238 protein-coding genes, 2 tRNA genes, 2 pseudogenes and 1 riboswitch (2 of these 243 only partly in view) are annotated in these 224575 nt (G+C 69.1%); of the genes and pseudogenes, 150 read left to right on the top strand and 92 right to left on the bottom strand.

What is annotated here, in order from left to right:
- The 6 genes and pseudogenes from FKO37_RS12200 to FKO37_RS47735 all read right to left on the bottom strand — a co-directional run.
- Positions 1 to 156, bottom strand: the 5' portion of a protein-coding gene (locus tag FKO37_RS12200) for a hypothetical protein (protein WP_101438003.1). It extends 63 nt beyond the left edge of the window; only the first 156 of its 219 coding nucleotides appear in the window; its start codon is at positions 154 to 156; the stop codon falls past the left edge of the window.
- Between the two features lie 62 nt (positions 157 to 218).
- Positions 219 to 2258 carry a proton-conducting transporter membrane subunit gene (locus FKO37_RS12205; protein ID WP_101438004.1) on the bottom strand — a complete coding sequence of 680 codons (2040 nt, stop codon included), beginning with the start codon at positions 2256 to 2258 and terminating at the stop codon, positions 219 to 221.
- Positions 2255 to 3028, bottom strand: coding sequence for a ferredoxin (locus tag FKO37_RS12210; RefSeq protein WP_101438005.1), 774 nt, complete (start codon positions 3026 to 3028; stop codon positions 2255 to 2257). The genes FKO37_RS12205 and FKO37_RS12210 overlap by 4 nt, the downstream gene beginning before the upstream one ends.
- Entirely contained in the window at positions 3029 to 4489 is a 1461-nt protein-coding gene (locus tag FKO37_RS12215) for an NADH-quinone oxidoreductase subunit C (protein WP_183124310.1), read from the bottom strand.
- Positions 4486 to 5124: a proton-conducting transporter membrane subunit gene (locus tag FKO37_RS47120; RefSeq protein WP_275291606.1), complete on the bottom strand. Its 639-nt coding sequence runs from the start codon at positions 5122 to 5124 to the stop codon at positions 4486 to 4488. Before FKO37_RS47120 ends, FKO37_RS12215 begins: the two co-directional genes overlap by 4 nt.
- Positions 5125 to 5221: 97 nt before the next feature.
- Positions 5222 to 5542: pseudogene (locus tag FKO37_RS47735) on the bottom strand (proton-conducting transporter membrane subunit); the annotation flags it as partial.
- On the opposite strand from FKO37_RS47735, the gene FKO37_RS12225 reads away from it, so the two are divergent.
- Positions 5451 to 5654: a hypothetical protein gene (locus FKO37_RS12225; RefSeq protein ID WP_238608422.1), complete on the top strand. Its 204-nt coding sequence runs from the start codon at positions 5451 to 5453 to the stop codon at positions 5652 to 5654. The pseudogene FKO37_RS47735 and the gene FKO37_RS12225 sit on opposite strands and share 92 nt — an antisense overlap.
- 297 nt (positions 5655 to 5951) lie before the next feature.
- Here the strand turns inward: FKO37_RS12225 and FKO37_RS12230 are convergent, their stop codons facing one another.
- Both FKO37_RS12230 and FKO37_RS12235 read right to left on the bottom strand, forming a co-directional pair.
- The gene (locus tag FKO37_RS12230) at positions 5952 to 6644 is read right to left on the bottom strand and encodes a hydrogenase (RefSeq protein ID WP_183124309.1); all 693 of its coding nucleotides are present in this window, start codon (positions 6642 to 6644) and stop codon (positions 5952 to 5954) included.
- Positions 6644 to 7606 (bottom strand): respiratory chain complex I subunit 1 family protein, encoded by a 963-nt coding sequence (locus FKO37_RS12235; protein WP_037359881.1) that lies wholly within the window; start codon positions 7604 to 7606, stop codon positions 6644 to 6646. The genes FKO37_RS12230 and FKO37_RS12235 overlap by 1 nt, the downstream gene beginning before the upstream one ends.
- A gap of 111 nt (positions 7607 to 7717) precedes the next feature.
- A riboswitch (Fluoride riboswitch) is annotated at positions 7718 to 7780 on the bottom strand.
- A 197-nt stretch (positions 7781 to 7977) separates the two neighbouring features.
- Between FKO37_RS12235 and FKO37_RS12240 the strand changes: the two genes are divergently transcribed.
- The 4 genes from FKO37_RS12240 to crcB (FKO37_RS12255) all read left to right on the top strand — a co-directional run bounded on the left by FKO37_RS12240 (position 7978) and on the right by crcB (FKO37_RS12255) (position 9719).
- Positions 7978 to 8343 carry a DUF190 domain-containing protein gene (locus tag FKO37_RS12240; RefSeq protein WP_037359883.1) on the top strand — a complete coding sequence of 122 codons (366 nt, stop codon included), beginning with the start codon at positions 7978 to 7980 and terminating at the stop codon, positions 8341 to 8343.
- A gap of 172 nt (positions 8344 to 8515) precedes the next feature.
- Positions 8516 to 9010 (top strand): fluoride efflux transporter CrcB, encoded by a 495-nt coding sequence (crcB, locus tag FKO37_RS12245; RefSeq protein ID WP_308196523.1) that lies wholly within the window; start codon positions 8516 to 8518, stop codon positions 9008 to 9010.
- A 2-nt stretch (positions 9011 to 9012) separates the two neighbouring features.
- The gene (locus FKO37_RS12250) at positions 9013 to 9354 is read left to right on the top strand and encodes a DUF190 domain-containing protein (RefSeq protein WP_037359885.1); all 342 of its coding nucleotides are present in this window, start codon (positions 9013 to 9015) and stop codon (positions 9352 to 9354) included.
- Positions 9351 to 9719 (top strand): fluoride efflux transporter CrcB, encoded by a 369-nt coding sequence (gene crcB, locus FKO37_RS12255; protein ID WP_037359887.1) that lies wholly within the window; start codon positions 9351 to 9353, stop codon positions 9717 to 9719. The genes FKO37_RS12250 and crcB (FKO37_RS12255) overlap by 4 nt, the downstream gene beginning before the upstream one ends.
- A 72-nt stretch (positions 9720 to 9791) precedes the next feature.
- Here crcB (FKO37_RS12255) and FKO37_RS12260 read toward each other — a convergent pair whose 3' ends face one another.
- Positions 9792 to 10136: a HEAT repeat domain-containing protein gene (locus FKO37_RS12260; protein ID WP_101438011.1), complete on the bottom strand. Its 345-nt coding sequence runs from the start codon at positions 10134 to 10136 to the stop codon at positions 9792 to 9794.
- A 1252-nt stretch (positions 10137 to 11388) separates the two neighbouring features.
- Entirely contained in the window at positions 11389 to 12612 is a 1224-nt protein-coding gene (locus FKO37_RS12265) for an MFS transporter (RefSeq protein WP_051165938.1), read from the bottom strand.
- A 94-nt stretch (positions 12613 to 12706) separates the two neighbouring features.
- Here FKO37_RS12265 and FKO37_RS12270 point away from each other — a divergent pair, with 94 nt between their 5' ends.
- Together FKO37_RS12270 and FKO37_RS12275 are read left to right on the top strand one after the other, a co-directional pair.
- Positions 12707 to 13261: a Chromate resistance protein ChrB gene (locus FKO37_RS12270; protein ID WP_037359894.1), complete on the top strand. Its 555-nt coding sequence runs from the start codon at positions 12707 to 12709 to the stop codon at positions 13259 to 13261.
- Between the two features lie 17 nt (positions 13262 to 13278).
- Positions 13279 to 13530 carry a hypothetical protein gene (locus FKO37_RS12275; protein ID WP_143271432.1) on the top strand — a complete coding sequence of 84 codons (252 nt, stop codon included), beginning with the start codon at positions 13279 to 13281 and terminating at the stop codon, positions 13528 to 13530.
- A 26-nt stretch (positions 13531 to 13556) separates the two neighbouring features.
- On the opposite strand, the gene FKO37_RS12280 is transcribed toward FKO37_RS12275, so the two are convergent.
- A complete protein-coding gene (locus tag FKO37_RS12280; RefSeq protein WP_063695767.1) occupies positions 13557 to 13967 on the bottom strand; it encodes a helix-turn-helix transcriptional regulator in 411 nt (136 codons plus the stop codon).
- 112 nt (positions 13968 to 14079) lie between these two features.
- Here FKO37_RS12280 and FKO37_RS12285 point away from each other — a divergent pair, with 112 nt between their 5' ends.
- Genes FKO37_RS12285 through FKO37_RS12305 form a run of 5 tightly spaced genes read left to right on the top strand, consistent with a single transcriptional unit; the run spans position 14080 to position 17330 of the window.
- On the top strand, positions 14080 to 14721 hold the full coding sequence (locus FKO37_RS12285; RefSeq protein WP_051165952.1) for an arsenate reductase ArsC: 642 nt from the start codon (positions 14080 to 14082) through the stop codon (positions 14719 to 14721).
- A gap of 28 nt (positions 14722 to 14749) precedes the next feature.
- Positions 14750 to 15154: an arsenate reductase ArsC gene (locus FKO37_RS12290; RefSeq protein ID WP_037359896.1), complete on the top strand. Its 405-nt coding sequence runs from the start codon at positions 14750 to 14752 to the stop codon at positions 15152 to 15154.
- 33 nt (positions 15155 to 15187) lie between these two features.
- A complete protein-coding gene (gene arsB / locus FKO37_RS12295) occupies positions 15188 to 16276 on the top strand; it encodes an ACR3 family arsenite efflux transporter (protein WP_037359899.1) in 1089 nt (362 codons plus the stop codon).
- Positions 16273 to 16410 carry an FAD-dependent oxidoreductase gene (locus tag FKO37_RS47535; protein WP_235079086.1) on the top strand — a complete coding sequence of 46 codons (138 nt, stop codon included), beginning with the start codon at positions 16273 to 16275 and terminating at the stop codon, positions 16408 to 16410. Before arsB ends, FKO37_RS47535 begins: the two co-directional genes overlap by 4 nt.
- A 29-nt stretch (positions 16411 to 16439) precedes the next feature.
- Positions 16440 to 17330 carry an NAD(P)-binding domain-containing protein gene (locus tag FKO37_RS12305; protein WP_235079104.1) on the top strand — a complete coding sequence of 297 codons (891 nt, stop codon included), beginning with the start codon at positions 16440 to 16442 and terminating at the stop codon, positions 17328 to 17330.
- Between the two features lie 57 nt (positions 17331 to 17387).
- On the opposite strand, the gene FKO37_RS12310 is transcribed toward FKO37_RS12305, so the two are convergent.
- Positions 17388 to 17777: a helix-turn-helix domain-containing protein gene (locus tag FKO37_RS12310; protein ID WP_037359901.1), complete on the bottom strand. Its 390-nt coding sequence runs from the start codon at positions 17775 to 17777 to the stop codon at positions 17388 to 17390.
- 186 nt (positions 17778 to 17963) lie between these two features.
- On the opposite strand from FKO37_RS12310, the gene FKO37_RS12315 reads away from it, so the two are divergent.
- Positions 17964 to 18305, top strand: coding sequence for a metalloregulator ArsR/SmtB family transcription factor (locus FKO37_RS12315; RefSeq protein ID WP_037359903.1), 342 nt, complete (start codon positions 17964 to 17966; stop codon positions 18303 to 18305).
- Between the two features lie 126 nt (positions 18306 to 18431).
- Here the strand turns inward: FKO37_RS12315 and FKO37_RS12320 are convergent, their stop codons facing one another.
- The 4 genes from FKO37_RS12320 to FKO37_RS12335 all read right to left on the bottom strand — a co-directional run bounded on the left by FKO37_RS12320 (position 18432) and on the right by FKO37_RS12335 (position 23120).
- Complete coding sequence (locus tag FKO37_RS12320) at positions 18432 to 19196, bottom strand: DUF4238 domain-containing protein (RefSeq protein WP_037359904.1); 765 nt, start codon at positions 19194 to 19196, stop codon at positions 18432 to 18434.
- Positions 19197 to 19479: 283 nt separating this feature from the next.
- On the bottom strand, positions 19480 to 20562 hold the full coding sequence (locus tag FKO37_RS12325; RefSeq protein WP_101438012.1) for an NAD(P)/FAD-dependent oxidoreductase: 1083 nt from the start codon (positions 20560 to 20562) through the stop codon (positions 19480 to 19482).
- Entirely contained in the window at positions 20559 to 21773 is a 1215-nt protein-coding gene (locus tag FKO37_RS12330) for an MFS transporter (RefSeq protein WP_183124308.1), read from the bottom strand. Before FKO37_RS12330 ends, FKO37_RS12325 begins: the two co-directional genes overlap by 4 nt.
- 6 nt (positions 21774 to 21779) lie before the next feature.
- Entirely contained in the window at positions 21780 to 23120 is a 1341-nt protein-coding gene (locus FKO37_RS12335) for an FAD-dependent oxidoreductase (protein WP_101438013.1), read from the bottom strand.
- A gap of 101 nt (positions 23121 to 23221) precedes the next feature.
- Between FKO37_RS12335 and FKO37_RS12340 the strand changes: the two genes are divergently transcribed.
- From FKO37_RS12340 to FKO37_RS12350, 3 genes are all read left to right on the top strand, one after another.
- Positions 23222 to 24061, top strand: a complete 840-nt coding sequence (locus FKO37_RS12340; protein ID WP_101438014.1) for a GNAT family N-acetyltransferase — start codon at positions 23222 to 23224, stop codon at positions 24059 to 24061.
- Positions 24062 to 24101: 40 nt separating this feature from the next.
- Positions 24102 to 24626, top strand: a complete 525-nt coding sequence (locus FKO37_RS12345) for a DinB family protein (RefSeq protein ID WP_183124307.1) — start codon at positions 24102 to 24104, stop codon at positions 24624 to 24626.
- A gap of 731 nt (positions 24627 to 25357) precedes the next feature.
- The gene (locus tag FKO37_RS12350; protein WP_037359915.1) at positions 25358 to 25657 is read left to right on the top strand and encodes a hypothetical protein; all 300 of its coding nucleotides are present in this window, start codon (positions 25358 to 25360) and stop codon (positions 25655 to 25657) included.
- 249 nt (positions 25658 to 25906) lie between these two features.
- Here FKO37_RS12350 and FKO37_RS12355 read toward each other — a convergent pair whose 3' ends face one another.
- From FKO37_RS12355 to FKO37_RS12370, 4 genes are all read right to left on the bottom strand, one after another.
- Positions 25907 to 27115 carry an NAD(P)/FAD-dependent oxidoreductase gene (locus FKO37_RS12355; protein ID WP_037359917.1) on the bottom strand — a complete coding sequence of 403 codons (1209 nt, stop codon included), beginning with the start codon at positions 27113 to 27115 and terminating at the stop codon, positions 25907 to 25909.
- Entirely contained in the window at positions 27112 to 28248 is a 1137-nt protein-coding gene (locus FKO37_RS12360) for an MAB_1171c family putative transporter (RefSeq protein ID WP_183124306.1), read from the bottom strand. The genes FKO37_RS12355 and FKO37_RS12360 overlap by 4 nt, the downstream gene beginning before the upstream one ends.
- Complete coding sequence (locus tag FKO37_RS12365) at positions 28245 to 28799, bottom strand: hypothetical protein (RefSeq protein WP_037359919.1); 555 nt, start codon at positions 28797 to 28799, stop codon at positions 28245 to 28247. Before FKO37_RS12365 ends, FKO37_RS12360 begins: the two co-directional genes overlap by 4 nt.
- Before the next feature lie 78 nt (positions 28800 to 28877).
- A complete protein-coding gene (locus FKO37_RS12370; protein WP_235079090.1) occupies positions 28878 to 29366 on the bottom strand; it encodes a helix-turn-helix domain-containing protein in 489 nt (162 codons plus the stop codon).
- Positions 29367 to 29552: 186 nt separating this feature from the next.
- On the opposite strand from FKO37_RS12370, the gene FKO37_RS12375 reads away from it, so the two are divergent.
- Together FKO37_RS12375 and FKO37_RS12380 are read left to right on the top strand one after the other, a co-directional pair.
- Positions 29553 to 30173, top strand: a complete 621-nt coding sequence (locus FKO37_RS12375; protein ID WP_081655057.1) for a GGDEF domain-containing protein — start codon at positions 29553 to 29555, stop codon at positions 30171 to 30173.
- A gap of 164 nt (positions 30174 to 30337) precedes the next feature.
- The gene (locus FKO37_RS12380; protein WP_081655058.1) at positions 30338 to 30880 is read left to right on the top strand and encodes a helix-turn-helix domain-containing protein; all 543 of its coding nucleotides are present in this window, start codon (positions 30338 to 30340) and stop codon (positions 30878 to 30880) included.
- A gap of 50 nt (positions 30881 to 30930) precedes the next feature.
- Here FKO37_RS12380 and FKO37_RS47540 read toward each other — a convergent pair whose 3' ends face one another.
- From FKO37_RS47540 to FKO37_RS12455, 16 genes are all read right to left on the bottom strand, one after another.
- Positions 30931 to 31575, bottom strand: a complete 645-nt coding sequence (locus FKO37_RS47540; RefSeq protein WP_106964894.1) for a helix-turn-helix transcriptional regulator — start codon at positions 31573 to 31575, stop codon at positions 30931 to 30933.
- Positions 31572 to 32483: a Scr1 family TA system antitoxin-like transcriptional regulator gene (locus FKO37_RS12390; protein WP_037359923.1), complete on the bottom strand. Its 912-nt coding sequence runs from the start codon at positions 32481 to 32483 to the stop codon at positions 31572 to 31574. Before FKO37_RS12390 ends, FKO37_RS47540 begins: the two co-directional genes overlap by 4 nt.
- A gap of 20 nt (positions 32484 to 32503) precedes the next feature.
- The gene (locus FKO37_RS47740; RefSeq protein WP_374204456.1) at positions 32504 to 32959 is read right to left on the bottom strand and encodes a helix-turn-helix domain-containing protein; all 456 of its coding nucleotides are present in this window, start codon (positions 32957 to 32959) and stop codon (positions 32504 to 32506) included.
- The gene (locus FKO37_RS12395; protein ID WP_158684460.1) at positions 32949 to 33938 is read right to left on the bottom strand and encodes a hypothetical protein; all 990 of its coding nucleotides are present in this window, start codon (positions 33936 to 33938) and stop codon (positions 32949 to 32951) included. Before FKO37_RS12395 ends, FKO37_RS47740 begins: the two co-directional genes overlap by 11 nt.
- Complete coding sequence (locus tag FKO37_RS12400; protein ID WP_037359927.1) at positions 33905 to 34228, bottom strand: hypothetical protein; 324 nt, start codon at positions 34226 to 34228, stop codon at positions 33905 to 33907. Before FKO37_RS12400 ends, FKO37_RS12395 begins: the two co-directional genes overlap by 34 nt.
- A 251-nt stretch (positions 34229 to 34479) precedes the next feature.
- Positions 34480 to 35349, bottom strand: coding sequence for a hypothetical protein (locus FKO37_RS12405; protein ID WP_158684461.1), 870 nt, complete (start codon positions 35347 to 35349; stop codon positions 34480 to 34482).
- Entirely contained in the window at positions 35337 to 35777 is a 441-nt protein-coding gene (locus FKO37_RS12410) for an NUDIX domain-containing protein (protein WP_037359931.1), read from the bottom strand. Before FKO37_RS12410 ends, FKO37_RS12405 begins: the two co-directional genes overlap by 13 nt.
- Positions 35774 to 35980, bottom strand: coding sequence for a helix-turn-helix domain-containing protein (locus FKO37_RS12415; RefSeq protein ID WP_081655060.1), 207 nt, complete (start codon positions 35978 to 35980; stop codon positions 35774 to 35776). The genes FKO37_RS12410 and FKO37_RS12415 overlap by 4 nt, the downstream gene beginning before the upstream one ends.
- Before the next feature lie 616 nt (positions 35981 to 36596).
- Positions 36597 to 36941, bottom strand: coding sequence for a hypothetical protein (locus tag FKO37_RS12420; protein WP_037359935.1), 345 nt, complete (start codon positions 36939 to 36941; stop codon positions 36597 to 36599).
- 760 nt (positions 36942 to 37701) lie between these two features.
- Positions 37702 to 38346, bottom strand: coding sequence for a dTMP kinase (gene tmk / locus FKO37_RS12425; protein WP_037359936.1), 645 nt, complete (start codon positions 38344 to 38346; stop codon positions 37702 to 37704).
- Complete coding sequence (locus tag FKO37_RS12430; protein WP_037359938.1) at positions 38327 to 38902, bottom strand: PolC-type DNA polymerase III; 576 nt, start codon at positions 38900 to 38902, stop codon at positions 38327 to 38329. The genes tmk and FKO37_RS12430 overlap by 20 nt, the downstream gene beginning before the upstream one ends.
- Positions 38899 to 40050, bottom strand: coding sequence for a radical SAM protein (locus FKO37_RS12435; RefSeq protein ID WP_037359940.1), 1152 nt, complete (start codon positions 40048 to 40050; stop codon positions 38899 to 38901). The genes FKO37_RS12430 and FKO37_RS12435 overlap by 4 nt, the downstream gene beginning before the upstream one ends.
- A gap of 128 nt (positions 40051 to 40178) precedes the next feature.
- Entirely contained in the window at positions 40179 to 41006 is an 828-nt protein-coding gene (locus FKO37_RS12440; RefSeq protein ID WP_235079091.1) for a helix-turn-helix transcriptional regulator, read from the bottom strand.
- A 25-nt stretch (positions 41007 to 41031) separates the two neighbouring features.
- A complete protein-coding gene (locus FKO37_RS12445; protein WP_037359944.1) occupies positions 41032 to 41559 on the bottom strand; it encodes a DUF6879 family protein in 528 nt (175 codons plus the stop codon).
- Positions 41552 to 41860: a hypothetical protein gene (locus tag FKO37_RS12450; RefSeq protein ID WP_374204457.1), complete on the bottom strand. Its 309-nt coding sequence runs from the start codon at positions 41858 to 41860 to the stop codon at positions 41552 to 41554. Before FKO37_RS12450 ends, FKO37_RS12445 begins: the two co-directional genes overlap by 8 nt.
- A 103-nt stretch (positions 41861 to 41963) precedes the next feature.
- Positions 41964 to 42614, bottom strand: coding sequence for a hypothetical protein (locus FKO37_RS12455; protein WP_051165943.1), 651 nt, complete (start codon positions 42612 to 42614; stop codon positions 41964 to 41966).
- A 479-nt stretch (positions 42615 to 43093) separates the two neighbouring features.
- Between FKO37_RS12455 and FKO37_RS12460 the strand changes: the two genes are divergently transcribed.
- The 3 genes from FKO37_RS12460 (at position 43094) to FKO37_RS12470 (ending at position 45384) form a co-directional block, all read left to right on the top strand.
- Positions 43094 to 43486, top strand: coding sequence for a hypothetical protein (locus tag FKO37_RS12460; protein ID WP_235079095.1), 393 nt, complete (start codon positions 43094 to 43096; stop codon positions 43484 to 43486).
- Positions 43487 to 43878: 392 nt separating this feature from the next.
- Entirely contained in the window at positions 43879 to 44535 is a 657-nt protein-coding gene (locus FKO37_RS12465; RefSeq protein ID WP_235079097.1) for a hypothetical protein, read from the top strand.
- A 120-nt stretch (positions 44536 to 44655) separates the two neighbouring features.
- Positions 44656 to 45384, top strand: coding sequence for an SAF domain-containing protein (locus FKO37_RS12470; protein WP_081655062.1), 729 nt, complete (start codon positions 44656 to 44658; stop codon positions 45382 to 45384).
- A gap of 389 nt (positions 45385 to 45773) precedes the next feature.
- On the opposite strand, the gene FKO37_RS12475 is transcribed toward FKO37_RS12470, so the two are convergent.
- On the bottom strand, positions 45774 to 45980 hold the full coding sequence (locus FKO37_RS12475) for a hypothetical protein (RefSeq protein ID WP_143271435.1): 207 nt from the start codon (positions 45978 to 45980) through the stop codon (positions 45774 to 45776).
- 236 nt (positions 45981 to 46216) lie between these two features.
- Here FKO37_RS12475 and FKO37_RS12480 point away from each other — a divergent pair, with 236 nt between their 5' ends.
- From FKO37_RS12480 to FKO37_RS12550, 15 genes are all read left to right on the top strand, one after another.
- On the top strand, positions 46217 to 47662 hold the full coding sequence (locus FKO37_RS12480) for a CpaF family protein (protein WP_037359949.1): 1446 nt from the start codon (positions 46217 to 46219) through the stop codon (positions 47660 to 47662).
- On the top strand, positions 47659 to 48564 hold the full coding sequence (locus FKO37_RS12485; protein WP_238604462.1) for a type II secretion system F family protein: 906 nt from the start codon (positions 47659 to 47661) through the stop codon (positions 48562 to 48564). Before FKO37_RS12480 ends, FKO37_RS12485 begins: the two co-directional genes overlap by 4 nt.
- Positions 48561 to 49454: a type II secretion system F family protein gene (locus tag FKO37_RS12490; RefSeq protein ID WP_037359951.1), complete on the top strand. Its 894-nt coding sequence runs from the start codon at positions 48561 to 48563 to the stop codon at positions 49452 to 49454. Before FKO37_RS12485 ends, FKO37_RS12490 begins: the two co-directional genes overlap by 4 nt.
- A 39-nt stretch (positions 49455 to 49493) precedes the next feature.
- Complete coding sequence (locus FKO37_RS12495) at positions 49494 to 49679, top strand: hypothetical protein (protein WP_037359953.1); 186 nt, start codon at positions 49494 to 49496, stop codon at positions 49677 to 49679.
- Positions 49676 to 50152 carry a TadE/TadG family type IV pilus assembly protein gene (locus tag FKO37_RS12500; protein WP_235079100.1) on the top strand — a complete coding sequence of 159 codons (477 nt, stop codon included), beginning with the start codon at positions 49676 to 49678 and terminating at the stop codon, positions 50150 to 50152. The genes FKO37_RS12495 and FKO37_RS12500 overlap by 4 nt, the downstream gene beginning before the upstream one ends.
- A complete protein-coding gene (locus FKO37_RS12505) occupies positions 50149 to 50619 on the top strand; it encodes a TadE/TadG family type IV pilus assembly protein (RefSeq protein WP_268745720.1) in 471 nt (156 codons plus the stop codon). Before FKO37_RS12500 ends, FKO37_RS12505 begins: the two co-directional genes overlap by 4 nt.
- On the top strand, positions 50619 to 51182 hold the full coding sequence (locus tag FKO37_RS12510; protein WP_308196524.1) for a TadE/TadG family type IV pilus assembly protein: 564 nt from the start codon (positions 50619 to 50621) through the stop codon (positions 51180 to 51182). Before FKO37_RS12505 ends, FKO37_RS12510 begins: the two co-directional genes overlap by 1 nt.
- A 41-nt stretch (positions 51183 to 51223) precedes the next feature.
- On the top strand, positions 51224 to 52078 hold the full coding sequence (locus FKO37_RS12515) for a hypothetical protein (protein ID WP_143271436.1): 855 nt from the start codon (positions 51224 to 51226) through the stop codon (positions 52076 to 52078).
- Between the two features lie 117 nt (positions 52079 to 52195).
- On the top strand, positions 52196 to 52633 hold the full coding sequence (locus FKO37_RS12520; protein ID WP_143271437.1) for a hypothetical protein: 438 nt from the start codon (positions 52196 to 52198) through the stop codon (positions 52631 to 52633).
- 158 nt (positions 52634 to 52791) lie between these two features.
- Positions 52792 to 55812 (top strand): BTAD domain-containing putative transcriptional regulator, encoded by a 3021-nt coding sequence (locus FKO37_RS12525; protein WP_238604463.1) that lies wholly within the window; start codon positions 52792 to 52794, stop codon positions 55810 to 55812.
- A 2132-nt stretch (positions 55813 to 57944) separates the two neighbouring features.
- On the top strand, positions 57945 to 58103 hold the full coding sequence (locus tag FKO37_RS12530) for a hypothetical protein (protein WP_158242509.1): 159 nt from the start codon (positions 57945 to 57947) through the stop codon (positions 58101 to 58103).
- Positions 58104 to 58138: 35 nt separating this feature from the next.
- The gene (locus FKO37_RS12535; protein WP_143271439.1) at positions 58139 to 58924 is read left to right on the top strand and encodes a hypothetical protein; all 786 of its coding nucleotides are present in this window, start codon (positions 58139 to 58141) and stop codon (positions 58922 to 58924) included.
- A 133-nt stretch (positions 58925 to 59057) separates the two neighbouring features.
- On the top strand, positions 59058 to 60062 hold the full coding sequence (locus FKO37_RS12540) for a DUF932 domain-containing protein (protein ID WP_037364546.1): 1005 nt from the start codon (positions 59058 to 59060) through the stop codon (positions 60060 to 60062).
- Positions 60063 to 60220: 158 nt separating this feature from the next.
- The gene (locus FKO37_RS12545; protein ID WP_238604464.1) at positions 60221 to 60796 is read left to right on the top strand and encodes a hypothetical protein; all 576 of its coding nucleotides are present in this window, start codon (positions 60221 to 60223) and stop codon (positions 60794 to 60796) included.
- Positions 60797 to 60890: 94 nt separating this feature from the next.
- The gene (locus FKO37_RS12550; protein ID WP_081655199.1) at positions 60891 to 61943 is read left to right on the top strand and encodes a DUF3560 domain-containing protein; all 1053 of its coding nucleotides are present in this window, start codon (positions 60891 to 60893) and stop codon (positions 61941 to 61943) included.
- A 9-nt stretch (positions 61944 to 61952) separates the two neighbouring features.
- On the opposite strand, the gene FKO37_RS12555 is transcribed toward FKO37_RS12550, so the two are convergent.
- Positions 61953 to 63197 (bottom strand): hypothetical protein, encoded by a 1245-nt coding sequence (locus FKO37_RS12555; protein WP_143271440.1) that lies wholly within the window; start codon positions 63195 to 63197, stop codon positions 61953 to 61955.
- A 368-nt stretch (positions 63198 to 63565) separates the two neighbouring features.
- Between FKO37_RS12555 and FKO37_RS12560 the strand changes: the two genes are divergently transcribed.
- Complete coding sequence (locus FKO37_RS12560; RefSeq protein WP_037364558.1) at positions 63566 to 63841, top strand: hypothetical protein; 276 nt, start codon at positions 63566 to 63568, stop codon at positions 63839 to 63841.
- Between the two features lie 102 nt (positions 63842 to 63943).
- On the opposite strand, the gene FKO37_RS12565 is transcribed toward FKO37_RS12560, so the two are convergent.
- From FKO37_RS12565 to FKO37_RS47135, 4 genes are all read right to left on the bottom strand, one after another.
- Positions 63944 to 64897, bottom strand: coding sequence for a M23 family metallopeptidase (locus tag FKO37_RS12565; protein ID WP_037364560.1), 954 nt, complete (start codon positions 64895 to 64897; stop codon positions 63944 to 63946).
- Between the two features lie 6 nt (positions 64898 to 64903).
- Positions 64904 to 65938, bottom strand: a complete 1035-nt coding sequence (locus FKO37_RS12570) for a replication-relaxation family protein (protein ID WP_037364563.1) — start codon at positions 65936 to 65938, stop codon at positions 64904 to 64906.
- Between the two features lie 68 nt (positions 65939 to 66006).
- Positions 66007 to 68508, bottom strand: a complete 2502-nt coding sequence (locus FKO37_RS12575; RefSeq protein WP_101438028.1) for a type IV secretory system conjugative DNA transfer family protein — start codon at positions 68506 to 68508, stop codon at positions 66007 to 66009.
- 225 nt (positions 68509 to 68733) lie between these two features.
- Positions 68734 to 68865, bottom strand: coding sequence for a hypothetical protein (locus FKO37_RS47135; protein ID WP_255806977.1), 132 nt, complete (start codon positions 68863 to 68865; stop codon positions 68734 to 68736).
- Between the two features lie 197 nt (positions 68866 to 69062).
- On the opposite strand from FKO37_RS47135, the gene FKO37_RS12580 reads away from it, so the two are divergent.
- Genes FKO37_RS12580 through FKO37_RS12590 form a run of 3 tightly spaced genes read left to right on the top strand, consistent with a single transcriptional unit; the run spans position 69063 to position 72236 of the window.
- Entirely contained in the window at positions 69063 to 70148 is a 1086-nt protein-coding gene (locus tag FKO37_RS12580) for a tyrosine-type recombinase/integrase (protein WP_101434546.1), read from the top strand.
- A 4-nt stretch (positions 70149 to 70152) separates the two neighbouring features.
- Positions 70153 to 70464 (top strand): helix-turn-helix transcriptional regulator, encoded by a 312-nt coding sequence (locus FKO37_RS12585; protein WP_101434545.1) that lies wholly within the window; start codon positions 70153 to 70155, stop codon positions 70462 to 70464.
- Positions 70461 to 72236, top strand: coding sequence for a hypothetical protein (locus tag FKO37_RS12590; protein WP_101434544.1), 1776 nt, complete (start codon positions 70461 to 70463; stop codon positions 72234 to 72236). Before FKO37_RS12585 ends, FKO37_RS12590 begins: the two co-directional genes overlap by 4 nt.
- A 28-nt stretch (positions 72237 to 72264) precedes the next feature.
- On the opposite strand, the gene FKO37_RS12595 is transcribed toward FKO37_RS12590, so the two are convergent.
- The 5 genes from FKO37_RS12595 to FKO37_RS12615 form a co-directional block, all read right to left on the bottom strand.
- Positions 72265 to 74109 carry a VirB4 family type IV secretion system protein gene (locus FKO37_RS12595; protein WP_238604465.1) on the bottom strand — a complete coding sequence of 615 codons (1845 nt, stop codon included), beginning with the start codon at positions 74107 to 74109 and terminating at the stop codon, positions 72265 to 72267.
- Complete coding sequence (locus FKO37_RS12600; protein WP_101438030.1) at positions 74106 to 75257, bottom strand: PrgI family protein; 1152 nt, start codon at positions 75255 to 75257, stop codon at positions 74106 to 74108. The genes FKO37_RS12595 and FKO37_RS12600 overlap by 4 nt, the downstream gene beginning before the upstream one ends.
- A complete protein-coding gene (locus tag FKO37_RS12605) occupies positions 75254 to 77386 on the bottom strand; it encodes a hypothetical protein (RefSeq protein WP_101438031.1) in 2133 nt (710 codons plus the stop codon). The genes FKO37_RS12600 and FKO37_RS12605 overlap by 4 nt, the downstream gene beginning before the upstream one ends.
- Before the next feature lie 4 nt (positions 77387 to 77390).
- Positions 77391 to 77720 carry a pilin gene (locus tag FKO37_RS12610; protein ID WP_238604466.1) on the bottom strand — a complete coding sequence of 110 codons (330 nt, stop codon included), beginning with the start codon at positions 77718 to 77720 and terminating at the stop codon, positions 77391 to 77393.
- Positions 77721 to 77881: 161 nt separating this feature from the next.
- On the bottom strand, positions 77882 to 78904 hold the full coding sequence (locus FKO37_RS12615; protein WP_037364578.1) for a hypothetical protein: 1023 nt from the start codon (positions 78902 to 78904) through the stop codon (positions 77882 to 77884).
- A gap of 532 nt (positions 78905 to 79436) precedes the next feature.
- Between FKO37_RS12615 and FKO37_RS12620 the strand changes: the two genes are divergently transcribed.
- The 7 genes and pseudogenes from FKO37_RS12620 to FKO37_RS47745 all read left to right on the top strand — a co-directional run.
- Positions 79437 to 80420 (top strand): hypothetical protein, encoded by a 984-nt coding sequence (locus FKO37_RS12620; RefSeq protein ID WP_143271441.1) that lies wholly within the window; start codon positions 79437 to 79439, stop codon positions 80418 to 80420.
- Positions 80413 to 81330, top strand: a complete 918-nt coding sequence (locus FKO37_RS12625; protein WP_037364584.1) for a DNA methyltransferase — start codon at positions 80413 to 80415, stop codon at positions 81328 to 81330. Before FKO37_RS12620 ends, FKO37_RS12625 begins: the two co-directional genes overlap by 8 nt.
- A gap of 111 nt (positions 81331 to 81441) precedes the next feature.
- The gene (locus FKO37_RS12630) at positions 81442 to 82677 is read left to right on the top strand and encodes a site-specific DNA-methyltransferase (RefSeq protein WP_051166187.1); all 1236 of its coding nucleotides are present in this window, start codon (positions 81442 to 81444) and stop codon (positions 82675 to 82677) included.
- Complete coding sequence (locus FKO37_RS12635) at positions 82674 to 83717, top strand: site-specific DNA-methyltransferase (protein WP_051166188.1); 1044 nt, start codon at positions 82674 to 82676, stop codon at positions 83715 to 83717. The genes FKO37_RS12630 and FKO37_RS12635 overlap by 4 nt, the downstream gene beginning before the upstream one ends.
- Positions 83714 to 85081, top strand: a complete 1368-nt coding sequence (locus FKO37_RS12640) for a site-specific DNA-methyltransferase (protein WP_037364587.1) — start codon at positions 83714 to 83716, stop codon at positions 85079 to 85081. The genes FKO37_RS12635 and FKO37_RS12640 overlap by 4 nt, the downstream gene beginning before the upstream one ends.
- A 186-nt stretch (positions 85082 to 85267) precedes the next feature.
- The gene (locus FKO37_RS12645; protein WP_037364589.1) at positions 85268 to 85855 is read left to right on the top strand and encodes a hypothetical protein; all 588 of its coding nucleotides are present in this window, start codon (positions 85268 to 85270) and stop codon (positions 85853 to 85855) included.
- Positions 85856 to 86551: 696 nt separating this feature from the next.
- Positions 86552 to 87166: pseudogene (locus FKO37_RS47745) on the top strand (recombinase family protein); the annotation flags it as partial.
- 703 nt (positions 87167 to 87869) lie between these two features.
- On the opposite strand, the gene FKO37_RS12655 reads toward FKO37_RS47745, so the two are convergent.
- A tRNA-Arg gene (locus FKO37_RS12655) sits at positions 87870 to 87945 on the bottom strand.
- A gap of 105 nt (positions 87946 to 88050) precedes the next feature.
- Between FKO37_RS12655 and FKO37_RS12660 the strand changes: the two genes are divergently transcribed.
- From FKO37_RS12660 to FKO37_RS12670, 3 genes are all read left to right on the top strand, one after another.
- Entirely contained in the window at positions 88051 to 89172 is a 1122-nt protein-coding gene (locus tag FKO37_RS12660; RefSeq protein WP_238604468.1) for an epoxide hydrolase family protein, read from the top strand.
- Between the two features lie 134 nt (positions 89173 to 89306).
- The gene (locus FKO37_RS12665; protein ID WP_037817392.1) at positions 89307 to 90227 is read left to right on the top strand and encodes a cation diffusion facilitator family transporter; all 921 of its coding nucleotides are present in this window, start codon (positions 89307 to 89309) and stop codon (positions 90225 to 90227) included.
- Between the two features lie 10 nt (positions 90228 to 90237).
- Positions 90238 to 90834: a flavin reductase family protein gene (locus FKO37_RS12670; RefSeq protein WP_037817393.1), complete on the top strand. Its 597-nt coding sequence runs from the start codon at positions 90238 to 90240 to the stop codon at positions 90832 to 90834.
- A 45-nt stretch (positions 90835 to 90879) separates the two neighbouring features.
- Here FKO37_RS12670 and FKO37_RS12675 read toward each other — a convergent pair whose 3' ends face one another.
- Both FKO37_RS12675 and FKO37_RS12680 read right to left on the bottom strand, forming a co-directional pair.
- Positions 90880 to 91530, bottom strand: a complete 651-nt coding sequence (locus tag FKO37_RS12675) for a DUF305 domain-containing protein (RefSeq protein ID WP_238608256.1) — start codon at positions 91528 to 91530, stop codon at positions 90880 to 90882.
- 128 nt (positions 91531 to 91658) lie between these two features.
- Complete coding sequence (locus FKO37_RS12680) at positions 91659 to 92498, bottom strand: DUF3105 domain-containing protein (protein WP_037817394.1); 840 nt, start codon at positions 92496 to 92498, stop codon at positions 91659 to 91661.
- 203 nt (positions 92499 to 92701) lie between these two features.
- Here FKO37_RS12680 and argS point away from each other — a divergent pair, with 203 nt between their 5' ends.
- The 6 genes from argS (at position 92702) to rho (ending at position 101576) form a co-directional block, all read left to right on the top strand.
- Positions 92702 to 94366: an arginine--tRNA ligase gene (argS, locus tag FKO37_RS12685; RefSeq protein ID WP_043832076.1), complete on the top strand. Its 1665-nt coding sequence runs from the start codon at positions 92702 to 92704 to the stop codon at positions 94364 to 94366.
- A 3-nt stretch (positions 94367 to 94369) separates the two neighbouring features.
- Entirely contained in the window at positions 94370 to 95800 is a 1431-nt protein-coding gene (gene lysA / locus FKO37_RS12690; protein WP_134667318.1) for a diaminopimelate decarboxylase, read from the top strand.
- A gap of 12 nt (positions 95801 to 95812) precedes the next feature.
- Entirely contained in the window at positions 95813 to 97138 is a 1326-nt protein-coding gene (locus FKO37_RS12695; RefSeq protein WP_275293018.1) for a homoserine dehydrogenase, read from the top strand.
- Positions 97139 to 97220: 82 nt separating this feature from the next.
- Complete coding sequence (gene thrC / locus FKO37_RS12700; RefSeq protein ID WP_238604469.1) at positions 97221 to 98276, top strand: threonine synthase; 1056 nt, start codon at positions 97221 to 97223, stop codon at positions 98274 to 98276.
- Positions 98273 to 99163: a homoserine kinase gene (thrB, locus tag FKO37_RS12705; protein ID WP_167754044.1), complete on the top strand. Its 891-nt coding sequence runs from the start codon at positions 98273 to 98275 to the stop codon at positions 99161 to 99163. Before thrC ends, thrB begins: the two co-directional genes overlap by 4 nt.
- Before the next feature lie 406 nt (positions 99164 to 99569).
- Positions 99570 to 101576 carry a transcription termination factor Rho gene (gene rho / locus FKO37_RS12710; RefSeq protein ID WP_238604470.1) on the top strand — a complete coding sequence of 669 codons (2007 nt, stop codon included), beginning with the start codon at positions 99570 to 99572 and terminating at the stop codon, positions 101574 to 101576.
- Positions 101577 to 101684: 108 nt separating this feature from the next.
- Here rho and FKO37_RS12715 read toward each other — a convergent pair whose 3' ends face one another.
- On the bottom strand, positions 101685 to 102209 hold the full coding sequence (locus FKO37_RS12715) for a hypothetical protein (RefSeq protein WP_037817404.1): 525 nt from the start codon (positions 102207 to 102209) through the stop codon (positions 101685 to 101687).
- Positions 102210 to 102442: 233 nt separating this feature from the next.
- Here FKO37_RS12715 and rpmE point away from each other — a divergent pair, with 233 nt between their 5' ends.
- Positions 102443 to 102670 (top strand): 50S ribosomal protein L31, encoded by a 228-nt coding sequence (rpmE, locus tag FKO37_RS12720; protein WP_037817406.1) that lies wholly within the window; start codon positions 102443 to 102445, stop codon positions 102668 to 102670.
- Between the two features lie 81 nt (positions 102671 to 102751).
- Positions 102752 to 103822, top strand: coding sequence for a peptide chain release factor 1 (gene prfA / locus FKO37_RS12725; RefSeq protein ID WP_037817408.1), 1071 nt, complete (start codon positions 102752 to 102754; stop codon positions 103820 to 103822).
- A 95-nt stretch (positions 103823 to 103917) separates the two neighbouring features.
- On the opposite strand, the gene FKO37_RS12730 is transcribed toward prfA, so the two are convergent.
- Entirely contained in the window at positions 103918 to 104691 is a 774-nt protein-coding gene (locus FKO37_RS12730) for a TIGR03619 family F420-dependent LLM class oxidoreductase (protein ID WP_037817409.1), read from the bottom strand.
- Entirely contained in the window at positions 104691 to 105425 is a 735-nt protein-coding gene (locus FKO37_RS12735) for an alpha/beta fold hydrolase (protein WP_037815388.1), read from the bottom strand. The genes FKO37_RS12730 and FKO37_RS12735 overlap by 1 nt, the downstream gene beginning before the upstream one ends.
- Positions 105426 to 105481: 56 nt before the next feature.
- Here FKO37_RS12735 and FKO37_RS12740 point away from each other — a divergent pair, with 56 nt between their 5' ends.
- From FKO37_RS12740 to FKO37_RS12820, 17 genes are all read left to right on the top strand, one after another.
- Positions 105482 to 105826: a MerR family transcriptional regulator gene (locus tag FKO37_RS12740; protein ID WP_037815386.1), complete on the top strand. Its 345-nt coding sequence runs from the start codon at positions 105482 to 105484 to the stop codon at positions 105824 to 105826.
- A gap of 75 nt (positions 105827 to 105901) precedes the next feature.
- The gene (gene prmC / locus FKO37_RS12745; protein ID WP_037815384.1) at positions 105902 to 106768 is read left to right on the top strand and encodes a peptide chain release factor N(5)-glutamine methyltransferase; all 867 of its coding nucleotides are present in this window, start codon (positions 105902 to 105904) and stop codon (positions 106766 to 106768) included.
- 449 nt (positions 106769 to 107217) lie between these two features.
- Positions 107218 to 109230: a M6 family metalloprotease domain-containing protein gene (locus FKO37_RS12750; RefSeq protein WP_238604471.1), complete on the top strand. Its 2013-nt coding sequence runs from the start codon at positions 107218 to 107220 to the stop codon at positions 109228 to 109230.
- Between the two features lie 115 nt (positions 109231 to 109345).
- A complete protein-coding gene (locus FKO37_RS12755; RefSeq protein ID WP_238604472.1) occupies positions 109346 to 110542 on the top strand; it encodes a hypothetical protein in 1197 nt (398 codons plus the stop codon).
- A gap of 108 nt (positions 110543 to 110650) precedes the next feature.
- The gene (locus FKO37_RS12760) at positions 110651 to 111301 is read left to right on the top strand and encodes an L-threonylcarbamoyladenylate synthase (protein WP_037815380.1); all 651 of its coding nucleotides are present in this window, start codon (positions 110651 to 110653) and stop codon (positions 111299 to 111301) included.
- A 91-nt stretch (positions 111302 to 111392) separates the two neighbouring features.
- Positions 111393 to 112550 (top strand): glycosyltransferase family 4 protein, encoded by a 1158-nt coding sequence (locus tag FKO37_RS12765; protein ID WP_037815379.1) that lies wholly within the window; start codon positions 111393 to 111395, stop codon positions 112548 to 112550.
- A 51-nt stretch (positions 112551 to 112601) separates the two neighbouring features.
- A complete protein-coding gene (locus FKO37_RS12770; protein WP_037815377.1) occupies positions 112602 to 113102 on the top strand; it encodes a hypothetical protein in 501 nt (166 codons plus the stop codon).
- 384 nt (positions 113103 to 113486) lie between these two features.
- On the top strand, positions 113487 to 114272 hold the full coding sequence (gene atpB, locus FKO37_RS12775; protein ID WP_037815375.1) for a F0F1 ATP synthase subunit A: 786 nt from the start codon (positions 113487 to 113489) through the stop codon (positions 114270 to 114272).
- 58 nt (positions 114273 to 114330) lie between these two features.
- Positions 114331 to 114585 (top strand): ATP F0F1 synthase subunit C, encoded by a 255-nt coding sequence (locus FKO37_RS12780; protein WP_037815373.1) that lies wholly within the window; start codon positions 114331 to 114333, stop codon positions 114583 to 114585.
- Positions 114586 to 114613: 28 nt separating this feature from the next.
- Complete coding sequence (locus FKO37_RS12785) at positions 114614 to 115168, top strand: F0F1 ATP synthase subunit B (RefSeq protein WP_037815370.1); 555 nt, start codon at positions 114614 to 114616, stop codon at positions 115166 to 115168.
- Positions 115169 to 115174: 6 nt separating this feature from the next.
- Positions 115175 to 115999: a F0F1 ATP synthase subunit delta gene (locus tag FKO37_RS12790; RefSeq protein WP_037815368.1), complete on the top strand. Its 825-nt coding sequence runs from the start codon at positions 115175 to 115177 to the stop codon at positions 115997 to 115999.
- A 54-nt stretch (positions 116000 to 116053) separates the two neighbouring features.
- Positions 116054 to 117691 carry a F0F1 ATP synthase subunit alpha gene (gene atpA / locus FKO37_RS12795; protein ID WP_043832102.1) on the top strand — a complete coding sequence of 546 codons (1638 nt, stop codon included), beginning with the start codon at positions 116054 to 116056 and terminating at the stop codon, positions 117689 to 117691.
- Positions 117692 to 117702: 11 nt separating this feature from the next.
- Positions 117703 to 118641 carry a F0F1 ATP synthase subunit gamma gene (locus FKO37_RS12800; RefSeq protein ID WP_037815364.1) on the top strand — a complete coding sequence of 313 codons (939 nt, stop codon included), beginning with the start codon at positions 117703 to 117705 and terminating at the stop codon, positions 118639 to 118641.
- Positions 118641 to 120068, top strand: coding sequence for a F0F1 ATP synthase subunit beta (gene atpD, locus FKO37_RS12805; protein ID WP_037715400.1), 1428 nt, complete (start codon positions 118641 to 118643; stop codon positions 120066 to 120068). Before FKO37_RS12800 ends, atpD begins: the two co-directional genes overlap by 1 nt.
- 114 nt (positions 120069 to 120182) lie before the next feature.
- Entirely contained in the window at positions 120183 to 120548 is a 366-nt protein-coding gene (locus FKO37_RS12810) for a F0F1 ATP synthase subunit epsilon (protein WP_037815362.1), read from the top strand.
- Positions 120549 to 120575: 27 nt separating this feature from the next.
- Entirely contained in the window at positions 120576 to 121010 is a 435-nt protein-coding gene (locus FKO37_RS12815; protein WP_037815359.1) for a DUF2550 domain-containing protein, read from the top strand.
- 83 nt (positions 121011 to 121093) lie between these two features.
- On the top strand, positions 121094 to 121264 hold the full coding sequence (locus FKO37_RS12820; RefSeq protein WP_238604473.1) for a hypothetical protein: 171 nt from the start codon (positions 121094 to 121096) through the stop codon (positions 121262 to 121264).
- Between the two features lie 242 nt (positions 121265 to 121506).
- Here the strand turns inward: FKO37_RS12820 and FKO37_RS12825 are convergent, their stop codons facing one another.
- Together FKO37_RS12825 and FKO37_RS12830 are read right to left on the bottom strand one after the other, a co-directional pair.
- Positions 121507 to 122547 carry an alpha/beta fold hydrolase gene (locus FKO37_RS12825; protein WP_238604474.1) on the bottom strand — a complete coding sequence of 347 codons (1041 nt, stop codon included), beginning with the start codon at positions 122545 to 122547 and terminating at the stop codon, positions 121507 to 121509.
- Entirely contained in the window at positions 122529 to 123095 is a 567-nt protein-coding gene (locus FKO37_RS12830; RefSeq protein WP_238604475.1) for a cob(I)yrinic acid a,c-diamide adenosyltransferase, read from the bottom strand. Before FKO37_RS12830 ends, FKO37_RS12825 begins: the two co-directional genes overlap by 19 nt.
- A gap of 61 nt (positions 123096 to 123156) precedes the next feature.
- Here FKO37_RS12830 and murA point away from each other — a divergent pair, with 61 nt between their 5' ends.
- Together murA and FKO37_RS12840 are read left to right on the top strand one after the other, a co-directional pair.
- Positions 123157 to 124431: a UDP-N-acetylglucosamine 1-carboxyvinyltransferase gene (murA, locus tag FKO37_RS12835; protein ID WP_134733901.1), complete on the top strand. Its 1275-nt coding sequence runs from the start codon at positions 123157 to 123159 to the stop codon at positions 124429 to 124431.
- A complete protein-coding gene (locus FKO37_RS12840) occupies positions 124428 to 124973 on the top strand; it encodes a Uma2 family endonuclease (RefSeq protein WP_238604476.1) in 546 nt (181 codons plus the stop codon). The genes murA and FKO37_RS12840 overlap by 4 nt, the downstream gene beginning before the upstream one ends.
- Before the next feature lie 6 nt (positions 124974 to 124979).
- Here the strand turns inward: FKO37_RS12840 and FKO37_RS12845 are convergent, their stop codons facing one another.
- Positions 124980 to 125570, bottom strand: a complete 591-nt coding sequence (locus FKO37_RS12845; RefSeq protein WP_037815429.1) for a TetR/AcrR family transcriptional regulator — start codon at positions 125568 to 125570, stop codon at positions 124980 to 124982.
- Positions 125571 to 125664: 94 nt separating this feature from the next.
- Between FKO37_RS12845 and FKO37_RS12850 the strand changes: the two genes are divergently transcribed.
- From FKO37_RS12850 to FKO37_RS12860, 3 genes are read left to right on the top strand one after another with little or no spacing between them, the layout of a single operon-like run.
- Positions 125665 to 126060 carry a nuclear transport factor 2 family protein gene (locus FKO37_RS12850; RefSeq protein WP_037815350.1) on the top strand — a complete coding sequence of 132 codons (396 nt, stop codon included), beginning with the start codon at positions 125665 to 125667 and terminating at the stop codon, positions 126058 to 126060.
- Entirely contained in the window at positions 126053 to 126859 is an 807-nt protein-coding gene (locus tag FKO37_RS12855; RefSeq protein ID WP_238604477.1) for an NmrA family NAD(P)-binding protein, read from the top strand. The genes FKO37_RS12850 and FKO37_RS12855 overlap by 8 nt, the downstream gene beginning before the upstream one ends.
- Positions 126856 to 128046, top strand: a complete 1191-nt coding sequence (locus FKO37_RS12860) for a S9 family peptidase (RefSeq protein WP_238604478.1) — start codon at positions 126856 to 126858, stop codon at positions 128044 to 128046. The genes FKO37_RS12855 and FKO37_RS12860 overlap by 4 nt, the downstream gene beginning before the upstream one ends.
- A gap of 105 nt (positions 128047 to 128151) precedes the next feature.
- On the opposite strand, the gene FKO37_RS12865 is transcribed toward FKO37_RS12860, so the two are convergent.
- A complete protein-coding gene (locus FKO37_RS12865; RefSeq protein ID WP_238604479.1) occupies positions 128152 to 128781 on the bottom strand; it encodes a LysE family translocator in 630 nt (209 codons plus the stop codon).
- 113 nt (positions 128782 to 128894) lie between these two features.
- On the opposite strand from FKO37_RS12865, the gene FKO37_RS12870 reads away from it, so the two are divergent.
- The 9 genes from FKO37_RS12870 to ehuA all read left to right on the top strand — a co-directional run bounded on the left by FKO37_RS12870 (position 128895) and on the right by ehuA (position 135791).
- The gene (locus FKO37_RS12870; protein WP_238604480.1) at positions 128895 to 129452 is read left to right on the top strand and encodes a hypothetical protein; all 558 of its coding nucleotides are present in this window, start codon (positions 128895 to 128897) and stop codon (positions 129450 to 129452) included.
- Positions 129453 to 129518: 66 nt separating this feature from the next.
- A complete protein-coding gene (locus tag FKO37_RS12875; protein ID WP_238604481.1) occupies positions 129519 to 129656 on the top strand; it encodes a hypothetical protein in 138 nt (45 codons plus the stop codon).
- A complete protein-coding gene (locus FKO37_RS12880) occupies positions 129650 to 129982 on the top strand; it encodes a hypothetical protein (RefSeq protein WP_238604482.1) in 333 nt (110 codons plus the stop codon). The genes FKO37_RS12875 and FKO37_RS12880 overlap by 7 nt, the downstream gene beginning before the upstream one ends.
- A gap of 3 nt (positions 129983 to 129985) precedes the next feature.
- Positions 129986 to 130303 (top strand): DUF6191 domain-containing protein, encoded by a 318-nt coding sequence (locus FKO37_RS12885; RefSeq protein WP_308196525.1) that lies wholly within the window; start codon positions 129986 to 129988, stop codon positions 130301 to 130303.
- Positions 130304 to 130353: 50 nt separating this feature from the next.
- The gene (locus FKO37_RS12890) at positions 130354 to 132378 is read left to right on the top strand and encodes a protein meaA (protein ID WP_308196526.1); all 2025 of its coding nucleotides are present in this window, start codon (positions 130354 to 130356) and stop codon (positions 132376 to 132378) included.
- A 364-nt stretch (positions 132379 to 132742) separates the two neighbouring features.
- Positions 132743 to 133648, top strand: coding sequence for an ectoine/hydroxyectoine ABC transporter substrate-binding protein EhuB (gene ehuB / locus FKO37_RS12895; RefSeq protein WP_051172122.1), 906 nt, complete (start codon positions 132743 to 132745; stop codon positions 133646 to 133648).
- A gap of 16 nt (positions 133649 to 133664) precedes the next feature.
- Complete coding sequence (gene ehuC / locus FKO37_RS12900; RefSeq protein WP_238604483.1) at positions 133665 to 134369, top strand: ectoine/hydroxyectoine ABC transporter permease subunit EhuC; 705 nt, start codon at positions 133665 to 133667, stop codon at positions 134367 to 134369.
- Positions 134366 to 135022, top strand: a complete 657-nt coding sequence (gene ehuD / locus FKO37_RS12905; protein ID WP_037815337.1) for an ectoine/hydroxyectoine ABC transporter permease subunit EhuD — start codon at positions 134366 to 134368, stop codon at positions 135020 to 135022. Before ehuC ends, ehuD begins: the two co-directional genes overlap by 4 nt.
- Positions 135023 to 135026: 4 nt before the next feature.
- Entirely contained in the window at positions 135027 to 135791 is a 765-nt protein-coding gene (gene ehuA, locus FKO37_RS12910) for an ectoine/hydroxyectoine ABC transporter ATP-binding protein EhuA (protein ID WP_037815335.1), read from the top strand.
- Here ehuA and FKO37_RS12915 read toward each other — a convergent pair.
- Positions 135775 to 136332 carry a cysteine hydrolase family protein gene (locus FKO37_RS12915; RefSeq protein WP_238604484.1) on the bottom strand — a complete coding sequence of 186 codons (558 nt, stop codon included), beginning with the start codon at positions 136330 to 136332 and terminating at the stop codon, positions 135775 to 135777. The two genes, ehuA and FKO37_RS12915, sit on opposite strands and share 17 nt — an antisense overlap.
- Before the next feature lie 71 nt (positions 136333 to 136403).
- On the opposite strand from FKO37_RS12915, the gene FKO37_RS12920 reads away from it, so the two are divergent.
- Both FKO37_RS12920 and FKO37_RS12925 read left to right on the top strand, forming a co-directional pair.
- Complete coding sequence (locus FKO37_RS12920; RefSeq protein ID WP_238604485.1) at positions 136404 to 137402, top strand: GlxA family transcriptional regulator; 999 nt, start codon at positions 136404 to 136406, stop codon at positions 137400 to 137402.
- Entirely contained in the window at positions 137375 to 138148 is a 774-nt protein-coding gene (locus tag FKO37_RS12925; RefSeq protein ID WP_134667337.1) for an enoyl-CoA hydratase-related protein, read from the top strand. The genes FKO37_RS12920 and FKO37_RS12925 overlap by 28 nt, the downstream gene beginning before the upstream one ends.
- 79 nt (positions 138149 to 138227) lie before the next feature.
- Here the strand turns inward: FKO37_RS12925 and FKO37_RS12930 are convergent, their stop codons facing one another.
- Positions 138228 to 138716: an NUDIX hydrolase gene (locus FKO37_RS12930; RefSeq protein ID WP_240014838.1), complete on the bottom strand. Its 489-nt coding sequence runs from the start codon at positions 138714 to 138716 to the stop codon at positions 138228 to 138230.
- A 144-nt stretch (positions 138717 to 138860) separates the two neighbouring features.
- On the opposite strand from FKO37_RS12930, the gene nucS reads away from it, so the two are divergent.
- On the top strand, positions 138861 to 139520 hold the full coding sequence (nucS, locus tag FKO37_RS12935) for an endonuclease NucS (protein ID WP_037815327.1): 660 nt from the start codon (positions 138861 to 138863) through the stop codon (positions 139518 to 139520).
- 13 nt (positions 139521 to 139533) lie between these two features.
- Here nucS and FKO37_RS12940 read toward each other — a convergent pair whose 3' ends face one another.
- Positions 139534 to 140118 (bottom strand): flavodoxin family protein, encoded by a 585-nt coding sequence (locus FKO37_RS12940; RefSeq protein ID WP_134667339.1) that lies wholly within the window; start codon positions 140116 to 140118, stop codon positions 139534 to 139536.
- Positions 140119 to 140207: 89 nt separating this feature from the next.
- Between FKO37_RS12940 and FKO37_RS12945 the strand changes: the two genes are divergently transcribed.
- Positions 140208 to 140921, top strand: a complete 714-nt coding sequence (locus FKO37_RS12945) for a TetR/AcrR family transcriptional regulator (protein WP_238604487.1) — start codon at positions 140208 to 140210, stop codon at positions 140919 to 140921.
- Positions 140922 to 140937: 16 nt separating this feature from the next.
- Here FKO37_RS12945 and FKO37_RS12950 read toward each other — a convergent pair whose 3' ends face one another.
- A complete protein-coding gene (locus tag FKO37_RS12950) occupies positions 140938 to 141363 on the bottom strand; it encodes a hypothetical protein (RefSeq protein WP_238604488.1) in 426 nt (141 codons plus the stop codon).
- Positions 141364 to 141617: 254 nt separating this feature from the next.
- On the opposite strand from FKO37_RS12950, the gene FKO37_RS12955 reads away from it, so the two are divergent.
- From FKO37_RS12955 to FKO37_RS12985, 7 genes are all read left to right on the top strand, one after another.
- Positions 141618 to 143315, top strand: coding sequence for a sodium:solute symporter family protein (locus FKO37_RS12955; RefSeq protein WP_043832136.1), 1698 nt, complete (start codon positions 141618 to 141620; stop codon positions 143313 to 143315).
- 10 nt (positions 143316 to 143325) lie between these two features.
- On the top strand, positions 143326 to 143601 hold the full coding sequence (locus FKO37_RS12960) for a hypothetical protein (protein WP_037815322.1): 276 nt from the start codon (positions 143326 to 143328) through the stop codon (positions 143599 to 143601).
- Between the two features lie 47 nt (positions 143602 to 143648).
- The gene (locus tag FKO37_RS12965) at positions 143649 to 144644 is read left to right on the top strand and encodes a DUF3558 domain-containing protein (RefSeq protein WP_238604489.1); all 996 of its coding nucleotides are present in this window, start codon (positions 143649 to 143651) and stop codon (positions 144642 to 144644) included.
- 78 nt (positions 144645 to 144722) lie between these two features.
- Positions 144723 to 145724 carry a dihydroxyacetone kinase subunit DhaK gene (dhaK, locus tag FKO37_RS12970; protein WP_043832143.1) on the top strand — a complete coding sequence of 334 codons (1002 nt, stop codon included), beginning with the start codon at positions 144723 to 144725 and terminating at the stop codon, positions 145722 to 145724.
- Positions 145724 to 146347, top strand: a complete 624-nt coding sequence (gene dhaL / locus FKO37_RS12975) for a dihydroxyacetone kinase subunit DhaL (protein ID WP_238604490.1) — start codon at positions 145724 to 145726, stop codon at positions 146345 to 146347. The genes dhaK and dhaL overlap by 1 nt, the downstream gene beginning before the upstream one ends.
- On the top strand, positions 146344 to 147030 hold the full coding sequence (gene dhaM, locus FKO37_RS12980; RefSeq protein WP_043832144.1) for a dihydroxyacetone kinase phosphoryl donor subunit DhaM: 687 nt from the start codon (positions 146344 to 146346) through the stop codon (positions 147028 to 147030). The genes dhaL and dhaM overlap by 4 nt, the downstream gene beginning before the upstream one ends.
- A gap of 114 nt (positions 147031 to 147144) precedes the next feature.
- On the top strand, positions 147145 to 148911 hold the full coding sequence (locus FKO37_RS12985) for a 3-hydroxyacyl-CoA dehydrogenase family protein (protein WP_238604491.1): 1767 nt from the start codon (positions 147145 to 147147) through the stop codon (positions 148909 to 148911).
- 27 nt (positions 148912 to 148938) lie between these two features.
- Here FKO37_RS12985 and FKO37_RS12990 read toward each other — a convergent pair whose 3' ends face one another.
- The gene (locus tag FKO37_RS12990) at positions 148939 to 149454 is read right to left on the bottom strand and encodes an Lrp/AsnC family transcriptional regulator (RefSeq protein ID WP_238604492.1); all 516 of its coding nucleotides are present in this window, start codon (positions 149452 to 149454) and stop codon (positions 148939 to 148941) included.
- 59 nt (positions 149455 to 149513) lie between these two features.
- Between FKO37_RS12990 and FKO37_RS12995 the strand changes: the two genes are divergently transcribed.
- A complete protein-coding gene (locus FKO37_RS12995; RefSeq protein WP_238604493.1) occupies positions 149514 to 150626 on the top strand; it encodes a PLP-dependent aspartate aminotransferase family protein in 1113 nt (370 codons plus the stop codon).
- Positions 150627 to 150841: 215 nt separating this feature from the next.
- On the opposite strand, the gene FKO37_RS13000 is transcribed toward FKO37_RS12995, so the two are convergent.
- Positions 150842 to 151045 (bottom strand): zinc ribbon domain-containing protein, encoded by a 204-nt coding sequence (locus FKO37_RS13000; protein WP_078870550.1) that lies wholly within the window; start codon positions 151043 to 151045, stop codon positions 150842 to 150844.
- 45 nt (positions 151046 to 151090) lie between these two features.
- Between FKO37_RS13000 and FKO37_RS13005 the strand changes: the two genes are divergently transcribed.
- The 4 genes from FKO37_RS13005 to FKO37_RS13020 all read left to right on the top strand — a co-directional run bounded on the left by FKO37_RS13005 (position 151091) and on the right by FKO37_RS13020 (position 155022).
- Complete coding sequence (locus FKO37_RS13005) at positions 151091 to 152215, top strand: alkaline phosphatase family protein (protein WP_238604494.1); 1125 nt, start codon at positions 151091 to 151093, stop codon at positions 152213 to 152215.
- Positions 152216 to 152308: 93 nt separating this feature from the next.
- Positions 152309 to 152614, top strand: coding sequence for a hypothetical protein (locus FKO37_RS13010; protein ID WP_238604495.1), 306 nt, complete (start codon positions 152309 to 152311; stop codon positions 152612 to 152614).
- A gap of 46 nt (positions 152615 to 152660) precedes the next feature.
- Positions 152661 to 153668: an AraC family transcriptional regulator gene (locus FKO37_RS47545; RefSeq protein WP_238604496.1), complete on the top strand. Its 1008-nt coding sequence runs from the start codon at positions 152661 to 152663 to the stop codon at positions 153666 to 153668.
- A gap of 121 nt (positions 153669 to 153789) precedes the next feature.
- Entirely contained in the window at positions 153790 to 155022 is a 1233-nt protein-coding gene (locus FKO37_RS13020; protein WP_238604497.1) for a multidrug effflux MFS transporter, read from the top strand.
- A gap of 879 nt (positions 155023 to 155901) precedes the next feature.
- On the opposite strand, the gene FKO37_RS47550 is transcribed toward FKO37_RS13020, so the two are convergent.
- Positions 155902 to 156435, bottom strand: coding sequence for a CGNR zinc finger domain-containing protein (locus FKO37_RS47550; RefSeq protein WP_308196527.1), 534 nt, complete (start codon positions 156433 to 156435; stop codon positions 155902 to 155904).
- Positions 156436 to 156460: 25 nt separating this feature from the next.
- Between FKO37_RS47550 and FKO37_RS13030 the strand changes: the two genes are divergently transcribed.
- Entirely contained in the window at positions 156461 to 157930 is a 1470-nt protein-coding gene (locus FKO37_RS13030; RefSeq protein ID WP_238604498.1) for an MFS transporter, read from the top strand.
- Between the two features lie 122 nt (positions 157931 to 158052).
- Here the strand turns inward: FKO37_RS13030 and FKO37_RS13035 are convergent, their stop codons facing one another.
- Complete coding sequence (locus FKO37_RS13035) at positions 158053 to 158577, bottom strand: GNAT family N-acetyltransferase (RefSeq protein ID WP_037815293.1); 525 nt, start codon at positions 158575 to 158577, stop codon at positions 158053 to 158055.
- A gap of 51 nt (positions 158578 to 158628) precedes the next feature.
- Here FKO37_RS13035 and FKO37_RS13040 point away from each other — a divergent pair, with 51 nt between their 5' ends.
- Positions 158629 to 159366, top strand: a complete 738-nt coding sequence (locus FKO37_RS13040; RefSeq protein WP_238604499.1) for an alpha/beta fold hydrolase — start codon at positions 158629 to 158631, stop codon at positions 159364 to 159366.
- On the opposite strand, the gene FKO37_RS13045 is transcribed toward FKO37_RS13040, so the two are convergent.
- The gene (locus FKO37_RS13045; RefSeq protein ID WP_238604500.1) at positions 159359 to 160189 is read right to left on the bottom strand and encodes an aminoglycoside phosphotransferase family protein; all 831 of its coding nucleotides are present in this window, start codon (positions 160187 to 160189) and stop codon (positions 159359 to 159361) included. The two genes, FKO37_RS13040 and FKO37_RS13045, sit on opposite strands and share 8 nt — an antisense overlap.
- A gap of 135 nt (positions 160190 to 160324) precedes the next feature.
- Between FKO37_RS13045 and ctaD the strand changes: the two genes are divergently transcribed.
- From ctaD to FKO37_RS13065, 4 genes are all read left to right on the top strand, one after another.
- Positions 160325 to 162097, top strand: a complete 1773-nt coding sequence (gene ctaD / locus FKO37_RS13050) for a cytochrome c oxidase subunit I (protein ID WP_037815289.1) — start codon at positions 160325 to 160327, stop codon at positions 162095 to 162097.
- A gap of 466 nt (positions 162098 to 162563) precedes the next feature.
- Positions 162564 to 163793: a phosphoserine phosphatase SerB gene (gene serB / locus FKO37_RS13055; RefSeq protein ID WP_037815286.1), complete on the top strand. Its 1230-nt coding sequence runs from the start codon at positions 162564 to 162566 to the stop codon at positions 163791 to 163793.
- Positions 163790 to 164563 (top strand): peptidyl-tRNA hydrolase, encoded by a 774-nt coding sequence (locus FKO37_RS13060; RefSeq protein WP_238604501.1) that lies wholly within the window; start codon positions 163790 to 163792, stop codon positions 164561 to 164563. Before serB ends, FKO37_RS13060 begins: the two co-directional genes overlap by 4 nt.
- 51 nt (positions 164564 to 164614) lie before the next feature.
- Complete coding sequence (locus FKO37_RS13065) at positions 164615 to 165019, top strand: OsmC family protein (protein ID WP_134667353.1); 405 nt, start codon at positions 164615 to 164617, stop codon at positions 165017 to 165019.
- A gap of 267 nt (positions 165020 to 165286) precedes the next feature.
- Here the strand turns inward: FKO37_RS13065 and FKO37_RS13070 are convergent, their stop codons facing one another.
- The 3 genes from FKO37_RS13070 to FKO37_RS13080 all read right to left on the bottom strand — a co-directional run bounded on the left by FKO37_RS13070 (position 165287) and on the right by FKO37_RS13080 (position 168410).
- Complete coding sequence (locus FKO37_RS13070; RefSeq protein ID WP_037815281.1) at positions 165287 to 165619, bottom strand: hypothetical protein; 333 nt, start codon at positions 165617 to 165619, stop codon at positions 165287 to 165289.
- A 57-nt stretch (positions 165620 to 165676) separates the two neighbouring features.
- Positions 165677 to 167728, bottom strand: coding sequence for an ATP-dependent DNA helicase (locus tag FKO37_RS13075; RefSeq protein ID WP_037815279.1), 2052 nt, complete (start codon positions 167726 to 167728; stop codon positions 165677 to 165679).
- 91 nt (positions 167729 to 167819) lie between these two features.
- Positions 167820 to 168410 (bottom strand): biotin transporter BioY, encoded by a 591-nt coding sequence (locus FKO37_RS13080; RefSeq protein WP_043827846.1) that lies wholly within the window; start codon positions 168408 to 168410, stop codon positions 167820 to 167822.
- A 187-nt stretch (positions 168411 to 168597) separates the two neighbouring features.
- On the opposite strand from FKO37_RS13080, the gene FKO37_RS13085 reads away from it, so the two are divergent.
- Positions 168598 to 169254, top strand: coding sequence for a choice-of-anchor P family protein (locus FKO37_RS13085; RefSeq protein WP_167754400.1), 657 nt, complete (start codon positions 168598 to 168600; stop codon positions 169252 to 169254).
- 4 nt (positions 169255 to 169258) lie between these two features.
- Here FKO37_RS13085 and FKO37_RS13090 read toward each other — a convergent pair whose 3' ends face one another.
- Positions 169259 to 169834: an isochorismatase family protein gene (locus tag FKO37_RS13090; protein ID WP_037815275.1), complete on the bottom strand. Its 576-nt coding sequence runs from the start codon at positions 169832 to 169834 to the stop codon at positions 169259 to 169261.
- A gap of 10 nt (positions 169835 to 169844) precedes the next feature.
- Entirely contained in the window at positions 169845 to 171149 is a 1305-nt protein-coding gene (locus FKO37_RS13095) for a nicotinate phosphoribosyltransferase (RefSeq protein WP_037815273.1), read from the bottom strand.
- 74 nt (positions 171150 to 171223) lie between these two features.
- Between FKO37_RS13095 and clpS the strand changes: the two genes are divergently transcribed.
- Genes clpS through FKO37_RS13110 form a run of 3 tightly spaced genes read left to right on the top strand, consistent with a single transcriptional unit; the run spans position 171224 to position 173090 of the window.
- Positions 171224 to 171523, top strand: coding sequence for an ATP-dependent Clp protease adapter ClpS (gene clpS, locus FKO37_RS13100; protein ID WP_037718267.1), 300 nt, complete (start codon positions 171224 to 171226; stop codon positions 171521 to 171523).
- Positions 171520 to 172077, top strand: coding sequence for a DUF2017 domain-containing protein (locus FKO37_RS13105; RefSeq protein ID WP_037815272.1), 558 nt, complete (start codon positions 171520 to 171522; stop codon positions 172075 to 172077). Before clpS ends, FKO37_RS13105 begins: the two co-directional genes overlap by 4 nt.
- Positions 172038 to 173090 carry a P1 family peptidase gene (locus tag FKO37_RS13110; RefSeq protein WP_238604502.1) on the top strand — a complete coding sequence of 351 codons (1053 nt, stop codon included), beginning with the start codon at positions 172038 to 172040 and terminating at the stop codon, positions 173088 to 173090. The genes FKO37_RS13105 and FKO37_RS13110 overlap by 40 nt, the downstream gene beginning before the upstream one ends.
- On the opposite strand, the gene FKO37_RS13115 is transcribed toward FKO37_RS13110, so the two are convergent.
- On the bottom strand, positions 173074 to 173445 hold the full coding sequence (locus FKO37_RS13115) for a hypothetical protein (protein ID WP_238604503.1): 372 nt from the start codon (positions 173443 to 173445) through the stop codon (positions 173074 to 173076). The genes FKO37_RS13110 and FKO37_RS13115 overlap by 17 nt on opposite strands.
- An 81-nt stretch (positions 173446 to 173526) precedes the next feature.
- Here FKO37_RS13115 and FKO37_RS13120 point away from each other — a divergent pair, with 81 nt between their 5' ends.
- The 3 genes from FKO37_RS13120 to FKO37_RS13130 all read left to right on the top strand — a co-directional run bounded on the left by FKO37_RS13120 (position 173527) and on the right by FKO37_RS13130 (position 175236).
- Positions 173527 to 173934: a Mov34/MPN/PAD-1 family protein gene (locus tag FKO37_RS13120; protein ID WP_037815268.1), complete on the top strand. Its 408-nt coding sequence runs from the start codon at positions 173527 to 173529 to the stop codon at positions 173932 to 173934.
- 68 nt (positions 173935 to 174002) lie between these two features.
- A complete protein-coding gene (locus FKO37_RS13125) occupies positions 174003 to 174281 on the top strand; it encodes a MoaD/ThiS family protein (RefSeq protein WP_009082495.1) in 279 nt (92 codons plus the stop codon).
- A 4-nt stretch (positions 174282 to 174285) separates the two neighbouring features.
- On the top strand, positions 174286 to 175236 hold the full coding sequence (locus FKO37_RS13130; RefSeq protein ID WP_037358507.1) for a PLP-dependent cysteine synthase family protein: 951 nt from the start codon (positions 174286 to 174288) through the stop codon (positions 175234 to 175236).
- 36 nt (positions 175237 to 175272) lie between these two features.
- On the opposite strand, the gene FKO37_RS13135 is transcribed toward FKO37_RS13130, so the two are convergent.
- The gene (locus FKO37_RS13135; RefSeq protein ID WP_037815265.1) at positions 175273 to 175917 is read right to left on the bottom strand and encodes a TetR/AcrR family transcriptional regulator; all 645 of its coding nucleotides are present in this window, start codon (positions 175915 to 175917) and stop codon (positions 175273 to 175275) included.
- A 22-nt stretch (positions 175918 to 175939) separates the two neighbouring features.
- On the opposite strand from FKO37_RS13135, the gene FKO37_RS13140 reads away from it, so the two are divergent.
- The 10 genes from FKO37_RS13140 (at position 175940) to FKO37_RS13185 (ending at position 185229) form a co-directional block, all read left to right on the top strand.
- Entirely contained in the window at positions 175940 to 177262 is a 1323-nt protein-coding gene (locus FKO37_RS13140) for an MFS transporter (RefSeq protein WP_238604504.1), read from the top strand.
- 203 nt (positions 177263 to 177465) lie between these two features.
- Positions 177466 to 178152, top strand: a complete 687-nt coding sequence (locus FKO37_RS13145; RefSeq protein WP_370318249.1) for a rhomboid family intramembrane serine protease — start codon at positions 177466 to 177468, stop codon at positions 178150 to 178152.
- On the top strand, positions 178149 to 178949 hold the full coding sequence (murI, locus tag FKO37_RS13150) for a glutamate racemase (protein ID WP_037815260.1): 801 nt from the start codon (positions 178149 to 178151) through the stop codon (positions 178947 to 178949). The genes FKO37_RS13145 and murI overlap by 4 nt, the downstream gene beginning before the upstream one ends.
- 36 nt (positions 178950 to 178985) lie before the next feature.
- Positions 178986 to 179753: an MBL fold metallo-hydrolase gene (locus FKO37_RS13155; protein ID WP_238604505.1), complete on the top strand. Its 768-nt coding sequence runs from the start codon at positions 178986 to 178988 to the stop codon at positions 179751 to 179753.
- Between the two features lie 91 nt (positions 179754 to 179844).
- Positions 179845 to 180621, top strand: coding sequence for a ribonuclease PH (rph, locus tag FKO37_RS13160; protein ID WP_037815257.1), 777 nt, complete (start codon positions 179845 to 179847; stop codon positions 180619 to 180621).
- Entirely contained in the window at positions 180618 to 181226 is a 609-nt protein-coding gene (gene rdgB, locus FKO37_RS13165) for an RdgB/HAM1 family non-canonical purine NTP pyrophosphatase (RefSeq protein ID WP_037815256.1), read from the top strand. Before rph ends, rdgB begins: the two co-directional genes overlap by 4 nt.
- Positions 181227 to 181292: 66 nt before the next feature.
- Positions 181293 to 181982: a response regulator transcription factor gene (locus tag FKO37_RS13170; protein WP_238604506.1), complete on the top strand. Its 690-nt coding sequence runs from the start codon at positions 181293 to 181295 to the stop codon at positions 181980 to 181982.
- The gene (locus FKO37_RS13175) at positions 181972 to 183717 is read left to right on the top strand and encodes a cell wall metabolism sensor histidine kinase WalK (protein ID WP_134670090.1); all 1746 of its coding nucleotides are present in this window, start codon (positions 181972 to 181974) and stop codon (positions 183715 to 183717) included. The genes FKO37_RS13170 and FKO37_RS13175 overlap by 11 nt, the downstream gene beginning before the upstream one ends.
- Before the next feature lie 51 nt (positions 183718 to 183768).
- Positions 183769 to 184584, top strand: a complete 816-nt coding sequence (locus FKO37_RS13180) for an AraC family transcriptional regulator (protein WP_238608260.1) — start codon at positions 183769 to 183771, stop codon at positions 184582 to 184584.
- Positions 184585 to 184650: 66 nt separating this feature from the next.
- The gene (locus FKO37_RS13185; protein ID WP_238604507.1) at positions 184651 to 185229 is read left to right on the top strand and encodes a dihydrofolate reductase family protein; all 579 of its coding nucleotides are present in this window, start codon (positions 184651 to 184653) and stop codon (positions 185227 to 185229) included.
- A gap of 50 nt (positions 185230 to 185279) precedes the next feature.
- On the opposite strand, the gene bcp is transcribed toward FKO37_RS13185, so the two are convergent.
- From bcp to FKO37_RS13205, 4 genes are all read right to left on the bottom strand, one after another.
- Entirely contained in the window at positions 185280 to 185756 is a 477-nt protein-coding gene (gene bcp / locus FKO37_RS13190) for a thioredoxin-dependent thiol peroxidase (protein ID WP_037815250.1), read from the bottom strand.
- Between the two features lie 15 nt (positions 185757 to 185771).
- The gene (locus FKO37_RS13195; protein ID WP_037815248.1) at positions 185772 to 186311 is read right to left on the bottom strand and encodes a hypothetical protein; all 540 of its coding nucleotides are present in this window, start codon (positions 186309 to 186311) and stop codon (positions 185772 to 185774) included.
- A gap of 197 nt (positions 186312 to 186508) precedes the next feature.
- Positions 186509 to 186691 (bottom strand): hypothetical protein, encoded by a 183-nt coding sequence (locus tag FKO37_RS13200; protein WP_037358542.1) that lies wholly within the window; start codon positions 186689 to 186691, stop codon positions 186509 to 186511.
- 31 nt (positions 186692 to 186722) lie between these two features.
- The gene (locus tag FKO37_RS13205) at positions 186723 to 187598 is read right to left on the bottom strand and encodes a LysR family transcriptional regulator (protein WP_238604508.1); all 876 of its coding nucleotides are present in this window, start codon (positions 187596 to 187598) and stop codon (positions 186723 to 186725) included.
- Positions 187599 to 187715: 117 nt separating this feature from the next.
- On the opposite strand from FKO37_RS13205, the gene FKO37_RS13210 reads away from it, so the two are divergent.
- The gene (locus tag FKO37_RS13210) at positions 187716 to 188615 is read left to right on the top strand and encodes an MBL fold metallo-hydrolase (protein WP_134670096.1); all 900 of its coding nucleotides are present in this window, start codon (positions 187716 to 187718) and stop codon (positions 188613 to 188615) included.
- On the opposite strand, the gene FKO37_RS13215 is transcribed toward FKO37_RS13210, so the two are convergent.
- On the bottom strand, positions 188602 to 189201 hold the full coding sequence (locus FKO37_RS13215; protein ID WP_238604509.1) for a TetR/AcrR family transcriptional regulator: 600 nt from the start codon (positions 189199 to 189201) through the stop codon (positions 188602 to 188604). The genes FKO37_RS13210 and FKO37_RS13215 overlap by 14 nt on opposite strands.
- Positions 189202 to 189276: 75 nt before the next feature.
- Here FKO37_RS13215 and FKO37_RS13220 point away from each other — a divergent pair, with 75 nt between their 5' ends.
- From FKO37_RS13220 to FKO37_RS13240, 5 genes are read left to right on the top strand one after another with little or no spacing between them, the layout of a single operon-like run.
- Complete coding sequence (locus FKO37_RS13220; protein ID WP_238604510.1) at positions 189277 to 190341, top strand: FAD-dependent monooxygenase; 1065 nt, start codon at positions 189277 to 189279, stop codon at positions 190339 to 190341.
- 56 nt (positions 190342 to 190397) lie between these two features.
- Positions 190398 to 191207, top strand: a complete 810-nt coding sequence (locus tag FKO37_RS13225; RefSeq protein WP_037815240.1) for a metalloregulator ArsR/SmtB family transcription factor — start codon at positions 190398 to 190400, stop codon at positions 191205 to 191207.
- Positions 191204 to 191794, top strand: coding sequence for a dihydrofolate reductase family protein (locus FKO37_RS13230; protein WP_238604511.1), 591 nt, complete (start codon positions 191204 to 191206; stop codon positions 191792 to 191794). Before FKO37_RS13225 ends, FKO37_RS13230 begins: the two co-directional genes overlap by 4 nt.
- A gap of 44 nt (positions 191795 to 191838) precedes the next feature.
- Complete coding sequence (locus tag FKO37_RS13235) at positions 191839 to 192588, top strand: SDR family NAD(P)-dependent oxidoreductase (protein WP_238604512.1); 750 nt, start codon at positions 191839 to 191841, stop codon at positions 192586 to 192588.
- 17 nt (positions 192589 to 192605) lie between these two features.
- Positions 192606 to 192971 carry a MerR family transcriptional regulator gene (locus FKO37_RS13240; RefSeq protein ID WP_037815234.1) on the top strand — a complete coding sequence of 122 codons (366 nt, stop codon included), beginning with the start codon at positions 192606 to 192608 and terminating at the stop codon, positions 192969 to 192971.
- Positions 192972 to 193014: 43 nt separating this feature from the next.
- On the opposite strand, the gene cutA is transcribed toward FKO37_RS13240, so the two are convergent.
- Positions 193015 to 193341, bottom strand: a complete 327-nt coding sequence (gene cutA, locus FKO37_RS13245; RefSeq protein ID WP_238604513.1) for a divalent-cation tolerance protein CutA — start codon at positions 193339 to 193341, stop codon at positions 193015 to 193017.
- A 109-nt stretch (positions 193342 to 193450) separates the two neighbouring features.
- Positions 193451 to 193524 (bottom strand) — tRNA-Leu (locus FKO37_RS13250).
- 124 nt (positions 193525 to 193648) lie between these two features.
- Here FKO37_RS13250 and FKO37_RS13255 point away from each other — a divergent pair.
- Together FKO37_RS13255 and FKO37_RS13260 are read left to right on the top strand one after the other, a co-directional pair.
- Positions 193649 to 193870, top strand: a complete 222-nt coding sequence (locus tag FKO37_RS13255; protein ID WP_037358573.1) for a DUF3618 domain-containing protein — start codon at positions 193649 to 193651, stop codon at positions 193868 to 193870.
- A gap of 362 nt (positions 193871 to 194232) precedes the next feature.
- Positions 194233 to 194439: a hypothetical protein gene (locus FKO37_RS13260; RefSeq protein ID WP_238604514.1), complete on the top strand. Its 207-nt coding sequence runs from the start codon at positions 194233 to 194235 to the stop codon at positions 194437 to 194439.
- 167 nt (positions 194440 to 194606) lie between these two features.
- On the opposite strand, the gene FKO37_RS13265 is transcribed toward FKO37_RS13260, so the two are convergent.
- Positions 194607 to 195104, bottom strand: coding sequence for a hypothetical protein (locus FKO37_RS13265; RefSeq protein WP_238604515.1), 498 nt, complete (start codon positions 195102 to 195104; stop codon positions 194607 to 194609).
- Between the two features lie 220 nt (positions 195105 to 195324).
- A complete protein-coding gene (locus FKO37_RS13270) occupies positions 195325 to 195924 on the bottom strand; it encodes a TetR/AcrR family transcriptional regulator (RefSeq protein ID WP_037815230.1) in 600 nt (199 codons plus the stop codon).
- A gap of 71 nt (positions 195925 to 195995) precedes the next feature.
- On the opposite strand from FKO37_RS13270, the gene FKO37_RS13275 reads away from it, so the two are divergent.
- Positions 195996 to 197456, top strand: a complete 1461-nt coding sequence (locus tag FKO37_RS13275; RefSeq protein WP_238604516.1) for an NAD(P)/FAD-dependent oxidoreductase — start codon at positions 195996 to 195998, stop codon at positions 197454 to 197456.
- Positions 197457 to 197752: 296 nt separating this feature from the next.
- Here FKO37_RS13275 and FKO37_RS13280 read toward each other — a convergent pair whose 3' ends face one another.
- The 5 genes from FKO37_RS13280 to FKO37_RS13300 form a co-directional block, all read right to left on the bottom strand.
- The gene (locus FKO37_RS13280) at positions 197753 to 198334 is read right to left on the bottom strand and encodes a helix-turn-helix domain-containing protein (protein ID WP_238604517.1); all 582 of its coding nucleotides are present in this window, start codon (positions 198332 to 198334) and stop codon (positions 197753 to 197755) included.
- Positions 198335 to 198458: 124 nt separating this feature from the next.
- Positions 198459 to 200138, bottom strand: a complete 1680-nt coding sequence (locus tag FKO37_RS13285) for an LCP family protein (RefSeq protein ID WP_037815225.1) — start codon at positions 200136 to 200138, stop codon at positions 198459 to 198461.
- A 164-nt stretch (positions 200139 to 200302) separates the two neighbouring features.
- Positions 200303 to 202474, bottom strand: a complete 2172-nt coding sequence (locus FKO37_RS13290; protein ID WP_134734340.1) for a phospholipase A2 — start codon at positions 202472 to 202474, stop codon at positions 200303 to 200305.
- Between the two features lie 1158 nt (positions 202475 to 203632).
- Positions 203633 to 204997, bottom strand: coding sequence for a GGDEF domain-containing protein (locus FKO37_RS13295; protein ID WP_078870546.1), 1365 nt, complete (start codon positions 204995 to 204997; stop codon positions 203633 to 203635).
- 464 nt (positions 204998 to 205461) lie between these two features.
- Positions 205462 to 206670, bottom strand: coding sequence for an MFS transporter (locus FKO37_RS13300; RefSeq protein ID WP_134734342.1), 1209 nt, complete (start codon positions 206668 to 206670; stop codon positions 205462 to 205464).
- Positions 206671 to 207022: 352 nt separating this feature from the next.
- Here FKO37_RS13300 and FKO37_RS13305 point away from each other — a divergent pair, with 352 nt between their 5' ends.
- The gene (locus FKO37_RS13305) at positions 207023 to 207919 is read left to right on the top strand and encodes an SDR family NAD(P)-dependent oxidoreductase (protein WP_238604518.1); all 897 of its coding nucleotides are present in this window, start codon (positions 207023 to 207025) and stop codon (positions 207917 to 207919) included.
- On the opposite strand, the gene ptsP is transcribed toward FKO37_RS13305, so the two are convergent.
- On the bottom strand, positions 207920 to 209494 hold the full coding sequence (ptsP, locus tag FKO37_RS13310; protein WP_238604519.1) for a phosphoenolpyruvate--protein phosphotransferase: 1575 nt from the start codon (positions 209492 to 209494) through the stop codon (positions 207920 to 207922).
- Positions 209495 to 209597: 103 nt separating this feature from the next.
- On the opposite strand from ptsP, the gene FKO37_RS13315 reads away from it, so the two are divergent.
- From FKO37_RS13315 to FKO37_RS13335, 5 genes are all read left to right on the top strand, one after another.
- Positions 209598 to 210359 (top strand): DeoR/GlpR family DNA-binding transcription regulator, encoded by a 762-nt coding sequence (locus tag FKO37_RS13315; protein WP_238604520.1) that lies wholly within the window; start codon positions 209598 to 209600, stop codon positions 210357 to 210359.
- An 85-nt stretch (positions 210360 to 210444) separates the two neighbouring features.
- A complete protein-coding gene (pfkB, locus tag FKO37_RS13320; RefSeq protein ID WP_238604521.1) occupies positions 210445 to 211389 on the top strand; it encodes a 1-phosphofructokinase in 945 nt (314 codons plus the stop codon).
- Positions 211386 to 211838 carry a PTS sugar transporter subunit IIA gene (locus FKO37_RS13325; RefSeq protein ID WP_238604522.1) on the top strand — a complete coding sequence of 151 codons (453 nt, stop codon included), beginning with the start codon at positions 211386 to 211388 and terminating at the stop codon, positions 211836 to 211838. Before pfkB ends, FKO37_RS13325 begins: the two co-directional genes overlap by 4 nt.
- Position 211839: 1 nt before the next feature.
- Positions 211840 to 213297, top strand: a complete 1458-nt coding sequence (locus FKO37_RS13330) for a PTS fructose transporter subunit IIC (protein WP_238604523.1) — start codon at positions 211840 to 211842, stop codon at positions 213295 to 213297.
- A 10-nt stretch (positions 213298 to 213307) separates the two neighbouring features.
- A complete protein-coding gene (locus tag FKO37_RS13335) occupies positions 213308 to 213586 on the top strand; it encodes an HPr family phosphocarrier protein (protein ID WP_107051082.1) in 279 nt (92 codons plus the stop codon).
- A gap of 47 nt (positions 213587 to 213633) precedes the next feature.
- Here FKO37_RS13335 and FKO37_RS13340 read toward each other — a convergent pair whose 3' ends face one another.
- Positions 213634 to 215457, bottom strand: coding sequence for a long-chain fatty acid--CoA ligase (locus tag FKO37_RS13340; RefSeq protein ID WP_134734347.1), 1824 nt, complete (start codon positions 215455 to 215457; stop codon positions 213634 to 213636).
- Positions 215458 to 215603: 146 nt separating this feature from the next.
- Here FKO37_RS13340 and kynU point away from each other — a divergent pair, with 146 nt between their 5' ends.
- The 6 genes from kynU (at position 215604) to FKO37_RS13370 (ending at position 221533) form a co-directional block, all read left to right on the top strand.
- The gene (gene kynU, locus FKO37_RS13345; protein ID WP_238604524.1) at positions 215604 to 216794 is read left to right on the top strand and encodes a kynureninase; all 1191 of its coding nucleotides are present in this window, start codon (positions 215604 to 215606) and stop codon (positions 216792 to 216794) included.
- Positions 216795 to 217006: 212 nt separating this feature from the next.
- Complete coding sequence (locus FKO37_RS13350; RefSeq protein ID WP_037815209.1) at positions 217007 to 217297, top strand: hypothetical protein; 291 nt, start codon at positions 217007 to 217009, stop codon at positions 217295 to 217297.
- Between the two features lie 376 nt (positions 217298 to 217673).
- Positions 217674 to 220166, top strand: a complete 2493-nt coding sequence (locus FKO37_RS13355) for a nitrate- and nitrite sensing domain-containing protein (protein WP_107051086.1) — start codon at positions 217674 to 217676, stop codon at positions 220164 to 220166.
- On the top strand, positions 220166 to 220582 hold the full coding sequence (locus FKO37_RS13360) for a roadblock/LC7 domain-containing protein (RefSeq protein WP_009082431.1): 417 nt from the start codon (positions 220166 to 220168) through the stop codon (positions 220580 to 220582). The genes FKO37_RS13355 and FKO37_RS13360 overlap by 1 nt, the downstream gene beginning before the upstream one ends.
- Positions 220579 to 220953: a DUF742 domain-containing protein gene (locus FKO37_RS13365; protein ID WP_037815208.1), complete on the top strand. Its 375-nt coding sequence runs from the start codon at positions 220579 to 220581 to the stop codon at positions 220951 to 220953. The genes FKO37_RS13360 and FKO37_RS13365 overlap by 4 nt, the downstream gene beginning before the upstream one ends.
- On the top strand, positions 220934 to 221533 hold the full coding sequence (locus FKO37_RS13370; RefSeq protein WP_009082429.1) for an ATP/GTP-binding protein: 600 nt from the start codon (positions 220934 to 220936) through the stop codon (positions 221531 to 221533). Before FKO37_RS13365 ends, FKO37_RS13370 begins: the two co-directional genes overlap by 20 nt.
- Before the next feature lie 32 nt (positions 221534 to 221565).
- Here FKO37_RS13370 and FKO37_RS13375 read toward each other — a convergent pair whose 3' ends face one another.
- Positions 221566 to 222015 carry a DoxX family protein gene (locus FKO37_RS13375; protein ID WP_238604525.1) on the bottom strand — a complete coding sequence of 150 codons (450 nt, stop codon included), beginning with the start codon at positions 222013 to 222015 and terminating at the stop codon, positions 221566 to 221568.
- Between the two features lie 135 nt (positions 222016 to 222150).
- On the opposite strand from FKO37_RS13375, the gene FKO37_RS13380 reads away from it, so the two are divergent.
- Positions 222151 to 222609, top strand: coding sequence for an NUDIX domain-containing protein (locus FKO37_RS13380; protein ID WP_134670077.1), 459 nt, complete (start codon positions 222151 to 222153; stop codon positions 222607 to 222609).
- 98 nt (positions 222610 to 222707) lie between these two features.
- Here FKO37_RS13380 and FKO37_RS13385 read toward each other — a convergent pair.
- Together FKO37_RS13385 and FKO37_RS13395 are read right to left on the bottom strand one after the other, a co-directional pair.
- Positions 222708 to 223873, bottom strand: a protein-coding gene (locus FKO37_RS13385; protein WP_374204288.1) for an IS3 family transposase whose coding sequence is annotated in 2 segments (ribosomal slippage) — positions 222708 to 223604 and positions 223607 to 223873 — 1164 coding nt in all. Because the reading frame shifts where the segments join, the coding sequence is not laid out codon by codon here.
- Positions 223874 to 224271: 398 nt separating this feature from the next.
- On the bottom strand, positions 224272 to 224575 hold the 3' portion of the coding sequence (locus FKO37_RS13395) for an HAD family phosphatase (RefSeq protein ID WP_238604528.1). The gene runs 353 nt beyond the window's last position; the window shows 304 of its 657 coding nt (coding positions 354–657); its start codon lies beyond the right edge, outside the window; the stop codon is at positions 224272 to 224274.

Below are 224575 nucleotides of genomic sequence, written 5' to 3' on the forward strand. Positions count from 1 at the left end.
GGACAACGCGGTGGCACAAGGCAGGCAGGCCAACTGCCGGATTTCGGTGAAGGCCAGGTCTGCGGAGCTGAAGCCGGTGGAGTGCGGGACGGAGTTGTGGCCGACGCGGACGCAGTCGCGGCAGACCGCGGCGCCGCAGGTGGTGCAGATTCCCACGGCGGGGCGCGTTTCATTGGCGAGAGAGCAGTCGAGGCAGTGCACGGGGTTGTCCTTTCTGGTCAGGCGAGGATGAGCACGAGGGCGAGCACGGCGACGAAGGCGATCAGCAGGTAGCCGACATAGGCGTCGAGCCGTCCGTTCTGGAGGCGTTTGGCGGTGCGGACGGCGGCGCGCAGCGGGCGCAGCAGCGGCCGGTAGAGGAACTGTTCGACGGCTTCCACGACGTCGGAGGTGTAGCCGAGGTGGGCGCCGGCGGCGTCGGGGCGCGGGTCGTCGTCCCGGCCGCCGCTCTGGCGTTCGACCGTGCGCAGTTCGGCGCGGGTCAGCAGCACGTTCGCCAGGACCTTGCGGGTCGGGTTGGTGAAGGCGAAGGGTTTGTACTGGTTCTCGCCTTCGACCCCGCCGGTCGCCGAACGCCACGCGGGCACCCGGCGGACGGCGAACATGCGGCCCCGCGCGAACACCAGGCACAGGAGTCCGGCCCCGGCCAGCAGCGCCGGCAGCACGACGGCGAGCCAGGACGGGGAGAGGATGGAGAAGCCGGGGAACACCGGTTGCAGCACCCAGGGCCCCTTGATCGCGGACCCGGTGGCGTCGCGGGGCACGATCGGGCCGAGCCCGGCGGCGATGACCCGCACCTGGAGGGGCGCGACGGCGGCGACCGCCAGACAGCCGGCGCCGAGGGCGGTGAGGGCGAGCTTGCCGAGCGGGCCGGTGTCCCGGGCCAGTTCCGCGTCGCGCGGTCCGCGGGGGCCGAGCACGGTGAGCCCGACGATGCGCACGAAAGCGACGGCGGCGAAGCCCGCAGTGAGCGCGACCAGCGCGCCGGTGACGGCGAGCGGCAGGGTGTAGCCGAGCGCGCCAAGCCGGAACTGCTGCATCAGCGCCTCCAACAGGAACCACTCGGACACGAACCCGGCAGTCAGCGGCAGCCCGGCGAGGGTGAGCGCGCCGATCGCCAGCCCCGTGCCGGAGAACCGCAGACGGTGCCCGACGCCGCGCAGGTCGTCGAGTTCGGTCGTGCCGGTCGCGTCCTCGATCCCGGCCGTGGCGGTGAACAACAACGATTTGGCCAGTGCGTGCGCGATCGTTTGCAGGGTGGCGGCGAGCAGCCCGACCGCGATCAGCGGCGGCATCGAGGCGGCGGCGCCGATCATCGCGACCGCGTAGCCGACCGTGATGAGCCCGGCGTTCTCCACGCTGGAGTAGGCGACCACCTCGGCGAGATCGGTTTGCACGGTGGCGTGCGCGATGCCCAGCAGCGCGGTCGCGCCGCCCAGCAGGAGCACGACGACGGCGAGCCAGGGCGGCGGCTGGTGCAGGAGCGCGAGGGTCCGCCAGAGGCCGTAGAACCCGACGTTCACCGCGACTCCGGCCATGACCGCGCGCAACGGTCCCGGTGCGGCGCGGTAGCCGCGCGGCATCCACACGTGCACCGGGACCAGCCCGACCTTGACCGCGAAACCGAGCACCAGCAAGGCGTAGGCCGCGTCGCGGACGCCGGTGTGCGGCAGCGTCGTGAAGCTGGGGAAGGAGAAGCTGCGGCTTTGGGCGGCGAGCAGCAGCAGGCCGACCAGCAGTGCCGCGCCGCTGACCTTGCCGAGTGCGATGGTGACGATCGCCGGTGTCGCGGTGCAGCCGCGCTGGTGGGCGGTCATGAGGTAGAAGGCGACGGTCAGCGTCTCCCAGGCGAACAGGAACACGAACACGTGGTCGGCGGTGACGATGACCGCGATCGACGCGAAGGCGAGCGCATAGGCGCAGCTGAGGCCCCTTGCCCGGACGCGGTGCGGCCGGACCGCCCAGTCCGCGCACGCCAGCGAGACCGGGACGGCGACGGAGAAGCTGATTACGAGGAACAGTGCGGAGAGCCGGTCGACGGTCAGGTCGGCCGCGCCGAAGCCGAGGAACGCGTCGAGGCTCAGCCGGATCGGGTGCCCCGTGAGCCCGGCGGCGCCGACGATGGTCAGCAGGGTCGCGGCCGCGGCGCCGAGCAGATAAGGCAGGGGGCGGGCCCAAGCGTGCCGGACGCCGAGCACCAGATCGGCCAGCAGCGCGAGGCCGAGCAGGCCGAGCGCGGCGATCAGGACGGCCGTCATCGCGTTCGCCTCGTCCCGGTCAGCCGGCCGGTGGCCAGCAGGATCGCGTGCAGCAGCCGGAACGGGCTCGGCGGCGACCCCGGCACCCACACGTCGACCGGGAGCAGGTCGCCGATGCCGCCGGCAGTGGCGTAGGAGGGCGAGACCAGGCCGCCGCTGATCGCGTCGGCGCCCACGGCGATGACCGCAAGCGGACGCGGCAGCGCCTCCAGCGTGCGGGCCAGCGGCGCGGCCATCCCGTGCGTTCCGGCGCCGGTGACGAGCAGGAGGTCGGCGTGGCGGGGGCTGGCGGTGAAGAAGATCCCCAGCCGGTGCACGTCGTAGACCGGGTTGAGCAAGGCGAGTACTTCCCATTCCTCGGCGCCGTCCGAGCCCGCGTCGACGTGTCTGATGTGGACGGACCGGCGGAATGCCCTGGTGCGCCGGGACAACGCGGCACGAAGACGGCGCAGTTCGGCATCGGTCTCGGCCAGTTCGGGCACCACGAGGGCTTCCCGGGAGAGCCGGGCGACGTCGTTGCCGTCCTGCCAGCCGAACCGGTCGGGCCGGGCGGCGACACAGGCACCGCACCCGATGCACCGGCCCTGGTCGAGCCGGACCCGGCCGTGGTCATCCTGGATCGCGCCGGTGGGACACAGCTCGTCCAGCCCCGGGTCCCAGGCCGTTTCGCCGACCGTGCGGGCGATCGAGCGGACGTCGTCGGCGTCGGGCCGCCGGGGGTGTCCGGTCGTGACGATCCCGTCGCGCAAGCCGCGGAAAACCCAAGGCATCTACATCGCCACCCCGGCTATGGAGAGGCCGAAACTGGCCTCGATGAACGGGAAATCGGTCAGGATGTCGCCGTGGAACGCCTGGGAGAACACGGCGAGGTTGTGGAACGACGCTGACCTCGGCGCGCATCGCCGCAGCCGCCCGTCGCGCTCGGCGTCGAGGAAGTACAGCACTTCGCCCTGCGGTGCTTCGGCCCAGCCGACCGCCTGACCGGCGACCGGGCCGACCGGGGCGGCCAGCGTCTCGTCGGGCCGGTCGCCGAGCAGTTCGACGATCTGGGCAAGCAGGTCGAACGACTCGGCGACCTCGTCCCACCGCACCCGCAGCCGGGCCATCGCGTCGCCGTCGCTGCGGCGCGGCCCGGGCGTGCGGCTGAGCTTGGGGTAGGCGTCGTAGGGCCGGTCCCACCGGGTGTCGTCGCCGGTGCCGCCGGCCCGTCCGACCGGGCCGAGCAGACCGTGCTCCAGGGCGAAATCCTCGTCCAGCGGCCCGGTTCCGCGCAGCCGGTCGAGGAACGACGCGGTCTGCATCAACGCCTCGGCGTCGGCGGAGACGGCGCGGCGGAGAGCGTCCATTCGGGACCGGAGGTCTTCGCGGCCGAGCATCGGAAGCGCGCGTACTCCGCCGGGAATCACGACACCGCGGCCGAATCGGTTGCCGCACAACGCGGACACCAGCCGCAGCGTGCGCTCCTTGTGCCAGCCGAAGCGGGCGACGGCGACCGCGAGGCCGGCGGCGTCGGCGAGTTTCATGGCGACGTCGAGGTGGCTGGCGATGCGTTCGAGTTCCGCGTGCAGCGCGCGCACCAGCTGTGCGGTCAGCGGCGGCTGCGCATCGGCGAGTTCCTCGACGGCGTGGCAGAACGCGAGGGCATGCGCGACGGAGGCGATTCCCTCGACCCGTTCGGCCAGCAGAACCGCGTGATTCGGGGCCATTCCTTCGAAGCGCACTTCCAGGCCGCGGTGTTTGAAGTGCGGGCGGACGTTCACGTGCGGGATGTCCTCGCCCGGGGTCTCGACGACGTACTCCACCGATTCGAACACCCCGGAGCGGACGGGACCGTGCGGGAGGCTGAACAGGCCGGTGCCCATCACGTGGCTGGGCAGCGCGCGCTCGTCCGGCTCGACGTGGGACGGGTGGAACGCGGCGCCGGGGCTGGGCAGGGGTTCGTTGTCGTCCGGGTGCGGCAGCACGAGCGGGTCGAGCCGCGGATGGCCCTGCGGGACCACGCCGAACAAGTCATGCAGCTTGCGCTCGTACCAGAACGCGGAGGGAATCCTCGGCGTCAGCGCGGGATAGGCGCCGGTGCCGGGCAGGAGCCGCAGGTCTGCGACGTCGATGCCGCCCGGCCGGGCCAGCAGCACGTGCAGGGTCACGCCTTCGGTGAGGTCGCCGTCGCCGATCAGGGCGGCGAACCGCGCCCCGTCGCCGATCCGGGCGAAGATCTCCTCCCGGCTCATGTCCCGCCTCCCAGCTCGGCCACTCCGCGGGCCAGGAGATCGGCGAAGTCCGCTGGCGGGTGCACGCCGAGCACGATCAGCACCAGCAGCCCGGCCACCATCGGCGCGACCATCCAGGCACTCGGCTCCCCGCGCACCGGCAGCTCGGTGCCGCCGCGGACGAAGAGCATCCGCGTCGTCGCCACCGACAGCCCGAGGAAAGCCAGCGTGACCAGCACGACGAGGACCACGGTGACCGTGTCGTGGGCGCCGGCGAGCCCGCCGGCGACGATCTGGAACTCGCTGCGGAACAGCCCGAACGGCGGCATCGCCGACAACGCCAGTATCGCGAACAGGAACAGCGGCGCCGTCCACGGCAAAGTGTCCAAACAGGACCGGATGGTGCCGGTGTCCTTGGTGCCGTACTTGCGGACCAGCACCCCGGCGCCGAAGAAGGCGTTGCCTTTCGCCGCGGCGTGGGCGACCACGTGCAGCAGGACTCCGGCGAGTGCCAAGGGCGCGCCGAGCCCGATGCCGATCGTGAGGATGCCCATGTGCTCGACGCTGGAGTAGGCCAGCAGCCGTTTGAGGTCGCGTTGCTCCAGCAGGTACAGCGCGGCCAGCAGCAGGGTGAGGACGCCGAACACGAGCAGCACCGTTCGGGGGGAAGCCGGAGCCGAGCGTGCCGGCGGCGACCTGGTAATAGCGCAGCACCGCGTAGAAGCTCACCGCGAGCAGCGAGCCGGACAGCATCGCCGAGACCGGCGTCGGCGCCTCGGAATGCGCGTCCGGCAGCCAGGTGTGCACCGGGAAGAGCCCGACCTTGGTGCCGAACCCGACGACGGCGAGCACGAACGCCAGCTGAACGGCGTTGTGCGGCAAGGTTTTCCCGGCGGTGAGCAGGGGCGCGAACGCGACGTCGTAGGACGAGCCGAGGACGGTGGAGCCGGCGTAGTACATGACAATCGTGGCGAGCAGCCCGATGCCTAGACCGGCGGAGGCGAGCAGCACGTACTTCCACGCGGCTTCGGCGGCGTTGTCGGTGTCGTCCAGCGCCACCAGCAGCGCCGACACGACGGTGGTGATCTCCACCGCGATCCACAGCAGGGCGAGGCCGTCCATGAGCGGCGCGCACATCATCGACCAGGCGAACAGGTTCAGTCCGATGTGGAATCTCCGGGCGTAGCGGGCGAATCCCGGACGGTCGCGTTCGGACTGGAGATAGCCGATCGAGTACACCGCGGTCGCGGCGTAGAGGAAAGTGGTGCCGAGCAGGAACACGACCGACACCGCGTCGGCCCGGAGGATCCCGAACTGCACCGGCCCGCGCACGACCGCGGGCACCAGCACGACGGCGAGGCCGAGGCTAGCCAGCGCGGTGAGCAGGCTCAGCGTCTCGCTCGCCCGGACGCGGGCCGGGAGCGCGCCAAGGGCGGACACCAGCGGGAGAGCGGTCAGCAGGACGAGGACGACCGGCATAGCCTCACCCCCTCAGCTTCGTGAGGTCGCGGGTGGACAGCGATTCCGATCGGCGGTGGTGGACCTGCATGAGCACCCCGAACACGACCACCGCGACCAGCAGGTCGAACAGGAACGCCACCTCGAGGATCAACGGCATCCCGGCAGCGACCACGAGACTGGCCAGGGAAACTCCGTTCTCCAGCGAGAAAAACCCGATCGCCTGCGAGACCACGTCACGGCGCACGATCATCAGCACGAACGCCACCAGGATCACCGCGACCGACAGCGCGAGCGCGGTTTCCGGGAGCGCGGGGCTGGTGACTTGGAAGCGCCCGGTCGCGAAGAACCCGAACGCCGCCACCGCGACCGCCAGCAGCACCTCGCTGGCCACGCCGAGCGCGCCGCTGCCGGCGATCTCGGTGCCCGCCGTGCGCAGCATCCGCAGCACCAGCCACGGCACGACGATCACCTTGAGCGCCAAGGACAACGCCGCCAGGGCGTACAGCTCCGGCACGTCCCGCACGACCGCGACGACCACCGCGAGCAGGGACACCAGCAGCGACTGCGCGGCATACACCCGGACTTGCGCGCGCAGCAACGCGGTCCGCAGCATCGCGAACTCGGTCAGCAGCACCAGCACCGCCAGCCCGTTCGCCACTCCGGCATACACTCCGGGCGGCGCGACGGCGGCGGGGTCCGCGGCCAGGACGTTCATCAGCCGCCTCCGAAGTAGAGGGTGAACACGGCCAGCACCGCGAGCAGGAACGCCGCCGCGACGAACTCGGTGATCTTGAACAGCCGCAGCTTCGCGAACGAGTTGTCGATCACCGCGATCAGGACGCCGAGCACCGCGCATTTGCCCAGCAGCGCCGCGATCGCGAGCGCCACGTTCCCGATCCCGGGCGTGGCGGCCAGCCCCCACGGGGCGATGAACACGTTGATCAGGATGGTGAAGAGGATCAGCTGCTTCATCGCCGATCCCCAGCGCAGCATCGCCAGGTACGGGCCGGAGTGCTCGAACGCCCGGGCTTCCTCGATCATGCCGAACTCGTTGGTCCCGGTGTGCGTTTCTACCGGGATCCTGCCGGTTTCGGCCAGGATCACCAGCAGCAGCGCGGCCGCGGCGAGCAGGTGCGCCGGACGCACGATCTGCTCGGCCGAGGACCGGACGGTTTCGGCCAGCGCGTACGGAAGGTCGGTTCCGGTCACCAGCGCGACGGTGAAGACCACGAACAACACCACCGGTTCGGTGATCGCGCCGAAGGTTTTGGTCCGGCTGGCTCCCAATTGCGCGTAGGGCGAACCGGTTTCGGCAGCGGCCACCGCGACCGCGAAGCTGGCGAGCGCCAGCACGAACCCGCCGCCGAGGATGTCGCCCATGTACCCCAGCGGCAACGGGAACGTGGTGAGCACCGGGATCAGCAGCGGCACGGTCAGGTAGCACGCCATCGCGCCGATCGGGGCGACCAGGAAGACCCAGCTCGCTCCGTTCGGAGCCAGGGATTCCTTGCGGAACAGTTTGCCCAGGTCGTAGTACGGCTGGAGCAAGCGGGTGCCGCGCCGTCCCTGCAGCCGCGATTCCACCCGCGCGATCACGCCGGACACCCCGGGCGCGGCGACCAGCACAGTCAGCGCCTGCGCCAGCTGCACGAGCGGGATCGGCACCGGCGGGTTCACGATCGCTCCCCGAGCCGGGGAGCGAGCTGATGATCGGGGACTGCGGAGCCTTCGGAATCCTCGTCCACCCGGACCTCCTCTACCGGCCTGCCAGCGTGCGAACACGAAGGTGGTGCGGTAGAGGCCATTAGCGGAGGATCCGCGGTTAAGGCGAGCCCCATCGCCTGTGTTCCCAGTGTGACCACCACGGCGACGTCGCGCAAGCCCGTGCGCCGCCGCGGACCCGGATGGGTTCTTGACCGCCGGGTCCCCGAGCGGTTGTACTGGACGCGGCGATGGATCCCGCCGGGGCTCGTGTGTGCCCGAACCGCCTCCGCCGAGGCTGATGGCTTCCTGGCCGATGCTTGCCGCGCCGGACCAGGAGGACCGCTGTGAAGATCACCAAAAGGGCGCTGCGACTGTCGATCTTCCTCGGCGACGGCGACATCTGGCACCACAAGCCGACATACGTGGAAATCGTGCACCGGGCGCACAAGGCCGGTCTCGCGGGCGCGAGCGTCCTGCGCGGCTTCGAGGGTTACGGCGTGTCGTCGCGGATCCACACCCAGCACGTGTTCCGGCTGAGCGAGCACCTGCCGCTGCTGGTGCTGATCGTGGACTCCGAAGAGAAGATCCGGGCGTTCCTGTCCGAATTGGACGACCTCGAAATCAGCGGCCTGATCGTGGTCGACGAAGTGGAAACGATCCGCTACACCGAATCCGCGCCGAAGCAGTCGCATTGGTGGTCCGTGAGCTGACGCGGGTGAAACCCGGCACAGCCCGCGGGCCCGCGGACGCCGGCTCGGCTAGACTGGAGCTGCGGCGGTGGGGCTCGCCGCTTCGGGGTCAGCCCGGAAGAACCGCGGCTCTGCCCGCCGCCAACAGTCCCTGCTTGACCAGTGTCGTGCCCAGGACAAGCAGGAGGCGTGCGTGAGCAATGAGGTCGACGTGACCGACCCGATCGACCCGGATGTCGATCTCCAAGTACCGGCACAGCGCCGGGAACTCTTCCGCACGCACGGATTGGTGCTCGTCCTCATCGCGGTCGGCGGTGGTCTCGGGGCACTGGCCCGCTACGGCCTGGCCACGCTGCTGCCCACTGCGCCCGGCCGCTTCCCGTGGGCCACCTTCGGCACGAACGTCGCCGGCTGCTTCCTGATCGGCGTTCTCATGGTGCTCATCACCGAGGTGTGGCCCGCGCACCGGCTCGTGCGGCCCTTCCTCGGCGTCGGCGTGCTCGGCGGATTCACGACCTTCTCCACCTACGCGGTGGAGACGCGCGGCTTGCTGCAGCCGGACACCGTCGGGCTCGCTTTCGCTTACCTGGCGGGAACTTTGCTCTGCGCGCTGCTCGCGGTGATCGCCGCCGTCTGGCTCACCCGGACCGTGACCAGTCTCGTCCGCCAACCCGAAGAAAGGGTCTGATCATGCAGCTCACGGGATACGCCCTGCGCATGTCGATCTTCATCGGCGAGGACGACGTCCGGCACCACAAGCCGCTGCACCGGGTGATCATCGAACGCGCCCGGGACGCCGGATTGGCCGGCGCCACCGTGCTGCGCGGCTGCGAGGGCTACGGGATCCACGCGATGATCCACACCACCCGGCTGCTGAGCATGTCCGAAGACCTCCCGATCACGATCCTGATCGTCGACCGGGAAGACAAGATCCGCGCGTTCCTGCCCGAACTGGACGAGCTGATCAGCGAGGGCGCCGTCCTGCTGGACGAGGTCGAAGTGCTGAGCACCGACGGAGTCCGCCGCCCATGACCGCCGTGCTCGTGTTCGTCGGCGCGATGGTCGGCGCGCCGCTGCGTTACCTGACCGACCGCACGGTGCAGAACCGGCACGACAGCCTGTTCCCGTGGGGCACGTTCAGCGTCAACCTCGCCGGCTGCCTGATCCTGGGCGGGCTCGCCGGAGCCGGAACCGCGCTGCCCGCACCGCTGCTGGCGCTGATCGGCACCGGCTTCTGCGGCGCCCTCACCACCTACAGCACCTTCAGCTACGAAACGGTGCGGCTGCTGGAGCAAAAACTGTACTTCTACGCCGCGATGAACGTGATCATCAGCGTGATCGCCGGGCTGGGCGCGGCGCTGATCGGATACACCGTCTTGCACGCCCTGGTGGGCTGAACCCGGCAATACGGGTTACCGCTGACCGAGTCTCCTTCCGGGCTCGGCGCCGAACGGATCTCGACCCGGCGGTCATCCGGGCAGCGGACGGCCCAGCAGGCTCAGCGCCGCCCGTCTCGCGGGTGCGGGGCCACAGGAGGCGTAACTGTCGAGCAGATCGCGGTGCGCGCCGACTCCGCCGATGCGGACCAGCGCCTGCAAGACGGCGGTGGCCAGGTACGGGTCGGGTCCTTCGGCGAGCAGCGTGCGCAGCGGGCCGAGAGCACGGTGTTCCTTGCGGGCGCCCAGAATTTCGGCGGCGATGATCCGCCGCTCCGGCAGCGGGTGCCGCAGCGTCCACAGCAGACGGTCGACGTAGTCGAGGTCGGCGGCCACGACGGCACACAGCGGCTCCTTCGCGGGGGAGGCACCCAGCACGGTCGCACTGGTTCATCTGGCAAATCCACGGCATCCGGTCTTCCTCGCGTCGTCCGGCTGGACGGGCGGGACCCTGTGACGAAGTTCGCCGCACCCCGCGCCTGCTTCATACGGCACTCAGCCGCCGGTAGCCCGCGGAGCAGAGCGCACCGCCTCCGCGAAAAATGGCGCGTCCCCCAGGACGAGGCCGCCGAACGGCTCGCGCGCACCAGGCGGTGGCCAGCACCCGGTGGTTCCCCGGAGAGCCCGGTCATCCACGTCGTCGCGGTCGGCGGGCGGGTTGTCGGATGGGTCTGTCGCGAACGGGAAAGCGGACCGTCGTGCGCGCCGGAGGCTCGGTCGCCGAAGCGGACACGTTCGGCGAATCTGTTCGCGTGCTCGCGGGCTTATCATGAGAGGGCTGGCGAAGGAGTCGGGATGTTCGCGAAACGGGCGGTGCCGGTGAGTTCCCTCGACGCGCCGTGCGCTCCGTGGGAGATCCCGGTCGAACGCGACCTCGCCGAGCTCGGCGGCGGCCCGGCGCGGTCCTTCCGGCCGTCGTCCGCGCGGTTTCTCCCGGTGGACGCGGCCGAGGACCTCGCCGATCTCGTCGGCCCGCCGCGCCCGGGCGACCTGCTGGTGCTGCCGTCCGCGACGCGACCGGCGGCCGACGGGCTGGTCTGCGTCCCGGACCAGGTCGTGGGCATGGGCCCGCGCGGGGTGGCGCAGTGGGTGGACGATCTGCCCTACCCCCGCGTGGTGGGCGTGATCCCCTACGCCGAGCTGGTCGCCGCCGAGCACCTGCTGGCGGGCGAACACGGCTGCCTGGTACTGACCGGAGCCCGCACCCAGCTGACGATCCACTACCGCTCGCCCGCGTGGCCCGCTGTCGGCGACCTGCTGACCCGGCTGCGGGCCCACGCGCTCGCGAGCACCGGGGCGTCGACGATGTCCGCCACCGGCGAGCACGTCCAGTGGGAGGAGCTTCCGTACTCGCTGCTGGTCGGCCTCGGCGACCCCCGGCCGCCGCGGTGCCTGTCGGCGGCCGCGGAATCGGTTCGCGGCCGGTGGTGGCGGCACCGGCGGACCCGGCCCGCCGCGCAGGTGGTGCTGACCCGGTACGAATTGGTGGTGCTGCGGCACGTGACCGGCCGGGCGCCGCTGCGGCACGGGGTGAATCTCCTTGCTGTCGCCCGGGAACACATCGCCGGCCTCGACGCGAGCGGCGAAAGGCTGACGGTGCGCACTCCGGCCGGCGAGCACCAGGTCGAACTCAACCCGGCGCTGGCCGAGGCGGCGCAGACGAAGTTCCGTCCGATGCTTCGTGCCTGCGGCGCACGAGGATCAGCAGCGGGACGGCGGCGAGCTGCGCCACGACCGAGAACAGCACCACAATCGTGAGGGACACGCTGAACAGCGCACCGATGGCCGCGCTGCCAGCGAACCACGCGACGCCGTAGACGCCGGTGAACAGACCGTAGGCCGAGGCCCGCCGGTCGGCCGGGACCATCGGGGCCACCGCGGCCGGGATGATCGATTCGTGCACGCCCATTCCCAGCCCCCACAAGCACATGCCGATCAGCGCGGGCCAGAAGCCGCCGAGGAACGCCAGCGGCGCGTAGGCCGCGGCGACCACGGTCAGCGGGATGAGCAGGCCGATCCCGAAGCGGTCGAACAGCCGCCCGAACAGCAGTGATCCCGCGCCGCTGACCGCCATCGCGACGGCGTAGAAGATCGGCGTCAGGTCGGCGGACACGGCGCCTGCCTGCTGGAAGTGGAACGCGATCACGGGAAAGTCGGCGAAGCCCGCCGCGACCAGCGCCGCGGCGGCCAGATACAGCCAGAACCGCCGCGGGAACCCGTGCGCCTGCACCGGGGCCGTCGAGGGCTCCAGGTCCTGCGGGCGCGGGTAGACCAGCCGCGCTACGCCCAGCAGACAGAGCATGATCGCGGCGGGCACGGCGAGGACGGCGAACGCGAGCCGGTAGTCGTGCCGGCTGCTCGCCAGCACCAACGCGATCAGCAGCGGCCCGAACATGGCCCCGAACTGGTCGAGCGCCTCGTGCACGCCGAAACCCCAGCCGTACCCGATCTGCTTCGCGGCATGGGACAGCATCGCGTCCCGCGGCGGATTGCGGATCGCCTTGCCGACCCGTTCGAGGATCACCAGCAGCGCGGCGACCTGCCAGCTTCCGGCCAGTGCCAGCAACGGGACCACCGACATCTGCAACACGTACCCGCTGATCGTGATCGGCCAGTACCGGCCGGTGCGGTCCGCCCCGCGACCGGACACCACCCGCAGCCCGTACCCGAGCAGCTCGCCGAACCCGGTGACCACTGCGATCGCCAGCGCACCGGCCCCGAGCAGCCCGAGGAAAGGCCCGATGACCGCGCGCGACGACTCGTAGGTGAAGTCGGCGAAGAAGCTCATCACGCCGACCATCAGCACGAACTTCAACCCGGCGGACAACCGCCGCCCGCGAGCCTTATCGGCCATACCGCGCCACCGCCTCAAGACGACCGCGTTACGGTAGCAAAGTAACCGCCGTTACGCATCAGCACGCGACGGCACGATCGGGCAGACTGAGCCCGTGCCCGACCAGAAGACGAACGCCCCCCGTGGCTGGCTGCTGCTGATCTACCGGGTCCCGCCGGAACCGACTCGCCTGCGAGCCACGGTGTGGCGCCGCCTCAAAGGACTCGGCGCCGTCTATCTCCAGAACTCCGTCGCCACTCTCCCGGCCGCACCGGCAGCGGAACGCGCGCTGCGGAAGCTGCGCCACGAGATCGTGGAAATGGGCGGAACGGCGCAGCTGCTCACGAGCACCGCGCTCGTCGGGCAGGCGGACATCGTCGCCACCTTCCAGGCCGCTCGCGACGACGAGTACGAGGAAATCGTCGACAAGTGCCAGGACTTCCTGGCCGAAATCGAGAAGGAAACCGCCGCCGAGCACTTCACCTACGCGGAACTCGAGGAGAACGAGGAAGACCTGACCAAGCTGCGGAACTGGCTGGCGAAGGTCACCGAACGGGACGTCCTCGCCGCGCCTGGCCGCGCCGAGACGCTCCGGGCGCTGGAACGGTGTGAGCGGGTGCTCGAGGAGTACGCGGCGAAGGTGTACGCGTCGGACGCCGACGGACACTGATCGGGTCGCCTTGGCGGGTGCCGCGGGCCGTTCTGATGGCATTCAGCCTGGCTCAGCTCTGGCAGCACGTCGTCCTGGCCGGTGCTGCGATCCTGTTGCTGGCGCCCGAAAGCGGAGTCGTCACCGCACTCCGTGCCAGCGCACCAGCAGGGGCGTTGCTCGCGATCGCCGGAATCGCAGTCGTACACCGAGGCACGCGTGCCGCGACCGGCAACAGTTGCGCCATGACTCTTGGCCTGCAAGGCGACGAGCCGATGTCAGGAGGATGACCACGGGCATTGACAGCGAGAGGTGATCAGCACCGTTTGTTGCGATCGGTATCCGCGACGGGCGCGATCTGGTCGACGAGCGGGCCGCCGGTGTCCAGCAGTGCCCGGAGGGTCTCCAGGGGTTCGGGGACGAGGCGGTACCAGCTCCAGGTGCCGCGGCGTTCGCGGGTGAGCAGTCCGGCGGAGACGAGGACGCGCAGGTGGTGGCTGAGGGTGGGCTGCGGCATGGCGAATTCCTCGGCGAGGTCGCAGAAGCAGGCTTCGCCGCCGGGCGAGTAGCGGATGAGGGACACGAGCCGGATGCGCAGCGGGTCGGCGAGGGCTTTGAACAGGGCCGCGGCCTGGTGGGCGTCGGTGTCGGTGACGGCCGCGGCGGGTTCGGCCAGCAGCAGGGTGACCGGGACCGGGGTGCGGTTGTGCCGGTGTTCGCCCGCCATGGGTCCTCCCGTCGGTTCGTGTGCCGTAGTCGACCATACCTGCTGGATTGACAAAGTTCGATGCAATCGAGTTCACTTGGATTGAGAGAAGTCGATCCAAGGGGTGTGGGTGATGGTGCTGCCTGCTGGCGGCTTGCCCGTGCATGACGCGGACGCGCAGGTCGAGCGGATCGTGGACGAGCTGGCGGACCGGTTCCGCGGGACGTTCGAGCGGGAGGCGGTGGCGCGGTTCGTGCGCGAGTCGTACGCGCTGTTGTCGGAGTCGGCGACGGTGCGCACGCATTTGCCGGCGCTGACGGCGCGGTTCGCGCGCGAGCGGCTGCTGGACCGGGGCCGGGCGTCGGGGCTGTTGCGGGTGGAGGTGCCGCAGGTGCTGTTCGTGTGCGTGCACAACGCGGGCCGGTCGCAGATGGCGGCGGCGCTGCTGGACCATCACGCGTTCGGCCGGGTGGCGGTGCGCTCGGCCGGGTCGCGGCCGACGCGGGAGATCCCGGAGACGGTCACCGCGGCGCTGGCGGAGCTGGGCGTGTCGCTGACGTCGGCGTATCCGAAGCCGTTGACCGACGAGGTGGTGCGGGCGGCGGACGTGGTGGTGACGATGGGCTGCGGTGACGCGTGCCCGGTGTTCCCCGGCCGCCGCTATCTGGACTGGGCGGTGCCGGACCCGGACGGGCAGCCGCCGGCGGCGGTGCGGCGCATCCGCGACGATATGGACGCCCGCGTCCGCGGCCTGCTCGACGAGCTGACTCCGTGATTTTTCCGTTGCCGAGAAAGGAATCCTAGTGTCGCGTGTTCCGGAAGTGCTGTTCGTGTGCGTGCACAACGCCGGCCGTTCCCAGATGGCCGCGGCGCTGCTGGCGCACCACGGCCTGGGCCGGGTCGCGGTCCGCTCGGCAGGGTCGGAGCCGGCGGAGCAGGTGAACCCGGCCGCCGCGCGGGCGTTGGCCGAGTGGGGCCTGGACATCACCGCGGAGATCCCGACGAAGCTCTCCACCGCCGACGTCGAGGCGTCGGACGTGGTGATCACGATGGGCTGCGGCGACACCTGTCCGGTGTTTCCGGGCAAGCGCTACCTCGACTGGGCGCTGGACGACCCGGCCGGGAGGGGCGTGGAGGCGGTGCGCCCGATCCGCGACGAGATCGACCGCCGGGTCCGCGGCCTGCTCGCCGAACTGCTCGACGCCTGATTCCTTCACACCTGTTCTGCCGCAAGGAGAATCGTGACACAGACCGCCGACGACACCGCCCCGGCCGATGGCGACGTCCTGCACAAGCTCTCGTTCCTGGACCGGTTCCTGCCGGTGTGGATCATCGTGGCGATGGCCGCCGGGCTCGGCCTGGGCAGCGTCGTGCCCGGCCTGCAGTCCGTGCTGGACGCGGTGAAGATCGGGCAGGTGTCGCTGCCGATCGCGCTCGGGCTGCTGCTGATGATGTACCCGGTGCTGGCGAAGGTCCGCTACGACAAGCTCGACACCGTCACCCGGGACACGCGCACGATGGTGCTGTCGCTGATGCTGAACTGGATCGTCGGCCCGGCGCTGATGTTCGCCCTGGCCTGGCTGCTGCTGCCGGACCTGCCCGAGTACCGCACCGGGCTGATCATCGTCGGGCTCGCCCGCTGCATCGCGATGGTGATCATCTGGAACGACCTGGCCTGCGGCGACCGCGAGGCCGCCGCCGTGCTGGTCGCTTTGAACTCGGTGTTCCAGGTGATCATGTTCGGGGTGCTGGGCTGGTTCTACCTCGAGCTGCTGCCCGGCTGGCTCGGCCTCGACACCACGAGCGTTTCCTTCTCCCCGTGGGAGATCGCGCTGTCGGTGGTCATCTTCCTCGGCATCCCGCTCGTGGCCGGGTATTTGTCGCGGCGCATCGGCGAACGCACCCGCGGCCGCGACTGGTACGAAAGCAAGTTCCTGCCGAAGATCGGGCCGGTCGCGCTGTACGGGCTGCTGTTCACGATCGTGGTGCTGTTCGCGCTGCAGGGCGACAACATCACCTCCCGTCCGCTCGACGTCGCCCGGATCGCCCTGCCCCTGCTGGCCTATTTCGCGCTGATGTGGGGTGGCGGCTACCTGCTCGGCAAAGCGTCGGGCCTGTCCTATGCGCGGACCACGACCTTGGCGTTCACCGCGGCGGGCAACAACTTCGAACTCGCCATCGCCGTCGCGATCGGCGTGTTCGGCGTGACCTCCGGCCAAGCCCTCGCCGGCGTGGTCGGGCCGCTGATCGAGGTCCCGGTGCTGGTCGCGCTCGTGTACGTGAGCCTGTGGCTGCGCAAACGCTGGCGCACCAACGCATCCCGGACGTGAACCGCACCCAGGTAGCAGTGGTCGGCGGCGGGCAGGCCGGGCTCGCCGCTGGGTTCTACCTGCGCCGCGCCGGCCTGGACTTCGTCATCCTCGACGCGCAGCCCGATCCGGGCGGCACGGGTGGGAGTCGCTGAGGCTGTTCTCCCCGGCCCGCTACAGCGCCCTGCCCGGCTGGCCGATGCCGCCCTACCCCGGCGAGGGGTACCCGACCGCGCCGCACGTGGTCGACTACCTCGCCGCCTACGAAAAGCGCTACGCCCTGCCGATCGTGCGCGGCGAGACCGTGACCAGCGTGGTCCGCGACCGCGGCGGGCTGCGGGTCGCCACCGACACGACCTCCTGGGACGCGGCGGCGGTGATCTCCGCGACCGGCACCTGGTGGCGGCCGTTCCTGTCGCTGGTCTCCGGCGAGTTCGGCGGACGGCAGCTGCACACCGTCGACTACGACGGTCCGGCCGCGTTCGCCGGGCAGCGCGTCGTGGTGGTCGGGGGCGGGAACTCCGGCGCGCAGATCGCCGCCGACCTCGCCCCGGTCGCGACGGTGACGTGGGTGACGCGGCGGCCGCCGCGGTTCCTGCCCGACGACGTCGACGGCCGAGCCCTGTTCGACCTGGCCAGCCGCCGCGCCCGCGCGCTCGCCGCCGGCCAGGCCGATCCGGGCGGGGTCGGGAGCCTCGGCGACATCGTCGCCGTGCCGCCGGTCCGCGTCGCCCGCGACGCCGGGCTGCTCACTCACCGGCCGATGTTCGCGCGCCTGGCCGCGGACGGTCCGATGTGGAGCGACGGCAGCCGCCTCTCCGTCGACGCGGTGGTGTGGTGCACCGGGTTCCGGCCCACGCTGGGACACCTCGCCTCGCTAGGGCTGCGTACTGCGGGCGGAGCGATCCGCACCGAGGGAACCCGCGCTGTCGACGAACCGCGGCTGCATCTGCTCGGCTACGGCGACTGGACCGGCCCCGGATCGGCCACTCTCGCCGCCGTCGGCCCGACCGCACGCGCCGCCGTCTCCGAGATCGCCCGGCAGGCCGATCCGGACGGGCGAGCTGGTTCCTGACCTGCCTTGACATCCACCATGCGCGAGCACGGTCGTTTCCGGCGGAACGCGATCAGGTCATCCGTCGTCGCCGCCCGAACTGTCGCGAACCTTCCGGTAGGTCGCAGCGTTGCGCAGGGAAGACCGTCCGGTGTAGGACGCGTAGACCGCGAGCAGGCCGTCTTGCTGCTCGTCCGAGAGGTCGTTGAGGCCCAGCACCATCTGCTCGAACGGGTCGAGGGCAACCCCGGGCACGATCTGCCTGATCTCCGCGTTTAGCAGCATCTCCTCGGGGATGTGCAGCACCTCGCAGATCTTTTCTAGGAGCGATTCGCCGGGACGCTCCCCTCCCATGATCTGCGATATGCGGCCGGGCGTGACGGCAACCTTCTCCGCGAGTTCCTTCTGGGACAAGCCAGCGAGTTCGAGACGGCGGTTGAGCAGTTCGCTGAGCGCCGTAGTCGGCATGCTTAGAAGCTAACTAAACTGCTAAATCGCTGTCAACCTCTCCGCTCGCGGTCTTGCTGAGCGCGTCGACACGGCTACGTCGCCGCCTGCACGGCATTGGCGCTCGCCGCGCTCGCCTGGGCCGGGAGACCGCCCCGGGCCTGACCCGTCGGCCCGGCCGCCGGGAGTGCCTGCGACGATCACGCCATGCCCGACCCGACACCCGCGTCCACCGCGGCGTGCTGCGCACCGCTTGTGCAGGAGCCGCTGTCTGCCGAGGACGCCGGGCAGTTCGCGGCCGGGTTCAGGGCGCTGGCCGATCCGGTGCGGCTGCGGCTGCTGTCGCTGATCTGCGCGGGTGGGGACACCTCGGCCGGGGAGTTGGCAGCGGCGTTCGCGGTGACCGGGCCGACGATCTCGCACCACTTGAAGGTGCTGCGCGAGGCCGGACTGGTCGAGACAGAACGCCGCGGCACCTCGATCCGCTACCGGACCCGCGAGGAAGCCATGTCCGCGTTGTCCGGGCTGCTGGCGGTGCCGCTCAGCTGACCGGCTGGCAGCAGCGCCGCCGGCCTGGTGCCGCGGTGTCGGTTCTACGGCATCGTGGTCAGGGACGGGAGTCTCAGTCCTTCGGGGAAACTGCTTGAGCACGAACTCCGAGCCGTGGAAGGAGAATCACGCTGCGGGCGACGAATCTCGTGGCGGCGGGTGCTCGCTGAGCCAGCGCCGCTCGACGGTCCAGCCCGGATTCATGCTCGCGTATTCGACGATCCAGGTCGGGCCCCCGTGACTGTCTCCGGTCCAGGGCGTCGGCAGCCGTGGCCCGGTCAGCCGCAAGTGCGGGGTCGGGTCGTGGTCACGGTGGCAGAACACCTGGGAGTCGGCGGCGTCGAAGATCATCTGGCTGACGATCTGTCCCGTGCCGCCCTCCATTTTGAACCGGTGGTCGACCCGCTTCCGGGGGTCTTCCTTTCTCGCGCGGTGGCCGGGCAGCAGCAGGAAGCGGTGCGGGTCGAGCGGCAGGATGACGTCGCAGTACGCGGTCGCCAGCAGCTGGTTCTGGGCGTCCTGGGCGTTCAGGACGACGACAGGCACGTCGCCGGTCCACAGGCACAGGTCGCTGAACCCGAGGCCCCACGGCCGATCGAAGATCACCCAGCTCAGCCGGGCGAGCTGTTCTCCCATGAACCGGAGCTGCTCGTCGCGGCCCGCCGCTGACCTGATCGACTGGGGCAGCGCCAGCTGGCCGGTTCCGTCGCCGGCGAGGTGTTGCAGACGTTTCCGCTGGCGGACGGTCCGCACGATCTGCGAGGCGATCCACCACGCCAGCGCGGCACGCTCGTTGGCCGGCAACGGCCACCGGCCCGGCCCGGGCAGTGCGCCCCGGGGGTCTTCGAGCATCGTGTCGAACGCGGGCACCGCCTGCTTTTCGGGTTGCACAGCAGCTTCTCGGCCCGTTCGCCGTAGAAGTCGCCCACCGCGGCGACCTTCCGGATGTTCGATCCGAACGGCTGGTCGAGGCAGTCGATGTTGCGGGTGGAGATGAACCACTCGCGGCTGCCGGGTTTCCGCTGCCAGCCGAACCGCCGCAGGTACATCTGCGGCACGGTGTGGTCGTTGCTCATCGCGCGCCCCTGTTCGTCAGCACCTTCCGCGGCAAGCATGTCATCGAGCACCGACAGGAATCAGTTACCGGAATCGCTCCGGCTGCTGAAGGCCAGGCTCAGCTGACCGGCTGGCAGCACCGCCGCCCGGCCGACACCGGGGTGCCGATCAGCCGGTCGACGAGGTAGGCGGCGTCGCGGCCGACGCCGCGCAGGGTGGCGGAGGCGAAGCTGCGCTGCCACTCCAGCCCGACATAGCCGAGCCCGGGCACGGTCGTGGACAACCCCTTCCTCTGCAACGGGATCCCGTCCCGCAACGCCCCAGTTCCGTCCAGATAGGACAGTCCAGGCCGGAACCCGGTCGCGAGAACGATCGTGTCGGCGGGTTCGCTCGTGCCGTTGGGCCAGTGCACGCTGTCGCCGTCGAGGCGGGTGAACATCGGCCGCCGGTCGGGCCGCCCGGCGGCGACCGCGGCCTGGTAGCGGCCAGGGTCGGCCACGGGTGTCGCGGGCGGGGCGGACAGGAGGTGCCCGACGGGAAGGTGGTCGAGGCCGAGCGTGGCGGTCCACCAGTGCGCGTCGCGGCCGAGCGGGCGTTGCGGGGCGAAGCGGATCGGCGCGCGGGTGGCGAGGGTGACGCGGGCGTGTTCGGCGAGTTCGGCGGCGATCTGCACGGCGGAGTTCCCGGCGCCGACGACGATGACCCGCTGCCCGGCGAACGGCGCGGGGTTGCGGTATTCGCTGGAGTGCAGGACGGTCCCGGCGAACTCGTCGAGTCCGGGCAGGGCCGGGGTGTGGGGGCGGCTGAAGCCTCCGGTGGCGGCGATGAGCGCGGGCGCGGTGAAGGCATCGCCGTGCTCGGTGCGGACGGCGAACCCGTCGCGGTCGCGGGTGACCGTGGTGGCGCGGTGGCGGGTGCGGATGTCGGCGTCGAGTGCGGCGGCGTAGCGGCGCAGGTAGGCGACGACGTCGTCGCGGTGCGGGTAGCGGTCGGGGTCGCCGGGGAAGGGGCAGCCGGGCAGGCTGCTGTAGCGGGCCGGGGAGAACAGGGTGAGGCTGTCGTAGTAGTGCGGCCAGGATCCGACCGGTTCGGGTCCGGCTTCCAGCACGAGCGGCCGCAGGCCCCTCATCAGGAGGGCGTGGGCGGCGGCGAGGCCGGACTGGCCGCCGCCGAGGACGATCGCGTGCGGGTCTTCGGTCATGGCGTGCTCCGGGTCGGGGTGACGGTCAGGGCGAGGACCGCGGCGGCGAGGTTGACCGCGGCGAGGGCGAGGAAGGCGGGGCGGTAGCTGCCGAACGCGGCGGCGAGGGCGGACCCGGCGAACGGGGCGAGCGCCATGGTGACGGTCATCGGGGCGGAGAGCAGGCCGTTGAGGCGGCCGTAGTGCGCCGGGCCCCAGCGGTCGGTGATCGCAGTGGCCTGCAGCAAGGTGAAGACCCCGCGCGCCATCCCCGCCACGACCGAAGCGGCGATCAGCGCGACGGTGGTGGTGAGCAGGCTCAGCAGAACGGTGGTCAGCGACGTCGCGGCGAGGGAGGCGGCGGTGCGGGCGCGGACGCCGGTGCGGCGGGCGAGCGCGGCGTAGCCGAGACGGCCGAGGACTTGCCCGGTGCCGCCGAGGCCGAGCGCGAGCGCGGCGGTGCCGGGACTGATCCCGCGTTCGAGCAGCAGCGGCACCAGGTTCACCACGACGGCGAACACGGAGAACGTCGCCAGGCTGAATGCCGTCACCAGGATCCGGAACCCGCTGCTGCGCGCGATCCGCGCCGGGTCCCCGTGCGCCGCCTCGTGTTGTGGGGGTTCGGCGGGCGGCCACGGCCCGCGCAGCCCGAACCAGTGCCCGGGGATGGTGACCGCGGCGAGGATCGCCAGCAGCACCAGGTAGGTGTGGCGCCAGTCCAGGTACGCGGCCAGCAGCGCGGTCAACGGCGCGAACACGGTGCTGGCCAGCCCGGCCACCAGGGTGAGGGTGGTGAGCGCCGGGACGCGACGCGGGCCGTGCCAGCGGGTCAGCGCGGCGAACGCGGGCGGGTACAGCGTCGCGCTCATCGCCAGCCCGGCCAGCGCCCACGCCGCGATGAACCACGCGAGGTTCTGCGCGGTCGCGACCAGCACCACCGCCGGGACCGCCAGCAGCGACCCGACCGTCATCAGCACGCGCGGGCCGTGCCGGTCCAGCCACCGGCCCACCCCGATTCCGGCGACGGCGGACACCAGTTGCGCGCCGGAGAGGGCGGCGGTCACCGCGGCCGCGGGCCAGCCGGTGTCGCGGCTGATGTCCGGGGCCAGCACGGGGAACGCGTAGTAGAGCACGCCCCAGCTGGTGATCTCGGTGAGACAGAGAACGGCCAGCACTCGGCGCAGCCCGGACACCGGCAGTGCCGCGGACCGCGCCGTCGCCGTGCCGCGCACGCCGCGTCAGTTCCCGGCGCGCGACGGCGCGGCCAGCGTCAGCACCTCCGGCTCCGCCGGACCGCAACACCCGTCCGACGCTGCGGTCGTGCCGGGGTCGTCGAACAGTCCCGCCCCGCCGCACACGCCGGTCTCGGCCAGGACCAGCTCCACCCGGCCCGCGGCCTCGTGGTCGCCCGCGAGTGCGGCGGCGATGCTGCGGACCTGCTCGTAGCCGGTCATCGCCAGGAACGTCGGCGCGCGGCCGTAGCTCTTCATCCCGGCCAGGTAGAACCCGGTCTCCGGGTGCGCGAGTTCCTTCGCGCCGTGCGGGTACACCGTCCCGCACGAATGCACGTTCGGGTCGACCAGCGGCGCCAGCCGCACCGGAGCCTGCAGCGTCGCATCGAGTTCCAGCCGGATCTCCGACAGCCACCCCAGCTCGGGGCGGAACCCGGTCAACGCCACCACTTCGTCCACATCGGACAGCCGCTGCCCGTTCGCCGACCCCAGGCTCAACCGGCCGGTGTCGTCGCGCTCCACGGTCTCGGTGCGGAACCCGGTCACCACCGAGACCAGCCCCGCTTCCACCGCTTCCTTCGCGCGCGTGCCGAGCGCGCCGCGGGCGGGCAGCTGGTCGGCGTCGCCGCCGCCGAACGCGGTGCCGATCCCGCCGCGGCGCAGCACCCAGCTGATCCGCGTCGCCGGGTTTTCCTTCGCCAGCCCGGACAACGCCACCAACGCCGTCAGCGCCGAATGCCCGCTGCCCGCCACCGCGATGTGCTTGCCGGAGTACCGAACCCGCACCTGCGCGTCGCCCAGATTCGGGACCCGGTAGACGATCCGGTCGGCTGCGGCGTGTTCGCCGATCGCGGGCAGGCCCTCGCCGCCCAGCGGGTTCGGGCTTCCCCACGTCCCGGACGCGTCGATCACCGCGGAAGCCAGCAGCCGCTGCTCGCCCGCGGCGGTGCGCACGTGCACGGAGAACGGCTCGTCGTCGCGGCCGCTGTCGACCACCCGGTCCCGGCCCCGCCGCGCGACCCCGACCACCTCGGCGCCGAACCGCACCCGAGACCCCAGCGCCTCGGCCAGCGGCTGCAGGTACCGCTCGGCCCATTCGCGGCCTGTCGGGTACTCCGCGCCGTCCGGACGGACCCACCCGGTCGGCTCCAGCAGACGGCCGCCCGCCGGGTCGACCAGCTCCGACCACGCCGAGAACAACCGGACGTGATGCCACGCCGCTACCGCAGCACCCGCACGCGGCCCGCGTTCCAGCACCAGCGGCTCCAGACCCCGCTCCAGCAGCTGCGCCGCCGCGGCCAGCCCCACCGGGCCCGCCCCCACCACCACGACCGGGTACTCGCTCATCCCACACCCCTGATTCATCGATCGGACTCGATTAACGAGCCAGACTGTATCGAGCGCGATCGATGGATGCAACCATCGACCGCGATCGATATACTGTCCGCATGCCGATCGCGCTGCCCCAGGCCCAAGTGCTGCCGACCGCCGACGCCGCCACCTACGCCGACTGGTTCGCCTGCCTCGCCGAACCCGTCCGCGTCCGGCTGCTGCACGCCGTGTCCACCAGCCCGCGCGGCATCACCGTCGGCGCGCTCACCGAGATCCTCGGCACCAGCCAGTCCACGACGTCGCATCACGTGCGCAAGCTCGCCGACGTCGGGTTCGTGCACCTGGAAAAGGTCGGCACCGCCACCGTCGTCACCGTCAACGAAGCCTGCTGCACCGGGCTCCCGCACGCCGCCGACGCCGTCATGGGCCTGCTCGGCCCCCGCCCCTGCTGCCCCGACGACGTGCCCGCCGACATCACCGTCCGCGCCCTCGAACCCGCGGACTGGACCGCCGTGCGGCGGATCTACGGCGAGGGCATCGCCACCGGCATCGCGACCTTCGACACCGCGGTCCCCGCCCGCAAAGCCCTCGACGCGACGTGGCTGCCCGGGCACCGGTGGGTCGCCGACCGTGACGGACAAGTCGTCGGCTGGGCCGCCGCCAGCCCCGTCTCGAACCGCGACTGCTACTCCGGCGTCGCCGAAACCTCCGTCTACATCGCCGAAGCCCACCGCGGCCGCGGCGTCGGGAAAGCCTTGCTGCGCACACAGGTCATGGCCGCCGACGACGCCGGACTCTGGACCCTGCAAACCTCCATCTTCACCGACAACCGCGCCAGCCTCGCCCTGCACCACTCCGCTGGCTACCGCACCATCGGCGTCCGCGAACGCATCGCCCAACGCGACGGAACCTGGCACGACACCGTCTTCCTCGAACGCCGCAGCCCCGTCAACTGAGCGGCTGGATTTCCCGTCTCGCGAGGCGGACACTGAACGCGTGGACAGGCAGGCCGTTCACGACGAGATGGAGCGTGCTCGCACCGAGTTTCACCGGCTTCTCGACCAGGCGAGCGACGCGGACCTGCGCCGCGCCAGCAACGGGACCCGCTGGACCAACCGCGAACTGCTGTTCCACATGCTGCTCGGCTACCTGATCGTCTGGGCACTGCGGAACCTGGTCGCACTGTTCGACCGGCTCCCTGACAGCGTGGGCAAGCGCTACGCACAGGCCCTGAACGCGGTGACCGTCCCCTTCGATGCCGTGAACTACGTCGGTTCCCGCCTCGGAGGGAACCTCCTGAAACGCCGGGGGATGGCAGCTGTCGCAGACCGCGCGATCGCGCGTCTGCACCAGCGACTCGACCGGGAAACTGAGGCCGCCCTCGCCCGGACGATGCACTTTCCGACCCGCTGGGACCCCTACTTCCGCGACCGCATGTCACTGGCCGACGTCTACCGGTTCCCGACCCGGCACTTCGACCACCACGCACGACAGCTCACGCTGCACTCCGGCTCCGAGTGACCCAGCGGGTGCGCGTGCCGGGCGACGCCGCCATTGTCGCATTCGTCCCCCACGCCGAGGGTCTCCTGGACGCGGCCGCCGTGGTCACCCACGCCGGTCACGGCACAGTGGCCGCGGCCATGCGGCACGCCGTGCCCGTGGCCGGGCTGCCCGAGCACGCCGCCGTCAACCGGCACTGGCCGCACGCCTCGCCGAGCGGGATGCCGGAATCGCGCTCGACGGCGAACCAGCCACACCTGCGGACATCCGCGCCGCCGTCGGCAAAGTGCTGGGGGCAACGGCTTTCGGGACGCAGCCGCCACCGTCGCCGCGGCAATCGCTGCCACGTCCGGTGCGGCCGGAGCAGCCAGCCTGCTCGCCAGTTGAGAGCTGCGGCATGGGGGAAGGCTGTCCGATGGGCAACCAGGATGGTGGGCGGAACGGGAGGGCCGCCCACCATCGCCTCCACAACGACTCGTGCGCCGCGACGGGTTGCGATCCCGCGCAGGATCCGCCCGACACGACGGGGCGCCCAGGGTGCAATGATGCCGATTCCCCTTTTGCCTTTTCAATCAAGAAGCGTGACGTTCTGGGCGACGACGGGTAACCCGCCGCTCCGGCTAGACCAATGTGACTCAGGGTCGAACGCATGTTCGGCTCTGAGTACGGGTTGCCGGGCTGCAGGCGGCCCAGGCTGTGGATACGAGCAGGGTGATTTTGTGGTGGACGAGTGGCCGTCAACCGTTCGGAGAGTGAGTCCGCCGATTCCGGTCTGGGTAGGCGTGCGCAAGCTGCTCGTGCTGTGTACGGAAATCCTCGTCGCACGCAACCGCGCTGGCTTGCGGACCGAGACCGACGGTCCCGGCCTGCTGTTCGAGCGGGCTCGCCGCGAGGACGGAGGAATGCTCAGCTGGGTTACCTACGAGCTCGTCACCGCCGACGACCAATTTTCACGGCCGGTCAGCCACTACGTGCCAGCCCACCTGCTCCGCAGACGAGGGCCTGCCCGTCGTCACCGGTTCGGCGACTACCGGCCGCGGACCCACGGGTAAAACGGTTGGCGGTTGCCGAGTCTCAGCAGCGAAGAGCGTCACTTTTCAGGCCTGCGCTCCGCCCACTCTGCTCGAGGACGCGTGCCAAGGTACAGGGCTGTTTGCGGTGTCGGTAGCTCGAGCCTTGGCCGCACTCTTGCGGCACTAGGCAGGCGGCGAAAGCGTTCCGACCTCACGCAGCAAACGTGTTCGACGACTTCTTCCGTCGTCTGATGACTCACCAGCTCACAAGTGCGCCCAGTTACTGGCCTATCGCGGTACTTCGTCTGGCTGGGCAACGGACTGGTGCCAGTCGATGTGGTAGCCGGTGAGCCAGGATGCGGTGTTGCGTGGTCCTTTCTTGAGTTTTCGGGGGAGGACGGCGTCGCGGATCATCCGTTTGACGGGGCCGGGGGTTGCGTTGCCGCCCATGCGTGCGCTGGTGGCGACGACGCGTTCGACGCGGGGGCGTCGGATGGTTTCGTAGGCGTGGAATGCTTGGGGTGTGGGCAGGTCGCGGAGGCATTGGGCGAGGACGATGCTGTCTTCGATGGCCATGGAGGCGCCATGGCCGGCGTTGGGGGCGGAGACGTGGGCGGCGTCGCCGATGATGATGGTCGTGTCGGTGTGCCAGGTGGGCGTGGTGGCGATGTCGTAGCCGTTGGCGCCGGTGACGGCATCGTCGCTGGCGCGGACGATATCGGCTGCCGGTGTCCGGTCGCGTGCGAGGAGTCCGGCGACCCGTTGTTTCCATTCGTCGGAGGTGGTGCTGGCGAGTTGTTCTTTGGTGAGTTCGGTGCGGGGGTGGGGGAGGTTGGCGAACCACCAGGTCTGGCCGTCGGGTGCGGTGAGGAACGCGAAGAACGCCTTGCGGCCGAAGACCATCCGGAAGGTGCCGGGTTCGGTGGTGACGGCGGCGTGGGCGGCGTAGCCGCAGACGGTGATGGCGCCGGTGTAGCGCGGGTTCGGCGCGGCGGGGTCGATGAGCCCGCGGGTGGCGGAGTGGATGCCGTCCGCTCCGATCAGCAGGCTGCCTTGGGTTTCGGTGCCGTCGGCGAATTGCGCGGTGACCGGGTCGCCAGGTGTGGTGGTTGCGCTGGTGAGGCGTTTGCCGTGGTGGACGGCGATGCCGCGGCGGCTGGCTTCGTCGCGGAGTGCGCGGTAGAGCGTGGACCGCTTGATCATCCGCGGGCCGCGGTCTCCGGCGGCGCCGCCGATGGGGGCCTGGCCGAGCCGGGTGCCGCGGTGGTTGAAGAATTCGACGGTGCTGGCTGGGAAAGAGTGTGTGCGTACGAGGTCGGCGGCGTCGATGGCGGTGAGGGCGTCGAGTCCGTTGTGCATGATGCTGAGGAACGCGCCGACGCCGTCCGCGGTGGTGGGGTAGGCCTCGTAGATTGCCGAGTCGATCCCGGCTTTCTGCAGTGCCATCGCGGTGACGGGGCCGGCGATTCCCCCGCCGATGATCATGGCCGTGGTCATGGGTCTCCTGTCGAGTTCATGGCGCGGGAGAGGGACACCAGTTCGCGGACGTCCGCGTCGAGGCTGTCGGCGGCCGCGACGACGACCGGTGTCGCATGGACCGACCGGGCCTGTTGTCCTGCGGCTCGGGCGGCGAGCGCGTGTGTCAGCGAGCGCGCCAGGTCGTCGTAGCCTTCGCAGGCGCGGGGCGGCAGGTAGGGGCTGATGCGGACGAGACCGTCGCGGCATTCCACGACGCGGCGGTAGTAGCGCCGGTGCGTGCCGCGGAGCCGGAAGAGGTCGCGCCAGGGACTGGGGGTGACCCGTTGCAGTTCGTCGTCGGGAAACTGCGCGTGCAGCACTGTCCACAAAGGATCGAGCTGGCGGTATGCGCGGCGGTGGCCTGCCCAGACCCGCAGTGCGGTGACCCGCATCGCGGCGGCGGGATAGATGACGCCGGCGAGGAAGATGACGACGCCGGGAAGCAGGAAGACGGCTGCGGCTACCGCGCCGAGCAGGGTGGCCGCGGCGCCGCTGGTCTCGGCGAGCGCGGAGGGGGACGACGCGCCCGCCCGGCGCAGGATGATCTCGGGGATGAACACGCAGTTCGCCAGCACGATGGCGGCGAGGCCGACGGAGGCAATCCGGAGGCCGCGGGCGAGGCGCGGGTTGGCGTCGCGGGCGTAGCGGCGCGCCCAGAGGAACGCGGTGGCGAAGCCGAATGCCAGATAGAGATCCGCGGTGACGGTGAAAACGGCGCCCGCGGGCGAGGAACTGCTGTGGACCGTGGGAGGGGCGAGCGCCGCGGTGGCGATCAAAACGGCTTCGGCCGCGACGAGCGGCACGGCGAAACGGCGGGCTCGTGGCCATGCCTGGCGTGGTTCCAGGGCCGAGAAGAGGAAGAAAAGGACCAGACAGGTCACTCCGATCAGCAGCGTGCCGTGCTGGATCAGGCGGGACAGCATCGGCGGGAGGCCGAGCACGGTCGCCTCGCGGTCGGCGGCGAGGCCGAAGGGGAAGGCGAGAGCGAGACAGGCGACGAGACCCGTCAGGGCGCGCAGCGGCAGGTTCTGCGGGGTCCGGCTCAGTCGTAGGCCCAGCCAGGCCAGCACCGCGATGGCGGCGATGCCGTAGGCGAGGACGAGGTAGGTCATAGCCACCCCAGCCGGTCGCTGAGCGCGGTCTCCATTCGATGCGCAGTGCCGTTGCCTGCGGCGGGCACCCAGACACGGTCGAGAACCGAAGCCCACTCCAGGATGATGGTGGCGACTGTTTCCGCTTCGTATTCCTGCGCGGTGTCGTACGAGGTGCGGCGGAGCGCGCGGCGGACCGCGTCCGGCGCCAGGTCGGGGTACTCGGCGCGCAGGGACTCGGTCGAGGAACCCGGGCAGAGGTCGCTGAGCAGGGTGTCGTCGTGTGCGTCGCTGTCGTGGCCGGCCAGCATGTGACCGAGTTCGTGCAGGATGATGTGGTCTTGGTGCGGTTTGCTCGTTTCCTGCTGGTAGAAAATGTAGTCCGCCGAAGCCGCCGCGACCCAAGCACCGAACGGGCCGGGGACAGGGATGGGATGCGCACGCAGCCTGATCGGTTTGCCACGCTGGATCCCGACGCGGCGGCACAGTTCGGTGACATCCAACGGCGGATGGATGTCGAGATCAGTCAAGAGCTGCCGGCAGCGACGGCGCAGCTGCCGTTCGGACGTCATCTGCCCCTCCCTCCAGGCTCAGGACCGGACTAGCACATAAGCCACCGTGCCGGATCGCTCCCTTGCCTGCCACAGCGCTCACTCCGTTGGCGATTGGCCTCGCTCAGCCTGCTCGTCGCGATAGACCACGTCGAGCAGGTCCATCACCAGCCGTCGGCGCTCGGGGGACAGAGCACCCGCACGCATCGCGATCAGCTGGGCTTCACTCGTGTTCGCGGTCAGGCTTTCCTGCGCAGCCTGGAGCTTCTGCAGCTGTTCGTCGACCCGGTCGGTCACCGCGTCATCGAAGAAGTACGACGCCGGCACACCGAAGAACGCAGCCAGTGCATACAGGTGGCGCAGTGTCGGGTTGTCTTTCCGTGCCTTGCGCAGATGCCAGATGTAGCTTCCGGAAATCCCCACGCCCGTGGCGGTGATTTCCGCTGCGACGAAGTCGTTCGTGTACTCCTGGCCGCTGCGCGGCTTCATAGTCGCGAACAGCTTGTTCAGCCTGGCGGCCAGGATGTCCGCGAAGTTGTCCGGCAGGCTCGCCGGAAGGTGCCCATCCGGATACGCCGGTGTCGCCATGCGATCTCCACCCCGACTGCTTCCACTCACGTAAACACCCGTACGAGTGAGGATGTTGATCCTGGTTGAACTCGTCCGCGCGACCAGCCTAAACTCGCGATCATCGTGATTTCAACTCCGAACCAACGGTAGCGAACCGGACGCCTTCACGTCAGTCAAAGCCACTCGTTCGGAGGAAGATCAACAATGGTATCTACCTGGCCATCCCTGTCGGGGCAGGGGCCATGCTGCTCTGCCTGCGGACAGCCGCTCGGCTCGTGGGGCACGGACAAATACACCGGAGTGCTTAATCGGGAAGGGTGGGACGTCCGGGTCGCCTCGGTCCTCGACGGGTCCATAGGGCATGCGATCGCGCTGCTCGTCCTCGACCTTGATCATTTCAAGGCTGTCAACGACCGATACGGTCACCCTGCGGGCGACGCCGTCCTTCGCGTGGTCGCTGCGAAGCTCACGGCCGCGGTGCGGCGCGAAGACATCGTCGGGCGGTACGGCGGAGACGAATTCATGGCGCTCCTTCCCGGCGCGAACCGGGCGTGCGCAAAGGGGATCGCAGAACGGATCCTCGGGCGGATACGCGGCGCAGTCGTCGAAGCTCGGTCCGCGGACGGACGCTTTGTCGTCATCACTGGGCTGACCGCCTCCGTCGGCGGTGTCGTCCTGAACGCCCGCGGCCGCACTGGCATCGCGGATCTTGTCCGACGAGCCGATGCGAACCTCCTGAGCGCAAAGCGGTTTGGCAAGGACCGCGTGCTGATTGCGGCAGACGGCGACCTGTCCCGAAACCTCTGTCGTCCTAAACTCAGATGAGAGTCATCCAAACTACTCCCTTGTTGACAGTTGAAGATCGAGTCGACGGGGCCTACGCTGGCCTTATGGACGTTGCGCGTTCTGCGGCCTGATCTCCTCCCCGGCCGGCTGCACGAACGGACCTGCCCGTCTTCGAACTGCGACCTAGCCGCCGGGAGGATGCAATGACCGAGCTGTCGAACCGAACTGGACAAGTCCAGCTGACGTCCGGACGAACCCTGAGGCCCGTCAAGCGCCGCTGGCCTACCGCTCATGTAGACGGGACGGTTCCCGTCGGCTCCCGACACGACGGCGCGTGGCGCGACGGCTGGGATGCCGAGCAGCTGCGCAAGCTGTCAGACGTGAGGCGCCTTTTCAGCGGCGACTGGATGCACGCAGTCATCGTCGCGCTCGCCGATGGGCCAAAGCACTATAAAGAGCTTCTCGACACGATCAGGACACTATGCGAACGGGACCGCGGGCACCGTCGCACTCTGCACGAAAGCGTTCTCGCGCGCACGCTCAAAACCATGACTGCCGACGGGCTGATCCTTCGGCACCAGCAGTCCACAGCTTTTCCGCCCTCCGTGCAGTATTCGTTAAGTCCGGAGACGGCCGAAGCGCTCGACGCGATGATGCCGATGGTCACTTGGGCGACGAAACATGCCGATCTCATACAGCGTGCCCGCGCACGCCGATGCAACTCCCAGGCGTCCAGCTCCGAATGAGCTGAGTTATTGGGCAAGCCTCCTCGCTCGGGGTGCGGTCGTCGCAACCGTCACCCGGACCGGGCGTACAGGTCGCGCACATGCGGCGCGTACACCATGTTCTCGCGGGCGTACAGGTTGCGGCAGTGCTGGTCGCGCATGGCCAGGACCAGCAGTTCTGTGCGCGACAGGTTCAGACCGTAGGCGATCTTCACGACGGTGGGGATCGACGGCGCGGCCGCCATGCGTTCGACTCGCGACAACCACAGGCGATCGGCACCCGTCAGTTCGGCGACCTGGGTCAGGGTGCGATTGTGCCTGATGCGCCACAGGTAGAGCATTTCGCCGAAGCAGGTCAGGGTCCGGTGTGGCCCTGCGATGTCGGACGCTCGGACGGTGCGGTGTCCCCGGTCGCGGTCTGAACGGGTGGCTGCGGGGTAGCTGCGGCCTGCGGCGATCGCTAGTGCGTACGGATCGGCTTTCAGAGCGTAGGCCAAGGCTGCGGCGGTCCATAGTGATTGCAGCGGGGTGCGGCCTCGTTCGAGGGTTCCGATGGTGGAGGCGCTGATCCCGGATCGTACCGCGAGGCGGTTGATGCTCAGGCCCGATGCCTGCCGGCGTCTGCGCACGAAAGCTCCGGCTGTCTCGGGCGGTTGGGCTGCAGCGTCGGGTGTCGGTGTGCCGACGGCGGATGCGGGTATCGGTTCGAGGGTCACCGGTGGGCCTCGGTTGCCGTTGGGGGTTGGGCAAGTTCTGCCGCAGGCGAAAGTCGTTCCAGGTCTCGGATGCGGTCGTCGATCACCTTCCGGGATTGTGTCGTGGGCAGTGCGAGCAGACGCAGATCCGCGGTGAGCCGTCGGTAGGCTCCGTGGTCGGGGGCGAAGACACCCGCACTGTGGTGCGCGAAGTACGTGACCGGGCCTGCGGCCGTCTCGTAACAGGTGAACGGGGCCTGCAGTGCCGGGCTGCCGCAGATCTCCGACGGAACGATGCGCACTCTGATCATCGGGTTCGCCTTCTCTAGCGCCCGCAGGAATCGGAGCTGGCTGCAGGTGACCGCCGGTGCTCGGAGATGGGACGACAGGGCAGGCTCGCCAAGGAAGACTTCGACCTGTTTTCTGCTCGTTTCCGCGGTAGGGGTCCGCAGAAGCCTTCGCTGCGCTGCCTGGGCTCTGACGAATTCACTGACACATCCGGGAGCCGCGCCGAGATCCTTCAGGACAACGCGGGCGTAGTCGGAGGTCCACAGGGAGGCGGGAACGAGGGTCGGATGGTAGTCCACAAAGGATTTTGCGAGTTGGGTGAAGTGGCTGCGTGCTTCGGCATGGTGGCGGTGGTGAGCCGGGTGGAGGATTACCACGCTGTGGTCGGTTGTCCTCGCGAGGCTGGAGATGTAGGCGTGGTCGTCTGGAGCGACGGACAGGGCGCAGAGGATTCCGCCGACGTGCTCGGCGTCGGGCTTGCGCACGCCGAGTTCCCACTGTGCGACTTGCGCGTGGTGCTTGTGGATCAGGTTCGCCACTTCGCGCAAGGTCTTGTCGGCCTTGCGGCGTTGCGCGTGAAGGACAGCGCCGAGCAGCAGGTGCCGGGGCGACGGCTGAGGGGTGTCTTGTTTGCTCGTCACGAAACGTCCATGTTCTTGCGCTATTGCCGAAGCAGGGTCGGTGGGAGTGGGCGGCGCGGACTGTGCGTCGAGGGAGCCCGCGCCAGGACCGCTTTCGTCTTCTTTGGTCGGGGTGGGCCATTGTCGGCTTGGGCGGCGCGGAGGCTGATCGCGTTTTGGCCGCCATGGGGCCGGATTGCGACTTTCTCGCGCAGGAGGAGCCGGCGGATCGTGCCATAAGACGCGTGGTGCGTGTCCGCGACCTGCTGGATGGTGGCTCCGCCCTGGTAGTCGCTGACGACTCGCGCGACGTTGAGTTCTCGTTTCACTCCTTGCCGGACAGGGGGCATCGCGACGCCCTGTTGGCGAAGAATCCGGCCTGTCCAGCTCAGAGACAGCCCGTAGACAGCGGCGATCCTCGTGATCGTTGCGCCGTCCCGGTATGCCTGCGCCATTTTCTCGTTGCGGCTGTTCAACTCAGGTGTGCTAGCTGGCATCACGACAACCGATGCTCGGCGCGATGGTATGGGTATGGACGTCGAGCCGGATGGGCTGCTCCCGTAACAGATCTCGGTGCGTGCGGGCCCACAGGTAGGTGCCGCGCAGCACCACGTGTCGGCACCTCCCGATGTCCAAGCCCCGCGGGAAGAACTTCCGCCAGCGTCCGGACGCGACATTCTTGTCGTAGGCCGCGGCCCATTCGGCCAGTTCGCGATCGCCTGTTCCGGCGGTGATCCCGGAGGATGCCGGGTCTTTCTCGAACCACTCGCCGGCGTACATGCCTAATACCAAATCGTCGTCGGAGAACGCTGTTGCGAGGTGTTCGCGTATCCGGCGGTACAGCACGGCCGGAACATCGGCGAGCAGCGGTCCGACCAAGCTGGCGGCCTCCTGTAGTACGCGATTCGCGGCGGCGGTGGTCACGCACGGGATCGTCCAGCAGACGGTCCGGTCGGGCAGCACGTCGTCGAAGACGCGTGCGTCCAGCACGCCCGTGTCCTGGTCCAGTGTTATGGCCACAGCCTGTGCGCGTTGTCGGCCCGGCAGGTGCCGGTGCAGGTTGGTCGGTGAAGCTTCGTCCAGCAGGAGGATCTGTGCTTCGGCCGCGCGCAGCTGTCCGGCAGGCTGCCGTGCTCGTGCGCGGTCACTGAGTTCACGCGCGGCCTCGTCAGCGGTGATCAGTGCCGCGGCGGTGTCGAACTCCCGGCCGTCACCGGTGTGCGGGACGAAAGTAGCCTGGTCGAGCGCAGCGAGCCGGGCCAGTCGCCAGCCGCGGGGATGCGGGTCGCCGGGCATGTCGCTGTCGGCGAACCACATCCGCCACGTGCGTCCGCTCTTGTCGACCGTTTCGTGGACAAATCCCGGAGCGTCGTAGAGTCGACGCCATGTCGGCAGTCCGATGCGGTCTTGCACGGCTGGGGTCCAGTTTGCGTGATCCGGCATCAGCGGCAGCTCCATCGTGTGCTGGTCGGGCATTCCATGAGTCCGTGCCTCGTGGTGATCAGTTCTGTGGTGTTCCAGCCGGTCGGCCTGTCGGTAGTGTGCGACCAGACGACTGTGACCGTCTGTGCCGCGTCGCAGAGGCCGTAGAGCCTGCAGTCGCAATAGAGTGTCGGGTCGGGCTCGTCGAAATTCCGGGTGCAGAAGTCCCTGTGGTGGCTGTTGAACGTGCGGCCGGTCGAACCGGCACCGCTGGTGACCTCGAGGTAGGCGAGCTGGACCGTCTTGGTTCCGGTGCCGCCGTCCGCGTTGATCTCCTGGGACAAGGAGTGCAGTCCACAGTGACAAGCGTTCAGCAAATCTCGTTGCTTCTCATTGGTCGGTGCTGGCTTTCGAGAGCCGCGCGATGTCGGCCGCCGCGGGGACTCGCGTTCTGCGTGCGGCAAGCGGGTTCCGTCGGCCTCTGCGAGTGTCTGCAACGGTTTCTTGCCTCCTGTCTGTCTATCGACGGGCGCTGCTGTGTGCTGACGTCGTCGGGTATCAACGGGCCGCGGCGGTAAACCGGATGACTGGAGCGCTAGTTCTCGCCGTCCGCGTCCTGATTCGGCTTCGTTGTCGGCCGGACCGCATCGGCGAACCTCTCCAGGTCTTCCGGCCAGGGTGCCGGGTACTCCGTCGTACTTTGGCTTTTGGTCTTAGTGGTCTCGGCATCCATGGCTGCGCCCTTCTGCGCGGACGACCAGTACGTGGTGAGCATGTCGCGGACGGCGACCGGAACCCCTTGTGGTCCCAGAGGAACGGTGACGTCCTCGAGGATCTGCCACAGCGCCCGATCGGCCGGCTCGGGATCGACCTCTGCGCCGAGGGTGCGGCGGTGGCGGTCGATGGCCTCGGCGAGCCTGCGCACGGCGTTGCGGTGCCTGCGGTTCAGGGCGGCTGCCTTGTGGTTTTCGTCGGCAGCGGCGGCTCGCGTCTGGGACAACCTGGTCTCGACGAGGCGTTTGAACATGGTGACGCGGACACGCCACTGGCTGTATCGCTGTTCGTAGTGCGACGTCGGGTCGAAGCCCAGTTTGCTGCCTCGTTCGTTGCGCCTTGATCGCCGCGTGCGGAGGTCGTTGTCGACCCTGTGCTGTGTCGCGATCAAGATCGTCCGGACCCGGTCGAGCAGCGGCGGGAGTAGCAGGGCTTGCCACAGTCCGGTCGCGTCCGGGCCGAGGTTGGCAAGGACCAGTTCTTCGAGCTGGTCGTCGCTGCGCCCGATCAGTTCGGCGAAGTCCGGAACTGCATCTGTCGCATCATCGAGGCGACTGCTCTGCGCCTCCCTTGACGTCATCTGGTATCCCAAGGCAGGAACCGGCTCCGAACGCGGCAACTCGCCATCTCTGGCCGAGAGCCAGCCGCGGTTGTCAATCGCTGTGCGGAGTAACTGGGTCATGGTGTCCACGCCCGCCACGGAACGTCGGCGGACAGGCTTCCGGCGGCGAGCACCTCCGCGATTGCCGCCGGGCGCAGCACAGAGACCTCGGCCTCGCCCGCCCACCGGTGCGTACGAGGCCGGTGAACGGTGATGCGGTCGGTGTCGGCGAGCGTCACGTCAAACAGGAACGCCAGCTCGGACGACGACCCGTGCCGGCCTCCGTCTATTTCGTGCTCGACGACGGAGCAGAAGTCGAGTCCGGTGATCGCTGCGTCGATCTGGCCGCGCAGGGTGCGGCGGAGTGCCTGCTCGACGGGTTCGCCGTCGCGGACCGGGCCGCCTGGCAAGACAAAGGCACCGGTGTCGTCGGTGATGAACAGGATGTCTTCGTCGCGGCCGATGAGGGCGTACGTTCCTACTCGTGGCCCTGGTGTGCGGCAGGCGTTGTTGTTCATAGCGGATGTCCCATCGAGTGCTGAGGGCCCGAACCGATCGGCGCGGCCGGGCGTGTCTTGCGGACCCGCCAGCCTCGGTTGCGCATCTGAACTCCGGCCTCGGAAAGAACCCGGTGCACGAAGCCGTACGAGCGCCCGCATTCCTCGGCCAGCGCACGAACAGTCGCGCCTTTCTCGTACCTCTTCTTCAGCTTCCTGCGCATCGCGTCCCGGGCGGGTCCGGTGATCCGACACCCCTTGATGCTGATTGCTGGCGCTGCCAAGGTGTCCCGTCCTTTCTCTTGTTATCGAAATCGGTGCCGCGCGACTAGGCGCTTCCGGGATGAGGAGGCGGCTCGTGCTGCGCATGGTGTCCTTCGCGCTAATGGTTGGCTGGTGCGAGATCGCGGTCCTCGACCGGCCATGCGATCTGCGTCGCGGTCCAGTCGTCCAGCGGCCGGTGGCGGATGACGGAGGGGCGGCTCATCTCGGCCGCCCGATCGTCTGGGAACCCTCCGGGTGCTGCGGGAATTCGCGCCGCGTCCTGCGCGGTACCGGGCCGGTAGATCACGGCTGCTGACTCCTCTCGTACGCGCGGCGGGCACGGTCCCCGCCGGGAAGCACTTGATGCACCACATCAGAACGACGTCCTCGCGAGGCTCCCCGTCGGCAAGGCAGATGACTCCGCAGTCGCTCATCCCGAGCCAGGTGCGCCCGCGGCACAGGATTCGCAGGAGTCTCTGCGGAACCTTGTGCATCACCGCTTCGCCGCGAAGTGAGAACGGCCAGAGTGCGAGGCACACCCTGTATGAGGGCGCATTGGGGCTCTCCCGGAACATGTCAAGCTGCCTTCAACTCAGCGAGCAGTTGGCCCTTGTCGCATTCGCAGAGTTCAGCGAGCGCGTCTTGCGCGGGCCGGGGAACGAGCAGCCGGCCTATTGAGTACGGGGGCAGGTCTCGCAAGCGGATCTCTGCCCAGCGTGCGAGTGGATGTCCCGACCGGGCCAGCTCGGCTAGGTTCACGACTACCGTGCCGTCGCTGATCGCCTCGTCGTACACGCGCTCGAACAAGCGTCCGGGCGGCAGTCCCAATACGTTGCAGTACACCGTGAACCGGGCGACCGTCATCGCGCGCGTTCCGAACTCGTGCGAGGCGATAGTCTGCGTCGCCTGGCCAACACCCATCGCGCGCCAAGTCCTGCCGCGTCCAGTCGCCGATCTCGCGTTCACAACGCAACGCCCTGCCCAGGATCTTCAGGAACCTCGCTTCGACGTCTGCGCGACCGTCCAGTTCACCGTCGGGATTCTCGGGCGCACGGGTGTCCTGCTTTCGCCCATCGTCGTTTGTCATGACGCCCTCCTGCCGCGCTGGCTTCGTCCGCGAACGCGATGAGGCCGCCGAGCCGGCGGGGGCCGGCGATGCCGTCCGGTTGGACCGCCCTGGACGAGCACAAGAACAGCCCGCCGCTTCTCGCTCTGCCGCATACGGGACAGGTGAATGAGCCGAGCGCACTCGACGCATTGAGCGCCGGGGGCCGAGATAGCGAGCGAACACTCCAGCTGACGACCGCAGACGGCGACGAGGGGTACGCCGTGCTCGCGAGACTCGTAGAAGGCCTCGTCGGTGACCTGATGCTGCATGCCGTCGCGCCCGCAGGTATAGGGCGTCGTCCACAGGCGTTGGACTGGTGCGGCCATTCCAGACACCTCTCATCCGGGGTGGAGCGCGGTGGAGGCGACCGGTCGGGGTCAGCCGCCTCCACCGCGGCTATGGGGCGGCAGACAGGCGAGGGCGCCTAGGCTTTCTGCCGCTGGGCAGAATGTGAACGCCGTCGGGCTCGACCTCGCCCGTCCGCCGCCGATTTCCCCGAAGGCATGCGCGCCGCGCGGCACGAAACACCGCCGGGGTGGCTACTGAGTCAGAGCTGGACGTTGCCGTGACCGATCAGGTGGCTGAATCGGCGGGCTCGAGCATTGCATTCAGCTCGTCGCGGATGATCGCGGCAGACTGCTCAGGCGGACGGTTTGAGCAATCCAGGGTCAGAACGGGGAAGCCGACCTCATCCAGCATCGTGCGAGCTTCCCGGTAGAACTTGGTCTCCGTGCGGCTATTGCCTGGCGGGCTCTGGAAGCGGTTGTGCGGTCCACGTGCGTGCAACCGTTCCGAGATCACGTCGGGGTCGGCCTCAAGGATGACCGTAAGGTCCGGTCGTTCGACTTCTTCGTTGATCTGCCAGAGAAACACGGGGTCCACGCCGTCGAAGCGCTGGACGACCAGCCCCGATGCCAGGTACCGGTCGGAGATCACCACGTGGCCAGTCTGAATACGTGGCTTGATCTCGGTTTCCACGTGGTGATACCGGTCAGCCGCGTACAAGCATGCGAGAGCGTGACCGGTGACAGTCGGTGTGAGTTCGGCGGCGAGCTTCCCGATCGGGCCGTTCGACGGCTCCGCCGTCACGTGCACGTGACGGCCCTCCGCAAGAAGAATCTGTGCCAGATGCCGGACGATCGTCGTCTTTCCCGCACCGCCGGGGCCGTCGACGCTGATGAGCAGGCCGCGGTCGAGATCAGAAGAGGACGGCGTCATCTTCGTCACCTCGCTCCGGTCGTTCGCGGAGTGCTTCGAGCGATCGCCCGGCCGCGACATGAGCAAATAACCGGGCGGTCACCGTCGTGTCGTACGCGGCGCGATGCGGCTGCTGCATGTCCTCCAGCCCAGCGTCAAGCCCGAGCTGCCTGACAAGCGATCCGAGCTTGTAAGTCGGATGGCCGGGCAAGAAGCGCCGCGAGAGCTTGAGCGTGTCGAACACTTCGGGGCATTCCCAGTCGCCAAGTTCGCGCTCCAGCACACCGACGTCAACATGGGCGTTGTGGGCGATGAGCGCGGGGGCGTCCAAGGCCTTCAGCACCTCGGCGGCGATTTCGGCGAATGCGGGAGCTCCTGCTACCTGCTCATTGGTGATCCCGTGGATCCGCTTCGCGAAAGGGGTGATCGGCCGGCCAGGCCGCACTAGCCACGAGACGGGCTCGCTGATGCTTCCGTGTTCGATCCGGACAGCCGCAATCTCCACGAGATCGGCGGGCTGTTGGCCGTTGCCCTCGACATCCACGACGACGTAGCTGAGTGCAGTCCAGTCAGTCATGCTGGAACTCCCGTCCATCCAATGTCGGCGCGACCATGCCGGAGCGCATGGTGAGGGTGTCTCGCGTCGTGCACCTGAAACCCGAGCGCGTGCTGGAGGAAGTACCGTGGCTGCTCAGTTTCCAAGCCGGACACGACGACGGCCCGCTGGGAAATGTCTACGACCTCAAGGTCGCGCGCCTCGGGCAACACGCTGGCGCAACGGTGTACATCTTCTGTTGCTGGCACGCGTTGCGCCCCGGCACACAGTTCTCTCTGCGGGAGCGGGCAGATGTCGCAAAGTTCCCGAATGCCGTAGTGACCGTTGTAGTCGGGCAGGCCATGCGCGTACGACACGGCACAGGAAGTCTTGCGGAACAAAGCAGCCGAGTCAGCAAACGCATCGAGGACCCGGCGTTCCAGCGTCTCGGGCACGATCTTGCGGCGTGCAGTATCGGTATAGGGCTCGGGGATGCCGTTGGCCTTGTAGTACGCGGCGATCTGGTCGCGGTAGAAAAGTCCAGTGAAAACCGTAGCGTCCGCGTGCCGGCTCAACTCGTACGCAATGGAGAGGTGCTGATCGGTGTCGTTCAGGCCGGGGACGAGCGGACGCCAATAGAGAATCGTCCGGTACCTTCGCCGCACCGGTTCGCTCATCAGCTTCAACGACTCGGCTGCGACGTGCGACGGGTACGGTTCGATCTTCGGGTCGTCGATCCCTGAGTAGGTGAACAGCAGCGTCAGCTTGACGTGGCGAAGCTGGTTCAACCGGTCGATGTCGTAGGGCTTGAGCTGGTGCCGCGTGATGACCAGCACGTGATTGGTCAGCTCGCGTTCGTCCAGATCTTCGAGCACCGCATACGTGTGCGGGCGGACCTTCGGCAAGAAAGGCTCGGTGGCCCGGTTGAACAACTGGACCGGTGTGACGTGCGGTTGAAAATACCGGTGGTTGACCAGTTCGTCCACCGCTTGCGCGTCCGGCATGAGCGCAACAGGCTGATCCTTGTCCCACAACCCGTAGGTATGCCGGATGCAATATGCGCATCCCAGTGGGCATCCCTGGATGTGGTTGAGGCTCAAGCCGCTCTTTCGATATTCGACCACCTCGCGCGCACTCTCGGAGAGGAGGCCGATCCGGTCCTTGCTGAGCAGGGGTACTGGCGTAATCACGTAGCTCGTCTCCAAGGTCGGCCGGGGCGGACTCAGGGAGACTAGGCAGGTTCACGTGCGCGAGAAAAGCAAGTTGCTCGTAGTTGCACGCAACAAGTCAAACAGTTGATGATCGGAGCAACGTGGCGCTAGTCCTGCGGCAGCTGCTCTGCGAACTCGTCCATGACGCGCGTGATGATGGCGCGAGCGGCACGGCCATAGCTGGCGACAGCGGCGAGTTCGCTGAAGACGTCCGAGTACAGCTCGATCTCTTGGGGCTGTGCGAGGTTGAGGGCCGCGGAATATGTCTCGACCAGGACCTTCTCCTCGTCGTACAACCAGAACCCGTGCCACGGTGCTGCGGTGTACTGGGTGTCAAATCCGATGATCCCGAGCTTGACGTTGGGGAGCGCGGAGATCGAGACCAGGCGATCAAGCTGGCCGAGCATGACCGGCACAGTTGACAGGCGGAAGCGCAGAGCCGCCTCGGTGAGGACGAAGTGGAAGCGCTTGTCCGGCCGGTAGAAGATGTCCTGCCGCTTCAGGCGGCCCGCGACTGCGTCGTTGATGTCGTTGGCGAGCTTGAAGACACGGATGCTTTCGGCGAAACGCGCGCGAGCGTACTCGGAGGTCTGAAGGAGCCCCGGAATCACGGTCGACTCGAATACGCGGAACAGCTGCGTCTTTTGATCCAGTTCAGCAAGCGAGTTCTGCCGCGGCCGGATGCCGCCACGAAGAATCCGCTGCCACTCGGCGTGCTGAACTTCCAGTGTGCGGAGCGACGCGAGCAGTGCAGGAGCCTCGTCCTCGCGCCCAGTCGCCTTCGTCCAGGACTTGATGTCGTCTTCGCTGGGTTTCTGCTTGCCGTTTTCGATCTTGGAGATCTTCGAGAAATGCCATGACAGCGACTCCGCGAGCTTCCTGCCGGTCAGACCGGCTTGTTCGCGCAGCTCGCGGAGCCGACCGCCGAGCGCCATGCGCGCCTCATGGACGTTCGAGGGATCAGAGGCCCTGTTGCTTGGCAAAATCGTCCCGCCGTACCGCGTGATGCCAGGCTGCATCACGCCAGTAGTTGTGTTGAACTACCTGCTCCGGGTCTTCGACGACCTCGCCGCCTAAGAATCCCATGCGATCGTCGAAATGCATCCGAACCAGCAAGCGCGAGTCGAACAACCAGTAGTCATGCTTCGGCAGCCGGTCGGCACGGGTTCGCGGAAGGTAGCGGATGTCTTCGCCTGCTCCGCCGGTGAACTGCGAACACCACACGCCGAACCGGCTGTAGTCCGTGAGCGGCATTGAGACGATGCGCACGCGGCTGAAGAGCCGGCCCGCGGCCTTCGCTTCGCGGATCATGTCAAGCCAGCTCTGCATCCAGGGCAGGTCGTCCGGCTCGCCGGCGAGGAATTTGCGCAGGGACTCGTTCTCGTACGTCGCGTCGTACTGATCGAAGGTCTCCAAGCGGAAGGCCGTGTGCTCGAAGCCATGGAAGAGTTGCCTGAACTCCGGTCCTGGCTTGATCAGCTCAGTCAGCGTGTTCCTCCTTCGGCTCCTGCTGTGCGTAGCGTTTGGCGTAGAACTTCAGGACATCCTCGGGGATCTCGATCAGGGTCTCATGATCGGGGACCGGTCCGATGGCGGCCAGCGCTTGCGGGTCAGTCACCCTCCATCCCTGGGCAATGTAGGTGGTGCGGTCAGTCCGGTCAGTGGCATAGAGCGTCGGCGAGTTGTCGACCTGGGATTCGGGATCCTTGCCGAGGAACGTAACGTGCATCATGCCTCCGTTTCGAGCAACTTCCATCTTGTTGCTCACCATGGTGACGCACGACACCATGACCGTCAACGGTGAGAATGCGGGTCCTTGGGCTGAAGCGCGGGATCGCTGCCCCAGGGTTCGCTGTGCGTACCCCGGGCAGCTTGCCGGGAATCGACGGGAGTCAGCGTACGACCGTCGATGACCCGAAATATAGGAGGAACGGCAGTGCTCCGGCCAGGAGGAACGGGCCGAGCGGGATGTCCCCGCTCGCGCCCTGCTTCCCGACGATTCTCGCGGCCCCGACAACGGTGCCGCCGAGGAGCCACCCCGCTGCGAGGCCGGCCCAGACAGCCTCCCAGCTGATCCAGCCGAGTCCAGTTCCGAGCAGTCCTGCCAGCTTCATGTCGCCGCCGGCAATTCCGCCCAGGGCGTACAGAGCTCCGTTGACAGCCAAGGCGACGGCCATCGCCGAGGCTGCTCGCGCAAAGTTGCCGCCATGAGCATTCAGAGCAGCGTCGGCCCCCAGCGAGATTCCTAGAACCGCGAATGCCGTGCCTAAAAGAATATTCGGCAGTTTGTGCACGAGCAGGTCGATTGTTGCCAGCGGCACACCGAACCCGCCAATGCCGCTGTACGCGACCAGTTCCAGGGACCAGTCGAAGCGGCACGCGAGTGCGGCGAACACGATGGCTGTCACGGCTTCGAGCAAGCCAAGGGGCGGCGGTGCTGTGGCGGGCTCGCTCGCAGCGGCATATCGGATGACTATCGGGCGCAGCATCAACGCGAGCGCTGCGCCAACGAGTGCCCAGCCCAGGACCGCAGCGGTCTGCATGGCGATTATGGCCCGTAAGTATTCGAAGTTTTCGGGCGAGGCTGGTTCACGAGGTGCCCCCAATCAGCGCTGAGTAGCTCGTCATCAGCACTACCAGATTTACTACTCGCCAGTTGGGAAACTCGCACATTGCTAGTTCGAATGGGTGAACGTTGAAGGCAGAGTACCATTCCGACTTCCGGGTCGGTACTTCCACACCTTGCAGTCAGTATGGGTACGCAAGGTAGACCTGAGCCAGGGCACTCGGCAGAAGTTCGAGTGAGAGGAGTGGAGGGGTGGAGTCCGTGGTCTCCCAAAGGGCATGTCGGCCAGCAGCGGTGTTTTCGAGCGTCATCGTCGCTGCCTTGGCGGCTGGATGCAGCGCGGGCTCGCCGTCCGATCCTGCTCCCGCTGGCTCCTCCGAAGCTCCTGGAGCGCCTACGTCGGCAGCCGCACCGCCAGCGTCGACAGCACCGGCTGACGCCGCACGTCAAGGAGCGGTGGCGGCATACCTCGGGATGTGGGAAGACATGGCCGCCGCGGCGAAGACATCAAACTGGCAGGACCCGCGCTTAGGGCAGCACGCCACTGCCACGGCACTGACCAACATCACCCGCGGCCTGTACGCGGACAAGGCGAATGGTCTCGTGACCAAAGGGCAGCCCAAGAACTCACCCAAGGTGTCATCCGTCGAGCCGCCCACAGACCCGACAAAGGTGATCGTCGCTGACTGCGGCGACGACAGCAATTGGCAACATTATCGTGCGGACAACGGACAGCCGGCCAACGACGGCCCGAGCGGACGTCGGCAAATCAATGCCGTTGTCGAACGGCAGGGAGACGGCGCATGGCGGGTTACCGACTTCGGAATTCACGAGGTCGGGTCATGTTGAGGAGAGCTGCGCTGATTGCGGGGACGACCGGATCGCTGGTGCTCGCAGGAGCAGCCCCGGCGTTGGCGGGCGGCCCTTGGGGATCTGCGGATTGCCAGCAGACTCCGTCCCCGGCGTGCCAGCTCGGCGCGGGCCAAGGCGGTACTGACGGCACCCCCGGGCGAGTCCCGTCCGGCCCCGGCAGGAATCCGGGCCGACAGGGCGGAGGTCAACACGATGACCAGCCGGACACCGGCGACCGAGTGATCGGCCCGAACGACAAGAGCGCCGACTGCGGATACCAGCGCTCGGACTACCGGCCCCCGGCGGGTGGAACGATCACCGCCGCCTATCGGCCATCCGACCGGGAACGCGGCACTGAGGTCCGGCCTGCGGTGTTTCGCCTGGCGAGCGTGCGGACGGCACCGTTGGTGCACACCGCCGCGCGGCCTCTGCAGGCGCAAGCCAGCCCTGGTCAGGGACCGGGCGCGTGGTACCTGTACAAGTGCTCCGGCCCTGGCTTCTCGGATGCGCTGTACCGGACGCCGATCTGGATTCCAGACAGCCAAGCGCCTGGTCCGGCTCCGCTGCCGTCGCCTGCGGAACTAGCGCAGGCCGCGCGCAACCAGCTCCGATTGCCGAGCCCCACGATCGCGGCGAACCCGCGCCGAGATCAGCTGGTGGCCCTGCCGACGTGGTTGTGGTTGTCGAGCGGCTGGGATCAGCAGTCGGCCACGGCCTCCGTCCCCGGGGTCTCGGTGACCGCGGTCGCGAAACCGACCTCGCTCGTGTGGTCGATGGGCGACGGATCGAAGGTGACGTGCGGCAGCGGCGGCACCCCGTTCCCTGCCAAGGGCGATCCGAAGGCAGCGTCGCCGGACTGCGGTCACACCTACCGGACGTCCTCGGCCGGGCAACCGAACAACGCATATCCGGTCACAGCCACCGTGCACTGGGCGGTCTCATGGTCCGGGGCTGGCCAATCCGGAACATTCCCCGACATGACGACCACAGGCAACGCGGCGTTCCGCGTGGCGGAGAGCCAAGCGCTCAACACCGGCGGACGGTGATCCGCAACGGGGCACGCGCTCCGCGCTGACAACCACAGAACTCAGTCCGAACAGCCACCGCGCCGCAGACGGCGTCGCGGCGCGGTGGCGCCATGCCTGAAACCAGAAGGGAGGCCGGTCATGAGCACACCCCCCTCGACACGCACGGACACCGCTGGCACGGCGACCGCGCCACCGGACGCCTGGGCCCAGCGGGGAGGCAAACAGGAGCCGCCGTCGCGCTGGAAGACCGTTCGCCCGTCTCGGCGGATTCCGTACCTGCTGCTCGGTGTCGTGTTAGTGATCGCCTGCGCCGCCGCGGCGGTGATCGTGTCCATCCAGCTTGACAACCGACAGCCGGTTCTGGTGTTGGCTCGTCCGGTCACCGTCGGCCATCTGTTGTCCGCACCGGACTTTCGGCAAGTCTCCGTGTCTGCCGATGTCGGGCTCGACGCAGTACCGGCCGCCGAGTCGTCCACTGTGGTCGGTCGCCCTGCGGCGTTCAGCTTGCCTGCCGGCACACTCCTGACCCGTGGCTCGCTGGGGCCGCCGGCGATCCCGGTTGACGGCCAGGCAATTGCCGCGGTGGCATTGAAAGCCGGACAGTTCCCGCCAGCGCTCGCACCTGGTGCGCGGGTCGCTGTACTGGTGTCTTCTGGTTCAGCTTCGACCGGGACAGCGAGTAGTAATCCCGGACAGGTTGCGGTTCCGATCGCGCAGTGGACTGCGACGGTGAGCGATGTCGGTGCGGGCCCGGACCCGCAGAGCACGGTGGTCTCGTTGCAGTTGCCAGAGGCGAACGCCCGCCAGCTCGCCGCCGCTCCGGCAGGCCAGGTCAGTCTCGTCGCATTGAGCGGAGGCGGCGGCTGATGTTGATCGCTCTGTGTTCGCTGAAGGGGTCGCCCGGGGCGACGACCGCCGCTCTCGCGCTGGCGGCGCGATGGCCGGCCGAGCAGACACCGGTCGTGGTCGAGTGCGATCCTGCGGGCGGAGACCTGGCCGCGCGGTTCCGGCTGCCCTCAGCGCCTGGGCTGGTGAGTTTGGCAGCCGCAGCACGCAAGAGCGCGGAGGCGTCGGTGCTGTGGCAGCACGTCCAACGCCTGCCGGCTGGACTTGGGGTGATCGCCGGTCCGGTTGGTGCGGAGCAAGCTCGTGCTGCCTTGGGCGTTCTCGCGCCACGGGGCGCTTCGGTCTTGCGCGCCGCAGGTGATCAGCCTGGCGTGGTGGTGCTGGCCGACTGCGGTCGAACAGCCCCTGATTCACCAGCTCTGCCGATCATCCGGGCGGCTGATGCGATGGTGCTCCTGGCTCATGCCCGCGATGACGAGCTGTCTCATGTCGCCGGCAAGCTCCGAACCGCGGCGACGTGGAATTCGCGACCAGGCTTCGTTCTTGTCGGTGACGGCTATGCCACGGCCGAGGTCGAACACGAACTCCAGATCGGGGTCTTGGGCAGGCTTCCTCACGACCCCAAGGGCGCTGCGGTGCTGTGCGGGTACAGCCGGAACGGGCCGAGTCCGGACCGCTCGGCGCTGGGGCGTGCGGCGTTGCGGCTGGCGCACGGGCTCGCCTCGGCGCGACGTCTGCATGCTGCGGCGAATGCGCCAGCAGCCTTCGGTGCCCGAGCGAACCACTCTCGTGGTCCAGTCGCCACGCCGCTGTCTCTGCATCGAGCGCGGTCGTCGACGAACGGGACGCGCCCATGACCTCGCCGCACATCTACCCGGGCCAGCAAGCCTCACCTAACGGTGTGTCGATGCCACCGAACCTGCCACCGCCCACCTCTTCATTTCCAGGGCCGACGAGCGTTCCTGGCGTCGACCCTCGCCACGCCGCGGCCGTGGATCGGCTGCGCGTTCATCTTCGCCGAGAACTGTCTCGGCAGTTGTCCACCCGTATGCAGGCCGACGACGATGCCGGCCGTCCTGCGATGGAACCGGGCGAGCGGCGTCGGATGGCGCAGGCGATTCTCGCTGATGCCGCGGAAAAGCAAGCACAGCACGAACTTGACACCGGCGGGGCGGTAGTGCCGCAGGACGTCGAGCAACGTGTTGTTTCCGCTGTGTTGGACGAGATCTTCGGTATGGCTGGCCTCGAGCCGTTGCTCGCGAATCCGGACATCGAGAACGTCAACATCAACGGGGACCGAGTGTTCGTGCGTTACGCCTCAGGCCTGCGGGAACGCCTGCCTCCGATCATCGGCTCTGACGCCGAACTGGTGGATCTGATCCGCGATCTCGCCGCACGCTCCGGTGTGGAGGAACGGCGCTTCGACCGCGGCAGTCCGATCGTCAACTTCTCCTTGCCTGGCGGCGAACGTGCGTCGGCGGTGATGGCGGTGACGGCCAGGCCGTCGCTTTCGATCCGCCGTCATCGGTTCGCTCGAGTAACGTTGCGGGAACTGCGGGAGAACGGAACGGTCGACCTGGCGCTGGAGAACTTTCTCACGGCGATGGTGCGGGCACGCAAGAATGTGCTGGTGACCGGCGGCGTCGCGATCGGCAAGACGACCCTGCTGCGAGCGTTGGCCTCGGCAATCCCGCCGCACGAACGGCTCGTTACCATCGAGGACGTCTTCGAACTGGGACTCGACCACGACCCTGGTCATCCGGATGTCGTCGCGATGCAGGCGCGCGAAGCCAACGTCGAGGGCCAGGGCGAGATTTCACAGTCCGAGCTGGTGTGGCAGTCCCTGCGAATGAGTCCGGACCGGGTCATTGTCGGCGAGGTTCGCGGCCCGGTCGTCATTCCGCTCACCAACGCGATGTCCATGGGCAACGACGGCTCGATGGGCACGCTGCATTCGTCCCTGTCCAGCGGTGTGTTCACGAAGCTCGCCGCCTACGCGGTCCAAGGGCCTGAACGCCTTTCGCTGGAGGCCACGAACCTGCTGGTTGCTTCCGCGCTGCACTTCGTGGTCCATCTGGAGAAGCCCCGGGGCGAGGACGGCAAGCGAGTCGTGTCCTCAATCCGCGAAGTCGTCGGTGCGGACGGCACTCAAGTGATTTCGAACGAGGTGTGGCGCCCAGGGGCTGATTTCCGCGCGATTCCCGGCATTCCGCTGCGGACGGCCACGGTGGACGACCTTGTCGACGCGGGCTTCGACCCGGATCTGTCGGGCCGGGCTGAAGGGTGGTGGAAGCCGTGACTACGACCACCGCGTTGATGGCACTGCTCGGAATTGGTGTCGAACTCGGTCTGCTGCTGATTGTGGCCGCCTGGCGGGGCGTCACTGTGCGCTGGCCTCGTTGGAGCCGGCGCAACAGAGGACAGACCGGACGGGATCCGCTCCGGACGCGGTGGCTGCTCGCGGCCGCGGCAGTGGGCATCGTGGTCGCCATCGCCACGGGATGGCTTGTCGGGGGCGTGCTGGCGGCAATGGCGACCTGGGGCTTGCCGCGGGTGCTCGGTTCGGACAAACAACATGCCCGAACTGTGGCTCGCATCGAGGCGATCGCGTCGTGGAGCGAGATGCTGCGCGACACACTCGCTGCGGCGGCGGGGTTGGAGCAAGCCATCGTTGCCACTGCGGAGACCGTGCCCGAGGCGATTCGCCCGGAGATTCACGAGCTGACGTTCCGTCTCGAACGCGGCGACCGGCTAGCTGCCAGCCTGCGGCACCTGGCCGATCAGCTCGCTGATCCGACGGCCGACCTGCTGATCAGCGCTCTGGTGCTGGCCTCGGAGAAGCAAGCGCGTCAGCTGGCCGAATTGCTCGGCGAACTCGCGACCGAGACTCGTGAGCAGGTGTCCATGCGGCTGCGGGTGGAAGCTGGCCGCGCTCGCACCCGGACCAGCGTCCGGATGATTGTCGGAGTCACGTTGGCGTTCGCCGCCGGGTTGACCGCGCTCAACCGCGGTTACCTGGCTCCCTTCGACTCAGCCTTCGGACAGATCATGCTCGCCGTCGTCGGTGCGCTCTTCACGCTGTCGTTTCTGTGGCTCGCCCGCATGGCTCGTTATCAGACCCCAGACCGGTTCCTGACTGACCTTGACGCACTGCGCGGCCGCGACGGCGCGACAGCGTCCACAGGGGAGGGGCAAGCATGATCACCGCATTGGCAATCGGAGCTGGGTTCGGGCTCGGGATTTGGGCCATCCTGGTATGGGCAGTGCCACCGCGTCCCGGTCTGGCCTCACTCCTGCGGCGACTCGACAACACGCCTACGCCAGCACCGATTACGCCACTGGAACGTTCTGGCTGGGCGACCACGCTGGGAAAGCCGTTCGTCGGGCTGTTGACCGCAGTCGGGCTGCCCAGCCCTGTCGTGCGCAAAGACCTCGCCATGACCGGCAGGCCTGTCCCTGCCCACCTGGCTGACAAAGCGGCACTCGCGATTGCCGGGCTCTTGCTGCCGACGCTCGTCTCGGTCGCGCTTGCGCTGCTGGGCATGCCCCTGGCTTGGGAGGTATCGCTGATCGCGAGCTTGCTTACCGGGTTCATCGGATTCTTGCTGCCCGACATCACGGTTCGGCGCGCCGCCGCGCGCCGACGGGCTGACTTCCGCCTCGCGCTGAGCGCCTATCTGAATCTGATTCGGGTCACTCTCGCTGGGGGTGCCGGAGTGGAAGGCGCTCTTACTGACGCAGCCACGGTTGGCCGTGGCCGCTCGTTCAACCAGATCCGACGTGCGCTGACGATCGCAAAAGTCACCCGCGTCACCCCGTGGGCCACCCTTCGCGCACTCGGGGCCGAACTTGACATCCGCGAGCTCGCCGAACTGTCCGCGTCAGTCAGCCTTGCAGGCACGGAGGGCGCCCACGTCCGCGCGTCCTTGCAAGCCAAGGCATCCGCACTGCGGACACGGGAACTCACCGAAGCCGAGGGCGACGCGCAAGCTGCCACCGAACGGATGAGCCTGCCCGTGATTGTGCTCTTCATCGGTTTCCTCTTGTTCATCGGCTACCCGGCTGTGGCTGCCGTGCTAGGAGGGGTTTGAAAGCCAGGTATCGGTAATCGACACTTATGGGAGGAAACAATGTTGACGCCAATTGTTCTCTTGTGGAGCTTCGTCAAGGACCACGTGCGGCGCCTGCGTGAAGACGAAGGTGGGTACACCACGGAAACCGTACTCGTCACCGCCGCGCTCGTCGCTCTGGCCTTGGTCGTGATCGCTTTGCTGGTGAAAGTGGTCACCGATAAGGCCAACAGCATCCACATGTGAGTCCGCCGATGTGGATCGATGGTGACAGCTCGCCGAAGGCGACAACATCTACGACGCCACGGCTGTTGATGCGTGGAGGGTTGCGTCAAATCTTGGCGGACGAGCGTGGCGCGGCCACGGCAGAACTCGTGCTCGCTACGCCTCTGTTGCTGCTTCTGATCATGTCGATCGCGCAGTTTGCGTTGTGGATGCACGCTTCCCATATTGCTCAAGCCGCCGCATCTCAAGCCCTGTCGACTACGCGAGTGCTGGGCGGGACTACCGCGCGCGGGCAGATCGAGGCCAACCAGATTCTCCAGCAACTCGGCAGTGGCCCGCTGCGCGATCCGCGCGCCATCGTGAGTCGAAGCCCGGACCGGGCGGCAGTGCACGTGGAAGGCAGCGTGATCCAAGTCGTTCCTTTCCTGACACTGACTGCCGAGGGTGACGCTGTGGGTCCGGTCGAACGCTTTCGCTCCGGAGCCCAGCCGTGAGCGCGCGGCGAGTCCGTTATGGACAGCGGTTGCGCTCGCTCCGTGACGACGAGCGAGGATCGGCCGCCGCGGAGTTGGTCCTGCTCACTCCGGGTCTGATCATGATGCTCCTGTTCATCGTCTTCTGCGGACGAATGGCGGATGCCACCCTGCGGCTTGAAGACGCAGCTCACCAAGCAGCACGTGCGGCGTCTCTCGCGCGTAACGTGACCAACGCTCGGAACGACGCTCACGCCACTGCGTCCGCAGCGCTGGCCAATGCCGGCATCACGTGCCGGAGTCTGGCCGTTACCGTCAATACCGCGGGATTTCAGCCAGGGGCCACCGTCAGCGTGGAAGTCACCTGTACGGCGGGACTGTCAGACCTCGCGCTCCTCGGAATGCCGGGAAGCATTCAGCTCTCCGCGTCATTCTCGTCCCCTGTGGACACATACCGCGGCGTCGCCGCCAATGCCGGGGGTACCTGATGTTCGGCACCTTGACCGTCCGGCTGCGACGTCTGCGCGCGGATGAAGACGGACGAGTCACCGCATTCGTCGTCGTGCTGGTCACCGCAATCATCGCATTCAGCGGACTGGTACTCGACGGCGGCCTTGCCCTGGCCGCGAAAATTCGCGCGATCGGCGAGGCGCAAGAGGCTGCCCGTGCCGGAGCGCAAGCCATCGACCTGTCCGCCTACCGTTCCAGTGGAGCCCTGCGGTTGGTGCCCAGACAAGCAACCATTCTGGCGCGCCAGTATCTTGCTGCCACCGGTGAAAGTGGCAGTGTGTCTGTAGCTGGCAACACCGTCACTGTGACCGTGACTGTCAGCCAGCCAACCCAACTACTCGGGTTCGTCGGGATCGGTTCGATCACTGTTACCGGCACAGGACAGGCTCAGCCGCAACGAGGAATGTCCGGCGAAGACCGTGGACTCGTGGTCTCGGAAGGGATTCCCGGTTCGAGCGGAACCATGGGCAGCAGACGATCGCCGCTCAAATTCCCTTGCTGCAGCTTCTTTTCAGCCGCCGTCGAGAGGAAGCCGCGATGAAAGGCCACAGGCAGTCCGCCGCGGCGAAGCCGGTGAGAGTCGTGACGTTCGTCGACGGACCGGACTCCGTGCTGTTGAACCCGTACGTCCCGCCGTCGCGGTGGCGCGCCGAACGCGTCCGCGCCGCGCTGCACCCACAGGTCGTGATCGGTGTGCTGGGCGGTATTGCCTTGACCGCCGTCGCAGTGAGCTCGGACCTGGGCGTTGCCTTGGTCTGCGCCGGAGTTCTCGCGGCGGGAATGGGCGTGGTAATCGGCTGGGATCGTGCCGCCGGATTGCTCACCGAGCATGACCACGACCCTGCCTCCTCGTGCCGGCTGGAACGCCGACGGGGCGAGTTCTTCTTCCGCAGCCGCGACTTCACCGGCCTCGGCGCAACCGATACCGCAGCGCGTGCCATGATCACGGGCGTGGACGAGCTGCGCCGCAGCCCGGCCCGTGCCTGGCTTGGCTCCACTGTCCCACGCGAGATGCATTGCATCGTGTGGCAGACACTCCAGTTCCTGGACCGCACCCGCGCAGCCCGCAGCCTCGCCGACGAACTCGCCGGCGCGCCCAAGTCCGCAGTCGGCGAGCTGGGTGCCGTGGCACGCGAGGCGGTTGCTGAGATCGAGGACGTCCTTAACGAGGTCTTGCTTCACATGCGCAGCTGCCTCGTGTTGACTCGGGCATGGGAAGCGAAGCTTCGGCATGCCAAGCTGGCTGCAGGCACTGAGGCAGCCCTTGCCGCCTTGCCCGAGCACTGCGAGGCCCAACAGTTGTTGCATACCGCGGAAACGTTGGCGCAGCACATGTTCAGCGGCATCACCGCTGCCCGCGACGTCGTTGACGCCGGAAGGTTTCCGTGGGAACAGCCGGTCGAGTCGTGGCCGTCGTCAGAGGGGCATTGCCGATGAGTGCGTTGTCGAGGAATGCCCGTATCACCTGCTGTGGACCGACAGCGGCGAAACCCCGTCGCAACGACGTGCCGCCGAAAGCTGAAAGTGCCGCGCGTCAACGGAGAAGGGAGAAAAATGGCCACCGGTGAGGAGATCGAGCGCCGCGTCGAGGAAGTCGACTCTGCTCGCAGCGCACGACGATCAGCCGCAGCAAAGCAGGTCGGTGACCTCGCGGAGAGGCGATCGGAGATCGCTGGCCAGCTCGCCGCGATCGAAACGCAACTCGGCAAAACCTTGGCCGCTGCCAACGACGTTATTAGCATCGACGAGCTTGCGCAGTTCACCGATGTATCTGCCACTGACCTGGCTCGTTGGTTCGATGGTCAGAAACCCCTTCGCGTCAAAAGCCAGCGATCGAAGGCCAGTGCGGCAGCTGCGAAGGCGGGTCCGAACCACCGGCCAGAATCGACGAAAAGGACAGCAGTCCATAAGTCATCTGCGGCGTCAGAGGTGGGAGCGACTAGCGCCACTACGACGGAGGCGCGTGCACCTGTCCCGCCAACGGTGACCTGACCTCGCTACTCGGCGCGGCACAACTGTGCCGACGCTGGTGGATACCACATCGAGCACGATTTCCACATCGCCACGAAAACGGGCAAGTCATGACCGCGACATCAGAATCAGCGCAACGGAAACCGGCCCGACCATTCGCCGCTGGTCACCGTTCCTGGTTGGTCCTCGCCGCCACGGTCCGAGTGCTTGCCCGTGCTCTTCGCGCTCTGCTGGCAGTCGTCGTCTTGCTTGCTCTGATTGGCGGCTTGCCTACGGCACTCGTTCAATTCATCGGCTGGCCATTGCCCGACCACTTGCCTGCCTGGGACGAAATCCAGAACACCCTGCTCGCGCCGATGTCACCTCAGTTCCTGCTCGACGCCCTGGCTTGCGCGTTGTGGCCCTTGTGGGCCCGGTTCACGTTCGACGTGCTGGCCGCGATCCCGGACGTGGTTCGCTGCGCGCCTTGGCAGCGCTCAGGGGGAAGCGTCCGGGATGGCCCGCTACACGCAGCCGCGGGCGTGCTGGTCGGGACGATCGTGTTCTCCATCCTCAGCAGCCGGACAAGCGCCCCGACCACAACGACACAGGCTGCCGCGCTCGAACCCTCCGCAGACGGACGCACCACCATCGCGACGGCGGTTCACCGTTCTGAGATCCTGTCGACAAATAGACCCGCGATCGTCACCGCCGCGGCGCATACTCGAGCTGCCACGGCGAGCCAGCAGGACATGGAAACTGTGCGGCCACCTGAACACGGTGTGCACGACAGCCTGTGGCGGGTCGCTCAACGCTGCCTTGGCGACGGCAATCGCTGGCCGGAGATCTGGAAGCTCAACCGTGGCACCACGCAGATCGACGGGACGGTGTTCACCACGCCGAGTCTCATTCGGCCAGGTTGGCAACTGCGGTTGCCCGCGCTGACATCCGTCTCTCCCGCGCCGCCCCCTGTCGCAGAGCACCCCAGCCCGCCCGATCGGCCACAGGCACCTGGCCCCGACACACAAGCCCCTTCAACCCCGCTGCCGTCCGTTCCTTCGCCGCCAGCCAAAGCCGCTCCTGCCGCTGCCGTTCCTGGCATTGGGATCTCATTGCCCACCGGTGCTTTTGTCGGCCTGGGACTTGCCGCGCTGATCACTGTCGCGATGATAAGTGTGCGGCTGCACCGCCGAAGCCGTTATCGGCCCAGTGCAGCCGAACCTGATGATCCGGGCGGGGCCCCGGTCGTACGTGCTCTGCGGATCGCATACGACTACGCAACGCTGCCCCACGACGGCGAGAATGCGTCGCGCATCTCGCAGCAGCCCTCCGGTTTCGCGCGGCCTGCTGACCTCGATGCGCGTGACCGCGCGCAGGCCACCGCGCGCGCAGCGTTGCCCACGCAAGAGACGACCGTGCTCGGCCTCCGCGAGGGACAGGCTGTCGCGCTTGACCTCGCCCGCAGCTGCGGGCTCGGACTCATCGGCCCCGGTGCCCACGCCGCTGCGCGTGCCCTGATCGTCGCCCTGCTCGCGCCAGCGGTGAACGGTGGCCAAGGTGCATTCGTGGTCATTCCTGCCGCTGACGCCGAAACCCTGTTCGGTACCGACCTGCCTCTGGGGGCGCCTGCCCGGCTCCGCATCGTTGACGACCTGCCGGCCGCGCTGTCAGTCCTGGAAGCAGAACTCCTCACACGCGTCCGCGACGACGAAGCCGACCAGGAGCATGACGCCGACGACAGGGCGCATGCGGTGCTGGTCGCAACGCCCGCGGGAGATGTCGAGCGACGAATGCAGGCCATCCTCGACAACGGCGCCGGTCTCGGCTTGGCCGGCGTGCTTCTCGGCCAATGGCGTCCCGGCGGCACCGCGCGCGTCCGCAACGACGGCACCATCGGAGCGACCAGCCCGACTCTCGCCGATGCTCTGGGCGGTGCCCGCTTGTTCACCCTGCCCGGAACCGACACCACAGAGCTGCTCGCCCTCCTCCACGCCGCAGAACCGGATGACTCGGAGCCGCCCGGACAGCCTGCGGCCGAGACGACCTCCGTGCGCAGGGGCGAAGACGCCCCCGCACGCCGTGCGGCGTTTGCTGCCACCGACGACGCCGGTGCGGACTGCCCGACACACCAGACGAACTTCGAGTTCATCACCGGCGGGGCGCACGAACCAGCACCCGTAATGTCAGCATTGCCAGCCTCGCCACCGGCGCGCCGCGCGATCGACATTGCTTCCCCGGACGCCACCACCGAGCAGGAAACCCCCGAACTTCCGCCCAACAACGATCCTCGACCCCCGCCGCGTGCCCCTATCCCACCGCGAACAGCCGGCTCATCGAAGGACGGGAAGCCCGCGACCTCTCGGGCAGGCGACGAGCAATCGACCGGTCGTCCGTTGCTGCAAACACCCGCCCACGCCTCCGTGCAGCTCAGCGCCGACGAGGACACGCCGCTGCATCTGCAGGTGCTCGGCCGACTGCGCCTGATGCGCGTTGAACCGAATCCCACCGATCTCATCGAGTGTCTTGCGCCGCGCCAGCGCGAAGTCCTCGTTTACCTCGCGCTGCACCCCGAGGGCGCCCGTCGCGAGGTGCTCGCCGCGGCGCTCTGGCCCGACGCACCAGGCGATCGCCCCTACAATTCTTTCCACGCAACCCTTTCCCAGTTGCGCCGTGGACTGCGTACTGCGACAAGGAATGAGATCACCAACATCACCGCTAACGACGACGGGCACTACGCGCTCGACCGCTCCGTAGTCACGGTGGACCTCTGGGAGGTGTTCGACGCGCTCGCCCTAAGCCGCCACGCAGCAATCGGGACCGACGCGGAAGCCACCTTGCGACGCGTGGCCGAGCTGTACCGAGGCGACCTCGCTGACAGTATCTCCGCAGACTGGATCGACGGACCACGCGAAGCAATACGCCGCGAAGTCCTCGACGCACTCAGCGCCTTGATCCGCACAATCGGCGATGGTGACCCGAAGCAAACGCTCGCACTGCTCGAACAGGCCCGCAGCCTCGATCCGTACAACGAGGCCATTTACCGAGACCTGATGCGAATCCAAGCTCGGCTTGGCCAGTACGACAGCATCTCGCGCACGTTGAGCCTCCTGACCAACTCGCTAGCTACGCTGGACCAGCGTCCTGGCCGCGACACCATCGGGCTCGCCGACTTCTTGCGCCAGCCTCGTGGCAGCCAACGACGAGGCCGAGAAGCGAGCTGAGCGGCAGTTCCCGGTCAGCTACCTGCGTCCGGGCGTGGGGCTAGTCATCGTCCCTCAGCATCATGGTCGCGTTGCTGCGCACGTGGATCTCATCGTCAACCAGGACAGCCACTACCGGCTTGACCAGAACGATCCTGACCGCCGACCTCTGGCGGGCTCCAGGACGCGATTACCGCCAGTCGCCAGGCCTCGGCAACGGCCGTCGCGGCGACGAGCCGTGTCGCCGAGCGGTACCGCGGAGGCCTTGCCGAAGGCATCTCCGCGGAATGGATCGACGGGCCCTGCGACGTCCTCGGCGCACTCAGCACTTTGGTTCGCAAGATCAGAAACCGCAGCCCCGGACAGGCACTCGCCCTGCTGGAACAAGCCCGCCACCTGCATCTGCTCACGCATCATTGGCCGACCTCGACCAACGCCCCGCCCCAAGCGCAGCCTTGTGGACGCCCTGCAGCAGCCGAGAAATCACATATCCCACTGGGCAAGCCAGCTTAATCAGCCCAGTGCCTCGCGCAGCGGATAACCGTGATTCCATCGCGAACCCAACTATCGAAGGCTATCAAACGCGAGCCAACCTCGTTATACTGTGCTGATTCCTCGCGGATACTTTGAGCGTCGTGACGTGAACGTATTTGTGTGATTCCGGGAGACAGCGGAGGCGATCCGCGGCGTGGCCCGAGGCCAGTGCTCTGCAGCGTGTACAACCAGCACGGAGCCGGCGGCGAGCCCGTACGCCTCTCGCCCGTCCATCTTCCTCTCCACCTTCCTCTGCGTCTTCTTCTTCGGACTCCTCTTAGAGAGGAGTCGGGACGTCAAAGCCTTGTTGCAGATCAAGGCTAGGCGGCCCCTTCCTCCGTGTCCTCCGACTTCGGTGCCGGCAGGCACGTGAACAGTCGGCTTGGGTGCCGTGTTGGCTATCTGATGCTCGCACCGCCTTCCGTCCGCAAGTTCCGTTGTGCTGTAGCCATCTTCTTCTTCATTCTCATTCGTCACAGCTTTTCTTCCATTCTTCCTTCTTTTTCATCCTAAGTGACTGCATAGCTCTTTCCCTCTTTTCCTTGCCCGCAAGATAAAACCTAACGATACAGAAATATGACCTCATAGATGTTGACAACCACATAAACGGCGTGGCTGCAAGTGGTGTGATTCGAAAACGGCAAGATATCCAAAGAGAAATTCGTACCGAATCCAAGCTGTGCGGGTTGCGGGCGCGGGCGCTGGCTGCCGCTGTGCGGGTTGCGGGCGCGGGCGCTGGCTGCCGCTGTGCGGGTTGCGGGCGCGGGCGCTGGCTGCCGCTGTGCGGGTCCTTCTCTTCCTCTGCGTCTTCCCAGCTCAAGGGCCTGGCCGGCCCTGGGCAGGGGGTCGATGCCGAAGGTAACGGCGAGATAACGGAACCCGGCTGAAGCTTGAAAGTGTCTAGTCAGTATGTCAACCTAGACATTTAACCGAGACAGACCGGAGAGATAAGACAGAGAAGGGCGTGAGGACCGGGACACGGCGTCCCGCGAGCGATCTCCTTCCTTTTTTCCTTAAAGGTTTGGTCGTTACGAACGATAAGACCCGCATAGCGCGGGCAGCGGCTTGGGCCGCGCGGACAGCAGCGAAACCGTGCAGGGCAGTAGTGGGGAACGACGCGTAGCCAAACGCGCATTTCTAGTCTGAGATGCGTAGTAACTGCGCTTGCAGCCCCGTTATGTGAATCCCTTGCTATAGAGCGGAGTAGCGCGCATAAAAGGCATGCCTGCCAGTGGTGTGTCCCCAAGATAACTACATGGTGGTCTAGCGCCGAAAACCGTCACAACGTGTGGGCGTCCGGATTGTGTAGAGCGGTTGCCGACATTGAACGACACTCTCTCAAGCGCGTCGCGCTTTCCTGTTCATAGCACGCTATGTCTCACGGGCATGGTTCCCTGCGTTGTGCGCTAGACATAACGGCTTCCCTTTTGGGGAGGTTCAGGGAATGCGCTACCGGCCGACCGGGCGCTATCGCTTGCGGTTACGCATCGCACGGACATAGAAGATGATCCCCTTTGCGCGAATCGCACCCGACGTGTCCAGATTTCGGCCCGTACCAGTTCGCAACTGGCCTGAACCGCCAAACGACACGCAACTACAACATCATTGGAGGTTCTGTCATGACGCGTAAAGACTTCAAAGAAATTGCCGATTCCGTACGTCGGGAAGTTGTCGCCGACGACGAACGAAAAGCGCTCGCCGACGCCTTGTGCACGTACTTCAAATCGGTAAACTCGCGATTCGACCGCGACCGTTTCTTTGCCGCATGCGGTCTGTGATTAACACCAATCCGCACCCGCTGGGAGTGCCAATCATGAACAACCCTGAAATTTCTTTTTCCGAAGATGCGCACTTGTTCTTCAGGCAGAATTTCCGTTACGGGACATGGGACGGTGAAGACTGCGTCCGAGATAATGACTGGTCCGGATTCGGCTTCGTGCTCGGATCGGGCGGTGATCCGCTGCCAATTCCCGGCGATTACCTCACCGGGCACCAGTGCGCCCACCTGGCGGACGTGTCCAACGGGCACGCGGCGGTGCGGCTCATGGAGGAAGCGGCACCCGGCAAAGCGGCCGAGTGGAACGGTCTTCTTGCCTACGACTACGGCGATTCCGCCGCACGTGCGGCCGCCGACCGTATCGGTGCTGCTCTCGCCGGATACCCGCTGCTCGACGACGAAGACCTGTCAGGGCGGGAATCCGAGAATGCCGCGCGCGTGCTGATCGCCTGCTACGACGTGCCCGAGGAAGGCGCGGCGGACGTCGTTTCGGCGTTGAGCGATGACGGGCAGACCTTGTGTACCGACTGCCACGGCTGGGATATCGACCACATCATGTTCGAGCTGGGATATCGGCAATGCATCGAGTGCGACAAGTGGCTCGAAAGCGCTTGTGATGAGCCACTGCATTACGACTGCGCCGAATACTACGCAGAAGACGACTGCGAATGCGTTTCGGTCATGGTCGACGGATACCGGCACGGCAATCACACCGTAACCATGTCGGACGTTCGCGAAACATTGCGTGGCTGCGAACACTGTTACCCGGTTGTCTACCCCTACGGCAAAAACGTGCGTGGCTTTCACAACATGCCGCAGTGAGCCGGGCGGAAGAATTGACGCGATCTGACTGTGGCAACTAACCGCATGGTGTTGTGGCGTTTCGGTGCCGCGCGCGTAGGCGTGCGGACGCCGTGACCGCACAACGGTTTCCCTTAACGAAAGTGGGTTTGTCATGTCCAAAGAAACCAGCGAATGGCTCAACAACAACGTTCTGATTGGATTCACCGACAAGCGCGGGCACGCATGGCACTACCGGGCATCGGCACAAGGCAGCGAGCCGAACCACTACCCCGGACCCGTTCCGGTCGCCGACGTGCAGCGGCGCTTGTTCTACTGGACCGCCGAACCGGAACCGGTGCTTGTGGCGGGCAAGTTCGGCCTTCGCCGCGTGCCCAACAAGCAAGCCATCACCGCATCGGATACCGGTGACGTCCTCGGGATCTTCGCCGACGGCTACACCGTGCACCAATACCAGGAATGGCTGTTGGACAAGGTCGGCACCATCCTGGACGACGGTCTGTCGATCGGTTCCGCGGGCCTGCTGCGCGACCGCCGACAGGCCTGGGTGAGCGTGGAAGTGCCCGAGAACATCACCACCCCGGAAGGCGTGGAGTTCCGGCCGAACCTGGTCGCCTGCACCAGCCACGACGGCAGCCTTGCCACCACCTACAAGCGCACCGTGACCAACGTGGTGTGCGACAACACGATGTCGGCCGGGCTGCGCGAGTACGGCCAGCAGTTCAAGGTCAAGCACTCCAAGAACGGCAAGTTCCGCATCGTGGAGGCCCGTGACGCGCTCGTCATGGTCCACACGGTGGCCGAGGAATTCGCCGCCGAGGTCAAGGCCCTGTGCGAAACGACCGTGACCGACCAGGCATGGCGCGCCTTCCTGGACGCACACACTCCGGTGCCCGAGGAGAAGGGACGTGCCCGCACTACCGCGACGAACGAACGGGCCGCGCTCAACCGGTTGTGGAACACCGACAACCGGGTCAGCCCGTGGCGCGGTACCGCGTGGGGAGTGGTGCAGGCCATCAACACCTACACCCACCACGAAGCGATCGTGCGCAACGCCTCCCGCGCCGAACGCAACATGTCCCGCGCGGTGGACGGAAAAGCCGACGCGCTCGACCAGGACACCGTGACGACGCTCGGCAAGGTGCTGGCCTCGGTCTGAAAAGGACTGTCGCCGCTTCGGTGCCCGCGCGGCCGATCGCCGCGCGGGTGCCGTGGCCGCGAGATGGCCATAGCCGACGCCCGAACCAGTTGTAGGGCACACCAACCGCGACACAGAAAGGAAAACAACCCATGGAGATACAGGCATTCGCGGCAGCGATGGCGGAAGCGCTCGACGGGACATGGACGGTCGGACCGGGCCACCACGGTCACCGTGACCGATGCCTCATCGGCCCAGACGGTGAACAGCTTCACGTGTGCTATTCCGACTGGGAGAAGACACCACGGCTCAGGCTGTCCGTCGGCCTCCCGGCCGACCTGGCGACTATCCGGCATCGCCATGGCAACCCGGTGCCGTCACACGAAATCACGGTGTCCCCGGCAAAGACACCCGAAACGGTCGCCGCTGAGACTGCCCGGCGACTGCTGCCCGGCTACCGGGTCACCCTCGCGGAAACCCGCGAGCTGAAACAACGAGTCGATGACCAGGCCGCCGCGCGCGACCGGCTCGCGCACGCCATCGCGGACCCGTTCGGCGCGACCGTCCACGCGCCCGGCCCCAGCCCGCTCGGCCACGACCCGCAGGAAGCGATCGTGCGCTACCAGGGTCCTCTGGTCGGCACCGCCACGGTGCCCCGCAACGGCGGACACGTGGCCTTCGCCTTCTCGGTCGCTCCGAGCGAGGCCGCCCGTGTCGCCGCGTTCTTGGCGACATTCCCGCGAACGACGGATTGAGACCCGCGACCACTGATGACCCGCCCGGCTGTAGGTGGACTGAACAAGACAGCCCCGCACCACCTATGAACTGAAACGAAGGAGGCACATCGCCATGTCCCTAGGAACTCTGACAATGCACCACGACTACGAGTCCGGCACCACCGTCGAGGGAACCACTCGTAACAGTCCTGCGCACTTGGCGCTGAAGGCCCATCCGTCATGGACCTGGTCCCGTTACGCCGCGGCGTGGCTGTTGCGATCCTCTCGGCATCGCCAGTCCAAGCCGTACGCCCTCGCCGAGATCGAGCGCGTGCTCACCGATGCGGGCTACACGGTCGAGCGCGACGTCGACGACACGATGCCCAGCGTCGAACAGCGAGAGGCCGATCTCGCCGACCGGATGGACGACCGGGCCGACCGGCTCACCGAGCGCTCAGGGAAACACCAGGCCCAGGCCGACGCCACGCGGGCGAAAGCCGACTACGTTTTCCACAACATCCCGATGGGCCAGCCGCTGCTGGTCGACCACTACAGCTACCGGGCCGACCTCAACCGTCGCGAGCGCGCGTGGAACAACCTCGGCAAATCCATCAACCAGGGCGAGTACGCCGACGAGCTGGCGCGCCGCGCCGACACCGCGTCGCACCACATGGGCGCCCGCCACAACCCGGTCACCGTGGCCAACCGGATCGAGACGCAGGAAGCCGACCGCCGGCGTCTTCAGCGCGAACTTGACGGCGAACCGGGCTGGGTGACCGAGACCGACGAGCACGGCCAACCGCGGGACCGCTGGGTAACCAGGCGTCCCGGCGAGGAGCGCGCAGCCTACCTGCGGCGCGAAATCACCACCCTCACCGAGCAGATCGACTACTGGAAGGGCATCTACGCCCAGCTCCAGGCTGAGGGCAAGGCGTCCACGCTGGGGCCGGACACCGTGAGCAAGGGCGACTGGGTGCTCTACAACAACATGTGGATGCGGGTACGCCGGGTCAACAAGAAGTCGGTGACTGTGCCGAACCCGGTCTTCCCGCCGCCGCAGCCCGGAGAGAAAGAGGCCACCTGGACCGTCGCCTGGCACAAGCTGCGCGGACACCGCACCACGGAGGAGATGCCGCCGGAGGTCGTCGAAGCATACGAGGTGCCAGGCGTCGACCGGAGCAACTGATGCACCTGCTTAGCTACTGCTCTCTGCTGGGCTTTGTCGATCGGCTGGCCCGGGGCGCTCCTTGCCGTGTTGGTGGAAGTGCACGGTACCGATCGTGTTGGCCTGGACTATGTTCCTGGCGGTCGTCCCGTCCTTGGCGGCAGTGACAAGCGCCGCGCCGAGGCGTAGTTCCCGGCCGAGGTCGTCGATCCGTGCTTTCAGTCGGCCGATCGTGCGCTGGTGCGCGTCTTGCTCGCCGACCGCCTGCGCCATCCGTACCGCAACGTCGTGCGTGCCCGGGTAGCCAGCCTCAAATTTGGCGATGGCCCGCCGCAATCGACGCGGCATCTTCCCATGCATACGAGCCTCACTGAGCCTGCGGGCCAGAGTCCGCGCCGATGCTCGCTTCTCGGGGGTCAACTCCTGGCCGCTGGCCAGGTCAGCGGCCACCTGCCGGCACAGCTCGGCCTCTTCGTCGGCCAGGCTCCCGGTGAGCTTGAGCAAGTCTTGTGCCAACCGTGCCAGCTGCGCGTGCCACTCGAAGTTCACGCTCCTTGCCTTCCAGCGCAGGTCGCCAACACGGCGATGGTGTTCTGCCCGGACCACCTTCGCCTCGGCGAGTTCCGCCTCAGCCATGTCGAGCTCGTTCAGCACCGGCTCCAGCTCAATCCTGATTCGCTTTAGAAAACCATACAGGCTGGTCATGTCATCCAGTGCCACAATGAAGACACGGCGTTCAAACATGGAGACGAACACCGTGCAAGGCAGCAATGCTTCAGAAACACCGAAAAATGTGCGCATTTCGCTGACCGCGACCGTCAATGCCTTCCGGTACGACTGCAACTTTCCTGGCAGCACCGGGGCGACCACCATGTCGGGTCGTGCGTCGATGTCCGTGCACGATCGAGCGTTCAATGCCGGCTCGGTAAGCCTCTTTGTATCGCCCAAGCACTGCACGCCGCACAGGTCGACGGCCTGCTCGCGGCCCGCCCGCCACGGGTCCTGATGCTCAAGAGTGATGCTTCCCGGCGCAGGGGTGATGATTGCCAGACAGCGACGCGTCACGTCGTGCATGTCAGTCCACTCCGCGAAGAACCGCTCGTGCAGCTTCGGATTGTCGGCCGTGCGCGCCAGGAGAAAGACCAGGCCCGGATAACCGCCATCGCTCATGGTGCGGAACCGGCGGCCGAGAAAACCTCGAACCGAAATCTGTCGCGGCCCTGATAAGAAACCCATTGCGCCCTCACGGTCGAGCCAGATGGTCTGGGTACCCACCCATAGTGGCACGCGGAATCGCCCACTCGGCCAGCAGGCGAGCCGCTGACAGCCAGGGCGACCGGCTCGCAAAGCCGTGATCGATCGATGCGGTGGGTCCGGCGGGACCCACGGATTGCTGCGTACCGGGATGGCTACCGCCGTGACCTGTGTCGACGAGGTGGCCGCCACCCGCGGACTCCGATGACGCGCCGGAACTCCGTTGAAGCAGGCTCAGCAGGTGGTTCGCGACCGGGGCCCTCGGGTCACTACACCCCCCCGCTGACCGCGGCTGTCTCGGTAAGGTGTCTAGGGAAACAGGGCGGCAAACAGATAGTTGGTCACGCTCAGAGGCCGGCCGACCCTGGCAACGCGAGAGAGGGCCGCAGATGGACAAGGACGAGCACATCGCGCAGCTGCGCGCCCGCCGACAGCGCATCGAAGCGATCGAAACCGCCTTGGAGAGCATCCGCGACGTGGAAAGCTCTCTGCAGGAGATGCGGGAGATCCTGCTCCAGCAGCGGAAGGTCGAACGGACGGAGCGGCTCGCCGATATCCGTGAAGCGGACAAGGCCGGTGTGCCGAAGACCAAAATCTCCAAGGAGGTCGGCCTCAGCCGCGCGAACCTTTACAACCACCTCAAGGGTGCTCCGGCGGACGAGTAGCCGGATTCACGCGTCTGGGCGGTTGTCGGAGCCAGCGTCATGCGCCGGAGCGCTCTGGGAACGTCACGGAGGCTCGTCCCGGGCACCCGCGACGGTGCGCTGCTATCGGCAGAGCTGGCCTCCTCGCTGCCGGTAGAACTCTACTGGGTCGACGGCCTGCCCGTTGACCTCGATTTGCAGGTGCAGGTGCGCTCCGGTGGAAGCTCCCCGATTTCCGACCGCGGCGATGGGCTGGCCGGCGTGAACGGATTGGCCTTCGCGGACCAGGTTGTGGTCGTTGTGGCCGTAGATCGTCACGATCCCGTCCCCGTGCTGGATGCGGATCCAGAGGCCGTAGCCGGACGCCGGGCCTGAGCTGATCACGGTGCCGGAGTTGGCTGCGAGGATCGGCGTGCCGATGGGCGCGGCGATGTCGAGTCCTTTGTGGAATTCGCTGCCGCGGTACCCGAATCTGGAGGTGCAAGTGCCGCTCGTCGGGGTCGTCCAGCCGCCGGTGTTCGCACTGGTCGTACAGGTGGCACCTTGGACGGCCCCGACGATCTGGCGCGCTGCTGGCTCGAATTTCGCGTAGCGGCCGGGAAATCCTGATCGCTGCACGGTCTGGGCGGCAACGGTGACCGGCATGTTCTGCCAGTTCGGCAGCGCCAGCAGATGCCGGTAGAACTGCTCGCTGCTGTAGGCGGGGTCCATGATCTGCGCGACCGTTCCCCAGCCTTGCGACGGCCTCTGCTGGAACAAGCCGACGCTGTCGCGATCGCCGTAGTTCAGGTTCTTCAGCCGTGACTCGGTGAGCGCCGTGGCGACCGCGATGACCCAGCCCGGCTCGGGCACGTTCATCCGTTTGCCGACCGTGACGATCGTCGCCGCGTTGCTCATCTCCTGCGGTCCGTACCCCGCTGCCGAGGTCGTGCTCGCCCCGACGGGGGCGCAGTTCAGGTCTCCGGCGGAACTGCTGGAACTGCCGAATACGGCTTGAACCACAGCGATGGCGCCGCCGCCGATGAAGAGCATGATCACGACGACGAACCCGGCGCCGGCGGCGGCCATCTTGCCCATGACGCGTCACCTCCACGGATGCGCGGGGTCGGGCGGGGGCATCGGGGAGGGCGGGGCCACCTCCGCACGCGTGGCGACGGGCGTCGCGGCCGCCGGACGCTGCCCGCCGCCGGGAGCCGAGGCGCGCAGGCCCGGCCAGAGGGCGGGCAGGCCCGCCAGCGCCACTCGACCGGCGGTGCCGGACTCGTCGAGCCGTCGCCAGCGCGGCGCGGCCATGTCGAGCGGGTCAGCCGCGGCCTCGCCGCTGCTGGTCGCCACGGGTACGCGTGCAGGCCGGTCGAGACCCCGCAGCGCCTCGGCCATCGCGCTGCGTGCATTGACTTCGCGCCTGGCGCTGGGCAGCCACACCAGCACGGGTGTGGTGATGCCCGTGACCTCGGCCAGTCGCTCGTAGCGGGCGAGCTTGCCTGCCAGGCGGGACAGTTGCTCGGTGCCGAAGTCGAACTCGATGAACCACTCGACCTCCCTGCCGGCCTCGCGCCAGCGGCCGTAGCCGTCCGGGGTGACGATGTCGCCCCAGTGCCGGCCGCACCGGGCGGCCGACCACCACGCCGCGAGCACACCAGCGGTGCCGGGTTGACGGGCTCGGCGGATCAGGGTGGTGAACAGCCCGTTGCAGCCCACGGTGTGCGCCAGTTGCAGCGAGAACGCGCGTCCGATCTCGCGTTCACGGCTGTAGCCCAGTTCCTTGGGGTCGATGCCGTCCTCGCGGGCCAGCGCGACCGCTCCGGCGGTGTCGAGGACGTAGTGCATCGGGTGCGAGCCGCGGTCGCGGTGGGGCTGGAACCGGTGCAGCACGCCCCATTGATAGAGGTTGCGCAGGCGCAGGTTCGCGCTGCGGCGACCGGTGAAGGCGACGTCGATGATCTGGGTGCTGGTGAGGACGTGGTGTTCGAACAGCATTCGGCACAGCCACCGGTCCCGGTCGGTGAGATGCCGGGCCAGCCACGCGTGATGCTCGGCCGTGTTGAGCACCCGCGCCGCAGTTCGTTCGGGCCGATGTGCCCGCAATTGTCGCTGCGGGGTGGGATTGCTGACCATCGTGAGTGCACCTCCAGACGTGCGGGACGCGGGAACGCCCTGCGGGCAAACGGAAATAGCTGAGCGGGTCAGGCCGCGCGGCGCGGGTCGAACGCCACCGGCTGGGCGTTTTCGGCCGGATCGGGCGTGTTTCGAGGCTTGGTGTTCACGAGCGCGAGCCGCCGGATTTCTTTGGCCCGGCCGGGAATCGCGGGCGGGAGCTTCTGGGTGACTGCGGTGAACGGGGGAGCTTCCTCGCTGTCGAGCACCAGTCGCGCGGCGATGTGGAACCGGCCGAGGTTGGCGAGGTCGTGTTCGGAGAGCCGGGGCGCGGTGTGCCGGGCCAGGTGCCGGGCGTCTTCGGGCGACGCCGAGAAAATGATCTTCGAGCGGGCGTTGGTGCTGATGCCTTCTTCCAGTTCGCGCGGCAGCTGCCGCAGGTACTGGTGCGCAAGCGTCATCGACATCCGGTAGCCGCGGGCTTCGGCGAGCATGTCCTCCATCGGGTACGCCAGGTTGAGGAAGTTGTGGCACTCGTCGATATAGAGCGACGCGTCGTGGCGGTCGCGTTGCGGTATCCGGGCGCGCCGGGTGGCGGCCTGCCACGTGCGGGCGACGACGATCGAGCCGATCAGTCGCGCGGTGTCCATCCCGAGCGCGTCTTTGCCCAGGCGCACCAGGCAGATCCCGCCGTCGAGGACCGCGTCCATGTCTACTGTGGACTGGCCGCCGGCGAGGGATGCTCGCACGAACGGGCGCAGCAGCAGGCCGCGGAGCTTGTTCATCAGGGGCGCGACGACCTGCGCCCGGCTGGCGTCGGACAGATCGTCGTACCAGTGCCAGAACCCGGTCAGGACGTCGTCGGAGATCTGTTCGAGCGCTCGCTGCCGGAAGGCGGGCACCGTGAGCAGTTTCGGCAGGTCGGTCAGCGTGGGTGTGCCGGGCAGCTCGCGCAGGGTCAGCAGCCCGGAGCGCAGGATGTCCTCGGTGCGCGGCCCCCAGCTGGAGGCGTAGACGTGGGAGAAGATCGACACCAGGTTGTCCACGGTGCGCGCGGTGTCGTCGCCTTCGAGCGGATTGAGCACGGGCGGGAGGGAACGGCTGTCGGCGTCGAAGAGCACCACCTTCTCCCCGAGCCGCGAGGGCAGCCGCATCAAGGTGTCCGCGACCAGATCTCCCTTGGGATCGATCACGACCAGGCCGCGGCCGGCTTCGGCGTCGTCGAGGATCATCCGCGCCATCAGCTCGGACTTGCCTGACCCGGTCGCACCGAGGATGTGCAGGTGATGGCGCGCGTCGGCGACGCGCAGCCCCACCGGTCGGGAGTGGCCGGAGTCGGTGATTCCGATCGGTTTCACTCCGGCGCCCTCGGTGGCGATCCCCGGTGGCGGCGGCACCGCCTTCGCTCCGGCGCGCTGCAAACCGGGCACGGCCTCGTCGGTCGGGACGTGAGCGAGCGCGGCCAGCTCAGCGATCGAGAGCAGATCGCCGGAGGCGAGGCGCCGTTCGGCCACGGACTGGACCGGACGCGCGAGCCGGACGCGACGGTAGTAGTTGTGTTCGCTGTAGGCCGCGAACGCGCTGGCGATGGCATGCCCGCGTCCGCGCAGGTGTTCCCGCACCGGAACCCGCTCAGTACTGGTCGCGTGCTCGTCGACCAGGGTGGCCACGGCGTACCGGATGCGGGTCTCGTACTGGGAGCTGCGCTGCTTGGCCACGATGACCCGGTCCTGCGCCGAGGTTTCCAGCGAGGTCTGGTGATCGACGACCGGCCGCTTCGCGGTCGTGGCGGGCTTGCGCGATCCGGTGTGCGGGGTGATCAGGTCCAGGAGGCGACCGGCCAGCCGGGCCGAGCTGCCCGTGCGGACCCGGCGGGCAGCTCGGCGGGCTGTGCGGACACGCGCGCCGGTGACCGGGCGCGCGAGGATCTGCACCACGGCCCGTTCGTGGGTGGCCATGCCTGCCGGTGCGCCCAGCAAGGCCCGGACGGGGTCGGTGGGGAAGTCCGACCGGATGGGCAATGCCTCGCTGCGGGCCAGGCGCAGTTCGCCGCCCACGGCCTCGACCGCTTTGCCCGGCGGATTGGCCAAGGGGATCGGCGGCTTGGCCGGCGCGGTCCGGGTGTGCGCGCCGGGCCAGGCAGCCTCGATGGCGCGTTCGGCCATGCCAGGCGGTACCACGCCCGGCAGCCACAGCCGCAGGGCGACCCCGGTCTGGGAGAACACGTACTCCCACACGATGTGCGGCTGGCCGTGCATCCGCCGTTTCCAGCCGGACCGCAACAGCCCGACCAGGTTCGAGTACAAGGCCGCCGCGCCGTCCGGATCGACCGTGGGCGGAGCGAGCACGGTGACCACCCGGGCGTCGGCCACCATCCGGTCATGGCACCGGCGCGCCCACCACCGTCGCCCGACCACAATGGCGGCCACCGCCAGCGCCACGGCCGGCCCGACGAGCGGCCCCCAGGACAGCGCGAATTCCCGCAGTGCCGCGACGAGAGCGCGCACTGCAGCACCGGGATCGCGCAGGTAGTCCTGCAACGGCGACGCAAGCGTCCTCGCCGAAGCGACAACGGATTGAGCGGATGACATCAGAAAGCCCCTCTTTCGCAAGGAAAAGTCGCAAAGGTGCGGATTCAGGCCGCGTGTCGTCCGGCGTTCGTTTGGCCTTCGTGCGTCGGGGTAGGCGCGGACGGGTTGCAGGGGCACGAGTCGCAGATGACGGCACCGCTTGCGTGCCGTTCGGCGTCGAAATCGGCCTGCCACTGCGACAGCCGCCCCGCCATGCCCTTGAGCGACCCGCAACGGCAGTGCGGATCAGGCAGCGCTGTCGAGGTCGACGTGGCCGTCAGCGTCCGCATCGAGAGCCAGTTCGGTGTCGTCGACGCCGAGATCGACGAACGCGCCGCCGTCGTCCGTGCTAGATTCGTGGTCCGCGTACTGCGCCAACTCGGCCGGGTCTGTTACCGGAACTTCCCGGTGTTCGTCGGTGCTGGCTGTTCTTTGTCGACGCTGGGGCGCTGGCCAGCGCGCTCTCACTCGATGGTGTGGACTCTCTGACATGACGTCAGGATTTCCGACAGGCTGCCGATGTTGATGAGGCATTGTCGTTTCCGTTCAACTCGGGGACACGGTCGGGAGGCGCGGTGGGGCTGGCGGTGGTGCGGTCGCTGCGCGGGCCGCGGAAGCTGAGCACGACCCAGGACCTGGAGGACTTCGAGCAGGAGCTCGTCGATCAGTACCTGCTTGCCTCGATGGGGGCGGGAGTCTGCGACAGCACGGTGAACAACGACCGAGCAGCGATCTTCGAGTTCATCCAATTCCTCGGTCGTCCGGTGTGGACAGCCGAGCCTGCTGACGCGGACCGGTTTCTGGTTCGCCAGCGCAAGGATCTGGGCAGGTCCCGGTTGACGGTGCAGCACAAGGCGTGGGCGATCGGGCACTTCTTCGATTTCCTGATCGGCCGTTATCAGGGCGACATTCACGCGCTCGCCGGGTGTGTGGTGGCGCAACCGATCGACGAGCACAACCGGCCGGCCAAGGCCGACTACGGGACACCTCGAATACCGCCCTCGGACAAGGAAACCGAGCTGTTGTTCACCGAGTGGCGGGACTCGCTGGAGCACGCCCGGAAGTTCCGCACTGCGGCTCGGGACTATCTGGCGGCGTCGTTGTGGCGCCGGGCGGGGTTGCGGATCCAGGAGACCTACATGCTCGACATGCGCGACTGGCGCCGGGATCTGGGCGAGTACGGCAAGCTGCATGTCCGATTCGGCAAAGGAAGCCGGGGACGCGGCCCGAAGACGAGGCTCGTTCCGGCGATCAACTCGGTGGCCGAGTTGCTGGACTGGTGGCTGGTGGAAGTGCGTCACCAGTTCGGCGAGGACTGGGAGCATCCCGACGCGCCGCTGCTGCCGAGTGAGCGCCAGGACCCGCACACCGGATTCTGTGGCCGGGTTGGTGACCAGACGTTGCGGGACGGGTTGGCGGAGGCGACCGGACGATGGCTGCCGGACTGGGCAGGAAGGCTGACACCGCATACATTGCGGCACTACTGTGCATCGTCGCTGTATGCGCGAGGCATGGATCTTAAAGCTATACAAGAGGTTTTGGGCCACTCGTGGCTCTCGACCACGACCGCGTACATCCACGTGGAGTCCGAGCACGTCGAACATGCCTGGGCCAAGGCCAACCAGCGCGTGGCCGCCCGGCTGGGCACCGAGGAAGGGTAGCGCGATGCGCTGGAACCTGCGAATGAAAGCCGCCGAGGCAGGGATCTGGAAGTCCACGGAGATGCGCCGCAGGCTCGCCGAGGCGGGATTGGATATCAGCGCGGGCAAGATGTCGAACCTGTGGATCGGCAATCCCACCACGATCCGGCTCGATGATCTCGACGTGATCTGCGCGGTGCTGGAGTGCGCACCGACTGATCTGCTGATCCCCGAGCCGGAGAAGGTCGCCGCTCGTCGGCCCCGCAAGGCCGACACGGGCACGGTCGCGCCGATCACCCCGCGGCTGGGGCGACATCGATCGGTGCCGCCGGCGTGACCGGGCGTCCCCGCCGCTGCCGGGTGTGCGGGGTGCGTCCCCCGGCGATGCGGGAGGTCCCGTACTGCTTCCAGTGCTGGCCCGGCGGCCCGATCGCCCCGCCACCGTGCCGCAAATGCGGGTCCACAAACGACTATTACACGTCCGGGCTGTGCGCCCGCTGCCACAGCCACGCGCCCGGCGAGAAGTCGCCGCTGTGGCAGTCGCCCGGCACGCTCGCGCGACAAACGGTCGTGGTCGACTCGTGTCTCGACTGCCACGCCTGGGGCGTGACCCGCACCTACGGTTGGCTGTGCGTGGGCTGCCGTAGCTGGCGCGAGAAATACCGACACAAGGGTGTGTGCGACACCTGCGGGAACGAGGTGGCGCTCAACGAGGGCGGGTCGTGCCGGTTGTGCTGCAAGACGCGCAGCCTGCTCGCCCAGGACCGCGACCAGCGGCCCAGCAGCATCAGTCTGGCCGAGGCCAACGTGTTCGGGCAGCAGCTGTTCTTCGCCGGCATGTGGCACCGCGAAGGACAGGGCCAACGGCCCTACGTCAAGAAAACCATCCCACCGAACCTGTCGTTGCTGCACCCGGTGCCCTACGAACAGCTGGTGCTGCTCGAACTGCCGCGGGACCTGAAAGCCGGACTGCGCAAGGGATTCCCACCGCCGCCCGACCCGGCCCGCGAGGCCGCCTGGCACCAGTTCGTGCGCGAGCACGCCGCCGCGCACGGCTGGAGCAGGACCGTCACCGAACGCGCCCAGCGGGCGATCCGGATGCTGCTGGGCATGCAAGACACCCCCGGTGCCGCGATCCGCGCCAGCGACGTCCTGCCCCTCTCGCGCATCCGGCACCCCGTGCGCCCGGTGCTCGACGTGCTGACCGTCGCCGGCATGCTCGCCGACGACCGCGTCCCGCCCACCGAGCGCTGGTTCCAGCTGCAGATCACCGGACTGCCCGAGGACATCCGTCACGAACTCGAGGTCTGGTTCGACATCGCCCGCAACGGCAGCACCACCCCACCGCGATTTCGTCCCCGTTCCGACAACACGGTGCGTTCGCAGCTGGGCTACGCGCTGCCGATCATCCGCGCCTGGGCACGCACCCACCCCTCGCTGCGGGAGATCGGCCGCGACGACGTGCTCGCCGCCCTGCCGCCCAGCGGCAGTCCGCGCAGCAGCACCCTGCAAGGGCTTCGGTCGATCTTCCGGATCCTCAAGGCCCGCAAGCTCACCTTCATCAACCCCACCACGCGCATCAGCGTGCCCACCCCGGACAAACACGTGCCCGCACCGATCGATCTCACCGAGCTGCGCGGCGCGCTCAACTCCGACGACCCGACCCGCGCGGCGTTGGCCGCGCTGCTGGCCTTCCACGCCATCCGCATCTGGCAACTGCTCCAGCTGCAGCTCGCCGACGTGCGCGACGGTCGCCTCTACCTGCCCGACCGCATCGTGCCGCTCGCCGAGCCGGTCCGGGCACGAGTGTCGGCCTACCTGGACTACCGACAACGGACCTGGCCCGACACCGCCAATCCGCACCTGTTCATCCACTACCGCAACGCCAACACCACCACGCCCGCGACCCCGTGGTGGATCCGCAAACGGCTCGGCATGATCGCGCAAGCCATCCGCCAGGACCGCATCCTCGACGAAGCCCACGCCACCGGCGGCGACGTCCGCCAGCTCTGCGAACTGTTCGGCCTGTCCATCGCCGGCGCCTACCGCTACACCAGCAGCGTCGACCACCCCGGCATCGCCGAATACGAACAATCCACAAAGGAATGACGATTCCATAGTTCCCCAACTCCGGGATTCAGCTATCATCGTCAAGCACCAAATACCCAGAGTTCCGCTCAGATTCGGGTAAAGTTGCGAGGAACTCTGGGGAAGTTGTGATGAGCGCGTTTTCCTGCGGCGAAGCCAGCGACTGGAACGCGACTCTCTGCGTCCCGGTCGAGAGCAGACCTTGTCCCTTGTCCGCGGAAATCAGGAACTGCTTCTCACCCTCGGACAGGTTAAAGGTCTCCACGATCTCCTCGATCGCCTGCGGCGCTTGACGTAGCAGAATCTGCGTCGCCGCGTTAGCGATGATCGCCTTGCCCAGGTCTGTCCCGAGGACATCGCCGACATCCTGAGTCGCGATCGTCAAGCCCGCCCAGTGTTTCCGGGCTGCTTTGGCCATCCGGTGCAGAAAACGCGCCCCGGCCGGGTCCTGCATGAGCAGCCACGCTTCGTCGACGGTGATCAGCCTCGGCCGCCGGATGGCCGGGTTGGACACCCGCCGCCACACCGTGTCCAGCGTGAGCAGCGTGCCGATCGGCCGGAGTTCGTCGGGCAGGTCACGCAGGCTGAACACGGTCAGGTGGCCCTCGGGCCGCGTGGTGGTCGGCCCGGAGAACATCGTGGAGAACGCGCCCTCGACGAACGGGTGCAATCTGGAGCCGAGATCCGCGGCGATCGGATCGCCGGTGGCGGTGAGGACCGCGGCGAGATCCGCCAGCAGCGGTGCCTGCCTGCCCCAGGTCCGCGGGTCGCTGGTGATCCCGGCTTGCTGGTAGGTGGCCATGATCGCCCGGTCGAGCACGGCGCGTTGCTGCGCGGATAGTTCGGTGCCGAGCAGCACTCCGATGACGGTGTGCAGGAACAGCGCCCGGCGCGTCAGAGCGTCCTTGGGGGCGGTGCGGCGACCGTCCGGGCGTATCGCGATCGGCAGGTCGAACGGGTTGATGCGGACATCGGCGTCGCCGAGGTGGATGTAGGTACCGCCGATGGCCTCGCACAGCCGCCGGTACTCGTCCTCCGGGTCGATGATCGCGACCTCGACCCCGCGGTAGAGGCTGCGCAGGGTTTCCAGCTTCACCAGGTAGGACTTGCCCGCGCCGGAGCGCCCGAGCACTACGGCGTTGTAGTTGTCCGCGGAAAAGCGATCCCAATGCACCAAACCCTGCGATCCGACGTTGAACCCGTACAGCACACCGGCCGGTGCAGCGACACTGGTCGGGTCAGCGGGCGGCAGATCGGGGCTGGTGAAGGGAAACGCCGCGGCCAGCGCACTGGTGTCGAACGTGCGGCGCATCCCGATGAGATCCAGCGCCAGCGGCAGGGTGGACACCCAGCCCTGCAGCGACCGGTAGGTGGTCGGCTGCGCGTTCATCAGCAGCGATGCCGCGAGCGCTCGCACTGCGGCGACCTGCTCGTCGAGATCGGCTTCGCTGGTGGCGTGCATGGTCAGATACAGCCCGAGCCGATACAGCTTGCCTTCGCCGCGGGCGACCCGGGCCGAGAGGTCGTAGGCGTCCTCGGTGGCGGCCTCGACCATCGGGTCCAGCAACCGCCCCTTCTCGCTGGTGTGTCGCCGCCCCGATTCCAACTTGGACAGCTGGCGCTTGAGCCGGTGGGCGGCGGTGACCGGGTCGATCGGCTCGATGTGCAGCGACACGTCGACGCGGCCGGGGTAGGACAGCAGCGGTTGCAGCCATCCGGCGTGTACTTCGCGCGGGTAGCCGGTGACTGCGAAACTGGCGACCCATTCGCCGCCGATCTCCAGGTGCCGGGGTGCGACTGACAGCGAATCCGGCGTGAACGCACTGGCCCTGCCCAACGGTGCATTCGCGTGCTGCGTCCCGCGGCCTCGGGCACGGCCGAACTTCCTGCTCATAGGTCCCCGCCCTCCCATTCGTCCAGGACCGTCGGCTCCGGTGCGCTGTCGCGCCCGCCCCGGCTGGTCGTGCTTCGGTGATGGACTGGTGGCTGGTCGTCGGGGTCCGGGGCGGCGGTGGTGATGACTTCGTCTGCGCCGGCCAGGCCTGCCGAGGGCGGGATCAGGCTGTCTGGGTTGCACGCGGTGGCCAGCACGGCGGTGGCCTGCCCGGCCTCCAGGGGCGTGATCGTGATCCCGGCTGGGGAGAGCAGTTCGGTGGCTTCGCCCAGCCTCCGCACGAGCCGGGTTTCCGCCGAGTGCCGCGCGGTCTCGGTGACCTCGCCGTCCCGGCTGCGGGCGCGTCGTGCCCGCAGTGCGGCGAGCGGGGACGCGCCGCCGAGCCCGTCGGTCGGCCCCGTGGCGCGGATCGGCTCGCGCAGCACCAGCAGTACCTGGCGGCGCAGCAGATCGGTGGAGCGGCGCAACTGGTCGAGGTAGGTCGCGTGCTCGGCCGCGGCGGCTTCGAGCATCGGATGCGGCAATCCGGGGGCGGCCTCGCGCAGGTCGCTGATCTGCTGGCTCAGGTCCAGCCGTTCGGCCCGGATGAGCATTTGCACCGGCGCGGAGATCGAGTGCAGATACCGGCCGAAGCTGGCGACCAGGGCCTCTTGCTCGCCGGGTGTGCGGAGGGCGAAGTTGACGGTGCTGGCCACTGCGACCATCGCGACCCCGTCGGGGCCGAGGTCGACGACCCCGGCCTCGGTGACTCCTTCCGCGGGCAGCCGCAGCGCCGCCGGAGACACCTCCGACCTGCCCGCCACATCGGTCGCGGTGATGGTGCTGGTCAGCCACTCGGGTGCGGGCCGGACCCCTTCGGGGGCGGCGACGCGGCGGCGGGGTTGCAGCCGCTGGCGGAGGGCGGCGAGCATGAGCCGGTCGAGGCTCATGCCGTCGCGCTGACCCAGCGCCAGGACCGCGGCCGTGACACCGAGAGGAACAGCGGCGATCAGGAAGATCGGCAGCGGCACCACACCGCGGGTCAGCGTCCAGGCACCGTAGAGCACGATCCCGGTCACGGCGAGGATCGCCAGCTGCCGGGCGGTGAGGTTGGCCAGGACGCGATCCTCGCGATCGACATCGGAGGGGATGCGCACGGGCTGGGTCATGACTTCTCACCTCCACGGGGCGGGGCTTTCGGCGGAGCTGGTGGCGTGGTCGGCGCCCGGAACGTCACCGGCGGCACGGACGGCGTGCGCGGGCGGGCGTCGCCGAGGCGCGGCTGCGGGTGCGCGGTCCGGAACACCGGCGCGGCGGGCGGCGCAGTCGCGGGCGTGGCCGGACGGGACACGTGGGGCGGTTCCGGCGTCGGCGGCTGGAACCGCAAGTACGGAGGAACCGCGGCCGTCGCGACCGGCCGAGCCGGAGTCGCGGCACCACCGGCTCGGCGCGGTGCACCAGGAGCTTGGAACCGGGGCGCCGTCGGAGCCCGCCTGCGGTGCCGCCCGGCGGGCGGCGGGGCTGGGATGCCGGGCTTGGGTGCGGAACTGAATTCGGGCATGGTGGGTCCTTGACTGGCCGAGGTGACGGCCGGGTCGTGGATGGTCTCCTGCGGACCGGGCTGCAGAAACTCCGGTCGCTGCGAGGGCGGGCGCGGCTGCTGGGCAGCACGGGCGCGCTCGGCGTCGTAGGCCGCCTGCATCCGCTTGTTGACCGCCTCCGGTGTCCGCGGGCTCCGCGGATGAGGGGGCCACGGCGGATCGGCAGCAGCACCGCCCCGGCCACCGCCGCCCCTGTGTCCCTTGCCGCCGGCGGCCGTGCTGGCCTTGCCGAAGCGGCCGGACTTCCCGGCGACCATCCCGAATGTTTTCGCTGCGATGTAGGTCTTGACGAGACTTCCGAGGAGAGAGCGGCCGTTGCCGATCCTGGCGGCCGAGAGGAACCAGAACGGAATCTTGAAGAGGACGTAGAACAAGGCGATCGCGGCGATGAGCATGCCGAGCGCGGACAGCGTCGAGCCGAACAGATGCACCCCGCCGGTCAGGAAGGTCCGCACGGCGCCGATCAGCACGAGCGACTGCGCGACCTGGATCGCCAGCGTCGCCCCGGTCGCCTTCCACCACCACCGGGCGATGCCGTCGGTGTGGGGCAAGCCGTGACACATCAGAAACAGCGGCCCGGTGGCGATCAGGATCAGCGTGATGACGACACGCACTGCGTAGACAGCCAGCAGGGCGATCCCGACGACCACCAGCACCAGCGCCAGCAGAATCATGAAGAACCCGCCGGAGACCGCGCCATCGACCGCGTCCTTGAGCGTGGATCCCAGCGAGGGCGGGTCCACCCCGTCGCCAAGGACTGCGGCGGACAGCGCGTTCGCCAGCCGGATGAGCTTCTCGGCGAAGAACAGCGACAGCGCGGAGGCGAGGAACCCGATCGGGATCCGCGGGCCGATCTCTTTGATCGAGTACCGGCTCTGCACCGTCTCGTGGGACATCACGACGATCCCGGCGACCAGGATCAGCATCCCGTAGCAGGCCAGCACGATCTGCCACGAGTTGTCCCACAGTTCGCCGATACCGGGAAGCTGGTCCAGCGTCGGCGTGGTCAGCACGGTGTGGCCGAGCAAGTCCAGGATCGGCGACAGCGCGGCGGTGACCAGATCCTTGAACACGCCGTTGATCGCCTTGGCGATGCAGCCGGTGATGTTGGTCAGCCCGCAGTCCGGATCGCCGTTTCCCGTACTGGGACCGCCCGGCCGCGGGCTCGTGCTCGGCGGCGGGGTGGGCTGCGGAATGCAGTCCTCGCCCGTGCACGGCGGGTTCGCAGTCGTGCTCGGCGCGGCGGTCGGGCTGCCGGGTGTGCAGCCGATCTGGCCGGGGAAGCAGCTCGTGGGTGGCGGCAGTTCGGTGATCGGAGGCAGTGGCGTCGCCGGGACCGACGGGCGCGGCGAGCCGGTCGGAAAGCGGCACGCCGGGTCCGGCGAGTTCGGGGCACACGTGTCGCTGGGGTTGGGCGGCAGCGGCAACGGCGGCGGTTGCTGCGCCGCGGGCTGCGTGCTCGGCTGCCGGGGTGCGCCGGGCGCGGCCCACGCACTGACAGCCAGCGCACCGCCGAGCAGCATGGTCAGGCCCAGCGCCAGCAGCCAGACCCGCCGCCGGGAACCACGTCCGGTGCGCTGCGGGGTCGGCGGGGCGAGCAGGACCCGCTCCCGGCGCACCGGGTCCAACGGGCGCGAGCCGGTGCCGGGCTCGCCGCGATCGGGCTCGGGCACGCGGGAGCGTCGGGTCGCGGTCATAGCCTCAGGCCCCGACAATCCCGCGCAGGGTTTCCACCACTAGCGGTGCCAGCGCAGCCAACCCGTAGCCCCAGCCCGCCGACTTGAACGACTGCTTGGCCTTCTCGACTTCGCCGGGGTCGCCCCCGGCCATCAGGTACCGGACGCCGCCGATGGTGAGGAACACCGTCGCCAGCCCAGCGAGGATGCCGATGAGCCAGTTGCGGATGTTGTCGAAGACCTGCCCGACGCTGCTCGCGATCGCGAGCACCTGTGTGGAAGCCTGCGCCGCATCCGCGGCGAGCGAGCTGAGCAGGACCGCGCCGAGTACCGCGTAGATCGCCGCGTGGCGCACTGGCCGCGACCGAGAGATCCGATGACAGGTGCGTGTGGTATCCGTGTGTGCCGTCGGCCGCGAGTGGCTGACGACGCCGGGGCGGGATCGTTTCCGGTCGGTCGTGCTCGACGCGAGGAAGCACGACGGCGCGGGGGTGTGCTGAGTCTGGGGATGGGGTGTCACGCGCATCGGCGCACCTCCGAAGTCGGCTCGTGCTCGGCGGTACGCGGAGAGCCGGGTGAGGTCTCCCCGCGCCCCAAGAGGCCGGATTTCGGGTCGTTTTTCGACACCGCCCGTGACGATTTCCTGGAAGAAGCCGGTCGGCCGTTGCGCAGACGACCGCTCACAGCACGTGACACACCTGGGTTTTCCTCGGCGGGAGCGTCCGGTGGATCGACGACGAGAGCGGCGACAGCTGCGTCGGCGACAGGGTCTTCGGGGCCAGCGCCGGCGACCTGATCGCGCAGCCACGCGACGAGTCGGTCTTCGGCTCGATCACGGGCCTTGAACGCGGTCTTCAGCGCAGCGCCATGACGGTGCGCCCAGTCGGTCACCGAGGTGTCGCCGAGCCGTGTCGCCGAGATCAGTTCCGCTTCGGCGGGGGTGAGAATCTGCTCGCCGACCGCCCGCGCGAGCACCAAGTCGGGATGTCCGTACGGCGGGCGCGGTGCCGCGGAGCGGTAGCCCGAGCCCGCCGGCATCGGAGCGTCGAGCGACTCCTCCAATGCTTCCTGCCCGGCGCGGCGGGCGGCGAAGTGCAGCCGGACCGCGATGGCCGGGTCGGCCAGATCGACGGTCGACAGCGCGTGGACAAACCCGGCGAGCACCGCCGCGTGGGCGTCCGCGCGATCGCCGCGATACCGCGCCGCCAGCCATCGCGCGCTCGCGGCCAGCGACGGCAGCGCCATCCCGACGCACGCCACCGTCCAGGCACCCCCGTGCGTGCGGGAACGCAGCACCAGGTGCGCCCACACGTCGTCGCGCGTGCGGGGCGGGCACTGCTTGCTCATCACCCGGTCCCGCAGTTCGTCCAGCGGCACCGGGCGCCGCGGCAACCCGGCGAACCGGGCCCCCTGCACGGCCATCGGCTTCGGCCCGGTGACCAGCCACCCGAAGGCGTCGCGCGCGGTGTCCAATGGCAACCATTCGTGTCCCCCGCGATCAGGGCGGATAAGCGCAGAAGCAGTCTCGTCGTTCGTCATTTGATGCGCTCCTGACTGGAGTTGGTGAATCAGCTCCGTCAGGACGCCAGGGCGGCGACAAGAAAGGGGCAAGAAAAGAACAAGGATGATCTTGTTGGCAGGCAAATTCGGCTACTAAAACCGAAGCCTCGAAGGACTCGAAGACCTCTTGCTGGCGGCGCACCCTGGCGGCGTCCTCGATCGTCTTAGTAGCTGGCGAGCTGGCGTTTAAGCGATCCTTAGTAGGCAAGCGACTGTTCGTAGAGGAGGGTGCACGACGACTCGGTCGGGCGACTTTGATTCGGATCGGAAATTCTTCTTGGCTCAAGTCGGGATGGTTCGACAGCAGATCGACCCCGCACTGTGTTGGACCCGAATAGTTCCGAACGTCCGGGAGTGTCGACGTATTCGGACTCTCTTCTCGCTGCGTGCGGTTCAGAGCTTCGGGAGTTTGTCAAAAACCTGGAAGTGCGGTGTCGAAAAGCGGCCTCAAAACCCGCCTCTTGGGGTGACTTGGCAGACCGCGCCGATCACACTGCGAGGAAGGCCGCCGATGACTCCAACACCGCACCCTGAGCCCGGAAGCCGCCGCCATCACACGCCGCATCACCGCACGGCGAGCGCGGCGCGTACCCGTCACGGACGGCACCGCGCACCGGAGCGCCTGCCCGCTGTCGCGGCTGCCCGCCGGCCACGTCCGGCGGCCTTCTGGCCGTTCGCCGACGCGGAGATGCTGCCCGGCACCGCGCTGCTTCCCGGCTGGCTCGGACGCACGATCGTCACCCTCGTCACGACCTACACCCGCCCCGGCGACCGCGTCCTTCTCCTCACCCCGCCACCGTCCCCACGCACCCTTCGGCACGCGGTCGGCGGTGCCCGCGACGCCGCCCCCTACGCCGGTCTCGCCGAGGCGGTCTGGACCGTCGCCCGGCTCGGACGCAGCACCGACACTGCGACAGCGGTACTCGCCCCCGACTGCCCGGGCGAGCACACCGACTCGCCCCGCCGTTCCGGAGTTGAGTCGGGGTCGCGACCCCGACTCGGTCGGCTCGATCTGCACCCGCTGGCCGACCCGCACCCAGACTCCCCACGCCCTCCGCGTCGCGACGGAGACCGACCGCGCGGCGGTTTCGACCTGATCATCACCTCGCTCGACCCGCGCGCCACCGACTGGCTCGCGCGCGCCGACTGGGACGCCCTGCTCACCCCGCGCGGCCTCGTTGCTGTCGTCACGCACAGTGATTCCCGCGATGGCCAGCTGCGTGATCCGCTAGCGACCTTGCTGAACACACTGGGTAGTCGCGGATTGCGGTGTCACGATCACATCGCCGTGCTCGCCACGCCTGTGCCGAACCTGCCGGACCGCCCCGACCGGATGTGCGCCGAGGACTCCGTGCCGGACTTCTCGCCGCGCGCGGCCGACGCCGCAGCGCCGCCGCTGCGCTCGGTGCACCACGACCTCGTTCTGCTCGGGCGGCTGTCGCCGGACGCGACGGACGACCGTGGCATCGAGGGGAAGGAGACCTCGGATGTCTAAGAGCGCCGACAGGCAGCTCCCCCGCGCGTCGGGGGAGCGGTCCGAAGGCCCGATTGTGGCGTCGGTGTGGCCGACGGGGACTGACAGCTTGACGGCCCAGCTGACCGAGGGCGGCTACCACGACGCCACCGGTGCCGACCCCGGCCTGATGGCCCCGGCGATCGCCCGCTACGCCGTCGCGGCGCTGACCCGGCCCGGCGATGTCGTGCTCGATCCCGACTGCGGCGCGGGCACCACGATCGTCGAAGCGCTCCGGACCGGGCGGCACGCGATCGGGTTGACCGGGCAGCGCCGGTGGTGGCGCCTGGCGCGCGCCAACGTGACCGCCACGAAGGCGCGGGGCGTGTTCGTAGACGGGATGGTCCTCGTCCTCGACCGACGCCCCGGAACGGCCGCCGCCGCAGCCACGGCCGGGTTGACCGGACGGATCGCTCTCCTCCTGACAACCCTGCGACCCGGTCCGGTCGGCGACATCGATGGTGCACTGGAGAGGTTGCACGGACTGCTTGCGCAATACCGGCCGCTGCTGCGTCCGGGCGGGCACGTGGTCGTCACCAGCGCCCCGCAGCGCCACCCCGTGCGGCACGACCTGCTCGACGTGCCCGGCCGGATCGCGGCGGTCGCCGGCGCGGCCGGGCTGGCGCCGGTCGCGCGGTGCGTGGCGTTGACCGCCGCAGTGCGACGAGGCCGCACGTACACCCGCGCGTCGCTGGCCCAGCGACGAGCCGCCGCCCGAGCGGAACGCGTTCTCGGGCATCCGGTCGCGCTGCCCGCGCACCACACCGCGCTGGTGCTCCGGGCCGATCCCGACGCCGCCGATCCGGCCCTGAACCAGTCCCTCCCCGCGCTGCCCGCGCCCCCACCACGCGGCCACGGGCGCGGAACACGGCCCGATTCGGCCGCCGCCTGAGTGCGCGCCGCGTCGCCCAGCACCCGCCGGCAACCCGCCTGTGGCGCAGCGACGCGATCCGACGTACTGCGGCTCGCGATTTCAACCCAACGTGCCGAAGGAGCGAATCTCATGGACACCGTCCACTACCGCGATGACACCGTCACGTTCTGCACCGGCGACGCCACCGCGACCCTCGCCGGCCTGGCGGAGAAATCGGTGGACTGCGTGGTCACCAGTCCGCCGTACTGGGGGCTGCGCGACTACGGGACCGGAACCTGGGTCGGCGGCGATCCCGGTTGCGCGCACCTTGCCGGGTCCGGACGCGGCGGCAACATTCCCCAGTCCAAACACCCCGGTCTCGCCTATCCCGCGTCGGCGGCGCATCGCGGCGGCGAGCCGCAGCGCTGCCGCCGGTGCGGTGCCCGTCGCGAGGACGACCAGCACGGCCTGGAGGCGACCCCGCAGGACTACGTCGACCGGCTGCGGCAGGTCTTCAGGCAGCTGCGCCGGGTCCTGTCCGACACCGGCACGGTGTGGCTGAATCTGGGCGACTCGTACTCCGCCGAACCGCCCGGCCGCACCGGGGACGCGATGCGGGCGAGCACCCTGTCCGGTCGCAGCGCGGCGGCGCCGCTGCGGGAGTCGGTGCGCCGGGCCGGGGTGGCGCGCACGCGGTCGCTGCCGCGGAAGAACCTGGTCGGGATGCCGTGGCGGGTGGCGTTCGCGCTGCAGGCTGACGGCTGGATTCTGCGCAATGCGATCGTGTGGCACAAACCCAATGCCATGCCCGAATCCGTGCGTGACCGGTTGTCGAACCGGTACGAGATGCTGTTCCTGTTGACCAAACAGCAGAAGTATTTCTTCGACCTCGACCCGATCCGCGAACCGCTCGCATGCCCGGAAGCCCTCACGTCGGGCAGTGTGATCGGCGGCGCGAACAAGGGCCGCCACAGCGGGATCGGCGCGACCGCGCGCCGCCGCGGACACAGCGTGTACGGCAAATACCGGGATACCGAGCCGTTTTCCGCGAAAGCGCACGGGGACGCGATGCGCCCGACCGGCGCGCGGCACACCGCCGCGCATGCTCGGGGCAAGAATCCGGGTGACGTCTGGTCGATCACCACCCGCCCGTTGCGGGAGGCGCACTTCGCCGCGTTCCCGGTCGACATCCCACTGCGCTGCATCGCGGCCGGATGCCCAGCCGGCGGTGTAGTGCTCGACCCGTTCAGCGGTGCCGCCACCACCGGACTGGCCGCACGCCAGCTCGGCCGCTCCTACGTCGGCATCGACCTCAACCCGGAGTTCCACGAGATCGGCCTGCGCCGCCTTGGTCTCACCGCACAGAACACCGGGAGGGCGGCATGACCACCTTCGCCGCACGCTCCCCTGAGGACGACGCCGTCACGCTGGTGACCGCCGACGCCGAAGCCGGAATCCAGAACCTGCCCGAGGATTCGATCGACTGTCTGGTCACCAGCCCGCCCTACTGGCGGCTGCGCGACTACGCACCCGACACTTGGACCGGTGGCCGGCCCGGCTGCCGACACCGGTCCGCAGGCCTCGGCAGCCGGGGTTCAGTGCAGCAGAGGTGCCGGGATTGCGGGGCGCGGCGTGAGCATCCGCAGATCGGGCTGGAACCAACTGCGGACGACTACGTCGAGACCGTGCGCGCAGTGTTCGCCGCGGCCCGGCGGGTGCTGACTCCGCGGGCCACCGTGTGGGTCAATCTTGGTGACAGCTACTCCACCAATTCCGACGGCTATTGGTGCACGACCCCTGGGCATACAGGGCAATCGCACTACCGGCCGCGAGCGGACGTGCCGCACAAGAATCTGCTCGGCATGCCATGGCGGCTGGCCTTCGCTCTGCAGAACGACGGGTGGATCTTGCGGTCGGCGATCGTCTGGCACAAGCCCCACGCCACGCCCACATCGATCTCCGACCGTCTCGCGACTCGGCACGAGATGCTCTTCCTGTTCGTCACGCAGCCGGACTACTACTTCGACCTCGATGCGATCCGGCAGCCCTACACCGGCGACCGGGCTCTGTCCCGGCGCGCCCACCACCGGGGCACCAAACCGAACACCGCCCGCGGAACCTGGCCCCGCACACCCGCCGACGGACAGCGTGGTCGCAACCCCGGCAACGTGTGGACCATCCCGCCGGACCGCACCCGTATCGGGCATCCCGCTCCGTCGCCGGCCGAGATCCCGCGGCGCTGCATCGCGGCGGGATGCCCGCCCGGCGGTCACGTCCTCGACCCGTTCAGCGGCAGCGGCACCACCGCCGTCGCCGCCCGCGAACTCGGCCGACGTTTCACCGGCATCGACACCAACCCCGCCTACCACGAGCTCGCACTCCGACGCATCACCGCAGTCGACCCGGACACAGGACGGCCGCAATGACCGACGACACCGCCTTTGTTCAACCGGAAATCATCCACGGCGACGCCCGCGCCCTTCCGGTCCCGGACGCCAGTGTCGATCTGGTGGTCACCAGCCCGCCCTACTTCGGGCTGCGGACCTACCGCGATGGCGACGCCGTCTACCGCGGACAGCTCGGTGCCGAAGACACCCCGGGTGCCTATCTCGAGAACCTGATCGCCTGTACCCGCGAGATGATCCGCGTCCTCCAACCGTCCGGGTCAATCTTCGTCAACCTCGGTGACAAGTACTCCAGCTACAACAACGGCAAAGGCCGCTCCCTGAACGGAACCCGCGGTGCCGGGCAGGTCCCGGACGGCGGCGACCCACACAGCCGCAGTGTTCCGGCGAAGTCGCTGATCGGCTTGCCCTGGCGCTACGCCCTGCGCTGCGTCGACGAACTCGGGTTGATCTTGCGCGCCGAGATCATCTGGTCCAAACCACACGGACTGCCCGAGGCCGTGCGCGACCGGGTCCGCCGCAGCCACGAAACCTGGTTCCACCTCACGCTCAACCCGCGCTACTACAGCGCTATCGACACCATCAGACTTCTGCATTCCGCGCCGAGTCTCGTTCGTGTGGCACCGCACCGATCCCATCCTGGCCGCGCGGCACGCGACGGTCGGTACTACCCGGGCGCAAAACAGCAGACCCTGAAACGACGCCAGATGTCGCACCCGCACGGCCGCCTGCCCGGATCGGTCTGGGAGATCGCACCGCAACCCCTGCGGGTGCCCCCGCACCTCGGGATCGCGCACCATGCGTCGTTTCCGGTGGAATGGCCTCGGCGACTCGTCCTCGGGTGGTCACCACGACGCGTCTGTACTGCGTGCGGGCACGGCCGCCGCCGAGTCCCGATCGCTTACGGCCTGGACACCTCCCGGCCCCAGACGCGGCGGGCGCTGGAACTGGTGCGCGAGCACGGCCTGACCGAGGCCCACCTGTCCGCGCTGCGAGCCGCGGGACTCAACGACACGCCCCGCGCCGTCGACACCCAGGGCCGTCCGGGCGGGCACGAGCACCCCGGTGGGCAGCTCGTCGCCGAGGCACGCGCCGCACTGGGCGGCTACGCCCGCGAATTCCTGCTGTCGCGCGCCACCGAGTTCGCCGACGCCTGCGATTGCGCCGACACGAACGCGGCCGGCGTTCCCGGTGTGGTGCTCGATCCCTTTGGCGGCACCGGAACCACCGCGTTAGCCGCCGCCGTGCACGGCCGGCGAGCCATCTCGCTGGATGCCAGCCGCGACTACTGCCGCCTCGCCGCCTGGCGCGTCCACGACCCCCGCCAGCAAGCACGAGCCCGCGGCACCCACCCGGCCACGGAACCGGCTCCGCGCGCAGCGTGACACCCGTGCCGGTGTGACGTGGACGACAGGCGAGGCCCACTCGTCCGGGGCCTCCGCTTTTCGCCGATCGACGCTACGATCCCAGGCCCGCAGCATCCCAGCTGGACCCTCTGGCCAGCTGGTTTGCGCTGAGCGACAGGCGCTTGCGCGTGGCGCGGGACGAGGAGACCAGGAGGCACGATTCCCATGTCCGCCCCAGCAGCGACTACGGCCACCGAGGGGATCGGCGCCGTGTCCGAGCCGATCAGGGCGGCGTTCTACGGACGCAAGAACAGGACCGACACGATCGCCCTGCGCCTCCTGCGTCAGCAGTACCAGTTGTGCGAGCAGACGTTTCGTCCTCGCGTGGTGATCACCCACTGCTTCTACGACCTGCCCGCCGACGTCGACCCGGTGATGCTGCACGATGCGGGACTGCCCCGACGCGAGGGCGGGTGGCGCGAGCTGGCTGCGACTTTGTCCACTCCGGAACCGGGCTACGACCTGATCGTCTGCGAGAAGGCGGAGCGGCTGTCGCGCGATCCGTTCGAGATTCTGGCTCGCGAACGCCTCGCCGCGCAGCACTGTGTCCCGATCATTTACGCGACCGAGCCCTGGGACCCGGTCTTGGAGATGCTGCCGCAGGCGCGTGCGCTCACCGCGCTGATTCGCCGCCGCGTCCAGGGCTCCGGCTATTTCACGATCGAAAACCCGTATATGGGCGGACAAGGGGGTGTGGACGTTGGCCGGGGAATACGAGCGCCGCGACGACGCCACCGGACGTCTGGCTCCTGACGAACCACCGGAACTGGTCGCGGAAATCCGGGCTGTGGAAGGAATCGAGGCTCAGCGGCTGGCCGCGGAACAAGCACGAGTGTTGTGGGAGGTGACGGAATGGCAGGCCCGGAACAGGTCCGTCGGTGGGCTGGACAACGCAGCGTAGGACCCGTACGGAGTCGTTACGGCAAAGCGGCGGGCTGCGAACCGATGTGCACCTCCTCGCAGCCGACGGTTCTTCGCTTCGCATGGCTGGGCCGTGTGTCCACACGGGACATGCAGGACCCGACCCTCTCCTTGCCGCGCCAGTTGGGGTCGTCGCAACGCTCGCTTCCCGAAGGCGGCCTCATCGTCGCGCATTTCTACGACGTCGAGTCCGGGCGCATGGATCTCGACGCTCGTGGAAGCGGCCGCGCGCACGAACAGTTCGACATCCCGATCCCGCGTGACGGGGGTATCCAGGATCTGCTCGCCGAGGCCGAACGGCCTGATCGGCGGTTCGACTATGTCATCTGCGAGTCGATCGAGCGCACCGCCCGGCACATGTACTACGGCACCACCATCGAACATCGCTTGGAGCGCGCCGGAGTGCGCCTGCTTGCCGCAGACGAGCCCTTTCAACTGACCACAGTGGACGGTCGAAAACCCAAGACTGCCACGCAACTGTTGACCCGGCGGGTCAAGCAGAGCATCTCCGAGTTTTACGTCGTAGACATGCTGGAGAAGTCCTGGGACGGCTACGCTACCCACACCGAAGCCGGGTACAACATCGGCAAAGCCTGCTACGGCTACCGTGCGCGTCACGTACCGCACCCGGTTCCCGCCAAGCGCGCCAAGGGCGCCAAGAAAACCTTCCTCGACGTCGACCCAGCCCAGGCGCCCGCGGTGCGCAAGGCATACCACTGGCGAATCACCGAACGGCTCGGCTACCAAGCCATCGCGGACCGCCTCAACCTCGACCCCTCCAGCTACCCGCCGCCCGTCCCCGTCGACCCGAAACGTGCCGTCGGCCGCTGGACCTACTCGAACGTGCGCGACATCCTCACCAATCCCAAGTACACCGGGCACATGGTGTGGAACCGCAGCGGACGCAAGTCCCGAGGAAACCGCGCCAACCCCATCGGGGAATGGATCTGGACCACGAAACCCGTCCACGAAGCTCTCGTCACCCTGGAGGACTGGCTGCAAGCCCAGGACGTCAGCGGCCACCGCTTCGGCTCCCGCAGCACCGGCAACAACACCAACGTCAAACATCCCCAGACCAAGCGCAGCTACCTGCTGCGCACCTACCTGTTCTGCGGCGACTGCGGCCGCCGCATGAACGGCAAGACCCGCCGAGGCCACGCCTACTACGTCTGCGCCCCGAAGAAGGGGTACGTCCCCGAGGGGCACCCCGCCGCGGGAAGCTTCTGGATCCGCGAAGACGCCATCGTCGACAAGCTCAACGAGTTCCTGTCCGCCCACATCTTCGGCACCTACCGCCGCAGCCTGCTGGGGGATGCCGCTCGCGAACTCGGCGCTGCCGCGCAGCGGGAACGAGAGCAGCGCATCGACGCACTGCGCCGCGAGATCAACGACACCGTTCGCATGATCAAGAACGTCGTCCGCAGTTTCGCGCTGTTCGAAAAGCCGACCAAGGAACTTGTCGGCGAGATCAACGACGAGCGCAGTGAGCTTCACGAACGCAAATCTCAGCTCGAAGTCCAGCTCGCCCAGATCGAGGAGGAGAATCAGCAGGCGGTCAACCCTGACCTGCTTGACGCTCTGCCCGTGGGCGAGGTTCGGGTCGAGGAGTTGCCCGAGGACGTCGCACGGCGACTCTTCGAAGCCCTCCGGCTTGAGGTGCGCTACCAGAAGCGCGCCAACCAGATCAAGTGCACAGCCACGCTCGTAGGACCCGCAGTCTCAGCGGTGCGGCAGGCTGCTCGCGGTGCCGTCATCTTACCGTTTGACCGCAGCAAGCGCATTGACCAGCGTAAACACGAGAAAGAGGAGGATGTCATGTCTGACATCTCTCCCGTTCCCATCCTTGTGGTGCCCTCGGCAGGATTCGAACCTGCGACACCTGCCTCCGGAGGGCAGTGCTCTATCCCCTGAGCTACGAGGGCTCGCTTGCGCGACTGGACAGAGCCTAGCGCATGCCCCTTTCCGGCTGTGCACAGGAGGGGGCTTAACGCGGTAGCGTCGGATCGTCGACGCGGAGGGAGGCGGCGGTGGGCGCCGAGCCGTTCCAGGTCAGGGTGGCTGAGCAGGACATCGAGGACGTGCGGGCGCGGTTGCGGCGCACGAGGTGGCCGGAGGCGGAGACCGTCGGCGACTGGGCGCAGGGAGTGCCGCTCGGCTATGCCAAGGAGCTCTGTCGCAGCTGGGCCGAGGACTACGACTTCGGGTTCGCCGACCGGCTCAACGTCTTCCCGCAGTTCCGTCAGGAGGTCGACGGTCTCGGGATTCACTTCGTGCACCTCCGTTCGCCGGAGCCGGACGCGTTTCCGCTGGTGATCACGCACGGCTGGCCGGGGTCGGTGCTCGAATTCCTCGACATTCTCGGCCCGCTGACCGACCCGCGGGCGCACGGTGGCGATCCGGCGGACGCGTTTCATGTCGTCGCGCCTTCGTTGCCGGGGTACGGCTGGAGTGACAAGCCGAGCGAAACCGGTTGGGGCGTGCGGAAAATCGCGACCGCTTGGGATCAGCTGATGGTCTCGCTCGGCTACGACCGCTATGGCGCGCAGGGCGGCGACTGGGGTTCGGCGGTCTCGGGGGCGCTCGGCGAGGTGGCGCGGGAGCGGCTCGCGGGGGTGCACGTCAACATGGCGGCCGCGCCGCGAGGCGAGTTCGCGGACGAGACCGACGAGGAACGCGAAGGGGCGCAGGCGGCGGCCGAGTTCCGGCGCACCGGCCAGGGGTATTCGGGGCAGCAGGGCACGCGACCGCAGACGCTGGGCTACGGACTGACCGACTCGCCGGCCGGGCAGGCGGCCTGGATCGCCGAGAAGTTCTGGGCCTGGACCGACAACAACGGTCACCCGGAGGACGCGGTCACCCGGCAGCAGCTTCTCGACGCGATCTCGGCGTACTGGTTCACCGCGTCGGCGACGTCGTCCGCGCGGCTCTACTGGGAGAGCTACCGCAGCTTCGGCGATCTCGTCACGGCGCCGTCTGGCATCTCCGTCTACCCGCGCGACATCATCCGCCCGTCGCGGCGGCAGGCGGAGCTCAAGTACACCGATTTGCGCTGGTTCGAGCGGCTGCCGCGTGGCGGGCATTTCGCCGCGATGGAACAACCGGCGTCGCTCGTCGAGCAGATCCGCGGGTTCTTCCGGCTCGTGCGCTGATCTTTCCCACCTCGCGGAACAGGGCTGGGGGAAACGCGTCACCAGGCGTTAGGGTGAAGTTAGGCTACCCTGTATTGCACATATGCGCATGTCACTATATATTCCTCTCGACACCGAAACTTGGGAGGCGAGCGATGGGACACGGGCACGGCCACGGGCACACCGCCGCTCCGGCGAGCGCGTCCGGCCGCTACGTCCGCGCGCTGCTGATCGCTCTCGCGGTCGGTGCCGGGTTCATGGTGCTGGAGTTCGCGGTCGGCTTCGCCACCGGTTCCCTCGCGCTGATCTCCGACGCCGCGCACATGTTCACCGACGTTCTCGGCGTCGGAATGGCGCTCGCCGCGATCGTGCTCGCCCGGCGCAGCGGGCCGACGCCCAGCCGCACGTTCGGCATGTACCGGGCGGAAGTCCTTGCCGCGCTGGCGAATGCCGTCCTGTTGTTCGGTGTCGCCGGGTATGTGGCCGTGGAGGCGATTGGCCGGATCACCGACCCGCCGGAGGTGCCTGGCCTGCCGGTGCTGCTCGCCGCGGCCGCGGGTCTGGTCGCCAACATCGTGTCGTTCCTGGTGCTGCGCTCGGGCGCGAAGGAGAGCCTGAACGTCCGCGGCGCGTACCTCGAGGTGCTGGCTGACCTCATCGGCTCGGTCGGCGTGCTGCTCAGCGGCGCGATCACGCTCACCACCGGCTGGCGTTACGCCGACCCGATCATCGGTGTCGCGATCGGCCTGTTCGTGCTGCCGCGCACCTGGACGCTTGCCCGCCGCGCGCTGCGGATCCTGTTCCAGCACGCGCCGGCCGGCGTGGACGTCGGCGAGATCAGCACCGAACTCGCCGCGCTGCCGGGTGTCGCGGACGTGCACGACCTGCACGTGTGGACGCTGACCTCGGGCATGGAGGTCGCGTCGGCGCACCTGACGGTGAAGGCCGACGCCGAACAGTCCACTGTGCTCACCAAGGCGCAGGACCTGCTCTCGGTCCGCTACGAGATCAAACACGCGACGCTGCAAGTCGAGGGACCGCAATGCGCCCGCCGGTGCACGGAGCTGTCCTGGTAGACCGGGGGCTATGCGCAAGGACTTCGACCCCGCACAGCTGGCCCCGAACGCCTTCTACCACCTGATGACCGCGACCGTCGTGCCGCGGCCGATCGCCTGGGTGTCGAGCGTTTCCCGCGACGGAGTGGACAACCTCGCGCCGCATTCGTTCTTCACCGTCGCCTCGGCCGCGCCCGCGGTCCTGCAGTTCACCTCGGTCGGCCGGAAAGACACCCTGCGCAACGTCGAGGCGACCCGCCAGTTCGTGGTCAACCTCGCGCCCGAGCCGCTGTTCGAGCAGATCAACGCCACCGGCGCGGATTTCCCGCCGGAGCTGAGCGAATTCGACGAGGCAGGGCTGACCCGCGAGCCGAGCCTCAAGGTCCGTCCGCCGCGGGTCGCGGAATCACCGGTGGCGTTCGAATGCGAACTGCACAGCACGGTCGGTTTCGGCCGCTCGACGGTGGTGTTCGGCCGGGTCGTGCACCTGGCGGTCAACGAGGACGTCCTCGACGGCGACCACCCGCTGATCGAGCGCCTGCGGCCGCTGTCCCGGCTGGGGCGCGACGAATGGGGAACGCTGGGCGACATCAAGGAACTGGCGCGGCCCACCTACAAAAACTCGTGAGCGCCCGTCCCGGTCAGAACCGCGACAGGCGCTCACGAGCGGAGGTCAGGAAAAAGGCAGCGGCTGCGCTCCCCGCCCCTTCAGCATGAGCTTCATCTGGTCCATTTCCGCGCCCTGCGACACCAGCATGCTGCGGCACAACGCCTTCACCGCGTCGTTGGACGTGTGGTCCTGCGCGTACTCGGCCATCGCGACGCCGCCCTGGTGATGCCGCAGCATCAGCTGCAGGAACTCGACGTCCAGCGCGCGGCCGGACAGCGACCGCAGTTTCGCGAGGTCCGCGTCGGTGGCCATGCCCGGCATCGGCGCGCCGCCGGCCGGGCTGCTGGTCGGCATCTGCATGCCCGCGTGGCCCATCGGCTCGGTCATCCACGTCATGTACGCGCCGGTCGCCTGTTCGGGCTGGTCCCACAGCATGAGCCAGCCCTTCATGCGCCCGACCTGCTCGGTCTGCGTGCGCTCGATGTCGAACGCGAGCTGGCGGATCTCCGGGTCGGTCGAGTGGTCGCGCGCCCAGCCGGCCATGGTGACCGCCTGCAGGTGGTGCACCGACATGTCCTGGGCGAACCCGACCTCAACCGAACCCGCGCCCGGCGTCGCGGGCACCGCGTCGCTGCCGTCGGTGAGCCGCGTCGCGAAGACCCCGATTGCGGCCCCGACCAGCAGCACCGCGATCAGCGTCCCGCCGATGACCACCCACCGCGACCAGCCCGTCCGTGCCGCCGGAGCGGACTCCTCGGCGAAGTCGGCGGAGGGGGAGGCGGAACGGGCGGTTTCGACGCCGCCCGTCTCGGCCTGGTCCGCGTGGTTTTCGGAGCCCACGGTCACTGCCCGGCCGGCGGCGTCCCCGGCATGCCCGGCTGCTGCTCGGTCTGGGCTCCGGTGCTGCCCTTGTAGTCCATCGGCTTCGCGTCCTTGCCCGGCTTGCTCGGGTCGAACTTCGGCGGGTTGCTCGGGTCGAACATGCCCTTGCCGAGCGCGTCGCACGAGGCGCCGATCTCCGGGTACACGCCGTTCGGGTTGGTCCGCAGCGCGGCGATGAACTGGTCGATGCGCGGGTCGTCGGCGCTGTCCAGCTTCAGCTGGTGGCCCCACGACTGCAGCGAGATCGGCTTGTCCAGGCCCGGGTACGGCGACATCATCATGTACGGCTTGCCCTTGACCCGCGCCTCCAGCAGCGGGATCTGGTCGCCCTTCACCTTGTCCGGGTTGTAGGCGATCCACACCGTGCCGTGCTCGAGCGAGTGCACCATGTTCTCGTTGCGCACCGCTTCCGGGTACACGACGCCGGTGCAGGTGGCCCAGTAGCCGTCGTGCGGGCCGCCGAACGGCGGGCTCTGGTCGTAGGCCACCCGTTCGGTGGGCAGGATGTGCACCGATCCGGTGTATTGCTTGATGACGACGCCGGGGATCTTCTTCGACGGGTCCGGATTGCTCGCGGTCGGCGCGAAGGAGGCGGCCGCCTCGTCCCGGGCGGCCTGGTCGCGCTTGGGCGCGGAGGCCTGCAGGTAGTAGACGATGACGCCGGCCAGCAGGGCGACCACCACGACGACGCCGATGATGGTGCCCCAGGGCGTGCGCTTGCCCGCGACGACCGAGCGGTTCTTCGCCGCCTTCACCGCGGACGCGCCCGAGCCCTTCTTCTTGGTGGTCCCGTTGGCCATGATTGCCGAGATCTCCTCGTGAGAGCGGGGGAGGGAGCCGGACGGAACCCTGCCGGTAGCCCAGTGTAGAGACCGGGCGTTCGATCACCGTGAACGCCCGCGAGGCGCCCCGGCGAGCGGAACATCCGCCTCCGGTGTGCCCGCCGTCTCGCCAGCCTGTACCGCCGGAGGCGCGCGGCGCGAGCGCACCTAGAATTCGGCGAGTGACTCCCGCCGCTCTCGCCGATCTGGTCCGCAGCTCCGCCGAGCAGGTCCTCGCCGCACGCGGCGTCGACGCCGCCGTGCTGCCGGAGACCGTGACCATCGAACGCCCGCGCAACCCGGACCACGGAGACTACGCGACCAACCTCGCGCTGCAGGTGGCCAAGAAGGCGGGACTGAAGCCGCGCGAGTTCGCCGACGCGCTCGCGGAGGTCGTCGCGGGGGCGGACGGCGTGGCCGCGGCCGAGGTCGCCGGACCTGGCTTCCTGAACTTCCGGCTCGCCGCGGACGCACAGGGCGAGGTCGTGCGCCAGGTGCTGGCCGCGGGCGCGGAGTACGGCCGCGGCGACGCGCTGGCCGGGCGCCGGATCAACCTGGAGTTCGTCTCCGCGAACCCGACCGGCCCGATCCACCTCGGCGGGACGCGCTGGGCCGCGGTCGGCGACGCGCTGGGCCGGGTGCTGGACGCGCAGGGCGCGGACGTGATCCGCGAGTACTACTTCAACGACGCCGGCGCGCAGATCGACCGTTTCGTGCGTTCGCTGATCGCCGCCGCCAAGGGCGAGCCCGCGCCGGAGGACGGCTACGCGGGCGGCTACATCAGCGACATCGCGGCCGAGGTGCTCAAGGCCGAACCGAGCGCGCTGAGCCTGCCCGAGGACGAGCGGAACGAAACGTTCCGGCGCATCGGCATCGACCTGATGTTCAGCCAGATCAAGCAGAGCCTGCACGAGTTCGGCACCGATTTCGACGTCTACTTCCACGAGAACTCGCTGCACGAGTCCGGTGCGGTCGACGCGGCCGTGCAGGAGCTCAAGGACTCCGGCAACCTCTACCTCGCCGACGGCGCCTGGTGGCTCCGCTCCAGCGAGTACGGCGACGACAAGGACCGGGTCGTCCTCAAGAAGGACGGCAACCCGGCGTACATCGCGGGCGACCTCGCCTACTTCAAGGACAAGCGCAACCGCGGCGCCGACCTGTGCATCTACATGCTCGGCGCGGACCACCACGGCTACATCGCCCGGCTCAAGGCCGCCGCGGCGGCGTTCGGCGACGACCCGGCGACGGTCGAGGTGCTGATCGGCCAGATGGTGAACCTGGTCAGCGACGGCAAGCCGGTGCGGATGTCCAAGCGCGCGGGCACCGTGATCACGCTCGAGGACCTCGTGGAGGCGGTCGGCGTCGACCCGGCCCGCTACGAGCTGATCCGCTACTCCGTCGATTCCTCTTTGGACATCGATTTGGACTTGCTGCGCAAGCACTCCAACGACAACCCGGTCTACTACGTGCAGTACGCGCACGCCCGGCTGTCGTCGCTGCGGCGCGGCGCGGCGGACCTCGGCCTGAAGGTCGGCGAGTCCGGCGAGGACGTCGATTTCGGACTGCTCACCCTGCCTGCTGAAGGCGACCTGATCCGCACCATCGGCGAATTCCCCGCCGTGGTGCGCCGGGCGGCGGAGATGCGCGAACCGCATCGCGTGGCCCGCTACCTCGAGGAACTGGCCGGCGCGTACCACAAGTTCTACACCGTGGGCCGGGTCCTCCCGCAGGGCGACGAGGAGGCCACTCCCCTCACGTACGCCCGGCTCGCTCTGTGCGAAGCCGCGCGCCAGGTCCTGGCGAACGGCTTGTCGCTGCTCGGTGTCTCCGCTCCGGAACGGATGTAAACCATGGCGCACCCCGCGGGCCCCCGCCACGCCGACGTCTACCCCCATGCCGACGCCTCCGGGTTCCCGCCCGCGAGTGCGGGCGAACTCGACCAGCTGCCCGCGAAAGTGTGGCCGCGCAACGTTTACCGCGCCGCGGACGGCGTCGTCCGGATCGCCGGCGTCGACGTGCGCGACCTCGCGCAGACCTACGGCACGCCGCTGTTCGTGGTCGACGAGGCGGACTTCAAGTCCCGCTGCGCCGACTACGCCGAGGCGTTCGACGACCCGGCGCTCGTGCACTACGCGTCGAAGGCGTTCCTGTCCGTCGAGGTCGCCCGGTGGGTGGCCGAACAGGGACTGAGCCTCGACGTCTGCAGCGGCGGCGAACTGGCCGTCGCGCAGCGCGCGAACTTCCCCGTGGAGCGGATCACGTTCCACGGCAACAACAAATCGGTCGCCGAACTGGACGCGGCGGTCGAGGCAGGCGTCGGCACCGTCGTGGTCGACTCGTACTACGAGATCGCCCGGCTCGCCGAAATCGCCGCCGCGCACGGGATCGAGCAGAAGGTGCTCGTCCGGGTGACGGTCGGCGTCGAGGCGCACACCCACGAATTCATCGCGACCGCGCACGAGGACCAGAAGTTCGGGTTCTCGCTGGCTTCCGGCGATGCCGCCGAGGCGGTCCGCCGGGTGCTGAACGCGCCGTCGCTCAAGCTGGTCGGCCTGCACAGCCACATCGGTTCGCAGATCTTCGACGCCGACGGTTTCGAGGTCGCCGCGCGCCGCGTCGTCGGGCTGCTCGCGGACCTGGCCAAGGAACACGGCCGGGACCTGCTCGAGCAGATGAACGTCGTCGACCTCGGCGGCGGTTTCGGCATCGCCTACACCGAAAAGGACAACCCGCCGCCGCCCTCGCAGATGATCACGCAGATCCGCGAGATCGTCCGCAAGGAATGCGCGTACGCGGAGCTTCCGGTGCCGCGCATCGCGGGCGAACCCGGCCGCGCGATCGCCGGTCCGGGCACGTTCACCCTGTACGAGGTGGGCACGATCAAGGACGTCGCGCTCGGCGACGAGACCGCCCGCCGGTACGTCAGCGTCGACGGCGGGATGAGCGACAACATCCGCACGGCGCTCTACGACGCGGTGTACGACTGCCGGGTGGTTTCGCGCTCCGCCTCCGACGGAAACGAGCCGGTGACCCCTGCGTTGTCTCGCGTGGTGGGAAAACACTGTGAGTCCGGCGACATCGTCGTCCGAGACTGCTGGCTGCCAGACACGCTGGCTCCCGGCGACCTGCTGGCCGTCGCGGCGACCGGCGCCTACTGCTACGCGATGGCCAGTGGTTACAACCGGCTGCCGCGGCCCGCGGTGGTCGCCGTGCGCAACGGCGCCGCCCGGCTGCTGCTGCGCAGGGAGACGACGGACGACATGCTGCGCCTGGAGGTTTGAGAAGTGTCCACTGTGTCTCCGAAAGGCCTGTCTCCCACGGATCGGTCACCCATCCGGGTAGCGATGCTCGGCTGCGGCACGGTCGGCAGCGAGGTCGCCCGGCTGCTCACCGAACAGGCCGGCGAGCTGGCGGCCCGCGCGGGCGCGCCGGTGGAACTGGTCGGCATCGCGGTGCGGCGTCCGGACAAGCACCCGGAACTGCCCGCCGAACTGCTGACTGACGACGCCGCGGCGCTCGTGGCCCGCGACGACGTCGACGTCGTGGTCGAGCTGGTCGGCGGGATCGACCCGGTGCGCAGCTGGCTGCTCACCGCGCTGAACGCGGGCAAATCCGTGGTCACCGCCAACAAGGCGCTGCTCGCCGAGTGTTCGGCCGAGCTGTTCGAGGCGGCCGACGCCAGCGGTGCGGACCTCTACTTCGAGGCCGCCGTCGCCGGGGCCATCCCGCTGTTGCGCCCGCTGCGCGAATCGCTGGCAGGCGACCGGATCACCCGCGTGATGGGGATCGTCAACGGCACCACCAACTACATCCTCTCCGCGATGGACGCCACCGGCGCGGGTTACGCCGAAACGCTCGACGAGGCGAGCCGGCTCGGTTACGCGGAAGCGGACCCGACGGCGGACGTCGACGGCTACGACGCCGCGTCGAAGGCCGCGATCCTCGCCTCGCTGGCGTTCCACTCGCGGGTCACCGCGAAAGACGTGCACCGCGAAGGCATCGCGGACGTCACGGCCTCCGATCTGGCCGCCGCGCGCACGCTCGGCCGCACGGTGAAGCTGCTGGCGATCTGCGAACGCGTGACCGCGGACGACGGCACGGAATCGGTGTCCGCCCGCGTGCATCCGGTGATGATTCCGCGGAGCCACCAGCTGGCCGGCGTCGGCGGCGCGTTCAACGCGGTCTACGTCGAGGCGGACGCGGCCGGCGAGCTGATGTTCTACGGCCAGGGCGCCGGCGGCGCGCCGACCGCCAGCGCGGTGCTCGGCGACCTTGTCGCGGTGGCGCGCAACCAGGTGCACGGCGGCCGGGGCCCGCGCGAATCGGCGCACGCCGCGCTGCCGGTGCGGCCGATGGGCCAGACGCCGACGCGCTACCACGTGAGCCTCGACGTCGCGGACCGCGCGGGCGTGCTCGCCCAGGTGGCGCAAGCGTTCGCCGCGCACGGCGTGAGCATCGCCGCGGTGCGCCAGCGCGACGCGAACGACACGGCGAGCCTCGTCGTGGTCACTCATCTCGCACCCGACGCGGCTTTGCAGTCCACTGTGGACGAAATCGCGAAACTCGATGTGGTGCACGAGGTTGTCAGCGTGATGCGGGTGGAAGGCGAAGACGCATGAGCGCAGCTTGCAAGCGAATCATGGATATTCATGCTTCCGCCTCGCCGATGAGCATGGTGAAACTCCGAATCGAGGCGGCAGCGTGAGTGGTTGGCCGGGAATCATTGAGGCGTACCGCGACCGGATTCCGGTCCCAGACGGAGCGCGCGTGGTCACGCTCGGCGAAGGAAACACGCCGCTGCTGCCCGCCGCGCACCTGTCGGAGCTGACCGGCTCCGAGGTGTACCTGAAGGTCGAGGGCGCGAACCCGACCGGCTCGTTCAAGGACCGCGGGATGACCGTGGCGATCACGCACGCGCTGGCGAGCGGCCTCAAAGCGGTGATCTGCGCGTCCACCGGCAACACCTCCGCGTCGGCCGCCGCGTACGCCGCGCGGGCCGGGCTCACCTGTGCGGTGCTGGTGCCGCAGGGCAAGATCGCGATGGGCAAGCTCGCCCAGGCGGTGCTGCACGGCGCGCGGATCCTCCAGGTCGACGGCAACTTCGACGACTGCCTCGAACTCGCCCGCAAGACCGCGGCGGACTACCCGGTCACGCTGGTCAACTCGGTCAACCCGGTGCGCATCGCGGGGCAGAAGACCGCCGCGTTCGAGATCTGCGACGTGCTCGGCGAGGCCCCGGACGTGCACTGCCTCCCGGTCGGCAACGCGGGCAACATCACCGCGTACTGGAAGGGCTATTCGGAGTACGCGGCGGACGGTGTGGTCAAGAACACCCCGCGGATGTTCGGTTTCCAGGCCGCCGGCGCCGCGCCGCTGGTACACGGCGAACCGGTCGCCGACCCGGACACCATCGCGACCGCGATCCGCATCGGCAGCCCGGCTTCGTGGGACGGCGCGGTGCACGCGCGCGCCGAATCGAACGGGCTCTTCGACGCGATCACCGACGAGAAGATCCTTGAGGCGTACCGGCTGCTGGCCCGTCGCGAGGGCGTTTTCGTGGAGCCGGCGTCCGCGACGAGCGTGGCGGGCCTGCTGGCCACCGCGGCGGACGGACGGCTGCCGAAGGGCTCGAAGGTCGTCTGCACGGTCACCGGGCACGGCCTGAAGGACCCGGCGACGGCGTTGGAGGGCAACGTCGAGGTGGAACCGCTCGCGGTCGACCCGACGGCCGTCGCGGCGGCGCTGGACCTGCGATGACGGCGCTGCCCGCGTTCCGCGCGACGGTCCCGGCGTCGACGGCGAACCTCGGCCCGGGATTCGACGCGCTCGGCCTCGCGCTCGCCCGCTACGACGTGGTCGACCTGCAGGTCACCGAGGGCGGCTTGAAGATCGAGGTGCTCGACGCGGGAGCGGGCGGCGTCGAGGACGTGCCGACCGACGAATCCCATCTGGTGGTCCGCGCGCTGCGGCGAGCCTGCGAACACCTCGACGTGCGGCCGCCCGGCCTGCATCTTCGTTGCCACAACAGCATTCCGCACGCGCGCGGCCTCGGGTCGTCGGCCGCCGCGGTGGTGACCGGCGTGGCGCTGGGCTACGCGCTGGCGGAGCGTCCGCTCGACGCCGACGCGCTCCAGCTCGCGGCGGAGTTCGAGGGCCACGCGGACAACGCGGCGGCGAGCCTGTTCGGCGGGCTCGTGGTGGCGTGGGCGGAGGACGGCCGGTTCCGTGCCGAACGCGTGGAGCCGAACGCGGCGATCCGGCCGGTAGTCGCGGTGCCGGGGGAGAAGTCGTCCACCAACACGACGCGCGGGCTGCTGCCGGCGCAGGTGCCGCACGCCGACGCGGCGCACAGCGCGGGACGGGCGGCGCTCGCGGTGCTGGCCGTCACCGAACGGCCCGAACTGCTGCTGGCCGCCACCGAGGACCGCCTGCACCAGGATTACCGCGCCGAGGCGTACCCGGCGAGCACGGAATTGGTGCGCACGCTGCGTGCGCAAGGCGTTCCCGCGACCATTTCCGGCGCCGGCCCCACTGTGCTCGCTCTCACGCTGACGGGAATACTCCCGGCGGGCGTGGACGTTACAGGCTTCGACGTCGCCGAATTGCCCGTGGACCGCGATGGCGTGCAGGTTGTGGCCAGGTGACGACCTGGTCACAGGCTGGACGGCAGCGTGCGCCACGCGGGGGGTGGTTGTTGCACCCGGACAGGGCGCGGTCTACCCTCGGGGGCGTTCGATCACCGTGCGTTTCCGCACCCGATGCCGGGCCTGTTCGCCCCTAGCGGCGGCTCCGGTCCGCATCCTTCGTCGATCCGCCGATTCCGCACCGCCCGGCACGCGGGAGGCGGAGGGACGCAGGCGGGTTTCCGGTTCCGGCGGTGCCGAATTCCGCTTTCTCCGTCCGGAGGGGGCAAACACCCTGTGCTGGCGGCGCTTCGCTGTGTCTCGCACGGCTGGGCGCGAGCCGTCCGCATCGGAGGCAGAAGCCGTCTCGCTACCGGCGGCAGTCCGCTGATCCACCTGGAACGTGGATCGGTCAGGAAGGACATGTGTGAGCAACACCGATCTGTTGAGCGGCGACGTGGAGACCCCCGCCGCGGCCGCTGAGACCAATGGGGCCGCGGCCGCTCCGAAGCGCCGCACCGGGGGCCTGTCCGGAATGGTCATCGCCGAGCTCCGCCAGCTGGCGGGCGAACTGGGTGTGGGCGAGACCACCGGCATGCGCAAGGGGGACCTGATCGCCGCGATCCGCGAGCGCCAGGGCAAGAGCAAGAAGCGCACCGCCGCGGCCGACACGCTGCCGCTCGAAGGCGTCGGCGAGCCTGCCAAGGCGGAGAAGGCCGAGAAGCCCGCCCGCCGGGCCAAGGCCGACGCGCCGAAGGCGGAGGCGGCTGTCAAGACCGAGGCGCCCAAGGCGGAGCCGGTCCAGGCGGAGGCTCCCAAGGCCGAGGCCCCGAAGGCGGAGACCGCGCAGGACGGCAAGCCCGCCGCGCAGGAGCGCCCGGAGCGCCACGACCGTTCCGAGGGCCAGTCCGACGGCCAGTCCGAGGAGGGCGGCCGCAACCGCCGCCGCCGCGGCGGCGCGAACCGGGGCGACGGCCAGCGCGACCAGCGCGGCGACCGCCAGGGCGGCAACCGCGACAACAACCGCGACAACCGGGACAACGGCCGCGACAACCGCGACAACAACCGCGACGGCAACCGGGACAACCGCGGCGGCCAGGACAACCGTCAGGACCGCCAGGACAACCGGCAGCGGAACCAGCAGGACAACCGCGACAACCGGAACAACGGCCCGCAGGACGACGACGAGGAAGGCGGCCGCCGCGGGCGCCGCTTCCGCGACCGTCGCCGCCGGGGCAGCGGGGGCGGCCAGCGCGAGGGCGGCGCTCCCGACACCGAGATCCGCGAGGACGACGTCCTGCTGCCGGTCGCCGGCATCCTGGACGTGCTCGACAACTACGCGTTCGTGCGCACCTCGGGCTACCTGGCCGGGCCGAACGACGTGTACGTGTCGCTGTCGCTGGTCCGCAAGTTCGGCCTGCGCCGCGGCGACGCGATCACCGGTGTCGTGCGCCAGCCGCGCGAGGGCGAGCAGCAGCGGCAGAAGTTCAACCCGCTGGTGCGCGTCGACTCGATCAACGGCCTGGAGCCGGACGAGGCCAAGCGCCGTCCCGACTTCACGAAGCTGACCCCGCTGTACCCGAACGAGCGGCTGCGCCTCGAGACCGAGCCGCACAAGCTCACGACCCGCGTGATCGACCTGATCATGCCGGTCGGCAAGGGCCAGCGTGCGCTGATCGTGTCCCCGCCGAAGGCCGGCAAGACCACGATCATGCAGGACATCGCGAACGCGATCACGACCAACAACCCTGAGGCCCACCTCATGGTCGTGCTGGTCGACGAGCGTCCGGAAGAGGTCACCGACATGCAGCGGTCGGTGAAGGGCGAGGTCATCGCCTCCACCTTCGACCGCCCGCCGTCCGATCACACCTCGGTCGCCGAGCTGTCCATCGAACGGGCCAAGCGCCTGGTCGAAATGGGCCACGACGTGGTCGTCCTGCTCGACTCGATCACCCGTCTCGGCCGCGCCTACAACCTGGCCGCGCCCGCGTCCGGCCGGATCCTGTCCGGTGGTGTCGACTCGACCGCGCTGTACCCGCCGAAGCGTTTCCTCGGCGCCGCGCGCAACATCGAGAACGGCGGCTCGCTCACCATCTTCGCGACCGCGATGGTGGAGACCGGGTCCACGATGGACACGGTGATCTTCGAGGAGTTCAAGGGCACCGGCAACGCGGAGCTCAAGCTCGACCGCAAGATCTCCGAGCGCCGCGTGTTCCCGGCGGTGGACGTCAACCCGTCCGGCACCCGCAAGGAAGAGCTGCTGCTCTCGCCGGACGAGCTGGCCGTCACGCACAAGCTGCACCGCGTGCTGCACGCGCTGGACTCGCAGCAGGCCATCGACCTGCTGATCTCGCGGCTGCGCAAGACGAAGACCAACATCGAATTCCTGATGCAGGTCTCGAAGACCGCCCTCGGCGGCGGAGACGACGACTGAGTCTCGCCTCGACGCGAACCGGCCCGCCCCCATCACCTCGGGGGCGGGCCGGTTCCTTTTTCCAGCGGTCCTTCTCCCCGCACCGGGGAGGTGGCGCGGGGAGAAAGCTCAGTGGCGGGGGACGGCGGCCGGGGTCCAGCCGCGGTAGTTGTTGAAGTAGCTCGTGGAGCTGCCGTGGCCGATCTTGCCGCCGACGCTGGTGGCGTAGAAACCGCCGTTGCCGTCCGCGATGCCGACGTGGCCGTAGGCGCTGATGTTCCAGTACACGAACGAACCGGCGGGCGGTTTGCCGCTGGTGTGCTTCGGGCTGGCGCCGTTCCAATGTGCGTTGGCCGACGCCCACACCCCGGTGACGCCGTAGGAATTCTCCGCGGCCTTCTCGCAGTAGTGCTCCCACCCGGTGCTTCCGGCGTGCGCCTTGTACCAGGCGACCGCACCGGCCGGGGTGCCGTCGCCCGCCCCGGTCAGGTTCGCCTCGGACAGCTCCGAGAACGTTCCGGCGGCGGGGTTCACGTCCGCCGCGGTGATGCCGCCGGAAGCATTCGCGGCAGGCGCGAAGACCGCGGCGGAAGCGGCGAGGGCGAGCGCCGCGGCCGGCTTCGCGAGCCGGGTGAGCAGGTCGGTCGTGCGCATGTCCGGACCTCCAGAAAGTGAGCGATTCACGAACTCGGCCAGCTTCACGCCAGCGGGTACAAAATCCGTACAATGCGAATGTCCTTCACTACCCACGGTCGCGACCGGCGGCGGAATACCTGGTCACCGGGGTGTGTTGAAGCCCTTGTCAGCACGTCTGGCAGAATGACCCGCTGAAGTCCGGCACCGGTTCACCCCGTACTGGGGACCCGGGGCCAACGAGAGAGGACACCATGAAGAGCGGTATTCACCCCGAATACGTGACCACGACCGTCACGTGCAACTGCGGGAACACCTTCGTCACCCGCAGCACGAAGGAGTCGGGTCAGATCCACGTCGAGATCTGCTCGAACTGCCACCCCTTCTACACCGGCAAGCAGAAGATCATGGACACCGGTGGCCGGGTTGCCCGGTTCGAGAAGCGCTACGGCAAGCGTCAGCAGAAGACCGACGCCAAGTAGCTTGTCCAACGGCGCCCACCCGCACGCCCGGGTGGGCGCCGTTGTTCTGTCCGGGCCTGTTCGCGAGAGGGAGACGGCGAAGTGGATTCGAGTTCGCTCAAGGGGCTGCTCGACGAGCACGCACAGCTGGAACAGCAGCTCGCCGACCCCGCGGTGCATGCCGACCAGGCCAGGGCCCGCAAACTGGGCCGCCGCTACGCCGAGCTGAGCCCGGTCGTGCGTGCGGTGCGCGAGCTGGACCAGACCCGCGACGACCTGTCCGCGGCGAAGGAGCTGGCGACCGAGGACGCGGCGTTCGCCGCCGAGGCCGAGGAGCTGTCGGCGAAAATCCCGCAGCTCGAAGCGAAACTCACCGAACTGCTGCTGCCGCGCGACCCGTACGACGGCTCCGACGTCGTCATGGAGATCAAGTCCGGCGAGGGCGGCGAGGAATCCGCGCTGTTCGCCGGCGACCTGCTGCGGATGTACCTGCGCTACGCCGAGCGGCACAACTGGAAGGCCGAGGTGCTCGACTCGACGGAGTCGGACCTGGGCGGCTACAAGGACGTCACGCTGTCGCTCAAGAGCAAGACCGCGGACGTCGAAGGCGTCTGGGCGAGGCTGAAGTTCGAGGGCGGCGTGCACCGGGTGCAGCGCGTGCCCGCGACGGAATCGCAGGGCCGCATCCACACGTCCGCGTCCGGCGTGCTGATTTATCCGGAACCGGAAGAGGTCGAGGTCGAAATCGACCCGAACGACCTGCGCATCGACGTGTTCCGCTCGTCGGGCCCCGGCGGGCAGAGCGTCAACACCACCGACTCGGCGGTGCGGATCACCCACCTGCCGACCGGGATCGTCGTGTCGTGCCAGAACGAGAAGTCGCAGATCCAGAACCGCGCGCGGGCGCTGCAGGTGCTGCAGGCCCGGCTGCAGCAGGTCGCCGAGGAAGAGGCCGCGGCGAAGGCGTCGGACGCGCGCCGTTCGCAGGTCCGGACGGTGGACCGTTCGGAGCGGGTGCGGACGTACAACTTCCCGGAGAACCGGATCTCGGACCACCGGGTGAACTACAAGGCGTACAACCTGGACCAGGTCCTCGACGGCGAACTGGACGGGGTGCTGGACGCGCTGGCCTCGGCCGACCGGGAGGAACGGCTCGCCGCTCAGTCGGGCTGACCAGCACCGAAATCGGTGCCAGGCCAAGCAATCCGAGCGGCGCGCTGTCCGTCCACAATGGAATCGGCGGCCGCGGTTTTCCTTGGGTCAGGCACTCACGAGGTCGCCGCGGCGAACGCCGTCATCCGTTCCTCGTATCCCTTGTCATCCCCGAAATGCACGGCCACCGCGTCCGCCCCGGCGTCCCGGTACGCACGGTAGGTCTCGACGGCAGTTTCTTCGTCGTACTGCTGCCTGGCGATCCGCCGCACGCGCCGCTCCGGGTCGAGCTGGGACAGCTTCGCGACCCGCTCCGCGAAAACCTCCGGTGAGAGGCCCGCGCTGAGCCATTGGTCTCCGGCCCGGACAGCTCGGCGCAGCGCGACCGTCGAATTCCCGCCGACCAGAATCGGGATCCGGCCCTCCGGCCGCGGTTCGAAATACCCGCCGGATCGGCCTCGCCCGGTGGTGAACAGCTGATCTAGCAAGGAAAGCGTCTCGTCCAGGGTCGCGCCGCGGCGGGGGAAATCCGCGCCGATCTCCGCGAACTCCGGCTCGTTCCACCCCGCGCCGACGCCCAGCACCAGCCGGTGCCCGGACAGCCGGTCGATCGTCGCGGCCTGTTTGGCCAGCAAATGCGGTTCGCGCAGCGGCACGATCACCACGGACGTGCCGAGCTGCACGCGTTCGGTCGCCGCGGCCAGGTAGGCGAGTGTCGCCAGCGGTTCGTACACGCCGCCGAAGACCTCGCCGAACGGCTCGGGCGGCAGCACGTGGTCCGGCAGCCACACGGATTCGTACCCCAGCTCCTCAGCCAGCCGGGCGAGATCGGCGAGGCGGCGCGGGGTCAGGTCGGGCGACTCGTTCGGCAGGACCACCTGGCGGCTCATTACAGCACCTTCCGGATCGCGGTGAGCCAGGCTTCCGGCGCTTCCTCGCCGATGCCGTGCCCGGATGCGATTTCGACCAGCTCCGCGCCGGAAATCCCGTCGGCCAGCTCCTGCGAATGCCTCGGCGGCACGAGGGAGTCCAGCGTCGTGGCGATCACCAGCGTCGGGACCGCGATTGCCGCCAGTTCCGCCCGGGTGTCGACCTTCCGGACCAGTTCGACCTGTTTCGCCGTCCCCGCGGGCACCGACGCGGCCAACCCGGCGACCGCCTCGGCGACCTGCTCCGGCGTCAGTGCGGCAAGGAACGGCTCGCTGACCGCGGTCAGCATCAAATACTTGGCAAGCAGAGTGCGGTCGCCTTTCAGCAGCTCTGCCCACACATCCAGCGCCAGTTCCATCCGCGCGTCCGGCCGGGCGAAGCCCGCGGTGAGGATGAGGCCGGTCACGCGCTCGGGATGCCTGGTGGCCACGCGGACCGCGACGGCCGTGCCGAGCGAGTAGCCGAGCACGGCGAACTTCTCGACCCCGGCGTCGACGGCGGTCGCGACCAGTCCGTCGGCGAGTTCGTCGAGTGTGCCGCCCGCGACCGGGTAATCGGCCCCGACCACGGTGTGCGTGCGGGCGAGATCGTCCAGCAGCGGACCGAAATTGGCGGTCACGCCGCCGCCCGCGCCGTGGGCGAGCAGCAGGCCGGGGCCCTGTCCGGCGACGAGGGGCGCGAAATGTTCTGTCATGTTCGCGACGTTAAGGATTGACACCAGTGTGAAGGCCAGAAGCAGGAGAAAATCGGATGCTGATCGGCGAACTCGCGCAGCGCACCGGCGTCGCGCCGCGGCTGCTGCGGTACTACGGCGAACAGGGCCTGCTGGCCTCGGAGCGCAACACGAGCGGGTACCGGGTGTACGACGAGGAGGCCGTCGTCCGGGTGTGCCAGATCCGGAAACTGCTGGCCGCGGGCCTGACCACGGAGATGATCGCCGGGATGCTCGACTGCGCGAGCGGACCCGCCGCGCACCTCGACCTGTGCCCGGAACTGGTGCGCAGGCTGCGCGGGGAACTGGCCGAGGTGGACCGGCGGATCGGGGATCTCGCCCAGCGGCGCGAAGTCCTGTCCGGATATCTCGGCCAGGCGTGACCCCCGCGCGGCCGGGGGTCGATACGCTGGGCAGCACCCCCTCCGGGGGCAGTTTCGACGAGTGAAGGACGACCAGTGAATCGGCAGCCGCTGCGCCTGGCCATCATGGAGGCCACCCGGATCCTCACCGAGGCGGGCGTGGAATCGCCGCGGTCGGACGCGGATCTCATCGCCGCGCACGTACTCGGCGTCGAACGGGGCAGGCTGCCGATGGTGCCGCTGGTCGACCCGCCGGTGATCGACGCGATCGGCCAGCTCGTCGCGCAGCGCGCCAAGCGGATCCCGCTGCAGTACCTCACCGGCTGGGCCGCGCTCGGCAACATCACGGTCAACGTCGGCGCGGGCGTGTTCGTCCCGCGCCCGGAAACCGAACTGCTCCTCGAATGGGGCGTGAAGTTCCTCCAGGGCCGCGAATACCCGGTGGTGGTCGACCTGTGCACCGGGTCCGGCGCGCTGGCGCTGGCGCTCGCGCACGAACGCCCGGACGCGGTGGTCTACGCGGTCGACGTCGACCCGCAGGCGCTCGCCTGGGCCCGGCACAACGCCGACGTGCACACCGCGGCGGGCAACACCCCGATCCGGCTCTACTCCGGCGACATCGCGGATCCGACGATGTTCGCCGAACTCGACGGTCTCGTGGACCTGGTGCTCTGCAACCCGCCGTACGTCCCGGAGGGCACCCCGGTCCCGCCGGAGGTAGGCGAACACGACCCGGCCCGCGCGGTCTTCGCGGAGGAAAGCGGTCTGGCAGTGATCCGGCACGCGATCGCAGCCGGTGCGCGGCTGCTGCGCCCGGGCGGCGGCCTGGCGATCGAACACGACGACACGCATGGCTCAGCGGTGCCCGCACTGGTCCGGGCGCGCCGGGTGCTGACCGGGGTGGAGGACCACCCCGACTACAGCGGGCGCGCACGGTTCGTCACCGCTCGCCGACTGGGCTGAGCCCCGCTTCGCGCAACGCTCGTGAAGGGCTCCTTCACGGACGGTTGCGGGTCGTGAGGGGAACCCTGGGGGAATCTGCGTTCGTGAGGGTGGCCCTCACGGACCTCGCCCTGCCTGGATGTCCGTGAAGGGCTCCTTGAGGGAATCTACGTCCGTGAGGGAGCCCTTCACGGCCCGCAGGCGTTCGTGAGGGGAACCCTGCAGGAATCAGCGTCAGTGAGGGTGGCCCTCACGAACCTCGCCCTGCCCGGACGTCCGTGAAGGGACCCCTCACAGACTCCCCGCGTTGCTGCCCACCCCCCGCGCTGGGCCATTCGCACCTTTGCCTTCGTCTTGCCCGACTTTCGTCGTGCGGCAGCGGGGTGGATTTCGTTCGCTCGCCTAACGATCACCGTTAGCGTCGGGCCTCGGGACCGCCGGGCGGACCGGCGGAGAAGTGAGGAGCGACGATGAGATCCCCCTTACCCCGCCGGAATCACCGCACCCGCACGAGGCGCGGCCGTGTCGCGGTCGTCGTGGCGGTCGCGGCGCTGGCTCCCGCGTTGCTCGCCGGGACCGCCGCGGCTGATCCGATCGGGCGGGGCTGGCCCGCGCCGCTGGACTCCGCGCACTGGGCCGACCAGGCGAGCATGACCTGGCAGGACTACCGCCACGTCCCGGGCACCAACTGGGCCGACCCGTCGCTCAAGCCGACCGTGCGCAAGTTCAAGGGCGCTGTCGTGCTCGCCGACTACCCGGACGCCGATTTCGTGGTCACGAAGCCGCCGCATTCGACCGTCTTCGGCAATCCGTCGCCGTCGGCCAGCAATCTGCCGCGCGAGAAAGTCGCGCAGCATTACCAGGATTTCCTCAACAAACCCGAAACCCTCAACCACGGCCACACCATCAACGAGTACTGGATGGAGGACTCCGGCGGCCGGTTCGGCGTCGACCTCACCGCGTTCGGCCCCTACCGGATGCCGGGCAAATCCTTCGAGTACGGCATGGAAATGCAGCCGCAGGACTGTCCGGCGGACGCCGACTGCACCCGGGACCTGCGCAAGGACGCGGGCGACGCGTGGCGCGCCGACGTCGGTCCGGTCGCCGACCAGTTCGACTTCGTCTTCTTCCTTTCCGCGGGCCAGGACGAAAGCTCGACGTGGCAGGAATTCGGCGAGATGAAATTCGGCTCGAAGGAGAACGTGCCCGCCGAATTCGGCCCGCCGGGCAGCAAACCGGGCGACCAGAACTGGGCGCACACGCGATACGTGCCATGGACGTCGTGGGCGTCGGCGTCGACCATCTGGCCCAACGCGGCCAACGGATCCTCGACGCAGGCGGAAAGCTCCGGCCAGGGCGTGTTCGCGCACGAGTTCAGCCACATCCTCGGCATCGGCGACAACTACAACAACCCGTTCGGCGATCCGCCCCGCCGGTCCTACACCGGACCGTGGGAAATGTTGTCGCGCGGCAGTTTCAACGGTCCCGGCGGCCCGCACACGCGCTGGCAGATCCCGGCGACCGAAGGCGGTTCGATGGGCGCGCACCACATGCTGCGCAACAAACTCAAGCTCGGCATCGTCGATCCGAAGTCCGTCCTGAACCTCGACCGGAACCAGCTCGCCACGACCGGTCCGGTCACCGCCCGCGTGACCGCCCGGGAGGCGGTGCCGGAGCAAGGCGCGTACGCGGGCATCACGATCGCGCTCACCGGCGGGGACCGTTCGCCCAAGTGCGATCCGGCGAAGGACCCGAAGTGCGACGGCGGCGGATATGACCACTACAGCGTGGAGGTCGTCGACCGGATGGGCTCGGACTCGTTCGCCCCGGACTCCGGTGTCCTGCTGGCCAAGACCAAGAGCCGCGACGCCGCGCCGTTCGAATGGATCGTGGACGCGAACCCGCAGGACATCGGCCTGACCGACTACGTCCGCCCGGACGGCACCCCGGTCAAGATCACCGTCGGCGACTATCGGCAGCTCAACGACGCCACGTTCAAGGCGGGCACCGGCGCGTCCAGCGGTTACGAGTACACCGACGAGGCCAACCGGTTGCGGTTCCTCGTCACCGACCTCGACCGCGACAGCCGCGGCGTGCTGTCGTACACGGTCACCGTCGCGTCGCTCGACGGCGCCGGACCGCAGGCGCGCGGCGCGTGGTTGTGGCCCGCACTGCCCGCGTTCGCCCGCGGCGGCCTCGCCACCTGCGACTTCCGCCTGTCGAACCAGGGTTCGGCACGCGGCGCGGCAGCCCCGTACGACCAGGACACCTACCGGCTGACCGCGTCCACCGACACCCGCGGCTGGGAAGTCCGGCTCCCGAACGCGTTGGCCACCGCCAAGTTCGGCGGCTCGACGCAAATCCAGGCGTACGCGAAACGCTCGGCGGGCGCACCGCACACCGCTCGCGTGCGGCTGACCGCGACGTCGATCGCCGACCCGGCAAAGACCACGACGACCGCCTGTACCGCGATCGGGTTCTGAGCCACGAAAGGCGTCATCCGTCCGAACGGCGGATGGCGCCTTTCGACCGGGTTGCCCTGAATCGAGCGACCCCCTACCTTGAGGCGGCCGAACAATCAGACTTCTGGGGGAGTCCATGTTCTTGCGTCATCGCATCACCGCCGGCTGCGGAGCGGCGCTCATCGCCGCCAGCGCGCTCACCGCGAGCGCCACCAGCGCGTCCGCCGCCGCCGGACCGACCACCCTCCCGGCCAGCGAGTACACGCTGACCTCGGACTACCACAAGTACGACGCGGTCTACTCCGGCCTCGCGGGGAAGCTGCACACCGTGCCGGTGCACACCGTCATGGACAACGCGAACCACGACCGCCAAGCGCTGCCGTCCACCTTCAAACCGGCCGGGCTCACCGGCGGCTTCCGGTTCGACGACGGCGACAACAGCGACTGCACCAACTACCCGCAGGGCATCACCACCAGCCGCGACGCGGTCGGCGGCGACAACGGCGGCAACTACGACGGGCACCAGCTCGTCGCGGTCAGCTGGTACACGCGCGACAAATGCGGCGGCAAACAGGTCCGCAGCCGGATCACGCTCGCCGACTGGGACGCGACGTACCCGAACAAGTACCGCAAGATCCTGCTCGTCGAACCGACCGGCACGAACGCGTCGCCGAACTACAAGGACATCCCGATCCACGCGGGCGGCGTCTCCTGGTACGGCGACTACCTGTACGTCGCCGACACCGGCGGCGGCATGCGGGTCTTCGACATGCGCAAGATCCTCGAGGTCAACTCGGGCGGCACGGCGGACCAGATCGGCCTGTCCGGCGGCCAGTACTACGCGCACAACTACCGCTACGTGCTGCCGCAGGTGGGCACGGTCGCCGCGCACACGACGTCCGGCACGAACCTGGTCTGGTCGAGCATCTCGCTGGACCGGGTCAGCAAGTCGATCGTGATGACCGAGTACACCTGCAAGGCCGACTGCACCGACTACCCGAACCGCGCCCCGCGCGCGGTGCGCTTCCCGTTCGCCTCGGGAGCGACGACGTTCGCCGCCTCCACGACGGCGAGCCAGGCGCTGAAGCTGCCCTGGTACAACCTCAACGGCGTCGCCTCGCACAACGGCCGCTGGTGGTTCAACTCGTCCGCCGCGAAGCAGCTCTACTACTGGACCCCGACCGCCGGCCCGGCCACGCACGCCTGGGTGAGCAGCGGGGAGAGCATTTCGTACTGGGAGGACCCGAAGGACGCGGATCTGCTGTGGTCGCTGCAGGAGGGCGCGGGAAACCGCAACGTGTTCGCGGTGAAGCAGGCCAGTTACGGCGCCTGACCGCTGACTGTCCGTGAGGGGAACCCGCATTGACTCTGATTCCTTCAGGGTTCCCCTCACGTACCTCGGCAGCGCCCGCCCGGGGCGGCGGGGGATAGGCTTCGCGGCATGAGTGCGGTCTACGACTGCGGCAAGCGCGAATCCCGAGCCGAAGGCCTGTCCGCGGCGGCCGCCGCGGTGCGGTCGAGCCGGCTGGTCGTCCTGCCGACGGACACGGTGTACGGCATCGGTGCGGACGCGTTCGACTCCGGCGCCGTCCAGGCGTTGCTGCGGGCGAAGAACCGCGGCCCGGACATGCCGGTCGGCGTCCTCGTCGGCTCCTGGTCCACTGTGGACGGTCTGGTGCTCGGCGTTCCGCCGCAGGCGCGGGCGCTCATCGAGGCGTTCTGGCCGGGCGACCTGTCGATCGTGCTGCCGCACGCGCCGAGTCTGCAGTGGAATCTCGGCAACTCGCGCGGCACGGTGATGCTGCGGATGCCGCTGCACCCGGTCGCGCTCGAGCTGCTGCGCGACGTCGGCCCGATGGCGGTGTCGAGCGCGAACGTCTCCGGGCGTTCGCCCGCTTCGACCGTCGAAGACGCGCAGGAGCAGCTCGGTGATTCGGTGTCGGTGTACCTCGACGGCGGGTCGAGCGGGGAAACGGTGGCTTCGTCCATCGTGGACCTGACCGGCGACAAGCCGCTGGTGCTGCGCGAGGGCGCGGTCACGAAGGCGGCCATCGCCGAGGTGATCGGCGTCGCCGAGGAGACGCTGGACTGAGCCGCGGAAGTGACTGCCGTTCACCGTGGCCGCACGCGGGCGCGGTAGCGTGGCGCGGTGACTCCGACCTCCCGGCGGGCGTGACGCGGTCATGCCTGTAGTCCAAGGACTTCTCCCGATCCGGGAGTACTTGCTCGTCGCGCTGACCGCGACCGCGGTGACCTATCTGCTGACCGGCGTCGTGCGGCGCGTGGCCATCCGGATCGGCGCGATCGCCAACCCCCGCGCGCGCGACGTGCACGTCAAGCCGATCCCGCGGATGGGCGGCGTCGGCATCTACCTCGGGATCGCCGCCGCGATGGGCCTCGCGCACCAGCTTCCCGCGCTCAGCCACGGTTTCGACGTCTCCTACGACGCGGTCGGCGTGCTGCTCGCGGCGGGCGTCATCTCGCTCATCGGCATCCTGGACGACCGGTTCGAACTCGACGCGTGGACGAAGCTCGCCGGACAGGTCATGTGCGCCGGGATCCTCGTCATCTTCGGCGTGCAGTGGGTGTCGTTCTGGGTGCCGTGGGGCGGCAACGGCGATTCCATCGGCTCGGTGCTGGTGCTGGACAAGAACCAGGGCGCGCTGCTGACCGTCGTGATGGTCGTGGTGATGGTCAACGCGATGAACTTCGTCGACGGCCTCGACGGGCTGGCCGGCGGGCTCGGCTTCATCGCCGCGGCGGCCACCTGCGCGTTCTCGATCGGCCTGCTCGACAACGCGGGCGGCGACTTCGGCGCGTACCCGCCCGCGCTCATCGCCGCCGCGCTCGCCGGGGCCTGTCTCGGTTTCCTTCCGTACAACTTCCAGCCGGCCAAAATTTTCATGGGCGACTCCGGATCGATGATGATCGGGCTGATGCTCGCCGGGGCCACCACGTCGGCGAGCGGACGGGTCAACTACACCCGGTTCTCCGCCTCGGACGCGCTCGCCCTGCTGTCCCCGCTGGTGGTCGTCGTGGCCGTGCTTTTCGTGCCGGTGCTCGACCTCGTGATGGCCGTCGTCCGGCGCACGCGGCGCGGGCAGAGCCCGTTCGCCGCCGACAAAATGCATCTGCACCACCGGCTGCTGGAAATCGGCCATTCGCAACGGCGCGCGGTGCTGCTGATCTATTTGTGGGCCGGAATTCTCTCTTTCGGAGCGGTCTCCATCACGATTTTCGACAGCCCGGTCGTGTTCTGGGCGATTGCCGCCGCACTGGTGGTCGCGGTGCTCGTTTCTCTCGTGCCGCGACTGCGTTCCCGGCACCGCCACGGCGTCTGAGCCCGCGGGCGGTCTATACTGGCGGGTCGAACCGAACGAGGAGCGATTGCAGTGAGCGACACCGAGACGCCGGAGACGACGCCCGAGACGTCCCAGGCCACGGCTCAGGCCAAAGCTGCGTCCTCCGCGGAGAACCCGCACGCCGCTCCGGTGCGCCAGCTCGCGCGCTCGATGACGCGCGCCTCGCTGCTGTTCACGCCGCCGTTCATCCTGGTCTGCATTGTGCTTTTCACCGTCCTCAACGGACTGCACGGCTTCCTCGGCGCCCTGGTCGGCGGCGTGCTGGCGATGGTCGCCTCGCTGTCGACGCTGGGCATGATGAAGGTATCCGCCGGACAGGACCCCTCGCTGGTGATGCTCATCGCTCTCGGCGGCTACGCGGCGAAGGTCATCCTCCTGTTCCTCGCGCTCACTCTGCTCAAGGGCGTCACCGTGCTGCACCCGCTTTCCCTCGGGATCACGATGATCGTCGCCATTCTCGTAGCGGCCGCTGTGGAGTTCGCGACATTCCGCAAAGCGCGTATCCCGACCATCATTCCCGCCTCGAATTGACGGATTCGGGACAAGGGTCCCAGCCGGATCCGGGACTTAGGTCCTGGACCGTTCGGCTGGTAAGGAGTACGCCTGTACGGCAGTGATTGACCTGCTGGTATGGTCCGCGTCATGGGTGGCGGCCTCGGCCGCGCACTCCCGACGACGAACCGCGATCAGCAGTGTGGCGACCGGATGGTTCCGCCTCTCTCACCGGCTGGTCCGAAGTAGACCGCAGGGCAGTGTTCACGCGAGACATCCCTCGAGCGCAGACCGGTGTTTGGCTCCGCGCACGGTGGGTACCGCCGCCTCCGGCGTCCCGATGCGTATCGGGTACGTTAAGTCCAGATCGTGACGATTCCCCCGGCGGAGTGAACGCCGGCCGGGAGAACCGGGAGGAGCCCAGTGGCCGCGCTGGTACTGACCGAGGGTGCGACCTTCGCGCCCCCTGGCGCCGAAAGCTTTGAGCTGCCGCCGTTGTTCGGCTTCGTCACGAAGCCGATGCTCCTGGTGGTGCTCTCGGTGATCATCATCGCGGGGTACTTCCTGCTGGCGACGCGCAAGCTGAAGGTCGTTCCGACCAAAGGCCAGTTCGTGGCCGAAGGCATCTACGACTTCGCGCGCAACAACATCGCCCGCGAGCAGATCGGCTCGAAAGACTTCCAGCGCTTCGTGCCGGTCATCTTCGCGTTGTTCACCTTCATCCTGCTGAACAACCTCTACGGGGTCATCCCGTTGCTGCAGTTCCCCACCATGGCGCGGTTCGGGTTCCCGATCGCGTTGTCGGTGCTCGTGGTCTACCCGATGTACCACTACGCCGGGATCAAGAAGCACGGCGTCCGCGCGTACTTCAAGAAGGAGCTCGCGCCCGCCGGGGTCCCCGGTCCGGTGCTTCCGCTGTTCGCGGTGATCGAGTTCGCGGAAAAGTTCTTCCTCAACCCGCTCACGCTCGCCATCCGTGTTTTCGCCGCCATGTTCGCGGGTCACCTGATCCTGGCGGTCTTCACCCTCGGCGGCACCTTCCTGCTGACCGAGACCTCGAGCATCGCGCTGAAGCCGGTGTCGCTGGTGGCGTGGATCTTCGCCATCGGCCTGACGTTCCTGGAGGCGTTCATCCAGTGCCTCCAGGCGTACATCTTCGCCCTGCTGTCCGCGGGGTACATCGGCGCCGCGCTGGCGTCGGAGCACTGAGAACACCTAAAGACCCCGATCCGCGTGAGTGCGCGGACCGAAGTGAAGGGAAACGCACGTGAGCAACATCGTTCTGGCCCAGCAGGCCGCCGAAGCCGTCAGCATCAACAAGGGCCTCGCCGCGATCGGCTACGGCCTGGGCGCGATCGGCCCCGGCATCGGTGTGGGCCTGATCTTCGCCGCGGTGATCAACGGCACCGCGCGCCAGCCGGAGGCCCAGAGCAAGCTGCAGGGCATCGGTTACGCCACCTTCGTGCTCACCGAGGTGCTGGCCCTGATCGGTATCGTCATCTACTTCATCGCCTCCGCCTGAGTCGTCCGCTCTCGCGTAAGGAGACGTTGTGCTGAAGACCGAAGTGGTGCTAGCGGCAGAAGCCCACAACCCGATCGTTCCGGAGCCCTCGGAACTGATCCTCGGCATCGTCGCCTTCCTGATCCTGCTGTTCATCCTCAAGAAGTACGTCGTCCCTCGTTTCGAGAAGACGTACGAGGAGCGGGCGCAGAAGATCGAAGGCGGGATCGAGAAGGCCGAGAAGGCTCAGGCAGAGGCCGAGAAGGCGCTGTCGGAGTACAAGGCGCAGCTGGCGGACGCCCGTTCCGAGGCCGCGAAGATCCGCGACGACGCCCGGCTCGAAGCCGAGCAGATCAAGGCGGAGCTGCGGGAGCAGGCCGAGGCCGAATCCCAGCGGATCGTGGCGCAGGGCCACGCCCAGCTGCAGGCGCAGAAGGCGCAGATCGTCGCCGAGCTGCGGGCCGAAATGGGCCGCAACGCGGTCGAGCTGGCCGGCCGGATCGTCGGCGAGTCGCTCGAGGACGAGGCGCGCCGTCGCGGCACCGTCGACCGGTTCCTCGCGGAGCTGGACACCGCCGGTGCCACTAACGGAGCGGGGAAGTAACCAGAGATGACGCTGCATGCTGCGAGCCGTGAAGCGCTCGACCTCGCCGAGCGCTCGCTCGGCGAGGTGCTGGCCGGAGCGGGCGCTGACCCCGCGAAGGTCGGGGACGAGCTGCTCTCGGTCGTCGACCTCCTTGACCGCGAAATCGGCCTGCGCCGCGCGGTCGGCGATTCTTCGGTCGCTCCGGAGAGCCGCCAGGGCCTGGTCCGCCGCCTGTTCGACGGAAAGCTGAGCGAGCAGGCCCTGAAGGTGCTCGACACCGTGGCGGGCAGCCGCTGGTCCAGTCCCCGCGAGCTGGTGGACGGGCTCGAGTCGGTCGGCCGTTCGGCGCTGCTCACCGCCGCCGAAAAGGCCGGGAACATCGAAACCGTCGAGTCTCAGCTGTTCCAGGTCGCGCGGATCGTCGCGGGCGCCCCGGAACTCGAGGCGGCGCTGTCCGACCTGAGCGCTCCCGCCGACGCGAAGCGGACCCTGGTCCGCGGGCTGTTCGCGGGCAAGGTCGACGCGGTCGTCGAGACCCTGGTCGAGCAGGCCGTGCAACGCGCCAAGGGGCGCGGCATCGGCAACGGGCTCGACAAGCTGGTCGCGCTGGCCGCGGAGCGGCGCGAACGCTCGGTCGCGTACGTGACCTCGGCGAACGCGCTCACCGACGAGCAGCGGGCCCTCCTCGGGACCAAGCTCGACGGCATCTACGGGCGGCCGATCGCGCTGCACGTCGAGATCGATCCGGCACTCGGCGGCGGCCTCGTCGTCCGCGTCGGGGACGAGGTCATCGACGGCAGCACCTCCGGGCAGCTGGCGGCGGTGCGCCGCACGCTGAGCCGGGCCTGAGCGGCACAACAGACTTTGCACACTGGACAGAACAGAAGCGAGAGCGGGAACGAAATGGCGGAGCTGACGATCTCCTCGGACGAGATCGCCCACGCGATCGAGAATTACGTCTCGAGTTACGCCCCTTCGGTGGAGCGGGAAGAGGTCGGCGTCGTCGCCGACGCCGGTGACGGCATCGCCCACGTCGAAGGGCTGCCCTCGGCCATGGCCAACGAGCTGCTCGAGTTCCCGGGCGGCGTCCTTGGCGTGGCGCTGAACCTGGACGCGCGCTCCATCGGCGCGGCGATCCTCGGCGACTTCGAGAGCATCGAAGAAGGCCAGCAGGTCAAGCGGACCGGCCAGGTCCTCTCGGTGCCGGTCGGCGACGGCTACCTCGGCCGGGTCGTCAACCCGCTCGGCCAGGCCATCGACGGCCTCGGCGAGATCGAGACCACCGGCCGCCGCGCGCTGGAGCTCAAGGCCGCCTCGGTGGTCGAGCGCCAGCCGGTGTCCGAGCCGCTGCAGACGGGCATCACCGCGATCGACGCGATGACCCCGATCGGCCGCGGCCAGCGCCAGCTGATCATCGGCGACCGCAAGACCGGCAAGACCGCGGTCGCGGTGGACACGATCATCAACCAGAAGGCCAACTGGGAGACCGGCGACCCGAAGAAGCAGGTTCGCTGCATCTACGTCGCGGTCGGCCAGAAGGGCTCCACGATCGCCTCGGTGAAGTCGGCGCTCGAGGACGCGGGCGCGATGGAGTACACCACCATCGTCGCGGCCCCGGCCTCGGACTCGGCGGGCTTCAAGTGGATCGCCCCCTACACCGGCTCGGCCATCGGCCAGCACTGGATGTACGAGGGCAAGCACGTCCTGATCGTGTTCGACGACCTGACCAAGCAGGCCGACGCCTACCGCGCGATCTCGCTGCTGCTGCGCCGCCCGCCGGGCCGCGAGGCGTTCCCCGGCGACGTCTTCTACTTGCACTCCCGTCTCCTCGAGCGCTGCGCGAAGCTCTCGGACGAGCTGGGCGCGGGCTCGCTGACCGGTCTGCCGATCATCGAGACCAAGGCCAACGACGTGTCGGCCTACATCCCGACGAACGTCATCTCGATCACCGACGGCCAGTGCTTCTTCCAGTCGGACCTCTTCAACGCCGGTCAGCGCCCGGCCATCGACGTGGGCATCTCGGTGTCCCGCGTGGGTGGCGCCGCGCAGGTCAAGGCGATGAAGAACGTCGCGGGCTCGCTGCGCATCGACCTGTCCCAGTACCGCGAGCTGGAGGCGTTCGCCGCCTTCGCCTCGGACCTGGACGACGCGTCGAAGGCGCAGCTGGAGCGCGGTGCCCGGCTGTACGAGGTGCTGAAGCAGCCGCAGTACTCGCCGGTCCCGGTCGAGGAGCAGGTCGCCACGGTGTACCTGGGCACGAACGGCTACTTCGACTCGGTCCCGACCGAGGACGTGCGCCGCTTCAACCTCGAGTTCCTCGACTCGGCGAAGCGCAAGCACGCCGAGGTGCTGGGCGCGATCCGCGACACCGGCAAGTTCGAGGACGACACCCGCGACGCGCTGATCGCGGCGGTGAACGAGTTCAAGAAGGAGTTCACCACCTCCGAGGGCAAGCCGCTCGAGTCGAACGCCGACGCGATGGCCGCCGAGAAGGTCGGGCAGGAGACCGTCAAGGTCAACAAGCCCGCCCCGAAGAAGTGAGCTGGTAGCCCATGGCCGCACAACTCCGGGAGCTTCGCTCGCGCATCAAGGCGACGAAGTCGATCGGCAAGATCACCAAGGCGATGGAACTCATCGCCACCGCGCGCATCACCAAGGCGCGCGCGAAGGTCGCCGCTTCCCGGCCGTACGCGGACGAGATCACCAAGGTGCTCTCGGCGCTGGCCGGCGCGGCGGCCAACCTCGACCACCCGCTCCTGGTCGAGCGCCCGAACCCGAAGCGCGCCGCCGTCCTGGTCGTCACCAGTGACAAGGGCCAGTGCGGCGGTTACAACTCGAACGTGCTGAAGGCGACCGAAGAGCTGCTTGCCCTCCTGAAGAAGGAAGGCAAGGAGGTCGACGTCTACACCACCGGCAGCAAGGGCCTGAACTACTACCGGTTCCGCAACCGCGCGGTGGCGGGCAGCTGGACGGGCTTCTCCGACCAGCCTGCCTACCCGGACGCGGTCACCGCGGCCGAGACGCTGGTGCAGTCCTTCAACGCCGGGGTCGACGACGCCTCGGGCAACGCGGACGGCATCACGGGCGTGGACGAGATCCACGTCGTCTACACCGAGTTCGTCTCGATGCTGACGCAGCGCCCGGTCGCCAAGCGCGTCGCGCCGCTGGAAGTCGAGTACTCCGACGGCGAGGACGAGAAGCCTGCCGGCCTGCTGCCGAGCTACGAGTTCGAGCCCAGCGCCGACAAGCTGCTCTCCGCGCTGCTGCCGAAGTACATCAACACCCGGCTGTACTCCGCGCTGCTCGAGTCCGCGGCGTCCGAACTGGCCGCCCGCCGCACGGCGATGAAGGCCGCGTCGGACAACGCGAACGAACTGGTGAACACGCTGACGCGGGAGGCGAACCAGGCCCGGCAGGCGCAGATCACCCAGGAGATCTCCGAAATCGTCGGTGGCGCGAACGCGCTCACCGCAGCAGGAAGTGATGACTGATGACCAGTACTGAAGCCCCGCGCGCCAAGGGGCGCATCGTCTCGGTGACCGGGCCGGTCGTCGACGTCGAGTTCCCGCGCGGTTCCGTTCCCGACCAGTTCAACGCGCTCAAGGTCGACATCGAGTTCGAGCAGCTGCGCAAGACGGTGACCCTCGAGGTCGCCGCGCACCTCGGCGACAACCTGGTGCGCACGATTTCGCTGCAGCCGCAGGACGGCCTCGTCCGCGGTGCGGAGGTCACCGACACCGGCGGCCCGATCACCGTCCCGGTGGGCGACAAGGTCAAGGGCCACGTCTACAACGCGCTCGGCGAGTGCCTCGACGAGCCCGGCTACGGCGAGGACCTCGAGCGCTGGGGCATCCACCGCAACCCGCCGCCCTTCGACCAGCTCGAGGGCAAGACGGAGATGCTGGAGACCGGCCTGAAGGTCGTCGACCTGCTGACCCCGTACGTGCAGGGCGGCAAGATCGGCCTGTTCGGCGGCGCGGGCGTGGGCAAGACGGTGCTGATCAAGGAAATGATCACCCGTGTCGCCCGGAACTTCGGCGGTACGTCGGTGTTCGCCGGCGTCGGCGAGCGCACCCGTGAGGGCAACGACCTCTTCCTGGAGATGTCCGAGGACGGCGTCATCAACGACACCGCCCTCGTGTTCGGCCAGATGGACGAGCCGCCGGGCACGCGTATGCGCGTCGCGCTGTCCGCGCTGACCATGGCGGAGTACTTCCGCGACGTCCAGAACCAGGACGTGCTGCTGTTCATCGACAACATCTTCCGGTTCACCCAGGCCGGTTCCGAGGTGTCGACCCTGCTGGGCCGCATGCCTTCGGCCGTGGGCTACCAGCCGACGCTGGCGGACGAGATGGGCCAGCTGCAGGAGCGGATCACCTCGACCCGAGGCCGTTCGATCACCTCGATGCAGGCGATCTACGTGCCCGCGGACGACTACACCGACCCGGCCCCGGCGACGACGTTCGCCCACCTGGACGCCACCACCGAGCTTTCCCGGTCGGTGTTCCAGAAGGGCATCTTCCCGGCGGTGGACCCGCTGGCGTCGACGTCGACGATCCTCGACCCGGCGATCGTCGGCGAGGACCACTACCGCGTCGCGTCCGAGGTCATCCGGATCCTGCAGAAGTACAAGGAGCTGCAGGACATCATCGCGATCCTCGGCATGGACGAGCTTTCCGAAGAGGACAAGCTGACCGTGCAGCGGGCGCGCCGGATCGAGCGGTTCCTGTCCCAGAACATGCTGGTGGCCGAGGCCTTCACGCAGATCCCGGGCTCCACCGTGCCGCTGGCCGAGACGATCGAGTCGTTCGACCGCATCACCAAGGGCGACTTCGACCACTACCCGGAGCAGGCGTTCCTGGGCATCGGCGGGCTCGAGGACCTCGAGAAGAAGTACCACGAGATCACCGGCAAGTGAGTGCGTGAGACCGGCGGGGGCACTGTCCATTGTGGACATCGGCCCCCGCCGTTCTCGTAACCGAAGCAAGACCTATTACACTCGGTGGTGACACCCCGAGCGAAGGAGTGCTACGTGGCTGAGATGTCCGTGGAGCTGGTTGCCGTCGAGCGCCGGCTCTGGTCGGGTACCGCCGCCTTCGTGGTGGCGCAGACCACCGAGGGCGAGATCGGCATCATGCCCGGACACGAGCCGGTGCTGGGCCAGCTCGTCGAGGGTGGCGTGGTGAAGGTGACCACGACGGACGGCGACGTGCTGACCGCGGCGGTGCACGGCGGGTTCCTGTCCGTGACCGCGACCGGGGTGAGCGTGCTCGCGGAGAGCGCGGAACTGTCCGACGAAATCGACGTGGCCGCCGCGAAGGCAGCCCTCAGCACCGGCGACGAGGCCGAGCGGACGAGGGCTTCGGCCCAGCTCCGCGCGGCTGGACAATCGGTCTGAGCGGACTAGACGGGCAGGAGCCGGGCCGTGCAGATCGCTGTGGTGGTGCTAGTGCTCCTGATCGTGCTCGTCGTCGTGGTCGGCTGGTACGGCCAGCGGTGGATCCGGATGCGCCGCGGCGGCGGCGTCAGCGTGGCGCTGCGGTGGCGTCCGGACAGCCCGCGGTCGAGCTGGCATCTCGGCCTCGGCCGGTACGAGGGCGAGAAGTTCGTCTGGTACCGCGTGTGGAGCCTGCGCACCGGTCCGGACCGCGTGTTCCAGCGGGAAAGCATGCAGATCGCCGACCGGCGGGACCCGTCGGGTTCGGAGGCGTACGCGGTGCCTGAGGGCTCGACGGTGCTGCGGTGCGAATCCTCGGACCAGGAAGCGATCGAAATCGCGATGGGACCGGGCGCGCTGACCGGGTTCCTGTCGTGGCTCGAATCGGCCCCGCCTGGTCGAAGGCTGCCGCGGGCTTCGTGATTTTTCCGGCCCGCCATCGTGTCTCCACGATGGCGGGCCGTTTGCTTCTCGTGCAGCGGGTTGACCGGCGCTACGCTGGGAACATGGACGCCCGAGAACGGGAAGACCGCGCGCGCCGGTGGCAGACCTTGCCTAAGCCGGTGCGGCTCGAGGAGCTGACGGTGGCCCAGGCTGTCGAGCCAGGCCGCGATTCGACGTGGGACGTCGATTACGAGCGCTACTGGGCTGCTCAGGAAGCTAACTGGTCCCGGTAGGTCAGAGCACGGAGCGGACGATTCCCGCGAACTGTGCTGGCTTCTCGCCGTGCACGTTGTGTCCGCTGTCCACCCGCACGACCTCGACGTCGCTGATCAACGAGGCGATCCGCTGCGCGGTTTTCGGGTCGATCGTGTCTTGGGCCGCGTCCGAGGCCAGCTGGGCCTGCGCAGGTTTGTCGTTCTGTTCATCCGGACGACTGCGGCATTGTTGATCAGTGAGACAGCCGCAGGCCCGGTAGTCAGAGCACGGAGCGGACGATTCCCGCGAACCGTGCCGGTTTCTCGCCGTGCACGTTGTGTCCGCTGTCCACCCGCACGACCTCGACGTCGCTGATCAGCGAGGCGATCCGCTGCGCGTCCTCCGCGTCGATCGCCCCCTGAAGGACGCCGTCCTCGCCGTACTTCCAGTTCGCGTGGATCAGGATCGTCGGCGCTTCGATCTTGCGCAGCGTCGCCTCGTGGTCGAAGCCCTCGTCCCAGACGCCGGTATAGAACGCGTCCCCGAACCGCGGGTCGTAGTGCTCGACCGCGCGCTGCATGTCGTTCCAGCTCGGCGGCATGAAGAACACCGTGATCGGCCGGTCCGGATGCTTTTCCCGCCGCTTGAGCCCGGAGCGGATGATGCGTTCCGCGCCGTCGCCGAAGAAGTCCCACAGTTTCTGGTGCGCGAAGAGGTGGGCGCCCCAGTCGGATCCGCCGGACTGCAGGTACGTGTGGCAGGCCGTGGCGAGGTCGACCCAGTTCCAGGTCTTCTCCGCCCGCGGCAGCAGGGTGGTGAACAGCGGCGGGTCCTCCAGCACGACCGCCCTCACCAGGTCCGGCCGGTTCCCGGCGAGCCAGGCCGCCAGCTGGCCGCCCGACGAATGCCCGGACACGACGACCCGCGTGCCGATGACCTCCTCGACGAACCGCGCCAGATCGGTGCCGACCGCGGTCGCCGTGTACTTCTCCGGCGTCCGCGCGGACTGGCCGTGCCCGTGGACGTCGACCGCGTAGACCGTGAAGTCCCGCACCAGGTCCGGCAGCACGCGCGCGTAGCTCTGCCAGTCGACGGCCTGGCCGTGGATCAGCAGCAGCGGCGGCTTGTCGCCCGCCGGGCCTTGGGCGTAGTGCAGTTTCGAGCCGTTGACCACCACGTCGTGCTCGGTGAATCCGGCTCGCCGGGTGCGGGCCAGCGCCCAGTCGTACGTCTTGCGGTTGCGTACGGCCCAGCCGCCCGCGGCGAGGCCTGCCGTCGCCAGGACGGAGGCGCCTGCCGCGATCAGCCGCCCGGCTGCCACAGCACGTCGCCTTCGGGGTTGGCCAGCCGGGCGAGGATGAACAGCAGGTCCGAGAGCCGGTTCAGGTACTTGGCCGCGATCGGGTTGGACGTGTCCGGCTCGGTCTCCATCAGCGCCCACGCGGACCGTTCCGCGCGGCGGGAGACCGTGCGCGCCTGGTGCAGGAACGCCGCGCCCGGGGTGCCGCCCGGGAGGATGAACGACGTGAGCTTCGGCAGCCGCTCGTTGAACTCGTCGCACCAGCCTTCGAGCCGCTCCAGGTACGCCTCGGTGATGCGCAGCGGCTCGTACGGCGGGTCTTCCTGGATCGGCAGGCACAGGTCCGCGCCGACGTCGAAGAGGTCGTTCTGGATCCGGCGCAGCACGGCGGCGATCTCGTCGGTGAGCCCGCCGAGCGCGATCGCCAGGCCGAGCACGGAATTGGCCTCGTCGGTGTCGGCGTAGGCGGACAGCCGGGCCGAAGTCTTGGGCACCCGGGAACCGTCGCCGAGCGCGGTCGTGCCGCTGTCGCCGACCTTCGTGTAGACCCGGTTGATACGAACCACCATACGTTCGACTCTACCGGCCCGGGTTCGGGCAAAACTGGGCGAGAGGGCATGATTGGCGGCCATGAGCGAGCACTTCGACGTGCATGGCGGAGCCCGGCTGGTCGGCGAGGTCGACGTGGTCGGCGCGAAGAACAGCGTGCTGAAACTGATGGCCGCGGCACTGCTGGCCGAAGGCACCACGACCATCACGAACTGCCCGCAGATCCTGGACGTCCCGCTGATGGGCGACGTCCTGCGCAGCGTCGGCTGCGAGGTGGAGATCGAGGGCGACACGGCGCGCATCACGACGCCCGCGGAGCTGTCGCACCGCGCCGATTCGGCGGCGATGGGCAAGCTGCGCGCCTCGGTGTGCGTGCTGGGCCCGCTGGTCGGCAGGCTGAAGCAGGCGGTCGTCGCGCTGCCCGGCGGCGACGCGATCGGCCAGCGTCCCCTCGACATGCACCAGAACGGCCTCCGCAAGCTCGGCGCGACGAGCACCATCGAGCACGGCTGTGTCGTCGCGAAGGCCGAGACGCTGGTGGGCACCCAGATCTGGCTGGACTTCCCGAGCGTCGGCGCGACCGAGAACATCCTGATGGCGGCCGTGTTGGCCGAGGGCACGACGGTGATCGACAACGCCGCCCGCGAGCCGGAAATCGCCGACATCTGCACGATGCTGACCGAGATGGGCGCGAAGATCGAGGGCGCGGGCACCTCGACGCTCACCGTCCACGGCGTCGAGACGCTGCACCCGACCGAACACCGCGTGATCGGCGACCGCATCGTCGGCGCGACCTGGGCGTTCGCCGCCGCGATGACCCGCGGCGACCTGACCGTGCGCGGCGTGAACCCGCACCACCTCGACCTGGTCCTGGACAAACTGCGCCTGGCCGGCGCGGAGGTGACCACCTACGACGACAAGGGCTTCCGCGTCGTCCAGCCGGAACGCCCGAAGGCGGTCGACTGGGTGACGCTGCCGTACCCCGGTTTCGCCACCGACCTGCAGCCGTTCGCGGTCGCGCTGTCGGCGGTGTCCGAGGGCACGTCGATGATCACCGAGAACGTGTACGAGGCCCGGTTCCGGTTCATCGAAGAGATGATCCGGCTGTCCGGCGACGCCCGCACGGACGGCCACCACGCGGTGGTCCGAGGAGTGGAGAAGCTGTCGAGCGCGCCGGTGTGGGCGTCGGACATCCGCGCCGGGGCCGGGCTGGTGCTGGCCGGACTGTGTGCGGACGGCGTGACCGAGGTGTGGGACGTGTTCCACATCGACCGCGGGTACCCGCATTTCGTGGAAAACCTGAACCGGCTGGGCGCCCGGATCGAGCGGGTGACGGGGGAGCCGGAGCGGGCTTGAGCGACGGGTGCTCCGCAGGCGACTACGCGGAGCGGGACGAAGAAAGCTGCCGCGACGTCGAGGTCGTCGACGGGGTAATCCGTGCTCGGCCGATGCGGTCGCGAAGGCATCAGAGAATCACTCGGAGGCTGTCTTACGAACTCGAATCGGCCTGCGGCAGCGATCTCGCCGTCGAGTTCGACGTCGACCTCCGGCTGCGCGATGTCCCGTTGCTGAACCGGCGTCCGGACTTGGTCGTCTACGACGCAGATCTGCCCACCGACGCAGTGCTGCGCCCGGAGCACTGCCGCCTCGTTGTCGAGGTGATGTCGCCAGGATCGATCACTGTCGATCAGATCGACAAACCCGCTGAGTACGCGGCCGCCGGGATTCCGCAGTTCTGGCGGGTCGAGAACACCACCGACGAGGTCGGCGGGCTTACCGTCTTCTGCTACCGACTCGACGCGACCACCCGCTCGTACGTCCCGACCGGCGCGCACCAGGGCACTTTCCAGGTCGTCACTCCGGTCGAAGTGTCGCTGGAACTGAAAACCCTGCTGTAAAGCCGGTTACGCGCTCAACGCCCGCACCACCAAATCCGTCACCTGATCCAAATACCCCTCCTCCGCCGGAACCCCGCGCACGATCAGCCGCCAGTAAACGATTCCCGCGCCCATATCCAGCGCCAGTTCGATATCCGTGTCCGCCGGGATCTCCCCGCGCTCGATCGCTCTCGTGAACACCGCCCGGTTGACCGCCCGCCGGGGGCCGCCGATCGTCAGGCGGGCGAATTCGGCCATGGCCGGGTTCCGGCGGGCTTCCGCGATCAGCCCGGGGAAGATCCGTGAAAACCGCGGATGCGTGATCCATTCGCAGAGTGCTTCCAGCGAGGCCCGGATATCGCCGCGCAGGCTGCCGGTGTCCGGGTCCACCGCGCGCGCCACGCTGAATTCCGCGATGACCGCGCCGATCATTTCGTCTTTCGACGGCCAGCGCCGGTAAAGCGCGCTCTTCCCGACGCCCGCGCGTTTCGCGACCGCTTCCATCGACAGCCTGCCGAAACCGTGGTCGGCCAGTTCGTCGATCACGGCTTCGGTGATGGCGTAAGTGACGTCGGGCTGCAGAACGGCAGCTCCGGTCGGTGTCCGGCGGGTCGTCATGGCGATCAGCATAGCGTGTGGACGGGACGGTACCGTCCCGTGTACGTTGTGGATGAGACGGTACCGTCTCGTCCATTCCTGAGGAGGGGGTTCGATGCAGCTCATCGATCACGCGCTCGACCTGCTGGTCCAGCACGACATGGCCGGATTCGTGCAGTTGTTCGCCGAGGACGCCGTGCTCGAGTTCCCGTTCGCCGCGCCCGGCGAGCCCGGGCGGGTCGAAGGCCGCGCCGCACTGGCCGAGTACCTGCGCAACTACCCGAACCTGTTCGACATCCGCGAGGTCGCCGCCAAGACCGTGCACCAGACGACCGATCCGGAGGTCTCGATCGCGGAGTTCGAACTGGCCGGCATCGCGGTCGCCACGCAGAAGCCGTACCGCCTCGGCTACGTCGTGGTGCTGACCGTCCGGGACGGCCAGATCCACCGGTATCGCGACTACTTCAGCCCGCTCGCGGTGATCGACGTTCTCGGGGTGCCGGGTGTCTGACGTTCTCGTGCTCGGCTCCACCGGCACCACCGGCAGCCGCGTCGTGCGCGGGCTCGAAGCCGCCGGGGTGCGGCCGCGCGCGGCGACCCGGAATCCCGTCGAACCCGGCCAGATCCGGTTCGATTGGGACGAGCCCGCGACGTACGGTCCGGCGCTGGACGGGGTCTCGGCGGTCTACCTGATCGCCCCCGTCGGAGCCGATCCGCAGTCGCTCGTCGAAGAGTTCCTCAAGCACGCGCCGGACGCGCGGGTGGTGTTGCTCAGTTCGTCCGCGGTGGACGAGCACACCCCGGTAGTGGGCGGGCTGCCCGGCCTCGTCCGCCGTCAGCCGGGCTGGGCGGTGCTGCGGCCGTCGTGGTTCATGCAGAACTTCACCGCCGGGCATCTGGTCGGCGACAGCGCCCGCGCGGGCCGGATCGTCACCGCGACCGGGGACGCCCGGGTGGCGTTCGTCGACGCCGTCGACATCGCCGCGGTCGCCGTCCGCGCGCTGCTCGACCCGGAACCGCACAACACCGATCACCTCATCACCGGTCCGCGCGCGCTCAGCTACGCCGAGGCCGCCGAGATCGTCGGGAAACGGCTCGGCCATCCGGTCGTACACGAGCCGGTTTCCACCTCGCAGTACCAGCAATTCCTGGTCCGCGACGGGCTCCCCGAGTCGTACGCCGAAATGCTCGCCTTGCTGGACGAGGCGATTCGCGGCGGCGCCGAGGACCGCGTCACCGACACCGTCGAGCGGGTCGCCGGACGACCCGCCCGTGATTTCCGCACTTTCGCGAAGGAAGAGATCCGATGAAGCCGCTGCTGTTCGAAGACGACCCGCAATTCTGGTTCGAGACCTTGCTCGCGTTCGGCGAGATCGCATACGGGGGCGCGGATTTCGGCGAGATCGTCGCGATCGCGTCGAACATCAAATCCGGTGACTACGACAGCTGGCACGACGCGTGGCTCGCCACCGCTGAGCGGCTTTACGCCGAGGCCGCGACCATGCACCCGGTCAGCGCACGCGACGCGTACCTGCGGGCCTCGACGTACTACCGCCGTGCCGAGTTTTTCTTGCACAGCAACCCGGAAGACCCGCGGATCAACTACGCCTACGAGCGCAACGTCGAGTGCTTCCAGAACGCGATAGCAACGCTCGATCACGTCGAACGGATCGAAATCCCCTACGACGGCCACGTCTTGCGCGGCTACTTCTACCGCGCTCCCGGCGACGGCCCGAAGCCGCTTCTGGTGGCGCACAACGGTTTCGACGGCAGCGCCGAGGATCTGCACTTCATGGGCGCGACCGCGGGCCAGGAACGCGGCTATCACGTGCTGACCTTCGACGGTCCCGGCCAGCCCAGCGCCGTCCACCGCGACGGGATGTTGTTCCGCCCGGACTGGGAGCACGTCGTCGGCCAGGTTCTCGACTACGCACTCGCTCTGCCCGGCGTGATCCCGGAGAAGGTCGCCCTGATCGGCTGGAGCCTCGGCGGGATGCTCGCGCCGCGCGCCGCCGCGTTCGAACCGCGGCTGTCGGCCGTCGTCGCCGTGGACGGGCTCTTCGACGCCGGTGCGGCTTTCGTGCAGCAACTGCCGTGGGACCGCGACGAGATCGTCCGCCGCGCGAACGCACCGGAGGACCCTGAACTGGACGCCTTTCTAGCCGGCGCGAAGGAGCAGAGCCCGACCGTCCGCTGGGCACTGGGCCACGGCCGCTACGTGATGGGCGGCGCGACCGATCGCGAGTTCCTGGCGAAGTACCTCGAGTACAACCTCTACGACGGCGTGGCCGAGCGCATCACATGCCCGGCGCTGATCTGCGACGCCCTGGAGGACCTGTTCTTCACCGGACAGCCGCAGCAGCTGTACGACCGGATCAGCGGCCCGAAGAAGCTGCTGAACTTCACCGCGGAGGAGGGCGCGGACGCACACTGCCACGTCGGCGCGATGCGGCTCGCGAGCGGCCGGATCTACGACTGGCTGGACGACGTGCTGTGAGTTCTCGTGAGTGTTGAAGCCGGTTCTCACCGGCTGCTGAGTCTCAGGACATCGCCGACAGTTGATGTCTCAGGACATCGCGGACACTCCGTCGTCCGCCAACGCTCACGAGGATTCGAGGGCCAGCGCCGCGCCGAACCCGACCAGCGCGGTGCCGGTCACCCCGTCCAGCGCGCGGCGGACCTTGCGGCGGCTGAGCCACGCGCGGACGCGGTGCACGAAGAACAGCAGCACCAGCAGCCAGATCGTGCCCAGCACGGCGACCGTGTACGCGAGCACCAGTGCGTCCCAGGTCGTCGTGCGCACCGGGTCGAGGAACTGCGGCAGCACCGACAGGTACAGCACCAGCACCTTGGGGTTCGTGATGTTGGACAGGAACCCTTCGCGCCACCGCCGGAAGCCGCTGGTGCGCTTGCGCTGGGTGTCGGCGACCGCGTCGTAGTTGCCGCGCCAGGCGCCGCGCAGCGCTTGGAAGCCGAGGAACAGGAGGTATGCGGCACCGAGCCACTTGAGCGTGAGGAACACCGGCTGCGAACGGGCGATCACGACGCCGAGCCCGAGCGCCGCGGCCGTGCCCTGCACCGCGTTGCCGGCGAGGATGCCCGCCGTGGCCAGCAAGCCGCCGCGCGCGCCGCCGGACAGGGCGTTCTTCAGCATCACCATCGTGTCCGGCCCCGGCGCGAGCACGATGAGAACCACGATCACCAGATAACTGCCGTACCCGCTCCACGTCACGTCTGACCACGGTAGATCCCGGACCGGCCGACGTCTCGCGGATTTCCGTCACACCGGTTCGGCAACCTGGGCGAACCGGACGGCGTGCTCTCTTCGGGAGCGAGGAGGGCGACATGTTTCCACTGGCAGAAGGCGAGCACCTGCTCTGGTCCGGGCGGCCGCAGCGGTACCCGCGTCGGTACGCGGACTTTCACGGGTACGTCGCAGCGACGGTGGGCTTCGCCGCGCTTGGCGCGCTAGGCGTTTTCGCCAGCGTGAAGCTCGGCATGGAGCTCGCCGTCCTTGCGCTGTTGCCGGGCTTCTTCGGCGCGGCGGTCGCGCAGACCGCCGAACGGAACCGGCAGCGAAAGCTGCTGCTCGGCGTGCTGACTTACCTGGTGACCGATCGCAGGCTCGTCTTCGTCGCCGACCGTCCGGGCGGCATCGAGTTCCGCTGGGTGTGGCTTCCTGACCTGGACGAGCCGCGGCTGCGCGACCACGGCGACGGGACCGGCACCGTCAGCTTCAAGGGGCCATCGCGTGTCCGGCTGCGCGACCAGAAGTTCCAGGCGCAGTCGTCGCTGACGACAATGACGCCCGAACTGATCGCGATCGAGGAGCCGGAGCACGTCGCCGAACTGATCGCTCGAACACTCCGCGCTCTCCAGCCGTCGGGCGGAACATCCAGCTGACTCCGGCCGGCCGGGCAACCCAGTCGAACCAGGCGGCGTGCTCTCCTCGGGAGCGAGGAGGGCGTCATGTACCCACTGGCCGAAGGCGAACAGCTGCTCTGGTCCGGGCGACCGCAGCGGTTCGTGCGGCGTTACCGCGATTATCACGGCTACGTCGTTTCGGTGGTGGCTCGCACTGGTGCCGGGGCTTCTTCGGCATGCTGATCGGACTGTCCGCCGAGCGGAACCGGCAGCGGAAACTGCTGCTCGGGGTGCTGACTTACCTGGTGACCGATCGCAGGCTCATTTTCGTCGCCGACCGTCCGGGCGGCGACGAGTTCCACTGGATCTGGCATCCGGAGCTGCGCGAACTGCGAGTGCTCGACCACGGCACCGGCACCGTCAACTTCCGGCCCGCTCTGCGCGATCAGCAGTACCGGGTGCAGTCGTCGCGCATCAATGATGCTGCCCGAACTGCTCACTTCGAGGAAGCGGAGCACGTCGCCGCTCTGATCGCCCGGAACGCTTCGCGCGCCCCGGTCGTTGGGTGAAACATGCTGCTGACCTTGCTGGGTCTCGCGCTGCCGGTCGCCACCATCGTGCTGCTGATCGTCGGCGGATGGGAACTGCGGCGGAAGAAGAAACCGTCCCGGCTCAAGGCGCGATTGTCCTCGACGTACCTCGACGAGGTCACCGCGTTCCTCTACGGCACCAAGCGCAATGAGCTCGAGCACCGGGATTCGGTGGAGATGACCCTCGAGGAGGACGCGCAGGGAGCGCCTCCGCTGGGTACCGTCGACCTCGACCGCGGGGTAGTGGTCGTCCGGCCCGGTGCTTCACCCGGGAGTGGCCGAATCCACTCCGCCGATTAAGTTACCGGCGGGTACACTCGGGCGGTCGTCTCGGCGAAGAGAGGTGCACCGTGCCGTACCCCACCGACCACGAGCGCGACCGGCCCTGGGTGATGCGCACCTACGCGGGTCATTCGTCCGCCGCCGCGTCCAACGAGCTGTACCGCCGGAACCTCGCCAAGGGGCAGACCGGGCTGTCGGTCGCCTTCGACCTGCCGACGCAGACCGGCTACGACCCGGACCACGTGCTCGCGCGCGGCGAGGTCGGCAAGGTCGGCGTGCCGGTTTCGCACATCGGCGACATGCGGCAGCTGTTCGACGGCATCCCGCTCGCCGAGGCGAACACCTCGATGACCATCAACGCGCCCGCGATGTGGCTGCTCGCGCTGTACGTCTCGGTGGCGCGCGAGCAGGCCGAGGCCGAGGGCCGCGACGTCGACGAGGTGCTCGCCAAGCTCACCGGCACCACGCAGAACGACATCATCAAGGAGTACCTCTCCCGCGGCACCTACATTTTCCCGCCCGGGCCGAGCCTCCGGCTGATCACCGACATGATCGCGTGGACCGTGCACCACGTGCCGAAGTGGAACCCGATCAACATCTGCAGCTACCACCTGCAGGAAGCGGGCGCGACGCCGACGCAGGAGGTCGCGTACGCGCTGTGCACCGCGATCGCCGTGCTGGACGCGGTGCGCGACTCCGGTCAGGTCGACCAGGCCGACATGGAGAAGGTCGTCGCGCGGATCTCGTTCTTCGTCAACGCGGGCGTCCGGTTTGTCGAAGAGATGTGCAAGATGCGCGCGTTCACGCAGCTGTGGGACGAGCTGACGCGCGAGCGCTACGGCGTCGAGAACCCGAAGGCGCGGCGGCTGCGGTACGGCGTGCAGGTGAACTCGCTCGGGCTCACCGAGGCGCAGCCGGAGAACAACGTCCAGCGGATCGTGCTGGAGATGCTCGCCGTGTCGCTGTCGCGGGGTTCGCGGGCGCGGGCGATTCAGCTGCCGGCGTGGAATGAGGCGCTGGGGCTGCCTCGGCCGTGGGATCAGCAGTGGGCGCTGCGGATGCAGCAGGTGCTCGCGTTCGAGACGGATCTGCTGGAGTACGAGGACATTTTCGACGGTTCGCACGTAGTGCAGGCGAAGGTCGACGAGATCGTTTCCGGCGCGCGCGAGGAGATCGCGCGGGTGCAGGACCTTGGCGGGGCGGTGGCCGCCGTCGAGAGCGGTTACATGAAGTCGCAGCTGGTTTCGTCGCTCGCGGAGTACCGGCGGGGGATGGAGAACGGCGAGCGCATTCTGGTGGGGGTCAACAAGTTCGAGACCACTGAGCCGTCGCCGTTGCAGGCGGAGGGGGCCAAAGCGATCGAGACGATCGACCCGGCGGTGGAGAAGGCCGCGGTCGCCGCGGTGGAAAAGTGGCGCGAGGAACGGGACAACGCCGCGGTGGCGAAGGCACTCGCCGCGCTGAAGGCGAAAGCGTCCACTTCGGACAATCTGTTCGAGGCCACTGTGGACTGTGCCCGGGCTGGCGTGACGACCGGGGAATGGTCGGGCGCGCTGCGCGAGGTGTTCGGGGAATACCGGGCGCCGACGGGCGTTTCCGCGGCTTCGGCGGCCGGGCAGGGCAATCCGGAACTGGAGCGCGTCCGGGAACTGGTGCGCCGCACCGAAACCGAACTCGGCGAGCGGCTGCGGATTCTCGTCGGGAAACCCGGGCTGGACGGACACTCCAACGGTGCCGAGCAGGTCGCGGTGCGGGCTCGCGACGTCGGGTTCGAGGTGATCTACCAGGGCATCCGGCTGACTCCGGACCAGATCGTCGCGGCCGCGGTGCAGGAGGGCGTGCACGTCGTCGGGCTGTCGGTGCTGTCCGGGTCGCATCTGGAGGTCGTGCCGCTGGTGGTCGACGGCCTGCGCGCGGCCGGGGCCGGGGACATCCCGGTGATCGTCGGGGGCATCATCCCGCCGGACGACGCCGCGCTGCTGACCGAACGCGGGATCGCGCGGGTGTTCACGCCCAAGGACTACGAATTGACCGACATCATGGCCGGTATCGTGGAATTGATTCGCGAACGGCACGGATTGAGCGGTGCGTAGCCGTTCGGTTCTCCAGCGTGAAACCCCGCGGTGATCGATTACCGTTACAGTGGCGCAATCTTGGCCAATGGCCGGGTTTAGTCCACTGTGGATGATCGAGTTCCTGGGAAGTCGCTGCGTCCGGGCCTAATTGTCGATGATCAATTTTCGTCAGTACGGAAAATCGCGCCGGGAAGCGCGTTTCTAATCGGTAACAGAACCGACCGGGCGCAAAAGAATCTTTGACCGCGCCCCGGCGGGTGCCTACGTTCGATCCTTGTCGGCGTCACTGCCGCCAGCTTCGCGGGGTGGGGTCCCTGGCCGGCCGTGACCGGAAATCGCAGGTCACGGGTTCGTGACCCGATCAGGGCGAAGGGGCCGCGACATGGTTCACGACGAATGGAAGCGACGGGACTTCTTCCGGCTGGCGGCGTCCGGAGCGGTGGTGCTGGGCGGAACCGCGTTCGCCGCCGCGTGCACCCAAGCCCCGCAGGCGGGCGGGCAAGGCGGCGGAGCGCTCGACCGGGCGAAGAAGGCGGGCTCCATCAAGGTCGGCATCGCGGGCGAGATCCCCTACGGTTACACCGACGGCGGCAACGTGACCGGCGAATCGCCTGAGGTCGCCAAGGCGGTCTTCAAGAACATCGGCATCGCGAAGGTCGAAGCGACGCAGGTCGAATTCAAACAGCTCATCCCGGCGCTCGCCGCGGGCCAGTACGACATGGTCGCCGCGGGCATGGCGATCCTGCCGGACCGGTGCAAACAGGCGGCGTTCTCCGCGGTCGACTACGTGACCCCCACGGCTTTCCTGGTGCCGAAAGGGAATCCGAAGCAAGTCCTGAATTTTGAGGACATCAAGGCGAAGGGCGTGAACCTCGCGGTGCTGTCCGGCACGGTCGAGCAGCAGGTGGCGAAGGCGACCGGGATCCCGGACAGCCAGCTGCAGACCTACGACGGCCAACCGCAAATGCTGCAGGCATTGCAGGCGAATCGCGCGTACGCGGGCGCGCTCACCGACATCTCGCTGAAGGCGCTGCTCAAGCAGAATCCGGGTGCCGCGCTGGAGGTCACGAGCGGATTCGTGCCGCAGGTGCAGGGCAAGAAACAGATCCAGGCAGGCGGTTTCGTGTTCCGCAAGACCGACAGCGATCTGGTGAACGCGTTCAACGCCGAACTGGCGAAGCTGCACCAGAACGGCCAATGGCTGGAGATCGTCAAGCCGTTCGGCTTCACCAAGGACAACCTGCCGCCCGCCGACGTCACGACCGAGCAGCTCTGCTCGGGTTCCTGACGGCGGTGGACGGCTGATGTTCGACCACTTCGGACTGTTCGTCTCCGCCGTCGCGAACGGACTGCTGCTGACGGTCGAGGCGACGGTCGGCGGCATCCTGGTCGCCACTGTTCTGTCGTTCCTCGCCGGGCTGGCGATGCTGTCGCGGTTCGCCGTTTTGCGTGCTGTCACGCGGATCTACGTCGAGGTGTGGCGCGGGACCTCGGAGGTCGTCCAGCTGTTCTGGATCTACTTCGCGCTGCCCGTGCTCACCGGTTTCCAGATCCTGCCGTTGTGGTCCGGCATCGCGGTGCTCGGCCTGAACTTCGGCGCGTACGGCGCGGAGATCGTGCGCGGCGCTGTGCAAGCGGTCCCGCGTGAGCAGCGGGAAGGCTGCGTCGCGCTCAACTTCACGCCGGCGCAGCGGATGCGGCGGGTGATCCTGCCGCAGGCGCTGGTCGACATGGTGCCGCCGTTCACGAACCTGTTCATCCAACTGCTCAAGGGCACCGCGCTGCTCACCTTCATCACCGTGCCCGAGATGACCTATCAGGCGAGCCAGGTCCTGGTGACGCGCTACACCGGGCAGGCCGCGTTGATCTGGACGATCGTGCTGGTGTTCTACCTGGTCCTGTCGATCCTGATCAGCAGCGGCATGAAACTGCTGGAACGGCGGACAGCGGCGCGGGTAGGCCGCGCACCCGCCCGGCGGCGGGCAGTGCTGAGCGGGGCGGGCACATGAGCTGGGACTGGGCTTATCTGTGGAAGGTGCTTCCTTCGGTGCTGGAGGGGCTCCTGGTGACGTTCGAGGCGACCGTTCTCGGCGCACTGCTCGCCTACGTGCTGGGTTTGGTTTTCGCGATTCTCCGGCGGTCGCGGATTCGCGCGGTCAGCTGGGCGACCTGGCTGGTGGTGGAGTTCGTGCGCAGCACTCCGTTGCTGGTCCAGTTGTTCTTCCTGTTCTTCGTGCTGCCGCAGTTCGGGGTGACGCTCTCGCCGCTGACCGCGGGCGTGCTCGGACTCGGGCTGCATTACGCGACTTACACGTCCGAGGTGTACCGCGCCGGGATCGACGCTGTCCCGAAAGGACAGTGGGAGGCCGCGGTCGCGCTCAGCCTGCCTAAAGCGCGCACCTGGCTGCGGGTGATCCTGCCGCAGGCGATCCCGCGGGTGCTGCCCGCGCTCGGCAACTACACGATCTCGATGTTCAAGGAAACCCCGCTGCTGCTGGCGATCGGCGTGCTCGACCTCGCCGGCGCCGCGTTCGAGGTCGGCTCGCTGAATTTCCGCTACGTCGAACCTCTCACCTTGGCGGGCGTGCTCTTCCTCGTGCTGAGCTACCCGGCGTCCCTGCTCGTGCGATTCCTGGAGCGTCGTTTTGGACTCAGCAGATGAACCGATGATCCGCTTCGACCAGGTGGTGAAGAAGTTCGGCGGCACCACCGTGCTGCGCGACCTCGATTTCACCGTCGCGCCAGGGGAATTCGTCTCGCTGATCGGGCCGAGCGGTTCCGGCAAGACGACCATCCTGCGGTTGCTGATGACCCTGGAGAAGGTCGACGGCGGCCGGATCGAGGTCGGCGGCAAGCCGCTGAGCCACATGCCCCGGCGGGGAAAACTCGTTCCGGCGGACGAGAAATACCTCCGCGGGATGCGCCGGTCGATCGGGATGGTTTTCCAGCAGTTCAACCTCTTCCCGAACATGCGGGTCCTGCAGAACATCACCGAGGCCCCGATCCGCGCCCTCGGCCTGTCCGCGCGGGACGCGACGGCGCGCGCGACCGAACTGCTCGAATTGGTCGGCCTCGCGGACAAGGCGGACGCGCATCCGACGCAGCTTTCCGGCGGCCAGCAGCAGCGCGTCGCGATCGCTCGCGCGTTGGCGATGCGGCCGGAAGTGCTGCTGCTGGACGAGGTCACGTCGGCATTGGACCCGGAACTGGTCGCGGAGGTGCTGCGGGTGCTCCGGGAAATCGCCTCGACCACGGACATCACGATCCTGTGCGTGACGCACGAGATGCAGTTCGCTCGCGATGTGTCGGATCGGGTGATGATGTTCGACCGCGGTCAGGTGTTGGAGGACGCGCCGCCGGATCGGTTGTTCACCGCGCCGGAACACGAGCGCACGAAGGAATTCCTGCGCGCCGTCATTGATCGAGAGTGAGAATTTCCTTGGTGGACTTGACCGTCGCGAAACGGTCGCCGTGCAGGTTCGTCGCGGTCGCGCGGTACAGCTCGTCGGCGGTGAGGACGGTGCCGTCCGGGCCTTCCAAGTCGAAGGTGAAGGTAGCGTCCAGGGCGAAAGTGATGTCGTAGCCCAGGTTTCCGCCCATCCGCGCGGTGGTTTCGCAGCAGAAGTTGGTCTGGATCCCGGCCAGCACGAAGCTCGTGATGCCACGGGTCTTGAACCAGGCGTCCAGGTCGACGTCGCCCAGGAACGCCGAGTTGACCTTCTTGCCGAAGATCAGGTCCGGGCGGGCGCCGTCGAGTTCGGGTTTGAAATCGTTGCCGGGCTGACCCGGGCGCAGCGGCGAACCGGGCGTGGTCGAATCGTGGTGCACGAGCACGACCGGGTCGCGCCGGTCCTGCCAGGCTCGCAGCAGTGCCTTCATGTTCGCTTCCGCGCCGGGGTTGTTGCGCGGTCCCCAGAACTCGGCGTCGTCGAATCCTCGCTGGACGTCGATCAGCAGCAATGCGGTGGTCATGGCTTCGATTCTGTCCGGGGGAGCACGCGGCGGGGAGTGGCACAAGACGCGCGATGCGATACTTTTCTGCCATGCGCACGATCGGGGTGCTGCTCCTGCCGGGCAGTCGGATGTTCGACCTCGCGGTGATCGCGGAGGTGTGGGCGCAGGACCGCACCGACAGCGGGATCGGCCCGTTCGCGGTGCGCGTCTGCGCGCCGGGGCGAGGAAGGACGCGGGTGTCGCCGTTCGGCGAAGTCGTCGCGACGCACGGGCTTTCCGGCTTGGCCGACTGCGACCTGGTTCTCGCCCCCGGACGGGACGATCCGCTGGCCGAAGTACCCGCCGCCGCTCGCGCCGCGCTTCGCCGGGCCCATCGCGCCGGTTCGACGGTGGCTGGGCTTTGCTCCGGAGCTTTCACCCTCGCTGCTGCCGGATTGCTCGACGGCCGCCCCGCGACCACGCATTGGCGGGACCTGGACGCACTCGCGACGGCCGCGCCCGCTGCCGAACTCCGCCGCGACGTGCTCTACACCGAACAGGACGGCGTGCTTACCTCGGCGGGCGTCGTCGGCGGTCTTGATCTTTGCCTGCATCTGGTACGCCGTGACCATGGGGCTGAGGTGGCTGCGCGGCTTGCCCGGCGGCTGGTGATGCCGCCGGTGCGGGAAGGCGGCCAGCGCCAGTACGCGGAAGCTCCGTTGCCCGCCAACGCTTCCCGGCCGGGTATCGCGTCCACAATGGACTGGGCGCTGACCCGGCTCGCCGACGAGATCGGCGTACCGGATCTGGTCGAGCACGCGGGGATGAGCCCGCGGACCTTCCATCGCGAGTTCGCCGCCGCGACGGGGAGCACGCCCGGCCGGTGGCTGCTCGTCCAGCGGGTGCAGCACGCGCAGCGGCTGCTGGAGACCACGGATCTGCCGGTCGCCCGGGTGGCCGAGCGGGCGGGGCTCGGCAGCGCCGCGAACCTGCGCCGACGGCTGCGGGCGGAGGTCGGGGTCGGGCCGGATTCGTATCGGCGCACTTTCCGCATCCCGCCGGTCGGGGTTACGGTCGGGGCATGGGCGAGTACGAGCACCTCCTCGTGAAGCGGGACGGGGACACGGTCACCATCACGATGAACCGCGCGGCACGGCGCAATTCGCTGTCCGCCGACCATCTCGGCGAATTGCTCGCCGCGTTCCGCGAGGCGGGCGAGTCCGACGCGACCGGCATCGTGCTGGCCGGCGCGGGGCCGGTGTTCTCCGCCGGGCACGACTTCGGCGACGTCGCCGCCCGCGACCTCATGGGGGTGCGCGAACTGCTCACCCTGTGCACGACGTTGATGCGGACGATGGAATCGGTCCCGCAGGTGGTGATCGCCCGGGTGCACGGCCTGGCGACGGCCGCCGGATGCCAGCTGGTGGCGTCGTGCGACCTGGCGGTCGCGGCGGAGTCCTCGGGATTCGCGCTGCCCGGCGGCAAGGGCGGCTGGTTCTGCCACACGCCCGCGGTGCCGGTGGCGCGCGCGATCGGCCGGAAACGCCTGATGGAACTGGCCTTGACCGGCGACGTGATCGATGCGGCGACGGCGCTGGACTGGGGCCTGGTCAACCGCGTGGTCCCGGACGATTCCCTGGACGAGGCGGTCGCCGACCTGCTCGGCCGCGCGACCCGCGGCAGCCGGGCGAGCAAGGCGATGGGGAAGCAGACCCTGTACGCGCAGCTGGACCGCCCGGAAGCGGACGCCTACGCGATCGCCGTCGAGGTGATGGCTTCGGCTTCGCAGCTGCCGGGGGCTCGGGAGGGAATGGCGGCGTTCCTGGAGAAGCGCAAACCTGACTGGACGGACTGATCCTGACGTACGTGAGGGCCACCCTGAGGGAATCTGATTCCCATAGGGTGGCCCTCACGGACTTCTGGCGAAAGCCCAGTCAGCGACGTTCGTGCAGCAGCAGCAACGTATAAGCCGCCACCGTCTGCGCGTCCGAGATCTCCCCGGTGGAGATCATCTTCTCCACCTCGGCCCGGCTGAACCACGCCGTCCGCATGTCCTGTTCTTCCAGTTCCCGCTCCGGCTCGCCCTCGGTGAGACCGGTCGCCAGGTACACGTGCCCGCGCTGGCTGGTCAGCCCGGGCGCGACGTCCAGCATCCCCAGTTCGGTGAACGCCGACGCCCGCAATCCGGTCTCCTCCCGCAGTTCCCGTTGCGCCAGTTCGGCGGGCGGGGTCTCGGCGAGGTCCGGCGCGGTGCCCTGCGGGAATTCCCAGCGCCGCATTCCGAGCGGGTACCGGAATTGCTCGACCAGGTGCAGCCGGTCGCCGTCGAGGGGGATGACCAGCGCGTAGGTCGGTTTGTCGACGACGCCGTAGATGCCGTCGCTGCCGTCGGCGCGGCGGATGGCGTCCTCGCGCACCGTCATCCAGTTGTTCCGATACACCTCGCGGGTCGCGACACGCTGAATGGGGTCCACCTCGCCAGTATCGCCGAGCCTGTCCTACCCTCGGCGGGTGCGTCTCGTGCTCCCCTCCCAGCAAGCCAGCCCGCTCCGTGCGGGGCGGGTCCGATGAGGCTCGTCGTCGCCCGGTGCCAGGTCGACTACGTCGGCAGGCTGACCGCGCATCTCCCGATGGCCAACCGCGTCCTGATGGTGAAGGCCGACGGCTCGGTGCTCGTGCACTCCGACGGCGGCTCCTACAAGCCGCTGAACTGGATGTCGCCGCCGTGCTGGCTGATCGAGGACCCGGACGTCTGGACGGTCCAGAACAAGGCGGGCGAGAAACTCGTCATCACCATCGACGAGGTCATGCACGACCTGAAGCACGACCTCGGCGTCGACCCGGGCCTGCAGAAGGACGGCGTCGAAGCGCATTTGCAGGAACTGCTCGCCGAGCACATCAAAACCCTCGGCGACGGCTACACGCTGGTCCGCCGCGAGTACCCGACCGCGATCGGCCCGGTCGACATCATGGCCCGCGACGCCAACGGCGGTTCGGTCGCGGTGGAAATCAAACGCCGCGGCGAGATCGACGGGGTCGAGCAGCTGACCCGGTATCTCGAACTCCTCAACCGCGACCCGCTGCTCGCCCCGGTGCAGGGCGTGTTCGCGGCGCAGGTGATCAAGCCGCAGGCGCGCGTCCTCGCCGAGGACCGCGGGATCCGCTGCGTCGTCTTGGACTACGACGCGTTGCGCGGCACGGATTCGGACGAGTTCCGGCTGTTCTGAGCACCGCCCGGGGTCAGGCGGCGAGCGGCTGCCGGTACCGCCGGGCCTGCGTCGCGACCCGGGCGCCGAGGTGGCGTGCGGTGGCGAGGTCGGCGGCGTGGACGGCTTCCGGGCCCTGGTCGTTCCAGGTCTGCGCGCCCGCGCCGAGGTAGAACCCGAGCCGGTTGTCGTCGTGTTCGCTGCTGGTGGTGGTGTTCCAGCCGGGCATCAGGCCGAGGCTGACCCAGTGCATGCCGTGCTGCGCGGCGAGCAGCGCCAGGTACTGCAGCGTGTGCAGTTTGTCGCCGCTCATCGAGCCGGAGTTGGTGAACCCGGACGCGAGTTTGTCCAGCCAGCGCTGGGACATCCAGCGCTTCGAGGTCGCTTCGGCGAACACGTGGAACGCGCCGGACGCCGAACCCATGTAGGTCGGCGTGCCGAAGATGATCGCGTCGCTGGCGTCGAGGGTTTCCCATTTCGCGTCGGTCATTTCGGCTACGTCGACCAGGTCGGCGCGGGTGCCGGGCACTGACTCGGCGCCCGCCGCGACGGCCTTCGCGATCTCGAGGGTGTGCCCGTAGCCGGAGAAGTAAGCGATGGCGACGTGAACAGAGGACATCAGAGGTTCCTTTCGCTGTTGACGTTGATAACGCTATTCCGATGACAGCGTCAGTGTCAACGTCAACAGGAATCTGTTATCGTCGGCACATGGCATCGGACGACCAGCGCGAGCGCATCCTGAGCGAAGCGGTGAAACTGCTGGCGACGGCCGGCCCGTCGGGGCTGTCCACCCGGGCGGTCGCGGCGGCGGCCGGAGTGCAAACTCCGACGCTGTACCGGCTTTTCGCGGACAAGGACGGGCTGCTCGACGCCGTGGTCACCTTCGGTTTCGAGAGCTACCTCGCGGAGAAGCACGCGCTCGAGCCCAGCGAGGATCCGGTCGAGGACCTGCGTCACGGCTGGGAGATGCACGTCGCGTTCGGGCTGGCCAATCCCGCGATCTACACGCTGATGTACGGAACCGTCCGGCCGGGCAAACAGCCCGCGGCGGCGGCGGAAAACCGGGCCATCCTGTGCGGCATGCTCGAACGCGCCAACGCGCAGGGCCGGCTCCGGGTGCCGGTCGAGGCGGCCGCGGTGGCGATCGAGGCGTCCACGACCGGCGCGGTTCTGCTCCTGCTGGCCCAGCCGGAAGAAGCGCGGGACATCGAGGTGATCCGGCCGTTGGGCGACCTGGTGCTCGACGCGCTGATCGACCAACCGGCCCCCGAAAGTTCCCCGGTTGCCGACCGGGCGCAGGCCCTGCTCGGAATCGTCACCCCCACCAAGGACGCCGACCCGGTCACCGAAGCGGGCTTTAGCGTCTTCGAGGCCGGTCTGCTGCGCGAATGGCTCGCCCGGCTCAACGAAGCCAGCCGATGACGCCGGAGGGAATGCGTCAGACCGCCGACCCGGCGCGACGCTGAGCAGCTTTCGCAGCGAACCACGCCTTCACTTCCGCGTGGAACAACGTCGTCACCACCACTCCAGCCAGCACCAGGCCCGCCGCCGCTGCTGCGCCACCGCCCGCCAGGTTGAGCAGTCCGCCGAGCGCGGACGGTACCTCGACCGCGAGCAGGACCCATCGGCCCCAGCCGTAGCCGAGCAGAACCACGATCCCGGCCGTCAGCAGTCCGGCGGCGAAGGCGTACGACAGGTACTCCAGCGAGTACAGAATCGAAAACGGTTCCTCGCCGCCAGCGCGCTGCTTGTCGATTTGCCGATGGGCGAAGACGCCGAACGCGCCGTTCAGCAGCGCTTGCAGGACCACGAGCCCGAAAGCGGCGCGAAGCCGTCCGGGGAGGGGCAGCGCGGGGCCGGTCATCGCCGGGATCTTATGGGCCCGACGCCGAGCAGCACCCCGGAACGAGTGAATCTGTCCCGTTGGTGAGGGGTTGGCGAGCGAAGCGACAGGACTCAACACGGGTGCTTCCGGGCACGCGGAATGCACAGGTCAGCGGCAGGTTGGTGAAAAACCGCGGTGTCGGGGTGCCTCTTCGGAATCCATGCAGTACTGTGCCGGTCTGACAGGAACGATGGTGTTTTCTGTGTGAGAATGTTTGATTCGGAGGTGGCAGGGTGCCGTTCCTCGCCGACGCGAACTTGCGGCTCGACGCGAGTCCGATCGACTACATCGAGTTGGCGTTCTATTTCGTCCTGGTGCTCGGCATCGGCTATCTCGCGCGAAGGCAGGTGTCGAGCAGTCTCGACTTCCTGCTGTCGGGCCGGTCGCTGCCGGCGTGGGTCACCGGTCTGGCGTTCATTTCCGCGAACCTCGGCGCGGTCGAGGTCATGGGCATGTCCGCGAACGGCGTCCTCTACGGCCTGCCGACCGTCCATTACTTCTGGATCGGCGCCATCCCGGCGATGCTGTTCCTCGGCCTGGTGATGATGCCGTTCTACTACGGCTCCAAGGTCCGCAGCGTCCCCGAGTTCATGCGGCGGCGGTTCGGTCCGACGGCACACCTCGTCAACGGCATCAGCTTCGCCGCGGCGCAGATCCTCATCGCGGGCGCGAACCTGTTCCTGCTGGCCAGCGTCGTGAAGCTGCTGCTGGGCTGGCCGCTGTGGGTGTCGATCGTCGTCGCGGCCGCCATCGTGCTCACGTACACCGCGCTGGGCGGGCTGTCCGCCGCGATCTACAACGAGGTGCTGCAGTTCTTCGTGATCGTCGTGGCGCTGCTGCCGCTCACCATCGTCGGCCTGGTCAAGGTCGGCGGCTGGCAGGGCCTGGTGCAGAAGATCACCGACGGCCCCGGCGGCACCGCGCAGCTGCACTCCTGGCCGGGCGACAACCTGACCGGCTTCGGCAACAACTTCCTGTCCGTTCTCGGCATCGTGTTCGGTCTCGGCTTCGTGCTGTCCTTCGGGTACTGGACGACGAACTTCGTCGAGGTCCAGCGCGCGATGGCGTCGAAGAGCATGTCGGCCGCGCGGCGGACGCCGATCATCGGCGCGTTCCCGAAGATGCTGGTGCCCTTCATCGTGATCATCCCCGGCATGATCGCCGGCGTCGTGGTGCCGGAGTACATGCAGGACAAGGGACTTCTGCTGCAGGACAAGACCGCGCCCAGCGGGGTCACCGCGAACAACGCGCTCCTGCTGCTGATGCGCGACCTGCTGCCCAACGGCATCCTCGGCATCGCGATCGCCGGTCTGCTCGCGTCGTTCATGGCGGGCATGGCGGCGAACCTCAGCTCGTTCAACACCGTCTTCACGTACGACATCTGGCAGACGTACGTGAAGAAGGACAAGCCGGACGGCTACTACCTGAGCCTCGGCCGCAAGACCACGGTCGTCGCGACCGTGCTGGCCATCGGCACCGCGTTCGTCGCGTCGCAGTCGGCGAACATCCTGACCTACCTGCAGGACCTGTTCTCCTTCTTCAACGCGCCACTGTTCGCCACCTTCATCCTCGGCATGTTCTGGAAGCGGATGACCGCGGCGGCCGGGTGGATCGGCCTGGTGGCCGGTACCGCGTCGGCGATCACGATCTGGGCGCTGTCGCAGCTGGACGTGCTGTCGCTCGCCGGGCAGGGCACCAGCTTCGTGGCCGCGGGCACCGCGTTCGTCGTCGACATCGTGGTCAGCGTCGGGGTTTCCCTGGCGACCCAGCCGAAGCCGGACGCGCAGCTGGTCGGCCTCGTCTACTCGCTCACCCCGCGCGACGCGCTCAAGCACGACAACACGGGCGAGAACGCGGGCTGGTACCGCAAGCCGGGCCTGCTGGCCGGCATCGTCCTCGTGCTCACGATCGCTCTCAACATCATCTTCTGAGGAGGCCCGCATGACCGAGAAAACCTCGCGGCCGCACAAGGCGGGCGCCTTCGACATCCGGCTGATCATCGCGCTGCTGCTCGGCGTCTACGGCGTGATCCTCACGATCATGGGCGCCGGGTTCACCAGCGACGACGACCTCAAGAAGGCCGCCGACGTGAACATCAACCTCTGGTCGGGCATCGGCCTGCTGGTGGTGACCGCGATGTTCGTGCTGTGGGCGGTGCTGCGGCCGCTCGTCGTGCCGCCGAGCACGGAAACGACGGAAACCTCACCCGCCGAATAACCGGGTTGCGCCCACGTCCGGCAGCCTCGCCCGCTAGGTTGCCGGACGTGGTGCACGATCGCCGGTTCGGCCGGTTCCTCAAGTTGTCCGCCCTGGCCGCGACGGGCGTGATCGCGATGTCCGCGTGCGGCGGTCCGAACCTGGGCAAGGAGAACTTCGCGCGCACGACTGTCCCCGCCGGCGGGGACAGCGCCGCGACGTCCGGCCCGATCACCGATCCCGCGGTCGCTCCCGCCGTGCTGCGCGACGTGCTGCCGTGCCAGTTCGTGGACAAGACCGCGATGAGCCCGCTCGGCACGATGCAGGGCGAGGCGACCGCGTCGAGCACGCAGTTCGACTCCTGTGTCGCGAAGGCGACCGACCCGGGCGGCAAGGAAATCCGGGCGAGCGTCGACGTCGGCGGCCTCGTGACGTTCGCCTCCGACAAGACCACCGGCGCGGTCGGCGGGCTGCCGCAGGTCGAGGTGCCCGACCTCGGCGGCGGATCCGGCTGCGTGGTCAGCGCGCTCACCGCGCGGAACCCGGCCATCGGCGTCTCCTTCCGGATCGACTACACCGGCGGCGACGCCTGCGCCGCGGGCCGCAAGCTCGTCGCGACGGCGGTCGAGAAGCTGCACAACAACCCGCAGAAGTACACGCCCGGTCCGGGCACGCTGCTCGCCGTCGACCCGTGCACGGTGCTCGACCCGGCCGCGGTGGACGGGGTCGTGAAGGGCGGGAAGCCGCGGCCGTCCGGACTGCACTCGTGCGAATGGGGCCTCATCCCGAGCGTCCGGGTGACGATGTTCCCCGGCGTCGCGCCGAGCGAGGGCGACGGCTGGCTGAAGGCCGACGTCGGCACGCCCAGCCAGGCGTACTCGAAGCAAGGCACCTCCGGGTCGAGCTGCCAGGTCAAATGGCAGCACCGGCAGTGGAAGGAAGAGCGCGTCGAGGTGGTCCAGCTGGAGTACACGAACTCCGACGCGCAGCCGGACAAGGACGACCCGTGCGGCAAGACCGTCGGGCTCGCCAAGCAGCTGGCCGGGAAACTGCCCGCGGCGTGACCAGGGGGCGCTTTGCGGCGCGCCCGGCGACCTCATAGGTTGGGGTCGTCCACGACGCCGAGGTGCCGGAGGTCCGCCATGAAAAAGATCATCAACGATCCGGCGGCCGTCGTCGCCGAATCGCTGAGAGGGCTCGCGGTCGCGCACGCGGACCTGCTGCGCGTGCGCGACGATCCGGCGCTGGTCGTGCGCGCGGACGCGCCGGTCGCGGGCAAGGTCGCGGTGGTGTCCGGCGGCGGGTCGGGGCACGAACCGCTGCACGGCGGGTTCGTCGGCCCCGGGATGCTCGACGCCGCGGTGCCCGGGCCGGTGTTCACCTCGCCGACCCCGGACGCGGTGCAGGGCGCGATCGCGGCGACCACCGGACCGGCCGGGGCGCTGCTGATCGTGAAGAACTACACCGGCGACGTGCTGAACTTCGAGACCGCCGCCGAACTGGCCGCGGCCGAGGACCTGGACGTGCGCAGCGTGGTCATCGACGACGACGTGGCGGTCAAGGACTCCACGTTCACCGCCGGGCGGCGCGGCGTCGGCGGCACCGTGCTGCTGGAGAAGATCGCCGGCGCGGCGGCCGAGCGCGGCGATGCGCTGGACGCGGTGGAAGCGTTGGCGCGCAAGGTGATCGGGCAGGTCCGGTCGATCGGCGTCGCGCTGTCCGCGCCGACCGTTCCGCACGCGGGCGAGCCGAGTTTCGACCTCGGACCGGACGAGATCGAGTTCGGCATCGGCATCCACGGCGAACCCGGCCGCGAGCGGATCCCGGCCGAACCGGCGGACGCGCTGGTCGCCCGGATGGTCGAGGCAGTGGTGTCCGACCTGCCGTTCGAATCCGGCGACAAGGTGCTGCTGTTCACGAACTCGATGGGCGGCACGCCGCAGCTGGAGCTGTACCTCGCGCACGGCATCGCCGAACGGCTGCTGGCCGAGCGCGGGATCCTGGTGGAACGCAGGCTGGTCGGCCCGTACATCACCAGCCTGGAAATGCAGGGCATCAGCCTGACCCTGCTGAAACTGGACGACGAGCTTACGCAGTTGTGGGACGCGCCGGTGCGCACTCCCGCGCTGCGATGGGGGATCTGATGGCCTGCACTGCCGAAGGGGTCGCGGCCGCGTTGCGCGCCGCCGCCGAAGTGATCGCCGAACACCGCACCGAACTGGTGGACCTGGACCGCGCGATCGGCGACGCCGACCACGGCGAGAACCTCAGCAGGGGGTTCACCGCCATCGTCTCCGCGCTGGAGACCGCGGTGCCGGAAACCCCGGCCGGAGTCGTGAAACTCGCTGCCACCACGTTGATTTCCAAGGTCGGCGGCGCGGCCGGACCGCTTTACGGCACGGCTTTCCTGCGTGCGTCGGCGAAGCTCGGCGACGCGGCGGAGATCGATGTGCCGTTGCTGCTGGACGCGTTGCGGGCGGCGTTGGAAGGCGTGCAGGCGCGCGGCAAGGCAGTGGGCGGCGACGCGACGATGGTCGACGCGCTGATTCCGGCGCTCTCCGCGGCTGAAGGCACCGCGGACGGATCGATCGCGGACGTGCTCACCGCGGCGGCGGACGGAGCGGACCGCGGTGCGGAGTCCACTGTGGACTTGATCCCGCACAAGGGACGTGCCTCGTACCTCGGGGAACGGGCGGTCGGGCACATGGATCCGGGCGCTCGTTCGACGGCGCTGCTGCTGCGTGCGTTCGCGGAGGCGGCCCGGTGACCGTCGGAATCGTTCTTGTGTCGCACAGCGCGAAACTGGCCGAGGGCCTGGCCGACCTGGCGGCCCAGATGGCCCCGGACGTCCGGATCGTCCCGGCGGGCGGGCTGCCCGACGGCGGCGGCATCGGCACCGACTACGACGAGGTCGTCGCGGCCACTCAGCGGGCGGATTCCGGCGACGGCGTGGTGCTGCTGTACGACCTCGGCAGCGCGCAGATGACCGCTGAGCTGGCGGTCGAATCGCTCGCTGACCCGTCCGCCGCGGTCGTGGTCGACGCGCCGCTGGTGGAAGGCGCGGTGGCGGCGGCCGTCGCGGCGCAGGGCGGCGCGAACGCCAAGGCGGTGGGCGAGGCCGCGGCGAGCGCCGGTGTCGCACCCGACCTGGCCGCGGTCGACCTGTCGGCGGCCGGCGAGGAAGGCGTGGTGGAGAAGGAATTCACGCTGACCAACGACGTCGGCCTGCACGCGCGCCCGGCCGCGGTCGTGGTGCGCAGCCTGGCGGAATTCGAGGCCGAGGTGTCGATCCGGCTGGGCGAGCAGGAGGCGGACGCGCACAGCGTGCTGGCGCTGATGTCGCTCGGTGCGCGCCAGGGCGACCGGATCGTGGTGCGGGCGCGCGGGCTCCAGGCGGCGGAGGCGGTCGCGAAGGTGGCCGAGCTGGTGGAGTCGAACTTCGGGGAGTAACGCCGGTTTCCGACCGGGTGACTTCGCCCGGACTGACTCGATTCCGATGTGCTTTCGAGGGGCTCGCGTGGCACAGTGAGCGGCAATTACCAGCGGGTAACCTCTGGAGGCCCTGTGGCACGGGAAATCTCGACGGTCGGTGTGGTCGGTCTAGGCACGATGGGCGCGGGCATCGCCGAGGTGCTCGCCCGCAGCGGGCTCGACGTGGTCGCGGTGGAACTCGACGAGGCCGGGGTCGAACGCGGCCTCGGCCACCTGCGGCATTCGACCGAACGGGCGCTCGCGGGCGGCAAGCTCGACGAGGCGGGCCGCGAGGCGCTGCTCGGCCGGATCCGCACCACGACCTCGCTGGCCGAACTGTCCGAAGTGGACTTGGTGATCGAGGCGATCCCGGAGAACCTCGCGGCGAAGGCCGAGGTGTTCACCCAGTTGGACCAGGTGACCCGGCCGGACGTGGTGTTCGCGTCCAATACGTCCTCGCTGTCGATCACCGAGATCGGCGTGCACACCGCGCGGCCGGGCAAGGTCGTCGGGATGCACTTTTTCAACCCGGCTCCGGTGCTGAAGCTGGTCGAGGTCGTGCGCACGGTGGTCACCGAGCCGGACGTGGTGTCCGACGTCGTGGAATTCGCGCAGCGGCTGGGCAAATCGCCGGTGGTGATGGGCGACCGGGCCGGGTTCATCGCGAACGCGCTGCTGTTCGGCTATCTCAACCACGCGGTGCGGATGTACGAGCAGCGCTACGCCACCCGCGAAGATCTTGACGCGGCAATGCGTTTCGGCTGCGGCTACCCGATGGGCCCGCTCGCGCTGCTCGACCTGATCGGGCTGGACACCGCGTACGAAATCCTCGACACGATGTACCACCAATCGCGGAACAGGCTGCACGCGCCCGCGCCGTTGCTGAAGCAGATGATCACCGCGGGGCAGCTGGGCCGCAAGAGCGGACGCGGTTTCTACACCTACGACGCACCTGATTCGCCGGTGGTGGTGGATTCGGTCACTTCGTCCGAAGTGGACTCTTCGGTGGCTCGCGAAGTGCGGTCTGTCGGCGTGATCGGCACCGGCACAATGGCGACCGGAATCGCGGAAGTGTTTGCCAAGCGCGGGTTTGACGTCGTGCTGCGGGCGCGGAGTATGGATAAGGCCGAAGCGTCGGTGGCGAAGGTGAAGAAGTCGCTCGACAAGGCCGTGGTGAAGGGCAAACTGTCCGAAGAGGACGCTGCGGCCGCGCTCGGCCGGATCCGTCCGGTGACGGAATTCGAGGAACTGGCCGACGTCGACCTGGTGGTCGAAGCGGTGGCCGAGGAGCTTTCCGTTAAGCAGGCGGTGTTTTCGGCGCTGGACGAGGTCGTCAAGCCGGGCGCGGTGCTCGCCACCACGACGTCCTCACTGCCGGTCATCGAATGCGCGGCGGCGACTTCGCGCCCCGGTGACGTGATCGGCCTGCACTTCTTCAATCCCGCGCCGGTGATGAAACTGGTGGAAGTGGTGTCGACGATCGCCACCGCTCCCGATGTCACCGCGACCGCGACGGCAGTGTGCGCGGCGGTCGGCAAACACCCGGTGCATTGCGGCGACCGGGCCGGATTCATCGTGAACGCGTTGCTGTTCCCGTATCTCAACGACGCGGTGAAAATGCTGGAAGCGCATTACGCGTCGGCGGATGACATCGACACCGCGATGAAGGTCGGCTGCAGTCTGCCGATGGGACCGTTCGAATTGCTGGACGTGGTCGGGCTGGACGTGTCGCTGGCGATCGAGCGGACGCTGTTCAACGAGTTCCGCGAAGAAGGCTTCGCGCCGGCACCGTTGTTGGAACACCTCGTGACGGCGGGACGATTGGGCCGCAAGACCGGCAAGGGTTTCAAGGACTACTGACGCTTCTATGGGTAGAGAACGGTCCGATCACCGGTCGCGCCGCCGGATGCGCGCGCCCTGGGCGGGTTCGCCGTCCGGCGGCAGCAGCGGGCCGCCTTGCCACTGCTGGAACACGAGGTTGGTGTGCACGCGGGCGACCTCGTCGCGGGAGGTGAGCTCGTCCAGCACCAGCCGCTGCAACTCCGCGGCCGAGGTGGTGGCGACGTGCGCGAGGAAGTCGTCCGGCCCGGTCAGGTGGTAAACCGCGCGAATCTCCGGCAGCGTCAGGAGATGTTCCACGAACTGCTCGACCAGCGGCCGTCGATGCGGCCGGACCTGCACGAACAGGAACGCTTCCAGCGGACGCCCGACCTTCGCCGCGTCGACCTTGGCGTGCTGTCCGGTGATCACGCCGGTCTCGCGCAGCCGCGCCACCCGGTCCAGACAGGTCGACGGCGCGAGCCCGACCGCGGCCGCGAGCTCCTTGTTCGACGTCCGGGCATCGTTCTGCAGCACCCGCAGAATCTCAAGATCAACCGGATTCAGTTCGACGGTCTCGCTCATCGCTGAATCTTATCCGAGATTGTTGCGTTACGCCCGTGTCGTGTCCGAACGTGATTGCCATGACTTCCGCCTTGCGCACCCGAGCCGTCCACGCCGGTCGCGACGATCTCGCCGACCTCGGCCTGCACGCCGCCCCGCTCGACTTCTCCACGACCTACCCCGCGCGCGACAGTGCCGAGGAGGCCCGCCGGATCGACGAGTTCGCCGCGGGCGGGAACGTCACCGGCATCTACGGCAGGATCGGCAACCCGACCGTCGAACGGTTCGAGCAGGCGCTGGCGGAACTCGAAGGCTTCGACCACGCCGTGGCCTTCGCGAGCGGCATGGCGGCGGTCTCCGCGTGCCTGCTTTCCGCGGTATCGCAAGGAAAACGGCACATCGTCGGCGTCCGGCCGCTGTACGGCTGCACGGACCACCTGCTGACCACCGGCCTCCTGGGCACCGAGGTCACCTGGACCGCGCCCGAGGATGTCGCGGAGGCTCTGCGCCCCGACACCGGCCTGGTTTTCGTGGAGACGCCCGCGAACCCGACCTTGAGCGAACTGGACATCGCCACCCTGACCGAGGCCTGCGGCGACGTCCCGGTCCTGGTCGACAACACCTTCGCGACGCCAGTCCTGCAGCGCCCCGGCCGGCTGGGCGCCCGAATGGTGTTGCACAGCGCGACCAAGTTCCTGGGCGGCCACGGCGACGTCATGGGCGGCATCGTGGCCTGCGACGCCGAGGAAGCCGCGCGCCTGCGTTCCCTGCGCTTCGCGACCGGCGGCGTGCTGCACCCCCTCGCCGGATACCTGCTGCTGCGCGGCCTCTCGACACTCCCGCTGCGAGTGAAGGCTGCTTCGGAAACCGCCGCCGTATTGGCTTCGCGCCTGGCCTCGCACCCGTCGGTGAGCGTCGTGCACTACCCCAAACTGGGCGGGCCGCTGGTGGCCTTCGAGGTAACCGGCGACCCCCACGCGGTCATCGGCGCGGTGCGGCTGATCACGCCCGCGGTGAGCCTGGGCAGCGTCGACACGCTGATCCAGCACCCGGCCTCGCTGACGCACCGCATCGTCGCCGAGGACGACCGTACGGGCTCGGGCATCACCCACGGCCTGCTGCGGCTTTCGGCGGGGCTGGAGGATGTCGAGGACTTGTGGCTTGACCTGGATCAGGCGCTGAAGTCCTGCTGATCGGGCGCGCCGGGGTTCAGGAGTTCGCCGGACCGGTGAGCACGGGGCTGGGTTGGAAGCTTTGCCAGGCAGCTTCGGGACCGAGCCCCTCGCCAACTGGTCGGCCCGGTCGCGAGGTGCGCTGATCGGCTGCGGCAACCGGCCGGAAGCTTCGCCAGCCAGCTTCGGCAACCAGCCCCTCGCCAGCCGGGCGCCCCAGCCGCGCTGCGAGCCGGTCAGCTGCAGCAACCGCCTCCGCAGCACCCTCCGCCAGCCGGTGCGGGCGCGGAGGCCGAACCGGTGAGCGCGACCGTCGTGAGGAGCTTGACCGTGTCCGTATGCCCCTCCGGGCACGGGGCGGGCGCGCTGGACTCGGCCATCGGGCGCTGGAGTTCGAACGTCTCGGTGCAGTCGCGGCAGCGGTAGGCGTAGGTGGGCATGCGTTGATTATCGCTGGCGGGCCGCGTTGGTGGGAAGCTGTCCGGGTGGATGTGCCCCAGTACGCGGATGTTCCGCACCTCGGCCAGGTCGTTCCCGCTCTGCTCGGCGCGCTGGGCGTGCCCGGCGAGGACGGCGGCCTGGCGCTGCCCGAAGCCCGCAGCGCGTGCGTGCTCCTCATCGACGGCCTCGGCTGGGAACTGCTCGCCCAGCACGCGGCCGACGCCCCCGTTCTCACCGAACTCGCCACCAGCCCCCTGCGAGTCGGCTTCCCGTCGACCACCGCCGCCGGCGTCGCCGCGATCGGCACCGGTCTGGCGTCGGGTGAGCACGGCATGGTCGGCTACACCTTCGAGATCCCGGGAACCGGCGTCCTGAACGCCCTGCGCTGGCGCTCCCACGACGACGGCAGCGACCTCCGAGGCGCCCTGCCGCCCCGCGAAGTCCAACCCCTCCCGACGACCTTCGAACGCGCCGCCGCCGCGGGGATCGAGGCCGCGGTGGTGTCCTCGGCGCATTTCGCCAACACAGCCCTGACGCAAGCAACGCAAAGCGGTGCCCGATACGCCGGCGTACACGCGCTGGGCGACCTGGCCGCGCGAACCTTGGACATCCTCTCGTCGCGCGCGTTTTGCTATGCCTACCACAGCGAATTGGACCTGCTGGGCCACCTTTACGGCCCCGGCTCGACCGCGTGGCGGATGCAGCTCCGGCACGTCGACCGGCTGGTGGAGTCCATTGTGGACGGACTGCCCGCCGGTGCCGTGCTGGCGGTGGTGGCGGACCACGGAATGGTGACCGTCGAGGAGAAACTGAACCTGGAGGACGCTCCGGAACTGCTGGCAGGCGTCCGCGCGTTCGGCGGCGAGGTCCGCGCGCGGCACGTCTACACCGAACCTGGCGCGACGGCGGATGTGGTGGCCGCGTGGCGTGAGGTCCTCGGTCAGCGGGCCTGGGTTTTGCCGCGCGAGGAGGCGATCGCGGCAGGCTGGTTCGGCGCCGCGGTGAGCGATCGGGTGCGTCCGCGGATCGGCGACGTCGTTGCCGCGGCGACGGGAACCTTCGGCATGGTCCGCGAACTCGCCGAGGCCGTGGAATCGAACCTGGTGGGCCAGCACGGCTCGCTGACGTCGGCGGAGCAACTCGTCCCACTGGCGATCGCCCGAGGCTGATCCCTGGCGGAGCTCACGCACCTTCCGCAGCGTCGGCGGGTGCGGCTCGGGGTGTGTGGCCGAACCGACCCGACGTCCGGTTACCGTGGCTGCGTGCCCAGACGCAATCGACCCGGCCGAGGCCGTCCCGATCCCGTCGAACGGCCGGACGCCGGCGCGGTCAGCGGCTGGGCCCGCAGCGAATCCGCCCCCGACGGCGACTGGCTGGTGCGCACCGTCCCCGGCTCGCAGGCCGCGAAGACCTACCGCTGTCCCGGTTGCGACCACGAGATCCGCCCGGGCGTCCCGCACCTGGTCGTGTGGCCCGCCGACGAGACCGGCGGCGTCGCGGATCGCAGGCATTGGCATCGGCCCTGCTGGGAGGCCCGGGCGCGGCGACGGCCGAACCGGCGTTGGTGAACGAGGAAGCGACACGAGCCAGCGAGTAAGGCTACCCTTGCTTGTCGTGATCCAGTCTCACCAGATCTGCGGTCCGACCGGCTCCGCCGCGGCCGAGGACAGCCACGCGGCCTACCTGTCGTCGATCGCGTGCGCCGAACCGGGGCCCGACGGGACGGTCCGGCACCGGCTGCGGCCGGAGTTCGGCGATGGCGCGATCGAGGTCACGACGCTGCGGCGCGGGCTGTCGCTCGTCCGCTACGACGTCGAGTTCTCCGGGACGCACCGGGTCGAATACCGGTTCCCCGGCGACCATTTCGAGCTGGAGCACTGCCTCGGCGGGCGGATGCGCATCCGCGAGTCCGGCGCCGGCACCGGCGAGATGCGCGCCAGCGCGGTGTCGCTGAGTTCCCGCAGCGCTCTCGAAGGAATGGTCGAATACGAGGCGGGGGAGCGTTATCGCGCGGTCTCGGTGACCGGGACCTGGACCGGGCTGGAGTCCTACCTCCAGGACCTCGGCGCGTACTCGCTGCCCGCGATCGGGCCGGAACACCTCGCCCGCCAGCGGTATCTGGGCCGCTCGACGGCGTTGCTGCCCGCCGCCGGTCCGCTGCGGGAGATCTTCGCGCATCGCCGGGGTTCCGCGGGCCGCCTGCTGTTCCTGGAATCCCGGCTGATGGCCGCGCTCGCCGCACTGGCCGACGGGCTGGGAGCCACGCCCGCCGAAACCGGCGAACCTGAGCTGGAAGACCACGAGGCGGCCGCGTTGCGCCGCGTCCCCGACCTGCTGTGGCAGCAGCGCCACGACCCGCCGACGCTGGCTCAGCTGGCCAGGGCGTCCGCGATGTCGGTGCGCCGGCTCACCACCGGATTCCGGGCCCTGTACGGGATTCCGGTGATGGAGCACCACCGGCGCCGCTGCCTCGACCGGGCGGCGGTCCTGCTGGTGGAGACGGACTGGCCGGTCGCGCGGATCGCGTCCGAGGTCGGATACGCGTCGGCGAGCAATTTCGGGTACGCCTTCCGCCGGGACCGCGGTAGTTCGCCCGCCCGGTTCCGGCGCGACCGGACCTGACGCCGCAACGATCTCCACAGCACTGAGCCTCGCGCTCCACACCACAACCGCGCCGAGCCGCCGACGATGACGGCAGCGGTCGCTCGCCGGCCGCGTTGTGGCTCGGACGGAGTGGAGGCTCATGAACGGCGGCATCGACACCGCGACCCCGCGTACCGGAACTGGACGGCTTGTCCTCGTCCTCGGCGGTCTTTCCGCGGTGTCGCCGTTCGCGGTCGACATGTACGCGCCGGGATTCCCGCAGATCGTCTCCTCGTTCGGGACCACCACCGCGGCGGTGCAGTTCTCGCTCACCTCGTGTCTCGTCGGATTCGCGGCGGGGCAGCTCGTGCTCGGCCCGGTCAGCGACACGCTCGGCCGCCGTCGGCTGCTGCTCGCCGGCGCCGCGTTGTTCACGGTCTTTTCCGCGGTGTGCGCGCTCGCCCCGAACCTCGCGGTGTTCGACCTCGCCCGGCTGTGCCAAGGCGTGGCCGGCGGCGCGGGGATCGTGCTCGGACGGGCGGTGATCAGCGATCTGTTCACCGGCGCGGGCGCGACGCGCAGGCTGACCGCGCTCAGCGTGATCGGGTCGACCGCGCCGGTGCTGGCCCCGGTGCTCGGCGGGGCGGTCGTCGGGCTGGGTTCGTGGCGGCTGGTGTTCGCGGTGCTCGCCGTGACCGGGATGCTGCTCCTGGCCGGGGTCGGCTACTGGGTGCCGGAATCGCTGCCGGCGCACCGGCGGCTGCCCGGCGGCTCCCGGCGGGCTGCCGCCGCGATGGGCCGGCTGCTCCGGCGGCGCGCGCTGGTCGGGCATCTCCTCGTGGCCGGCTGCGGGATCGGCGCGTTGTTCGCTTACATCAGCGGCTCGCCGTTCGTCTTCCAGGACGGCTACGGTTTGTCGCCCGCCGTCTACAGCCTCGTTTTCGCGACGAACGCGGCCGGCACCGTCGTGGCCGGCGCGCTGTTCGCCCGGCTCGCCGGACGCGTGCGGCTGAACACCCTGCTCACGATCGGCGTGCTCGTGATGGCGCTCGCGACGGGCACGCTCGTGCTGCTGCTTCTCGCCGGCGTCAGCACGGTGCCCACGACCTGGACCTGCCTGTTCGGCGCGACCTTCGGATTCGGCATCGTGCTGCCCGCTTCGACGACGATCATCCTCGCGATCGGCGGGGACGCCCCCGGCGCGGCCTCCGGCCTGATCGGCGGCGCGCAGTTCCTGATCGGCGCGGCGGCGGCCCCGCTGCCCGGCGCGGCCGGAGCCACCACCGCGCTGTCCACCGCCGTCGCGGTGCTGGGTTTCGCGCTCGTGGCGGCGGTTGCCCTGTTCGTGCTCGCGCGTCCGGGGGAAGGGAACGGCGAGCCCGAAACCGCATGAGCGAAAGGAGATTCCCGTGCCCGTTCCGGAAGACGAACTGACCGCGGCTCTCGAACTGGAGCTCGCCCGGGCCTGCCCCTACCGGCCCAACGCGCAGCACGTGCGGGTGCGGGACGCGGCCCGCCCGGTGCGGATGCGGCTGCCGTCCGGGATGCCGGTGTGGGCAGTGGCCGGGCACCGCGGCATCCGCGCCGTGCTCGCCGACGACCGGTTCAGCGCCGACCGGCAACGGCAGGGTTTCCCCTTTCCCGTGGACGGCCAGCCGGGCGCCTTCCGCCGCACGATGATCTCCATGGACGGCGCCGAGCACCGCGCCGCCAGGTCCGCGGTGGCGGGCGAGTTCACCGTCCGCCGGGTCCGGGGGATGCGGCCGCGGATCGAACGCGTCGTGCACGAATGCCTCGACGCCCTGCTGGCCGGTCCGAAACCCGCGGATCTGGTCCGTGCGCTCGCGTTGCCGGTGCCCTCCCGGGTGATCTGCGAACAGCTCGGGGTGCCCTACTCCGACCACGACTTCTTCCAGACCCGCTCCACCACGATGCTGCTGCGCACCGCCACCGCGCCGCAGCGGCTGCGGGCGATCGACGAACTGCTGGCCGCGCTGGAGACGCTGATCGTCGAAAAGGAAGCGGCCCCGCCCGACGATCTGCTCGGCCGCCAGATCCGGAAGGGCCGCGAGGACGGCGAATACCGGCGGACGGCCTTGGTGCGGATGGCTTTCCTGCTGCTCGTCGCCGGACACGAGACGACGGCGAACATGATTTCGCTCGGCGCGCTGAAGCTGGCGCGTGCTCAGCCGAGGCCGCTCCGGTTGCGGCGAGTCCGCGGCGCGCGGACCTCGACCCCGCTGGCCGGACGAGCGCTGGAACAGGGAACCCCTTACGGCGAAAGCATTTCCTTCCGGCGCGCCCGGTGCCTCCGGACCGCGTCGCGGTTGACGCACGCGTGGGTGCAGTACCGCTGCGTGCCGCTGCGGGTGAAGTCGACGAACGCTCGGCGGCATTCCGCCGCGGCGCAGCGGCCGAGACGGTGCAGGCTGGTCGAGGTCAGGTACTGGGCCGCCGCCACGGAAGTCACCCCGCGCAATACCGCGGGCAGGCGCATCCCGTCGTCCTGGTAGTGCAGATGCCAGCTGTACCCGTCGTGCTCGGTGATCCGCGGGTAGGCGGCGGCCTCGGCCAGCAGGGCGTTCAGCAGCCGGACCCGGTCCGTCTCGTCCGTGGCGTCGACGACCTCGATCCACCGGTCCAGGAAAGCGCACACCTCGGGAAAATCCTCATCGGCGACCGGCGGGACCGGGCCCATCTCCGGTTCGTCCCAGCGTCCGAGCAGGTCGGCGAGGTCCGCGGGACGGTCATTGGAGAGGCCGGTCACGAATTTGAGGAAACTCCGGTAGTAAGAGTTATGCGGCATAAGCCTATTACAGCACGCTCTCGGTATGTCTCTAACGAGCCGCGCTGAGCCCGAAGCTCCGTCCTGGGTTCCGTTGATCGCCGCGTGCGTCGGCACGTTCCTGCTGCTGATCTACACCAGCATCGTCACCGTCGCGCTGCCCGCGATCGGAGCCGAGCTCGGCGCGGGATACGGGCAGCTGCAATGGATCGTGGACGTCTTCACGGTCGCGCTCGCCGGTCTGCTGCTGGGCTTCGGCTCGTTGAGCGATCTCCTCGGCCGCAAGCGCGTCTACCTCGCCGGGCTGGTCCTGTTCTCCGTCGCGACGCTCGCCTGCGGCCTGTCCGGAACGCCCGGCGAGCTGATCGCCGCGCGGGTCGTGCAGGGCGTCGCGGGCGCGGCGATGTTCGCGACGATCCTGCCGCTGGTCGGGCTGACCTACGAGGGCCGGGACCGCGCCCGTGCGTTCGCGGTCTGGGGAACGGTCGCCGGAGTGGCCAGCGCGGTGGGCACCTTCTCCGGCGGCGTGCTCGCGCAGGTGCTCGGCTGGCGCTGGATTTTCTTCGTTTCCCTGCCCATCTGCGCGGTCGCGATCGTCATGGCGGCGACGTCGTTGAAGGAGGGGCCGCGAGCGCGCGGCCGCACCGTCGACTACCCGGGCATCGCCACGTTCTCGCTCGCCGCGACGAGCCTCACCTATTCCGTCATCACCGGCGGCGATCGCGGATGGGCTTCCGCCGGTGCGGTGATCGGGTACCTGGTCACGGCGGTCGCCATCGGCGCGTTTGTGGTCGTCGAACGGCGCAGCAGCGCGCCCATGGTGCCGACCGCCTTGTTCGCGACGCGCCGGTTCCTCGGCGTTTTGCTCGTCGCGTTCAGCTACTACTTCGCCGGATTCGGTGCGCTGCCGGTGATTTCGCTGTGGCTGCAGAACGGGACCGGCCTCAGTTCGGCGGCGACGTCGGCGGTGCTGGCGCTGCAGGTGGTGGTGTTCGTCGCGGTGTCGGCGCTGATCAGCGGACGGTTGCACGCCAGGTCGCCGGGTCGGGTGCTGGGCGGCGCGGCGATGCTGCTCGGCTTCGGCTGCTTGACCGCGGTCGCGGTGCTGCTCAGCCCGACCTGGATCGCCTTGCTGCCGGCGCTGATCCTGACTGGTATCGGCGCGGGCATCGTGTCCCCGGTCTTCCCCGCGGTGGCGATCGCTTCGGTGCCCGCTGAGTACGGCGGCACCGCTGGCGCCGCCGCGAACAGCTCCCGGCAACTCGGATTGGCCTTGGGAATCGCGGTGTCCGGCGCGGTCTACGCGACCCACGGCGAGGGGAGCACCGGGGCGACCCACGGGGTGCTGCTGGTCCTGTCCCTGTGCGGCGCGATCGCGGTAACGAGCGGTCTCGTCGGCAGATGGTTGTTGCGGGACAACACGAACCGCTCGGCCCAAGACATCACCGACGGCTCAACCCGGGGCAACGCCAACCGCTCGACCCGGACCACCACCAACCATCTCAGCGAAAGGTGACCTGTCCGGCCGCGAGTTCACCGCGCAAGCTGCCTACCTGATGCGATAACCGGCGGACTTTCCACGCCAGGGTTCAGGGCAGCGAACCGCAGAATCGGACCCCAGCCCAGCCCAGCCCAGCCTCACCGCCGGAAATGCCGCGAAATCGCCCCGTCGTACTCCTCCTCCACGTAATCCGTAAAACCCAGCTTCTCCACCACCCGCAACGACGGCGTGTTCGTCACCGCCACGCTGATCAGCACCGGAATCGCCGGTATCTCCCGCTCCGCCCACTCCACCGACGCCCGCGCGGCCTCCACCGCGTAGCCCTTCCCCCACGCCGACGGGCGGAAGCGGTACGCCAGGTTCAGCACCTTCTCGCCCCGGAACTCCCGGTTGCGCACTCCGGCCATGCCGATCACGTCCGACCCGTCGGCGGCTTCCGGCCTGCCTCGCTCCCGGACCGCCAGATACCCATAGCCGAACGTCGCCCAGTGCTCGAGCCAGCTGTCGAACATCACCAGCGTGGTCGCGGTGTCCGGCGGACGCGGGTTGTACCGGTTCGTCTCCGGGTCGCTCTGGATCTCCACCACCGCTTGCCGATCCGCCTCCACGAAGTGCCGCAGCACCAGCCTTTCCGTCACGATCTCTGTCACGCCCCCGACCATAACGACGGGGTCCGACAAAAATCGCGCCCCAAAACAGCGACAATCTCCGCCATGACCGAACTGCCGTTGGTGCTCCTGCACGCCTTCCCGCTCGACGCCCGCATGTGGGACCCGGTCCGCGCGCCGCTCGCGGAACGCTTCCGGGTCATCACGCCTGATCAGCGCGGCCTCGGCCGGAGTCCGCTGCCGGAGAGCGAAGCCGAGCCGGAGCTGGCGGACGCGGCGAGGGACGTCGTCGCGCTCCTGGACAAGCTCGAACTCGACCAGGTGGTTCTCGGCGGCTGTTCGATGGGCGGCTACCTCGCGATGGCCGTCCTGCGGCAGGCGCCCGAGCGCGTCGGCGGGCTGGTCCTCATCGACACCAAAGCTGCCGCGGACACACCCGAAGCCGCGCAAACCCGGCTCGACGTCGCGAATCGCGCCGAGGCCGAAGGCGTCAAAGGCTGGCTGGCCGACGCGAATCTGCCGAACCTGCTGGCCGACACCGCGTCCGCCGACGTTCGCGCGCGCGTGCGCGAATTGATCGACGCGCAGCCGCCGTCCGGGGTCGCCTGGGCCGCGCGGGCGATGCGCAACCGGCCCGATTCCGTTGACCTGCTGCGCGAAACCGACGTTCCGGCGCTCGTCATCGTGGGGGAGCGCGACGCGATCACGCCGCTCGACGCCGCCAACACCATGGTCGAAGCACTCCCCGACGCGACCCTCGCCGTTCTCCCGGACGTCGGGCACCTGACGCCGTTGGAGGACCCGGCGGGCGTGGTCGAAGCGATCCTCGGCTGGGTCAGCTGAAGTAGTCGACGGCCGCGGCGCGTGCTTCGTCGAGGCGGTGCGGGAAGCGCTGTGCGATCAGAAACCGCCACGTGACCGCGAAGAGCGAGCGAAGCTGCGTACACGTCGCGAGGACGGCTTCGTCCGCTTCGCCCGGGTACGCGGCGAGGAACTCCGGACCGCCCTGTCGCGCGAGGATCGCCAGGTCCCATTCGAGCGGTCCGCGCCAGGTGTCCTCGAAGTCGAGCCAGCACGGGCCGTCGGCGGTTTCGATGAGGTTGCCGGGATGTGCGTCGCCGTGCAGGGGCTGGACCGGGCCGGAGGGCAGCAGCGCGGCGAGCCGTTCCGTTTCCGCGCCGATCCGGTCGGCGAACCCGTCCAGCAGCGAACCGCTGCGGGCGACGGTGTCCAGCAGCTCGCCGACCGGGCCGCGGGACGGCAGTTCGCCGGGATAGCCGCGCAACGCGGCGTGGACCCGGGCGAGCGACGCGGCGGTCTCGTCCGGCCCGTGCCGATGGTCCGGATCGTGCGGGGTCCAGTGCCAGAGCGTGACCGGCAACCCCTCCGCGAAATGCGGTCCGGCCGGGGGATCCGCGGTCGGTGAGACGACGCGCACACCACGTTCGGTGAGGTAGGCCGAAAGGGCGACATCCCGTTCGAGCCACGCCGTCGCGTCCGGCCGCAGCAACCGCGTGGTGGCCGGGACCCTCGCTACCACCGGACCCATCCTCACCAGCACGTTCGAGCGCTCGTGCAGCACCTCGGCCGACCCCGTCGCCAGGCCGAACCGGCGGCCGGCGGCGAGCGCGGAGGAGACCGCCGCGGCGCGGAACGGGTCGGTCATGCGGTGATCTAAGCAGCCGGTGCGAGCGACTGTCGGTACCGAGGGCTACGATCCCCTTGACCGCCCGGATCAGGCCCGCCTGAGCCCGAGCGCCCCGAAGTTGACCACCACAAGGTTGCAGTGTTGGAGGCAGGAGTGACGGCCGTAGCCCCCAAGCCGATCGCGACGCGCCCGTATCCCGCGCGCGAGACGGCAAAGGGTTCGTACCTGCTGCGGTTGTTCCGCACGACGGACCACAAGCAGATCGGGATCATGTATCTGGTCTCGTCGTTCGCCTTCTTCATGATCGGCGGCGCGATGGCCATGCTCATCCGGACGGAGCTCGCCCAGCCCGGGCAGCAGTTCCTGTCCCAGGAGCAGTACAACCAGCTGTTCACCATGCACGGCACGGTGATGCTGCTGCTGTACGCGACGCCGAGCCTCTTCGGGTTCGCGAACTTCGTCCTGCCGCTGCAGATCGGCTCGCCCGACGTGGCGTTCCCGCGGCTGAACGCGTTCTCCTACTGGCTGTTCCTGTTCGGCAGCCTGATCGTGCTGTCCGGCTTCCTGACGCCCGGCGGCGCCGCCGACTTCGGCTGGTTCGCCTACACGCCGCTCTCGGACGCCATCCACTCGCCCGGCGTCGGTGCCGACCTGTGGATCGCGGGCCTGGCAGTATCCGGTCTGGGCACCATCCTCGGTGCGGTCAACATGATCACCACGGTGGTCTGCCTGCGCGCACCGGGCATGACGATGTACCGGATGCCGATCTTCACCTGGAACATCCTGATCACGAGCATCCTGATCCTGCTCGCGTTCCCGATCCTCACCGCGGCCCTGTTCGGCCTGATGGCGGACCGGCACCTCGGCGCCCACGTGTTCGACCCGGCCAACGGCGGGGTGATCCTGTGGCAGCACCTGTTCTGGTTCTTCGGCCATCCCGAGGTCTACATCGTCGCGTTGCCGTTCTTCGGAATCGTGTCGGAGATCTTCCCGGTCTTCAGCCGCAAGCCGGTGTTCGGCTACAAGGGCCTGGTCTTCGCGACGCTGTCGATCGCGGCGCTGTCGGTGGCGGTGTGGGCGCACCACATGTACGCGACCGGTGCGGTCCTGCTGCCGTTCTTCTCCTTCATGACGTTCCTCATCGCGGTCCCGACCGGCGTGAAGTTCTTCAACTGGATCGGCACGATGTGGAAGGGCCAGCTGTCCTTCGAGACGCCGATGATCTTCTCGATGGGCTTCATCGTCACGTTCCTCTTCGGCGGTCTGACCGGCATCATGCTGGCCGCCCCGGCGATCGACTTCCACGTGTCGGACAGCTACTTCGTGGTGGCGCACTTCCACTACGTCCTCTACGGCACGATCGTGTTCGCGACCTTCGCCGGGATCTACTTCTGGTTCCCGAAGATCACCGGCCGGATGATGGACGAGAAGCTCGGGAAGTGGCACTTCTGGACCACGTTCATCGGCTTCCACACCACGTTCCTGGTCCAGCACTGGCTGGGCGCGGAGGGCATGCCGCGGCGTTACGCGGACTACCTGGCCAGCGACGGGTTCACCACGCTGAACACGATCTCCACGATCGGCGCGTACATCCTCGGGGCGTCCACGCTGCCGTTCATCTGGAACGTGTTCAAGAGCTACCGGTACGGCGAGATCGTCACGGTCGACGACCCGTGGGGCTACGGCAACTCGCTCGAGTGGGCCACGTCCTGCCCGCCGCCGCGGCACAACTTCACCGAACTGCCCCGGATCCGCTCCGAGCGGCCGGCGTTCGAACTGCACTACCCGCACATGGTCGAACGCCTCCACGCGGAAGGCGAGATCGGCTTCTTCGGCAAGGCCAAGCACGTCGGGGCCCCGTCGCAGAAGCTCGTGGACGCCACCATGCCGGGCGACCACAGCAAGGACAACGCGAGCGAGCAGTAACGAGCGCTCGCAGGATGTGCCCGGCGCGTGCCCGGTCGAGGTTTCTCTCGGCCGGGCACGCGCCGTTTTTGCGTCCGGAGTGCCGTGGCTCGGCTGGCTGGAACCGGCGTGAAGGCTCCCGAGGACCGACTGGGCCGCCAGACCTAGCCCGAGCACCGTTCGCACGGCCGATCCGTTGCCGCTCGGCCTGCTTTCGTCAGAGACCTCTCGGCGGCCTGAGTCGCCCGCCTGCTGCCGCTGAGGACCGCCCGTGGACTCCTAGCCGTCCGCCGCGCGCACCTGACCCCGCCGCTCATTCGGCCTCATCCGACCCGCCCTCAGCGCCGCTCATCGCCCGTTCGTGGCACCGGCGGTGTGAAGCACGGCACGGGGGCATTCTGCCCGCCGCCACTGGAGGCCAGACTGGGCGTGCCGACTCGCCGTGGCCTAAGCGTCGGTGCCGAGACGAACGAGGGATACCGAACCAGTGAGCCAGACTCCCGTCCTCATCACCACGACCGGTCCGGACAAGCCCGGGGTCTCGTCCGTGCTGTTCGCCGTGCTCACCCGGCACGACGTGGACGTGCTCGACATCGAGCAGGTGGTCATCCGCGGGCAGCTCGTGCTCGGCGTGCTCGCCGGCGTCTACCGCGACCCGGAGGGGCTCCAGGAGTCCGTCGAGCAGGCGATGGCGACCGTCGGCATGGAGGTCGAGGTCCGGATCGGCGACGCGATCGGCGCGGACCCATTCGCGCTCGGCCGGCGCGATTCGTCGCACGTGCTCGTCCTGCTCGGGCGTCCGGTGACCGCGCGGGCGTTCTCCGAGATCGCGCGGCGGCTGGCGGGCGTCGGGGCGAACATCGACTCGATCCGCAGCGTCGCCGACTACCCGGTGACCGGGCTCGAGCTGTACGTCTCGGTGCGCGAAGACACCGAGGAAACGGACGCCGAACTGCGGTCCATGCTGGCCGACGCGGCGTCCGAGGCCAACATTGACGTCGCCGTCGAGCGCGCGGGCATCACGCGCCGGGCGAAGCGGCTGGTGGTCTTCGACGTCGACTCCACGCTCGTGCAGGGCGAGGTCATCGAGATGCTCGGCGCGTACGCCGGGGTCGAGGAGCAGGTCCGCGAGATCACCGAGGCGGCGATGCGCGGCGAGCTGAACTTCGCCGAGTCGCTGGAGCGGCGCGTTTCGCTGCTCGCCGGGCTGCCCGCCAGCGTGATGGACGAGGTCGCGGCGAAACTCGAGCTGACCCCGGGGGCCCGCACGACCGTCCGCACGCTCAAGCGCATGGGCTTCCGCTGCGGCGTCGTCTCCGGCGGGTTTACCCAGGTCATCGACCATCTCGTGGACGACCTCGGCCTCGACTTCGCGGCGGCCAACGAACTGGAGGTCGTCGACGGCAAGCTCACCGGCCGCGTGGTCGGCGACATCGTGGACCGGGCGGGCAAGGCGACCGCGCTGCGCCGGTTCGCCGGCGAGTACGGGATCCCGCTGGGCGCGTGCGTCGCGGTCGGAGACGGAGCCAACGACATCGACATGCTGGCCGCGGCCGGCATGGGCGTCGCGTTCAACGCCAAGCCCGCGCTGCGCGAGGTCGCCGACACCGCGCTCTCGCACCCGTACCTCGACGCGGTGCTGTTCGTCCTCGGCGTCACGCGCGCCGAGGTCGAGGCGGCGGACGCGGCCGACGGACTCGAACTGGCCCGCCCGTGAACCCGCTGCTCGAACCGCTGCGCGCCCGGTACGCCTCGTGGCTCGGGCTGCCCGCCGAGGACACCTCGGACACGTCCGACGAGAACCCGGACGAGGTCCGCGCGATGCCGATCATCCTGCGGATCGAACGCGCCGAACCGCCCGGCCGCACCGCGCTGCTCGAAGCGGCGGCCGCGGCGGCGCTGGCGGTGTGCCTGGACGACCGCGTCCAGCCCGGCGGCGAATGGGCCGAGCCGGTGCACGCGTGGCTGGACAACCGCATCCGGAAGGTCGCGCGCCGGGCTCGTGGCGCGCACTGGCAGGCGGTGCTCGACCAGCCGGGAATCACCATCGAGGTCGACGGCGCGCAGGCGCGTGCGCTCGTGCCCGGGCTGGTCAGGGAGGCCCCGAAAGAGGTCTCGCGACTGCAGATCTCCGGCAGCGAACTGCCCGCCGACACGCCCGGCCCGGCCCCGGCGGACGTCCCGTTGGTGATGCTGAACCCGGACGTCCCGATGACCGTCGGCAAGGCGTCCGCGCAGGTCGGGCACGCCACGATGATCCTCGCGGCACTGCTGCCGGACGACGAACTGGCGGCCTGGGCGGCGAAGGACTACCGGGTCGCGGTCCGCACGCCCAGCCCGGCCCGGTGGAAGGAGCTGTGCCCGGTCGAGGACCCGGAGGCGGGCTGGCGGGACAACCGCGTCATCGCCGTCCGCGACGCGGGATTCACCGAGGTCGATCCCGGCACGATCACCGTGCTGGCGCAGCAGCCCGGAACATCGGCGTGACCCGCGCGGTTGCGCCAATGCAGTGACCCGACGGGTGGAAAGGCGTCTCGGATGACCTTGGAAGTACAGCGCGAAGGCACGCACAGTTTCGTAGGCCGCAACGAGCGCGGCGCGGAAGTACGGCTGGGCCGGGCCGGCGCGGAGGGCGCGTTCTCCCCGGCAGAACTGCTGCAGATCGCGGCGGCGGGCTGCTCCGCGGTGACGGCGGAACAGCTGATCACGCGGCGAGTGGGCGAGGACTCGAAGTTCAGGGTCTCCGTGACCGCAGACCGGCGCGAGGGAGCCTCGGAACTGGACGCGGTGCACGTCGCGTTCGACGTCGACGTGTCGGCACTGGACGAAACCCAGCGGGAGGCGCTGGCGGGCGCGGTGGACCGGGCGATCGAGCGGCTGTGCACGGTGAGCCGGACGCTGAAGAAGGCGATTCCGGTGACGGAGACTTTCCCGACTGCCTGAGTCTCAGCGGTGGGCCGTCGAATCGCGCTAGTGGGCGCTTCGTGGCAAGGATGTCAGGCCGCGACGGGCGGTTCGTGAGTCGCGCAGTCAAGCGGCCGACGAAGGTCTGCGGTGGAGCGGCGCGGAAGGTCATGCCTGCCGAGCCGCTCCCGCCGACCACAGCAGAGCCGCTGAAACCGAAACCCGCGGACCGCCAACCCTTGCCCAGCAAGGCTTCCCGGCCGGGTCGCTACCAGTAAAGGCAACCCGGCGTCGAGCTGATCCGGCTCAGCTTTGCCACACCACGTACGCCTGGTCGGCGTCCGTGGTCATCGCCTCGATGAACTTCTCGTTGTCGAAGCCGGGCAAGGTCTGCAGGCGTTCGATGAGGGCGTCCGCGGCCGGGTCGCCGCTCGGGACCGCGGTGCCTTTGCCGTCGTTGCCGACCAGCATGAAGAAGACGTCTTCGTTCCAGGGGCCGTCCGGGATGACTCTCACCATGACGGATTGCAGGTCCGACCACGTCACAGCTTCTTCGCTGCCATCGGCGAGCCGGCGCCGGACCCCGGTGTCGTCAACACTGACGGTCCGGGATTGGGCGCTGGACGAATCCTGGGTCAACGGTGCTCCCTGTCGTGTTCGTTCCATTCACCGTACCCGCCTGTCCGGTTCGCTCGGTCAGGCGGGCGCGGCCGCGTCGAGGCGCTTCAGTGCGTCGCGTGCGACCTGCGGATCTGTTGTCGGCCAGAACGGCGGCAGCGACGCGCGCAGGAAACCGCCGTAGCGGGCGGTGGCCAGCCGGGAATCCAGTACGGCCACTACGCCGCGGTCGGTGACCGAGCGGTGCAGCCGTCCGGTGCCCTGTGCCAGCAGCAGCGCGGCGTGCGTCGCGGCGACGGTGAGGAATCCGTTGCCGCCTCGGGCTTCCACCGCGCGCTGGCGTGCGGAGGACACCGGATCGTCCGGACGGGGGAACGGGATCCGGTCCACCACCACGAGCTGCAGCGACGGCCCGGGCACGTCCACGCCCTGCCACAGCGTGAGCGTGCCGAACAGGCAGGTGCGCGCGTCTTCGGCGAATTGCCGCACCAGCAACGGCGTGGCGTCGTCGCCCTGGCAGAGGATCGGGTGGTCGAGCCGTTCCCGCATGGCCTCCGCGGCCTGTTTCGCCGCGCGCATCGAGGAGAACAGGCCCAGCGTACGGCCGCCCGCGGCTTCGACCAGCCCGGCCAGTTCGTCCATTGTGGACTCCGCGAGTCCGTCGCGGCCGGGCGGCGGCAGGTGCTTGGCGAGGTACAGGATGCCGTTGCGACGGTGGTCGAACGGCGAGCCGACGTCCAGCCCGGTCCACTTCGGGCCGCTGTCCTCGTCCGACGGGGCTTCCTTGTCGGTGGCCGTGCCCGGCGACTTCACCACGCGCGGGCCGCTCGGCGGGAGGCCCCATTGCCGTGCCATCGTGTCGAATTCGCCGCCGAGGGTGAGCGTCGCCGAGGTCAGCACGGTGGTGTGCTGGTTGAACACGCGCTCCCGCAACAACCCCGCGACGCCCAGCGGCGCGACTTTCAACGCCGGCGGACGCGGGTTCGCCGAATACTTGTCGCCGGTCAGCCAGACGACGTCGCGTTGGTGCGCCAGATCCTCGTCGTACGCGTCGAGCAGCCGCACCGCGGTGTCGTGCACTTCTTCGAGCAGCGAACGCGCCAGCTTGCGCGCGGTGGCCTCGCCGACGTCTTCCTTGCGATCCGAGCCCAGCGCGGTGAGGCATTCCTTCGCCGCGTCGCGCACCGCCGGGATCGCGCCCTGCAACGGGCGGGGCAGCGCGTCGAGCCTTCCGGCCGGGATGTCGTCGAGGATCAGCGCGAGGCCGTCGGACGACTCCAGCAGCCGGTCCGCGATGCCCGCGTCCATCAGCTTTCCGCAGCGCCGCGCGGCGGCCGACACCATGGCGCTGGTGAGTTCGCCGGTCGCGACCGAGGTGACCCGGTCGACCAGGTCGTGCGCCTCGTCGATGATCACCAGGTCGTGGTCCGGCAGCACCTGGTAGCCCTGCAGCGCGTCGATGGCCAGCAGCGCGTGGTTGGTGACCACGACATCGGCGCGACCCGCTTCGGCTCGCGCGCGTTCGGCGAAGCAATCGGTGCCGACCGGGCACTTCGCGGCGCCGAGACATTCCCTTGCGGTGACGGAAACCTGCCGCCACGCCTGGTCGGAGACGCCGGGCACCAGCTCGTCGCGGTCGCCGGTTTCGGTGTCCGACGTCCACTCGTGCAGCCGCGTGACTTCCTTGCCCAGCCGGGACACCGCGAACGGGTCGAACAGCTGCGCGTCCTCGGGCTCGTCGGCCGGGCCGGTGTCGAGCCGGTGCAGGCACAGGTAGTTGCGGCGGCCCTTGAGGATCGCGAAAGTCGGTTCGCGCCCGAGCGGCTTCTTGAGCGCCTTCGCCAGGCGCGGGAGATCACGGTCGACCAGCTGGCGCTGCAACGCGATGGTGGCCGTGGAGACGACGACGGTGGTGTCTTTCTCCACCGCGTGCCGGATCGCGGGCACGAGGTACGCCAGCGATTTGCCGGTGCCCGTTCCCGCTTGCACGGCGAGGTGTTCGCCGGTGCGGATGGCGTGGCCGACGGCATCGGCCATCTTCACCTGGCCGGGGCGTTCAGCGCCGCCGACGGACTCCACCGCGTGGGTGAGGAGTTCGAGGACGCCGGGGAAATCGGTTCGGGCGGGCACAGCGAGACACGATAGCCGCCAGGTCCGACAGGATCTTCGATCCGGCGCGAACGGACCCCTCGCGCCGGATCGAAGCTCCCGGAAATCCGGCTCAGTCTTCCTTGCGGAAGCGCGAAACCGCGGTCCACGCGAGCGGCAGCACGCCGGCCGCGACCACGGTCTTCAGCACGTCACCGATGAGAAACGGCGTGACGCCCTTGTCGAAAGCGGTGGCGAGATCGAAGCCGGTGACGGCCATCAGCCACGGCACGCCGAAGGCGTAGATCGCGACATTGCCGAGCACCATGGTCCCCGCCATGCGCAGCGGGGTGCGGTCGCCGCCGCGGCGGGCGAGCGCGCCCACGAGCGCACCGGCGAACACGAAGCCGACGATGTAACCCGCCGAGGCCCCGGACAGCCCGGACGTGCCGCCCTGGAACCACGGGACGCCGGCCGCGCCGACGAGCAAGTACAGCAGCATCGAAGCCGCACCGCGGCGCATGCCGAGCGTCGCGCCGACGAGCAGCGCGGCGAAGGTCTGGCCGGTCATCGGCACCGGCGTGCCCGGAAGCGGGATGACCAGCTGCGCGGCCGCGCCGGTGAGCACGGCGCCGCCGGCGACCAGCGCCAGGTCGCGCACCAGGGTGCCGGGCACGAGGTCGGCCAGCACCTGACGGCGGGCCGGGAGAGACAGTGACGACACGGGACCTCCAACCACGGAAAACGGACGTCCGGGCAGGTTATCGTCGAGCGAGGCGGCGGAACGAGACAAGTTGCGTTCCTCACCACCCCTGTCTTCCGCCACACGTCCGGGTGAGCTGCGACCGTCGACGTTTGGGACCCCTGCCGCGCTGCCGATGTCGAAGCACGGGCGAAGGGAGACAGGGCGAATGCGCGGACGGATCCTGCTGGTCACCGGGGTTTTCCTAGCGACGGCGCCAGCGGTGGCGCACGCCGGTCCGCCGACCTCCACCGGCTGGGGCTCGGCGGGCAGCCTCGACGTGCTGGTGGACCACGAACACGTCGTCACCGGCGAACTGGCCCGGTGCGACGCCGACGGACCGGCCTCCGCGCGCACCCCCGGCGGCGCGGCCGGCGACGTCGCGGTGTTCGGATTCGGCGGCACCACCTGCGAACGGAAGGGTCCGGTCGCGGACGTGAAGACCGGCGGGCAGCGGTTCGAATCCGACCTGCTCACCCGGTACGGCGGGCCGGAGCTGAAGGTCCGCACGTACTCGGTCGGCTGCGCCACCACGACCGATTCGGGCAGCACCGGTTCGATGTCGATCGGCGAGGTCTCCGGCTTCACCGTGCCGTCGTCGATCCCGGCGAACTACCGCGTCACGATCCCCGGCGGCGCGGCGGGCACGGCGCTGGCCACGATCACGCTGAACGAGACCGTGACGCCGCAGCCCGCCGACGGCAGCCTGGTCACGCACGCGGTGCACGTGAAGCTGTTCCCGCAAGGCGGTCCGGCGAGCGGGGACATCTACCTCGGCACCGCGGCGTGCAACCCGTACGGCAAGGGCGGCGCGCCCCAGCAATAACCGATCAGGCGGGCGGCAGGGCGGGCGTGCCGGTGTAGCGCACCCCCGCCTCGTCGAAGTCCTTCAGCGTCGCGTCCACCGTCGGCTGCGAGCCGCCGACGGTCAGGTCCAGCAGCACCTGCACGTTGAACCCCGCGCCCGCGGCGTCGAGGGCGGTGGCGCGCACGCAGAAGTCCGTGGCGATGCCGACGACATCGACGTCGGTCACCTCGTGCGCGCGCAGCCATTCCTCGAGCGTCTTGCCGTCGCCGGACTTGCCCTCGAAACCGGAGTACGCGGCGGTGTACTCGCCCTTCGAGAACACCGCCTCGACCGGCACGACATCCAGCGCCGAGTGGAACGACGCGCCCGCCGTGCCCGCGACGCAGTGCGGCGGCCAGCTGGTGTTGAAGTCGGGCGTGTCGCTGAAGTGGTCGCCCGGGTCGATGTGGTGGTCGCGGGTGGCGACGATGTGCGTGTAGCCGCCCTCGGCCATCTTCTGCGAGATGGCCGCCGCGGCAGCCGCCCCGCCCGGCAGGCCGAGCGAGCCTCCCTCGCAGAAGTCGTTCTGCACATCCACCACGATCAGCGCGGTTCCCATGGTCGGCTCCCTACAGAAAAGTCGTCGGTATCGCGGGCTCGCCGTGCGAGAGCTTGAGGCCCTCCCACGGCAGGCTCACCTGCGCGCGCCGCAACCGGGCCCGCGCGTCGTCCAGTGTGGGCAGATCCTCCACCGGCGCGCCATCTCGCACCAGAGGAATCTGCAGGTCGAGATCGTTCTCGCCGGGTTCAGGGCGGCCGCTCGCGGCGGTCCAGACCACTTCCTCGACCGCGGTCCCGGTGCTGCGGTGGCGGCGCAGCGCGTGCTTGCGCCCGCCGCGGGATTCCTTGTGCGCACTGCGTTTCGCGACCGGGCGGCCGTCGACCTCGACCAGCTTGTACACCATCCCGGCGGTCGGCGCGCCGGATCCGGTGACCACCGAGGTGCCGACGCCGTACGCGTCCACCGGCTCCGCGCGCAGCGCCGCGATCGCGTGTTCGTCGAGGTCGCCGGACACCACGATCCGGGTGTCCTTCGCGCCGAGCGAGTCGAGCTGGTCGCGGGCCTTGCGGGCGAGCGGGCCGACGTCGCCGGAGTCGATCCGGATCGCGCCCAGCTCCGGGCCGGCGACGCGCACGGCCGCCTCGATGCCCGCGGTGATGTCGTAGGTGTCCACCAGAAGCGTGGTGTCCGGACCCATTTTGCTGACCTGGGCGCGGAACGCGGCTTCCTCGCTGTCGTGCAGCAGCATGAAGGCGTGCGCGACGGTGCCGCGGGTCGGGATCCCGTAGCGGCGGCCCGCCTCGAGGTTCGACGTGGTGGCGAATCCGGCCAGGTAGGAGGCGCGCGCGGCGGCGACCGCGGCGTACTCGTGCGTCCGCCGTCCGCCCATCTCGATGATCGGCCTGCCGTGCGCCGCGCCGGACATCCGCGCCGCCGCCGAAGCGATCGCGCTGTCGTGGTTGAGGATCGACAGCACCACCGTCTCCAGCACCACCGCTTCGGCGAAACTGCCGGTCACGGTGAGGATCGGCGAACCGGGGAAGTACAGGTCGCCTTCGCGGTAGCCGTCGATGTCGCCGCGGAACTCGTAGTCGGCCAGCCACGCCAGCGTTTCCGGGTCGACGACCGCGGTCTGCTCCAGCATGGCCAGTTCGGCGTCGGTGAAGCGGAAGTCGGCGATCGCGTCGAGCACGCGCGCGGTGCCCGCGACGACGCCGTAGCGGCGGCCGTCGGGAAGCCTTCGCGCGAAGACCTCGAACACGCACGGCCGGTCGGCCGTCCCGTCCGCGAGCGCGCTCGCCAGCATGGTCAGCTCGTAATGGTCGGTGAGCAGCGCCGTGCTGGCGCTGGTGACCGGCTCGGGGGAACCCATGGGAGCAGCCTATTCACTCACATGGACGGACCTGGCGCGGCGTACCGGGATGGCCCCGTGACACCATGGTGTGCATGTCCACGCCTGTCGCATCCGAACAGACGCAGGTCGATCCACTCGGGGCCGAGCTGGCCGAATCCGACCAGCCCTGGCGGACGATCGTCTGGAACGATCCGGTCAACCTGATGTCGTACGTGACGTACGTCTTCCAGAAGCTGTTCGGCTACAGCCGGGACCACGCCACGAAGCTGATGCTCGACGTGCACAACAAGGGCAGGGCGATCGTGTCGTCCGGTTCGAAGGAGAAGGTGGAGACCGACGTGGCGAAGCTGCACGCGGCGGGCCTGTGGGCGACCATGGAACAGCCCTCGTGAAGGCCTGGCGGCGCAAGGGAGACGCCATCCTCGCCGGGTTCGAACAGCAGGAGGCCGCGGTGCTGCGCGGGCTGGTCGGGCAGCTCGAGGACATGCTCACCGCGCGAGCCGAGGAGGCCCCGCAGGACGAACTGGCCGAGCTGACCGGGATCCGCACCGGGCCCGCCGAATCGCCGGACGACCCGGTGCTGTCGCGGCTGCTGCCGGACTTCCACCGGCTCGACCCGGACAACCCGAGCCGCGAGGACCTCGATTCGGCGGCGGCGATGCGGTCGCTGCACGAACCGGAGCTGCTGGAGAAGAAGGTCGGCGTCGCGAAGATCGTGCTGGACACGCTCCCGCGCGACGGCGGTTCGGTGAAGCTGAGCTTCGAGCAGGCCGACGCCTGGCTCGGCGCGCTGAACGACGTCCGGCTGGCGCTGGGCACGGCGCTCGACGTCACCGAGGACATGCCGGACGAGCTGCCGGAAGACGACCCCCGCGCACCCCATCTCGGCGTCTACCATTGGCTGACATGGGTGCAGGAGACGCTGATCCAAGCGCTGACCGCCTGACCGGCGGGAAAATCACCGACGTTCCCGGCGTTCTCGTAGGCCATCACCAACGGCTCGGCGACGGCTGGGCGAGCGGAACCACTGTCGTGCTCGTGCCGGACGGGGCGACCGGCGCGGTCGACCAGCGCGGCGGCGCGCCCGGCACCCGCGAAACCAACCTGCTGGAGCCGGAAAACCTGGTACAGCAGGTGAATGCGGTCTGTCTTTCCGGCGGAAGTGCTTACGGGCTCGCTGCGGCGGACGGCGTGATGCGGTGGCTGTCCGAGCGGAACTACGGGTTTCCCGTTGGCGCGCAGCCGTATGAGGTGGTGCCGATCGTGCCCGCGGCGGTGCTGTTCGACCTGCCGCGCAGCGCGTGGGGCAATCGGCCGGACGCCGATTTCGGTTACGCCGCTTGCGAAGCCGCCGGGGAGACCTTCGCGATGGGCACTGTCGGCGCGGGCTCCGGTGCCGTTGTCGGTTCGCTCAAGGGCGGCATCGGGACGGCGAGCGAGGTCGTCGGCGACGTGACGGTCGGCGCGATCGCCGCGGTGAACGCGGCGGGCCAGGCCGTGGATTTCGCGACGGGGCGGGCTTTTGCCGCTGATCACGAGGTGGACGGCGAGTTCGGCGTCCGCTGGCCGGATCGGCCCGGCGAGGTGCCGGGGCAGCGGACCGATCTGAACACCACGATCGGTGTGGTGGCTTGCGATGCGGCGTTGACGAAGGCAGAGGCACGCCGGTTGACGGTCGCCGCGCAGGACGGATTGGCGCGCGCGGTGCGTCCGGCGCACTCGATGTTCGACGGCGACACTGTGTTCGCGCTGGCGACGGGCGCGCAGCAGTTGCCGGGGGAGCCCGGGTCGTTCGCGTTGGCGGCGCGAGCGGGCGCGCTGGACGCCCTCTGCTCGGCGGCGGCGCGGGTGTTCGCGCGGGCGATGGTGCACGGACTGCTGGCGGCGACTTCCGCGGCCGGTATCCCGGCTTATCGGGATGTGTGGCCGGAGGCGCTGACGGTCAGAACGGGTCCTTAGGGAGCGCGTCCTCGCTCCGCTCGAGGTCGGCGGCGCGCACGGTGGCCACGTACTCGTCGTCGATCTCCAGCACCAAGCCGCCGAACGACACCGTCGGCCCGAGCGAGGGATGCAGGTCCACCGGGCCCAGTTCGGTCGAGCGCGGCAAGTGCGCCCACACCGAAACCGGCTTCCACCGGCGGAAAGTGCTGCAGGCGAGCACGGTCACGTGCCGGTCGGTGACCACGACGACGAAGTTCCGGTGCGCGGCCATCATCGAAACCATCAGCGATGTGGCGGGGAACACGTACTGGACGACGTCCCCTTCGGCCAGCAGGCCACGGCAGCGTTCGCGGATCTTCGACGACACCGGCATCCCGTTATTGTGCCCTGACCTGCGGATGAGCGGTAGCTCTCACAGTGTGGACTCGTTCGGTCCACGAACTAAGATGTCCGTGTGCTCCGGATCCGCCGTGAACTCGTCGACGAGATCGTCGCCCACGCCCGCCGTGACCACCCCGACGAAGCGTGCGGGGTGGTGGCCGGTCCTGCCGGCTCGGACCGCCCTGAGCGGTTCATCCCGATGCTGAACGCGGCCCGCTCGCCGACGTTCTACGAGTTCGACTCGGGCGACCTGCTCAAGCTGTACCGCGAGATGGACGCGAACGACGAGGTCCCGGTGGTCATCTACCACTCGCACACCGCGACCGAGGCCTATCCGTCGCGCACCGACGCGAACATCGCCGCCGAACCCGACGCGCACTACGTGCTCGTCTCGACAAGAGAGCCCGATTCGCACGAGTTCCGCTCGTACCGGATCGTGGACGCCGAGATCACCGAGGAGCCGGTCGAGATCGTCGACTGAACTCTCGCGGAATAAAGCGCGGCGTCCGATACGTCAGCGTGTAGGAACCCACCCGGAGGTAGAAAACCATGGCCGTGACCGTGTCCATCCCGACCATCCTGCGCACCCACACCGGCGGCGAGAAGTCCGTCGAGGCGTCGGGCAAGACTGTCCTCGAGATCATCGACGACGTCGAGTCGCGGCACGCCGGGCTGAAGGCGCGCCTGGTCAAGGAGGAGAAGCTGCACCGCTTCATCAACGTCTACGTCAACGACGAGGACGTGCGCTTCTCCGGCGGGCTCGACGCCGAGGTCAAGGACGGCGACACCCTGACCATCCTGCCCGCCGTCGCGGGCGGCGCGCGCTGAGCCGATGACCCGCTACGAGTCCCTCCTCGACGCGCTCGGCGGCACGCCGCTCGTCGGCCTGCCCCGCCTGTCGCCCACCGACGAGGTGCGGCTGTGGGCGAAGCTCGAGGACCGCAACCCGACCGGCTCGATCAAGGACCGGCCCGCGCTGGCCATGATCGAGGCGGCGGAGCGGGACGGCATCCTGCGGCGCGGGTCCACGATCCTCGAGCCGACCTCGGGCAACACCGGGATTTCGCTGGCCATGGCCGCGAAGCTCAAGGGCTACGGCCTGGTGTGCGTGATGCCGGAGAACACCTCGGCCGAACGCAAGCAGCTGCTGCAGGCGTACGGCGCGCGGATCGTGTTCTCGCCCGCCGCGGGCGGCTCGAACGAGGCCGTGCGGCGGGCCAAGGAGCTGGCGAAGCAGAACCCGGACTGGGTGATGCTCTACCAGTACGGCAACCCGGCCAACGCGGACGCGCACTATCGCGGGACCGGGCCGGAACTGCTGAAGGACCTGCCGACGCTGACGCATTTCGTCGGCGGCCTCGGGACGACCGGGACGCTGGTCGGGGTCGGCCGGTACCTGCACGAGCACAAGCCGGACGTCCAGGTCATCGCGGCCGAGCCCCGGTACGGAGAGCTGGTGTACGGCCTGCGCAACCTCGACGAGGGGTTCGTGCCGGAGCTGTACGACGAAAGTGTGCTCAACGGACGCTATTCGGTGGGGGCGTACGACGCTCTCCGGCGGACGCGGGAGCTGCTGGAGCACGAGGGCATTTTCGCCGGGATCTCCACCGGAGCGGTGCTGCACGCCGCGCTCGGGGTCGCGGAGAAGGCCGCGGCCCGCGGCGAGAAGGCGGACGTGGCTTTCGTGGTCGCGGACGCCGGCTGGAAGTACCTGTCGACCGGCGCGTATTCCGGGTCGCTGGACGAAGCGGCAGAACGGCTTGACGGTCAGCTCTGGGCCTGACCTGGCGCTCGTGAGGGGAGCCCGGGCGGGTTCCCCTCACGGCAGCAATCCCTTGACGAGCGCGCGCACGCCTCGTTCGTAATTGTCTTGTGCGGTAAGGGTTTCCCAGCGCGGCCCGATCTGGGCGAGCGCCGGGAATTCCGTCGCGTCCAGTTCCGCGAAGACTCGCTGGCGGTAGGTGTCGCCGCCCTGATCGCGCCGTCGCGCGGCGGCCGCGCGTGAGCTGATCTCGCCGAGCGTGTAGTGCCACACCGCTCGGTAGACCTCCACCGCCGCCTCGATCGGCAGCCCGGCTTTTCCCGCCGCCGCAACGATTTTCTCCGGATACCACAGCCCGCCGACCGACAGCAGGTCGTCGGAGCGCAGCACTTCCACGATCCACGGGCAGTTCGCCAGCCCGTCCCGCATCGCCGTCGCGACCGCCACGATCCGGTCGCACGGTTCCTCGGGGAGGTTCTCCGGCCGAGGCATTTCCCGGTGCGCGTAGTCGTCGAGCAGCAGAAGAAGCAGCCCCTCTTTGTCGCGCACGTGGTGATAGAGCGCCATCGCCGTGCTGCCGACCTCCCGGGCGAGGCGGCGCATGGTCAGCGCGTCGACGCCTTCGGAGTCGATGACCCGGTGTGCGGCGGCCACGATGTCGGCCTTGGAGATCTTCGGCGGTCGGCCGGTGCGCGCTGGCATGCCGCCATGCTACTTTTTATACATGTACAAAAACTACTGGGGGACGGTCGCCGCGCTGGCGTTCGCGGTGGCGGTCGGGACTTTGCAGATGACTGTGGTGGTGCCGTTGCTGCCGCAGCTGCAGCTCAAGCTGGGGGTGCCGCTGAGTTCGGTGTCGTGGGCGCTGACCGCCGGGCTGCTGGCGGGCGCGGTCGCGATTCCGCTGGTCGCGCAGCTGGGCGACCTCTACGGCAGGCGCACGATGTCGCTGGTCGTGCTCGCGTTGCTGGTCGGGGGATCGGTGCTGGGGGCGGTCGCGGAATCGTTGCCGCTGCTGGTCGTCGGCCGGATCCTGCAAGGGACGGCCGCGCCGTTGCTGCCGCTGGCGATCGGCCAGGTCAGGAACGTGCTGCCGCCGCGATCGCTGCCGACCGCGATCGGCGTGCTGAGCGCGACGATCGGCGCGGGCAGCGGCGGCGGGATGATCCTCGCCGGGCTCGCCGGCGGCGATCACCGGCTGGTGTTCTGGGTGCTGGCGGCACTCGGCGTGGTGGCGTTCGCGCTGGTCGCGGCGGTCCGGGAGGACCGGACGGCCGAGGTCCGGAGCGGTTCGCCGGACCTGCTGGGCGCGGTGCTGGTGTCGGGATGGCTGATCTGCCTGCTGCTGGCGATCAGCAAGGGTTCCGAATGGGGCTGGGCGACCGTCGGGCTCCTGGTCGCGGCCGTGGTGCTGGCGGCGGTGTGGGTGGCGACGGCGCGGCGCACGAAGACGCCGTTGATTGAGATTCCCATGCTGCTGCACCGAAAAACGGTCGGCGCGACGGTGTCGTCGTTCCTGCTCGGCTTCGCCTTGTTCGCCACGATCATGACGCTTTCCGCGTACGCGCAGGGGGCGCTCGGGGCGTCGGTGTTGCAGGTGGGGCTTTATCTCTTGCCGACGACGATCTTGATGCTCGTGGTTTCCGTGCTGGCCGGTGCGTTGATGCGCCGGTTCAGCGCGCCCGCCCTGGTCGCAGGCGGTTCGGCGGTGGTGCTGGTGGCTGCTCTGTGGCTGACGTTGCTGCCTGGCGACGGGCTGGGTCTCTATGCCGTCGCAGCGGTGCTGGGGCTGGGCATCGGGCTCGGTTACGCCGCGCTGGGGACGATGGCCGTCGAGCACGTCGAGCCCGCGAAGACGGCCGCGGCGGGCGGGATCAACGCGCTGGTGCGGGTGGTGGGCAGCAGCCTCGCCGGAGCGGTGGGCGCGGTGGTGTTGTCGGCGGGCGGTCCGGGATGGAGCTTCGCGGTGGCGGCGGTGGCCGCGCTGTTTTCCGCCTTGTTTGCCGCGGCCTACGGAAACTTGCTGCGGAAGCCCGCAATGGTCTGACTGGCGGTCCGTGAAGGACTCCTTGAGGGAATCAGATTCCTTCAAGGGGCCCTTCACGGACGTTCCGGAAGCGGCAAGTCCGTGAAGGGGCCCCTCACGGACTTAGATTCCCTCAGGGAGTCCTTCACGGCCGCGTCACCCGGAGCCCAAGTTCAGGGATTTCTCCCGAGGCCGTCCGCTCGTCCCCGACGTAGCCTGAGGTCGTGAGCACACTGCCTCCCCTTCCGCCGACGTCGCCGCCGCCCGCTGCTGGCAGCGGCAAGCCGGTCGACGCCGCGAAGCGCATCCTGCCGCCCCATCCCAAGGCCGCGGCGTTCGTCGCGCTGGGGTTCGTGGCGGTGCTGTACCTCGTGGAACTGCTCGACGTGATCCTCCCCGGCGAGTTCACGCACGGCGGGATCCTGTCGCGGGAGGCGTCCAGTCTCGACGGCATCCTCTGGGCGCCGCTGCTGCACGCGGGCTGGTCGCACCTGTTCTCCAACACGGTGCCGGTGCTGGTCTTCTCGTTCCTCGCGATGGCGGCGGGCATCGGCCGGTTCGCCGTGGTCACCGCGATCATCTGGCTGGTTTCCGGGCTCGGCGTGTGGCTGGTCGGACCGTCGGGCGCCTACACCGTGGGCGCGTCCGGGCTCGCCTTCGGCTGGCTCGCGTACCTGCTGGTGCGCGGCCTGTTCCACCGGTCGCTCGCGCAGATCGCGGTCGCCGTCGTGCTGCTCGGCATCTGGAGCGGGATGCTCTGGGGCCTGCTGCCCGGCAACCCCGGCATCTCCTGGCAGGGTCACCTCTTCGGCGCGCTGGCCGGCATCCTCGCCGCGTGGCTGACCTCACGCGGGGAACGCGTCAAATCCCCGAGGAGCGAGCCGACGACCCCGGGTAACCTCGGGATGTGAGTTCTCCAGGCGCGCCCATCGGTGTTTTCGATTCCGGCGTCGGCGGGCTCACCGTCGCACGCTCGATTCTCGAACTGCTGCCTGCCGAACAGCTGCGCTACGTCGGCGACACCGCGCGCAACCCGTACGGCCCGTTGCCCATCGCCACCGCTCGCGAGTACGCGTTGGCTGCTCTCGACGACATGGTCGAGAGCGGCGTGAAGGCGTTGGTGATCGCGTGCAACACAGCGTCTGCAGCTTGCCTTCGCGACGCGCGCGAACGCTACGACGTACCTGTCATCGAAGTGGTCCTTCCGGCCGCGCGTCGAGCCGCCGTCGCGACGCACAGCGGACGCGTCGGTCTGATCGGCACCGAGGGCACTGTGCGTTCGAGGGCGTACGACGACGCCTTCGCGGCCGCGCCCGACGTACGCCTCACTAGCGTCGCCTGCCCGCGCTTCGTGGACTTCGTGGAGCGCGGCATCACTACCGGCCGACAGATCCTCGGTCTGGCACAGGGTTATCTGCAGCCGTTGCTCGAAGCCGAAGTCGACACGCTCATCCTCGGCTGCACGCACTATCCGCTGCTGTCCGGCGTGCTGCAGATCGTGATGGGGCAGGACGTCACGCTCGTCTCGAGTGCCGACGAAACCGCCAAGGACCTCTACCGCGTGCTGACCGAACTCGACCTGCTCGCCGAACGCGACGAGCCGCCGAAACACGAGTTCCTCGCCACCGGTTCGCCGGAGCCGTTCGCCCGGTTGGCGCAGCGGTTCATGGGCTTCGCGCCGGGTGCGCTGGACCCGGTCAGCGCGTGACGCTGCGGCGCTGCTGAGCGGAGTTAGGGTGACGGGGTGCGACTGACGATCCTCGGGTGTTCCGGCAGCATCCCCGGGCCGAACGCCGCCGCGTCCGGGTACCTCCTGGAGGCGGAGGGCTACCGGCTCGGTCTCGAGCTGGGCTCGGGCGCGTTCGCCCAGTTGCAGACCGTGCTGGACCCGTTCGACCTGGACGCGCTCGTCCTTTCGCACCTGCACGCCGACCATTGCTCCGACGTCAACTCCCTCACCGTGCTTCGCCGCTACCACCCCGCGCCGCCGTACCCCGCGCGGCCGCGACGGTTGCCGCTGTACGCACCAGCAGACGCGCCTTCGCGCCTCGCGCACGCGTACGCAGCCGACGCGGCTGAGCGAGCCGCCGTGGATCTGTCGGACGTGTACGAGTTCCACGAGCTGCGCGAAGAGCGGATCGAGATCGGTCCCTTCGACGTGACCGCTGTCGCCGTGTATCACCCGACGCCTGCATTCGGCCTACGCATCGCGTACGGCGGCACCATTCTCGCGTACACCGGCGACACCGGACTGTGCCGTGGCCTCGGCGAACTGGCAGACGGTGTCGATGTCCTGCTTTCGGAGGCGTCCTGGACCGATGCCGCCGACCGTCCGAAAGGCGTGCACCTCTCCGGGAAAGAGGCAGGTGAACTGGCCAAGGACGCCGGTGTCGGCCGTCTGCTGCTGACCCACGTCGCGCCGTGGACGGACCGGAACGCGGTTCTGGCCGAGGCCAGAGCGGTGTTCCCGGACGCCGAGCTGGTGACGCAGGGCGCGATCTACGACCTCTGATCGGAAAGTGTCAGAGGTACGTCCTAGCTCCGCCTTCCTCCCCTCCACCACCCTCAACGGAGTGGCGTTGCCACGCAGTATCGTCTGCTGCGTGGTGAGAAAAGATGGCAGGAACGACGACCAGCTCCGCGAAGTGAAGCTCACCCGCGGGTTCCAGAAGTGGCCTGCCGGGTCGGTGCTCGTCGAGTTCGGCAACACCAGGGTGCTGTGCGCGGCGAGCGTGACCGAGGGCGTGCCGCGCTGGCGGGCCGGGTCCGGTCTCGGCTGGGTGACCGCGGAGTACGCGATGCTCCCGTCCGCGACCAACACCCGCAGCGACCGCGAAGCGGTCAAGGGCCGGATCGGCGGGCGGACGCACGAGATCTCCCGGCTGATCGGCCGCTCCTTGCGCGCGTGCATCGACCTGGCCGCGCTCGGCGAGAACACGATCGTCATCGACTGCGACGTGATCCAGGCGGACGGCGGCACCCGCACCGCCGCGGTCACCGGCGGGTACGTGGCCCTGGCGGACGCGATCACCTGGCTGGGCGCGGCGAACCGGCTCAATGACCCGCAGCCGCTGTCGTCCTCGGTGGCGGCGGTCAGCGTCGGCGTCGTGGACGGCCGGGTGCGCCTCGACCTGCCGTACGAGGAGGATTCGCGCGCCGAGGTCGACATGAACGTGGTCGCCACCGACGCCGGAACCCTCATAGAGGTCCAGGGCACCGGCGAGGGAGCCACCTTCGCGCGGTCCACTTTGGACACCATGCTCGACCTGGCGCTGGGCGGCTGCGCGGAACTGACCCGGCTGCAGAACGAAGCGCTGGCGCTGCCGTACCCGGGCGAGCTGCCGGAACCGCGGCCGGACAAGAAGAAGGGCCAGAAGTGACCAAGCTGCTGCTGGCCACCCGGAACGCGAAGAAACTGGGCGAGCTGCGCCGGATCCTGGAGGCGGAAGGCATCCAGGGCATCGAGGTGCTCGGCCTGAACGACGTCGAGGAGTTCCCGGAAGCCCCGGAAACGGCTCCCGACTTCGAGGGCAACGCCGCGGCCAAAGCACGCGACGCCGTGGTCGCCACCGGATTGCCCGCCATCGCGGACGACTCGGGCCTGACTGTCGACGCGTTGAACGGCATGCCGGGCGTCCTGTCGGCCCGCTGGTCCGGCAAGCACGGCGACGACGAAGCGAACCTGAACCTGGTGCTGGCGCAGCTGACCGACACCCCGGACGAGCGCCGGGGCGCGGCCTTCGTCTGCGCCGCCGTACTGGCCCTTCCGTCCGGCGAGACCACCGTCGTCCGCGGCGACTGGCGCGGCACGCTGACGAGGGAAAAGCGCGGAACCAACGGTTTCGGCTACGACCCGATCTTCGTGCCGGAAAACGAAACGAAAACCAGCGCGGAACTGGCCCCGGCGGAAAAAGACGCCGTTTCGCACCGCGGGAAAGCGTTGCGCGCACTTCTGCCGGCCTTGCGGAAACTGGCCGACGCATAACCGCCGGGTCCGTCCCGGAGCCGCGCTGGTGGCTCCGGGATGGGACTCGGGCTAGTCTCGGCAAGCATGTGCGCCCATATCGTCCTTGCCGAAGACGATCCGAAACAAGCGGAACTGGTCCGCCGCTACCTCGAACACGAACAGCACACCGTGATCGTCGCGCCCACCGGCGAGGCCGCACTGGCGGAAATCCGCGCGGCGGAACCCGATCTCCTGATCCTGGACGTCATGCTCCCCGGCATGAACGGGCTGACCGTCTGCCGGACCATCCGGGCCTCCTCCGACCTGCCGATCCTCATGCTCACGGCCCGTTCGACCGAGGACGACCTGCTCCAGGGCCTCGACCTGGGCGCGGACGATTACGTCACCAAGCCCTACAGCCCGCGCGAACTCATGGCGCGGGTCCGGACGCTGCTCCGCAGAACGAACTCGGTGAAAGACGGTCCGCTCAAAGTCGGCACGCTGACCGTCGACAAGGAAAGGCACGAGGTCGCGGTAAGCGGAAACCCGATCGAAACGACGCCGGGGGAATTCCGGATCCTGGAGATCATGGCCGCTCGGCCGGACCAGGTTTTCACCAGGGCGCAACTCCTGGAACATCTGCACGGCTTCGACCGCTACATCACGCAGCGCGCCATTGACGTGCACGTCATGAACCTCCGGAAGAAAATCGAAGCCAATCCGAGAAAACCCGCGAAACTCCTGACGGTTTACGGCGTGGGCTACAAACTGACCGCGAAGTCCGATGCCCCGTAGCCTCCTCTTCCGCCTCTTCGCGGTAACCGCCGCCATCGCGGTGTGCGCCATCGCCGCCACCGCCTGGCTGGCCTCCCGGACCACTTCCGGTGCCATCGAACGGGAACAGGGCCAGCTCTTCGCCGACGACGGCACGATCTACCAGGCCCTCCTCTCGTACGCGGCCACCCATCCCACGTGGTCCGGCGCGGCCAAGACCATCAACGACTACGCGGAGAAAACCGGCCGCAAGATCGTCCTGACCACCCCGCAGGGCAAGCTGATCGCCAGTTCCGAACAAAACCCGGGCAAACTCCCGCCGCAGCCGTCCGCGGTCATCGATCCCTTGGCGGTCGACACCCGGCTGGGCATCAAATCCACCCCCGACCGCATCGACCCCGACGCGGTCGGCCCCTACCGGCTCCCCGCCGACGAACGCGAAGAACTGCAGGAAATCGCCGACAAGGTCCTGTCCTGCACTCAGCGCAGAACCGGCCTGGGCAGCCTGGAAATCTCCCCGAGCGGCCACCCCCGGGTGATCGCGCCCGCGGGCACCGCCCAATGCGGCACCGCTCTCCTGGAACGCCCCACCGAGACCGAGAGAGCCGCCCTGGACAAGCTGTCCGGCCTGATCGACGCCTGCCTCGGCCGGAACGACAGCACGATCCCGGTAGCCAAACTGGGTCTCTTGTGGACCTTCGACGGCCCCGTCGTCCAAGCCACCGACCAGACCATCACCAACTGCGTAACCTCGGCCCGCAAAGAGCAGCTGACTCCCTACGTCGCCCCCGCGGCCTGGCTCTACATCACCGAAAAGGGCACCGACCAGCCCCCGACCGGTTTCACCCTCTCCTCGGAAAACCGCACGAAGCTGATCGCCGTCACCGCCGCGATCCTGCTGCTGACGGTCATCGTCACCGCACTGGCGTCGATCCGCCTGATCCGCCCCCTCCGCGCGTTGACCGGCGCGGCCCAACGCCTCAAAGCAGGCGAGACGGGCGCCCGGGTCCGCGTCAAAGGCAAGGACGAGATCGCCCGCCTGGCCACCGCGTTCAACGAGATGGCGCGGGCGAGGGAAGAGCTGGAGAACGCCCGCAAGGCGATGGTCAGCGACGTCGCGCACGAACTGCGCACTCCGCTGTCCACGATCCGAGGCTGGCTGGAAGCGGCGCAAGACGGCATCAGCCAGCTCGACGACGACCTGGTCGCCTCCCTGCTGGAAGAAGCGGTCCACTTGCAACACATCGTGGACGACCTGCAAGACCTGGCTTTGGCCGACGCCGGTGCGCTGCGCGTCCACCCCGAACCCATCGACGCCAACACCCTGCTGACCCACTTGGCCGCCGCGCACGCCCCGCGCGCCGAATCCGCCGACGTCCGTCTTTCCGTCCCGCCCATGGAAAACCCGGCCATCACCGCGGATCCAGTGCGCTTGCGCCAAGCCCTGGACAACCTGGTCTCGAACGCCATCCGCCACACTCCGCCCGGCGGCTCGGTGACTGTCACCGCGAGGCAAGCCGAAAACGACGCGATTTTCGAAGTAACCGATACCGGAACCGGTATCGCCGCCGAAGATCTGCCCCGGGTTTTCGATCGTTTCTGGCGCGCGGATCCCTCCAGAAGCCGAGCGTCCGGCGGCAGCGGGCTAGGCCTGGCGATCGTCCGGAAATTAGCCGAAGCCCACGGCGGCGAAGTCACCGCCGCGAGCACGCCCGGGCGCGGCACCACCTTCACCCTCCGATTCCCTCGGGAGTAGCGCTGGCTGGCGGCTCTCGGCGATGCTGGCTGCGTGGAGTACGTGTCCCAGGTGCCGCGACCGCCGCTGGACGGGCTGATCGACGACCTCTACTACCTGGCGGGCACGCCACCGTACGCCCGGCTGACGCTGCCGCCGGCACCGTCGGCGCTGCTCATCGTCAACCTCGGGGCACCGTTCCGGATCCGCACCGGTCTCGAGACAGCCGAGTACGCCGACGGCTGCGTGATCACCATGCCCACCCGCGCCTACGAATTCGGCTATCCGCCCGGGACCCGCTCCGTCGGCGTGCACTTCAAACCGTGGGGGCTGGCTCCCTTCCTGCCGATGCCCGCCGCCGAACTGTGCGACCGGCCGGTGACGATTGAACAGGTCTGGGGCCGACCCGCCATCGCCGAACTGCGAGACCGCCTCGCCATGGCGACCGGCCCGCACGAAATGCTGGCGCTCCTCGAAGCCGAGCTGATGCGACGGCTGACCGAAACCACGGGGTTCGGCCTGGTCCGCCAGATGAGCAGCATCATCGCGGCCACTCGCGGCGCGGTGGCGATCGGCGGCCTGAGCGAGGCAGCCGGGGTCAGCAGCACCCACCTGGCACAGCGGTTCAAGGCACTCGTCGGCGTCACCCCGAAACGGCTGGCCCGCACGCACCGCTTCACCGCCGCCGTGTTCGCGATCGATCCGGCAGGGCCGGTCGACTGGGGCGACCTGGCCGGTCACGCGGGCTACTTCGACCAGGCCCACTTCAGCCACGAGTTCCGGGAGTTCACCGGGTTCACGCCGACCCGGTACCTCGAAGTCCGGCGGCGGTTCCTGCGCGAACATCCCGGCCACATCCTGGACGGCTGGCCGCTGCCCGCCGATTGATTTCTTACAAGAGCGACCGCGCGCGACCCGCTAATTTGGGGCCATCCGAAGCAGAGGAGAACCCCCGTGGGCAAGGTCGTCATGTACAGCTCGGTGTCGGCGGACGGCTTCGTCGCCGGCGAAAACGACCAGCCCGGTCCGCTGTTCGACTGGCTGACCAGCGGCGACGTCCCGCTGGACGAGAGCGGCGTGCTGAAGGTGTCGCAGGCCTCGTACGACTACACCCGCGCGTACTGGGACCAGATCGGGGTGACCGTCGCGGGCCGCCATGTCTTCGACCTGACCGACGGCTGGGACGGAAAACCGCCGAGCGGAATCGACCACGTGGTCGTCGTGACCCACCGCCCAGCGCCCGAAGGCTGGGACGCAGAAGCGCCGTTCCACTTCGTCGACGGCGTCAAGGCAGCCGTGGCCAAAGCGCAAGAGCTGGCAGGCGACCGCATCGTGGAGATCGCCGCAGGCGACGTCGGCGGCCAAGCGTTAGCCGCGGGCCTGGTTGACGAGGTGCGCATGGACGTGGTGCCAGTGGTTTTCGGATCCGGCAAACGCTACTTCGGCTCAGTCAACGCACAGCACCTGCTGCAGAACCCCGACGTGGTCCAGGGCGACCGGGTGCTTCACCTGCGCTATCCGGTGCGTCGCTGACCGATCGCGCGGAGAGGCCAGCCCGGCCTCTCCGCGCTTCGGGAACCCAATCAGGCGGAGATCCCCAGATCCCGGATCAACTTCGCCACGTGCCCGGTCGCCCGCACGTTGTAGGCGGCCTTGGCGATCTTCCCCTCCGCGTCCACGATGAACGTGGACCGGATCACGCCCTGCACGATCCTCCCGTAATTCTTCTTCTCCCCGAACGCTCCCCACGCGGAGAGCACTTCCTTGTCCACATCGGACAGCAGCGGGAACGTCAGCTTCTCCGCCTCGGCGAATTTGGCCAGCTTCTCCGGCTTGTCCGGCGAAATCCCCAGCACCTGGTACCCCGCGTCGTTCAGCTCCGCGAGGTTGTCCCGGAAATCGCAAGCCTGCTTGGTGCATCCCGGCGTGCTCGCGGCCGGGTAGAAGTACACCACCACGGCCTGGCCGCGGAAGTCGCTGAGCGAGACGTTCTTGCCGGTGCTGTCCGGCAGGGTGAATCCGGGCGCTTCGTCGCCCACGGCAAGTCGCTGGTCGGTCATGGGGACGAGAGTAATTCAGGCGTCTCCGCAATACGTGACGACGGCGGGCTCGCCCGTGCTCGGCCGCACCTGCACGGCCATCCGAGCACTCTCCGCCGGCACCGCGAAAGCCAGCGTGACCTGCGTAGACCGGCCCGGCATCAGGTCCTTGCCCGCGTCGGAAACGCCGCCGAGCCCCTGCGTGGCGTCCACGACCTGCTTCGCCGGCTTCCCGGCGACCGTCGCGGTGACCGAGAGCGCGGAAACGCGGTACGGGTCGGTGCCGTTGTTCGTGACCTGGATGTAGAACGCCGCCGCGCGGGCGCTGCGGGGATACGCCGCCGGGCTCGGCTGGAAGGACTGCGGGGCCGACAGCGAGACCGTGATCCCGCTGGCGAAGCGGTGGTTGGCGCCGAACTGCAGGTCGCCGGAGGCTTGCGCGGCCGCGGGCTGCGCCGCCGGGTTGCCGACGCCCATCGCGGCGGAGCCTTCCCGAGCGTTGACGCCGCCGCAGGCTGCCACGGAGAACAGCAGGCAGGCGGTCAACAGCAGCTTCGGGGTGCGCGGGGGCGCCATCGCGGGGGTACTCCAGTCGGGGTGGGGCGGTGTGCCGTTCGGCGTAGTTGCCGGGCGGACCCGCTCCACTCTGGCGGCACTAATGCCGCCACGGTGCGGAAGACGCGGACCTGGTGTACACCCGTGGCCGATCCGTGATCGAAAGAGCACACCGGGTGACAGTCGTCACCCCGATGTCAACGGCCGGAGGTCGGGATTCAGACCGCGAACGCGAACAACAGGATGAACACCGCGACTCCCGCGCCCCAGGCGACCATGAGCCAGCCGAAGTCGCGCACCGGGTCGACCGCGCGGCTTTCCTCGCCGGGGATGTACACGCCGCGGTTTTCGAACCAGTCCGCGCATTTGCGCAGGATCCGCAGCGGATTGCGTTCCGGCACCGCCCACACCTCCCCGATGTCCGGGCCCAGCCTACGGGTTCGCGGGGGTTTCGCGGCCGTCGAGCCCGGCGATGCGCACGGCGAGTTCGACGAACGAGCGGACCAGCGGCGGCGTCGAGTCCTCGCTCCAGGCGACCACGAGCCGGCTCGGCGGGCAGCCGGCCAGCGGGACCGTCGTGACGCCCTCGGGAAACGAGTGCACGAGCGGGGCCAACCCGACGGTTCCGTTCCACAGCACGGCTTGCAGGCATTCGTGCACCGTCCGCACGACCGGGCCGCCGGTGCCGCCGCCGCTCCAGAACGCCTGCCACTGCGGGTCGGTGCCGTCGGGAAACCGGAACCACGCCCGGTCGGCCAGCTCCTCCCGGCGCACCTCGGTGCGTCCGGCCAGCGGATCGTCCGCGCGCAGCACGACGCCCATCGGGTCGGAACGCAGCACGCGCGTGCGGATTCCGGTGGTGTCGAACGGAATCCGGGTGAGCGCGACGTCCACGAGCCCGGCGCGCAGGCCGGTGGTCGGGTCGGTGAGATCGGCCTCGCGGACGCTGATCCGCACGCCCGGATGCCGTTCGCGGAACTCGCCGGCGAGCCGGATCCCGACCGGTTCCGAGCTGTCGGCGAGGGTGCCGAGCCTGAGCGTTCCCGGCCCGGCCGCGGCGGCGACCCGCGCGCGGACCTGGTCGGCTCCCGCGAGCAGGGTGCGGGCCTCGTCGTAGAGCGCGGTCCCGGCGGCGGTGAGCGCGACCCCGGACGGCGAACGCTCCAGCAGGATCGCGCCGAGGTCGGTTTCGAGCTGTTTGATCGCGCGGCTCAGCGGCGGCTGGGTCATGTGCAGCCGCGCCGCCGCCCGGCCGAAGTGGCGTTCCTCGGCGACCGCGACGAAGTACCGGAGCGAACGGAGATCCACAACCAGCGACAATACCCTTGCGGTATCGGAAAAAGCGGATCGGTCTTGGACACCGCGCGGGCGCGGCGCTGGACTGGAACGGTCCCTGATCCCGCGCTTTCCGAGGAGCCCCCGGCGATGGCCGACTACCCGTATCCCGATCCCGTCGTGCAGACCTCCCAGGTGCGCGAACTCGCCCGCGACCTCGTCGTGGTCCCGAACCAGGGCGTGCAGCTGGTGCCGAACGTCGGCGTCATCGGCGGGACGCATTCCGTGCTCGTCGTCGAGACCGGCATGGGGCCGCGCAACGCGGAAACCGTGCTGAAGTTCGCGACCGAGTACGCGCGCGGCCGCCGGATTTACTTGACCACCACGCATTTCCACCCCGAGCACGCGTTCGGCGCGCAGACCTTCGCCGGAGCCGCGACCTACCTGGTCAACCGCGCGCAGGCGACCGACCTCGCCGCGAAAGGCCCGGGCTACCTGCGGATGTTCAGCGGGCTGGGGGAGCCGGTCGCGCGGCAGCTCGAGGGGGTCGAACTGCCGGCCCCGGACGTCGTCTACGACTCGGCGCACGACCTCGACCTCGGCGGCCGCGTCGTGCAGCTGCGTGCCACCGGTCGCGCGCACAGCAAGGGCGACCAGGTCGTCACGGTCCCGGACGCGGGCGTCCTGTTCACCGGCGACCTCGCCGAGACCGGCCAGTTCGCGATCTTCCCGTGGTTCCCGCCGCACGACACCGACGTGTCCGGGATCCGCTGGATCGAGGTCATGCGGAAGCTTTCGCAGCAGCGTCCGGACATCGTCGTGCCCGGCCACGGGGACATCAGCGGTCCGGAACTGCTCGACGACCTACGGGTCTACCTCGAACTGCTGCGCGACGAGACCTGGCGCCGCCGCGATTCCGGGATGGCCGAGGCGACCGTGGTCGCGGAAGTGCGGGAGGAGCTGATCAAGCGGCATCCGGAATGGGAAGGCCGCGAGTGGATCGACACCGCGGTGGCTTGCCTGTGCGCGGAGCACGTCAGTCACGCTTGAGCAGCGGCCCGAGGGTCGTCACGATGGCCTGCCGGGTCGCCTCGGCGCGCTGTTCGGGGGTCAGTTCGTCGGAGCGGTCCAGCATCGCCTGCGACGCTCCGCGCACCGCACCGGCGAACGCTCCGGTCAACGTGCGGGCGGTGAGGTCGTCGAGCTCGTCGGGGAAGGCTTCGGCGAGGATTCCGGCGATCCGCCGCTCGGCGTTGAACTGGATTTGCAGCGCCCGGCCCTGCACAGCGGGCACGGTTTGGAACAGCCGCATCCGCAACGGGGTCAGCTTGCCGACGATGTCGTCGCTGACCTCGCCGCCGTCGGCGAGGACGCGGACCAGCAGGTCGATCGGCCGGTCGTCCGGGGCGCGGTTCGAGAGGGCCTCGAGCAACGCCTGCACCCGGCTCTCGGCGTCGGGGAACAGCAGTTCTTCCTTGCTGGCGAAGTAGCTGAAGAACGTGCGCGTGCCGATCTCGGCGGCGGCGGCGATGTCGGCGATGGTCGTCTCGTCGTAGCCGTTGCGCTCGAAAAGATCCGTGGCCGCGTCGATCAGGGCCTGGCGGGTGCGGGCGCGCTTGCGTTCACGGAGCGACATGGCGCGAGCATACGGCACCGAGTGCAAAACAGCACTCATTGCAAATATGCACTGAGTGCGGTTACCTTGGGGTGCATGATTCGTGACGTGCTCGTGTGCGGTGCCGGGATTGCCGGTTCAACGCTCGCCTTTTGGTTGGCGCGCAACGGTTTCCGGCCGACGATGGTGGAACGGGCGGCTGGTCAGCGCAGCAGCGGCAACCCGGTGGACGTCCGCGCGGGCGCGATGGAGGTGGCCGACGCGATGGGTGTCGTGCCGCGGTTGCGAGAGGTCGCGACGCACGCGAAGCGGCTGCGGGTGCTCAACGCGCGCGGGCGTTCGGTGACCACGGTGCGGATGGCGGTGCGCAAGGAGATCGAGGTCCCGCGAGCCGACCTCGCCTCCGCGCTGTACGAATCGGCGCGCGCCGACGCGGAGATTCTCTTCGGGGACACCATCACCGCGTTGCAGCAGGACGACGGCGGGGTCGACGTCACCTTCGAGCACGCTGCTCCGCGCCGGTTCGACCTGGTGATCGGCGCGGACGGTGTGCACTCGGCGGTGCGGCGGCTGGTGTTCGGCGCTGAGGAGAAGTTCGTCCGGCACGCGGGGCTGTACGTCGGGACGGTGTCGCTCGGCGAGGCGTCGGACTATCCGGAGGACGTGGTCATGCTGAACAGCCCGGGCAGGCTCGTGGCGATCCATCCGGTGCGGGGGAATTCCGGGGTCGCGTTCATCTTCCGCGCGCCGGATCCCGGGCAGGGCAAGGAAATCGTGTCCACGGCTTATCGCGGGCTCGGCTGGCGAGTCCCGGAGCTGGTGGCCCGCTTCGAAGCCGCCGACGACGTGTTCTTCGACGCGGTCGCCGTCGTCGACCCGCCGACGTGGCACCGCGGCCGGGTCGCGCTGGTCGGCGATGCCGCCTCGTGCGTCTCGCTGCTCGGCGACGGTTCCAGTCTCGCGATCGTCGGGGCGCACACCCTCGCCGCGGCGCTCGCTGACGGCACCCCCGCCGAGGCGTTCGCGCGCTACGAGGCGACCCATCGAGCGCGCGTGAAGCCCAAGCAGCGCGGGGTCGGGACGGCGGCATCGGTGCTGGTCCCGCGCACGAAACGGGGGCTTGCGGTCCGCAACCTCGCCGCCCGGCTGCTGCCCGGCTGAGACTGGCCAAAAGAATTCCTTGACACGAATATTCGACGTAGTGAATACTTCAGTGCATGGACGGGATCGCCTCAGCACTCGCAGACACCACCAGGTGGCAGCTGGTCGCACTGCTCGCGGAACGGCCGCGGTCGGTCGGCGAGCTGGCTGAGCTGACCGGGCTGCGGCAGCCGCAGACGACCAAGCACCTGCAGACCCTCGCTCGCGCCGGCCTGGTCACCATGGCCCCGCTCGGGCAACGGCGGGTCTACGCGGCCGAAGCGGCTCCGCTGCGGGAGTTCGCGGACCAGCTCCAGAAGCTGGCCGTGACGATCGAGGCGCATGCGGGGGAGCGCGACGTGCTGGACCGCTACCGCGCCGCGATCGAGGCCGACACCGCGGCCGCGAACCGGGATCGCTGGGCCGACGGCCGCGCGTTCTCCTTCGAACGCGTGCTGCCGGTGCCGCCGGAAACGGTCTGGCGGTACTGGACGGACGCCGGGCTGCTGGCGTCGTGGTGGGTCCCGCCGTCCCTGACTGTCACCGAGTGTGTCCTCGAACCGGAGCCGGGCGGGCGCGTCGTTCTCGCCTACCGCGACGCCGAAGGCACTTACCGCTCGGAAGGGCAGGTCCGGACCGCTCGCGAAACCGAGCGGCTCGAGTTCGACCTGTCGGTGCTGGACGCGGCCGGAGCCGTCGCGTTCAGCGGCCACTACGACCTCGCCCTCGCCCCCGCGGCGAACGGCGGCACCCGGCTGCGGCTGGGTCTGGAGATCAGCGCAACGACGGTCGAAGCCGTGTCCGCCATCGCCGGAATCGAAACCGGCTGGGGACAGGTCCTCGACCACCTCACCGAGGTCATCACCCGAAAGGACATCCAGCCATGACCGAGCGTCGCGTCACCGCCAACCTCGCCCTGACCCTCGACGGCCGCTACCACGGTCCGGAAGGCCCCGGCGACATGAGCGCGATCATCCCGTACGTCACCACCGAAACCGCCCGCAACCAGATGTCCCGCATCTGGGAGAACGCGACGACCGCGCTGCTCGGCCGCCGCAACGCGGAAGGCTTCCTCGGCTTCTGGCCGACCGTCGCCGCCGACGAGAACGCCGACCCGCGCGACCGCGGCTACGCGAAATGGTTGGTGGACACGGAAAAGGTGGTCCTGTCGAGCACGCTCACCGAGTCGCCGTGGGAGCGCACGCGCATCGTGAACGCGCCCGCCGCCGAGGTCGTCGCCTCGCTCAAGGCCGACGGCGAGGGCGACATCCTGGTCAACAGCAGCGTCAGCGTGATCAAGGCGCTGCTGGCCGAGGACCTGGTCGACCGCATGTACCTGACCATCTGCCCGCAGATCGCCGGCGGCGGCCCGCGCCTGTTCGACGACGGCCTGCCGGGTACCAAGTGGACAGTCGCGCACCAGGAGACCGGCGACCTCGGCGAAGTGGCCCTGGTTTACGACCGCGTGCGCTGAGCGGCTTGACCTTCACGCATACGGCAATGTTTAGCGTCGATTTCATGAGTGAAGGACAGTTTGCCGGCAAGGCCGTGATCGTCACCGGCGGCGGAACGGGCATCGGACAGGTCACCGCACGCGAGTTCGCCCGGCGAGGCGCGGACGTCCTCGTCGTGGGCCGCACCGCGGATCGGCTCGCCGAAACCGCGGAGGGCTTCCCGCGGATCCGCCCGTTCGCCGCCGACATCACCTCGCCGGGTGCGGCGGAGGAGATTGTCGCTGCGGCACTTGCCGAATTCGGCCGGCTCGACGTGCTGGTGAACAACGCCGGCATCGTCGAACCGGCCGCGCTGGGCGAAATCAAGCCCGGAGCGTTCGACGGAGTAGTCGCGACGAACCTGCTCGCGCCGGTCTACCTCGTGCAAGCCGCGATGCCGCACGTAAGCGCGGTGGTCAACGTGACGACCGCGATCGGCCAACGCGGCTGGCCGATGGCAGGCCGGGAGTTCTACGCGGCGACGAAAGCCGCACTGGAGTCGCTGACCCGAAGCTGGGCAGTGCAACTCGCCCCGCGAGGCATCCGCGTCACCGCGGTCGCCCCCGGCCCGGTCGCCACGGAGATCTACGCCCGCGAGGGCCTGACCGCCGAAGAAGCCCAAGCACAGCACGAAACCCTGCGCGAAATGGTGCCACTGCGCCGCCTCGCCCGGCCGGAAGAAGTCGCGCACTGGATCGTCGAGCTCGCGAGCCCCGGCGCCGACTACATCACCGGCGCGGTAATCCCCGTCGACGGCGGCGCAGTGATCGCTTAGCGGCGTACGCTCGGGTCGTGCGGATCGGAGAGCTGGCGAAAGCCACCGGCGTGACGACCAGGGCGCTGAGGTTCTACGAGGAGCAGGGCTTGCTGACCGCGGCCCGCTCCCACAACGGATACCGGCACTACGACGAGTCCGCGATCGAGCGGGTGGCGAACATCCGCTACCTGCTCGATTCCGGCCTGACGATGGAAGACATCCGGCCGTTGGGCTCATGCCTGCAGGGAGACTTGCCCTCGCGAAGGTTGTCCTCGAGCGCGGTGGCGCTGGTGGATCGGCGGTTGGCTGTTTTGGATGAGCGAATCGCGGCGTTGAGCCGGGCACGGGAGCGACTGTCGTCGCGAGCGAGTGCTGCGCGGGGCGAGGTTGGTTGCGATTGATGCGCTTGTAATGGCGCGGCCGGTGCCCTGGTTCGTGCCTGGCTCAGCCTTCCGGCGCCGTCGCGGTCTCCATCCACGCGAAGTAAGCCGCGGACCCGCGCGCCAGTTCGATCCCGGTGACCTCCGGCTTGTCCCACGGATGCTCGGAGATGATGTGTGCCTCGAGTTCGGCGTAGCGGACACCGGTCGTCTTGAACGTGACGACCCACTCTTCGCCCTCACCCGCCTCGCCGAGGTGCCAGAAGTACGACGACACCGGCCCGCGGACCTGTGCCGTCGCGGCGAGCCGGAGCGCGACCGCGCTCGACGCGATCCGCGCTGCCGATTCACGATCCGGAGTGGTCGTCATGACGAGCCGGTGGTCGGCCATGCCGGTCACCGTAGCCGCGGCGCAGCGTCTGACTTGCTGCATTTCTGCGGTACGCGATCGATGCGGACCATCGACCGGTCTCGTCGCGATGCTGGTCAGCGCGTGCGGGTGGGGCCGGAGAGACTCGAACTCTCACTGGCACGGACCTAAACCGTGTGCCTCTGCCAATTGGGCTACGGCCCCCAGGAACCAGGTGTGATCGTAGCGCGCGCCACGTTCGGGTTCGCTCGGCGTGGCCAGTCGTCGTCTCGCGGGGGTTGTCCTCTACCGTGGACCGCCTACAGTCCGACTGCGGCGAGGAGGGCACGTGGCTCGCGACCCCGAGACCATCGAGCGTGAGATCGAGCAGGCGAGGACCGCTTTGGCGGCGACCCTCGACCAGCTGGGCACGAAGGCCAATCCGCAGAAACTCGCCGAGCAGGCGAAGGACGGCGTGCGCGCGAAGCTCGACAACCCGAAGGTCAAGTACCCGCTGATCGGGGCTGGCGTGCTGGTGGCCGTGCTGCTGGTGCGGAAGCTGTTCCGCTGACGGATTCGCGTCGCAGACGGGCACGCCTCCGGTTACGCCGGGTGCTGCTTCGGTCGCGCGCGGACGGGTCGCCGAATACTGGCTGTTTCCGCCCTGGATGGCGGATGGACAGCGGTGATCGCTACGCCCGGTGAACTTCGTGAGAAGTGCCACTGAACCAGGGGTCACCTGTTTGGTGGTCCCTCACCTGGGTCGGTTGGGGGCATCACGTTCGCCGAATCGGGCTACCCCGCTGGGGTGACGCGGTGGTTTTTCGCCGCTGTGCTGGGCGTGGCCGATTGTTTGCGGGTGTGAACGGGTGATCCCGCTCGGCGGCAAGGTACCGGCGCTCAAAGGGCCCCTGAGGCGAGGGTGAAGCAGGGGTGCGTGCAGGCAAAACCAGGCCGCGCAAACGTGGCCTGAACGCGCTGGCAAACCCGGCCGCGACGCGGGAGCTGAACGAGCAGGCGAACCAGCCTGCGAAAGAGTTGAACGAGCAGGCAGATCAGCCTGTGAAAGAGCTGCGCGAGCGGGCAAACAGCCCCGCGAGAGAGCTGCGCGAGCGGGCGAACCGGCCCGCGAGAACCTAGCTGTACGCGCAGGCAAGCCGGTCCGTGAAGCGCGAGCTGAACGCCCAGGCGAACCGACCTGCGGAAACCTGAGCTGAACAACCAGGCAAACCGGTCGCGAAGACCCGAGCGGAACGTAGGCAAACCAGCCCGCGAGAACGCGAGCTGAACGAAGAGCTACTGCGAGATCAGGCGCGTGCGACCGGAGGCGTGGCCGACGCGCCCGCTGTCACACCGGGGCGGCTCGCTTCGTCCGGCTTGCGGTCTTCGACCTCTTTCGGGAGCTGCTTGCTCGGCGGCAGCGCTGGCTTGGCGGCCTTGTCCTTCTCCGCGGACGCCGACGCCGACGCGGCCGCAGGAGCAGCGGGAGCCTCGGGCTCGGAAGCCGCAGTCGCGTCCTTGGCCGCCTTGGCACCGCCCGACGGCGGGATTTCCAGCGGTTCGATGTCCGGCAGCGTCAGGCGGGCGGCCATGTACGCGCTGGTGAACTCCAGTGCGTTGCCGTTCAGCAGGTGCACGACCGTGGGTCGCTCGTTCGGGGCGAGCTTCTCCACGAGCTGGTCGGCCCGGTCGCGGGCGGCGATGATGCCCGGCGCCTTGCCGGTCAGCTCCTTGCCGCGGCCGCTGACGGTGATCGTCCAGTCGTCGTTGTCGTGCTTGTACGTCGCCGTGATCGTTTCCACCACTGCCTCACCCCTCTCGTCATCAGCATGCGTCACAGGTCGAGACCCGGCCACCGCAAACTCATGACGCGATTCCTGCTTGCCGGCCGCTGGCGCGACACTCAGTGTGTCTTTCTACCGTGTCATCGATACCGTAAGAAAACTCTGTGTCACAAGTAACGGGACGAGATGTGCGCTGAGTGACGACCGAATGGCCTAATGCACGGTCATCTTCACGTGCACGCTAGATCGCACGCTGTGACAACCCGGCCCACAGCAAATCCATGGCGTACTCGGTGGCCTTCTCGGGAGTCACCTCCGGGAAGCGCTCGCACCAGATGGCGAGCCGCTCGCAGGCTCCGACGACGAACTCGGCCGAGGCTTCGGCGCGCAGGGTGTCCTCGCTGTCGAAATAGCCGCTCATCAACGCGGTGATCAGGTCGGTCTGCTGCCGGCGAGTTTCTTCGATCTCGTCCGCGGCGGGGGTGCCGATGAGGGCCATCTCGTGCCGCAGCAGCGACCAGGCCTGGCGGCGTTCGCGGATGAAGACGAAGAACGCCAGCAAGCCGCGCCGCAGTGCCTCCTGTGCCGAGTCCGCGCCGACGATCGACTGCTCGGTGGCCTCTTGCAACGCCGACCGCGACTGCCGGATGCACGCCAGCAGCAGGCCCTCTTTCGAGTTGAAGTACTCGTACAGCATCGGCTTGGACACGCCGACCAGCTCGGCGATCTCGTCCATCGACGCCATCGCGTAGCCGCGCTCGCCGAAGACCTGCTCGGCGACCTCGATCATCTGCCGTTCCCGCTCGGCTCGGGGCATGCGCTTGCGCTTGGCGGTGGTCATGGAGCACACTCTACCGCCAGTAACCTACTCCGAGTAAGCTGGACTTCGGGTAACAGTTAACGGGAGGACGCATGGGCAACCGCACCGAGACCGGCGTGATCGTGGTCGGCACCGGGTTCTCCGGGCTCGGCATGGCGATTCAGCTGCGCAAGGACGGCCGCGACGACTTCGTGGTGCTCGAGAAGGCCCAGGACGTCGGCGGAACCTGGCGCGACAACAGCTACCCCGGTTGCGCGTGCGACATCCCGTCGCACATGTACTCCTTCTCCTTCGAGCAGAACCCCGGCTGGTCGCGCGCCTACTCGCCGCAGCCGGAGATCTACGAGTACATGCGCGGCGTCGCGGACAAGTACGACCTGCGCCGCTTCATCCGCTTCGGGCAGGAGATGACCGGCGCGCGCTGGGATGCCGAGGAGAACCGCTGGCACGTCAGCACCCGCGGCGGCGACGAGTTCGTGGCTCCGGCGCTGGTCGCGGGCGTCGGTGCGCTGCACCGGCCGATGATCCCGGACCTGCCGGGCATCGAGCGGTTCCAGGGGCGCGCGTTCCACTCCGCCGAGTGGGAGCACGACTTCGACTTCGCAGGCAAACGCGTCGCCGTCGTCGGCACCGGGGCCAGCGCGGTCCAGTTCGTGCCGAAGATCGCGCCGGAGGTCGCCGAGCTGACGCTGTTCCAGCGCACGCCGCCGTGGGTGATGCCGAAGGCCGACCGCGACATGCCGGGCTGGCTGCGCGGGCTGTTCCGCGCGGTGCCGCCGGTGCAGCGGCTGTACCGGAATTTCCTTTACTGGACCCTGGAAGCGCGCGCGATCGGCTTCAACGGCCAGCCGTGGATCATGAAGGTCGGGCAGCGGCTCGCGAAGAGCAACATCGACCGCGCGGTGTCGGATCCGGAGCTGCGCGCCAAGCTGACCCCGGACTACACCATGGGCTGCAAGCGCGTGCTCATCTCGAACGACTACTACCCGGCGCTGGCCCGCGACAACGTCGACGTGGTCACCGACGGCGTCGCCGAGGTGCGCGAGCACAGCATCGTCGACCGGGCGGGCGTCGAGCACGAGGTGGACGCGATCGTCTACGGCACCGGATTCCACGTGACCGACGCGTTCGACAGCCTGGAGATCGTCGGCCGCGACGGGCGCAATCTCGCGAAGGAGTGGGCGAGCGAAGGGATGCGGACGCATCTCGGGATCACCGTCAACGGCTTCCCGAACCTGTTCTTCCTCCTCGGGCCGAACACCGGGCTCGGCCACAACTCGGTCGTCTTCATGATCGAGGCGCAGATTTCCTATATCGCACAGGCGTTGCGGCTCGCCGGCGACCGGGCGCTGGACCCGCGCGAGGACGTGCAGGAGCGGTTCAACGCGCAGGTGCAGAACAAGCTCGAAAAGGGCATCTGGACCCAGGGCGGCTGCAAGAGCTGGTATCTCGACGCGAAGGGCGTGAACCGGACGCTGTGGCCGGGCTTCACCTGGCGGTACTGGCTCGACACCCGGACCGTCCGGCGGGACGACTACGAACTGCTCGGCTGAGGGTGGCACGAAGGGGACGTTCGCGGCGGGGGATGGAGCCGCGAAGGTCCCCCTCGTGGTCTCTGCGGTAGTCCACAGTGGACTACGGGTACGAGGGGAAGCTTTCGCGGCAGGGGAGGAGTCGCGAAAGCTCCCCTCGTGGTTTCAGGGCAGCGTTCAGCGCGGAGCGGCGCTCCACAGTGGACGCTGGCCGTGCGCGGGCAGCGTTGTCGTCGAGCGGAGAAGGAAAAGGAAGAGTACGAGGGGGACGTTCGCGGCAGGGGAGGAGTCGCGAAGGTCCCCCTCGTGGCCTGTGGTCAGGCGGGAGCGAGCTTGCGCAGGTGCGAAACCAGCTCGGCCGTCGGAAGACCGCAGAGTTCGGCCATCCGTTCCAGCGCGGCGAAGTCGAACGACACCTCGTCGGCCGAGGCGCTCGCCGGAGCGGGCGGGCCGGACGCCGCGGGAGCGGAAGGGCTTGGCGCGGCAGGAGATCCGGGTCCGGGAACGGAAGCGCCGGCGGCGGCTCCCGCGCGGGCGGGCATCGCGACTCCGCTCTGCCGCAACCGTCCTTCGGCCCAGCGCCGCAACGGAGTCAGCTCCGGACCGGCCTCCGCGACGACCCGGCGCAGGTCCACGCGGACCCGGCCCGGTTCCTCGGTGAAGACCCGGCTGTGCACCTTCGCCAGCAAATCCTGCGGAAGCTCGTCCATCGCCACGCACAGTTCGACCAGGCGCACCACGGAACACTGCCGGGTGCCCAGTTCATACGTCGCCAGTGTCTGCAGCGAGATTTCGCTCTGCAGATGCGCGTTCAGCTCTTTGCGCGTCCATCCCCGGCCACGCCTGAGCTTGCGCAGCTCGTCTCCCAGCACTCGCTGGTAGTGCTCAGCGTCGATCACGGCCCCTGCCCCTCAACCAACTTCGCGGACGCGGGCTTGCGTCCCGATGGTGAAAGTGCCGAAGCGGCCGCTCATTACGCGGGTTTCGGGAGAAATTTCTACTTGCCCCGAATGGAGCAACGCGTCAGTTGACGCAGGGCACGCCGTCGGCGGTGATCGGCTGGTCGTCGCTCCCCGGGCCGGTGGGCGTCGACGGCGGCGCGGCCTGCTGCTGCGCCGGAGGCGCTTGCGCCGCACCGGTTCCGCTCGAAGCGCCGTCAGCGGGCTGGTAGTCCGAACCGAGGTACACCTTCACGTGGCCCTTGGGCACGCTCTTGTCTTCCTGCACCGTCGCCTTGGTGCCGAGCGCGTCCGCGACCGCCTGCCCGGCCGCCTCGCCGCCGCTGGGGACCCAGATCACAGTCGTCTTGCGCGAGGACGCGTTGTCCGTGTCGCCCGCGGTGAAGCCCTTGTCCACCAGCTGCTTGGACACGCTCGCCGCGAGGCCGGTGCGGTCCGACGCGTTGCGCACGTCGACAGTCGTGTCCTTGTGCGACTGGTCCGGCTTCTGTTGTTGCTGCGCTGGTGCGCCGTCGGCTCCGGCCTGCGGACCGGTGAGGCCCTGCACGAACGCCTTCACCTTCTCCGGGTCGACCTTCACCGCGACGCCGTCGTTCGGGGTGCGGTACTCGACGTTGTCGACCGGGATGGTGCGGAACTCCAGCTGCCCGCCGGTGAGGCCCTTCATCTGCTGGGCGAAGTTGAAGATGTCCCAGTTCTGGTTCAGCACCACGGACTTCTTGATGGCGTCGACCAGAGCGTTGAGCTTGCCCGGGTCGGTCAGCGTTCCCGCGGAGAGGATCTTGCGCGCCATGCCGGCCATGAACACCTGCTGGCGCACCACGCGGTCGAGGTCGCCGCGCGGCAGCCCGTGCCGCTGCCGGACGAACTCCAGCGCCTCCACCCCGGAGATGGTGTGCTGGCCCTTGGTGAACTTCGCGCCGGAGAAGTCGTCGTCGACGTTGTCCTTCAGGCAGACGTCCACGCCGCCGATCGCCTTCGTGATGTCGCTGAAGCCGAGCAGGTTGATCGCCGCGTAGTTGTCGATCGTGGACCCGGTCAGCTCCTGGATCGTCGAGATCAGCAGCCGCGCCCCGGCCTGGTTGGCCTTGACGTCGAGTTCCTTCGGATCGGTGACGCCCTGGGCCTGCAGGTCCTTGCGCGCCTGCAGCATCGCCCTTGCGTACGCCGAGTTGATCTTGTGCTTGCCGTAGCCGGGGATGTCGACGTACGAGTCGCGCGGCAGCGAGAGCGCGACAGCCTTGCTGCCGTCGTTCGGGATGTGGACCAGGATCAGCGTGTCGGTGTTCAGCTCGCCGTCCGATTCGCCCGCGCGCAGTTGGGCGAGCAGCTCCGGGGAGAGCGGGTTGCCTTGCGCGTCGGTGCGGCTGTCGAGGCCGACCAGGAGGATGTCGCGGGCACCGTCGGCGGGCTTGTCGCCGCCCGCGCCGTCGCCGATCACGTCGGAGTAGTTCAGCCCGTTGACCAGCCCCTGCAGCGACGCCCACGCGTATCCGGTGAGCCCCATGACCAGCAGCGACACCACGGTCAGAGCGATTTTCGCCCCGCGCAGCCCGCCGCGGCGGGCGCCCCGGTACGGACGGCGCGGGGGCGGTCCGGGACGCCGGGGCGGTCCGCCGGCCTGCGGTTCGCGTCGCGAGCGGGGCGGTGGCCCGGGCCGCCGCGCCGGTCCCCGGCCGGGCTGGTCCTGCCACGAGCGGGCGGGGCGGCGATCGCCTTGCCCGTTCCGAGGCGGGTAGTCCACGGGGCCGGCTCCTTCTCGTCGTTCTGGTCGTCCGCTTCTGGAGACGCATGGTGCCGGGCGGGGGTTGCGACGGATTCGCACCTCCCCCGTGCGGTGTGGTGCGCACCACCTATGGTCCGGTATCCGAAGCAGTTTCGCCCGGTCGGCGGTACGCGTGTCGCGCGTCAGGGTGTCGCGGGAGCCGCCCGTCTCGTCGGCACCATGCACGAACCCGCTCCGACCAGCGCCAACGCCGCGGTGAGAAGGTGCAGGACGACGACCGCCGAGCCGTGCGTTTCGCCCCCGGCGGCGGCCACGAGCGACGGCACACAGGTCAGCGCGGCGGCGAACCAGGTCGCGGCCGAGGTCGCCGCTCCGCCGGTCCGGACGGCGTGCAGCAGCAGGACGCCCAGGAGTAGGTGCACGAGGCTCTGGACCGGGTCCAGGCGCAAGCCGAGCACGTCGGCGTCCGCGGCTTCAGCGCCGAAGCGGGCCAGTGCGAGACCGAACACGCCGAGCGTCGCGTAGCCGATGCCCAGTGCGGCGGCGGCGCGGGTGAGCAGCACCTGACGACGGCCGGTCGGGGTGTACGGAAGTGGTGCGGCGGGCGCCTCGGTGCCGGGTTTGCCCGGATGGCGTTCGAACCACCAGAAGACCAGGGCCGCGGGCACGAGCAGCAGCGCCACGGCGGCGAGCATGCGCGGCTGCAGGAGCCAGGTCAGGCCGTTCGCGATCGGTCCGGGCAGGTAGACGACGGCGACGAGCAGCAGCATCGCGGCGAGGAACGCCAGGTACAGGCTCATCGGCGCGCGCAGCATCAGTCCGGCGGTGCGGGTGACGCGGTCGCGGGCGGCCCAGCGACGCAGCGGTGTCGCGAGGAGCCCGACGAGGCCGAGCTGCGACACACCCAGCAGCAGGACGGTCCACGGCCGCGCGGACAACGCAGCAGGCGCGCCCGGGTTGCCGAGCAGTACCGGCGAAGCGTCGAAGGCGAACACTGCGACCGCGAGGGCCGCGACGCCGCTTACAGCCGCGACGGCGAGCACTGGGCGGCGAAGCCGGACGCCATCCGCGTACGCGAACGCCACCTGCTGCGCGAGGAGCGCTAGGGCGAGCGTGGCGGCGTAGCGCGGCCAGGACACGTCTATCCAGCTCGCGGCGAGTTCTCCGGCTACGACGACAGCGGTCAGCGCCGCGACCGACCACAGCCGCGTACGGCGGTAGAGCGCGAGCAGCATCGGCGCGCCGACGACGGTCAGCAGGTAGACGCCCAGCAGCCACAGCGGATGCAGCGCGATCCGCATGACGGTGGCGTTGGTCCCGGCCGGGATGCCGAGCAGTTCCAGCGCCAGCGGCACGATCAGGGCGACCACGGCGAAGATCAACGCCGGGCGCAGCAGCGGGCTGGACCGTTCGGCGAGGTAATGCCGGTAGCCGCGGTCGCGTTCGGCCCGCCAGCCCGCCGCGTTGGCGAGGCCGCCCGCGAAGAAGAGCAACGGCGTGAGCTGCGCGAGCCAGGTCAGCGGCCACCAGGTGGCCTGCGGCGCGCCGGCCCAGTCGGCCAGCGCGGTCGCCGACTCGCCGACCAGCAGCGCCGCCGCCCCGGCGATGCCGAGCACCGCCCACGGCCGGGGGACGCCGCGAGGCAGGCGCGGCCGTGGGGTCGTGCGGCGGGCGGTGTGCCAGCCGCGCAGGCGCATCACGAGCAGGCATCCGATCACCAGGACGCCGGCGACCATCGGGCCGATCGGGTCGCCGACCGGCGGGCCCCAGCGCTGATGCCACGAGTTGACCACCAGCCCGCCGGTGAACACCGACGCGACCAGCTGGCAGGTGCGCTCGGAGTTCATCGGGTTCAGCTCGCAGGTGCGGTGCATGTCCTGCTCGAGCCGGTCGTCGAGCGCGGCGCGGGCGGACTGGCCGAGCGGATGGCCCTTGTCGTTGGCGTAGCGGAGCAGGTCGTAGCCGAGGTCGTGCGCCTTGCAGGGGACGGAGAAGTCCCACTTCGTGTTGTCGTCGCCCCACGGGGCCGAGCAGCCGCCGTCGAGGTGCGCCGCGCGGACGGTGCCGTCGCGGGCGGGCAGCGGGCCGGGCTTCACGCCGGTGACCGCGGTGAAGTCCTTGGGCAGGAGCGCGAGCGCGGTGGCCTGCCCGTCCGGATGGGCGAGCGCCTCGACCGCGTTCTGCGCCGCGAGCACGCCGCCGGTCGGCGGCCCCTGGTCGGGCGGGGACGCGGGCCGCGAGGCGATCAGGCCGAACCCGAACACCACGAGCAGGACGAGCAGCAGCCAGCCGGACGTCGACCAAGGTCGGCGAACGCGAACGGCGGCCGGGGCACGGTCGTCGGTGGCTGGCATGCGCACCAGGGTGCCAGCCCGACGCGCGCTACGGGAGGCGGCTGTCCCCCTCACCCGGGTGGGGGGTAACCCCCGGGTTGGGTGAGGGGGCTTGTCTTGCTGGAGGGGGGGCGGGTTCGTCGGCGGTGCGCCCTGGGGGCGAGGGGGCCCGTCGCGATGGAGGGGCGGGTTCGTCGGTGGTGAGCCCTGGGGGCGGGGCGGAGTCGTCCCGTTGGAGGGGGCCAGCCTCGTCGGTGGTGAGCCCCGGGGTGGGGCGAGGAGCTGTCCGGCTGGAGCGGACGAGCCTCGTCGGTGGTGAGCCCCGGGGTGGGGCGAGGAGCTGTCCGGCTGGAGCGGACAAGTCTCGTCGGCGGTGACCCGTGGGGCGGGGAGGAGTCGTCCCGTCGGAAGTGACCAGCCTCGTCGGCAGTGCGCCCCGGGGTGGAGCGGCGGCCCGTCCCGATGGAGGGGGCAACCTCGGCCGCGAGCCCCGGGGCGGGGGAGGAGTCGTCCCGTTGGAAGTGACCAGCCTCCTCGGCAGTGAGCCCCGGTGTGGGTGAGGGCGTTGATTGCGCTGAGCGCTTCGGGAGCTACGTGGGGTGCTCGATTCCTGTCTTCGCCGCCGCTCTCGGTGCAGGTGCGGTGCGCGACTGGCCCTGCTCGACGCGCCCCAATGCCACATTGGGTGCGTCAGATGCACCCAATGTGGCGTTGGGTGCGTCCAGCGCACCCAATGTGGCATTGGGGGTTCTCCGCGGCGGGTGCGGGGCCGGTGGGTGCGGGGCGCTGTGGGCGTACGTGAGGGCCACCTTCAGGGAATCTGATTCCGTGAGGGTTCCCCTCACGTACCTCCGCTGGAGCAGGGAGCCCGCAGCCCGGGCGGGAGCATCGCCGCGGCGCGGCTCGGGAGGGTTCGATCCACGATGGACGGAACGCGGCCCGATCGAGCCAGGGTCGAGTCCGAGGGAGCGGCGGAGGATTTTCGGGCCTCAGCCGTCCGGGTTCGGCAATCCGGCCGTTCCGATCCGGCCGAAAAACCGGTCGCCCCGGTTAGCGGTCCGGCCGACAATTAACCCCTCGGCTCAATCCGGCGGAGGAACGGGGCGCGGCCCGTCGCGGACAGTTGCTGAATCGGTTTCGCGATTAATCGCAAAGAGTGCCGGTGATCGGAATTGTGGATCACTCGGACGGCAGATCCGCATCCGCGAAGCGCACCTGGTTCCGGCCGCCTTCCTTCGCGGTGTAGACGGCCGCGTCGGCGGCTTGCAGCAACTGTTCCAGTGTCGTTCCGTTCACCCCGAGCAATGCGACGCCGATCGACCCGGTGCGCCCGGTGATCAATGCCGAACCGCCGCGTTTGTCGGTCGTCACGATGCGCTGATCGGCGATTGCGGTACGGATCCGTTCCGCGGTCACCTTCGCCGCCGTGGTGTCCGCGTCGGGCAGCAGGATGAGGAACTCCTCGCCGCCGAAGCGGCCGATGATGTCCTTGGGGCGGGTTATCTCGTCGAGAGTTTGCGCGACCGTGCGGAGCACGTCGTCGCCCGCCGGGTGGCCGTACGTGTCGTTGATCCACTTGAAGTGATCGAGGTCGATCATCAGCAGCGCCAGGGTTTCCCCGCCGCGCGCGGCCCTTGCCAGCGCGCGTTCCGCGGACTCCGACCACCCGCGCACGTTGAAGATCCCGGTTTTCGGATCGGTGCGCGCTTCGGACTGCAGTTGGTTGATTTCCGCCAGCCGGTTGCCCAGCACCGTGATGAGCACGAGGATCACGATCGCGGGCGGGATGTTCACGAGCAGGATCGTCGCGATGGTGCCGAGGCTGATCGTCGACAGCTCCAGCAGGTTGTCGTCCTTGGTGCCCAAGACGTTGCGCAGCGTGGGCGCGGACGTGCCGCCGAGGGCGAGCAGCCCGCCGATCACGATCGCCTGCAAAGCCGCGTAGCTGAAGCCGACGAGCATCAGGATCCCGAAGACCTGCAACGAGTTCGCGGGCGAAAGCCGGGCCAGTTCGGCGGACGCGAAGGTCTGGTACAGGTGGTGTGCCAGCAATGCCGACACCGCATGCGTGAACGAGGTGAACACGAACTTGTGCGGCGGCCGCCGGGAGTTGAACCACCGCTGGATCCGCAGCAGCGCGATCAGCAGCAGGGTCAGCGGGATCGGCAGCAGCAGCGCGGCCGGGAACACCCAGATGCCGGTCAGGTCGATGTGGACGGCGGTGACCCGGTTGCGCCGCCGTTCCTCCTGCCGCCGGGTGAGCTGGATGTGCACCGTCGCGCAGCCGGCGAGGATCGCGAACCGGCCCCAGTCCACGAGATCCGGGCTCGGCGACGCGATCACGCCGAAGGTCAGCAGCGCCACCGCGATCGCGTCCCAGGCGAGCAGGAACGCCACCATCCGGCGCGGTTTCGTCCAGAGATCCCATGAGGAAACGGGGTTCGCGGCGATCAGCGCGCGCAGCCGTCCCGCGAAGCCCGTCGCGGCGGGCGGTTCCTCCCCGGGGCCGCGGCGGTCACCGCGCGCCGGTTCGGTTCCGGGCATCGGGCCGTGCCTCCTCCGGTGTCGGATGCGGTTCCCGGAAGCTTCCCGGTTCTGCGTCGTTATCAGTTGCCGGTATCATCTCACTCACCGACTTCGAACGCTGTATTCGGCCGTAGTCTCCGAACCCGGAGACGCCTTCCGCGACAACTGCTGCATCCATGAAGTAAATTGCGGAGGAGCGTCCCCGCCGTCCCCCCGAGTGAGGTGTTTTCCCGTGCGCGACCGCGAAGCGTGAATCGAGCTGTTGTCATTTTCCGATGAATTGTCAGCGAGCGGAGGTGGACAGCTGTGCGTGACCGTGAAGCGTGAGTTCCGTGACCGATCCACGACGGATTCGTGACAATGCGAACGGAGGTGTGTTCCGTGCGTGACCGTGAAGCGTGAACCGACTTCCCGTCCGGCGTATCCGGACCCATTCGGCCGGTGCCTCGACCCCGGCCAGAGTTCCATCCCGCAACCCACGATCAGGCCCCGGCCGCGACCGCGTGCCGCACCCGGGTCCACGAGAACGCGGTGGGGATCGCCAGAGCCACGCCGGCCAGCCCGGCCAGCGCGATGGCGGTGACCGCAGACCCGGTCGCCTGGGCGACTACCCCGCCGAGAGCCACCCCGACGCCCTGCGCCACGCGCAGCCCCGTGCGGTAAAGCCCGCCGGCGCCGCCGCGCAGTTCGTTCGGCACCCAGGTGGAGAACGTCGCGGTCACGGTGATGATGTAGGCGCCCATCGCACCGGCGAGCGCGAGCAGCACCAGCGCGACCACCAGGTTCGGCTGCAGCAGGAACAGCGCGAGCAAGGCAAGCGACGTCGTCGCCAGCACGCCGAGCAGGCGCTGCCGGACCTCGGCGGACGCGAATTTCGACAGCAGATAGGCCCCGGCGACGAAGCCGAGCGGGTCGGCGGCGAGCAGCCAGCCGACCGCCGCGGACGGCGCGTTCAGCTGCTGGGCCAGCGGCGCGGCCAGCCCTTCGGGCACCACGGCCAGCCCCACGAGCCACGACAACGCGATCAGTACGCGCAGTTTGCGCTGCCCGAACACCCAGCGGGTCGCGGAGAACCAGGTGCTGTGGTCGCCTCCGGCGGCGGGCCGGTCGTGCACCCACACCCGCACGATCACCGCGGCGATCGCGAAACTCACCGCGTCGATCGCCAGCGCCCACGACGTGCCCACTGCCGTCACCAGCACGCCGCCGCCGGCGAGGCCGAGCAATTGCACCGTGTTGGTGGTGATCCCGCGCAGGTCCTGGCTGCGCAGGTACAGATGGTCGTCGGTGAAGACCTCGCGGGTGATCGCGTTCTGCGCCGCGTTCGCCGGTGACGCGGCCAGCTGCACCGCGACGAGCAGCAAACACAGCGCGACCAGCGGCATGCCGGGCAGGCTCATCAGCCCGACCAGCACCGCCTGCGCCGCGGCGCTCACGCTCAGCACGGCGCGGCGCGGATAGCGGTCAGCGAGGAAGGACAGCCCGAGCCCGCCGGCGAGCGCGGGCAGGAAGGTCAGCGCGTAGACGACGGCAGCCCAGAGCGCGGAACCGGTGCGGTGGTAGACGAGGATGGACAACGCCACCTTCGCCAGCTGGTCGCCCGCGCTCGAGATGGCCTCCGCCGCCCAGAGCACGCGGTATTCGACATTCCGCAGCGGCGCCGTAAGCCGAGAGGTCGCTTCGGTCGTCACGAGATGACCACTGCCCCCTCCCCGATCGAGTGAATGCGGGTGTACCGCATTGTGCCTTCGCCTGGTTCGCTCCTGGCCAGGAGTGTCGCCGCTCCGGCCAGGGCATGCACCCTCAGTATGCCGCCGATCACACCAGGGTGAACAGTCGGGAAGAATCCGGTGGCCGGAACGCGGAGCCGTTCGGACTGACCTGCCGCGGGGTATCCGTGGCACTGATCAGCTTTCCTCGTTCGGCGCAGCGCGACCACCGTTCGTCGCCATCGTCCGGTGCGATTGGGCCGAACGGTCCAACACTGGGAGAGACCCGGCGGAGCGGCCGTCCTCGCGCCGGGCGCACCAGCGGGGAGTGAGCGTGGACAGACTGTTGAAGGACAAGGCCGTGGTCGTGACCGGGGCCGGACGCGGGCTCGGGGAGGCGTTCGCCGTGCACGTCGCCAGGGCGGGCGGCGCGGTGGTGGTCAACGACGTGGACGCCGACCTGGCCGAGCGCACCGCCGGGACCATCCGCGGCCACGGCGGGCGCGCGGTCGCGAACGGGCACAGCGTGGCCGACCCGGCGCAGGCGCAGGCGATCGTCGACCAGTGCGTCGCCGAGTTCGGCCGGATCGACGGCCTGGTCAACAACGCGGGGCTCAACTACGAGGCGCTGCCCTGGGAGGACGACGCGGAGCAGGCCCGCCAGCTGGTCGAGGTGAACGTGCTCGGCGTGATGTACACCGGGCTGGCCGCGATCCGGGCGATGGTCGGCGCGGGCGGCGGCGGGTCGATCGTGAACATCTCCTCCGGCGCGTCGCTCGGGCAGCGCAAGCTCGGGGTGTACTCGGCGAGCAAGGGCGCGGTCGCGTCGCTGACCTATTCGTGGGCGCTCGACCTCGACGATTCCGGGATCCGGGTGAACGCGGTGTGCCCGGTGGCGCACACCCGGATGGTGTGGAAATCCGAACGCGCGCTGCGGGCCTGCCCGCCGGAGCGCACGCCGGCGAAGATCGCGCCGGTCGTGCTGTTCCTGCTCGGCGACGGGTCGCACGGCATCACCGGGCAGATGATCCGGTGCAACGGGCCGCAGCTGCACGTGATGGGGCAGCCGTATCTGAAGCAGCCGATCCTGGAGCGGCCGGACTGGGACACCGAGACCGTGCAGCAGGCGTTCGACGAGGTGTTCTCCGCCCACCTGGAGAACTACGGACTGGAGAAGCGCGTGCCGCCGCGGCTGCGCAAGTGGACGGAGAACTCGATCCGGGCGTCGTGATCAGCGGGCTTTCGCGGCGGCTTCGCGGCAGCCGGGCAGGTCGATCGCGCGCAGCGTCGCGCCGACCGAGGCGAGGGCGGCGGAGTTCATCGACAGGCTGGTCACCCCGAGCCCGGCCAGCACCGGGGCCAGTCCCGGGTCGGCGGCGGCCTCCCCGCACACGCCGACCGGTTTCCCGGCGGCGGCCCCGGCCTCGGCGACCATGCCGACGAGGCGCAGCAACGCGGTCTGGCTGGGGTCGTTGAGCGCGGCGACCGCGCCGAGCTGCCGGTCGGCGGCGAAGACGTACTGCGCCAGATCGTTGGTGCCCAGCGACACGAAGTCGACCTCGGCGAGGATTTCCTTGGCGCACAAGGCCGCCGCCGGGATCTCGATCATCACGCCGACCCGGGCGATCCCCGCGGCCCGCGCGCGGTCGGCGAACCAGCGTGCCTCGGCGGCGGTCGCGATCATCGGCGCCATCACCGAAAGCTCGGCCCCGGTGTCGGCGGCGGCGCCCGCGATCGCGGTCAGCTGCCGGTCCAGCAGCTCCGGCCGGTCGAACGCGACGCGCACGCCGCGCACGCCCAGCGCCGGGTTCGGTTCGTCGCCCATGTCCAAGAACGCCAACGGTTTGTCCGAACCGGCGTCGAGCGTCCGGACGATCACCGGCTTCCCGGCGAACGGCGCCAGCACCGCGGCATAGGCCTCGCGCTGCGCCTCCGCGGAGGGCTCGTCCGTCGCTGCGAGGTAGCAGAATTCCGTGCGGAACAAGCCGATTCCCTCCGCACCCGCCTCGGCCGCGGCGCGGGCGTCCGCCGCCGAGCCGACGTTCGCGAGCAGCTTCACCGGATGCCCGTCGGCGAGTGCGCCGACGCCGTCCCATTCCGCGCGCGGCTTCCGGATCGCGGCGCGCACGGTGGCGTCGGACGGCGAAACCGTTCCGGCGGAGCCGTCCACCGCGAGGCCAGGACTGTCCGCGGCGAGCACTCCGGAGCACGCGACCACGGCCGGAATTCCCAGTGCCCGCGCGAGAATCGCGGTGTGACTGGTCGGTCCGCCCTCTTCCGTGACCAGCGCGAGGACCAGTTCCGGGTCGAGACCGGCGGTGTCGGCCGGGGCGAGATCGCGGGCCACGAGCACGCTCGGCACCGTCAGCTCGGGCACGCCCGGCGGCGTCACCCCGAGCAGGTCCGCGACGATCCGGTCCCGCACGTCGGCGACGTCGCGGGCGCGCTCGGCCAGATATCCGCCGGCGGCTTCGAGCGCCGTCATGAACTTCGCGGCCGCCTCCCAGACCGCGCGCGGAGCGGGCAGCGACTGCTCCCGGACGAGCTGTTCGGCGGACGCGAGCAGCGCCGGATCCGCCGCCATCGCCGCGGTCGTCTCCACGACTGACCGGGCAGCACCGGACACGGAACGGGCACGATCGGACAACCGGGCAGCGACCCGGGCGGCGGCGGGCGCGATCCGGTCCGCCTCCCGCGCCAGGTCGGCGGGCACCGGCCGGTCCTCGGGTTTTCCCAGGTCAGTGGCCACGACAACGCGCGGGCCCTGTGCTTGGCCGGGGCTGACTCCGACTCCGGACAACGACATGGCGAGACCTCCGGGAGCAAAGGATCTTGTAACTGGGGATTGACAGTACGGTAACAACGGGCACAATCAAATGACAACGGGCAAACAGCGGAGAGGAACGGGCATGTACGCCGCCGAACGGCATCAGCTCCTCGCACAGCGGGCACGCCGAGACGGACGGGTCGACGTGGGCGACCTCGCCGCCGAACTGGGCGTCGCGCCCGAGACCATCCGCCGCGACCTCGGCGTCCTCGAACGCCAGGGCGTCGTCCGCCGGGTCTACGGCGGCGCGGTCGCGGTGGACCGGCTCGACTTCGAGCCCGAGGTCGCCCAGCGCGACCAGACCAACGCCGCGGAGAAGGACGCGATCGCCCGCGCCGCGCTCGACCAGGTCCCCGACCGCGGTTCGGTGCTGCTCGACGCGGGCACCACGACCAGCCGCCTGGCGACGCTTCTTCCGGCCGATCGCGACCTGACGGTCATCACGAACTCCCTTTCGATCGCGTCGATCCTGGCCGCCCGCCCGGGAATCACGCTGCACATCCTCGGCGGCCGGATCCGCGGGACGACGCTCGCGACGGTCGGTTCCGCGTCGCTGCACGCGCTCGACGGACTGCTCGCCGACGTCGCTTTCCTTGGCGCGAACGGGTTTTCCGCCGAACACGGCTGCACGACGCCGGACGTCGAGGAGGCCGCGGTGAAGTCCGCTCTCGTCGCCGCTGCCCGCCGCCGCGTCCTGCTCGCCGACCACAGCAAGTACGGCGCGGACCAGCTCAGCCGGTTCGCCCGCTTGTCGGAGATCGACGTGCTGGTGACCGACGGCGGGATCGACGCGGGCGCGGTCGCGGAGCTGGAAGAGGCCGGTCCTGAGGTGGTGCTCGCATGAGTGCCGTTGTCACGCCCGACCGGAGTCTGGACCGCGACCGCGGGCTGCCGGAGATCGTTCTGCTGGCCGCCCTGGCGGTGGTCGCATGATCGTCACCGTCACGCCCAACCCGAGCCTGGATCGCACCGCTCAGCTCGGCGAGCTTCGGCGCGGCGAGGTGCTGCGTGCCTCCCGGGTCCGGCTTGATCCCGGTGGCAAGGGCGTCAACGTTTCCCGCGCGCTCGCCGCCGCCGGGTCGCCGACCGTCGCGTTGCTTCCGGCCGGCGGTCCGGTCGGCGAGCGGCTGGCCGACCTGCTCGCGCCGGAGGGCGTGCCCGTCGTCGCGGTGCCGATCTCCGGCACCACCCGCAGCAACATCACCCTGGTCGAAGCGGACGGCACGACCACCAAGATCAACGAGCCCGGCCCGGAGCTTTCCCCGGCGGAGCTGGCCGTTCTGCGGCAGCGCACCGTCGAACTCGCCGCGCGCGCCGAATGGGTCGTGTGCTGCGGGAGCGTGCCGGCCGGGGTGCCCGACGATTTCTACGCCCAGCTCGGCGAACTCGCCCGCGACGCCGGGGCGAAGGTCGCCGTCGACTCCTCCGGGGCGCCGCTGGCCGCCGCGCTCGCCGCCCGCCCCGACCTGATCAAGCCGAACCTCGACGAGCTGGCCGAGCTGGCCGGGCGGTCGCTGCCCCAGCTCGGCGACGTGGTGCAGGTGTGCCGCGGTCTGGTCGCCGAGGGCGTCGGCGCGGTGCTGGTCAGCCTCGGCGCGCGCGGCGCCGTGCTGGTCGAGGGCACCGAGACCTGGCACGCGCTCGGCCCGTTGGTCGCCGTGCGCAGCACCGTCGGTGCCGGAGACGCCGCACTCGCCGGATTCCTCCACGCGGGAGGAACCGGCCCCCAAGCCCTGCGCGCCGCGGTCGCCTACGGCACCGCCGCGGTCGCGCAGGAGGGCAGCCGCATGCCCGCCCCGCAGGACGTGCACCCGGACCAGGTGCGCCTGCTCGCCGCCGATCCCACCCTCACCCTCAGCGGAGCCGCAGCATGACCACCTCAGACCTGATCACCGCCGACCTGGTCGACCTCGAGCTCGCCGCCGCGGACAAGAACGCCGCGGTCCGCGAGCTCGCCGGACGGCTCGTGTCCGCCGGGCGGGTGACCGACCTCGAACTGTTCCTCAAGGACGTCGCCGCTCGCGAGGAGCAGATGGCCACCGGGCTGGAGGGCGGCATCGGCATCCCGCACTGCCGCTCGGCCGCCGTCACCGCGCCGACGCTCGCCTTCGGCCGCAGCACTGACGGCATCGATTTCGGTGCCCCGGACGGCCCGGCGAAGCTGATCTTCCTCATCGCCGCGCCGGACGGCGCGGATTCCGCGCACCTGAAGGTGCTCGCCGCGCTGGCCCGCCGGCTCGTCCGCGCGGAGTTCAAGCAGACCCTGCTGGACGCCGCCGATCCCGCGGCGGTCGCGGCCTACATCGGCGAGGAGGTGTACTGACATGAAGTTCGTCGCCATCACCGCGTGCCCCACCGGCATCGCGCACACGTACATGGCCGCCGAATCGCTGGAGCAGACCGCGAAGGCCAACGGCGACACGATCGTGGTCGAGACGCAGGGCTCCGCCGGTTCCGAACCGTTGTCCGCGGCGGACATCGCGGACGCCGACGCGGTCATCTTCGCCGCCGACCTCGCCGTGGCCGGCCGGGAACGGTTCGCGGGCAAGCCGATCGTCGAGGCCCCGGTGAAGGCCGCGATCAACGACGCGGCCGGGCTGTTCGAACGGGCGAAGGCCGCTGCTGCGGAGCCGCCCGCCGACCGGCCCGCCGCCGCGGAACCGGAACTGACCACCAAGGTCGGCGAGCACGACCGGCTCGGCTCCCGGATCCGGCAGTGGCTGATGACCGGCGTCAGCTACCTCATCCCGTTCGTCGCCGCGGGCGGGCTGCTGATCGCGGTGAGCTTCGCGCTCGGCGGGTACCAGATCGCCGACGCGCCCAAGGTCACCGAGCATTTCGACGCCGGTTCGCTCGCCGGCTGGGCCGCGCTGATGTACCAGATCGGCAGCGTGGCGTTCCAGTTCCTGGTGCCGGTGCTCGCCGGGTTCATCGCGTTCGCGATGGCCGACCGGCCCGCCATCGCACCCGGTTTCGTCGGCGGGGCGGTCTCGGTCGCCATCGGGGCCGGATTCCTCGGCGGCCTGGTGGCCGGGCTGTTCGCCGGCGGCGTGGTGCTGGGGCTCAAGAAGATCCGGGTGCCGAAGGCGATGCGCGGGATCATGCCGGTGGTCGTCTACCCGCTGCTCGGGACCGTCGTGGTCGGCGTGCTGATGTACGTCGTGGTCGGCAAGCCGATCGCGATCGCCACCACCGGCCTCACCCACTGGCTCAACAGCCTGAGCGGCACCAGCGCGGTGCTGCTGGGCGCGCTGCTCGGGCTGATGATGGCGTTCGACATGGGCGGTCCGGTCAACAAGGCCGCGTACGCGTTCGCCGTCGGCGGCCTGACCACCGGCAGTGCCGGTTCGCTGCAGATCATGGCCGCGGTGATGGCGGCCGGGATGGTGCCGCCGCTCGCCCTCGCGCTCGCCTCGACCGTGCGGAAGAAGCTGTTCACCGCCGCGGAGCGCGAGAACGGCAGGGCCGCGTGGCTGCTCGGCGCCTCGTTCATCACCGAGGGCGCGATCCCGTTCGCCGCGGCGGATCCGTTCCGGGTGATCCCGTCGATCATGGCCGGTTCGGCCGTCACCGGAGCGCTGTCGATGGCTTTCGGCGCGACGCTGCGCGCGCCGCACGGCGGGATCTTCGTGGTGCCGCTGATCGGCAACCCGCTGCTGTTCCTGGTCGCGCTCGTGGCCGGGACGCTGGTCGCCGCCACGTCGGTGGTCCTGCTCAAGCAGTTGCGGTTCCGTTCCGCCGAGCCGGCCGCCGCTGTTTCCGCTCATCCGGTCAATGCCTGAGGAGGCTGTCGTGTACCAACGCCGCATCGTCGTCGCCAGCAGGGTCGGACTGCACGCCCGTCCGGCCGGGCTGGTCGCGCAGACCGCTGCCGCGCAGCCCGCGAAGGTTCGGATCGCCAAGGTGTCCGGTGGCGCGGTCGGCGACCCGGTGGACGCGGGGAGTGTGCTCAGTCTGATGACTCTTGGGGCCGCGCATGGCGACGAGGTCGAGCTCAGTGCGGACGGCGCGCAGGCTCGGGAGTCGGTGGACGTGCTGGTCGAGTTGATCGCCAAGGATCTCGACGCCTGATCCGCCGGGAAACGGTGCGGCCGGGACTTTCCCCGGCCGCACCGTTTTCACGCGTAGAGCGAAGCGATGTCCGGCTGGTAGCGCTCGTTGATCACCCGGCGCTTGAGCTTGAGCGTCGGGGTCAGCTCGCCCGTCTCGGGCGTCCACGCGGTGGTGATGACGTGGTAGCGCTTGATCTGCTCGGCCCGCGCGAGCCTGCTGTTGGCTGACTCGACGGCCCGCGCGATTTCCGCCTGGACCGCCTCGTGCTGGGCCAGCGTTTCGATGTCCGCCGCCTCGACGCCGTTGGCCGCGGCCCAGCCGGGCGCGATCTCGTCGTCGAGCACGATCAGCGCGGTCACGTACGGCCGCGCGTCGCCGATCGCGACCGCCTGGCCGATCAGCGGGTGTTCCTTCAGCAGGCCCTCGATCCGGGTCGGCGCGATGTTCTTGCCGCTCGAGGTGATGATCAGTTCCTTCTTGCGGTCGGTGATCGTGACGTAGCCGTCGTCGTCGATCGTGCCGATGTCGCCGGTGGCGAACCAGCCGTCGGCGTCGGTGGCCGGTTCGATCGTGCCGTCCGGCTGCAGGTAGCCGAGGAAGACGATCGGACCTCGGACGAGCAGTTCGCCGTCCTCGCCGGTTTTCACCTCGACGCCGTCGATCGGACGGCCGACGGTGCCCGCGCGGAACGCGTCGGCGCTGTTCGCGGTCGCCGCGCCGGTGGTCTCGGACAGGCCCCAGACCTCGCGGATCTCGACGCCGAGCCCGGCGAGGAAGTACAGCACTTCCAGCGGCAACGCGGCCGCGCCGCTGGACGCGATGTGCAATTGGTCGAGCCCGAGCAGCCCGCGCACCGGGGCGAGCACGGTCTCGTCGGTCTTCGCGATGCGCTCGGCGAGATCGGCGGGCAGTTCCTCGCCCGCGCTGCGGAGTTTGTAGCCCTCTTGCAGGAGTTCGTTGGCCGAGATGAGTGCCTCGCGCCGGTCCTCGGGAACGCCGGCGAGCATGTTCTTCAGGCCCGCGACCATCTTTTCCCACACCCGCGGCACGCCGAAGAAGCTCTGCGGACGCACCTGGCCGAGCGCCGCGACGACGCCGGACGGATCGCCGATCGTGTGCACGTGGCCCGCCGCGACGATCGGCAGGTAGATCGACAGCTCGCGTTCGGCGATGTGCGCCAGCGGCAGGTACGCGATGTTCGTGGCGTGCATCGGGGCCTTGTGCAGCGTGTGCACGGCGATACCCTCGTGGATCGCGTTGCGGTGGGAGAGCACGACGCCCTTGGGGTCGCCGGTGGTGCCGGAGGTGTAGATCATCGCGAGCGGGTCGTCCGGGCGGATCCCCTGCCAAGCCCGGTCGAACGCCTCGGGGTCGGCGGCGAGCGCGGCGCGGCCGGTTTCGCGCACCGCGGAGTACGCGACGAACCGGTCGTCGCCGTCCGGGATCGCGGATTCGTCCATGACCACCACGCGGCGCAGCGCGGGCAGGTCGTCGAGCACCGGCAGCCAGCGCGACAGCTCGTCGGCGCCGGCGAGGACGACGATCGGGGCGGCGCTGTGCCGCGCGACGTAGCGGATCTGCTCCGGGCTGAGCGTCGCGTACGCCGTGCACGGGATGGCCGCCAGATGGACCGCCGCGAGGTCTGCGACGAGGTGGTCCGGCGAACTCGGGGCCATGATCAGCATTCGGTCGCCCGCGGCGAGGCCGAGCCCGGCGAGCCCGCGCGACACCTCGGCGATCGCGGTCCGGAACTCGCTCCAGGTGAGCGTCGGACGGCCCTCGAGATCGAGCGACGTGAGCGCGGGCCGGTCCCCGTACTCGACGGCGTTGCGCCGCAGCAGCAGCGGGATGGTCTGGCCCTCGGCTTGTTCGGCGATCGACTGGGTCAACGCTGACCTCCTCCGGTGGTGCCTGGTCAGGTCACTCTAGGTCGTCGAAGCGGCGGCCGATAGAGAATCCCGGCCAGCCTCGGCGCTCGAGGGACCGGCCCGGCTCCTGTTAGAAAGGGGGCGAACCGGAACCCCGAGGAGCGTCGATGACCGAATCCGCCGTGCGCAGCGAGAGCCTTGCCGACGAGGCCGCCGCACTCGACGCCGCCGACCCGCTCGCCGCGAAGCGCGCGGAGTTCGACCTTGACCCGGAAGTCGCGTACTTCGACGGGAATTCCCTTGGCGCGCCGCCGAAACACGTCGCGGAGCGGGTGAGCCAGGTGGTGCGGCAGCAGTGGGGGCGGCGGCTGATCCGGTCGTGGACCGAGGGCTGGTGGGAAGCCCCGCAGCGCGTCGGGGAGCGGATCGCGCCGCTGGTCGGGGCCGCGGCCGGGCAGGTCGTGGTGGCGGATTCGACGAGCGTGGACCTGTTCAAGGTGCTCGTCGCGGCGGTGCGGGCGAACCCCGGTCGCGACGAGGTCCTGGTCGACGCCGCCACCTTCCCGACCGACGGCTACGTGGCCGACCAGGCGGCCCGGCTCACCGGGCACGCCGTGCGGCGCGTGCCGGTGGCGGAGCTGCCCGGCGCGGTGAGCGAGCGGACCGCCGCGGTGCTCGTGAACCACGTCGATTACGTCAGCGGGCGGCTGCACGACATGCCGTCGGTCACCGAGGCGGTGCACGCGGCGGGCGCGCTCGCGGTCTGGGATCTCTGCCACAGTGTCGGCGCGATTCCGGTTGAGCTGGACGCGTGCGACGTCGACTTCGCGGTGGGTTGTACGTACAAATTCCTCAACGGCGGACCGGGTTCGCCCGCGTTCGTCTATGTGGCACAGCGGCATCAGGCGGAATTCGATCAGCCGCTCGCCGGATGGGCCGGACACGCGGATCCGTTCGGCATGGAATCCGGGTACCGCGGCAGCGCGGGGATCGCGCGCGCCCGGGCAGGCACGCCGGACATCCTGTCGATGCTCGCGCTCGACGCCGCGCTGGACGTCTGGGACGGCGTCGACCTTTCCGTGCTGCGCGCGAAAGGCTTGGCGCTGGGCGACTTCTTTTTCCGGTGTGCGGACGAACTGCTTCCCGGAGCCGACATTCCGACGCCGCGCGAACACACGCGCGGGCACCAGGTTTCGGTGCGGGACGCGGGCGGGCAGCAGACGATGAACGCGCTGCACGAACGCGGGGTGCTCGGGGATTTCCGGCCGCCGGACGTGCTGCGGTTCGGGCTGGCCCCGCTGTACACGACTTACGCCGAGGTGCTGCGGGCGGTGACCGTGCTGCGCGAGGTGCGCTGAAAAGAATTCGCGCAATATCCTCGCGGATTCGCGGGGATCCGGCCGGATTCGCGGGTCCCGGGTGAACAATCGGTGTCGTGCTCGCCCCTTCGGGTGATCGACGGGCGCGCCGCGCGCTGCTCGACGGGTATGCTCGGTGCCTGTTTTTTCGCGGGCCGAAGCTGATCGGGCAGCGGTGTCCGCCGCGCGGATCCGGGGCGAAAGGGGCCGAAATGATCGAGAACCGCGGCCGGGAAGTGCCGCTCTCGTACCTCGTGACCCTGCTCGTCGGCGTGGTCATCGGCTTCGTGCTCGCGCGTTTCGGCGGGCTGGTCGCGCGCTATCCGGTCGAATCGACGCTGGTGGCGGTGCTGGTCGCGTCCGTGGCGGTGCTGGCGTGGGCGTGCCGGGAGATGCTGCACGATCTGCTGCGGCGCGACCGGCGCGAGGCGGCGGAGGAAACCGAAACCGCGCCGGTGCCGCGGCTTTCCGCGCATCGGCCGCCGAATGGCGTCCGGCGCTGAATTCCGGAAATCGATCTCGGTTTTCCGTTCGATTCCGCCGCCGATGCGGAAATGCGCATGAGTTTCCGGTGAGTTTTCGCGGACTCGTCGTCGTGACGGACCTCACGCGCGGGCTCCCTGCCGACGGCGGCGGAGCCGGTGCGACCAAGGTCACGTCCGGTGGTGATCAGTTTTCCAAGCACCACAGTGGGTTACTAGCAGGTAACAAGAGGATGACGGCAACGCGGGTCCGGACTTGACTCACCCGTGAAGGTTGCTTACCGTCGTCGCGGGCAACGCAGACCACGGTGAACTGTGATCCGGCTGGTCGGACCGGTGCAACGAAAACACCGAGGACCCGAATACCACAGCAGTGCCGGAAGGAAAACGGATCACGGTGAAGCAGAATTCCGGGCGAAAGGGCCGCGGCTCCTCGATTCGCTCTCGCGTGCTCGCGATCGCGTTGATTCCTAGCGTGGCGTTGCTCGTCGTCGGTATCGCGCTCGCCGGATACCTGATTTTCGACGCGACGCAGGCGCGAAGTTACGCGCAGAAGATTCGCGGTTCGGAGGGCCCCGGCATTCCGTTCCTGCTCGCCGCGGAACAGGAGCGGCAGCTGTCGATGAGCGTGCTCGCCGGACAGGACGCCGCGCGCGCCGCGCTGCTGGCGACCCGGCCGAAGACGGACGCGTCCGCCGCGCAGATCACCTCGGTGCTGCAGGGCAACTTCGCGAGCGACTCGAACGTGCCCGCGAGCGTCAAGCAGAACATCGCCACGTTCGCCGCGCTGGAGGCGAAACTGCCGCAGCTGCGCCAGCGGGTCGACGCCGGCCAGGTGCCGCGGCTCGAGGTTTTTTCCTTCTACAACCAGATCATCGACCAGTTCACCCAGGGCGTCGCCGGTCTCGCGCAGGCCGCGCGCGGCGCGGACAACGCCTACGCCCGGCTGTCCGCGATCCCGATTTTCAACGCCGCCGAGGAAATGCAGCGCAGCGACGCACTTGCCTCGGCCGGCCTCGCCGCGGGCGGGCTGTCCGGCGACGAGCAGCGCGCGTACCTCGGCCAGATCGGCGCGTACCACGCGCAGCTCGAACAATCGGTGCCGCAGATGGTGCCCGAGGTGCGGGCGAACTACGACAAGCTCGTCTCCAGTCCCGCGTGGACGACCGTGACGCAGGTCGAGAACGCCTTGCTGTCCGGCGCGAAACAGCTTCCGGTGCCGCTGGAGCAGTGGCGGACCGACGCCAAGCAGGTCGCCACCACGCTGATGACGATGTTCGCCGCGCAGAGCGCGCACGCGACCAACGCGGCGATCACCGACGCGGACGACACGTTGCGGAACTCGATCATCGCGGGCGCGGCGGCGGTGCTGTTCGCGCTCGCCGTGGTGCTGGTCGCGCTCCGGCTGTCGAACCGCTTCATCTCCCGGCTCGCCCGGCTGCGCGAGGACACCCTCGACGCGGCCGAGGTGCGGCTGCCGGAACTCGTCGGCCGGATCCGGGCGGGGGAACCCGTGGACCTCGACGAGGGCGGGCACCTGCTCGACCACGGCACGGACGAGATCGGCGAGGTGGCCGAGGCGTTCAACCTCGCGCAGCAGTCCGCGCTCGCCGCCGCGGTCGAAGAGGCCAAGACCCGGCAGGGCACGAAGGCGGTGTTCCTCAACATCGCGCACCGCAGCCAGGTGATCGTGCACCGGCAGCTGAAAGTGCTCGACGCCGCCGAGCGCAAGCAGGAGGACCCGGACCAGCTCGACACGCTGTTCCGCCTCGACCACCTCTCCACCCGCGCGCGGCGCAACGCGGAGAACCTGATCATCCTCGGCGGCGGCCAGCCCGGACGGCAGTGGCGCAATCCGGTGTCGCTGGTCGAACTCGTCCGCGGCGCGGCGGCGGAAACCGAGCACTTCGCGCGGGTGAAGACGGCGAAGCTGCCGGAGGTCGCGGTGCGCGGCCCGGTCGTCGGCGACCTCGTGCACCTGCTCGCCGAGCTGATCGACAACGCGACGTCGTTCTCGCCGCCGGAATCGCGCGTCGAACTGCGCGGCAACGTGGTCGGCAAGGGCGTCGTGATCGAGGTCGAGGACCAGGGCCTCGGCATCGAGCCGGAGCAGGCCGACGAGTTCAACGCGATGCTCGCCGACCCGCCGGACTTCGGGATCATGGCGCTGTCCGACGAACCGCGGCTGGGCCTGTTCGTGGTCGCGCGGCTGGCGTCGCGGCACGGGATCTCGGTGCACCTGCGCGAGTCCGCGTACGGCGGGACCCGGGCGATCGTGTTGGTGCGCAAGGACTTGCTCGCTCCGCTCAGCGAGACCGAGCCCTCGGACGCCGACGCGGAACCGGAATCGGACGGGACGCCGGAGATGTCCCGACTCGCGGTGGAGCCGTCGCGGCCCGCGCCGGAACCGCAGCGGGCTGAGCCGCAGCGTCCGGAACTGCCGCAACGGAAGCGTCCGGAACCGCAGCGGGCGGACCTGCCGCAGCCGTCGCGGATCGCACCGGAACCGCGGGTCGCGCCGGAGCAGCAGCGGCCGGAGTCGCCGACCCGCCGCGCGATGCGTCCGGTGGCCGAGGCGCCGCCGGCCCGTCCGCCGCACAACCGCGAGCAGCGCCCGCCCGCGGACGCCGGCCGCGCGCCGCGTCCCGCGGTCGAAAACGGCCGGGCCGCGCCGCCGCGTCCGCCCGGACGGCCCCCGCTGCCGCAGCGGCGCCGGCAGCAGAACCTCGTCCCGCAACTGCGCGGCGACCGGCCGGCACCGGAATCCGACGAGGTCCGCGAGGATTCGCCGGAGCAGGCCCGCTCCCGGCTCAGCGCGTTCCAGCAGGGCACCCGGCGGGCCCGCGAGGCCGATCCCGGGCACGACAACAGGTACGGAGATCGCGACTGATGGCGAACAACGGCGTCAACGAGCTCGACTGGCTGCTCGACGACCTCGTGCAGCGGGTCGCCGGCGCGGACCGCGCGGTGGTGCTGTCCGCGGACGGGTTGCTGATCGGCCGGTCGGGCAATCTGTCCGAGGCGGACGCGGAGCACCTGTCCGCGGTCGCGTCGGCGTTCCAGAGCCTCGCCCGCGGCACCGGACGGCACTTCGGCGGCGGCAACGTGCGGCAGACGATGGTCGAGATGGACCACGCGTTCCTGTTCGTCACCGCGGCAGGCCGGGGCGCGTGCCTCGCGCTGCTGGCCGGGGTCGACGCGGACATGGGGCTCGTCGCCTACGAGATGAACCTGATGGTCAAGCGGGTCGGTGCGGTGCTCACCGCGGCGCCGCGGGCCGGAGCGGTCCAGCGGACCTCGCCATGACGGCGCAGGGCCGCGAATCCTGGTACGAGGACGAGGCCGGTCCGCTGGTGCGGTCCTATGCGGTCACCGGCGGGCGGACCCGGTCCGACACGCGCGGGCTCGACCTCATCACGCTCGTCGTCGCGTTGCGCGCCGCGAGCGAGACGCCCGGGCTCGAACCGGAGTACTCGCGCATTCTTTCCCTGTGCCAGCGCCCGGTTTCGGTCGCCGAGGTGGCCGCGCGGGTCGATCTCCCGCTGCCGGTGGTGAAGGTGCTGCTGAGCGATTTGATAGAACGCAACCTCGTGCTGTTCCGCACCGCGACGCCGGTGACCGACGCCCCCAGCCCCCACGTACTCCAGGCGGTTCTCGATGGCATCCGGAAACTCTGAGCCCCGCCGGTCGCTCACCGCGCAAGCGGTGAAGGTGCTCGTCGCGGGCGGGTTCGGGGTCGGCAAGACGACCCTGGTCGGCTCGGTCAGCGAGGTGCCGCCGCTGCGCACCGAAGAGGTGATCACCGCCGCGTCCGAGGGCGTGGACGACCTGTCCGGCGTCGAGGGCAAGACCACCACGACGGTCGCGCTCGACTTCGGCCGGATCACCATCAACCCCGAGCTGATCCTGTACCTCTTCGGCACGCCGGGGCAGGACCGGTTCTGGTTCATGTGGGACGAACTGGCCGAGGGCGCGCTCGGCGCGGTGGTGCTGGCGGACACGCGGCGGCTCGAATCTTGTTTCCCCGCCGTGGATTTCTTCGAGCAGCGCGGGCTGCCGTTCGTGGTCGGGGTGAACTGCTTCGACGACGCTTACCGGTACGGGACCGAGGAAGTCCGCGGGGCGCTGGATCTGGATCCGCAGGTGCCGTTGCTGCTGTGCGACGCGCGGGAGCGGGATTCCACCAAGCAGGTGCTGACGGTGCTGATGGAGCACGCGCTCGGACGGGCGATGCTCGTGAGCGGCAACCCCGGGTAGGTTCCCGGGATTGCCGCTCACGGCACGGTTTTTCAGCGGCGGCGCAGCTGGTCCAGAGAGGCCGCGCCCGGGCCGACCACCGCGATGACGAGGAAGATCCAGGCGAAGAGCGCGGCGGGCTCGCCCATGTTGTGCAGGGGGAGCAGGCCTTCCGGGGCGTGCACGGTGAAGTAGGCGTAGGCCATGACGCCGGAGAGCACGGTCGCGGAGAGGCGGGTGAAGAGCCCGGCGAAGACGAAGACCGCGCCGACGACCTCGATCAGGCTGGCCCAGTAACCGGGCCACTGGCCGAAGGGGACCGCGCCGCCCGCGTTGTCGATGCCGCCGAAGAGACCGAAGCCCATCAGGCCATGGCAGAGGAAGAGGAACGACACCACGGCGCGGAAGAGGGCCAGTACGGTCGGGCGGACTCGGTCTGCCAGGGACTTCGTGGCCTCGGTCGTGGTGGCGGCTGCGGTCTTGGGTGCGGTGGTGGTGGTCATCTTGGGTCCCTCCCGGGTGGCTGTTGGCTGCCTTCTGCCTATGCGTCGAACGTCGCCGGCCGGGATCGACACATCGCCGGGAAGTTTTTTCGAGGCGGTGTTTGGGCTGGTCAGGGGGGCTGGCAGGGTGGGGGGATGGTGGTCAAGCGGAGTGCTGGGGTGTTGGTTTATCGGCGGGGCGCGGACGGGGTCGAGGTGTTGCTCGCGCATATGGGCGGGCCGTTCTGGGCCAAGAAGGATCTGGCTGCTTGGTCGTTGCCCAAGGGGGAGATCGAGGAGGGGGAGGAACCTGAGGCGGCGGCTCGGCGGGAGTTCGCTGAGGAGCTGGGGGTGGCGGTTCCGGACGGGGAATGGGTTTCGTTGGGGGAGGTTCGGCAGTCCGGGAAGGTGGTGACTGCTTGGGCGGTGGAGGGGGAGCTTGATCCTGGTGTCGTGGTGCCGGGGGTTTTTGAGATGGAGTGGCCGCCTCGGTCTGGGGTGATGCGGGAGTTTCCTGAGGTGGATCGGGTGGAGTGGTTTTCTCTTGAGGTGGCTCGGGAGAAGTTGGTTAAAGGGCAGCGGGGGTTTTTGGATCGGCTTGTTGTGCCGGAGTGATCGGCTCGTCGCCTGGCGGCGACATCGGCCTCTTGGTTGCGTGGGGCACCCCGAAGCTTGATTGTGTGAGGTTTCCCCCGGCGGTCGGACACCGGGTTTCATGCCGCGTGGGCGTGGTGGTGACGATAGTTCAGGCGGGTTTCGTGTGGTGTGCGGTAGCCGAGGGTGGAGTGCAGCCGGTCGTGGTTGTAGTAGGCGAGGTAGGCGAAGACGGCTTCGCGTGCGTGGTGGCGGGTGGTCCAGGAGCGGGTGCCGATTTCGGTTTTGAGGGTGGCGAAGAAGGACTCGGCGGCGGCGTTGTCGTAGCAGGACCCGGTCCGGCCCATCGACGGGCGGATGCCGTGTGCGGCGAGGGTGGCGCGGAATTCCGCTGAGGCGTATTGGGTGCCGCGGTCGGAGTGGAACACCGCGCCCGCGTTGACCAGGCCGCGGTCCGCGGCGAGGGTGATCGCGTCGCAGACCAGGCCGGCGCGCATGTGCGGGGCGAGGGCGTGGCCGACGATTTCGCGGGTGTGCAGGTCGAGCACGGTCGCGAGATAAAGCCAGCCTTCCTGCGTGGGCAGGTAGGTGATGTCCCCGACCAGCCGCTGTCCCGGCGCGTCGGCGGTGAAGTCGCGGCCGATCAGATCCGGCGCGGCCGCGGCGGTGTCGGGGCGGGTCAGCGACTGCCGCCGGCGACGGGTGAATCCGGCGATCCCGCGTTCGCGCATCACCCGCTCGACGCGCTTGTGGTTGACCGCTTCGCCGCGGCGGCGCAGTTCCGCGGTGATTCTCGGACTGCCGTAAGCACCCTGGTGAGCAGCGTGGATCTCGATGATCTCCCCGGCCAGCCGGTCCTCGCCGGCGGCCCGCTGTTCGCGGGCCGGGCCGGCGGCGAGCCACTCGTAGAAACCGGGACGGCGCACATCGAGGACACGGCACAGCCGGGCGACGCCGTAGGCGCCGCGGTGTTCGGAGATGAACCGGTAGCTGCGGGTCAACGATCCATCTCCTGCGCGAAATAGGCGGCCGCTTTCCGCAGGATCTCCTTCTCTTTCTCCAGCTCCGCCACCCGCTTGCGCAGCTGCCGCAGTTCCCGCTCCGCGGCGTCGCCGCCGGTCGCGGCCGCCTGGTCGGCGCGGTCGGCGGCCCGCACCCACGTCCGCAGGGTCTCGTGATTCACCCCCAGCTCACGAGCCACCTGCGCCAACGGACGAGACGCCGACCGCGCCAACGCGACCGCGTCCCGCCGGAACTCCTCCGGATACCTCGACGAACCAGACACAACAACATCCTTCCCCAGGCCAAAGCCAAGGATCAGAGTGTCCGGCACACCGGGGGAACCTCAGTGCTGACGGTTCGGGGGTGCTTGTCAAGGCGGGAAAGATGCCTTGACAAGCACCCCCGAACCGCAGATGAGCTTCGTATCGGGGTGCGGGGGAGGGCTGGGTGCCTCGCTCGTTGGGTGCACCGGCTGCGGCTGGGTGCCTTGGTCGGTGGGTGCACCGGTGCGGGTTGGTTGGGGGTGGGGCTTGCGCCCCAATGTGGCATTGGGTGCATCTGACGCACCCAATGTGGCGTTCGGTGCGTGCGACGCACCCAATGCCACATTGGGGTCCTTCCCTGCCCGGTGGCTGGTCGTGAGGGGAACCCTCAGGGAATCAGCGTCTGTGAGGGTGGCCCTCACGAACCGAACTGTTGCAGCAATGTGCTGAGCGGCGTGGTGGTGAAGGACGGGAGGACTTGGTCTGCTTTGGCGAAGTCCAGGGTTGCGGTGATGGGGTTTGGTACTGCGATGGTGGTGATTCCGGCTGCTTTCGCTGCGCTCACGCCATGCGGGGAGTCTTCGAAGGCCAGGGCTTCTTCTGCGGTTACGCCTAGGGTTCGCAGGGCTGCCAGGTAGGTGTCTGGGTCTGGCTTTGGTTTGTGGCGGTCGCCGGTTTCTACTGCGGTGAAGCGGGCGGCCAGGCCTAGGCGTTCCAGTTGC

The organism is Amycolatopsis sp. Poz14 (assembly GCF_006704225.1).
GTDB lineage: Bacteria > Actinomycetota > Actinomycetes > Mycobacteriales > Pseudonocardiaceae > Amycolatopsis > Amycolatopsis nivea.

Coding starts and splice junctions, on each gene's coding strand:
- FKO37_RS12205 (WP_101438004.1), bottom strand. CDS start 2,258: ATGACGGCCGTCCTGATCGCCGCGCTCGGCCTGCTCGGCCTCGCGCTG.
- FKO37_RS12210 (WP_101438005.1), bottom strand. CDS start 3,028: ATGCCTTGGGTTTTCCGCGGCTTGCGCGACGGGATCGTCACGACCGGA.
- FKO37_RS12215 (WP_183124310.1), bottom strand. CDS start 4,489: ATGAGCCGGGAGGAGATCTTCGCCCGGATCGGCGACGGGGCGCGGTTC.
- FKO37_RS12225 (WP_238608422.1), top strand. CDS start 5,451: ATGCCTAGACCGGCGGAGGCGAGCAGCACGTACTTCCACGCGGCTTCG.
- FKO37_RS12230 (WP_183124309.1), bottom strand. CDS start 6,644: ATGAACGTCCTGGCCGCGGACCCCGCCGCCGTCGCGCCGCCCGGAGTG.
- FKO37_RS12250 (WP_037359885.1), top strand. CDS start 9,013: ATGCAGCTCACGGGATACGCCCTGCGCATGTCGATCTTCATCGGCGAG.
- crcB (WP_037359887.1), top strand. CDS start 9,351: ATGACCGCCGTGCTCGTGTTCGTCGGCGCGATGGTCGGCGCGCCGCTG.
- FKO37_RS12265 (WP_051165938.1), bottom strand. CDS start 12,612: ATGGCCGATAAGGCTCGCGGGCGGCGGTTGTCCGCCGGGTTGAAGTTC.
- FKO37_RS12280 (WP_063695767.1), bottom strand. CDS start 13,967: ATGGCGGGCGAACACCGGCACAACCGCACCCCGGTCCCGGTCACCCTG.
- FKO37_RS12285 (WP_051165952.1), top strand. CDS start 14,080: ATGGTGCTGCCTGCTGGCGGCTTGCCCGTGCATGACGCGGACGCGCAG.
- FKO37_RS12310 (WP_037359901.1), bottom strand. CDS start 17,777: ATGCCGACTACGGCGCTCAGCGAACTGCTCAACCGCCGTCTCGAACTC.
- FKO37_RS12315 (WP_037359903.1), top strand. CDS start 17,964: ATGCCCGACCCGACACCCGCGTCCACCGCGGCGTGCTGCGCACCGCTT.
- FKO37_RS12325 (WP_101438012.1), bottom strand. CDS start 20,562: ATGACCGAAGACCCGCACGCGATCGTCCTCGGCGGCGGCCAGTCCGGC.
- FKO37_RS12335 (WP_101438013.1), bottom strand. CDS start 23,120: ATGAGCGAGTACCCGGTCGTGGTGGTGGGGGCGGGCCCGGTGGGGCTG.
- FKO37_RS12340 (WP_101438014.1), top strand. CDS start 23,222: ATGCCGATCGCGCTGCCCCAGGCCCAAGTGCTGCCGACCGCCGACGCC.
- FKO37_RS12355 (WP_037359917.1), bottom strand. CDS start 27,115: ATGACCACGGCCATGATCATCGGCGGGGGAATCGCCGGCCCCGTCACC.
- FKO37_RS12360 (WP_183124306.1), bottom strand. CDS start 28,248: ATGACCTACCTCGTCCTCGCCTACGGCATCGCCGCCATCGCGGTGCTG.
- FKO37_RS12365 (WP_037359919.1), bottom strand. CDS start 28,799: ATGACGTCCGAACGGCAGCTGCGCCGTCGCTGCCGGCAGCTCTTGACT.
- FKO37_RS12370 (WP_235079090.1), bottom strand. CDS start 29,366: ATGGCGACACCGGCGTATCCGGATGGGCACCTTCCGGCGAGCCTGCCG.
- FKO37_RS12375 (WP_081655057.1), top strand. CDS start 29,553: ATGGTATCTACCTGGCCATCCCTGTCGGGGCAGGGGCCATGCTGCTCT.
- FKO37_RS12380 (WP_081655058.1), top strand. CDS start 30,338: ATGACCGAGCTGTCGAACCGAACTGGACAAGTCCAGCTGACGTCCGGA.
- FKO37_RS47740 (WP_374204456.1), bottom strand. CDS start 32,959: ATGCCAGCTAGCACACCTGAGTTGAACAGCCGCAACGAGAAAATGGCG.
- FKO37_RS12395 (WP_158684460.1), bottom strand. CDS start 33,938: ATGCCCGACCAGCACACGATGGAGCTGCCGCTGATGCCGGATCACGCA.
- FKO37_RS12410 (WP_037359931.1), bottom strand. CDS start 35,777: ATGAACAACAACGCCTGCCGCACACCAGGGCCACGAGTAGGAACGTAC.
- FKO37_RS12415 (WP_081655060.1), bottom strand. CDS start 35,980: ATGCGCAGGAAGCTGAAGAAGAGGTACGAGAAAGGCGCGACTGTTCGT.
- FKO37_RS12420 (WP_037359935.1), bottom strand. CDS start 36,941: ATGGGTGTTGGCCAGGCGACGCAGACTATCGCCTCGCACGAGTTCGGA.
- tmk (WP_037359936.1), bottom strand. CDS start 38,346: ATGACGCCGTCCTCTTCTGATCTCGACCGCGGCCTGCTCATCAGCGTC.
- FKO37_RS12430 (WP_037359938.1), bottom strand. CDS start 38,902: ATGACTGACTGGACTGCACTCAGCTACGTCGTCGTGGATGTCGAGGGC.
- FKO37_RS12440 (WP_235079091.1), bottom strand. CDS start 41,006: ATGGCGCTCGGCGGTCGGCTCCGCGAGCTGCGCGAACAAGCCGGTCTG.
- FKO37_RS12450 (WP_374204457.1), bottom strand. CDS start 41,860: ATGGTGTCGTGCGTCACCATGGTGAGCAACAAGATGGAAGTTGCTCGA.
- FKO37_RS12455 (WP_051165943.1), bottom strand. CDS start 42,614: ATGCAGACCGCTGCGGTCCTGGGCTGGGCACTCGTTGGCGCAGCGCTC.
- FKO37_RS12470 (WP_081655062.1), top strand. CDS start 44,656: ATGAGCACACCCCCCTCGACACGCACGGACACCGCTGGCACGGCGACC.
- FKO37_RS12480 (WP_037359949.1), top strand. CDS start 46,217: ATGACCTCGCCGCACATCTACCCGGGCCAGCAAGCCTCACCTAACGGT.
- FKO37_RS12490 (WP_037359951.1), top strand. CDS start 48,561: ATGATCACCGCATTGGCAATCGGAGCTGGGTTCGGGCTCGGGATTTGG.
- FKO37_RS12495 (WP_037359953.1), top strand. CDS start 49,494: ATGTTGACGCCAATTGTTCTCTTGTGGAGCTTCGTCAAGGACCACGTG.
- FKO37_RS12510 (WP_308196524.1), top strand. CDS start 50,619: ATGTTCGGCACCTTGACCGTCCGGCTGCGACGTCTGCGCGCGGATGAA.
- FKO37_RS12520 (WP_143271437.1), top strand. CDS start 52,196: ATGGCCACCGGTGAGGAGATCGAGCGCCGCGTCGAGGAAGTCGACTCT.
- FKO37_RS12530 (WP_158242509.1), top strand. CDS start 57,945: ATGACGCGTAAAGACTTCAAAGAAATTGCCGATTCCGTACGTCGGGAA.
- FKO37_RS12535 (WP_143271439.1), top strand. CDS start 58,139: ATGAACAACCCTGAAATTTCTTTTTCCGAAGATGCGCACTTGTTCTTC.
- FKO37_RS12540 (WP_037364546.1), top strand. CDS start 59,058: ATGTCCAAAGAAACCAGCGAATGGCTCAACAACAACGTTCTGATTGGA.
- FKO37_RS12545 (WP_238604464.1), top strand. CDS start 60,221: ATGGCGGAAGCGCTCGACGGGACATGGACGGTCGGACCGGGCCACCAC.
- FKO37_RS12550 (WP_081655199.1), top strand. CDS start 60,891: ATGTCCCTAGGAACTCTGACAATGCACCACGACTACGAGTCCGGCACC.
- FKO37_RS12560 (WP_037364558.1), top strand. CDS start 63,566: ATGGACAAGGACGAGCACATCGCGCAGCTGCGCGCCCGCCGACAGCGC.
- FKO37_RS12565 (WP_037364560.1), bottom strand. CDS start 64,897: ATGGGCAAGATGGCCGCCGCCGGCGCCGGGTTCGTCGTCGTGATCATG.
- FKO37_RS12570 (WP_037364563.1), bottom strand. CDS start 65,938: ATGGTCAGCAATCCCACCCCGCAGCGACAATTGCGGGCACATCGGCCC.
- FKO37_RS12575 (WP_101438028.1), bottom strand. CDS start 68,508: ATGTCATCCGCTCAATCCGTTGTCGCTTCGGCGAGGACGCTTGCGTCG.
- FKO37_RS12585 (WP_101434545.1), top strand. CDS start 70,153: ATGCGCTGGAACCTGCGAATGAAAGCCGCCGAGGCAGGGATCTGGAAG.
- FKO37_RS12595 (WP_238604465.1), bottom strand. CDS start 74,109: ATGAGCAGGAAGTTCGGCCGTGCCCGAGGCCGCGGGACGCAGCACGCG.
- FKO37_RS12600 (WP_101438030.1), bottom strand. CDS start 75,257: ATGACCCAGCCCGTGCGCATCCCCTCCGATGTCGATCGCGAGGATCGC.
- FKO37_RS12605 (WP_101438031.1), bottom strand. CDS start 77,386: ATGACCGCGACCCGACGCTCCCGCGTGCCCGAGCCCGATCGCGGCGAG.
- FKO37_RS12615 (WP_037364578.1), bottom strand. CDS start 78,904: ATGACGAACGACGAGACTGCTTCTGCGCTTATCCGCCCTGATCGCGGG.
- FKO37_RS12620 (WP_143271441.1), top strand. CDS start 79,437: ATGACTCCAACACCGCACCCTGAGCCCGGAAGCCGCCGCCATCACACG.
- FKO37_RS12625 (WP_037364584.1), top strand. CDS start 80,413: ATGTCTAAGAGCGCCGACAGGCAGCTCCCCCGCGCGTCGGGGGAGCGG.
- FKO37_RS12630 (WP_051166187.1), top strand. CDS start 81,442: ATGGACACCGTCCACTACCGCGATGACACCGTCACGTTCTGCACCGGC.
- FKO37_RS12635 (WP_051166188.1), top strand. CDS start 82,674: ATGACCACCTTCGCCGCACGCTCCCCTGAGGACGACGCCGTCACGCTG.
- FKO37_RS12640 (WP_037364587.1), top strand. CDS start 83,714: ATGACCGACGACACCGCCTTTGTTCAACCGGAAATCATCCACGGCGAC.
- FKO37_RS12645 (WP_037364589.1), top strand. CDS start 85,268: ATGTCCGCCCCAGCAGCGACTACGGCCACCGAGGGGATCGGCGCCGTG.
- FKO37_RS12665 (WP_037817392.1), top strand. CDS start 89,307: ATGGGACACGGGCACGGCCACGGGCACACCGCCGCTCCGGCGAGCGCG.
- FKO37_RS12670 (WP_037817393.1), top strand. CDS start 90,238: ATGCGCAAGGACTTCGACCCCGCACAGCTGGCCCCGAACGCCTTCTAC.
- FKO37_RS12680 (WP_037817394.1), bottom strand. CDS start 92,498: ATGGCCAACGGGACCACCAAGAAGAAGGGCTCGGGCGCGTCCGCGGTG.
- lysA (WP_134667318.1), top strand. CDS start 94,370: ATGGCGCACCCCGCGGGCCCCCGCCACGCCGACGTCTACCCCCATGCC.
- thrB (WP_167754044.1), top strand. CDS start 98,273: ATGACGGCGCTGCCCGCGTTCCGCGCGACGGTCCCGGCGTCGACGGCG.
- FKO37_RS12715 (WP_037817404.1), bottom strand. CDS start 102,209: ATGCGCACGACCGACCTGCTCACCCGGCTCGCGAAGCCGGCCGCGGCG.
- rpmE (WP_037817406.1), top strand. CDS start 102,443: ATGAAGAGCGGTATTCACCCCGAATACGTGACCACGACCGTCACGTGC.
- FKO37_RS12730 (WP_037817409.1), bottom strand. CDS start 104,691: ATGAGCCGCCAGGTGGTCCTGCCGAACGAGTCGCCCGACCTGACCCCG.
- FKO37_RS12735 (WP_037815388.1), bottom strand. CDS start 105,425: ATGACAGAACATTTCGCGCCCCTCGTCGCCGGACAGGGCCCCGGCCTG.
- FKO37_RS12740 (WP_037815386.1), top strand. CDS start 105,482: ATGCTGATCGGCGAACTCGCGCAGCGCACCGGCGTCGCGCCGCGGCTG.
- FKO37_RS12750 (WP_238604471.1), top strand. CDS start 107,218: ATGAGATCCCCCTTACCCCGCCGGAATCACCGCACCCGCACGAGGCGC.
- FKO37_RS12755 (WP_238604472.1), top strand. CDS start 109,346: ATGTTCTTGCGTCATCGCATCACCGCCGGCTGCGGAGCGGCGCTCATC.
- FKO37_RS12760 (WP_037815380.1), top strand. CDS start 110,651: ATGAGTGCGGTCTACGACTGCGGCAAGCGCGAATCCCGAGCCGAAGGC.
- FKO37_RS12765 (WP_037815379.1), top strand. CDS start 111,393: ATGCCTGTAGTCCAAGGACTTCTCCCGATCCGGGAGTACTTGCTCGTC.
- FKO37_RS12790 (WP_037815368.1), top strand. CDS start 115,175: ATGACGCTGCATGCTGCGAGCCGTGAAGCGCTCGACCTCGCCGAGCGC.
- atpA (WP_043832102.1), top strand. CDS start 116,054: ATGGCGGAGCTGACGATCTCCTCGGACGAGATCGCCCACGCGATCGAG.
- FKO37_RS12800 (WP_037815364.1), top strand. CDS start 117,703: ATGGCCGCACAACTCCGGGAGCTTCGCTCGCGCATCAAGGCGACGAAG.
- atpD (WP_037715400.1), top strand. CDS start 118,641: ATGACCAGTACTGAAGCCCCGCGCGCCAAGGGGCGCATCGTCTCGGTG.
- FKO37_RS12820 (WP_238604473.1), top strand. CDS start 121,094: ATGGACGCCCGAGAACGGGAAGACCGCGCGCGCCGGTGGCAGACCTTG.
- FKO37_RS12830 (WP_238604475.1), bottom strand. CDS start 123,095: ATGGTGGTTCGTATCAACCGGGTCTACACGAAGGTCGGCGACAGCGGC.
- murA (WP_134733901.1), top strand. CDS start 123,157: ATGAGCGAGCACTTCGACGTGCATGGCGGAGCCCGGCTGGTCGGCGAG.
- FKO37_RS12845 (WP_037815429.1), bottom strand. CDS start 125,570: ATGACGACCCGCCGGACACCGACCGGAGCTGCCGTTCTGCAGCCCGAC.
- FKO37_RS12850 (WP_037815350.1), top strand. CDS start 125,665: ATGCAGCTCATCGATCACGCGCTCGACCTGCTGGTCCAGCACGACATG.
- FKO37_RS12860 (WP_238604478.1), top strand. CDS start 126,856: ATGAAGCCGCTGCTGTTCGAAGACGACCCGCAATTCTGGTTCGAGACC.
- FKO37_RS12870 (WP_238604480.1), top strand. CDS start 128,895: ATGTTTCCACTGGCAGAAGGCGAGCACCTGCTCTGGTCCGGGCGGCCG.
- FKO37_RS12875 (WP_238604481.1), top strand. CDS start 129,519: ATGTACCCACTGGCCGAAGGCGAACAGCTGCTCTGGTCCGGGCGACCG.
- FKO37_RS12880 (WP_238604482.1), top strand. CDS start 129,650: ATGCTGATCGGACTGTCCGCCGAGCGGAACCGGCAGCGGAAACTGCTG.
- FKO37_RS12885 (WP_308196525.1), top strand. CDS start 129,986: ATGCTGCTGACCTTGCTGGGTCTCGCGCTGCCGGTCGCCACCATCGTG.
- ehuB (WP_051172122.1), top strand. CDS start 132,743: ATGGTTCACGACGAATGGAAGCGACGGGACTTCTTCCGGCTGGCGGCG.
- ehuC (WP_238604483.1), top strand. CDS start 133,665: ATGTTCGACCACTTCGGACTGTTCGTCTCCGCCGTCGCGAACGGACTG.
- ehuD (WP_037815337.1), top strand. CDS start 134,366: ATGAGCTGGGACTGGGCTTATCTGTGGAAGGTGCTTCCTTCGGTGCTG.
- ehuA (WP_037815335.1), top strand. CDS start 135,027: ATGATCCGCTTCGACCAGGTGGTGAAGAAGTTCGGCGGCACCACCGTG.
- FKO37_RS12915 (WP_238604484.1), bottom strand. CDS start 136,332: ATGACCACCGCATTGCTGCTGATCGACGTCCAGCGAGGATTCGACGAC.
- FKO37_RS12920 (WP_238604485.1), top strand. CDS start 136,404: ATGCGCACGATCGGGGTGCTGCTCCTGCCGGGCAGTCGGATGTTCGAC.
- FKO37_RS12925 (WP_134667337.1), top strand. CDS start 137,375: ATGGGCGAGTACGAGCACCTCCTCGTGAAGCGGGACGGGGACACGGTC.
- FKO37_RS12930 (WP_240014838.1), bottom strand. CDS start 138,716: ATGACGGTGCGCGAGGACGCCATCCGCCGCGCCGACGGCAGCGACGGC.
- nucS (WP_037815327.1), top strand. CDS start 138,861: ATGAGGCTCGTCGTCGCCCGGTGCCAGGTCGACTACGTCGGCAGGCTG.
- FKO37_RS12940 (WP_134667339.1), bottom strand. CDS start 140,118: ATGTCCTCTGTTCACGTCGCCATCGCTTACTTCTCCGGCTACGGGCAC.
- FKO37_RS12945 (WP_238604487.1), top strand. CDS start 140,208: ATGGCATCGGACGACCAGCGCGAGCGCATCCTGAGCGAAGCGGTGAAA.
- FKO37_RS12950 (WP_238604488.1), bottom strand. CDS start 141,363: ATGACCGGCCCCGCGCTGCCCCTCCCCGGACGGCTTCGCGCCGCTTTC.
- FKO37_RS12960 (WP_037815322.1), top strand. CDS start 143,326: ATGACCGAGAAAACCTCGCGGCCGCACAAGGCGGGCGCCTTCGACATC.
- dhaK (WP_043832143.1), top strand. CDS start 144,723: ATGAAAAAGATCATCAACGATCCGGCGGCCGTCGTCGCCGAATCGCTG.
- dhaL (WP_238604490.1), top strand. CDS start 145,724: ATGGCCTGCACTGCCGAAGGGGTCGCGGCCGCGTTGCGCGCCGCCGCC.
- FKO37_RS12990 (WP_238604492.1), bottom strand. CDS start 149,454: ATGAGCGAGACCGTCGAACTGAATCCGGTTGATCTTGAGATTCTGCGG.
- FKO37_RS12995 (WP_238604493.1), top strand. CDS start 149,514: ATGACTTCCGCCTTGCGCACCCGAGCCGTCCACGCCGGTCGCGACGAT.
- FKO37_RS13000 (WP_078870550.1), bottom strand. CDS start 151,045: ATGCCCACCTACGCCTACCGCTGCCGCGACTGCACCGAGACGTTCGAA.
- FKO37_RS13020 (WP_238604497.1), top strand. CDS start 153,790: ATGAACGGCGGCATCGACACCGCGACCCCGCGTACCGGAACTGGACGG.
- FKO37_RS47550 (WP_308196527.1), bottom strand. CDS start 156,435: ATGCCGCATAACTCTTACTACCGGAGTTTCCTCAAATTCGTGACCGGC.
- FKO37_RS13030 (WP_238604498.1), top strand. CDS start 156,461: ATGTCTCTAACGAGCCGCGCTGAGCCCGAAGCTCCGTCCTGGGTTCCG.
- FKO37_RS13035 (WP_037815293.1), bottom strand. CDS start 158,577: ATGGTCGGGGGCGTGACAGAGATCGTGACGGAAAGGCTGGTGCTGCGG.
- FKO37_RS13040 (WP_238604499.1), top strand. CDS start 158,629: ATGACCGAACTGCCGTTGGTGCTCCTGCACGCCTTCCCGCTCGACGCC.
- FKO37_RS13045 (WP_238604500.1), bottom strand. CDS start 160,189: ATGACCGACCCGTTCCGCGCCGCGGCGGTCTCCTCCGCGCTCGCCGCC.
- FKO37_RS13065 (WP_134667353.1), top strand. CDS start 164,615: ATGACCTTGGAAGTACAGCGCGAAGGCACGCACAGTTTCGTAGGCCGC.
- FKO37_RS13085 (WP_167754400.1), top strand. CDS start 168,598: ATGCGCGGACGGATCCTGCTGGTCACCGGGGTTTTCCTAGCGACGGCG.
- FKO37_RS13090 (WP_037815275.1), bottom strand. CDS start 169,834: ATGGGAACCGCGCTGATCGTGGTGGATGTGCAGAACGACTTCTGCGAG.
- FKO37_RS13095 (WP_037815273.1), bottom strand. CDS start 171,149: ATGGGTTCCCCCGAGCCGGTCACCAGCGCCAGCACGGCGCTGCTCACC.
- clpS (WP_037718267.1), top strand. CDS start 171,224: ATGTCCACGCCTGTCGCATCCGAACAGACGCAGGTCGATCCACTCGGG.
- FKO37_RS13110 (WP_238604502.1), top strand. CDS start 172,038: ATGGGTGCAGGAGACGCTGATCCAAGCGCTGACCGCCTGACCGGCGGG.
- FKO37_RS13115 (WP_238604503.1), bottom strand. CDS start 173,445: ATGCCGGTGTCGTCGAAGATCCGCGAACGCTGCCGTGGCCTGCTGGCC.
- FKO37_RS13125 (WP_009082495.1), top strand. CDS start 174,003: ATGGCCGTGACCGTGTCCATCCCGACCATCCTGCGCACCCACACCGGC.
- FKO37_RS13130 (WP_037358507.1), top strand. CDS start 174,286: ATGACCCGCTACGAGTCCCTCCTCGACGCGCTCGGCGGCACGCCGCTC.
- FKO37_RS13135 (WP_037815265.1), bottom strand. CDS start 175,917: ATGCCAGCGCGCACCGGCCGACCGCCGAAGATCTCCAAGGCCGACATC.
- FKO37_RS13140 (WP_238604504.1), top strand. CDS start 175,940: ATGTACAAAAACTACTGGGGGACGGTCGCCGCGCTGGCGTTCGCGGTG.
- FKO37_RS13170 (WP_238604506.1), top strand. CDS start 181,293: ATGTGCGCCCATATCGTCCTTGCCGAAGACGATCCGAAACAAGCGGAA.
- FKO37_RS13175 (WP_134670090.1), top strand. CDS start 181,972: ATGCCCCGTAGCCTCCTCTTCCGCCTCTTCGCGGTAACCGCCGCCATC.
- bcp (WP_037815250.1), bottom strand. CDS start 185,756: ATGACCGACCAGCGACTTGCCGTGGGCGACGAAGCGCCCGGATTCACC.
- FKO37_RS13195 (WP_037815248.1), bottom strand. CDS start 186,311: ATGGCGCCCCCGCGCACCCCGAAGCTGCTGTTGACCGCCTGCCTGCTG.
- FKO37_RS13210 (WP_134670096.1), top strand. CDS start 187,716: ATGGCCGACTACCCGTATCCCGATCCCGTCGTGCAGACCTCCCAGGTG.
- FKO37_RS13215 (WP_238604509.1), bottom strand. CDS start 189,201: ATGTCGCTCCGTGAACGCAAGCGCGCCCGCACCCGCCAGGCCCTGATC.
- FKO37_RS13220 (WP_238604510.1), top strand. CDS start 189,277: ATGATTCGTGACGTGCTCGTGTGCGGTGCCGGGATTGCCGGTTCAACG.
- FKO37_RS13225 (WP_037815240.1), top strand. CDS start 190,398: ATGGACGGGATCGCCTCAGCACTCGCAGACACCACCAGGTGGCAGCTG.
- FKO37_RS13230 (WP_238604511.1), top strand. CDS start 191,204: ATGACCGAGCGTCGCGTCACCGCCAACCTCGCCCTGACCCTCGACGGC.
- FKO37_RS13235 (WP_238604512.1), top strand. CDS start 191,839: ATGAGTGAAGGACAGTTTGCCGGCAAGGCCGTGATCGTCACCGGCGGC.
- cutA (WP_238604513.1), bottom strand. CDS start 193,341: ATGGCCGACCACCGGCTCGTCATGACGACCACTCCGGATCGTGAATCG.
- FKO37_RS13270 (WP_037815230.1), bottom strand. CDS start 195,924: ATGACCACCGCCAAGCGCAAGCGCATGCCCCGAGCCGAGCGGGAACGG.
- FKO37_RS13275 (WP_238604516.1), top strand. CDS start 195,996: ATGGGCAACCGCACCGAGACCGGCGTGATCGTGGTCGGCACCGGGTTC.
- FKO37_RS13290 (WP_134734340.1), bottom strand. CDS start 202,474: ATGCCAGCCACCGACGACCGTGCCCCGGCCGCCGTTCGCGTTCGCCGA.
- FKO37_RS13295 (WP_078870546.1), bottom strand. CDS start 204,997: ATGCCCGGAACCGAACCGGCGCGCGGTGACCGCCGCGGCCCCGGGGAG.
- ptsP (WP_238604519.1), bottom strand. CDS start 209,494: ATGTCGTTGTCCGGAGTCGGAGTCAGCCCCGGCCAAGCACAGGGCCCG.
- FKO37_RS13315 (WP_238604520.1), top strand. CDS start 209,598: ATGTACGCCGCCGAACGGCATCAGCTCCTCGCACAGCGGGCACGCCGA.
- pfkB (WP_238604521.1), top strand. CDS start 210,445: ATGATCGTCACCGTCACGCCCAACCCGAGCCTGGATCGCACCGCTCAG.
- FKO37_RS13325 (WP_238604522.1), top strand. CDS start 211,386: ATGACCACCTCAGACCTGATCACCGCCGACCTGGTCGACCTCGAGCTC.
- FKO37_RS13330 (WP_238604523.1), top strand. CDS start 211,840: ATGAAGTTCGTCGCCATCACCGCGTGCCCCACCGGCATCGCGCACACG.
- kynU (WP_238604524.1), top strand. CDS start 215,604: ATGACCGAATCCGCCGTGCGCAGCGAGAGCCTTGCCGACGAGGCCGCC.
- FKO37_RS13350 (WP_037815209.1), top strand. CDS start 217,007: ATGATCGAGAACCGCGGCCGGGAAGTGCCGCTCTCGTACCTCGTGACC.
- FKO37_RS13360 (WP_009082431.1), top strand. CDS start 220,166: ATGGCGAACAACGGCGTCAACGAGCTCGACTGGCTGCTCGACGACCTC.
- FKO37_RS13365 (WP_037815208.1), top strand. CDS start 220,579: ATGACGGCGCAGGGCCGCGAATCCTGGTACGAGGACGAGGCCGGTCCG.
- FKO37_RS13370 (WP_009082429.1), top strand. CDS start 220,934: ATGGCATCCGGAAACTCTGAGCCCCGCCGGTCGCTCACCGCGCAAGCG.
- FKO37_RS13375 (WP_238604525.1), bottom strand. CDS start 222,015: ATGACCACCACCACCGCACCCAAGACCGCAGCCGCCACCACGACCGAG.
- FKO37_RS13380 (WP_134670077.1), top strand. CDS start 222,151: ATGGTGGTCAAGCGGAGTGCTGGGGTGTTGGTTTATCGGCGGGGCGCG.